At 70.2% G+C, this 229,404-nt stretch carries 205 protein-coding genes, 1 tRNA gene, 1 other RNA gene, 5 pseudogenes and 1 riboswitch (2 of these 213 only partly in view); of the genes and pseudogenes, 85 read left to right on the top strand and 127 right to left on the bottom strand.

The features are described 5' to 3' along the window. The 5 genes from OG883_RS23400 to OG883_RS23380 all read right to left on the bottom strand — a co-directional run. A protein-coding gene (locus OG883_RS23400; protein WP_266544146.1) for a hypothetical protein crosses the window boundary here: on the bottom strand, positions 1-89 show its 5' end (the start). Its footprint begins 616 nt before the window's first position; 89 of the gene's 705 nt are visible here — the first part of the coding sequence; it begins with the start codon at positions 87-89; its stop codon lies beyond the left edge, outside the window. A 13-nt stretch (positions 90-102) separates the two neighbouring features. After that, on the bottom strand, positions 103-396 hold the full coding sequence (locus OG883_RS23395; RefSeq protein WP_266544143.1) for a hypothetical protein: 294 nt from the start codon (positions 394-396) through the stop codon (positions 103-105). 62 nt (positions 397-458) lie between these two features. Beyond that, entirely contained in the window at positions 459-2,729 is a 2,271-nt protein-coding gene (locus OG883_RS23390; protein ID WP_266544140.1) for a glycoside hydrolase domain-containing protein, read from the bottom strand. 86 nt (positions 2,730-2,815) lie between these two features. Then, a complete protein-coding gene (locus OG883_RS23385) occupies positions 2,816-3,178 on the bottom strand; it encodes a hypothetical protein (RefSeq protein WP_266544138.1) in 363 nt (120 codons plus the stop codon). 46 nt (positions 3,179-3,224) lie between these two features. Next, the gene (locus OG883_RS23380) at positions 3,225-3,386 is read right to left on the bottom strand and encodes a hypothetical protein (protein WP_266544135.1); all 162 of its coding nucleotides are present in this window, start codon (positions 3,384-3,386) and stop codon (positions 3,225-3,227) included. A 472-nt stretch (positions 3,387-3,858) separates the two neighbouring features. Here OG883_RS23380 and OG883_RS23375 point away from each other — a divergent pair. After that, positions 3,859-4,281: pseudogene (locus OG883_RS23375) on the top strand (NAD-dependent epimerase/dehydratase family protein); the annotation flags it as partial. A gap of 49 nt (positions 4,282-4,330) precedes the next feature. Here OG883_RS23375 and OG883_RS23370 read toward each other — a convergent pair. From OG883_RS23370 to OG883_RS23360, 3 genes are all read right to left on the bottom strand, one after another. Next, positions 4,331-4,822, bottom strand: coding sequence for a GNAT family N-acetyltransferase (locus tag OG883_RS23370; protein ID WP_266544132.1), 492 nt, complete (start codon positions 4,820-4,822; stop codon positions 4,331-4,333). Positions 4,823-4,887: 65 nt separating this feature from the next. Then, a complete protein-coding gene (locus OG883_RS23365) occupies positions 4,888-5,229 on the bottom strand; it encodes an antibiotic biosynthesis monooxygenase (RefSeq protein ID WP_266544129.1) in 342 nt (113 codons plus the stop codon). A 275-nt stretch (positions 5,230-5,504) separates the two neighbouring features. Further along, positions 5,505-5,624, bottom strand: a tRNA-OTHER gene (locus OG883_RS23360). A 257-nt stretch (positions 5,625-5,881) separates the two neighbouring features. Here OG883_RS23360 and OG883_RS23355 point away from each other — a divergent pair. Beyond that, positions 5,882-6,364, top strand: coding sequence for a hypothetical protein (locus OG883_RS23355; RefSeq protein ID WP_266544126.1), 483 nt, complete (start codon positions 5,882-5,884; stop codon positions 6,362-6,364). Positions 6,365-6,633: 269 nt separating this feature from the next. Further along, positions 6,634-7,755, top strand: a complete 1,122-nt coding sequence (locus OG883_RS23350) for a serpin family protein (protein ID WP_266549371.1) — start codon at positions 6,634-6,636, stop codon at positions 7,753-7,755. A gap of 57 nt (positions 7,756-7,812) precedes the next feature. Here the strand turns inward: OG883_RS23350 and OG883_RS23345 are convergent, their stop codons facing one another. Continuing rightward, complete coding sequence (locus tag OG883_RS23345; RefSeq protein ID WP_266544123.1) at positions 7,813-8,484, bottom strand: O-methyltransferase; 672 nt, start codon at positions 8,482-8,484, stop codon at positions 7,813-7,815. A 31-nt stretch (positions 8,485-8,515) separates the two neighbouring features. Further along, positions 8,516-9,607 carry a DUF2330 domain-containing protein gene (locus tag OG883_RS23340; protein ID WP_266544120.1) on the bottom strand — a complete coding sequence of 364 codons (1,092 nt, stop codon included), beginning with the start codon at positions 9,605-9,607 and terminating at the stop codon, positions 8,516-8,518. 283 nt (positions 9,608-9,890) lie between these two features. Here OG883_RS23340 and OG883_RS23335 point away from each other — a divergent pair, with 283 nt between their 5' ends. The 3 genes from OG883_RS23335 to OG883_RS23325 all read left to right on the top strand — a co-directional run bounded on the left by OG883_RS23335 (position 9,891) and on the right by OG883_RS23325 (position 15,240). Beyond that, entirely contained in the window at positions 9,891-11,987 is a 2,097-nt protein-coding gene (locus OG883_RS23335) for a bifunctional glycosyltransferase 87/phosphatase PAP2 family protein (RefSeq protein ID WP_266544117.1), read from the top strand. A 228-nt stretch (positions 11,988-12,215) separates the two neighbouring features. After that, positions 12,216-13,316: a serpin family protein gene (locus OG883_RS23330; RefSeq protein WP_266544115.1), complete on the top strand. Its 1,101-nt coding sequence runs from the start codon at positions 12,216-12,218 to the stop codon at positions 13,314-13,316. A 241-nt stretch (positions 13,317-13,557) separates the two neighbouring features. Beyond that, on the top strand, positions 13,558-15,240 hold the full coding sequence (locus OG883_RS23325; RefSeq protein WP_266544112.1) for an IPT/TIG domain-containing protein: 1,683 nt from the start codon (positions 13,558-13,560) through the stop codon (positions 15,238-15,240). A gap of 168 nt (positions 15,241-15,408) precedes the next feature. On the opposite strand, the gene OG883_RS23320 is transcribed toward OG883_RS23325, so the two are convergent. After that, the gene (locus OG883_RS23320; protein WP_266544109.1) at positions 15,409-15,795 is read right to left on the bottom strand and encodes an ATP-binding protein; all 387 of its coding nucleotides are present in this window, start codon (positions 15,793-15,795) and stop codon (positions 15,409-15,411) included. A gap of 92 nt (positions 15,796-15,887) precedes the next feature. Between OG883_RS23320 and OG883_RS23315 the strand changes: the two genes are divergently transcribed. The 5 genes from OG883_RS23315 to OG883_RS23295 all read left to right on the top strand — a co-directional run bounded on the left by OG883_RS23315 (position 15,888) and on the right by OG883_RS23295 (position 19,949). Next, a complete protein-coding gene (locus OG883_RS23315) occupies positions 15,888-16,721 on the top strand; it encodes a helix-turn-helix transcriptional regulator (protein ID WP_266544106.1) in 834 nt (277 codons plus the stop codon). Then, positions 16,696-16,941, top strand: a complete 246-nt coding sequence (locus OG883_RS23310) for a DUF397 domain-containing protein (protein WP_266544103.1) — start codon at positions 16,696-16,698, stop codon at positions 16,939-16,941. The genes OG883_RS23315 and OG883_RS23310 overlap by 26 nt, the downstream gene beginning before the upstream one ends. Positions 16,942-17,062: 121 nt before the next feature. Further along, a complete protein-coding gene (locus tag OG883_RS23305; RefSeq protein WP_266544100.1) occupies positions 17,063-17,215 on the top strand; it encodes a hypothetical protein in 153 nt (50 codons plus the stop codon). 301 nt (positions 17,216-17,516) lie between these two features. Beyond that, positions 17,517-18,527 (top strand): quinone oxidoreductase, encoded by a 1,011-nt coding sequence (locus OG883_RS23300; RefSeq protein ID WP_266544097.1) that lies wholly within the window; start codon positions 17,517-17,519, stop codon positions 18,525-18,527. Between the two features lie 261 nt (positions 18,528-18,788). Then, positions 18,789-19,949 carry an IS701 family transposase gene (locus tag OG883_RS23295; protein WP_266533120.1) on the top strand — a complete coding sequence of 387 codons (1,161 nt, stop codon included), beginning with the start codon at positions 18,789-18,791 and terminating at the stop codon, positions 19,947-19,949. Positions 19,950-20,156: 207 nt separating this feature from the next. Here OG883_RS23295 and OG883_RS23290 read toward each other — a convergent pair. The 3 genes and pseudogenes from OG883_RS23290 to OG883_RS23280 all read right to left on the bottom strand — a co-directional run bounded on the left by OG883_RS23290 (position 20,157) and on the right by OG883_RS23280 (position 22,435). Next, positions 20,157-21,173, bottom strand: a pseudogene (locus OG883_RS23290) (IS5 family transposase). Between the two features lie 70 nt (positions 21,174-21,243). Further along, positions 21,244-21,669 (bottom strand): DUF4267 domain-containing protein, encoded by a 426-nt coding sequence (locus tag OG883_RS23285; RefSeq protein WP_266544094.1) that lies wholly within the window; start codon positions 21,667-21,669, stop codon positions 21,244-21,246. Positions 21,670-21,988: 319 nt separating this feature from the next. Beyond that, positions 21,989-22,435, bottom strand: coding sequence for a DUF1772 domain-containing protein (locus OG883_RS23280; protein WP_266544091.1), 447 nt, complete (start codon positions 22,433-22,435; stop codon positions 21,989-21,991). A 90-nt stretch (positions 22,436-22,525) separates the two neighbouring features. Between OG883_RS23280 and OG883_RS23275 the strand changes: the two genes are divergently transcribed. Then, on the top strand, positions 22,526-23,104 hold the full coding sequence (locus OG883_RS23275) for a TetR/AcrR family transcriptional regulator (protein ID WP_266544088.1): 579 nt from the start codon (positions 22,526-22,528) through the stop codon (positions 23,102-23,104). A 190-nt stretch (positions 23,105-23,294) separates the two neighbouring features. Here the strand turns inward: OG883_RS23275 and OG883_RS23270 are convergent, their stop codons facing one another. After that, entirely contained in the window at positions 23,295-23,891 is a 597-nt protein-coding gene (locus tag OG883_RS23270) for a TetR/AcrR family transcriptional regulator (protein ID WP_266544086.1), read from the bottom strand. 165 nt (positions 23,892-24,056) lie between these two features. Here OG883_RS23270 and OG883_RS23265 point away from each other — a divergent pair, with 165 nt between their 5' ends. Further along, positions 24,057-25,016: a chlorophyllase gene (locus tag OG883_RS23265; RefSeq protein WP_266544083.1), complete on the top strand. Its 960-nt coding sequence runs from the start codon at positions 24,057-24,059 to the stop codon at positions 25,014-25,016. Between the two features lie 140 nt (positions 25,017-25,156). Here OG883_RS23265 and OG883_RS23260 read toward each other — a convergent pair whose 3' ends face one another. Further along, complete coding sequence (locus tag OG883_RS23260; protein ID WP_266544080.1) at positions 25,157-25,519, bottom strand: hypothetical protein; 363 nt, start codon at positions 25,517-25,519, stop codon at positions 25,157-25,159. Positions 25,520-25,620: 101 nt separating this feature from the next. Between OG883_RS23260 and sigJ (OG883_RS23255) the strand changes: the two genes are divergently transcribed. After that, positions 25,621-26,520, top strand: a complete 900-nt coding sequence (sigJ, locus tag OG883_RS23255) for an RNA polymerase sigma factor SigJ (RefSeq protein WP_266544077.1) — start codon at positions 25,621-25,623, stop codon at positions 26,518-26,520. Positions 26,521-26,803: 283 nt separating this feature from the next. On the opposite strand, the gene OG883_RS23250 is transcribed toward sigJ (OG883_RS23255), so the two are convergent. After that, on the bottom strand, positions 26,804-28,081 hold the full coding sequence (locus OG883_RS23250) for a cytochrome P450 (RefSeq protein WP_323180954.1): 1,278 nt from the start codon (positions 28,079-28,081) through the stop codon (positions 26,804-26,806). A gap of 357 nt (positions 28,082-28,438) precedes the next feature. Here OG883_RS23250 and OG883_RS23245 point away from each other — a divergent pair, with 357 nt between their 5' ends. Both OG883_RS23245 and OG883_RS23240 read left to right on the top strand, forming a co-directional pair. Then, entirely contained in the window at positions 28,439-29,608 is a 1,170-nt protein-coding gene (locus OG883_RS23245; RefSeq protein ID WP_266544074.1) for a steroid 3-ketoacyl-CoA thiolase, read from the top strand. A gap of 122 nt (positions 29,609-29,730) precedes the next feature. Continuing rightward, positions 29,731-31,230 (top strand): alpha/beta hydrolase, encoded by a 1,500-nt coding sequence (locus tag OG883_RS23240; protein ID WP_266544070.1) that lies wholly within the window; start codon positions 29,731-29,733, stop codon positions 31,228-31,230. Between the two features lie 155 nt (positions 31,231-31,385). Here OG883_RS23240 and OG883_RS23235 read toward each other — a convergent pair whose 3' ends face one another. Together OG883_RS23235 and OG883_RS23230 are read right to left on the bottom strand one after the other, a co-directional pair. Continuing rightward, positions 31,386-31,814 (bottom strand): type II toxin-antitoxin system VapC family toxin, encoded by a 429-nt coding sequence (locus OG883_RS23235; protein WP_266544068.1) that lies wholly within the window; start codon positions 31,812-31,814, stop codon positions 31,386-31,388. Next, on the bottom strand, positions 31,811-32,086 hold the full coding sequence (locus OG883_RS23230; protein WP_266544066.1) for a hypothetical protein: 276 nt from the start codon (positions 32,084-32,086) through the stop codon (positions 31,811-31,813). The genes OG883_RS23235 and OG883_RS23230 overlap by 4 nt, the downstream gene beginning before the upstream one ends. Positions 32,087-32,443: 357 nt before the next feature. On the opposite strand from OG883_RS23230, the gene OG883_RS23225 reads away from it, so the two are divergent. The 3 genes from OG883_RS23225 to OG883_RS23215 all read left to right on the top strand — a co-directional run bounded on the left by OG883_RS23225 (position 32,444) and on the right by OG883_RS23215 (position 35,418). Further along, a complete protein-coding gene (locus OG883_RS23225; protein WP_266544064.1) occupies positions 32,444-33,367 on the top strand; it encodes a hypothetical protein in 924 nt (307 codons plus the stop codon). Positions 33,368-33,728: 361 nt separating this feature from the next. Then, entirely contained in the window at positions 33,729-34,640 is a 912-nt protein-coding gene (locus OG883_RS23220) for an alpha/beta fold hydrolase (protein WP_266544062.1), read from the top strand. Next, entirely contained in the window at positions 34,591-35,418 is an 828-nt protein-coding gene (locus OG883_RS23215; protein ID WP_266544061.1) for a MerR family transcriptional regulator, read from the top strand. Before OG883_RS23220 ends, OG883_RS23215 begins: the two co-directional genes overlap by 50 nt. 40 nt (positions 35,419-35,458) lie before the next feature. Here the strand turns inward: OG883_RS23215 and OG883_RS23210 are convergent, their stop codons facing one another. The 9 genes from OG883_RS23210 to OG883_RS23170 form a co-directional block, all read right to left on the bottom strand. Then, positions 35,459-35,671, bottom strand: a complete 213-nt coding sequence (locus OG883_RS23210; RefSeq protein WP_266544058.1) for a DUF4287 domain-containing protein — start codon at positions 35,669-35,671, stop codon at positions 35,459-35,461. Between the two features lie 289 nt (positions 35,672-35,960). Continuing rightward, a complete protein-coding gene (locus OG883_RS23205; RefSeq protein WP_266544056.1) occupies positions 35,961-37,007 on the bottom strand; it encodes a hypothetical protein in 1,047 nt (348 codons plus the stop codon). Between the two features lie 284 nt (positions 37,008-37,291). Then, a complete protein-coding gene (locus OG883_RS23200; RefSeq protein WP_266544053.1) occupies positions 37,292-37,711 on the bottom strand; it encodes a transglycosylase SLT domain-containing protein in 420 nt (139 codons plus the stop codon). Between the two features lie 286 nt (positions 37,712-37,997). Next, positions 37,998-38,867 carry an ECF transporter S component gene (locus OG883_RS23195; protein WP_266544050.1) on the bottom strand — a complete coding sequence of 290 codons (870 nt, stop codon included), beginning with the start codon at positions 38,865-38,867 and terminating at the stop codon, positions 37,998-38,000. Next, positions 38,864-40,579: an ABC transporter ATP-binding protein gene (locus OG883_RS23190; RefSeq protein ID WP_266544048.1), complete on the bottom strand. Its 1,716-nt coding sequence runs from the start codon at positions 40,577-40,579 to the stop codon at positions 38,864-38,866. The genes OG883_RS23195 and OG883_RS23190 overlap by 4 nt, the downstream gene beginning before the upstream one ends. Continuing rightward, the gene (locus OG883_RS23185) at positions 40,576-41,688 is read right to left on the bottom strand and encodes an energy-coupling factor transporter transmembrane component T (RefSeq protein ID WP_266549366.1); all 1,113 of its coding nucleotides are present in this window, start codon (positions 41,686-41,688) and stop codon (positions 40,576-40,578) included. The genes OG883_RS23190 and OG883_RS23185 overlap by 4 nt, the downstream gene beginning before the upstream one ends. Positions 41,689-41,879: 191 nt before the next feature. After that, positions 41,880-42,584: an SCO2322 family protein gene (locus OG883_RS23180; RefSeq protein WP_266544047.1), complete on the bottom strand. Its 705-nt coding sequence runs from the start codon at positions 42,582-42,584 to the stop codon at positions 41,880-41,882. Then, positions 42,584-43,813 carry a prenyltransferase/squalene oxidase repeat-containing protein gene (locus OG883_RS23175; protein ID WP_266544045.1) on the bottom strand — a complete coding sequence of 410 codons (1,230 nt, stop codon included), beginning with the start codon at positions 43,811-43,813 and terminating at the stop codon, positions 42,584-42,586. Before OG883_RS23175 ends, OG883_RS23180 begins: the two co-directional genes overlap by 1 nt. Before the next feature lie 126 nt (positions 43,814-43,939). Beyond that, positions 43,940-44,013: riboswitch (cobalamin riboswitch) on the bottom strand. A gap of 84 nt (positions 44,014-44,097) precedes the next feature. Beyond that, positions 44,098-45,135, bottom strand: coding sequence for an MBL fold metallo-hydrolase (locus OG883_RS23170; RefSeq protein ID WP_266544042.1), 1,038 nt, complete (start codon positions 45,133-45,135; stop codon positions 44,098-44,100). Positions 45,136-45,242: 107 nt separating this feature from the next. Here OG883_RS23170 and OG883_RS23165 point away from each other — a divergent pair, with 107 nt between their 5' ends. The 3 genes from OG883_RS23165 to OG883_RS23155 all read left to right on the top strand — a co-directional run bounded on the left by OG883_RS23165 (position 45,243) and on the right by OG883_RS23155 (position 47,567). Beyond that, positions 45,243-46,703 (top strand): aldehyde dehydrogenase, encoded by a 1,461-nt coding sequence (locus tag OG883_RS23165; RefSeq protein ID WP_266544040.1) that lies wholly within the window; start codon positions 45,243-45,245, stop codon positions 46,701-46,703. Further along, a complete protein-coding gene (locus OG883_RS23160; RefSeq protein WP_266544038.1) occupies positions 46,703-46,936 on the top strand; it encodes a ferredoxin in 234 nt (77 codons plus the stop codon). The genes OG883_RS23165 and OG883_RS23160 overlap by 1 nt, the downstream gene beginning before the upstream one ends. 91 nt (positions 46,937-47,027) lie before the next feature. Further along, the gene (locus tag OG883_RS23155) at positions 47,028-47,567 is read left to right on the top strand and encodes a hypothetical protein (RefSeq protein ID WP_266544035.1); all 540 of its coding nucleotides are present in this window, start codon (positions 47,028-47,030) and stop codon (positions 47,565-47,567) included. Between the two features lie 5 nt (positions 47,568-47,572). Here OG883_RS23155 and OG883_RS23150 read toward each other — a convergent pair whose 3' ends face one another. After that, positions 47,573-48,253: a TetR family transcriptional regulator gene (locus OG883_RS23150; RefSeq protein WP_266544033.1), complete on the bottom strand. Its 681-nt coding sequence runs from the start codon at positions 48,251-48,253 to the stop codon at positions 47,573-47,575. A gap of 198 nt (positions 48,254-48,451) precedes the next feature. Between OG883_RS23150 and OG883_RS23145 the strand changes: the two genes are divergently transcribed. The 4 genes from OG883_RS23145 to OG883_RS23130 all read left to right on the top strand — a co-directional run bounded on the left by OG883_RS23145 (position 48,452) and on the right by OG883_RS23130 (position 52,760). After that, complete coding sequence (locus OG883_RS23145) at positions 48,452-49,801, top strand: glycosyltransferase family 4 protein (RefSeq protein ID WP_266544030.1); 1,350 nt, start codon at positions 48,452-48,454, stop codon at positions 49,799-49,801. Between the two features lie 115 nt (positions 49,802-49,916). Continuing rightward, complete coding sequence (locus OG883_RS23140; protein WP_266544027.1) at positions 49,917-50,651, top strand: class I SAM-dependent methyltransferase; 735 nt, start codon at positions 49,917-49,919, stop codon at positions 50,649-50,651. After that, the gene (locus OG883_RS23135) at positions 50,648-51,718 is read left to right on the top strand and encodes a prenyltransferase (protein ID WP_266544024.1); all 1,071 of its coding nucleotides are present in this window, start codon (positions 50,648-50,650) and stop codon (positions 51,716-51,718) included. The genes OG883_RS23140 and OG883_RS23135 overlap by 4 nt, the downstream gene beginning before the upstream one ends. 190 nt (positions 51,719-51,908) lie before the next feature. After that, a complete protein-coding gene (locus OG883_RS23130) occupies positions 51,909-52,760 on the top strand; it encodes a phosphotransferase enzyme family protein (RefSeq protein ID WP_266544021.1) in 852 nt (283 codons plus the stop codon). A gap of 299 nt (positions 52,761-53,059) precedes the next feature. Here OG883_RS23130 and OG883_RS23125 read toward each other — a convergent pair whose 3' ends face one another. Next, the gene (locus OG883_RS23125; protein ID WP_266549363.1) at positions 53,060-53,353 is read right to left on the bottom strand and encodes a hypothetical protein; all 294 of its coding nucleotides are present in this window, start codon (positions 53,351-53,353) and stop codon (positions 53,060-53,062) included. Positions 53,354-53,462: 109 nt separating this feature from the next. Here OG883_RS23125 and OG883_RS23120 point away from each other — a divergent pair, with 109 nt between their 5' ends. After that, positions 53,463-54,005: a hypothetical protein gene (locus OG883_RS23120; protein ID WP_266544018.1), complete on the top strand. Its 543-nt coding sequence runs from the start codon at positions 53,463-53,465 to the stop codon at positions 54,003-54,005. Between the two features lie 66 nt (positions 54,006-54,071). Here the strand turns inward: OG883_RS23120 and OG883_RS23115 are convergent, their stop codons facing one another. The 4 genes from OG883_RS23115 to OG883_RS23100 all read right to left on the bottom strand — a co-directional run bounded on the left by OG883_RS23115 (position 54,072) and on the right by OG883_RS23100 (position 57,764). After that, complete coding sequence (locus OG883_RS23115; RefSeq protein ID WP_266544015.1) at positions 54,072-55,082, bottom strand: LLM class F420-dependent oxidoreductase; 1,011 nt, start codon at positions 55,080-55,082, stop codon at positions 54,072-54,074. 99 nt (positions 55,083-55,181) lie between these two features. Next, the gene (locus OG883_RS23110; RefSeq protein ID WP_266544012.1) at positions 55,182-56,003 is read right to left on the bottom strand and encodes a DUF5336 domain-containing protein; all 822 of its coding nucleotides are present in this window, start codon (positions 56,001-56,003) and stop codon (positions 55,182-55,184) included. A 145-nt stretch (positions 56,004-56,148) separates the two neighbouring features. After that, positions 56,149-57,096, bottom strand: coding sequence for an N-acetylmuramoyl-L-alanine amidase (locus OG883_RS23105; RefSeq protein ID WP_266544010.1), 948 nt, complete (start codon positions 57,094-57,096; stop codon positions 56,149-56,151). A 23-nt stretch (positions 57,097-57,119) separates the two neighbouring features. Next, positions 57,120-57,764 carry a class I SAM-dependent methyltransferase gene (locus OG883_RS23100; RefSeq protein ID WP_266544007.1) on the bottom strand — a complete coding sequence of 215 codons (645 nt, stop codon included), beginning with the start codon at positions 57,762-57,764 and terminating at the stop codon, positions 57,120-57,122. 135 nt (positions 57,765-57,899) lie between these two features. Here OG883_RS23100 and OG883_RS23095 point away from each other — a divergent pair, with 135 nt between their 5' ends. From OG883_RS23095 to OG883_RS23085, 3 genes are all read left to right on the top strand, one after another. Then, a complete protein-coding gene (locus OG883_RS23095; protein WP_266544005.1) occupies positions 57,900-60,065 on the top strand; it encodes an acyl-CoA dehydrogenase in 2,166 nt (721 codons plus the stop codon). Between the two features lie 10 nt (positions 60,066-60,075). Continuing rightward, positions 60,076-61,266 (top strand): lipid-transfer protein, encoded by a 1,191-nt coding sequence (locus OG883_RS23090; RefSeq protein ID WP_266544002.1) that lies wholly within the window; start codon positions 60,076-60,078, stop codon positions 61,264-61,266. Positions 61,267-61,359: 93 nt separating this feature from the next. Further along, positions 61,360-62,796 carry an MFS transporter gene (locus OG883_RS23085; RefSeq protein WP_266543999.1) on the top strand — a complete coding sequence of 479 codons (1,437 nt, stop codon included), beginning with the start codon at positions 61,360-61,362 and terminating at the stop codon, positions 62,794-62,796. Positions 62,797-62,977: 181 nt separating this feature from the next. Here OG883_RS23085 and murJ read toward each other — a convergent pair whose 3' ends face one another. The 7 genes from murJ to OG883_RS23050 all read right to left on the bottom strand — a co-directional run bounded on the left by murJ (position 62,978) and on the right by OG883_RS23050 (position 71,997). Further along, the gene (murJ, locus tag OG883_RS23080) at positions 62,978-64,669 is read right to left on the bottom strand and encodes a murein biosynthesis integral membrane protein MurJ (RefSeq protein WP_266543998.1); all 1,692 of its coding nucleotides are present in this window, start codon (positions 64,667-64,669) and stop codon (positions 62,978-62,980) included. A gap of 52 nt (positions 64,670-64,721) precedes the next feature. Beyond that, positions 64,722-65,354 carry a response regulator transcription factor gene (locus OG883_RS23075; protein WP_266549360.1) on the bottom strand — a complete coding sequence of 211 codons (633 nt, stop codon included), beginning with the start codon at positions 65,352-65,354 and terminating at the stop codon, positions 64,722-64,724. 233 nt (positions 65,355-65,587) lie between these two features. Then, the gene (locus OG883_RS23070; protein ID WP_266543996.1) at positions 65,588-68,248 is read right to left on the bottom strand and encodes a VWA domain-containing protein; all 2,661 of its coding nucleotides are present in this window, start codon (positions 68,246-68,248) and stop codon (positions 65,588-65,590) included. Further along, positions 68,245-69,012, bottom strand: coding sequence for a hypothetical protein (locus OG883_RS23065; protein ID WP_266543993.1), 768 nt, complete (start codon positions 69,010-69,012; stop codon positions 68,245-68,247). The genes OG883_RS23070 and OG883_RS23065 overlap by 4 nt, the downstream gene beginning before the upstream one ends. Positions 69,013-69,085: 73 nt before the next feature. Continuing rightward, a complete protein-coding gene (locus OG883_RS23060) occupies positions 69,086-70,174 on the bottom strand; it encodes a sensor histidine kinase (protein ID WP_266549357.1) in 1,089 nt (362 codons plus the stop codon). 150 nt (positions 70,175-70,324) lie between these two features. Then, entirely contained in the window at positions 70,325-71,056 is a 732-nt protein-coding gene (locus OG883_RS23055; RefSeq protein WP_266543990.1) for an ABC transporter permease, read from the bottom strand. After that, positions 71,053-71,997 (bottom strand): ABC transporter ATP-binding protein, encoded by a 945-nt coding sequence (locus OG883_RS23050; RefSeq protein ID WP_266543987.1) that lies wholly within the window; start codon positions 71,995-71,997, stop codon positions 71,053-71,055. Before OG883_RS23050 ends, OG883_RS23055 begins: the two co-directional genes overlap by 4 nt. 264 nt (positions 71,998-72,261) lie before the next feature. Here OG883_RS23050 and OG883_RS23045 point away from each other — a divergent pair, with 264 nt between their 5' ends. From OG883_RS23045 to OG883_RS23035, 3 genes are all read left to right on the top strand, one after another. Then, positions 72,262-73,134: a MaoC/PaaZ C-terminal domain-containing protein gene (locus OG883_RS23045; protein ID WP_266543985.1), complete on the top strand. Its 873-nt coding sequence runs from the start codon at positions 72,262-72,264 to the stop codon at positions 73,132-73,134. A 139-nt stretch (positions 73,135-73,273) separates the two neighbouring features. Beyond that, complete coding sequence (locus OG883_RS23040; RefSeq protein ID WP_266543982.1) at positions 73,274-74,359, top strand: Zn-dependent alcohol dehydrogenase; 1,086 nt, start codon at positions 73,274-73,276, stop codon at positions 74,357-74,359. 13 nt (positions 74,360-74,372) lie between these two features. Next, on the top strand, positions 74,373-75,317 hold the full coding sequence (locus OG883_RS23035) for a 3-oxoacyl-ACP reductase (RefSeq protein ID WP_266543979.1): 945 nt from the start codon (positions 74,373-74,375) through the stop codon (positions 75,315-75,317). Positions 75,318-75,693: 376 nt separating this feature from the next. Here the strand turns inward: OG883_RS23035 and OG883_RS23030 are convergent, their stop codons facing one another. Next, positions 75,694-76,938: a hypothetical protein gene (locus tag OG883_RS23030; RefSeq protein WP_266543977.1), complete on the bottom strand. Its 1,245-nt coding sequence runs from the start codon at positions 76,936-76,938 to the stop codon at positions 75,694-75,696. Between the two features lie 258 nt (positions 76,939-77,196). Between OG883_RS23030 and OG883_RS23025 the strand changes: the two genes are divergently transcribed. The 3 genes from OG883_RS23025 to OG883_RS23015 are packed head-to-tail and all read left to right on the top strand — an operon-like array spanning position 77,197 to position 79,993. Next, positions 77,197-78,033, top strand: a complete 837-nt coding sequence (locus OG883_RS23025; protein ID WP_266543974.1) for a Nif3-like dinuclear metal center hexameric protein — start codon at positions 77,197-77,199, stop codon at positions 78,031-78,033. Further along, positions 78,030-78,773, top strand: a complete 744-nt coding sequence (locus tag OG883_RS23020; protein WP_266549354.1) for a zinc ribbon domain-containing protein — start codon at positions 78,030-78,032, stop codon at positions 78,771-78,773. The genes OG883_RS23025 and OG883_RS23020 overlap by 4 nt, the downstream gene beginning before the upstream one ends. Then, the gene (locus OG883_RS23015; RefSeq protein ID WP_266543971.1) at positions 78,773-79,993 is read left to right on the top strand and encodes a bifunctional RNase H/acid phosphatase; all 1,221 of its coding nucleotides are present in this window, start codon (positions 78,773-78,775) and stop codon (positions 79,991-79,993) included. Before OG883_RS23020 ends, OG883_RS23015 begins: the two co-directional genes overlap by 1 nt. Before the next feature lie 19 nt (positions 79,994-80,012). Here the strand turns inward: OG883_RS23015 and eda are convergent, their stop codons facing one another. Then, entirely contained in the window at positions 80,013-80,630 is a 618-nt protein-coding gene (gene eda, locus OG883_RS23010; protein WP_266549351.1) for a bifunctional 4-hydroxy-2-oxoglutarate aldolase/2-dehydro-3-deoxy-phosphogluconate aldolase, read from the bottom strand. A 174-nt stretch (positions 80,631-80,804) separates the two neighbouring features. After that, positions 80,805-81,611, bottom strand: a complete 807-nt coding sequence (gene yaaA, locus OG883_RS23005) for a peroxide stress protein YaaA (RefSeq protein WP_266543969.1) — start codon at positions 81,609-81,611, stop codon at positions 80,805-80,807. Positions 81,612-81,712: 101 nt separating this feature from the next. Here yaaA and OG883_RS23000 point away from each other — a divergent pair, with 101 nt between their 5' ends. Further along, the gene (locus OG883_RS23000; RefSeq protein ID WP_266543967.1) at positions 81,713-83,155 is read left to right on the top strand and encodes an RNB domain-containing ribonuclease; all 1,443 of its coding nucleotides are present in this window, start codon (positions 81,713-81,715) and stop codon (positions 83,153-83,155) included. Here the strand turns inward: OG883_RS23000 and OG883_RS22995 are convergent. Then, entirely contained in the window at positions 83,106-83,975 is an 870-nt protein-coding gene (locus OG883_RS22995) for a hypothetical protein (protein WP_266543965.1), read from the bottom strand. The genes OG883_RS23000 and OG883_RS22995 overlap by 50 nt on opposite strands. Next, positions 83,972-84,745 carry a MerR family transcriptional regulator gene (locus OG883_RS22990; RefSeq protein ID WP_266543962.1) on the bottom strand — a complete coding sequence of 258 codons (774 nt, stop codon included), beginning with the start codon at positions 84,743-84,745 and terminating at the stop codon, positions 83,972-83,974. The genes OG883_RS22995 and OG883_RS22990 overlap by 4 nt, the downstream gene beginning before the upstream one ends. Positions 84,746-84,914: 169 nt before the next feature. On the opposite strand from OG883_RS22990, the gene OG883_RS22985 reads away from it, so the two are divergent. From OG883_RS22985 to OG883_RS22975, 3 genes are all read left to right on the top strand, one after another. Continuing rightward, positions 84,915-85,442 (top strand): TetR/AcrR family transcriptional regulator, encoded by a 528-nt coding sequence (locus tag OG883_RS22985; protein ID WP_266543959.1) that lies wholly within the window; start codon positions 84,915-84,917, stop codon positions 85,440-85,442. An 18-nt stretch (positions 85,443-85,460) separates the two neighbouring features. Then, positions 85,461-85,873: RNase P RNA component class A (gene rnpB, locus OG883_RS22980), an RNA gene on the top strand. 335 nt (positions 85,874-86,208) lie between these two features. Beyond that, a complete protein-coding gene (locus OG883_RS22975; RefSeq protein WP_266533284.1) occupies positions 86,209-87,453 on the top strand; it encodes an IS110 family transposase in 1,245 nt (414 codons plus the stop codon). Positions 87,454-87,760: 307 nt separating this feature from the next. Here OG883_RS22975 and OG883_RS22970 read toward each other — a convergent pair whose 3' ends face one another. The 6 genes from OG883_RS22970 to OG883_RS22945 all read right to left on the bottom strand — a co-directional run bounded on the left by OG883_RS22970 (position 87,761) and on the right by OG883_RS22945 (position 90,943). Beyond that, positions 87,761-88,057 (bottom strand): DUF6087 family protein, encoded by a 297-nt coding sequence (locus OG883_RS22970; protein ID WP_266543956.1) that lies wholly within the window; start codon positions 88,055-88,057, stop codon positions 87,761-87,763. Between the two features lie 46 nt (positions 88,058-88,103). Next, on the bottom strand, positions 88,104-89,267 hold the full coding sequence (tgmC, locus tag OG883_RS22965; RefSeq protein ID WP_266543953.1) for an ATP-grasp peptide maturase system methyltransferase: 1,164 nt from the start codon (positions 89,265-89,267) through the stop codon (positions 88,104-88,106). Beyond that, entirely contained in the window at positions 89,264-90,223 is a 960-nt protein-coding gene (tgmB, locus tag OG883_RS22960) for an ATP-grasp ribosomal peptide maturase (protein WP_266543952.1), read from the bottom strand. The genes tgmC and tgmB overlap by 4 nt, the downstream gene beginning before the upstream one ends. A 5-nt stretch (positions 90,224-90,228) precedes the next feature. Next, complete coding sequence (gene tgmA, locus OG883_RS22955) at positions 90,229-90,489, bottom strand: putative ATP-grasp-modified RiPP (RefSeq protein WP_266543949.1); 261 nt, start codon at positions 90,487-90,489, stop codon at positions 90,229-90,231. An 83-nt stretch (positions 90,490-90,572) separates the two neighbouring features. Further along, a complete protein-coding gene (locus tag OG883_RS22950; protein WP_266543947.1) occupies positions 90,573-90,779 on the bottom strand; it encodes a hypothetical protein in 207 nt (68 codons plus the stop codon). Continuing rightward, entirely contained in the window at positions 90,776-90,943 is a 168-nt protein-coding gene (locus OG883_RS22945) for a hypothetical protein (protein WP_266543944.1), read from the bottom strand. The genes OG883_RS22950 and OG883_RS22945 overlap by 4 nt, the downstream gene beginning before the upstream one ends. A 238-nt stretch (positions 90,944-91,181) precedes the next feature. On the opposite strand from OG883_RS22945, the gene OG883_RS22940 reads away from it, so the two are divergent. Together OG883_RS22940 and OG883_RS22935 are read left to right on the top strand one after the other, a co-directional pair. Then, positions 91,182-92,435 carry a helix-turn-helix transcriptional regulator gene (locus OG883_RS22940; protein ID WP_266543941.1) on the top strand — a complete coding sequence of 418 codons (1,254 nt, stop codon included), beginning with the start codon at positions 91,182-91,184 and terminating at the stop codon, positions 92,433-92,435. A gap of 16 nt (positions 92,436-92,451) precedes the next feature. Continuing rightward, entirely contained in the window at positions 92,452-92,805 is a 354-nt protein-coding gene (locus OG883_RS22935; RefSeq protein ID WP_266543938.1) for a hypothetical protein, read from the top strand. Between the two features lie 358 nt (positions 92,806-93,163). Here OG883_RS22935 and OG883_RS22930 read toward each other — a convergent pair whose 3' ends face one another. Together OG883_RS22930 and hemC are read right to left on the bottom strand one after the other, a co-directional pair. Next, a complete protein-coding gene (locus OG883_RS22930; RefSeq protein WP_266543935.1) occupies positions 93,164-93,706 on the bottom strand; it encodes a hypothetical protein in 543 nt (180 codons plus the stop codon). A 200-nt stretch (positions 93,707-93,906) separates the two neighbouring features. Beyond that, entirely contained in the window at positions 93,907-94,842 is a 936-nt protein-coding gene (gene hemC, locus OG883_RS22925) for a hydroxymethylbilane synthase (protein WP_266543932.1), read from the bottom strand. Between the two features lie 553 nt (positions 94,843-95,395). Here hemC and OG883_RS22920 point away from each other — a divergent pair. Then, positions 95,396-96,409 carry a hypothetical protein gene (locus OG883_RS22920; RefSeq protein WP_266543930.1) on the top strand — a complete coding sequence of 338 codons (1,014 nt, stop codon included), beginning with the start codon at positions 95,396-95,398 and terminating at the stop codon, positions 96,407-96,409. Between the two features lie 349 nt (positions 96,410-96,758). On the opposite strand, the gene OG883_RS22915 is transcribed toward OG883_RS22920, so the two are convergent. Together OG883_RS22915 and OG883_RS22910 are read right to left on the bottom strand one after the other, a co-directional pair. After that, entirely contained in the window at positions 96,759-97,643 is an 885-nt protein-coding gene (locus OG883_RS22915) for a PhzF family phenazine biosynthesis protein (protein WP_266543927.1), read from the bottom strand. A gap of 376 nt (positions 97,644-98,019) precedes the next feature. Next, entirely contained in the window at positions 98,020-98,772 is a 753-nt protein-coding gene (locus OG883_RS22910; protein WP_266543924.1) for an SDR family oxidoreductase, read from the bottom strand. A gap of 133 nt (positions 98,773-98,905) precedes the next feature. Here OG883_RS22910 and OG883_RS22905 point away from each other — a divergent pair, with 133 nt between their 5' ends. Continuing rightward, positions 98,906-100,546, top strand: coding sequence for an alkaline phosphatase (locus OG883_RS22905; protein WP_266543921.1), 1,641 nt, complete (start codon positions 98,906-98,908; stop codon positions 100,544-100,546). Here OG883_RS22905 and OG883_RS22900 read toward each other — a convergent pair. Further along, on the bottom strand, positions 100,533-101,558 hold the full coding sequence (locus OG883_RS22900) for a Gfo/Idh/MocA family protein (protein WP_266543918.1): 1,026 nt from the start codon (positions 101,556-101,558) through the stop codon (positions 100,533-100,535). The genes OG883_RS22905 and OG883_RS22900 overlap by 14 nt on opposite strands. Positions 101,559-101,643: 85 nt before the next feature. Here OG883_RS22900 and OG883_RS22895 point away from each other — a divergent pair, with 85 nt between their 5' ends. Beyond that, positions 101,644-103,038, top strand: coding sequence for a Bcr/CflA family multidrug efflux MFS transporter (locus OG883_RS22895; RefSeq protein ID WP_266543915.1), 1,395 nt, complete (start codon positions 101,644-101,646; stop codon positions 103,036-103,038). A 115-nt stretch (positions 103,039-103,153) separates the two neighbouring features. Here OG883_RS22895 and OG883_RS22890 read toward each other — a convergent pair whose 3' ends face one another. Then, on the bottom strand, positions 103,154-104,476 hold the full coding sequence (locus OG883_RS22890; RefSeq protein WP_266543913.1) for a hypothetical protein: 1,323 nt from the start codon (positions 104,474-104,476) through the stop codon (positions 103,154-103,156). Between the two features lie 164 nt (positions 104,477-104,640). On the opposite strand from OG883_RS22890, the gene OG883_RS22885 reads away from it, so the two are divergent. Continuing rightward, on the top strand, positions 104,641-105,660 hold the full coding sequence (locus OG883_RS22885; protein ID WP_266543911.1) for a small ribosomal subunit Rsm22 family protein: 1,020 nt from the start codon (positions 104,641-104,643) through the stop codon (positions 105,658-105,660). 183 nt (positions 105,661-105,843) lie between these two features. On the opposite strand, the gene ddaH is transcribed toward OG883_RS22885, so the two are convergent. Beyond that, a complete protein-coding gene (ddaH, locus tag OG883_RS22880; RefSeq protein ID WP_266543909.1) occupies positions 105,844-106,659 on the bottom strand; it encodes a dimethylargininase in 816 nt (271 codons plus the stop codon). Between the two features lie 151 nt (positions 106,660-106,810). Here ddaH and OG883_RS22875 point away from each other — a divergent pair, with 151 nt between their 5' ends. Both OG883_RS22875 and OG883_RS22870 read left to right on the top strand, forming a co-directional pair. Continuing rightward, entirely contained in the window at positions 106,811-107,416 is a 606-nt protein-coding gene (locus OG883_RS22875; RefSeq protein WP_266543906.1) for a TetR/AcrR family transcriptional regulator, read from the top strand. Positions 107,417-107,633: 217 nt separating this feature from the next. Continuing rightward, positions 107,634-108,380 (top strand): bifunctional DNA primase/polymerase, encoded by a 747-nt coding sequence (locus OG883_RS22870; RefSeq protein WP_266543904.1) that lies wholly within the window; start codon positions 107,634-107,636, stop codon positions 108,378-108,380. Positions 108,381-108,555: 175 nt separating this feature from the next. On the opposite strand, the gene OG883_RS22865 is transcribed toward OG883_RS22870, so the two are convergent. From OG883_RS22865 to OG883_RS22835, 7 genes are all read right to left on the bottom strand, one after another. Then, positions 108,556-109,515, bottom strand: a complete 960-nt coding sequence (locus tag OG883_RS22865; RefSeq protein ID WP_266549349.1) for a hypothetical protein — start codon at positions 109,513-109,515, stop codon at positions 108,556-108,558. After that, entirely contained in the window at positions 109,433-110,401 is a 969-nt protein-coding gene (efeU, locus tag OG883_RS22860) for an iron uptake transporter permease EfeU (RefSeq protein WP_266543901.1), read from the bottom strand. Before efeU ends, OG883_RS22865 begins: the two co-directional genes overlap by 83 nt. 17 nt (positions 110,402-110,418) lie before the next feature. Then, a complete protein-coding gene (efeB, locus tag OG883_RS22855; RefSeq protein ID WP_266543898.1) occupies positions 110,419-111,726 on the bottom strand; it encodes an iron uptake transporter deferrochelatase/peroxidase subunit in 1,308 nt (435 codons plus the stop codon). An 11-nt stretch (positions 111,727-111,737) separates the two neighbouring features. Further along, positions 111,738-112,880 (bottom strand): iron uptake system protein EfeO, encoded by a 1,143-nt coding sequence (gene efeO / locus OG883_RS22850; RefSeq protein ID WP_266543895.1) that lies wholly within the window; start codon positions 112,878-112,880, stop codon positions 111,738-111,740. Positions 112,881-113,011: 131 nt separating this feature from the next. Beyond that, complete coding sequence (locus OG883_RS22845) at positions 113,012-113,851, bottom strand: heme ABC transporter ATP-binding protein (RefSeq protein ID WP_266549346.1); 840 nt, start codon at positions 113,849-113,851, stop codon at positions 113,012-113,014. Positions 113,852-113,856: 5 nt separating this feature from the next. Further along, positions 113,857-115,104: an iron ABC transporter permease gene (locus OG883_RS22840; protein WP_266543893.1), complete on the bottom strand. Its 1,248-nt coding sequence runs from the start codon at positions 115,102-115,104 to the stop codon at positions 113,857-113,859. Beyond that, positions 115,104-116,114 carry a hemin ABC transporter substrate-binding protein gene (locus OG883_RS22835; RefSeq protein ID WP_266543891.1) on the bottom strand — a complete coding sequence of 337 codons (1,011 nt, stop codon included), beginning with the start codon at positions 116,112-116,114 and terminating at the stop codon, positions 115,104-115,106. Before OG883_RS22835 ends, OG883_RS22840 begins: the two co-directional genes overlap by 1 nt. A 170-nt stretch (positions 116,115-116,284) precedes the next feature. Here OG883_RS22835 and OG883_RS22830 point away from each other — a divergent pair, with 170 nt between their 5' ends. From OG883_RS22830 to OG883_RS22820, 3 genes are all read left to right on the top strand, one after another. Further along, a complete protein-coding gene (locus tag OG883_RS22830) occupies positions 116,285-117,706 on the top strand; it encodes an HtaA domain-containing protein (RefSeq protein ID WP_266543888.1) in 1,422 nt (473 codons plus the stop codon). Positions 117,707-117,720: 14 nt separating this feature from the next. Further along, entirely contained in the window at positions 117,721-119,283 is a 1,563-nt protein-coding gene (locus OG883_RS22825; RefSeq protein ID WP_266543885.1) for an HtaA domain-containing protein, read from the top strand. A 249-nt stretch (positions 119,284-119,532) separates the two neighbouring features. Continuing rightward, entirely contained in the window at positions 119,533-120,240 is a 708-nt protein-coding gene (locus OG883_RS22820) for a PhzF family phenazine biosynthesis protein (RefSeq protein ID WP_266543883.1), read from the top strand. Here OG883_RS22820 and OG883_RS22815 read toward each other — a convergent pair. Both OG883_RS22815 and map read right to left on the bottom strand, forming a co-directional pair. Beyond that, positions 120,230-120,892 (bottom strand): heme oxygenase (biliverdin-producing), encoded by a 663-nt coding sequence (locus OG883_RS22815; RefSeq protein WP_266543881.1) that lies wholly within the window; start codon positions 120,890-120,892, stop codon positions 120,230-120,232. The genes OG883_RS22820 and OG883_RS22815 overlap by 11 nt on opposite strands. A gap of 144 nt (positions 120,893-121,036) precedes the next feature. After that, a complete protein-coding gene (gene map, locus OG883_RS22810) occupies positions 121,037-121,894 on the bottom strand; it encodes a type I methionyl aminopeptidase (protein ID WP_266543878.1) in 858 nt (285 codons plus the stop codon). Between the two features lie 58 nt (positions 121,895-121,952). Here map and OG883_RS22805 point away from each other — a divergent pair, with 58 nt between their 5' ends. Beyond that, complete coding sequence (locus OG883_RS22805; RefSeq protein WP_266543875.1) at positions 121,953-122,186, top strand: hypothetical protein; 234 nt, start codon at positions 121,953-121,955, stop codon at positions 122,184-122,186. Between the two features lie 163 nt (positions 122,187-122,349). On the opposite strand, the gene OG883_RS22800 is transcribed toward OG883_RS22805, so the two are convergent. Together OG883_RS22800 and OG883_RS22795 are read right to left on the bottom strand one after the other, a co-directional pair. Continuing rightward, a complete protein-coding gene (locus tag OG883_RS22800) occupies positions 122,350-123,606 on the bottom strand; it encodes an MFS transporter (RefSeq protein WP_266549343.1) in 1,257 nt (418 codons plus the stop codon). 137 nt (positions 123,607-123,743) lie between these two features. After that, positions 123,744-124,346 carry a hypothetical protein gene (locus tag OG883_RS22795; protein WP_266543872.1) on the bottom strand — a complete coding sequence of 201 codons (603 nt, stop codon included), beginning with the start codon at positions 124,344-124,346 and terminating at the stop codon, positions 123,744-123,746. A gap of 94 nt (positions 124,347-124,440) precedes the next feature. Here OG883_RS22795 and npdG point away from each other — a divergent pair, with 94 nt between their 5' ends. Continuing rightward, positions 124,441-125,154 carry an NADPH-dependent F420 reductase gene (npdG, locus tag OG883_RS22790; RefSeq protein ID WP_266543869.1) on the top strand — a complete coding sequence of 238 codons (714 nt, stop codon included), beginning with the start codon at positions 124,441-124,443 and terminating at the stop codon, positions 125,152-125,154. 63 nt (positions 125,155-125,217) lie between these two features. Continuing rightward, positions 125,218-125,394 (top strand): hypothetical protein, encoded by a 177-nt coding sequence (locus OG883_RS22785; RefSeq protein ID WP_266543866.1) that lies wholly within the window; start codon positions 125,218-125,220, stop codon positions 125,392-125,394. Positions 125,395-125,456: 62 nt separating this feature from the next. Here the strand turns inward: OG883_RS22785 and OG883_RS22780 are convergent, their stop codons facing one another. Next, on the bottom strand, positions 125,457-126,263 hold the full coding sequence (locus OG883_RS22780) for a site-2 protease family protein (protein ID WP_266543864.1): 807 nt from the start codon (positions 126,261-126,263) through the stop codon (positions 125,457-125,459). A 252-nt stretch (positions 126,264-126,515) separates the two neighbouring features. On the opposite strand from OG883_RS22780, the gene OG883_RS22775 reads away from it, so the two are divergent. Next, entirely contained in the window at positions 126,516-129,998 is a 3,483-nt protein-coding gene (locus tag OG883_RS22775; protein WP_266543861.1) for a BTAD domain-containing putative transcriptional regulator, read from the top strand. Positions 129,999-130,011: 13 nt separating this feature from the next. On the opposite strand, the gene OG883_RS22770 is transcribed toward OG883_RS22775, so the two are convergent. The 4 genes from OG883_RS22770 to panB form a co-directional block, all read right to left on the bottom strand. Next, complete coding sequence (locus tag OG883_RS22770) at positions 130,012-130,842, bottom strand: ABC transporter permease (protein ID WP_266543859.1); 831 nt, start codon at positions 130,840-130,842, stop codon at positions 130,012-130,014. Beyond that, a complete protein-coding gene (locus OG883_RS22765; protein ID WP_266543856.1) occupies positions 130,839-131,843 on the bottom strand; it encodes an ATP-binding cassette domain-containing protein in 1,005 nt (334 codons plus the stop codon). Before OG883_RS22765 ends, OG883_RS22770 begins: the two co-directional genes overlap by 4 nt. A 197-nt stretch (positions 131,844-132,040) precedes the next feature. Beyond that, complete coding sequence (locus OG883_RS22760; RefSeq protein WP_266543853.1) at positions 132,041-132,412, bottom strand: cupin domain-containing protein; 372 nt, start codon at positions 132,410-132,412, stop codon at positions 132,041-132,043. 189 nt (positions 132,413-132,601) lie between these two features. After that, the gene (gene panB / locus OG883_RS22755; protein WP_266543851.1) at positions 132,602-133,465 is read right to left on the bottom strand and encodes a 3-methyl-2-oxobutanoate hydroxymethyltransferase; all 864 of its coding nucleotides are present in this window, start codon (positions 133,463-133,465) and stop codon (positions 132,602-132,604) included. A gap of 161 nt (positions 133,466-133,626) precedes the next feature. Here panB and OG883_RS22750 point away from each other — a divergent pair, with 161 nt between their 5' ends. The 4 genes from OG883_RS22750 to OG883_RS22735 all read left to right on the top strand — a co-directional run bounded on the left by OG883_RS22750 (position 133,627) and on the right by OG883_RS22735 (position 138,688). Beyond that, positions 133,627-135,225 carry an MFS transporter gene (locus OG883_RS22750; protein WP_266543848.1) on the top strand — a complete coding sequence of 533 codons (1,599 nt, stop codon included), beginning with the start codon at positions 133,627-133,629 and terminating at the stop codon, positions 135,223-135,225. Positions 135,226-135,278: 53 nt separating this feature from the next. Further along, on the top strand, positions 135,279-135,920 hold the full coding sequence (locus tag OG883_RS22745; RefSeq protein WP_266543845.1) for a TetR/AcrR family transcriptional regulator: 642 nt from the start codon (positions 135,279-135,281) through the stop codon (positions 135,918-135,920). Positions 135,921-136,150: 230 nt separating this feature from the next. Next, complete coding sequence (locus OG883_RS22740; RefSeq protein ID WP_266543843.1) at positions 136,151-137,176, top strand: endonuclease/exonuclease/phosphatase family protein; 1,026 nt, start codon at positions 136,151-136,153, stop codon at positions 137,174-137,176. A gap of 285 nt (positions 137,177-137,461) precedes the next feature. After that, positions 137,462-138,688, top strand: a complete 1,227-nt coding sequence (locus OG883_RS22735) for an MFS transporter (protein ID WP_266543841.1) — start codon at positions 137,462-137,464, stop codon at positions 138,686-138,688. Here the strand turns inward: OG883_RS22735 and OG883_RS22730 are convergent. The 3 genes and pseudogenes from OG883_RS22730 to OG883_RS22720 form a co-directional block, all read right to left on the bottom strand. Further along, complete coding sequence (locus OG883_RS22730; protein ID WP_266543838.1) at positions 138,657-140,414, bottom strand: NAD+ synthase; 1,758 nt, start codon at positions 140,412-140,414, stop codon at positions 138,657-138,659. The two genes, OG883_RS22735 and OG883_RS22730, sit on opposite strands and share 32 nt — an antisense overlap. Positions 140,415-140,507: 93 nt before the next feature. Then, positions 140,508-141,377, bottom strand: coding sequence for a DUF4190 domain-containing protein (locus tag OG883_RS22725; protein ID WP_266543835.1), 870 nt, complete (start codon positions 141,375-141,377; stop codon positions 140,508-140,510). Between the two features lie 153 nt (positions 141,378-141,530). Then, positions 141,531-141,715: pseudogene (locus OG883_RS22720) on the bottom strand (multicopper oxidase domain-containing protein); the annotation flags it as partial. A gap of 200 nt (positions 141,716-141,915) precedes the next feature. Here OG883_RS22720 and OG883_RS22715 point away from each other — a divergent pair. Then, complete coding sequence (locus OG883_RS22715; RefSeq protein WP_266543833.1) at positions 141,916-142,785, top strand: alpha/beta fold hydrolase; 870 nt, start codon at positions 141,916-141,918, stop codon at positions 142,783-142,785. A gap of 88 nt (positions 142,786-142,873) precedes the next feature. Then, positions 142,874-143,311, top strand: a complete 438-nt coding sequence (locus tag OG883_RS22710; RefSeq protein WP_266543830.1) for a DUF5990 family protein — start codon at positions 142,874-142,876, stop codon at positions 143,309-143,311. A gap of 34 nt (positions 143,312-143,345) precedes the next feature. Here the strand turns inward: OG883_RS22710 and OG883_RS22705 are convergent, their stop codons facing one another. The 6 genes from OG883_RS22705 to OG883_RS22680 all read right to left on the bottom strand — a co-directional run bounded on the left by OG883_RS22705 (position 143,346) and on the right by OG883_RS22680 (position 148,307). Then, positions 143,346-143,999, bottom strand: coding sequence for a DUF305 domain-containing protein (locus OG883_RS22705; RefSeq protein ID WP_266549341.1), 654 nt, complete (start codon positions 143,997-143,999; stop codon positions 143,346-143,348). 5 nt (positions 144,000-144,004) lie between these two features. Next, complete coding sequence (locus tag OG883_RS22700; protein WP_266543827.1) at positions 144,005-144,646, bottom strand: DUF3105 domain-containing protein; 642 nt, start codon at positions 144,644-144,646, stop codon at positions 144,005-144,007. A gap of 77 nt (positions 144,647-144,723) precedes the next feature. Beyond that, positions 144,724-145,092, bottom strand: a complete 369-nt coding sequence (locus tag OG883_RS22695; protein WP_266543824.1) for a hypothetical protein — start codon at positions 145,090-145,092, stop codon at positions 144,724-144,726. A gap of 115 nt (positions 145,093-145,207) precedes the next feature. Continuing rightward, a complete protein-coding gene (locus tag OG883_RS22690; RefSeq protein WP_266543821.1) occupies positions 145,208-147,457 on the bottom strand; it encodes an MMPL family transporter in 2,250 nt (749 codons plus the stop codon). 233 nt (positions 147,458-147,690) lie between these two features. Then, positions 147,691-147,945: a hypothetical protein gene (locus OG883_RS22685; protein ID WP_266543819.1), complete on the bottom strand. Its 255-nt coding sequence runs from the start codon at positions 147,943-147,945 to the stop codon at positions 147,691-147,693. Next, on the bottom strand, positions 147,942-148,307 hold the full coding sequence (locus OG883_RS22680; RefSeq protein WP_266543816.1) for a winged helix-turn-helix domain-containing protein: 366 nt from the start codon (positions 148,305-148,307) through the stop codon (positions 147,942-147,944). The genes OG883_RS22685 and OG883_RS22680 overlap by 4 nt, the downstream gene beginning before the upstream one ends. 223 nt (positions 148,308-148,530) lie before the next feature. Between OG883_RS22680 and glnA (OG883_RS22675) the strand changes: the two genes are divergently transcribed. Continuing rightward, a complete protein-coding gene (gene glnA, locus OG883_RS22675) occupies positions 148,531-149,892 on the top strand; it encodes a type I glutamate--ammonia ligase (RefSeq protein ID WP_266543814.1) in 1,362 nt (453 codons plus the stop codon). A 27-nt stretch (positions 149,893-149,919) separates the two neighbouring features. On the opposite strand, the gene OG883_RS22670 is transcribed toward glnA (OG883_RS22675), so the two are convergent. The 5 genes from OG883_RS22670 to sigJ (OG883_RS22650) form a co-directional block, all read right to left on the bottom strand. Continuing rightward, complete coding sequence (locus OG883_RS22670; RefSeq protein WP_266543811.1) at positions 149,920-150,093, bottom strand: hypothetical protein; 174 nt, start codon at positions 150,091-150,093, stop codon at positions 149,920-149,922. Continuing rightward, a complete protein-coding gene (locus tag OG883_RS22665) occupies positions 150,078-150,824 on the bottom strand; it encodes a hypothetical protein (RefSeq protein WP_266543808.1) in 747 nt (248 codons plus the stop codon). The genes OG883_RS22670 and OG883_RS22665 overlap by 16 nt, the downstream gene beginning before the upstream one ends. A 562-nt stretch (positions 150,825-151,386) precedes the next feature. After that, complete coding sequence (locus OG883_RS22660) at positions 151,387-152,853, bottom strand: MFS transporter (RefSeq protein WP_266543800.1); 1,467 nt, start codon at positions 152,851-152,853, stop codon at positions 151,387-151,389. A 429-nt stretch (positions 152,854-153,282) separates the two neighbouring features. Further along, a complete protein-coding gene (locus OG883_RS22655; protein WP_266543797.1) occupies positions 153,283-153,855 on the bottom strand; it encodes a hypothetical protein in 573 nt (190 codons plus the stop codon). 251 nt (positions 153,856-154,106) lie between these two features. After that, positions 154,107-154,991, bottom strand: a complete 885-nt coding sequence (gene sigJ / locus OG883_RS22650) for an RNA polymerase sigma factor SigJ (RefSeq protein WP_266543795.1) — start codon at positions 154,989-154,991, stop codon at positions 154,107-154,109. A gap of 104 nt (positions 154,992-155,095) precedes the next feature. On the opposite strand from sigJ (OG883_RS22650), the gene OG883_RS22645 reads away from it, so the two are divergent. Then, complete coding sequence (locus OG883_RS22645; protein WP_266543791.1) at positions 155,096-155,857, top strand: SDR family oxidoreductase; 762 nt, start codon at positions 155,096-155,098, stop codon at positions 155,855-155,857. Between the two features lie 15 nt (positions 155,858-155,872). Here the strand turns inward: OG883_RS22645 and OG883_RS22640 are convergent, their stop codons facing one another. The 5 genes from OG883_RS22640 to OG883_RS22620 all read right to left on the bottom strand — a co-directional run bounded on the left by OG883_RS22640 (position 155,873) and on the right by OG883_RS22620 (position 161,497). Next, on the bottom strand, positions 155,873-156,193 hold the full coding sequence (locus tag OG883_RS22640) for a hypothetical protein (RefSeq protein ID WP_266543780.1): 321 nt from the start codon (positions 156,191-156,193) through the stop codon (positions 155,873-155,875). Continuing rightward, positions 156,190-157,581 carry a hypothetical protein gene (locus OG883_RS22635; RefSeq protein ID WP_266543776.1) on the bottom strand — a complete coding sequence of 464 codons (1,392 nt, stop codon included), beginning with the start codon at positions 157,579-157,581 and terminating at the stop codon, positions 156,190-156,192. Before OG883_RS22635 ends, OG883_RS22640 begins: the two co-directional genes overlap by 4 nt. After that, the gene (locus OG883_RS22630) at positions 157,578-158,045 is read right to left on the bottom strand and encodes a hypothetical protein (protein WP_266543774.1); all 468 of its coding nucleotides are present in this window, start codon (positions 158,043-158,045) and stop codon (positions 157,578-157,580) included. The genes OG883_RS22635 and OG883_RS22630 overlap by 4 nt, the downstream gene beginning before the upstream one ends. Positions 158,046-158,149: 104 nt before the next feature. Next, entirely contained in the window at positions 158,150-159,295 is a 1,146-nt protein-coding gene (locus OG883_RS22625) for a radical SAM protein (RefSeq protein WP_266543772.1), read from the bottom strand. A 57-nt stretch (positions 159,296-159,352) separates the two neighbouring features. Continuing rightward, entirely contained in the window at positions 159,353-161,497 is a 2,145-nt protein-coding gene (locus OG883_RS22620) for a tetratricopeptide repeat protein (protein WP_266543770.1), read from the bottom strand. 212 nt (positions 161,498-161,709) lie between these two features. Here OG883_RS22620 and OG883_RS22615 point away from each other — a divergent pair, with 212 nt between their 5' ends. Beyond that, positions 161,710-162,105, top strand: coding sequence for a GNAT family N-acetyltransferase (locus OG883_RS22615; protein WP_266543768.1), 396 nt, complete (start codon positions 161,710-161,712; stop codon positions 162,103-162,105). Between the two features lie 25 nt (positions 162,106-162,130). Here the strand turns inward: OG883_RS22615 and OG883_RS22610 are convergent, their stop codons facing one another. The 3 genes from OG883_RS22610 to OG883_RS22600 all read right to left on the bottom strand — a co-directional run bounded on the left by OG883_RS22610 (position 162,131) and on the right by OG883_RS22600 (position 165,351). Next, positions 162,131-162,562 carry a VOC family protein gene (locus tag OG883_RS22610; RefSeq protein WP_266543766.1) on the bottom strand — a complete coding sequence of 144 codons (432 nt, stop codon included), beginning with the start codon at positions 162,560-162,562 and terminating at the stop codon, positions 162,131-162,133. A gap of 14 nt (positions 162,563-162,576) precedes the next feature. After that, positions 162,577-163,149: a pyridoxamine 5'-phosphate oxidase family protein gene (locus OG883_RS22605; RefSeq protein ID WP_266543763.1), complete on the bottom strand. Its 573-nt coding sequence runs from the start codon at positions 163,147-163,149 to the stop codon at positions 162,577-162,579. Positions 163,150-163,221: 72 nt separating this feature from the next. Continuing rightward, a complete protein-coding gene (locus OG883_RS22600; RefSeq protein WP_266543760.1) occupies positions 163,222-165,351 on the bottom strand; it encodes a PIG-L family deacetylase in 2,130 nt (709 codons plus the stop codon). Between the two features lie 320 nt (positions 165,352-165,671). Here OG883_RS22600 and OG883_RS22595 point away from each other — a divergent pair, with 320 nt between their 5' ends. Next, positions 165,672-168,707 carry a bifunctional [glutamine synthetase] adenylyltransferase/[glutamine synthetase]-adenylyl-L-tyrosine phosphorylase gene (locus OG883_RS22595; RefSeq protein WP_266543757.1) on the top strand — a complete coding sequence of 1,012 codons (3,036 nt, stop codon included), beginning with the start codon at positions 165,672-165,674 and terminating at the stop codon, positions 168,705-168,707. An 86-nt stretch (positions 168,708-168,793) separates the two neighbouring features. Next, a pseudogene (locus OG883_RS22590) lies at positions 168,794-169,269 on the top strand (hypothetical protein); the annotation flags it as partial. Here the strand turns inward: OG883_RS22590 and OG883_RS22585 are convergent. The 6 genes from OG883_RS22585 to OG883_RS22560 all read right to left on the bottom strand — a co-directional run bounded on the left by OG883_RS22585 (position 169,247) and on the right by OG883_RS22560 (position 176,241). Continuing rightward, a complete protein-coding gene (locus OG883_RS22585; RefSeq protein ID WP_266543754.1) occupies positions 169,247-170,134 on the bottom strand; it encodes a phosphatase PAP2 family protein in 888 nt (295 codons plus the stop codon). The pseudogene OG883_RS22590 and the gene OG883_RS22585 sit on opposite strands and share 23 nt — an antisense overlap. Positions 170,135-170,201: 67 nt before the next feature. Then, entirely contained in the window at positions 170,202-171,260 is a 1,059-nt protein-coding gene (locus OG883_RS22580; protein WP_266543752.1) for a LacI family DNA-binding transcriptional regulator, read from the bottom strand. 25 nt (positions 171,261-171,285) lie between these two features. Then, a complete protein-coding gene (locus OG883_RS22575; protein WP_266543749.1) occupies positions 171,286-172,887 on the bottom strand; it encodes a glycoside hydrolase family 13 protein in 1,602 nt (533 codons plus the stop codon). 83 nt (positions 172,888-172,970) lie between these two features. Then, positions 172,971-173,768, bottom strand: coding sequence for a sugar ABC transporter permease (locus tag OG883_RS22570; protein WP_266549339.1), 798 nt, complete (start codon positions 173,766-173,768; stop codon positions 172,971-172,973). 104 nt (positions 173,769-173,872) lie between these two features. Next, positions 173,873-174,814, bottom strand: a complete 942-nt coding sequence (locus OG883_RS22565; protein WP_266543746.1) for a carbohydrate ABC transporter permease — start codon at positions 174,812-174,814, stop codon at positions 173,873-173,875. A 128-nt stretch (positions 174,815-174,942) separates the two neighbouring features. After that, positions 174,943-176,241, bottom strand: coding sequence for an extracellular solute-binding protein (locus OG883_RS22560; RefSeq protein WP_266543744.1), 1,299 nt, complete (start codon positions 176,239-176,241; stop codon positions 174,943-174,945). Positions 176,242-176,564: 323 nt separating this feature from the next. On the opposite strand from OG883_RS22560, the pseudogene OG883_RS22555 reads away from it, so the two are divergent. Further along, a pseudogene (locus OG883_RS22555) lies at positions 176,565-177,956 on the top strand (alpha-amylase family protein); the annotation flags it as partial. A gap of 693 nt (positions 177,957-178,649) precedes the next feature. Then, positions 178,650-183,914 carry a pullulanase-type alpha-1,6-glucosidase gene (gene pulA / locus OG883_RS22550; RefSeq protein WP_266549336.1) on the top strand — a complete coding sequence of 1,755 codons (5,265 nt, stop codon included), beginning with the start codon at positions 178,650-178,652 and terminating at the stop codon, positions 183,912-183,914. Here the strand turns inward: pulA and OG883_RS22545 are convergent. Further along, positions 183,901-184,515: a GNAT family N-acetyltransferase gene (locus tag OG883_RS22545; protein WP_266543741.1), complete on the bottom strand. Its 615-nt coding sequence runs from the start codon at positions 184,513-184,515 to the stop codon at positions 183,901-183,903. The two genes, pulA and OG883_RS22545, sit on opposite strands and share 14 nt — an antisense overlap. A gap of 51 nt (positions 184,516-184,566) precedes the next feature. Here OG883_RS22545 and OG883_RS22540 point away from each other — a divergent pair, with 51 nt between their 5' ends. Further along, positions 184,567-184,917 (top strand): 5-carboxymethyl-2-hydroxymuconate Delta-isomerase, encoded by a 351-nt coding sequence (locus OG883_RS22540; protein ID WP_266543738.1) that lies wholly within the window; start codon positions 184,567-184,569, stop codon positions 184,915-184,917. Here the strand turns inward: OG883_RS22540 and OG883_RS22535 are convergent. From OG883_RS22535 to OG883_RS22520, 4 genes are all read right to left on the bottom strand, one after another. Beyond that, a complete protein-coding gene (locus OG883_RS22535; RefSeq protein WP_266543736.1) occupies positions 184,902-185,624 on the bottom strand; it encodes a TetR/AcrR family transcriptional regulator in 723 nt (240 codons plus the stop codon). The genes OG883_RS22540 and OG883_RS22535 overlap by 16 nt on opposite strands. Before the next feature lie 192 nt (positions 185,625-185,816). Continuing rightward, complete coding sequence (locus OG883_RS22530; RefSeq protein ID WP_266543733.1) at positions 185,817-187,766, bottom strand: hypothetical protein; 1,950 nt, start codon at positions 187,764-187,766, stop codon at positions 185,817-185,819. Positions 187,767-187,843: 77 nt separating this feature from the next. After that, entirely contained in the window at positions 187,844-188,644 is an 801-nt protein-coding gene (locus OG883_RS22525; protein ID WP_266543731.1) for a tyrosine-protein phosphatase, read from the bottom strand. 278 nt (positions 188,645-188,922) lie between these two features. Next, positions 188,923-192,045 carry an alpha-N-acetylglucosaminidase TIM-barrel domain-containing protein gene (locus OG883_RS22520; protein WP_266543729.1) on the bottom strand — a complete coding sequence of 1,041 codons (3,123 nt, stop codon included), beginning with the start codon at positions 192,043-192,045 and terminating at the stop codon, positions 188,923-188,925. Between the two features lie 120 nt (positions 192,046-192,165). Between OG883_RS22520 and OG883_RS22515 the strand changes: the two genes are divergently transcribed. Next, complete coding sequence (locus OG883_RS22515) at positions 192,166-192,633, top strand: hypothetical protein (protein WP_266543726.1); 468 nt, start codon at positions 192,166-192,168, stop codon at positions 192,631-192,633. An 82-nt stretch (positions 192,634-192,715) separates the two neighbouring features. Here the strand turns inward: OG883_RS22515 and OG883_RS22510 are convergent, their stop codons facing one another. Continuing rightward, positions 192,716-194,290, bottom strand: a complete 1,575-nt coding sequence (locus tag OG883_RS22510) for a DUF1996 domain-containing protein (protein WP_266543723.1) — start codon at positions 194,288-194,290, stop codon at positions 192,716-192,718. A gap of 185 nt (positions 194,291-194,475) precedes the next feature. Between OG883_RS22510 and OG883_RS22505 the strand changes: the two genes are divergently transcribed. Next, on the top strand, positions 194,476-195,009 hold the full coding sequence (locus tag OG883_RS22505; protein ID WP_266543720.1) for a GNAT family N-acetyltransferase: 534 nt from the start codon (positions 194,476-194,478) through the stop codon (positions 195,007-195,009). A 206-nt stretch (positions 195,010-195,215) separates the two neighbouring features. Here OG883_RS22505 and OG883_RS22500 read toward each other — a convergent pair whose 3' ends face one another. Together OG883_RS22500 and OG883_RS22495 are read right to left on the bottom strand one after the other, a co-directional pair. Then, entirely contained in the window at positions 195,216-195,863 is a 648-nt protein-coding gene (locus tag OG883_RS22500; RefSeq protein WP_266543718.1) for a response regulator transcription factor, read from the bottom strand. Next, positions 195,848-197,116, bottom strand: coding sequence for a sensor domain-containing protein (locus OG883_RS22495; protein ID WP_266543716.1), 1,269 nt, complete (start codon positions 197,114-197,116; stop codon positions 195,848-195,850). The genes OG883_RS22500 and OG883_RS22495 overlap by 16 nt, the downstream gene beginning before the upstream one ends. A 228-nt stretch (positions 197,117-197,344) precedes the next feature. Here OG883_RS22495 and OG883_RS22490 point away from each other — a divergent pair, with 228 nt between their 5' ends. Beyond that, entirely contained in the window at positions 197,345-199,507 is a 2,163-nt protein-coding gene (locus OG883_RS22490; RefSeq protein ID WP_266543713.1) for an MMPL family transporter, read from the top strand. Between the two features lie 149 nt (positions 199,508-199,656). On the opposite strand, the gene OG883_RS22485 is transcribed toward OG883_RS22490, so the two are convergent. Continuing rightward, a complete protein-coding gene (locus OG883_RS22485) occupies positions 199,657-200,652 on the bottom strand; it encodes an NAD-dependent epimerase/dehydratase family protein (protein WP_266543710.1) in 996 nt (331 codons plus the stop codon). A 208-nt stretch (positions 200,653-200,860) separates the two neighbouring features. Here OG883_RS22485 and OG883_RS22480 point away from each other — a divergent pair, with 208 nt between their 5' ends. Beyond that, positions 200,861-201,421, top strand: coding sequence for a hypothetical protein (locus OG883_RS22480; RefSeq protein WP_266543707.1), 561 nt, complete (start codon positions 200,861-200,863; stop codon positions 201,419-201,421). A 45-nt stretch (positions 201,422-201,466) separates the two neighbouring features. Further along, positions 201,467-202,915: a PepSY domain-containing protein gene (locus OG883_RS22475; RefSeq protein WP_266543705.1), complete on the top strand. Its 1,449-nt coding sequence runs from the start codon at positions 201,467-201,469 to the stop codon at positions 202,913-202,915. Positions 202,916-203,044: 129 nt separating this feature from the next. Here the strand turns inward: OG883_RS22475 and OG883_RS22470 are convergent, their stop codons facing one another. The 3 genes from OG883_RS22470 to glnII form a co-directional block, all read right to left on the bottom strand. Further along, positions 203,045-203,620 (bottom strand): winged helix-turn-helix domain-containing protein, encoded by a 576-nt coding sequence (locus tag OG883_RS22470; protein ID WP_266543703.1) that lies wholly within the window; start codon positions 203,618-203,620, stop codon positions 203,045-203,047. A 91-nt stretch (positions 203,621-203,711) separates the two neighbouring features. Next, positions 203,712-203,912, bottom strand: coding sequence for a hypothetical protein (locus OG883_RS22465; protein ID WP_266543701.1), 201 nt, complete (start codon positions 203,910-203,912; stop codon positions 203,712-203,714). Between the two features lie 65 nt (positions 203,913-203,977). After that, entirely contained in the window at positions 203,978-204,997 is a 1,020-nt protein-coding gene (glnII, locus tag OG883_RS22460) for a glutamine synthetase (RefSeq protein ID WP_266543699.1), read from the bottom strand. 273 nt (positions 204,998-205,270) lie between these two features. On the opposite strand from glnII, the gene OG883_RS22455 reads away from it, so the two are divergent. Further along, entirely contained in the window at positions 205,271-206,248 is a 978-nt protein-coding gene (locus tag OG883_RS22455; protein WP_266543696.1) for a Gfo/Idh/MocA family protein, read from the top strand. Between the two features lie 305 nt (positions 206,249-206,553). Here OG883_RS22455 and OG883_RS22450 read toward each other — a convergent pair whose 3' ends face one another. Continuing rightward, positions 206,554-207,270, bottom strand: coding sequence for a hypothetical protein (locus OG883_RS22450; protein ID WP_266543693.1), 717 nt, complete (start codon positions 207,268-207,270; stop codon positions 206,554-206,556). Between the two features lie 147 nt (positions 207,271-207,417). Further along, positions 207,418-208,827 (bottom strand): PLP-dependent aminotransferase family protein, encoded by a 1,410-nt coding sequence (locus tag OG883_RS22445; protein ID WP_266543690.1) that lies wholly within the window; start codon positions 208,825-208,827, stop codon positions 207,418-207,420. 47 nt (positions 208,828-208,874) lie between these two features. Here OG883_RS22445 and OG883_RS22440 point away from each other — a divergent pair, with 47 nt between their 5' ends. Next, entirely contained in the window at positions 208,875-209,408 is a 534-nt protein-coding gene (locus OG883_RS22440; protein WP_266543688.1) for a carboxymuconolactone decarboxylase family protein, read from the top strand. A gap of 127 nt (positions 209,409-209,535) precedes the next feature. Here OG883_RS22440 and OG883_RS22435 read toward each other — a convergent pair whose 3' ends face one another. Together OG883_RS22435 and OG883_RS22430 are read right to left on the bottom strand one after the other, a co-directional pair. After that, entirely contained in the window at positions 209,536-210,960 is a 1,425-nt protein-coding gene (locus tag OG883_RS22435; RefSeq protein ID WP_266543686.1) for a hypothetical protein, read from the bottom strand. A 175-nt stretch (positions 210,961-211,135) separates the two neighbouring features. Beyond that, positions 211,136-211,498, bottom strand: a complete 363-nt coding sequence (locus OG883_RS22430) for an arsenate reductase family protein (RefSeq protein ID WP_266543684.1) — start codon at positions 211,496-211,498, stop codon at positions 211,136-211,138. Between the two features lie 121 nt (positions 211,499-211,619). Between OG883_RS22430 and OG883_RS22425 the strand changes: the two genes are divergently transcribed. After that, positions 211,620-211,913, top strand: coding sequence for a hypothetical protein (locus OG883_RS22425; protein WP_266543681.1), 294 nt, complete (start codon positions 211,620-211,622; stop codon positions 211,911-211,913). Between the two features lie 257 nt (positions 211,914-212,170). Continuing rightward, positions 212,171-213,532 carry a glycoside hydrolase domain-containing protein gene (locus OG883_RS22420; RefSeq protein ID WP_266543678.1) on the top strand — a complete coding sequence of 454 codons (1,362 nt, stop codon included), beginning with the start codon at positions 212,171-212,173 and terminating at the stop codon, positions 213,530-213,532. Positions 213,533-213,554: 22 nt separating this feature from the next. Here the strand turns inward: OG883_RS22420 and OG883_RS22415 are convergent, their stop codons facing one another. Then, positions 213,555-214,469 (bottom strand): MOSC domain-containing protein, encoded by a 915-nt coding sequence (locus OG883_RS22415; protein ID WP_266543675.1) that lies wholly within the window; start codon positions 214,467-214,469, stop codon positions 213,555-213,557. A 96-nt stretch (positions 214,470-214,565) separates the two neighbouring features. Between OG883_RS22415 and OG883_RS22410 the strand changes: the two genes are divergently transcribed. Further along, positions 214,566-214,850, top strand: coding sequence for a putative quinol monooxygenase (locus OG883_RS22410; RefSeq protein ID WP_266543674.1), 285 nt, complete (start codon positions 214,566-214,568; stop codon positions 214,848-214,850). Positions 214,851-214,963: 113 nt separating this feature from the next. Here the strand turns inward: OG883_RS22410 and OG883_RS22405 are convergent, their stop codons facing one another. Then, positions 214,964-215,242: a DUF6355 family natural product biosynthesis protein gene (locus tag OG883_RS22405; RefSeq protein WP_266543671.1), complete on the bottom strand. Its 279-nt coding sequence runs from the start codon at positions 215,240-215,242 to the stop codon at positions 214,964-214,966. Positions 215,243-215,648: 406 nt separating this feature from the next. Between OG883_RS22405 and OG883_RS22400 the strand changes: the two genes are divergently transcribed. From OG883_RS22400 to OG883_RS22385, 4 genes are all read left to right on the top strand, one after another. After that, positions 215,649-216,518 (top strand): arpA protein, encoded by an 870-nt coding sequence (locus OG883_RS22400; RefSeq protein WP_266543670.1) that lies wholly within the window; start codon positions 215,649-215,651, stop codon positions 216,516-216,518. Positions 216,519-216,586: 68 nt separating this feature from the next. Continuing rightward, the gene (locus tag OG883_RS22395) at positions 216,587-217,450 is read left to right on the top strand and encodes a class I SAM-dependent methyltransferase (protein WP_266543667.1); all 864 of its coding nucleotides are present in this window, start codon (positions 216,587-216,589) and stop codon (positions 217,448-217,450) included. Between the two features lie 76 nt (positions 217,451-217,526). After that, positions 217,527-219,329 carry a choline/carnitine O-acyltransferase gene (locus OG883_RS22390; RefSeq protein ID WP_266543664.1) on the top strand — a complete coding sequence of 601 codons (1,803 nt, stop codon included), beginning with the start codon at positions 217,527-217,529 and terminating at the stop codon, positions 219,327-219,329. 289 nt (positions 219,330-219,618) lie between these two features. Further along, entirely contained in the window at positions 219,619-220,419 is an 801-nt protein-coding gene (locus OG883_RS22385; protein WP_266543638.1) for an HNH endonuclease, read from the top strand. A 367-nt stretch (positions 220,420-220,786) separates the two neighbouring features. Here the strand turns inward: OG883_RS22385 and glnA (OG883_RS22380) are convergent, their stop codons facing one another. Continuing rightward, a complete protein-coding gene (gene glnA / locus OG883_RS22380; protein WP_266543636.1) occupies positions 220,787-222,196 on the bottom strand; it encodes a type I glutamate--ammonia ligase in 1,410 nt (469 codons plus the stop codon). 208 nt (positions 222,197-222,404) lie between these two features. Between glnA (OG883_RS22380) and OG883_RS22375 the strand changes: the two genes are divergently transcribed. Further along, positions 222,405-222,872, top strand: a complete 468-nt coding sequence (locus tag OG883_RS22375) for an RDD family protein (RefSeq protein WP_266543633.1) — start codon at positions 222,405-222,407, stop codon at positions 222,870-222,872. A gap of 123 nt (positions 222,873-222,995) precedes the next feature. On the opposite strand, the gene OG883_RS22370 is transcribed toward OG883_RS22375, so the two are convergent. From OG883_RS22370 to lipB, 4 genes are all read right to left on the bottom strand, one after another. Continuing rightward, complete coding sequence (locus OG883_RS22370; protein ID WP_266543631.1) at positions 222,996-223,703, bottom strand: DUF4191 domain-containing protein; 708 nt, start codon at positions 223,701-223,703, stop codon at positions 222,996-222,998. A 19-nt stretch (positions 223,704-223,722) separates the two neighbouring features. Then, positions 223,723-223,932, bottom strand: coding sequence for a hypothetical protein (locus tag OG883_RS22365; RefSeq protein ID WP_266543628.1), 210 nt, complete (start codon positions 223,930-223,932; stop codon positions 223,723-223,725). A gap of 339 nt (positions 223,933-224,271) precedes the next feature. Further along, positions 224,272-225,240, bottom strand: coding sequence for a lipoyl synthase (gene lipA, locus OG883_RS22360; RefSeq protein WP_266543625.1), 969 nt, complete (start codon positions 225,238-225,240; stop codon positions 224,272-224,274). Positions 225,241-225,375: 135 nt separating this feature from the next. Next, positions 225,376-226,170 carry a lipoyl(octanoyl) transferase LipB gene (gene lipB / locus OG883_RS22355; RefSeq protein ID WP_266543622.1) on the bottom strand — a complete coding sequence of 265 codons (795 nt, stop codon included), beginning with the start codon at positions 226,168-226,170 and terminating at the stop codon, positions 225,376-225,378. A 258-nt stretch (positions 226,171-226,428) separates the two neighbouring features. On the opposite strand from lipB, the gene OG883_RS22350 reads away from it, so the two are divergent. Next, positions 226,429-227,880 (top strand): regulator, encoded by a 1,452-nt coding sequence (locus tag OG883_RS22350; RefSeq protein WP_266543619.1) that lies wholly within the window; start codon positions 226,429-226,431, stop codon positions 227,878-227,880. Positions 227,881-228,181: 301 nt separating this feature from the next. Here the strand turns inward: OG883_RS22350 and OG883_RS22345 are convergent, their stop codons facing one another. Continuing rightward, positions 228,182-229,404: the 3' portion of an NAD(P)/FAD-dependent oxidoreductase gene (locus OG883_RS22345; RefSeq protein WP_266543616.1), read on the bottom strand. The gene runs 88 nt beyond the window's last position; only the last 1,223 of its 1,311 coding nucleotides appear in the window; the start codon falls outside the window, past its right edge; the stop codon is at positions 228,182-228,184.

Genomic DNA, 229,404 nt, shown 5'->3' with positions numbered 1-229,404 from the left:
AGTGTGGTTGCGGTCGTCGCGAGTGTGGCGCCGGCGAGGAGCGCCGCACTGTGCTTGAGGATGGTGCGGCGCGATATATCAGAAGTCATGCCTGACTCCAATTCAGGTCAAGACCGCACGGGCGGCCTGGAGCAGGATGTACGGGACAGGAATGAGAGCCGTGGCCTTCAGCCATGGGGCGAGGGGCTTGTCGCGGTGCAGCGGGATCAGCACGTCGATGACGAGGATCATCAGCAGGACCAAGCTGCCGACTACGACCAAGACGAGCGTGGCCAGACCGGTTTGGTCGCAATCGGCTCCGCACACCTCGACGATGGTGGGGGGCTCCGTGTCGAAGGATGTGCCGGCGAGCCAGTGGTGGTGGGCGAGCCACCACGCGCTGTGCAGCGGAATCATGGCGGGGACGCCGACCAGCAGATTGACCCAGAATGCTACTCGCGTCCGCAGAGGTCCTCTCACTATCCGAGGTACTTCCGCATCGGCGCATAGTACTTGTCGTCAATCAACCGGTAGAGGCCCATGCGCTTCTTTCCTTCGCGCTGTGCGTCCGTATTGTCTAGCGACCCCTGGTAGCGAATCAGGATCTTCTCGGTATCCGCATATGACGTGTTGAGGCCTGGACGGGCAACGTCTATGAGAGAACCGTGGTACATGTGCACGTAGGGCACAGTGGCCATGGTGAACTGGTTATTTGTCCGCACCTTTGTCCATATCTCGAACAGTTCCTTGTCCTTGGCCGAGTCACGTCGTGATGCCGCAGACAGAAGTCCCAGATCGACCGCATGGTTCCGTGCGTTGATCGCAGTCGCGCCGAATATCTGTGCCAGGCCTGTGGACGAGTCACGCATCGAGTCTGTGACCCGGTCCGGCCACCAGTCGGGCAGCTGTCCGGTGTGGTACTGGTACACAGCAGCATCGGAGTACTGGTCGTCGACCGTGAGGACCTTGCTGACGTTGTAGTGCCGCATCTCCCAGAACACTGGCAGCTGGATCAGCGCCTTGCGCATCTTCAACCTCCGAGCCAGGTCGGTGAATACGGTGTCCCAGCTCATGATGAAGTCGATGCACTCGGTGGTGGTCCACTTCGTGTACCAGTTGGATTCGGGAACATCGACCGACTCCATGTAGGCGCGGATATCCTTTTGAAACTGATCCCACCAAATCTTGTCGAACTTTACATCCAGGTCCTTTTCAGGGGCAGTCGGCGGGTTGAAAGAGCTCTGGCCCTTGTCGCGGCCGGAAGCGATGTTGTTGTCGATCTCGATCACTCCGTCACCGGAACCGATGTTCTTCGTGACGATCTGGTCGTAGGCCCAGTTCGTTGGCATCGAGTAGCCAAGGTTTCCGGAGAACCCACTGGACATGTTTGAGACGAAACTAGCCTCCGCGAGCCCGCGTTCGGAGACTCTGGAGCAGATATTGCGCGGTCCGTAGATGCCGACCTTGTACTGGCCTCCCGCAGACTCGATGCCGTCGTTGATGCCTTGGAAGTGCGGGATGATGTGCGACGTGACTTCGTGATCGACGGCGTCGTAGTCGACGGCGAAAAAGATTCGAGTGCCCGGCTTGAAGCCGTGCCTCTCCGCAGCGATCACGGCGGCCAGTCCATCTGCCGTGCCCTGACCGATGCTGAAGGAATCGACACCGCGCCCGTACGTCTGCCAGATCGGGAAGCAGCTCAACCCGTACTGCTTGATCGTCGCCAGTTCGCCGGGCTGGATCTCCTTCTCATACGGCTTCTGATCCGGGAAGGGGTTGTAAAGGTAGCGGCCGATGTACTTGTAGTCGGCGTCCTTCAGGGCCTGTGCCCGAGCTGGGGTGATCTTTGTGACGCCGTCGCACGCCTCGCCCTTGCGGGACTGGTCGCCGTAGGAAACCAGCAGCGAGGACCAGGTCTGAAAGTCACCCTTGCCGGTCACGGGCAGCTTGAGGAATGTCTGGAATTCCCGGACGGCATCTTCCAACACGCCCTGGAAAGAATCCGACATGACGACCGGGCGCTTGTTGAGTTCCATGGCTGCGGAGAAGAGTCGCACCCACACGCCGGATGGGCTACTGATGGATACTGTGTGGTTCTTTAGTCCGGACTGCGTTCCGGGCCCGAAGACTCCGTTCGCGACACCATCGGCCATGCCCAGTTCATACTGGATCGCCAGGAGCAGCGACTTGGCTACGTCGCGCGAGTGGTGACCGTCGCAGGGGATGAGGTAGAAGTCCTTGCGGAGCAGGTACCGGCCGTTCAACCACTGCTGGATGACGTTGATGCCGCTCGAACCGTTGTTGATGGTGACGTAAGCATCCATGTTGAACAGGCCCTTGACCTCCTTCGGCCACAGGTTCTTGTCCGGGTACGGATGGTACGAGCCACTGTCGAGCTTCATCTTCCACACTGCGGCCTTGACGCGATCGTTGTACTTGCCGTCGATTTCACCGCCGTCGTAGCCCTTGCAGTACAGGGCGGACTGGATGATCCGGCAGAAGATCGCCGACGGGATGGTGGTCTCGTTCAGCTTGCCGTACTTCTCGCCGAGGGCCCCAAGGGTGGCAGGCCCGAAGCTGTCGGACAGCGAGGTGATGCGCATCTCGTACTGAAGCGCCCGGGTGAGGGCATACATGACGGTCCAGCTGGTCTGACCGTTCTCCTCCAGCTTCGGAATGCCAAGGGTGGCGCCGTTGCCGTACGTCTTGTTGATGAACTGCTGGGCGCGTTTGACCATCTCGTCCGCCATGCGTCCTCCTCAATCGTCGGTTGGTCAAAAGGGGGGTGCCGCAGCCCCGGACGGGGAGATGGGGCCGCAGCGGCTGGGAAAGAGGGTCAGTGGACGAGCGAAGAGCCAGTTAGCTGCCACGTGGTTGGGCCCTTGCTGTCGTCTTCGATGTCGTAGGTGACGGCGGTGTCAGATGACCACCAGGCGGCTGGATCGAAGCGAGTGGCTGGGGCCTGGCAGGTGAGGCCGGTGGCATTGGCCCAGTCCTTGTTGAACTGTTCGGTGAAGTCACACGTCTTCGACGCGACCACGGTGTCCGTACTCGTCGCGGTGGTGCGCTTCTCGGCGCGCGTGGTGACCTTGAAGCTGGCGAAACGCTCGGACTTGTCCACTACCTGGTCGACCAGGATCTGCCAGTGCACCGTGGCGCGGGCCTGGAACTCGATGCCGTTGACTACTCCGCCGCACACGTCGACGGCGACGAGGGTGTCCGGCCTCGCGCCGGGCAGATCCAGTTCACGAGAGTTTGATGTCGGTCGAGGCGTACAACTCGACGGCGGTGACGAGAGCTTGCGCCGGAACGGCGGTGGCTATGAGGCCGGCAGCCAGTGCGGCCGAGGTGGCGAGGGCAGCGAAGACGCTGCATGCAGGGGGCGTTGTGCGAGCAGACGTGCTCAAGTAGGGCATCCCCTTCTGGGTGTGAGTGAGCTGCGCCGTTGGTTCGAATTCGTTGCAGCAGCGGCGCCCTATGGGACTGCGCGCCAGGGCATGGCAAATGCGAAGGCCACGCACAGAGTTCGGCCAAGAAATGGCTCTCCACGTCGGGCTTCATGGGCGATACAGCGAGACGCGTGGCGGCGCGAACATGCATTCAGGCTGAGTGTGCTGCATCAGTAATCCCCCTGGCTGCCCCGTGAGTACGCATGACGCCGCATTTGGTCTGGACCGGCGAGCGCGATAGTCACCGTAGGCACACCAGGCACAGGCTGTACACCGTGGGGCAAACGCTTGGCTGAAAGCCCAGGCCGAGACGGAGGAACCGGACGGCGCCACAGATAGAGCGAGAGATCTGCAACTTTCCTGTGATCAAAGTGTGAAAGCGGACTCTGAGAAGTACCTCTTTCGAGGGGCGTAGGTCGACTCAATTCGTATGGCCCCGACTCATCGAAGGGCTGAAGTTCGCAGACGGCTCCGCGTGTACCTGCGAACCGCTGGCCGTGATCGACACCAACGTGACCGGCACCCAGAGCATCCTGGACGCGGTGGCCGCAACAGGACGCGTCCGGCGCATGGTCTTCGTCTCCCCCGCGAGCGTCGACGCGTCGGCAATCCAGAGTTCACCCGCACGTGGCCGGTCTCGGTCTACGGCAACACGAAGGCATGGGACGAGGAACAGACCGCGCTCATCCTCGGCCAGGTCGGCACGTCGTACGCGATCGTCCGGTACTTCTCCGTCTACGGCGAACCGCAGACCATCAAGCCCGACTCCCACTCCTGGGTCGTCGCCTGGTTCGCCGCGCGGGCTCACCTGGGCCTTCCGCTGCACCTGAACGGCGGCGGCCGGCAGGTGCGGGACATGGTGCACGTGGACGACATCGCGGAAGGCACCCTCCGGGCTCTGGTCAGCCCGAAGGCACGATGTCCTTGCCGTACCAGATATCCATGTACGGCCCCGAGCAGTACGCCGGGATCTCGTCGTAGCCGTGCCGTGCGTAGAGCGTGCGCGCCTCGATCAGATCGAGACGGGTGTTGAGGACCATCCGCCGCGCGCCGAGCCGGCGTGCCTCGGACTCCAGGATCTCCAGCAGCAGACCTGCGCCCTTCTTCCCGCGGAAGGCGGGGCGCAGGTACACGCGCGTGAGCTCGGCACGCTCGGCGTCCAGCATCAGCACCCCGCCGCAGGCCGCCGCGACGCCGCCGTACCGGCCGACGACGAACTGGCCGGTGGGCGGGGTGAGCCGCTCCACGCCGTCCCCGGCGAGCCCCTCGTCGATCTCTTCGACGGTCGCGGGTCGCTGCCAGTAGCGGCTCGCGACGTCGTCGTAGTACGCGCGGCGCAGGTCGCTCGCGTCGGGGGAGTCGAAGGCCTCGGGGGCCAGGGTCCAGACGGTCATGCCCCTCTCTGTACCGGAAGGGCGGACCCCATGGCCAACGAATTCCGTGCGGGGGAACCGTGAGGCTAGGGGGTCTTCGGGGCAGCCTGCTGGACCACCTCGAACGACCACAGCGTGGACCCGGACGCGGCGGGCTTGGGCCGCTCCCCGCCTTCGCCGCCACCCTGGCTCGCGCCGCCGTGGGAGGCCTGCATGGCGCCCTCCATCCATGCCTGGAAGGAGGCCTCGTCGCGCCAGCGGGTGTAGACGAGGTACTGGTCGGTGCCCTCGACGGGGCGCAGCAGCTCGAACCACTCGAAGCCGTCGGAGTTCTCCACGGCACCCGCGCGGGAGGCGAAGCGCTTCTCGAGAACCTCGCGCTGTTCGGCCGGGACGGTCAGGACGTTGATCTTTACCACGCTGGGCACGTGACACCTCTCAGGAAGAAGCAGGCCGGGTGTCTTGCACCGAGCCTTGACGACGTGCGTGCAGTCTCCTACATCCGGCAGTCGAAGCGCCGTCAAGACGATTCCCGGGGTGCCGCGCTTCAGTGGAGCGTGGCAGTTGGTGCCACTGCGTCACCCCGTGCCTGGTCACCCCGTGCCTGGTCACCCCGTACCTGCCACGGTGATCGCGGCGGTGGACAAAGCTGTTGGCCGTCGCTCGCCGAGGCGGGACAGTTCGGTGTGGTGTTGGTCGGCTGCGGTGCCGGCGGGATTCGAACCCGCGGACAGGAGGGGCAAGGCCCGCCAGACTCCCATCAGTCGACGTGAGAGGAGGCTTCCCTCACGCCGATCGCATTGGGCCGCTCTGCCACGGCTCCGCAACCTACGAGACTGCGCAATCCCGCTCCGGTGAGGGTAAGGACAGCGCTCTGTGGGGGGCAATCTCTTTATGGGAGAACGGGTGTCGAGACCACGTTCGGCATCGTGCCGGCACTGACCACAGAGGTTGAGCCAGAGCCCGAGAGCGGGCAGCACCGGGGGTGGCCGGGCGTTCTGCGTGAGCCGTGACGCCCCTGTTGCCGGAACTATGGGCTCCGTCACAGCCATCGAGATCGTGCCCTGGTGGACTCGGCGGATGGTGTTTCTGCTCCTGCTGTTCATTCCGGCCGGGCTGGTCACTGCCTTCGCCTTCGCCGGCTACGGCTTCGGCACACTCGGCCGAGTCGGCCTCCGGCGCGCCGGCCGCGAGGTGCGGCTCCGGAGCCTCGCCGCCATCCTGGGTGCCGTCGCGGTCGCCCTGTACACCTGGGGGCTGCTCCTTGTCAGCGGTGCGGTCATGGAGGCGGAGGACGGCGGAACCGACTCGGCACCGATTCGGTCCTGCCGTACACCGGGCTGGCAGGAGCGAACAATGGTCAACGGGATCACCGACTACACGGTGGACTACGTGCCGCTCCGGTTCGTCTGCGAGACGAATGACGGCGGAAGCTACGCCACCGACGCCGTTCCCGGCTACGTCAACCCGTCCGTGCTGGGCTTCGCGCTTGCCGCCGGCGTTTGCGTCGGCGCCGCGGCCCTCGAATCGGAGCGCCGTGCCGGGAAAGACCCGGCCGTGTGATGCGGAAAGGCGCCGCTCGACGCAAGGACCGGCCCCTGAACGCAAGCCCCGCCCGCACCCCCCAGCCCCGGTGACAGCCGAGCGCCCGAACGGCTGCCCTGTCCGGCGACGGCGAGCATGACAGCCGAGCGGGGCTCGTGAGCTGACAGCGGCGGACGGCGTACCGCAAGTGAGCGCCTGTGCGAGTCCGTTGACAGACTCTTAGGTCTTCACATGCTCATGCCGCCACCTTGCCCGCACCGCCTAGGCTCACCGTCATGACGCAGGGGATGCAAGGCACGCAAGGCACTCACGGCACGGCACTGAGGTCACAGGCGGGCGCGGTGCAGCGGCTCGGGGAGCGGTGGCTGCGGGAGTTGGGGACCACGGGTGGCGGGGACTTCGTGTGCTCACCCGCCGGGCTGTGGCTGGTGCTTGCCGCCGTGGCCGCCGGGGCGCGGGGCGAGACCGCCCGGGAGCTGGAGGCTCTGCTGGGGGTGGCCGAGAAGGACGCCGCCGAGGCCGTGACCGAGGCCGCGCGGGAACTCGCCGGGACCGATGCGCTGGGCGTGGCGACGCAGGTGTGGAGCCGGGTGCCGGTGTACCGGGAGTACCGCGAGGCGCTGCCCGGCATCGGGTTCACCTCCTCCATGGACCCGGACGAGATCGACGCGTGGGTCAATGAGGCAACCGGCGGCCTGATCGAGAAGCTGCCCGCGAAGATCGCCGACGACACCCTGCTCGCCCTGGTCAACGTCCTTGCCCTCAAGGCTCGTTGGGCCGCGCCGTTCAGCACCGGCCAGACCGCGGACCTGCCCTTCAGGGATGCGGGCGGGGCGGAGCACACCGTGCCGACCATGCGGCGGGTGCTGCGGCCGGGTGAGGCCTGGACGGTGGGCGGCACGCACGTCGTCGAACTGCGCTGCCGGGCGACGTCCGCCGGGGAGCCGGCCCGCGTGCGGTTCGTCCTTGGCGAGGAGGGAGCGGGGGCGGCGGACGTGCTGCCCGCCGCGTGGGCGTCCCCCGAGCTGCGCCGGTGGGTCGAGGCCGACTCGGTCAGGCTCGCGCTGCCGCGCTTCTCGCTCCGTACGTTCACCGAGATCACTCCGCAGCTGCCCGCGCTGGGAGTACGGACGGCGACGACCGAGGCCGCCGACTTCTCCGGGATGTCACCGGAGCCGCTCGCGGTCTCCCTGGTGGCCCAGGAGGCGGTGGTGACGGTCGCCGAACGGGGAGTGGAGGCGGCAGCCGTGTCGGTGGTGCTGATGAACCCGGGCAGCGGGCCGCCGCCCGAGCCGAAGACCATCGTGCACATCGCCTTCGACCGCCCCTTCGGTGTGGTCGTACTCGACGGCAGCGGCGAGGTCCCGCTGTTCGCGGGCTGGCAGTCGGGCGCACCGCAGGCGCCGTGATTCCTTGCCCCGGGTGGGCGCGGGCGCGGCTCCCTCGAGCGCCCGCGCCCCGCCACCTCAGGCGATCACACGCGCCAGCAGGAAACCGTCGTACCCCTTCGTGCCCACTGTCTGTACCGCCGTCGCGCTCAGCCTCGGCTCCCGCGCCACCAGTTCGTACATCTTCCGCGTGCCCGCAATCGCCGGATCGGTGTTCTCCGGGTCCGCCACCGCGCCGCCCCGCACCACGTTGTCGACGATGATCAAGCTGCCCGGGACGGTGAGCTTCAGCGCCCACTCCACGTAGTGCGGGTTGTTCTGCTTGTCGGCGTCGATGAAGACCAGGTCGAACGGGCCCGCGCCCGGCTCGGTCACCAGTTTCGGCAGGATCTCCAGCGCCGTGCCCGTCCGGACCTCGGCGATCTTGTCGAGGCCGGCGCGGGCGATATTGGCGCGGGCCACCTCCGCGTGGTCCGGGTTGTGTTCGAGGGTGATCAGCCTGCCGCCCTCGGGCAGCGCCCTGGCCAGCCAGATCGTGCTGTAGCCGCCGAGCGTTCCGATCTCCAGCACCGTGCGCGCGCCCTGGACCTGGGCCAACAGCTGCAGCAGCTTGCCCTGGTTCGGCGCGACGGCGATGCCGGGCAGGCCCGCCGCGTCGCTCGCGGCGAGGGCCGCTGTCAGGATCTCGTCGTCGGGGGCGAGGAGTTCGTTGACATAGCGGTCCACGGCTTCCCACTGCTCCTGGGTCATGGCACCAGCCTATTTGAGGACACTCGCCATTTCAGGCGATCGGCGGCGGCACCTGGACCGGTGGCGGCGGCAGGACCGGCCTGCGCCGAACCGTCCGTACGCGCAGCAGCAACGCCGCCGCCGACACGGCCAGACCGCCGCCGACCGTCAGCAGCCACGCCGGTACACCGGCCACCGTCAGCAGCTCGTTCTCGTACACCACCCGCCGGAAGGGGGTGTCCGCGTCCGCGGCCCTCAGCTCATGGTCGCCGTTGATCCGGTCCGGCTCCGGGAACTCCTGGTCCAGCGCTGTCAGGAACGTCGCGCCGCCGTCCGTGAGCGAGCCCAGCACACCGCCCGACCGGACCTTCCCCGCGTACGTCACGTCCGGCGTGTACCCGCCGATCGAACTGCGCGGCTCCATCCGGTGCGGCGCCAGCACGAACAGACCCAGTGACTGCGACGCCTTGGCCAGTCGCGACAGCCGCATCGGGTAGATCAGTCTGTCGCTCGCGAAGCTCAGCCGGAGGGGATCGAGCGTGCCGTGCAGCACCGCGCCCTTCTCCCGCGGAGCCAGGCGCACCGCCACGTACTCCCACTTCTGCTCGACATACGGCCGCAGCTCCCTCGCCAGCCCGTCCGGCAGCTCAAAGCCGTTCTCCTCCAGCCAGCCGCGCAGCGCGTCCGGGTCGGTTGCCGTCAACCGTGCGACGTCGAAGTCTCCGAGGCGCTCGCGGCCGACCACACCCACCCCCGCCGCCCCCGGGACCGGTGCGCCCGCCATGTCGCCGGAGGAGTCCGAGCTGAGCGGCCAGTCGCCGCTGCGAGGCCAGAAGTAGTGCCGCTTCCGGTGCTCCGGCGCAATGACCGTGAAGAGTTCGTCGAAAACCGCGCCGTCGCCCAGCTCGACCGTCGCCCGGCTCGGCACGGGCATGATCCAGGCGGCGTTGGGCGCGTTCCCGTCCACGGTGAAGCGCATCAGCATCTGTTCCGTACGGCCGTCCCAGGCGACCACGGACGTCTCGCGGTCGACCGTCATCCGGGACTGCCTGTCCACCACCATCGCCCCGCAACCACAGGCGTACGCCGGGCTGATCAGCGACCCCAGCTGCAGCGCGAGCAGCGCCAGTACCACCGCAAGCACTTGCTGCCTCCGTCGCAGGTGAGGAGTGGTGCGACGTGGCAGGTGTCCCGCTGCTTGATCTTGTATGTTCCCCCGCATGTCTCCTGTGACGGCACGACGGACCTCGCGGTTCCGGAAACGGCCGAGCGAGATATTCGGTCAAAACAGGGTGACAGTCAGGCAAAGAGGGGGTTGCCTGAGTCTTCCTCGTGGGGCAGTGCGAGGCTCTGTCAAACAGAAAACCGGAAAAACAGAAACACCGAACGTGGGGGGCGCGGCGCGAGTGGCGAACGCGGAGCACAGCGTGCGCGGGAGTGCGACGACGGATTCGAGAACAGGGGCGGCCCGGGTCGCCCTCTGGTTCGTCGCGGCCGTACTCGCGATACGGCAGACGGCGGCGGTGCTCCGGCAGCCGCCCGGTGAGCGGCTCACCGATCTGGAGACCTGGATCGGGCCGAACGGCGTGCTGCAGGTGAAGGGGTCGCTCTACGACGCCGACAAGTTCACCGGCACCCCGTTCGCGGGACTGGTGCTCAAACCACTGGCCCGCTCGGCCGAGCAGAGCCTGGGGGTCGCCTGGACCTTCGGCACACTGCTGCTCGTCGTCGTCCTCGGCCTGGTCGCCGCCCGCGCCCTGCCGGGGCCTGTGTCGCGCCGCAGCGGCCTGCTGGCCGCGCCCGTCGCCATCAGCCTGCTGATGCTCTCGCTGCCCGTACGCAACAGCTTCCACCTCGGCCAGACCAGCATCATCCCCGTCCTGCTCGTGCTGCTCGGCTGCTTCGCGGCGCGCGGGGAGAGATCCTCCGGCGTACTCATAGGCATCGGCGCGGCGCTCCAGCCGACCGTGCTCCTGTTCGCGCCGTTGCTGTGGATGACAGGCCGCAGGCGCGCCGCCGTGACCTCGGCGGGTACGTTCGCCGCCTGCTCGGCACTGGCCTGGGCGGCGCTGCCGAGCGACTCCTGGATGTACTGGGTGCACCAAGTGGCGGGCGCCGGGCTCGGCGCCCGCCCCGACAGCCTCGCCAACCAGTCCCTGCACGGCGCGTTGCTCCGCCTCGGTCTGGCGGGCCCCCTCGAGATCGCGCTGTTCGTGGTGCTCGCCGCCGCGGTCTGCTTCTTCGGCCTGCGCCGGGCCGTTCGCTACGCCCAGGACGGGCAGTTGCTGCTCGCCGTCGCGCTGACCGGCTGTGTGGCGGTCGCCATTTCGCCGACCGCCTGGCAGCACCAGCTGCTGTGGGTGCTCCTCGCGGTCGTCGGCCGGGTCGGCAAGCGGGCCTCGGACCGCATGCTCTGGCCGGTCCTGGTGATCCTGGCGATGACGCTGCCGGGCAAGATGCTGCTGCCCAACATGACCCTGCTGCACCCCGTACGCGAAAACGTGGTGCTGATCGCCGCGCTGGCCGCGGCCTGCGCGGTGCCGTTCCTGCCCCGTACCTCGCCGTACTTCCGCCGGCCGGTGCCGACGCAGTACGCCGAGCCGGCCGTCGCCCGCTGGGCCCGCGTACCGCTGCTGCCGTTCTGGCGACGCGTACTGAGCCGCCCGAACCTGCTGCTCGAACTGCTCGTGATACGGGTCGGCTACTCCGTCTACTCGCACATCCGCGCCGCCGCGACGGGTGGCGTGGCCGCGGCCGAGGAGCACGGACGGCAGATCCTCGCCGCCGAGCAGGCCCTCGGCATCGACATCGAGCACTGGGTCAACCATGCGGTGGTGAACGCGAAGTGGGCCGAGGCCTTCTTCGACTTCTACTACACGTCGTTCCACTTCGTGGTGCCGCTGACCATCCTGGGTGTGCTGTACGTCCGCCGCCCCGCCGACTACCGCTGGGCGCGTTCCTCGCTGGCCTTCGCCACGCTCCTCGCGCTCCTCGGCTTCTGGTTCTACCCGCTGGCACCCCCGCGCCTGATGCCCGGCATGGGCTTCATCGACACGGTGCACGGTCCGCAGGACCTCGCCAACCCGGACTACGGGGCGATGACGGCGGTGACCAACCAGTACGCGGCGATGCCGTCACTGCACTTCGGCTGGTCGCTCTGGTGCGGCCTGATCGTTGTCGTTCTCGCGCCGAAGCTGTGGATGAAGCTGCTGGGCCTGCTCCACCCGCTCTTCACGATCTGCGCGATCGTGGCCACCGCGAACCACTGGGTACTGGACGCGGCGGGCGGCGCGGCGGTGGTGGGCGCGGGCTTCGGCCTCACCTATCTGCTGGCGGGGCGGCGGGAGCTCCGGATTCCGGCGGGGGCGGTGCCTGCGGCGAGAGCGGGCAGGGCCGCGGATGCCGACACCGGTACGGCCGCGGATGCGGGTACCGGTACGGCCGTACCTGCGGGTTCCGGCACGAACGAGAACGCGGGTACCGGCACGAACGAGCACGCGCCGGTCCCGGCCACGCCGAAGTAGCCGAGGCAGCCGAGGCAGCCGAAGCAGCCGAAGCAGCCGCACGGGGGTCGGCCCGCACGGGGTCGGCCCACACGTGTGTCGGCCCACACGTGTGTCGGCCCACACGTGTGTCGGCCCCAGGGGCTGCGGCTTGTCCCCGCACCCCCTGGGGTGGATCGTCGCGTCCAGCCAGGATCCGCCCACGGAGCCGGTTCCGCCACTTGGGCGAGCCCCGCATACGCTCGGCGCATGATCCACCGCTTCGCCGAACGCCTCCTCCACACCGTTGCCCGCGACGACGAGAACCTGGTGTGCTCACCGGCCGGGCTGTGGCAGGCGCTGGCCGTCATGGCGGCCGGTGCGCGCGGTGAGACTGCCGATGAACTGCGCGAACTCCTCGGCGTCGCGGGCCCGGACGCGGCCGACGCGTCCGATCCGGCCGACGCGTCCCGTGCGACGCTCGCGACCGGTGTGTGGTGCCGGGTACCGCTGCGCGAGGACTTCCGGGCCCGGTTCCCGCACGTCGCTTTCGGTGGGCTCGGTGGGCTCGGTGGGTCTGGTGGGCTTGACGACGTGGCGGCCATCGACGCGTGGGTACGCGCGGCGACGGATGGCCTGGTCGACCGCCTGCCCTGCGCGCCGGACCCCGAGACCGTGCTCCTCCTCGTCAGCGCCTTCGGTGTACGGGAGGTGTGGCGGACGCCTTTCGACGACCAGGACACCGAGTACCGGCCGTTCACGGACGCGCGCGGCGGACGGGATTCGGTGCCCACCATGACGCGGCGGATCCCGGCCACCGACGCCTGGACCGTGGCCGGTACACAGGTCGTCGAACTGGCCTGTGTACGGGAGGAGTTGAGCGTTCGGCTCGTGCTCGGGCAGCCGGGAGCGCGGCCGGCCGAGGTGCTTGCGGCGGCCTGGGCGCCCGCGACGGCCCGGACACCGCTGGGCGCGGACATCGACGACGTACGCATCGATGTGCCCCGGGTCTGGCTGCGCGAAAGTCTCGACGTGACCCGGCATTTCCCCGGTCTGGGCCTGGAGTGGTCCCCGACGGAGCTCGCGGACTTCTCCGGGATGTCCGAGGCACCTCTGGCGCTGGGCGCGGTGCTCCAGGAGACCCTGATCGACGTTTCGGAGACCGGCTTCGAGGCGGCCTCGGTGACGCAGGTCATCGACTGGCTGGACGGGCCCGTCCAGGACGGCCCACGTGTCCGGCGCATCAGCTTCGACCGCCCCTTCGGCATCGTCCTGCTGGCGGCGGAGGATCTCCCCCTGGTGACCGCATGGCAGGCGGGCCTCCCGCACCGGCGGGCCGTCGTGCGGGCGTTGGGGAACAACTCGAAATAGCGGAAAACTACCTGGCAGCAGGGGCCAGTTACCTAAGTCGGTTCCCGAGTAAAGCGATTATCGGAGAATCGGAAATATGGCGCGAGAGTTAAAGTCCTTTTACGCAGGGGTATTTCGCACGTAGGAGTGTGTGTTTCGCCGGCCCGGTCCGGGTCCGGTGGCCTGCTCGCTGTCGGCCCATGCGGTGGTGCGGGCATTTCCATGTGCGGGAAAAGACTTCCCGCCTACCCCAGGGAGTGTCATGTTCACTTTGGCATCGCGTGCGCCGCGGCTGGTCCAGGCGCACGGTTTCGGGTTCAGCGCCACGTTCGTGGCAGGAGCCTCCATTCCCGTGGGCTCCACGCCTTTCGGCATCGCTCTCACGCCCGGCGGGGCCCGCGCATATGTGGCCAACCATGGCTCGAACACGGTGAGTGTGATCGATACCGTCACCGATACCGTGATCGCCACCATAGCCACGGGGGCCGGTCCGAACGCCGTGGCGATCAGTCCGGACGGCACCCGGGCGTATGTGACCGTCTTCGACGGCGGTCTCGTCAGCGTGATCGACACCGCCACGAACGCCATCGTCACCGACATCCCCGTAGGCGTGGGAGCGGCAGTGGTTGCGGTCACCCCGGACGGCACCCGCGCCTATGTGACGGGGCAGAACACGAACTCGGTGAGCGTGATCGACACCGCCACCGACACCGTCACCGACACCGTCCCCGTAGGAGGCGCGCCGATCGGCCTGGCCATCACCCCGGACGGAACACGCGCCTACGTCGCGTGTCTCGCCTCGAACCAGGTCGACGTGATCGACACCGCCACGAACACCGTCACCGACACGATCCCCGTCGGCGTCAGCCCCATCCTGGTGGCGGTCACGCCCGACGGGGCCCACGTCTACGTCACGAACGTCGGCAACTCCACGGTGAGTGTGATCGACACCACCGCCGGCGCCGTCACCGCCACCATCGGCGTCAGCGCCCAGCCGCGCTTCACGGCGTTCAGCCCGGACGGCTCCCACGCGTACGTGGCGAACTCCGGCCCGGACACGGTGAGCGTGGTCGACACCGCCACCAACACCGTCGTCGAGAACATCGGCTTCGGAGACGACCCCACCAGCATCGCGGTCTTCCCCGACGGGACACACGCGTATGTGACCAACGCGCTCGCCGACTCGGTCGGCGTCCTGGGGACGACCGTGATTCCCGGCCAGGGGTCCCTGGCCGGCGGCACCACCGTGACGATCACCGGCCACCACCTGGCCAACGCCACCGCCGTGCACTTCGGCGCCGCTCAAGCCGTCATCACCGCCAACACGGCGACATCGCTGACCGTCACCACCCCCGCCGGATCCGGCCCCGTTCCCGTGACGGTCACCACCGCGGGCGGCACGGGCACCGTCGGACAGTTCTACTACCGGCCGTTCCCCGCCCTCACCGGCATCAGCCCCGCCACAGGCCCCGTCGCGGGCAGCGACCAGGAAATCGTCATCACCGGCCGCAACCTCGCCGGAGCCATCGATGTGTACTTCGGGTCCACCCGAGCCGTCATCCAAACTCTCTCCGACCACCAGATCACCGTCAGGGCCGCCGCGGCCCCAGGGCCGGGGCCGGTCGCCGTCACCGTGACCACCTCCGGCGGGAGCGCCGACGGCCTCATCTACACCTACCTCAACTCACCCGTCGTCACCGGCGTCACCCCCGACACGGGACCGACCACCGGCGGCACCGAGGTGACGATCACCGGCACCGACCTGGCCGCCACCGAGCAGGTCACCTTCAACGGCACCCCGGCTCCCTTCGCCGTCATCTCCGACACCACCGTGACCGCCACGGCACCACCCAGCGGCACCGAAGGCCCCGTCGCCGTCACCCTCACCAGCCCCGTCGGCTTCTCCGTCGGCTCATTCACCTACGTCGCCGAACCCGACGTCTGACCCATCAACGGCAGCCGAGCCGGAGCGACCGCGCTGTGCACCGACTCCAGGCGCGGGGGAGCGGCCCGAACGCCCCTGTGTGCGCCACAGCTTTCCCCCGGTGACCCGGATGCCCAGCATCCGGGTCACTGCTCCTGTCGCTCCTGTCGCTCCTGGAGTTGCCGGTGGCTACCGGCTGACCTCGAACCACACCGTCTTACCCCGCCCGGGGTTCCCCTCCACGCCCCACTTGTCCACCACTGCTTCGAGCAGCGCGAGGCCCCTTCCGGACTCCTCGTCCCCGCCGGCGTCGCGTGGGAGGGGTGGCTCCGGCGAGCGGTCCGACACCTCGACCCGCACCCCGTCCGGGTGCCGCATGATGAGCAACCCGCAGGAGCGGTCGGGCACATGGCGTACGACATTGGCGAGCAGCTCGGTGACGGCCAGCTCCACGGCGTCGGTCAGCTCGGGCATGCCCCACAGCCCGAGGTAGCTGCGGACGATCCGGCGGATGGGCCGCGCGGAGTGGGCGCCGACGGTGAGCCGCATACCGTACTGGGGAATCTCTTCGTTCACGGTACGAGACTGAGCTGCGCTGACTACTCTCGGCTACGGAACGGATACAACGTGCTTTGCCGTTGGCGGAGTTGAACGAGGGGACCCCCGTCGTGACGCACATCAACGTCCTGGACCCGAGCGCCTCGCCGCTCGACTACTACGGCTACGAGCTGCGCCGCTACCGGGAGGCGGCCGACCTCACGCAGAAGCAGCTCGGCGCGATCGTCAACTACACGGGCTCGCTCATCGGCCAGGTCGAGACGGCGCGGAAGCTGCCGACGGCGGAGTTCAGCGAGCGGGTGGATGCGGCGCTGGGGACGGGTGGGCTGCTGTCCCGGTTACTGGGGCTGGTACTGCGCAGCCAACTCCCCGCGTGGTTCCAGCAGGTGGCGGAGCTCGAGGCGCGGGCCACCGAGATCAGTACGTTCCAGACGCACATGGTGCACGGCCTGCTCCAGACCGGGGGATACGCACGCGCGGTGCTCGGAACCATGGACCGGGCGGACCTCGACGACCGTACGGCGGTCCGGCTGGCGCGCCAGCGCATCCTGGAGAAGGAGGTGCCTCCGGTCCTCTGGGCCGTCCTCGGAGAGGGGGCGCTTTACCAGGAGATCGGGGGAGCGGAGGTCATGCGAGGCCAACTGGCGCATCTGTTGTCCTTCGAGGAGAACCCGCGGGTGAACGTCCAGGTGCTGCCGTACGGGGCGGGAGCCCACGCCGGACTTCAGGGGTCCTTCAACCTCTATCGCTTCGCGAGCGACCCCGGCATCCTCTACACGGAGGGCTACGGCATGGGCCATCCGACCGCCAACCCGGAAGACTTCAGGGACTGTTCGCTCCGTTACGATCACCTCCAGGCCGCAGCCCTGTCCATCAAGGACTCGGCTGAGCTGACCCGGCAAGTGATGGAGGAACGCTATGGGGAGCAGCACGCAGTGGCGTAAGTCGAGCTACAGCGGTGACCAGGGCGGAGACTGCGTCGAGTGCGCCCCCCTCAACGGCGCCGCCTGGCGTAAGTCCAGCTACAGCAGTGACCAGGGCGGCGACTGCGTCGAGATCGCCGAGGCCCCCCACACCGTCGCCGTACGCGACTCCAAGAACCCCGTCGGCCCCGCCCTCACCGTTTCCCGCCCCGCCTTCGCGGCATTCGTCGACGCGCTCTAGGTGTATTGCCTCGTTAGGTTGGGGACGCGGCTTGCGGGTGGTTTGCCTCGCGGCATGATCTCGGGCGGCACGATGCGGCGCGGGTGCCTGGAACGTCGTTGGCTGCCGGATCTTGCGGGGCGTGGGGATGACTTCGATCGAGCGGACTGCGTATCCGCGGTTCAAGCGGCTGGTCAGTGCGCATGAGCTGCATCTGTTCTTCGCGCCGACGCGGGAGGAGGCGGCGTGGGCGGCGGAGCGGATGGAGATCAGCTGGCCCTGCTGCTGGCGTTGAAGTCGTACCAGCGGATGGGCCGGTTCCCGAGGCCGGAGGAGTATCCGGAGGCGGTGGTCGATTTCGTGCGCCGCGCGGTGGAGCTGCCGGAGGCTACGCCGGTTATGGTGGGTGGCCGTACGGCGGTGCGGAAGCGGCGGGTGGTGCATTCGTCGACCCTTGACGGCCTCGGTCTCCTGTCCCAGACCCGGGTGCAAAGCAGGCGTCTCAGCTCTCGGCGGGGGCGGCGGGCTGGTCTGCTTGCCGGGAATCGGATCGCCATCAACGGGGTTGGTGGGGGATGAGCCGTTATTGGAGGGCCATGCGAGCGATTCAGGTGTACGAAGTGGGCGGTCCCGAGGTGCTGCAGGAGGCCAAGGTGGACCAGCCGCGGCCGGGTCCGGGCGAGGCGATCGTGGAGGTCGCCGCATCCGGGGTCAACTTCCTCGACGTCTACCACCGCGAAGGCCGGTACAGCCTCCCGCTGCCCTTCACCCCGGGCGCTGAGGGCGCCGGCACGGTCGTCGAAGTTGGACCCGGCGTCGCTGACGTCGCAGTCGGGGACCGGGTCGGTTGGGTGGAGATTCCCGGCACGTATGCCGAGCGGGCCGTCGTGGACTCCTCCCGGCTGGTGCCGCTGCCCGACGATATCGGCTTCGAGACAGCCGCCGCCGTGCTCCTCCAAGGCATGACCGCGCACTATCTCGTCAAGGACGCCTACCCGGTTCAGGGGGGCGACACGGTGCTCGTGCATGCGGCTGCTGGTGGCATGGGGCTGCTTTTGACCCAGCTCATCACCCATCTCGGCGGCAGGGTGATCGGCACGACGTCGACCACGGCGAAGGCCGAGCTGGCGAAGCGTGCCGGGGCCGCTGAGGTGATCCTTTCCTCCGCAGTCGACGATCTCGCAGCCGAGGTGAGGCGGCTCAACGGCGGTCAGGGACTGCCGGTTGTCTTCGACGGCGTCGGCGCGCACACCTTCGATGCGAGCCTCGCCAGCCTGCGAACCCGCGGCCATCTCGTGCTCTTCGGCGCGGCAAGTGGTGCCGTGCCGCCGTTTGATCCGATTCGGCTCGCCCACGGCGGTTCGCTGACCCTGATCCGGCCCAGCCTCGGGCACTTCATCGCCGATCGGTCCGAACTGCTCCGACGGGCCGCCGATGTGTTCGAGTGGGTGCGCTCCAAGGCGCTTGAGGTCACCGTAACGGGCCGCTACGCATTGTCCGAGGCCGCCCAGGCCCACAGCGATCTGGAGGCTCGGCGTACCACCGGCAAGCTGCTCGTCATACCCGATGCGGCCGCTATTGGACGCCGCGAGGAGACGCAGAGCTGATCGCGGGTGACGAGGTCGGGGATCTTGGAGACTGAGATGTCGAGGGCATGGCCGACCGTCATCGCCAAGATCCCCGACAGCGTCAGGCACTCAGCAGGCCAAGATCAAGTTCTGGCGGGTTTCTGGCGTATCTGGGTCACACCCCTTCAAGATCCCTCAGCCGAGACCTGGCTCACCCGTCCACAACCTCCCGGGACAGAACATCTAGTACTGCAACGGTGCTTGCCGTGACGGTTGGGCAGGTCGGTCGTTTATCAGGTCATGGGTGGGGAACTTGCTGATGCCCGGTCGTGGGCCGGTGAACTGAAGGCCTTGCACGAGCGGTTCGTGCACCGTTTCTCCAGGTCGGAGCCGCGGGAGTCGGCTCTCGCCTATATGCGGGGGCTGATAGCTCCGCTGGAGCGGAAGAACGGCTGGACGCTTGCCGAGGAGGCCGGGCATGGCGGCCCGGACCGGATCCACCGGCTGCTGAACCGGATCGACTGGAGCGCGGACGAAGTCCTGGACGACGTGCGGGACTACGTCGTCGAGCACCTCGGCGATCCGGATGCGGTGCTGATCGTGGACGACACCGGGTTCCTGAAGAAGGGCATCCGCTCGGCCGGGGTCCAGCGCCAATACTCCGGAACCGCCGGCCGGACGGAGAACTCCCAGATCGGGGTCTTCCTCGCCTATGCCGGCGGACGCGGCCGCACATTGATCGACCGCCGCCTCTATCTGCCCACCTCATGGACCGATGACCGCGACCGGTGCCGGGCCGCGGGCATCGACGACACGGTCGCCTTCGAGACGAAAGTGGTGATGGCCAAGGCCATGGTCCGCCGGGCGATCACGGACCGGATCCCGTTCCGGTGGGTGACCGCCGACGCCGCCTACGGCTTCTCCAAGGGCTGGCGTTCTGAGCTGGAGCGGGCGGATGTCTTCCACGTGATGGCCACCACCCGGCATGACACCGTCGTCACCCGCTGGGCCATGGACCACCCCGTTCACGATCTGTTTCCCGGGCTGTCCCGGCAGAAGTGGAAGCGCCGTTCCTGCGGCAACGGCGCCCACGGCCCGAGGGTCTACGACTGGGCGAGGGTCGAGGTCCGTCCCTGGCACCGCGAGGACCGTCGTCACTGGGTGATCGCCCGCCGAAGTGTCCGCCGGCCCGAGGAGATCTCCTACTACATCGCCTACTGCCCGGCCGACACCACACTCGACGAGCTGATCCGCATCGCGGGCAGCCGGTGGGCGGTCGAGGAGTGCTTCCAGACCGCGAAGCAGGAGTGCGGCCTGGACGACTACCAGGTCCGCCGCTACGACGGCTGGCACCGCCACATCACCCTGGCCATGGCCGCACACGCCTGCCTCACCGTCCTGCGGGCCCGTGAACTCGACACCGGGAAAGCAGAAACGGATCCTCCCAGCTCATACCCCTGACCCTCCCCGAACTCAGACGCCTGATCACCCGCCTCACTCGACCCCGCCCAAGCACCGACCACGTCCTGCACTGGTCACACTGGCGCCGCAGACGACAACACCAAGCCCGCATCAGCCACTACAAACGACGCGGCCACACACCACCAGAAGCCAACAAACCATCAGAGCAAAGACCGTTGCAGTACTAGGGCGCGTATCTGGTCGTGATCAATGAGTCGCTCTGGTGAGGTCTTTGATCCAGATCATCGAGGCGCGCAGGTAAAGGCCGACGAGGTAGCTGTCCGGGATCTTGTCGTATCGAGTGGCGGACGCCCCGCCATGCCTTGAGCTTGTTGATCAGCCGCTCGACGGTGTTCCTCTCCTTGTGGAGGCCGGCGTCGTGGCCGACGGGCCGGCCACCCCCGGAACCCTTCCTCTTCCGGTTGGCGGCCTGGTCGGCCTTCTCCGGGATGACCGCCTTGATGTGGCGTTTGCACAGGTGGGAGCGATTACCGCGGGAGGAGTAAGCCTTGTCCCCGGCGACGGCGACGGCGACGGCGTCCGGCCGGGTGCGGGTGCGGCCGACGGGCCCGCGGACCCGGATCTTCCGTAGGACGGGGATGAACTGCGGGCTGTCGGCCGCCTGTCCGGCGGTCAGCACGAACGCCAGCGGGCGGCACCTGCGGTCGGCGGCGAGGTGGACCTTGCTGGTCTGCCCGCCCCGCGAGCGTCCCAAGAGGGCGGTCTTCAGGCGGAGCTTCCGCCGGCGGCGGACCCGTCGTCGTTCCTCCCGCTCGGGGGCCGCTTCGGCCTCGTGTCCGCTTTGTTCTTCGCGGCTGCCCCCTTTGGCGGGGCCTTCTCCTCTTCGGCGGCGGTCTTCTCCAGGGCGGTGAGGACCTCCTGGCCCAGGTGCATCCCGGCGGCGTCGTGGTGGGCGCGTGTGGTGGTGGAGTCGATGCTGACCAGGGACAGGTCCACCTCGCCCCGCTTCGCCGCCTCCGCGATCAGGTCCTCCAGCAGGGCTTCGAACACTCCGGTGTCACGCCACTGGCGGAAGCGGTTGGAGACGGTTGACCAGGCACCGAACTCGCTCGGCATCTCCCGCCACTGCCCGCCGGTCCGGAACCGCCAGATCACGCCCTCGAACTGCTGCCGCAGGGTCTTGGGGTACGGGCCGTACTCGCCGATCGGCAGGTGCGGCTCGATGAACTCCCACTCTTCGTCCGTCAGTTGCGCGCGTGTCACGCACGACGGTCTACCGGGCCAGGGCATGGAACGGGGCGGAACCCACGGATTGATCACGGCCCGAATGGCGCTAGGCGGGCTGCGGGGCGGGCGTTTCCGGAGCGGCCGCGACGTTGCGGGTCTCGCGCATGATCAGCAGGCCGTTGACCACCATCAGTGTCGCGGTCAGGCCGTGGACGCCGAGCGCGGTGGCCACGGAGCCGTGGTGGGCCAGCACGTTGGTCATGTCGCCGTACGCGGCGAGTGCTTCCATCAGCAGCACCCAGCCCAGCGCCCGGCGGTGACCCGTCACCAGCAGGATGCCCAGAACCAGGGCCAAGACGACGTCGCGGATTCCCTTGATGATCAGGAAGCCGTCGCCGTCGCCGGACGGCCAGCTCGGCAGGCCGTAGCCCGGCGCCGTCGTCTCCGGGCTCAGGATGTACTCCGTCCCGAACCAGAGGATGAAGAGGATGAAGGCGGCGGCCAGGACGGTGTTGATCTTCTTCAGCGACATTGTTCTTCTCCATGCGAGTCTTCGTCAGCTTGGTGAGCTTCGTGGAGCTTGCCGAGTCGTGTGGGGCCTGATCAGGCAGCGTGGACGCGGCCGATCGAGGGCCGCAGCTTGCCGGGATCGCAGTTGTGGGATCTGAGCGGCAGCTGCATTCCCGAATGTCGGGATTTCGGTGGTCAGCCGCCCCCGAGGAGTGGGGATTGGCCACCGGCGCGGCCTCGGCCCGCGGGGTCAGAAATCCGATGCCCTCTCCGGCTCACCCCGACGGGGCAAAAGCCGTCGATACGGGGGCGAACCAGTGCATGTCGGGGCAGCGGTGGTATCAGGCGATGGCGGCAACCAGCAGGGTGAACGCGGCGACGATGACGGCGACGCGGATGTAGTGGTAGCGGTTCCAGCGGTGCAGCTGCTCCTTCCAGTCGGCGGGCCGGTTCTCGGGGGTCCAGGTCTTGTTCCGGTTGTTGATCGGGACGAGCAGCAGGATCGACATGACCACGCTGAGGATCAGCAGTCCGGCGGCGATGACCACGAGGCCGGCGCCGGGGCGGTGCCATCCGGCGACGGCCCAGATCGCGCTGAGGACGAGCGAGCCTATGTACCAGAACGGCATCAGGGCGCCGAGCATCCGGCCGCCGTGGGCGTGGCCGAGCTGGCCGCTGTCCTCGGGAAGCGCGTCCAGGATCCGGTTCATGATGAAGGCGACGGAGAACTCCACCCCCACCATCAGGCCGACGACGACGGTGGTGACGACCTCGAGTGTGCTGAGCATGACGATCCCTCCGTGAACTAGCGTTGCTAGATGATGGGGCAACGCTAGTACTACTAACGCTCGGTTGTCTAGCGATGCTAGGATCGATTCATGTCGGTAAAGGAACGCAAGGAGCGCGAACGGGCGGAGCGCGAGCGCCTCATCGTGGCGACAGCCCGCGAACTCGCCGAGCAGCAGGGCTGGGACGCAGTCACCACCCGCCGGCTCGCCGAGCGCATCGAGTACAGCCAGCCCGTCCTCTACAGCCACTTCCGCGGCAAGCGCGAGATCATCGGCGCCGTCGCCCTGGAGGGCGCCACCGAGATGGCCGCGGCGCTGCGGGCCGCGACCTCCGCCACGGACGGCCCGCGCGAGCGGGTCGCCGCCCTCGCCCGCGCCTACCTCGACTTCGCCGAGCACAACCCGGCGGTCTACGACGCCTTGTTCCAGCTCGACGGCGGCCTGGCGTACGCGCAGGAGGACACCCCCGAGCCGCTGAAGGACGCCTTCGCCGCCCTGCTCGAGTGCCTCGCCGAGGTCGCCGGCGACGGCGTCCACCCGGGGCTGTTCACCGAGGTGTTCTGGGCGGCTCTGCACGGCCTGGCGACCCTGACCCGAGCGGGCCGCCTGCTGCCCGAGGACGCTGAGCCGAGGGTGGAGCTGTTGGTGGACCGGCTCGCCATGGTCTGACACACCGTCCCGGCGGGCACGCAGCCGGGGCCCTCGGGTCCCGCCGCTGCCTGCCTGCGGCAACGCTTCCGGTCACTCGCACCCACACGGCGCAGCCGCAGATCGCCGGGCCCCGCACCCCAGACGGGGCACCCACCCCGGAGGCTGCGATGCTCATTGATCACGACCCGATACACGCCCTGGCACCGCATCAGGACGACTGCGGTCGCTGCAGTCCCTGAAGGAGCAGTTCGACCAATCGGCGGGGGTCATAGCGGGGGTCGCTGTCCCGTCCGATGCAGAGGTTGCCGATGCCGCGCATGAGTTCGTAGGCGTGCGTACCGGGCCTGATTTCGCCGGCGTTGACTGCAGCGTCGAGCAACTGCGCGCAGGCGGGCACCAGGCGGTCGAGGAAGTAGGCGTGTAGCGCGTCGAAGCCGCTGCTGTCCGATTGCAGCGCGTTGGCGAGTCCGTGCTTCGTGACCAGGAAATCAACGAAGAGATCGACCCACTGACGGAGTGCTGCGAGCGGAGAGTCGGCACTGGCCAGCAGGCTCGGGCCGGCCTCGGCGCAGGCCTCGACCTGGTGGCGGTAGACGGCGACGACGAGATCCGCCCGATTCGGGAAGTTGCGGTAGATCGTCCCCATCCCGACGCCCGCTCTGGCCGCGATCTCACGGATCGGCGCATCGACGCCGGAGGTGACGAACACCTCGGCGGCGGCGGCAAGCAACGTCTGCTGGTTGCGCAGTGCGTCGGCCCGCTTGCTTCGGGCCGGTACCTCCCCGGACTGGCTTGCAGTGGGCACCACGCTCTCCTTCCGACGGCCGTTGACAAAGCGGAACAGCGCTCCGTATATTAAACGGAACAACGCTCCGCTTTCAGTGTAGCCGAAGCGGGACGCTCCTCACCGCCTCACCTGCCGCCGGCCGAACGAGACCGGCAGCAGAGGCCATGGAAGGAAATACGCGTCATGAGTGAACCGACGTACCCAGCCGACACCGTCAGCTCGCCCACTCCCGTCCTCTCGGTCGGCCCGGTCGTGCTCTCCGTACCCGGCCGAGCCGTGGACCTGGAGGTGCGGGTCTCCGCCCCCGTGACCGGGAGCGAGTTGCCGGTCATTCTCCTCTCGCACGGTCAGGGCTACTCGAACCACCTCTCCTCGCTGAACGGCTACGCGCCGCTCGCCAACTTCTGGGCGGCGCACGGCTTCGTCGTGATCCAGCCCACCCATCTGAGCTCGAGGACGCTGAGCCTGGATCCCGATACCCCCGGGGCGCCTCTGTACTGGCGATCGCGGGCCGAGGACATGACGTGCATCCTCGACCGGCTCGACGTGATCGAGGCCGCCGTCCCGCAGCTCCTCGGGCGCCTGGACCGAAGCAAGGTCGCCGTAGCCGGGCACTCGATGGGCGGGCACACCGCGAGCCTGCTGCTGGGCGCCCGGCTCACCGATCCGCACGACGGAACGGAAGTGGACCTGGCCGAGCCCCGGATCAAGGCGGGTGTGCTGCTTGCCGCGCCCGGCAGAGGCGGCGACGCCCTCACCGCGTCCGTGGCCGAGAATCTTTCCTTCTTGTTGACCACGGACTTCTCCGAGATGACCACGCCCGCGCTCGTGGTCGCCGGCGAAAAGGACGCCTCTGCCCACCTGACGGTTCGGGGCCCGGACTGGCACACCGATCCGTACGTCCTCTCCCCGGGCCCCAAGTCCCTGCTCACCCTGTTCGACGCAGAGCACGGGCTCGGCGGGGTCTCTGGGTATGACGTCGCCGAGACCACGGACGAGAACCCCGAGCGAGTGTCTGCGGTCCAGCGGCTCACCTGGGCCTACCTCCGCACCGAGCTCTACGCCGGGGATCCCGCCTGGCAGGCAGCGCGTGACGCGCTGACGGCCGGCCCCAACCCGCTCGGACGGGTCGAATCCAAGTAAGCCGAAACCTCCGCCACCTGCGCAGGAACGCAATCCAACTCCGGCACCAGACCTGATCCGTTTCTCCACGCGTCATGGTGACGACGATGACCGGGCCGCAGGGCGCCATGCGGCCGGCCGGACAACGTCTCGGGCGGACTTCAGCGCCGCGCCAGCGCCAGCACGCTCAGTCCGAACATCAGGACTCCCAGGGGGAGATGGACCGACGGTACGTGCGCGATGCCGAGCACGACCTGGACCGAGGCGAGGACAAGGAAGCCGGACGCGTGCCAGACGGGCCGGGGCGAGCCGCCGCCCGGCTTCCACGCCAGCGCCGCCGCGAGTACGTACAGCATCGACGCCCCGTACATCACCCGGGCTCCGACACTGTGCAGCGTCTCTCCGTAGGACGAGGTCAGCAGCAGTCCGGCGGAGACCGCTTGAAGGAAGATGGTCAGGGTCTGCACGGTGATCGCGATCTGCAGAAACGAGAAGCGGCGCTGTGCCGTCGCCTGGGTTGCCATGCCACGGTCCCCTTTTCCGCCCGGGGGCAGTAGATCGATAAGGTCTCACCAGCCCGACGACGCGGGCCTGCGAAAGGTAAGGCGAGGGGGCGGTCGGGAGCATGGGGACGGCTGGGGCGAGCGCCGATGAGATAGCCGGCGAGCGGCGCCAACTGATCAATGTCGCCTACCGGTTGCTCGGTTCACTGGCCGAGTCCGAGGACGCCGTACAGGAGGCCTACGCGCGCTGGTACGCGCTGCCACGAAGTCGGCAGGTCGAGGTCGTATCCCCCGGCGCCTGGCTGACGACGGTGACCGGCCGCATCTGCCTGGACGTGCTCGGCTCGGCGCGGGCCCGGCGTGAACGCTATGTCGGCGCGTGGTTGCCCGATCCGCTGCCCGACCACACCGAGTGGGACCACGGCCATGGCACCGACCCCGCCGACCAGATGGTCCTGGACGAATCGGTGACCATGGCCTTCCTCGTCGTCCTGGAGTCGATGACACCCGCAGAGCGGGTGGCGTTCGTCCTGCACGACGTCTTCCGGTACCCCTTCGCCGAGATCGCCGACATCCTCGGCCGGACCCCTGCGGCCTGCAAGCAGCTCGCGGCCTCCGCCCGGCGGCGGGTGCGCGTCGCGCGGGCTCCGGTGACGGCGGCCGGGCAGGCCGACGCGGTGCGGCATGTCAAAGAGGCATGGGAGGCCAAGGACATCGTGGCCCTCGTCGACCTCCTCGACCCGGCCGCCGTGATGACCGCCGACGGCGGCGGCATGGTCGGTACCGTCCTGCGCCCGATCGAAGGCGGTGCGCGCATCGCCCAGTACATGGTCGCCATCGCCGACAAGGCTCCGGGGCTCGAACTCCTGGAGCGGTCGGTCAACGGTGTGCCGGGCCTGGTGGCCCAGCGTGCCGGCGTCGTCATGACCGTAGCCTCGTTCGATGTCGCCGACGGCCGCGTCACCCGGATCTGGGCGGTCCGCAATCCGGAGAAGCTGCGGCCGTGGGTGCGGGGCGGCTAGCCCGCGAAAAGCGCCGCCACCGAGGCCAGGATCGCCAGCGCGGGCTGAGCGATGTCCGCCCCGTTGGTCAGCATCTCCCGCAAGCGCTCCAGCCGCGTCCGCACGGCCGGGGCGTCCGGCTCGGGCTCTGCCGTGATGCGGGCCAGGTCGTGGACCAGCGATCACCTGTGCGGGCGCGGCGCCCCCGGCGCGTACCCGGGGCGGCCGTCGGCCGGGGCGTTCTGGCGGGAGGCAGGGGCAGGGCGTGGGGTGAGACAGCCCCTGCCTCCCACGGCTGGGCAGGTCATCCCTTGTCGACTCCCCTGCCGACGTGGCTGACCTGGAGTTCCTTGATGCCGTTGAGCCAGGCTGAGCGCAGCCGGCGCGGGTCGCCGACCAGGCGCAGATCCGGCAGGACGTCCGCTATCGCGTTGAAGATCAGGTTGATCTCCATCACCGCGAGGGACTTGCCGAGGCAGAAGTGCGGGCCTCCGCCGCCGAAGCCCAGATGCGGGTTCGGGTCGCGGGTGATGTTGAACTGCTCGGGCTCCTCGAAGACTTCGGGGTCGTTGTTGGCGGAGGAGTAGAAGAGTCCCACCCGGTCGCCCTTCCTGATCTGCTGACCGCCCAGTTCCAGGTCCTCGGTGGCGGTGCGCTGGAAGGAGACCACCGGCGTGGCCCAGCGCACGATCTCCTCGGCCGCCGTCTCGGGGCGTTGCCGCTTGTAGAGCTCCCACTGCTCGGGATGTGTGAGGAAGGCATGCATGCCGTGACTGATGGCGTTGCGTGTGGTCTCGTTGCCGGCCACTGCCAGCAGGATGACGAAGAAGCCGAACTCGTCGTTGGAGAGGTTGCCTTCGTTCTCGGCGGCGACCAGCTGGGACACGATGTCCTTGGCCGGACACTCCTTACGGGCCGCGGCGAGATTCATCGCGTACGAGACGATCTCCATCGCCGCCTCGGCGCCGATCTCCTCGGTGATCGCGTACTCGGGATCGTCGTACCCCGCCATCTTGTTGGACCAGTCGAAGATCTTGGTTCGGTCCTGCTGCGGTACGCCGATGAGCTCGGCGATCGCCTGCAGCGGGAGCTCGACCGCGATGTTGGTGACGAAGTCGAAGCTGCCGTCGTCCTTCGCGCCTGCCAGCGCGGTCTCGACGATGGTGCGGGCGCGGTTGCGCAGCGCCTGCTCCAGTGAGCGGACCGCCCGCGGCGTGAAGCCGCGCTGGACGATCTGACGGACCCGGGTGTGTTCCGGCGGGTCCATATTGAGCATGATCAGCTTCTGGACCTCGATCTGGTCGCGGCTGATCGTCTCGTTGAAACGGATGACGGCTGTGTTGGTGTGGGAGGAGAAGAGTTCGGGGTGCGTGGAGACGTGCTTGACGTCGGCGTGCCGGGTGACGACCCAGTAGCCCTCGTCCTGGAAGCCGGAGATGCCGGCCGGCTGGGCGCACCACCAGACCGGGGCGGTCTGCCGCATCTCGGCGAACTCCGGGTGCGGGACGCGGGCTTGGAGCAGATCGGGATCGGTGAAGTCGAACCCTTCGGGCAGATGGGGGCAGTCCTTCGGCAGCTTCAAGGTCAACTCCAGGTCTGGCGGGGGTGTCGGTGACGAGGTTCCGGTGACGTGGTTCCGGCGACAGGGTGGCTGTGACGCGGTGCCTGTGACGCGGTTCCTGTCTGACGACCCATCAGAAGTTGACCGAAAGGTAGTAACGAGTTCTACAAGTGGCAAGGGTCGCGGCGGGTTCTGTTGCGGGCAAGGGGTGCAGCGGGGGCGTGCAAGACCCTTGCGTACCGGGGGTAGCACTCATAAGACTGCAGTGAGAACTAGAACGCGTACTACTTCCGGGGTCCGGGGTCGCCCCCCGGAACGACACAGCCGGCCGTGAAGGCGCCGGGACGCCCAGCGGCTGTGCGAGGAGAGGACGAGCTCATGGCCGCGGAACCCGTCATCGTCGAAGCCGTACGCACCCCCATCGGCAAGCGCGCAGGCGCGCTCGCCAACCTGCATCCCGCCTATCTGCTGGGCGAGACCTACCGCGAACTCCTCGGCCGTACCGGCATCCACGCCGACTGTGTCGAGCAGGTGGTGGGCGGCACGGTCACCCACGCCGGTGAACAGTCCATGAACCCCACGCGCAACGCCTGGCTGGCGATGGGGCTTCCCTACGAGACCGCGGCCACCACCGTGGACTGTCAGTGCGGATCGTCGCAGCAGGCCGCCCACATGGTCGCGAACATGATCGCGGGCGGTGTCATCGACGTGGGAATCAGCTGCGGCGTCGAGGCGATGTCGCGCGTACCGCTGGGGAGCGGGTCCAAGCACGGTCCCGGCAAGCCGTTTCCGGACGAGTGGAACGTGGATCTGCCCAATCAGTTCGAGGCGGCCGAGCGCATTGCCCGGCATCGCGGGCTGACGCGCGAGAACGTCGACTCCTTCGGCCTCCGCTCGCAGGAGCGTGCGGCCACCGCGTGGGCGGAGGAGCGCTTCAAACGCGAGACGTTCGCCGTGCAGGTGCCGACGACGGAGGAGGAACAGGCCGCCGGGCAGGGCATGTGGCGGCTCGTCGACCGGGACGAGGGGCTGCGGGACACGAGCATGGAGGCGCTGGCCGGACTGAAGCCGGTCATGCCGACCGCGGTACACACGGCGGGCAACTCCTCGCAGATTTCGGACGGCGCGGCCGCCATCATGTGGGCGTCCAAGCGCATGGCGCGGGCGCTCAAGCTCAAGCCCCGTGCCCGGATCGTCGCGCAGGCGCTTGTCGGCGCGGACCCGCACTTCCATCTCGACGGGCCGATCGACGCGACGCGTGCCGTGCTCGGCAAGGCGGGGATGTCGCTCAAGGACATCGATCTGGTGGAGATCAACGAGGCGTTCGCCTCGGTGGTGCTCAGCTGGGCGCAGGTCTTCGAGCAGGACCTGGAGAAGGTCAATGTGAACGGGGGCGGTATCGCGCTGGGGCACCCGGTGGGCGCGACGGGCGCGCGGCTGATCACGACGGCCCTGCATGAACTGGAGCGCAGGGACAAGGAGTTCGCGCTGATCACGATGTGCGCGGGCGGGGCCCTGGCGACGGGGACCATCATCCAGCGGCTGTAGGGCGGTGGCATGGGGGCAGCGGCTTTAGGGGTACACCCCGGGGTGGGGGTGTCGGTGGGTGTACCCCCGTCCGGGTGCTGCTCGTATACCCATGTGAGCCGGTCGTTCCTACCGTCGTAGGTATGACCTCACAGACGAGCAACTCCCTCTCGGAAACCGGACTTCGGCGCATGACGCAGGAGAGGCGGTCGGGCCGGATGCGACGGATGCGGCAGGTGCGGCGGGGACTGGCGGGCGCGACGGCAGTGGTCCTGACGGTGCTCGCGGCGACGCCGGCGTGGGCGGCGGCGGAGCGGCCGGGTTCGGAGCCGCCCGGGATGCGGGGCGCGGCCGGGTCCGGTACGACTCCGGGCCAGGGCACGGCTCCTGGGCACGGCACGGAGGGGCACGGCACGGCTCCGGGGGAGGACGCGGAGGGGTGGGGCGCGGCCCCCGGGGAGGGCACGGCCGGCCGGGGTGCGGCCCCCGGGCATGGTGCAGCTCCCGGGTACGCGTACGGGCGTGGCGCCCTTCTCGGTATCACGCCCCTCGCCACCCTCGGCCGTGACGACGTCGTCCGCTTTCTCGCCGGGCCGGGGCTCGAGACCGGGACCGTTCGGTACGGAGTACGCGCCTACCGGCTCACGTACCGCACCATCACCCCGCAGGGGCGGCCCACCACCGCCACGGGGCTGTTCGTCCTGCCGCGCGGCGGCGAGCGGCGGCTCGCCGTCGTCTCCGACACGCACGGGACCATGGCCCACCGTGACAACGCCCCCTCCGTCACCACCGGCCTCGGCCGCCTCGCCCCCTATCTGCACGCCTCCGCCGGGCGCGCCGTCGCCGCCCCCGACTACCTCGGCCTCGGCAGGGGCCCTGGCCGGCACCCGTACATGGACACCGCCTCCGCCGTCACCGCCTCCGTCGACATGCTGCGTGCCGCGCGCACGGCAGGGAAGCTGATGGGGCGGCCGCTGACCGCTGATGTGTACGCCACCGGCTTCTCGCAGGGCGGCCAGGTCGCGATGGCTCTCGGGCGGGCACTCCGCAACGGCGCCGAGCCGCACTTCAGGCTGCGGGCTCTCGCGCCGGTCTCGGGGCCGTACGACCTTGAGGGCGCCGAGCTGCCCGGACTCTTCGACGGCAGTGTCAACGACGAGAGCGCCGTCTTCTACATGTCGTACTTCCTGACGGCGCAGAACCGGCTCCACCCGGTCTACCGGCACCCGTCCGAGGCCTTCCGCGCCCCGTACGCCTCCCGGATCGAACGGCTCTTCGACGGCCGGCATCAGGAGGACGACATCGTCAAGGCGCTGCCCCGGACGCTCGAGCAACTCCTCACGCCCGAGTTCTACGAGCGGGTGCGCCACCCCGGGGGCGGGCTGCTGGCAGCCTTACGTGCCCAGGACGGAAACTGTGCCTGGAAGCCCGCGGCGCCGGTGCGTCTCTACACCGCGTCAGGAGACACCGACGTACCCATCGCCAACGCGCGCAACTGCGCGCGCGACCTGGCGCGGAACGGCACGAGGGCCCCGGTGCTCGACCAGGGAAACGTCGACCACTTCGGGACCTTCAAGAGCGCGACGCCCAGGATTGCGCGCTGGTTCAACACGCTGGGCAAGAGTGTGGGGGGCAACCCCTGACGCGTTCGCATCTCGTCTCCTCCGCCAGTGCCTCACCGGGCACTTGAAGACCCCGACCGGGAAACCGGCCGGGGCCTTCTGCGTTACCGGATCTCAGTTCGAGTCTTATTTGTATGACACAACCGGATGTTTCGCCGCATTCTGGCTTCGATGGCCTACTCCTCGTACTCCCAGGGGTTCAGCAGGAGTGCGCCTGATCGCGCCAGATGCTTGATGTTCCGACTCACCAGCGTCCAGCCGTTCGCCAGGGCGGTGGCAGCGATCAGCGCATCGGGTGGATCGATGCTGGTCCCGGCACTCTTGAGCCTCCGGTGAAGAGCGAGGTAGGCGAGTGCCTCCCGCTCTCCAATGGCGGCGATCCGGTCGCGGTAATGATCACGGATGTCCGTAAGAGCCCGCTCGAAAGCGGTACGCCGCACCAAATCCAGTGCCCCCTCGATACCTGTCTCGATCTCCGCGATCGTGATGACGCTCAGGTAGAGGGCAGGAGCCGGAACCGACCGAGCCCAGGCGGCGACGGCCGGGGCAGGCTTCGGCCGGGTGGTGATCTCGGCAACCACGTTGGTGTCGAGCAGATAGATCACTCGCCGCCCGCCGCATCGTCGTAGGACCGCTGCCCGAACTCCAGTCCCTCGAACGGGGCCGTCGTAAGCCGCTCCAGAAACCCGTCGCTGCCCAGCGTCGCCCAGCGGTGAAGCATGTCGGGCAGGGCATCGATGTCGGTGTCGGCGAGCTCGGCGTCGAAGTGCCCGAGCTGATGCTCGGGCAGAGCCTCCCGGATCTCCCGAATCGTCCGTAGCGGATGAGTCTCCTCAGGTCTGCGCGGCGGGAGCGGCAGATTCGGGGCAGTGCTCATGATCGGCTCCTCCAGGCTGCGGTCCACGGGCTCATGCCTGAAGACCAGCCTAGGCCGGGTGGCCCTGGAGAAGGCCGAAAACGACCCGAATCCGAGCCTTGATGGAACCCATCCACCGAGTCGCCGCCGACTGTGTCCGGCAGCCGCCGTCTGTCGGCGACAGCGATGGCCCCTTTGGTTGGAACCAGCTGAACGAAGCTGTCGGGCTGGACACAATGGGGAGCGCCGCCCTGTAGCCGGTTTCGTGACACGTCGCGAGCACCGCGTCATCGGTACATGGCGAAGATCAGCTGTCATCCCCTCCACCGAAGGTAGCGAATGACGCAGAGCACAGCCGCCCGAGCCGGACGCTTCCACATGGGGCGTTTATCCGAGGGGCTGCCCCAGGCCCTGGATGCCTGGCGTGTCACCACCGACGATGCCGATGTGGCCGCCCGTGTCGCCGGCTTCCTGGGTGGCGAACCTCAACCGAACGAAGGGACAGGAGGAGCTGGCCTTGCCTACGAAGTGCTGACGAGCCGCGAGAGCGTACGCGTTCTCCTGGACGGACCCGACGCGGTGGCGGCTCATATGGTCCTCCGGGGCAGTAACGGCATCATCCACGAGTGCGACGGCGTGGAGTTCCTGTCACCGGAAGAGAAGAAGGACCAGCCCTGCGGCTGCCCTCCACTGCTTGAGGACAGGAAGCTGGCGGCCAGGGATGGCCGCGGCCCGACGCCTTCCGTCGACATCACCTTCCAGATCGCAGCGGCACCCAGGCTCGGCACGTTCCACCTCATGACGGGCTCGTGGCAGATGGCCGCGCAGCTCTCCGACCTGACGGACGCACTGGAACGTGTCGACGGCCCGGCCGTCTGCGACCTCACCATGGAGCTCGTCGCCTACACGACCAAGACAGGTAGAGGCGTCTGCTATCGAAAGCCGGTGGTCACGGTACTCGGCAGCCCCGACAGCGTTGCGCCCGAACCTCAGCCGACGGCCGAACCCACGCCTGCTCCGGCACCATCCGCACCCCGCCGCAAGGCCAGGCCGGCCCCTGAGCCCACCATCCCGTCCGCGCCGGAGTCGAGCCACTCAGTCAGCGTGGATGCCGTTCTGCTCCGCCGTGCCGCCCAGGTGCTGGGCACCGGCGACCACCAGGAAACCGTCATCGCCGCCCTGTCCGCGATCGTGGCAGGACGGCAGCAGGCCACGGAGCTTGCCCGACTGCGAGAGCAGGTCGGACGCATCGCCGCCATCACGGAGCAAGCGCTCCAAGGCCGGGATTCCTCACTCACCTGACCGGCTCCGACCGTCTCGCAGTGATCACCGGCAGCCGGGGCAGGCTGGTCTCAGTCCTGGTCTCGTTCACCTCCGTCCGAGACTGTTCGGACGGGCCTGAACCGAACGCTCCGCCGCAGGTCAGGACAGACACGGCCCTCACCGGACGGGCATACGAACATTTGGAAAGAGTGTGGGGGTCAACCCCTGACGCGTTCGCATCTCGTCTCCTCCGCCAGTGCCTCACCGGGCACTTGAAGACCCCGACCGGGAAACCGGCCGGGGTCTTCCGCGTTGCGTGGTTGCAGTTCTTGCGCATGTTTCGGGTGCGGCGGCGGAAGGGGTTGACCCTGCCCCTGCGTCAGGGTTGGAGCCTGGTCGCATGACGAACAACAGCACTTCCTCGGCTCGGCTCGCCCCGCCGATCGGAGGGTTCCAGGAGATCGAAGGCCGCCGCATTTTCGTGCATCCGTCGGGCAGCGGCGGACCGGCCGTCGTGTTCCTGCCGGGCGCCAGCGCGGTCGGGCTGGACTATTTCGGTGTCCAGCAAGAGGTTTCGCAGTTCACCACCGCTGTGCTGTACGACCGCGGCGGCACGGGCTACAGCGATCAACTCCCGCTGCCGCGCACCGCCGCCGCGGTCGCCACGGAACTGCGCGAGCTGCTGCGCGCCCAGAACATCGCCGCCCCATACGTTCTGGTACCGCACTCTCTCGGCGGCTTCTACGCCCACCGGTTCGCGCAGCTGTACCCACAGGACGTGGCCGGGCTGGTCTGGTTGGACGCCCTCCACCGCGACTGGGACGACTTCATGCCTCCCGCGGCGAGTCTGGCCGCGGTCGAGCAGATGGCACCTGACGGGGAGCAGCTGGAACGGATGCGCCCGGCCCGGCGCGAGATGCACGCCGAGTTGCTCGCGGACTACCCGGAGCACGTGCGGCAGGCGCTGGTCGATGCCAAGGTGAGTGACGAATGGACCCACGTCGGCATCGCCGAGCGCACCAAGTTGGCCGAACTCGCCACCGAACTGCGGGCCGGGCCGAACATTCCCGACGTCCCGGTGGTTGCTCTCACCGTGGTCGGCACCGACCCCGCCCAGCAGACGCTGACGTCGGAGCGGACATTGCAAGAGATGCATGACGGCCACACGAGAATGGACGCGGCCCTGGTGAGCGCGGTCTCGCACGGGGAACAACGCATCCTCTCCGACACTGTCCACCACCGACTCTGCTTCGACCGCCCCGATGCCGTGGTCCAGGCGATCCGCGACGTCGTCGACCGAGCTCGCCCCTAGACTCGGCACGACCACGTTGTACGAAGACCCGAGGCGGACGGTGCTCACGATCAGCCAGCTCGCGGCAACCGCCGGCGTGACCGTGCGCACCGTACGCCACTACCACCACGTCGGCCTGTTGCCCGAGCCCGCGCGCGATGCCTCCGGCTACCGCCGGTACAGCGCGCAAGCGGCGGTGGATCTCATCCGGATAAGGACCCTCGCCGATGCCGGGGTGCCACTGGCCCGTATCGACGCGCTGCTGCATGCGCAGCCGACCGAATTCGCCGCGGCCATCACCGACATCGACGCCGAATTGCAGCGCAAGATCGACCAGCTCGCCGAATACCGCCGCAGGATCGCCGAACTGGCCGGCGGCGAAAGGCTTGTCCTGCCCCCCGAGGTGGTCGCCATCCTGAACCGGATGCGCAGTCTCGGGGTCAGCGAACGGAGGGTACGACTCGAGCGCGACTCGTGGATCCTGATGCAGGCACTGGACCCGCACGTCATGCCGCAGCGGATACGGGACAAGAACGCCGGCTTCGACGACCCCGAGACGACGCGCCTGTATCTCGCCTGTGATCAATCAGTCGACTGGGATCCGCACGATCCACGCCTGGACCGGCTCATCGACGACCTGGACGCATGGGAGATCACGCACGAACGAGACAGCAACCGGGCGGGGTATCTGAAGCTGGTCTCTTCCCGGATCTCCGAGGCGTCACCGGCATGGCAACGCATCGTCGAGGCGCTCGCCCACCGCGCCAAGCAGCGCCGACCCGCCGGGCACGACAGCTGACAGGCGCAGCAGAGCCCGAGAACCGCCCCGGCTGACCGGTTCACCGGGCAGGGCCCTCGGCAAGGGTGTGCGCGACGAGGGCGTTGGCGTGGCCGTGCCCCAGGCCGTGTTCGGCCTTGAGCCAGGAGACGAGTTCCATGTGCTTGGTCAGGTGCGAGGAGCGGATGAGCTCCTTCCACTCAGGGATCGGGCGGCCGTACTTCTTCTCGATCGAAGGGAAGTAGCCGGCAGGGCCCTTCACGGTTTCCGTCATGTCGGCAGTGCTCCATCCATCTGTTCGGAACGATCTTGCGGTGGGTGGCGCGCAGGCAGGGGTGCGCGGGTCAACCACTTGTATGACCGGAGCGGAAGCGTGAAGTGATCGCTGAAGCAGGAGTGATCCGGGTCACATTCGATCGCCCGACGCCCAGGGCCGCAGTTGGCCGCGCACACGGCCTTCGGGGCATCGTCGCCGCCGGTGATCCCCAAGACGGCAGAGGTGCGGAACCTCAGGGAGCCGGTGGCTGAGGTCGACCCGCGCCGACCAGCCATGGGATGAGGGCCTACTGGATGCTCCAGCGGTGCGGGTGCAGGGGATCGGATGGGCAGGCGAAGATGTTGAGCTCGCCGCAGCGGCCCACGGTGACCTCGGTAGGCCTGGCGGCCCCCAGGCGTGCGGGTAGGTCCCGCTCCTCCAGAGGTATCCAGCTGCCGCTGCCGCCATCCCACTCCGAGCTGTCGAGGGTCAGCAGGAGTTCCATCGGTGTCATGCAGGCCGGGCAGTCCATGGGGGAGGGGTCGGTCGCATGCCACGATGCGAATCCGCCGGCGCGCCAGCCGGGCGGAATGGACAGGTCGTTCTGATAGTCGTACTGATGGGCGGGCGGCTCGGCCGCCGACTGCCCCCGGGCCTGTTCGGCTTCTTCCTCCAGGGCTTCCTCCCAGGCGTCGATCCGGGCGCACAGGTCTTCGGGCAGAAGCCCGGCGAACGGATACGTCACCACCTGCTCCGGGTGCAGTACACAGGGTTCCGCCACATACCTCGGGGAGCCGATGACCTGCGGCTTCGGCGGCGAAGCCAGCACCTCGGCGACCTCGCGCGACCGGCGCCAGCGCAGCTGCAGGCCCAGGCCGTACCGGCTGTCGCCGTGCGCGTTGAAGGGGCACCAGAAAACCTGGAGGAGGTCGCAGCCGTCCGGCCCCGCCGGCAGGTCGGGGATGTCCCTCCGGTACAACTGCGCAAGGCCGATCATCGGGAGCGGGTCGGTCTCACAGGCCCCTGGAATCCGATGCTCGCGACGCAGCTCGTCCACGAGCTCGCGCTCCTCGTCAGTGGGCCCGGAGGCGGGGTCACGGGCCCACGCGGCGGACAGGACCTGCCGTTCCCGGTGAATGTCGGCAAGGCGCCGACCACGCCCGCGCCCGTGAAGCTCGGTGCACACCGGCCATGGCTCGTCCGCCGGCCACAACAGAGGCCCGCCCACGGAACTGGCCGACACGTCCGGGCTGCCCGGCCGCGGGTGCAGCCGGGTCGTCGTGCCGCGGTACGCGGCCAGTTCGGGGAAGAGGCCCTCGGCATCAAGCGGGCGCGGCGGCGTGGTCCTCGTCATGGACGCGACCCTAAACGCCCGACTCGGCGACCGAGCACCGGGTACCGAGCACACCCTTGCCGGTTTCCCTTGAAGCCCGGGCCCTGACCGCGAAGGTGTCCTGGACGGAGTCGGGTGGCTCCGGCCCGTCCGCCGACGGTCTCGGTTCTGGTCTCACTCGGCCCCGTCCGGGGTCGTCCACATTGAGCGGCGTGGGGCCGAGTGGGCCGAGGCGGGTGGAGTGGGTGGAGCAGATGGAGCGGAGGGAGCCGGGTCGAGCAGTGTGACGGGGCCGGCCGGGCTGATCAGTACCAGCCCTTGTCCTGCCAGGAGGACCAGGCGCCGCAGGGGCTGCCGTAGCGGTCGTTCATGTAGTCCAGGCCCCACTTGATCTGGGTGGCCGGGTTGGTCTTCCAGTCCGCGCCCGCGGACGCCATCTTCTTGCCCGGCAGGGCCTGGACCAGGCCGTACGCACCGCTGGAGGTGTTGGCCGCGTTCACGTCCCAGCCGCTCTCGTGCGACACGATCTTGCTGAAGCACTGGAACTGTGCGTCGTCGGCGATCAGCTTCTGCGCCACAGCCTTGGCCGAACCGGCGGCCGGAGCGGCCGAGGCCGTGGCCGGGTTCATGCCGATCACCATGCCGGCGGTGCCCAGTACAAGGGCGGAGCCGACGAGAGCGGACTTCGGGCGGTTGGCGATGCGGCTGACGAGCGAGCGGGACAACGTGGCGACCTAACGTCGGGGGCGGGGGTGTCGCGCAGGCATGCCGGACTCACGGACGTACGAGAGTTGGGGGTCCGGCCGCCTGAGGGGGCGCTGCAGGTCGAGTGAAGAGAACCGGCGGCGCCTTGCGACTGGACCAGTTCTAGCGCTGCGCCCGGCCCACCGCAACGACCGCTGTTACTAGTGGAGGTCGCATCCGGCAGGAAGTGTCGCGGGGGGTTGACGCGGACCGTTCGTGCAGGTCGCAGCGCGGATCGGAGGGGCAGTTCACCCCTCTCAATTCGTACTATTTCGGCTCGTACCGTACTGAAGCCCTGTGGGGCGCCTCACTCCAGGAGGGCCTGTCGGGGGCCTCGAATGTGACCTGCACCTCGAAGCGGGCGCGGCGCGTGGCACGGCGCAGCGCCTTGAGGACGGTGGAGCCGATGGTGAGGGTCAGTACGACGGTGAGCACGGCACGCCCCAGATCCCAGCCGAGCGAGGTCGCCACGCAGTAGGCGACGAAACGGACCAGGTTCTCGTGGACCGGGTCGCCGGGGTGGAAGGAGACGCCCGAGGAGAGGCCGCCGATGTACGTCCAGCCCTGCAGGTTCATGACCGTGCCGTAGGCGAACGCGGCGACGGCACCGTACAGCCCGAGCATCAGCAGCTCGGCGCGGCCGCGCAGGCGGTCCGGGCCCGGCAGCAGTCCGGCGCCCATCGTGAACCACCCCATCGCCAGCATCTGGAACGGCATCCAGGGGCCGACCCCGCCGGTGAGCAGCGCGGACGCGAACATCGTGACCGAGCCGAGGACGAAGCCGAAGCCGGGACCGAGGACCCGGCCGCTCAGCACCATCAGGAAGAACATGGGCTCCAGGCCGGCGGTCCCCGCGCCGAGCGGGCGCAGCGCGGCGCCGACAGCCGCGAGTACCCCGAGCATGGCCACGGCTTTCGCGTCCATCCCGGTGTCGGCGATCGTCGCGACGACCACGGCGACGAGGAGCGGGAGCAGTGCGGCGAACAGCCACGGGGCGTCGGCGGAGTGGGCGAGCCCGGAATCGGAGTCGGCCAGCAGCGGCCAGCCGAAGGCGATGACGCCGATCGCGCTGATGAGGGCGAGTGCGGTGACGGAACGGGGGCCGAGGCGTACGGCGCGGGCCTGCGGGGTGGTCACAGTGCCTCCGCCTCCCGCACCTGCGCGACGGTCAGCCACTTCTGCGGGGCCAGGATCTTGGCGACCTGGGGCGCGAAGGCGGGGGAGGAGACGACGACCTCGGAGGTCGGGCCGTCCGCGACGATCTCGCCGTCGGCCAGGATCACGACGCGGTGCGCGAGGTCGGCGGCCAGCTCCACGTCGTGGGTGGCCAGGACGATGGCGTGCCCCTCGGCGGCCAGGTCCCTGAGGACGCCGACGAGCCGGGCCTTCGCCGCATAGTCCAGACCGCGGGTCGGCTCGTCGAGGAGGAGCAGCGGGGGCCGGCCGGTCAGCACGATGGCCAGGGCGAGGGCGAGTCGCTGCCCCTCGGAGAGATCGCGGGGGTGGGTCGCGTCCGGTACGTCGGGGAGCAGCTCGCTCACCAGGGCCCGGCAGGAGCCGGGGGTGGCGCCGGCGTCCGCGTCGGCGGCCGCGCACTCGGCGGCCACGGTGTCGGCGTACAGCAGATCGCGGGGCTCCTGCGGGACGAGGCCGACCTGGCGGATCAGCTCGCGGGGAGGGGTGCGGTGGGGGGTGAGACCGCCGACGAGGACGCTGCCGGAGGTGGGTTCGACCATGCCCACGAGGCTGGAGAGGAGGGTCGACTTTCCGGCGCCGTTGCGGCCCATGAGGGCGATGGTCTCGCCGGGGGCCACGGAGAGACCGACGCGGCGGAGGGCTTCGATGCGGTCGCGGCGGACGGTGAGCGCCTGGACCTCGGCGAGGGGGCCGTGCGAGGTGTCCTTCGCCGGACGGGCGGCGAAGATGCCCCGTCGGCGATTGAGGCGCGGGGTCGGGGGCGGAGTGCCGGTTGCGGCAAGGCGCGGGGTCGGGAGTGGAGTGCCGGTCGCGGGAAGGCGTGGGGTGGGGGAAAGGTCCGCCAGGCGCTCCCGCAGGGCACCGGCCCTGCGCCGCGCGTCCCGTACGGACAGCGGCAGCGGGTCCCAGCCCGCCAGCCGGCCCAGCGCCACCACCGGCGGGTATACGGGGGAGACCGCCATGATGCCGGCCGGGTCGCCGACGACCGGGGGCGCGCCGGGGGCGGGGAGCAGGATGACCTGGTCCGCGTACTGCACCACCCGCTCCAGGCGGTGCTCCGCCATCAGAATCGTCGTGCCGAGATCGTGGACCAGACGCTGGAGGACCGCCAGCACCTCCTCCGCCGCGGCCGGGTCCAGCGCGGACGTCGGCTCGTCGAGCACAAGGATCCTGGGGTGCGGGGTCAGTACGGAGCCGATCGCGACCCGCTGCTGCTGACCGCCCGACAGCGTTGCGATGGGGCGGTCCCGCAGCTCGGCCATGCCGAGCAGGTCCAGCGTCTCCTCGACGCGCCGGCGCATCACCTCGGGGGCGAGGCCCAGCGACTCCATGCCGTACGCCAGCTCGTCCTCGACCGTGTCGGTGACGAAGTGGGCGAGCGGGTCCTGGCCCACCGTGCCGACGAGATCGGCGAGTTCGCGCGGCTTGTGGGTGCGGGTGTCGCGGCCGTCGACGGTGACGCGGCCGCGCAGGGTGCCTCCGGTGAAGTGCGGGACCAGCCCGGAGACCGCACTCAGCAGTGTCGACTTGCCGACACCGGAGGGGCCGACGAGAAGCACCAGCTCGCCCTCGGGGACGGTCAGATCGACACCGCTGATCGCAGGCGCGCCGGCATCGCCGTACGTCACCGACACGTCTTCGAAGCGGATCACGGGGTCGACTCCTTGGGTCCCTGGGGCACGGGGGCGATGAAAGCGGGCAGCAGGCCGACGAGGATGCTCGCCGCGGGCCACAGCGGCAGCGTCGGCGCGATCAGCGGTACGACACCGGGGTGCAGGGCCTCCGGGGCGGATGTCCCCGCCCGGATCATCAGCGCCCCGACGGCCACGCCGGATCCGGCCACGAGCCAGGACCTGAGGTCCCAGCGGTCGGGGCGGTAGCGGGTCCGTACGGAGCGGCGGCCGCCGAGCCACAGGCCGCCCGCCGCCGCGAGGAGACCGGCGACCAGCAATGGCACCCCGTAGCCGAGGCCCGTCGCGTCGAGCAACCCGTACGAACCGGCGCAGACGCCGAGGAGACCGCCGAGGGTGAGGACGGTCGTGGTGCGGCGGACGGCGGGCGGGACATCGGCCATCCGCCCGTACCCGCGCGCGTCCATCGAGGCGGCGACCGCGACCGACCGCTCCAACGCGCCCTCCAGGACCGGCAGTCCGATCTGGACGATCGCCTTGATGCCGCCGGTGGGGCGGCCGCGCAGACGGCGGGCGGTACGGAGCCGGACCACGTCGGCGACCATGTTCGGCGCGAAGGTCATGGCGACGACGACGGCGACCCCTACCTCGTACAGGGCGCCCGGCAGGGACTTGAGCAGCCGGGCCGGGTTGGCGAGGGCGTTGGCCGCGCCCACGCAGATCAGGAGGGTGGCGAGCTTGGCACCGTCGTACAGCGCGAAGACCAGCTGCTCGGCGGAGACCCGGCCGCCGATCCGTACGCCGCGCGCCCAGTCGGGCAGCGGGACTTCGGGGAGGGCGAACAGGACGTGCGTACCGGGGATCGGCGAGCCGAGGACGACGGAGAAGAGGACGCGGATGGCGATGACGACGAGCCCGAGTTTGACGAACGCTCCGTACGAACGGGCCCAGGGCGCATCGGTACGGCGGGCGGCGACGACGTACCCCGCGACGCCGACGAGGAGCCCGAGGAGGAGCGGATTGGTGGTCCGCGACGCGGCGGTGGCCAGCCCGAGGGCCCACAGCCACCAGGCCCCGGCGTGCAGGGCGTTGCTTCTGCCGGCGACGGGCGCACGCAGCGCGGAGGGCACGCGGGGTGCGGACCGGACGTGCGGTGCGGACCGGACGCGCGGTGCGGAGGGCACGTTCGGTGCGGAGGGCACGTTCGGTGCGGAGGGCACGCCGGGTGTGCCAACGCCCTGGCGGCCGGCGGCCTTCGGGGGAGTTGTTCCGCCACCGCGGCGGTCGCTCGCGCGGGGCACGTCGCCTCCCTGGCGGCTGGTCATCCGCGGCGGCGGCGTGACTGCCATACCGCCGCGGCGCCGAGGCCCAGAACCGCCGCGATGCCGGCGATGATCCCGACCGCCGGGCCGCCCTTGTCCGAAGCCGACTCCGCAGCCGAACCCGAGCCCGAGGCCGAATCCGTGGCCGAGCCGGCGTCCGCGTTGGCGTCCGATGCCGAAGGCGTCCCCGTGGGCTTCCCGGCCGCGACCTGTTCGCCGCAGCCCGACTCCGGGTAGCCGGTGATGCCGCAGAGCAGCGCCCCGCTGTTGTAGCGCAGCGGCTTCGCCACCGCCGCCAGCGCCTCCGCGCTGGTCGCATCCTCGCCGACCTGCGCACACACCGTCCGTGACGCGGGCGGCTTCTCGCCCTCCGGTGCGTCGGCCGGAGTACCGGGGTCGATGACGAGCGCGATCCGCTTGGTGCTGTCCCTCGGGGGCGTCCGGCCGCAGATCGCCTCGAAGTCGGGGGCCGTACGCGGCTGCGCCGAGTCCCCGCTGTCCTCGCTCACCGAGAACCGGAAGCCGTGCACGGAGCCGTCGGACGGCTTCGCGGTGGCCGGGCCCTGAGTGGCGTACGTCCACTTCCCGCCGCTGCTCTCCCAGAACGACCAGTACCGGTAGCCGGCGGCCTGCGCCGGCCCCGCGCCCAGCACCGTGAGCGCGGCGCCGAGCGCGAGGACGAGGGAGAGGAGCCGGGTACGCATCACCGCTGCCGGTTCTTCCGGCGGCCGCTCAGGAGGAAACCGGCGCCGACGCTCGCGGCGAAGAACGCGCCCACGATCCACCACAGCCCCATGCCGGAGCCGTCGCTGTCCTTCTTGTCCTTGTCCTTCTTCTCGTCCGCGGCCGGCTTCTCCGGCGCGGGCCCGGTCGCGTTCAGCCCCGAGACCAGGTCCGCACCGCCGAAGCTCTTCGGGTCGGCGCCGGTGGCGTGCGCGGCCAGCACCAGCTGGGCGTACGCGGCCGGGCCGGTCTCCCTCGCCCAGGCCGGCGCGTTCTTCTGCAGCCACTCGAGCGGCTTCTTCGCCTCGTCGGTCAGCCCCTGCGCGGACAGCGCGACGACTGCGTCCGCCGTGTTCCCGAAGTCGGGCTTCTCGGCCGGGTCGGTGGCGCCGGGCATCGGCGGCGTGTTGAGGTGGCCGGTCTTGGCCAGCGCGGCCGCGAGGTACGCGGCGCCGTTGTGGCCCGCGCCCTCCACCGTTGTCGCCTTCTCGCAGACCGTCCCCTTGGCGTCCTTCGTCCCGGCGGTCACGACCAGGCCCTTGCCCTGCGCGGCGAGCACCGCCGCCGCCGTGGAGTCGGCGATCATGCCGGGCGACTTCTGCTGGTACACAAAGGCTCCGGCGTCCTTCCCGCCGCACGGCTTCGCGAACGTCAGCAGCGAGTCGTACGGCGTCTTGCCGCCCTTCGACTTCACCGCGTCCGGCTTCTCGCCGGCGGCGGCGAGCGCGCCGATCACTATGGAGGTGGAGTTGGCGTCGCTGGCGCCGCCCGGGTTGTAGCCCCAGCCGCCGTCCTCGTTCTGCACGGACTTCAGCCAGCCGACGGTCTTCTTCACGGTGGCGTCCTGGCCGCCCAGTGCGGCGAGAGCCTGCACGGCGGCCGCGGTGGCGTTGGAGTCCAGCGGCAGCTTGGCGTCGCAGGCCTTGGCCGCGTCGGCGCGGTACGAGGGGAAGCCGCCGCTGTCGCACTGCTGCCCGGTCAGCCAGTCCACGGCCTTCGCGGCGGGCTTGACGCCGACCGTGTCCTGCGCGAGCAGGGCCAGCGACTGCCGCCAGACCCCGTCGTACGTCGGGTCGCCCTTGCCGTACAGGCCGGCGGGCAGCGCGGGGGCGGAGGGAGTCGGGGTCGGTGCCGCGAAGGAGGCGGGGGCAGCGGCCACGCAGAGTACGGCGGATGCGGCGAGCAAGGCTGCGCTGCGGCGAACGGTCATGGCGGGCGGTGCCTCTCCATTGGGGAGCCGGACGCAGGCACGCTCAGGTACCAGGCTCGGGCTCCGTATACCTCGACGGTGCCGGCCACCGGAATTCCGGTGACGGGAGCCACGCACGTCCGTACAGGGCAGTCCGGCTCACCGCCTCCCGGGCGGATCACGGTTGCGGGTCAGCGCCGGAATTGCACCGGCTTCCCCCTGTACGGGCATGATGACGACTTGCCCACTCTACCGGCCGGTCACCGGCGCCCCGCGGGGGCCGCCCGGCTGTGACGCGGCGGCCGTCAGAGGGCCACGTACGCCGTCGGGACGCTGCCCGCCAGAGCCTCCGCCCGCCCCAGCTTCACCAGCCGCCGCAGATGCGCTTCGGCCTCCGAGACCGCGATGTTCCGGGACCCGTACGGGATCTGTCCCCAGGGCCGGTTCCACTCCATCCGCTCGGCGACCTGCCAGGGCGTGAGCGGCTCGGCCAGCAGCGCGAGCAGACCGGTCAGCCGGTCCTCGTGGTGGGCGAGCAGCTCCTGCACCCGGCCCGCCGCGTCCGGGAAGGCGTACTGGTGCGCCGGGAGCACCTCGGCGGGGGCGAGGCGGCCGATGCGCTCGAGCGAGTCGAGGTAGTCACCGAGGGGGTCGGTGACCGTGGCGTCGTCCGGGTCCTCGTAGAGCCCTATGTGCGGGGTGATCTCGGGGAGCAGGTGATCACCGGAGAAGAGGCGGCCGTTGCCGGGTCTGTTCGCCGGGTGAGCCTCTTCGAGGTGGAGGCAGACATGGCCGGGGGTGTGGCCAGGGGTCCAGACGGCGCGCAGCCGGCGGCCCGCCAGATCGAGCAGTTCGCCGGGAACGATCTCCCGGTCGGGCAGGGCCGCCCGCAGGCCGGGCAGCCTGCTCGTCCGGCCCGCTGCACGGGCGGTACGCAGCGGGGCGGTGTGCTCCTCGGGGGCACCGGCCCTGGCGAGTTTGTCCGCCAAGTAGTCCAGCCAGAGGCCCGGTTCGGCCTCCCGGGTACGGCGTACGACCGCGCTGTCGGCGGCGTGCATCGCGATCCAGGCGCCCGAGGCTTCGCGGACCTGCCCGGAGAGGCCGTGGTGGTCGGGATGGTGATGGGTGATGACCACCCCGTGGATGTCGGCGACGGAGACGTCGAGGGCGCCCAGCCCGGCGACGAGGGTGTCCCAGGAGGCCGGGTCGTCCCAGCCGGTGTCGATGAGCACGGGGCCGCGGCCGGTCTCGAGCAGGTGGACCAGGGTGTGACCGAGGGGGTTGTCCGGGATGGGCACCTCGATGGACCAGACGCCTGCGCCGTGATCGGTCACCTGAGTCATGGAGGTCTCATCTCTCGTCGGCGGCACGGCCATTGCTCACTATAACTAGAACTGGTATCAGTTCTGAAGCAGCGTCAGAAAAGTGCCGGGCCGCAGGAGGCAGCACCATGACCGAGCTTGTCGAACACGGAAAGCTGTTCATCGGCGGGGAGTTGACCGAACCCCTCGGCAGCGATGCCATCGAGGTCGTCTCACCCCACACCGAGCAGGTCATCGGGCGGGTCCCCCATGCCTCGCGGGCGGATGTCGACCGGGCGGTGGCCGTCGCCCGCAAGGCCTTCGACGAGGGGTCCTGGCCGCGGATGCCGCTCGAGGAGCGCATCGCGGTGGTGAGCCGGATCAAGGACGGGGTCGCCGTACGGCACGAGGAGATCGCCCGCTCCATCAGCTCGCAGAACGGTTCCCCCTATTCCTGGAGCGTGCTCGCCCAGGCGCTCGGCGCGATGATGGTGTGGGACGCGGCGATCACGGTCGCGCGGGACTTTCCGCACGAGGAGCAGCGGGCCGGGATCCTCGGGCCGATCCTCGTACGGCGTGAGCCGGTGGGTGTCGTCGCGGCCGTCGTGCCGTGGAACGTCCCGCAGTTCACAGCGGCGGCCAAGCTGGCGCCCGCGCTGCTGGCCGGCTGCACGGTGGTGCTCAAGCCGTCGCCGGAGTCGCCCCTGGACTCGTACATCCTCGGTGAGATCGCGCAGGAGGCCGGGCTGCCCGAAGGCGTCCTGTCGATCCTGCCCGCGGACCGTGAGGTGAGCGAGTATCTGGTGGGGCACCCGGGCGTCGACAAGGTGTCCTTCACCGGTTCCGTCGCCGCGGGCAGGCGGGTCATGGAGGTCGCCTCGCGCAATCTCACCCGCGTCACGCTGGAGCTGGGCGGCAAGTCGGCGGCCGTGATCCTGCCCGACGCGGATCTGGAGACGGCGGTCGCCGGGATCGTCCCGGCCGCCTGGATGAACAACGGGCAGGCCTGCGTGGCCCAGACCCGTATCCTCGCGCCGCACAGCCGCTACGACGAGATCGCGGAGGCGTTCGCGGCGGCGGCGAGCGCGCTCGTCGTCGGGGACCCGCTGGACCCGGCCACCCAGGTCGGCCCGCTGGTGGCCGCCCGTCAGCAGCAGCGCTCGCTGGACTGCATCCGGATCGGCCAGGAGGAGGGCGCCAAGATCCTCAGCGGTGGCGGGCGTCCGGCGGACCTGGAGCGCGGCTGGTACGTCGAACCGACCCTCTTCGGCGGTGTCGACAACTCCATGCGCGTCGCCCGCGAGGAGATTTTCGGGCCGGTGATCTGCCTGCTGCCGTACGAGGACGAGGGCGAGGCGGCCGCGATTGCGAACGACTCCGACTACGGGCTCAGCGGCAGCGTGTGGACCGCCGACGTCGAGCACGGCATCGACTTCGCCCGTCGGGTCAGGACGGGCACGTACAACGTCAACACCTTCAGTCTCGACATGCTTGGGCCGTTCGGGGGCTACAAGAACTCCGGTGTGGGTCGGGAGTTCGGGCCCGAGGGGTACGGCGCGTACCTTGAGCACAAGATGATCCATCTGCCGGCAGGGTACGGAGGACACTGATGGGAGACCGCTGGCACGTCGAGGTGGACCGGAGCGTCTGCATCGGATCGGGTATGTGCGTGGGTCACGCCCCGGACGGGTTCCGGCTGGACACCGCGCGGCAGTCGCACCCGCAGGCGGACGACGCCGACGCCAACGAGCAGATCCTCGCCGCGGCGGAGAACTGCCCGGTCGAGGCGATCACCGTCACCCTGCTGGACGGTGGGGAGCCGGTCTTCCCGCCCGAGGATTAGCCCTTGCGAATGCCCGCGCGAACGTCCGTGCGAGACTTCTCCCTCGATCGCGCGGGCAACGGGCCCGTGCACAGCCTGAATTGGGAGAATTGTGCGCAAGGCGAGGTGGGCGGCCGCGGCTGCCGGTGTGGTGCTGCTCGTGGCGGGATGCGGCAGCGAGGGCGGTTCGGACAAGGGCAAGGGCGGCGCCGGTTCGTCCGGTTCCTCGTCCTCGGCTCCGGCCGAAGCGGGCGGGGAAGCGGGCGGGAGCCTGGACGCGGCCACGGTAGCCAAGGAGGTCGGGGACGCGGCCACGGCGGCCGGGTTCACCGAGAAGCCGTCGGACGACGTTCCGGCCGCCCTCAAGGAATGCATGGTCTCGTGGCAGGCCGACGACAAGAAGGTCACCGACTCCAAGAAGTCCTACGACACGACGGTCGCCAGCCTCGCGAAGGGCGGCTGGAAGGAGTCGCAGAGCGTCGACCAGCAGGGCTCGACCATCAAGTCGCTGGACAAGAGCGGCTGGACCGTGAAGGCGAGCCACCAGGGCAAGGCGGGGACCTTCCTGATGATCACGTTCATGGCCGCGGACAACGGCCCCGAGTGCGAAAAGGTCTTCCGGGAGGACCTGGAGAAGAACAAGAAGCCGTAGCCCGGTCAGCCCCGCCCGCGCCCCTTTGCGGGCGCGGTCGGCGCCGGAGCGGGCGACGAGACCGGTGTCGTCGCAGTCGCCGGTGTCGTCAGGTCGATCAGCCTGCACACCATCTCGATGTCTATCTTCACCTGGGCGATCGAGGCGCGCCCCGACAGCCAGGTGATCAGCGCGGAGTGCCAGGTGTGCTCGATCACCCGCACCGCGGAGAGCTGCTCGGGCGTCGGGTTCTCCAGCCCCATGGCGTCGAGAATGATCGCCGTCGTCTGACGGGAGACGGTGTCCACCTCGGGGCTGACGCTGCGGTCCGCGAAAGTCAGCGCCCGCACCATCGCGTCCGCCAGCTGCGGCTCGCGCTGGAGCGCCCGGAAGGCCCGCATCAGCGTCTCGGCGACCCGCTCCGCCGCGCTGTCCCCGCCCGGGGGCCGCTTCCGCAGCGTCGTGTGCAGGTGCTGGAGCTGGTCCTGCATGGTGGCGACCAGCAGATGGATCTTGGAAGGGAAGTAGCGGTAGAGCGTGCCGAGCGCGACGCTCGACGACTCGGCGACCTCACGCATCTGCACGGCGTCGAAGCCGCCCCGGCTGGCCAGCTGGGCACTGGCGTGCAGGATGCGACGGCGGCGCGCCTCCTGGCGTTCCGTCAGGGGCGGCGACGCCGGCACCGGCGACTTGGCTTCCGCGGTCATATGTCCCGTTCCATGAGCGAGCCCGGATCGCACAGCATGTCAGGACGTCTGTCGTGGCGCGAATCACCTGATCCGGCCCTTACAGCGGCGCTACCTGCCGGTAGATTCGAAGCTCCTTGAACGATCAAGTCTGAAACTTGTTCTAGATTAGCGCGAGCGGCTACGCTCCGGCGAAACGCAGCGAGAAGGGGGCCGTGAGTGACCGCTGAGGCCATAGAGGCCGGGCCCCGCGCGGGCACGTCCGGCGGCGGTGACGCTCCGCTGCGCATCGCGCTCCTCACCTACAAGGGGAACCCGTTCTGCGGCGGCCAGGGCGTCTATGTACGGCACCTTTCGCGCGAGCTCGCCCGCCTCGGCCACAGCGTCGAGGTGATCGGCGCCCAGCCCTATCCCGTACTCGACGAAGGTGTGCCGCTCACCGAGCTCGGCAGCCTCGACCTGTACCGGAGCCCGGACCCCTTCCGTACGCCGAAACGCGGCGAGTACCGCGACTGGGTGGACGCGCTCGAGGTCGCCACCATGTGGACCGGCGGGTTTCCCGAACCGCTGACCTTCTCGCTGCGCGCCCGCCGTCATCTGGCCGCGCGCCGCGGCGAGTTCGACGTCATCCACGACAACCAGACGCTGGGCTACGGGCTCCTCGCCGACCTCGGCGCGCCGCTCGTCACCACCATCCACCACCCCATCACCGTCGACCGGCAGCTGGAGCTGGACGCCGCCGAGAACTGGAAGCGCCGCGCGTCCGTGCGCCGCTGGTACGGCTTCACCCGTATGCAGAAGCGCGTCGCGCGCCGGCTTCCGTCCGTGCTCACCGTCTCCGGCTCCTCGCAGCAGGAGATCGTCGACCACCTCGGCGTACGGCCCGACCGCGTCCATGTGGTGCACATCGGAGCCGACACCGACCTCTTCTCGCCCCATCCGGCGGTCGCCGAGGTCCCGGGCCGGATCGTCACCACCTCCAGCGCGGACGTCCCGCTCAAGGGCCTCGTCCATCTCGTCGAGGCGCTCGCGAAGCTCCGTACGGAGAACCCCGCCGCCCATCTCGTCGTCGTCGGCAGGCGCGCCGAGGACGGACCGGTCGCACAGCTCATCGAGCGCTACGGCCTCCAGGATGCCGTCGAGTTCGTCAAGGGCATCACCGACGCCGAACTGGTCGACCTGGTGCGCAGCGCGCAGATCGCCTGTGTGCCGTCCCTGTACGAGGGCTTCTCGCTGCCCGCCGCCGAGGCGATGGCCACCGGCACGCCGCTGGTCGCGACGACGGGCGGTGCGATCCCGGAGGTCGCGGGCCCGGACGGCGAGACCTGTCTGGCCGTGCCGCCGGGCGACGCGGGGGCGCTCGCCGCGGCGCTCGGGCGCCTGCTGGGTGACGAGGAGCTGCGCGTACGGCTCGGTGCGGCGGGCCGGGAGCGGGTGCTGGCGCGTTTCACCTGGGCCAGGGCCGCCCAGGGCACGGCCGAGTTGTATCGCGAGGCCATCGCCGCCCGGGCGGGTCGTTCCGTGGCCGGGCATCCGGGCCGCTCCGCGGCCCAAGGGGTTGCCCGATGAGGCAGAACCTCCAGGCCCCGGACCTTTCCGCGGCCTGGCATTCCGGCCGCTCCGCGGCCATAGAAAGGTGCGCTCGGCACAAGGGCGCCGCCACCCACCCGGAAGGGCAGACCCCGTGCTGACCGTCGACTTCTCCCGCTTCCCGCTCGCCCCGGGCGACCGCGTGCTCGACCTGGGCTGCGGCGCAGGCCGGCACGCGTTCGAGTGCTACCGGCGCGGCGCCCAGGTCGTGGCCCTCGACCAGAACGGCGAGGAGATCCGCGAGGTCGCCAAGTGGTTTGCCGCGATGAAGGAGGCAGGGGAGGCCCCGGAGGGTGCCACCGCCACCGCCATGGAGGGTGACGCGCTCAATCTGCCCTTCCCCGACGAGTCCTTCGACGTCGTGATCATCTCCGAGGTGATGGAGCACATCCCCGACGACAAGGGCGTGCTCGCCGAGATGGTGCGGGTGCTCAGGCCCGGCGGGCGGATCGCCGTCACCGTGCCGCGCTACGGCCCCGAGAAAGTCTGCTGGGCGCTGAGCGACGCGTACCACGAGGTCGAGGGCGGCCACATCCGTATCTACAAGGCCGACGAGCTGCTCGGCAGGATGAGGGAAGCCGGCCTCAAGCCGTACGGCACGCACCACGCGCATGCGCTGCACTCGCCGTACTGGTGGCTCAAGTGCGCCTTCGGCGTGGACAACGACAAGGCCCTGCCGGTGCGTGCCTACCACAAGCTGCTGGTCTGGGACATCATGAAGAAGCCCCTGGTCACGCGGCTCGCCGAGCAGGCGCTGAACCCGGTGGTCGGCAAGAGCTTCGTGGCGTACGCGACCAAGCCCCACCTGCCTGCGGTGGCCGCCAAGTGACAACTCCGGGACGTACGGAACATCTCGTCCTGCCCGGGGTCCTCACCGCGGAGGAGGCTGCCCGGACCGTCGCCGGGATACTCGCCGTGCAGCGTGAGGACGGCGCGATCCCCTGGTTCCGCGGCCATCACCTGGATCCGTGGGACCACACCGAGGCTGCCATGGCGCTGGACGCGGCGGGCGAGCACGAGGCCGCGGCCCGCGCGTACGAGTGGCTGATGCGGCATCAGAACGAGGACGGGTCCTGGTACGCCGCGTACCACGACGGCGAGGCGGACCGGCCCACCGACCTGGGCCGCGAGTCCAACTTCTGCGCGTACATCGCCGTCGGCGTCTGGCACCACTTCCTGGCCACCGGCGACGAGATGTTCCTCGAACGGATGTGGCCGGCGGTCTTCGCCGCGATCGAGTTCGTGCTGGGGCTTCAGCAGCCCGGGGGTCAGATCGGCTGGAAGCGCGAGGCGGACGGCACGCCGGTCAACGACGCGCTGCTGACCGGCAGTTCGTCGGTCCACCAGGCACTGCGCTGCGCGCTGGCGATCGCAGAGGAGCGCGAAGAGCCGCAGCCCGACTGGGAGCTGGCGGCGGGCGCACTCGCCCATGCGATCTGCCGGCACCCGGAGCGCTTCCTCGACAAGAACCGCTACTCCATGGACTGGTACTACCCGGTGCTCGGCGGCGCGCTGACGGGCGCGGAGGCCACCTCCCGTATCGAGGACGGCTGGGACCGCTTCGTGGTCCCCGGGCTCGGCGTACGGTGCGTGCTGCCCAACCCGTGGGTCACGGGCGGCGAGAGCTGCGAACTCGCCCTGGCCCTGTGGGTGATGGGCGAGTCCGACCGGGCGCTGGAGATCCTGCAGTCCATCCAGCATCTGCGCGCCGAGGACGGCATGTACTGGACGGGGTACGTCTTCGAGGGCGAACGGGCCGTGTGGCCGGAGGAGCTCACCACCTGGACGGCAGGCTCGCTGCTGCTGGCGGTGGCCGCGCTCGGGGGGGACGAGGCGACGACGGCGGTGTTCGGGGGCGAGCGGCTGCCGCGGGGCCTGGCGCCGGACTGCTGCTAGTGCCGCGGGACCGGAATCGTTTGCCGTTGTTTGACGGTTGACGGTTGTCGGCTGAGCAGCCGAAGGGGCAGAGCGCCGATTCGGCCGCGCCCTGCCCGTCGCGCCGCCGCGGCTCTCTATCGACAGCTTGGTATGGTGCGCACCGCTTGGAGAGTTGTGGCAGCGCTCGAGGGAGAGGGGCCAGGCGGCAATGCAGGCGTCAGAGGTCCCGCGTGCGGTGGCCGCGGCCATGTCGACCGCCTCATCACTTGACCTGACAGTCGACGACGCGATCGTTCTTCATGACTCGAACAAGCTCACTCTGCGACTGCTGCCTTGTGACGTCCTGGCCCGGGTGGCACCTGTAGCGCATCAGGTCGCACAGTTCGAAGTCGAGCTTGCTCAGCGGCTCGCCGAATCCGGGTGCCCCGTGGCTGCCCTCGAGCCTCGAGTGGAGCCACGCGTCCATGAGCGTGATGGCTTCGTGGTCACGCTGTGGACCTACTACGAACCCGTGACACCGCGAGAGGTCTCACCAGCCGAATACGCCCGTGCGCTCGAGCGGCTGCATGCCGGCATGCGCAAGCTCGATGTCCCGACGCCGCAATTCACGGATCGAGTCGAGCAGGCTCAACAACTCGTGGCGAACCGAGACCACACTCCGGCGCTCGCCGACGCGGACCGGGAGCTGCTCGGCGACACGTTACGAAGCCTGAGACGAGTGATCGGCGAGCGCGGCGGCGCCGAGCAGCTGCTGCACGGCGAGCCGCACCCGGGCAACGTGCTCACCACGAAGAACGGGCTGCTGTTCATAGACCTTGAGACGTGTTGCCGTGGGCCCGTCGAATTCGACCTCGCCCATGCGCCCGAAGAAGTCAGCGAGCACTATCCGGGTGTCGATCAAGACTTGCTGCGCGAGTGCCGGATCCTCGTGCTGGCGATGATCACAGCGTGGCGCTGGGATCGAGGCGACCAACTCCCCAACGGGCGCCGGCTGGGCACAGAGTGGCTCAGCCGGATCCGAGCAGCACTCGATCGCAACGGCCTGGATATCCATGGCTGATCGCGGACCTTCGAGGTCGTAGCCGGCCGGCTGTTGATGTCGGGATCCACCGTGATCCTGGCCTTGGCCGGTCGTGGGCGAGATCCAGTCGCACATGTCGACGGCTCGACTACCGATTCGGACTCCGTCGAGACAAGGCGAACGTTGCCGGTACCCGAACGACCAGTCCTCAGGACGCGGGTCGTGGTGTTGATGAGCGGCGCGTCCCGCGTGAGCTCCCGGACCCCGCGCCTCCGTCGCCGGCCGAGCAGAATTGCAGCTCTGCCGGCGATGGAGGACACGCTCGAAGGGCGTACGCCCTAGTGCCGGCGCAGGCGGCCCGCCACCGCGTGGCCCACGAAGAGGTAGACCACCGCGGCCAGCCCGTAGCCCGCAACCACGCGGGCCCAGGCCTCGTCGAAGGTGAAGAGGTCGTAGGACCAGCCGGCGAGCCAGCGGGCCGAGTCCTGGACGAAGCCGACCAGGTCGTTGGCCCGGTTGGCGTCCAGCAGATACATGAGGATCCAGAGGCCGAGGATGACGGCCATGACATCCGCGACGATCATGATGACCGTGGCGGCCTGATTCGTTCCGTTGCGATGACGAGTGGCCATAGCCATCGGATTGCCGATTGTGAGCGGGTGAAACCCGTTCGGGCTCGCCCAAGTGGCGGTACGGCGGGGTCGGGGCGAGGCTGACGCCAACCGATCAGGGAGGTCTGCCATGTCCACTGCCGGTCCGATTCGCCGCCCGGTCGTCGCGTTTCTGCTTGCCTGCACCCTGCTGGTCACCGCGACCGCGTGCGGCAGCGACGGCGAAGGCGGCGACACGGCGGCGACGCCGACCGGCTCGGCGGAGGCGCAGAAGTTCGCCAAGACGAGATTCGTCGCCAACGCGGGTCTCGCGGCCGGGGCGACGTACCAGTGGATCGTGAAGCCCTACCGGGCAGGCACGTTCAAGAAGGGCGCGGAGGGCCAGAAGTTCGCACTGGTCAAGGCGGGTCTGGCGGGTGCGTTCGCGTACAACAGGCTCAAAGCGGCGGTGAACAACGCCAAGGGCGACGAGCTGCTGTCGAAAGCGCTGGTACCGGTGATGGCGGGCATCGAATCGCTGAAGGGGCTGGGGACCAAACTGCGCAAGGGTGAGGTGGGGGCGGCGGATGTGGGCGCCTTCGAGTCCGTCATCACCGATGTCAAGGAGGCGGGCAGGAGCGCGGGCGCGGAGGTCACCGACAAGGTGCCGTCCGTCTCCCAGCTCGGCGGCTGAGCAGCTTCGTTCGGCCGGTCAGCCTCCCGAACAGTGGGCAGTGGGCGGTGGGCGGTGAGGCATCGCTCAGCTGTTGAGCTCGGCCAGGACCCGCAGCGTGTGCGGGTCCGGGGCGGTCACCAGCAGGTCGGTGACCGGGCCCTTGCGCCACAACTCCAGGCGCTCCGCGATGCGTTCACGCGGGCCGACCAGGGAGATCTCGTCCGCGAACGCGTCCGGGACCGCGAGCACGGCCTCCTCGCGGCGGCCCTCGGCGAACAGAGCCTGGATGCGCCGGGCCTCGTCCTCGAAGCCCATCCGCGCCATCAGGTCGGCGTGGAAGTTCCGGGCGGCGTGGCCCATACCCCCGATGTAGAAGCCGAGCATGGCCTTGACGGGCAGCAGCCCCTCCGCGACGTCGTCGCAGACCTTGGCGCGTGCCATCGGCGCGATCACGAAGCCCTCCGGGATGCCGGTGAGTGAGGCCTCGTAGACGTCCGCGCGCATCGGGGACCAGTACAGCGGCAGCCAGCCGTCGGCGATACGTGTCGTCTGGGCGATGTTCTTGGGGCCCTCGGCGCCCAGCAGGACGGGCAGTCCGGCCCGGAGAGGATGGGTGATGGGCTTGAGCGCCTTGCCGATGCCGGTGCCGTCCTCTCCCGCGTACGGATGGGAGTGGTAGCGGCCCGCCAGCTCAACGGGGGCCTCGCGGCGCAGGACTTGGCGGATCACCTCGACGTACTCGCGGGTCGCTGTCAGCGGGCTCTTCGGGAACGGGCGGCCGTACCAGCCCTCCACCACCTGCGGCCCCGAGAGACCGAGTCCCAGCATCGTCCGGCCGCCGGAGAGATGGTCCAGGGTGAGCGCGTGCATCGCGGTGGCGGTGGGGGTGCGGGCGGCCATCTGCGCCACCGCCGTGCCCAGACGGATCCGGGAGGTGTGCGCCGCGATCCAGGTGAGCGGGGTGAAGGCGTCGGAGCCCCAGGCCTCCGCCGTCCACACGGAGTCGTAGCCCAGTCGCTCGGCCTCGCGGGCGAGGTCGAGGTGGCCGGAGTCCGGGCCGCGGCCCCAGTAGCCGAGAGCGAGTCCGAGTCGCATACCAGGTCCCCTCCAGCGATACGTATCTGACGGGGCGTCAGGGTACGGCAACGGCCCCCCGCCCGGAAGGGCGAGGGGCCGCTGCGCGGACCGTGTGCGTCAGCCGCGCTGGATACCCGTGGTGTCCTGCAGTACGCCGCGACGGCCGTCCTGCGTCTGGGCCACCAGGCCGGGGCCGCGCTGCTCGACCGCGAGGTACCAGGTGCCGGGCGCGAGCTCGGCGATCGGGGTCGGCGAACCGTCCTCGCCGTACAGCGGACGGGCCACCGGTACCGCGAACCAGAACGGGGTGAAGTCGCCGGTCCCGCCGGTGGCCTGCGGCGCGGCCGGAGCCGACTGCTGCTGACCGGGGCCGGGCTGCGGCTGGCCGCCGTACGGCTGCGGCTGACCCGGCTGGGCGCCGTAGGGCTGCTGCTGCTGGGCACCCGGGTAGCCGTAGCCACCGGCCGGCGGCTGCGCGCCGTACGGCTGCGGGGCGGCCGGACTCGGGGCGCCGACGAGGGGCGCCTTGAGGGCCGATACCAGCGGCGAGGCGACCGCGCCGACGGCAAGCGCGATGGTGGCGAGCAGACCCAGGATCATGCCGGCGCCCGCGTCCCCCTCCATGTCGATGATCGTCCAGAACGCCGTCCACAGAGCGAAGACGGAGAAGGCGACCCCGAACTGTCCGAGGTCGAGCCCGGCGACCTTGCGTCCCGGCATGCTGCGGCCCACGACGATCAGCGCGGCGCCGATGACACCTGAGAGGAACATGCTCATCAGGAGACCCAGCATCTCCCACGCGTTCGGCAGGTCCGGGTTGCCGCAGTCTGTCCCGCTGGGGCAGTCGATGCTGTAGAGGTTGAGGAACGAGGCGATGAACAGCACCACCGCTGCTCCGATCACCACGCCATCGCCTCGAGTGAGGGAGCGGATGTTCACGTAAAAGTCCTTCGTCGGTCGTCTCATCGGGGCGGTCGTCGCTGCCGCCGGTACGGCGGTGTGCACGGCGCGGGAGTTCGGGGGTGCTCCCCATCGTAGAGGTGAATCTATCGCCTGCCGGAGCCGGGCGTCTGCCGGGTATCAGTTACCCGTTGAGGTAGCTGCCGATGCCGTCCGCCATTCCCTGCGCCGCCTTCTGCCGCCAGCTCGGGTCGGTCAGCAGAGCGGCGTCCTTCGGGTCACGCATATTGCCGCATTCGATGAACACCTTGGGCACGGTGGACAGATTGAGGCCGCCGAGATCCTTGCGTACGTCCAACCCCGTACCGCCGCCGACGTAGTTGGAGGGGGCGCTGCCGGTCGCGCGTACGAACTTCCCGGCGATCCGCTCGCCGAGCTCGCGCGACGGGCCGACGATGGGTGCGGTGTCCGCCGCACCAGCCTTGACCAGGGCGGGGAGGATCACATGGAACCCGCGGTTGCCGGTCGCCGAACCGTCGGCGTGGATGGAGACGACGGCATCGGCCTTGGTTTTGTTGCCGAATTGAGCCCGCTCGTCGACGCAGGGGCCGAACGGTCGGTCATTGCTGTGGGTGAATTTGACCGTTGCGCCCTGCTTCTCGAGCAGGGTGCGAAGACGTTGTGAAACATCGAAGGTGAATTCGGCTTCGGTGTATCCGGCGTTGGTGGCCGTGCCCGTCGTGTCGCATTCTTTGCGATTGGTGCCGATATCGACGAGTTGGTTGATTTCTCGTGAATGGCGGAAATTGCCGCGATTGTGCCCCGGGTCGACGACGACGACCTTGCCGGCGAGCGGCCCCGACCCGCTGCCCTTGCCGTTAGAGGGCGAGGGCGAGGGGGAGGCGGCCGGGGAGGAAGCCGACGGGGAGGGCGCCCGGTCGGGCTCGGTGGCGGTGGTCGCCCGGCTGGGCGGCGGGAGTACCTTCGGCGGCTTGTTGTCCGCGGGACCGCTCGCCGTCTGCCAGACGAGCCATCCGACCAGGGCGGTCGGCACCAGCGCGGCGACCGTGAGGAGGCCCCGCCGGGGTCGGCGCGGTCCGGTGGCAGGAGAGTGGTTCTCGTCGTACGGCACGGTCGCGATGCTAGCCCTCCGGCTCAGATGCCCGTTCCCGTACGGCGCAGGACGCGCAGTGAGTCGTGCGCCGAGACCTCGGTGAACGCACGGGACGCAAGCGCCCGGAGGTAGACGCGGTACGGGGCCTGGCCGCCGTCCGCAGGGTCGGGGAAGACGTCGTGGATGACGAGGAGGCCGCCCTCGGCGACATGCGGTGCCCAGCCCTCGTAATCGCCGCCCGCGTGCTCGTCCGTGTGGCCGCCGTCGATGAATACCAGGCCGAGCGGCGTACCCCAGACCGCGGCCACCTGTGGGGAGCGGCCGACGACGGCGATGACGTGCTCCTCCAGGCCCGCCCTGTGCAGAGTGCGGCGGAAGGTCGGGAGGGTGTCCATCTCGCCGACCTCCGGGTCGACCACGGTCGGGTCGTGGTACTCCCAGCCCGGCTGCTGCTCCTCACTGCCCCGGTGGTGGTCGACCGTGATCGCACTCGTCCCGGCCTCCCGGGCGGCGTCGGCGAGCAGGATCGTCGAGCGCCCGCAGTAGGTGCCCACCTCGAGCAGCGGCAGCCCGAGCGCGGCAGCCTCCGTGGCGGCCGCGTACAGGGCGAGGCCCTCGGCCACGGGCATGAAGCCCTTGGCGGCCTCGAAGGCGGCGAGGGTCTCCGGCTTGGGAGCGGCGGCCATGGGGGTTCCTCCTGGTCGTGCGCGTGGTCATGTACGGTCCGGGTCGCCCATGGTGCCGTACGGCCGGAGCGCCGGGGACGGGAACCCTGGCATCTGACCTTCCGTCAGATTGAAACGTGTTCTAGTCTGCCGCGCATGGGGATCGGAATCACGCAGGAGCAACGGGAGTTGGCGCAGTCGGTGCGCGGCTGGCTGGCGCGCGCGGTGCCCCCCGAGGAGGTGCGCAAGCTGCTCGACGCGCCCGCATGCGGAGTCGGGCGCCCCGCCTACTGGGACGGTGCCGCCGAGCAGGGACTCCTCGGCGTACATCTCGCCGAGGAGTACGGCGGCGGGGGCGGCACGCTCCTCGACCTGGCCGTCGTCCTGGAGGAGACCGGCCGGGGCGCGCTGCCGGGGCCGTATCTCGCCAGCCTCCTCGCCTCCGAGGTGCTGCGGCGTGCCGGCCGGGGCGAGCTCGTCGCCGCGCTGGCGGGCGGGGAGCGGATCGGAGCCGTCGCGCTCGGGACCGGCACGCTGGCGGCTGTCACTGTCGACGGGGGCTACCGGCTGGACGGGACCGCGCCGCCCGTACTGGCCGGGGCGCAGGCCGGTCTGCTGCTGCTCGCCGCGGAGGCGGCGCACGGCACGCTCTGGGCCGCGGTGGACGCCGAGACGCTCACCGTGCGCGCCCACGACAGTGCGGACCCGACCCGGCCGACCGCCGAGGTGACGGCGCACGGCCTGATCGTCCCGCAGGCGCGGGTGCTCACGGTCGATACCGCACTCGTACGGGATCTGGCTGCCGTGCTCCTCGCGGCGGAGGCATGCGGGGTGGCCGCACGGTGTCTGGAGACCGCCGTCGCGTACGCCAAGGTGCGCGAGCAGTTCGGCCGGCCCATCGGGCAGTTCCAGGGCGTCAAGCATCTCTGCGCCGACATGCTGGTGCGCCTCGAGCAGGCCCGCGCGCTGGCGTGGGACGCGGCACGCGCGGCGGACGACGTCCGCCAGGTGCGGGGGCTCGTCGCCTCGCTCGCCGCCGGGACCGCGCTGGACGCCGCGTACTCCTGCGCCAAGGACTGCATCCAGGTGCTCGGCGGCATCGGCTTCACCTGGGAGCACGACGCACACCTGTATCTGCGCCGGGCCCTCGTCGCACGCCAGCTGCTGGGAGCGGGTGACACCCACCGGCTACGGGCCGTCCGGCTCGCCGCCGCCGGGGCTCGGCGCGAGCTCAGGCTGGAGCTGCCCGCCGAGGCGCAGACACACCGGGAGCGTGCGCGCGAGGCCGTCGCGGCGGCACGCGGACTGGATCCGCCCGCCGCCCGCCGCGCCCTCGCCCCCACCGGATACGCGGCGCCGCACCTCCCGGCGCCGTACGGCCTGGGTGCAGGTCCCGTCCAGCAGCTCGTCGTACAGCAGGAGCTGACGCACGCCGGGGTCGAGCCGAGCGCTCTGGGCATCGCGACCTGGGTGGTGCCCTCGCTCCTCGCGTACGGCACGGAGGAACAGAGGGAACGCTTTCTGCTGCCGACCCTGCGCGGCGATCTGCTCTGGTGCCAGCTGTTCTCCGAACCCGGCGCGGGATCGGACCTGGCCTCCCTGCGAACCAGGGCGGAGAGAGCCGAGGACGGCGGCTGGCGCATCACCGGCCAGAAGGTGTGGACGAGCGCCGCGCAGGGGGCCGACTACGGCATCCTGCTCGCCCGCACCGACCCCGGCGCCCCCAAGCACAAGGGGCTCACCTACTTCCTCGTCGACATGAAGCAGACGGCCGGCATCGACATCCGCCCGCTGAAGGAGATCACCGGCGACTCCCTCTTCAACGAGGTGTACTTCGAAGGGGCGATGCTGCCCGAGGACGCCGTCGTCGGGCAGGTGAACGACGGCTGGAAGGTCGCCCGCAACACCCTCGGCAACGAACGCGTCCACATGGCCGACCAGATGGCCTTCGGCACCGGCCTCGAAGCGCTGCTCGCCCGGGCTCCCGGCCTCGACGGCGCGTACCGCGCGCGCATCGGGACACTGGCCGCCGAGGCGCACGCCCTCGGCTGCATCGGGCTGCGTACGACGATGCGGCAGGTGTCGGGTCTCGAACCCGGCGCGGGCGCATCCGTACGCAAACTCATCCAGACCGCGCACCAGCAGAAGACGGCCGAGCTCGCCCTCGAACTGCTCGGCCCCGAGGGCGCCCTGTGCGAAGGCGCCGGGGAGCGGGCCGTGCACAGCCTGCTGCTGTCGCGCTGCCTCACCATCGCCGGCGGCACCACCCAGGTCCAGCTCAACGTCGTCGCCGAGCGCATCCTCGGCCTCCCGCGAGACTGAAGGGGACAGCATGAAGGCGTACATCGTCGGCGTCGGGATGACGAAGTTCGAGAAGCCCGAGTCGAGGGACTGGCAGTACTGGGACATGGCCAAGGAGGCCGGGACCAAGGCCCTTGAGGATGCCGGGATTCCGTACGAGCAGGTGCAGCAGGTACCCGTCGGCTACTGCTTCCAGGCCTCCACGGCCGGCCAGCGGGCCGTCTACGAACTGGGCCTGACCGGCGTCCCCGTCTACAACGTCAACAACAACTGCGCGACCGCGTCCACGGCGCTGATGATGGCCCGGCAGTTCGTCGAGGGCGGCATCGGCGACTGCGTCCTCGCGCTCGGCTTCGAGAAGATGGCCCGTGGCGCGCTGGGGGCGGGCGCCGACGGAGGTGACTTCACGACGTCGCCCGTCGCCCGTCACTACGGCGTCATGGCGGCCGGGCACGGCTTCGGGATGTCACCGCCCACCGCACAGATCTTCGGCAACGCGGCACGCGAGCACATGGAGCGGTACGGCACGACCGAGGCGCAGCTCGCCGCCGTCGGCGCCAAGAACCACAAGCACTCGGCGAACAACCCCCACGCCCAGTTCCAAGACGTCTACTCGGTCGACGAGATCCTCGCCGCGAAGACGATCCACCATCCGCTGACCAGGCTCCAGTGCTCGCCGACCTCCGACGGTTCGGCCGCGGCGGTCGTCGTCTCCGAGCGGTTCGTCGTCCAGCACGGGCTGCACGACAAGGCCGTGGAGATCGCGGCCCAGTCGATGACCACGGACACCGAGGCCTCATTCGCCTCCGGCTCCTGCATCGACGTCGTCGGCAAGCCGATGTCGCGGGCGGCGGGACAGCAGGTGTTCGAGGCGTCCGGGCTCGGCATCGAGGACGTCGATGTCGTCGAGCTCCATGACTGCTTCTCCATCAACGAACTGCTCACCTACGAGGCGCTGGGCATGTGCGCGGACGGCGAGTCCGGGAAACTGGTGGAGAGCGGCGCGACGGCCTACGGCGGACGGTGGGTGGTCAACCCGTCCGGCGGCCTGATCTCCAAGGGGCACCCGCTGGGCGCGACCGGGCTGGCCCAGACGGCCGAGCTGGTCTGGCAGTTGAGGGGCGAGGCGGGCGCACGGCAGGTGGACGGCGCCCGGGTGGGGCTCGCGCACAACATCGGCCTCGGCGGGGCGGCGGTGGTCACGCTGCTGCGGAGGTCCTAGGTCCTAGGTCCATCGAGGTAGGTCCAGCGAGCCCCGGTCCGTACATCGATATCAGGATGTACGGACTGCTCGGTGGCTGAGACCATGACCGTCATGGTTCACGCCCCTGACGCCGAAGACACCGCCCGATCAGCGGTATCCGCCCCCGCTGCCCGCTCCGCGCGTACGTGGGCGGTGCTTCTCGCCGCGTGTGCCGGCCAGTTCCTCGTCGTACTCGACGTCTCCGTGGTCAATGTCGCGCTCCCCTCCATGCGCGCCGACCTCAGGCTCTCCACGACCGGCCTGCAGTGGGTTCTCAACGCCTACTCCATCGCCTTCGCCGGCTTCATGCTGCTCGGCGGGCGTGCCGCGGACATCTTCGGCCGCAAGCGGATGTTCCTCGTCGGGCTCGGGCTCTTCACCGCCGCCTCCGTCGCGGGCGGACTCGCCCAGGAGGGCTGGCAGTTGCTGGCCGCCCGCGGCGTACAGGGCCTCGGCGCGGCCGTACTCGCCCCCGCGACCCTCACCATCGTGACCGCGGCCGTGCCGCCGGGCCCCGCGCGGACCCGGGCGATCGGCACCTGGTCGGCGGTGGGCGCGGGTGGCGGCGCGGCCGGTGGACTCGTCGGCGGTGTCCTCACCGACCTGCTGTCCTGGCGCTGGGTGCTGCTGATCAACGTGCCGGTCGGCGCGCTGGTGCTGGTGGGCGCGGCGCTCTGGCTCACCGAGAGCCGGGCCGGCGACGGCCGCCGGCTCGACCTGCCCGGCGCTGTACTGGTCACGGGCGGCCTCGCGGCGGTCGCGTACGGCATTGTCCAGACCGAGGAGTCGGGCTGGACCGCGCCCGCCACCCTGCTGCCGCTGCTCGGCGGCCTTGCCCTGCTCGGCCTCTTCGTGGCGGTGGAGGCCAGGACCCGGGCGCCGCTGATGCCGCTGAAACTGTTCCGGTCACGGGCGGTGTCCGCCGCGAACGTGACGATGTTCGTCTGCGGCTCGGCCTCCTTCGCCATGTGGTTCTTCATGACGGTGTACGCCCAGAACGTGCTGGGCTACACGCCGTTGGAGGCGGGCCTGGCGCTCATCCCCAGCTCCCTGAGCGTGGTCATCGGCTCGAAGCTCGCACCCCGGTTCATGGTCCGGGCCGGGGCCAGAAACGTCGCCGTCCTCGGCGCGCTGGTCGCGGCCACCGGCTTCGGCTGGCAGTCCACGATGACCGCCGACGGCACGTACCTCGTCTCGATCCTCGGCCCCGGCATCCTGATGATGGCGGGCGTCGGCCTCGCCGCGACCCCGCTCGCCTCCCTCGCCACATCGGGCGCGGCACCGGGCGACGCCGGTCTTGTCTCGGGCCTGATCAACACCTCCCGCACGATGGGCGGCGCGCTCGGCCTGGCCTTCCTCTCGACGGTCGCGGCCGCGCGTACGGCGGGCGGCACGGACGCGGAGGCCCTGACGGCCGGGTATGCGCTGGCGTTCCGTACCGGGACGGGGGTGCTGCTCACCGGGGCGGTCCTGATGCTGTTCTGGCTGCCGCGCCGGACGGAGCCGTAACGGACGAGCGGCCCGCCGCGGTTCGGCACGAGCCGGTCACGAGGCTGGTCGGCACGAGCCGGTCAGGGGCCGTCGGGCTGGAGCCGTCACGGGGCCGTCCGGCAGGAGTCGGTCACGGGGCCGGCGCCGGCCGGTCACTCGCGGCAGCCGGTTACTTGCGCCGGCCCGTCGCGGCAGCCCGTCACCGCCGCAGGCCGGGCAGCCTCCGCAGCTCCTCGACCTTCAGCAGCCGCGCCAGCCCGAGATACCCCAGCGCCATGACCACACCCCCGGCGGCCAGCGTCAGGACGCCCGCCCCGATGCCGGTGCCCGCCACCGTGGCGCAGGCCCGGGAGACGCCCCAGCCCGCGCCCCCGGCCAGGGCCGCCGCGACGGCCAGCGCGGCGTAGGTGCGGCCCAGTGTCCGGCCTTCGTCGATACGACCGCCGAGCCGCCTGCGCAGCCGCCACACGGTGAGCGCGAGCCCGGCCACGTAGGAGAGCGTGTACGCGGCGGCCATGCCGGTGACCGCCCAGCGCGCGGGGAGCAGCACATGGCAGACCGTGGCCAGAGCGATGTTCACGGCGGCGATCCAGGCGGCCATCAGGAACGGTGTGCGGGTGTCCTCGAAGGCGTAGAAGCCGCGCAGCAGCAGATACTGCGCGGAGAACGGAATCAGCCCCAGCCCGAACGCCTGCAGCATGTACCCCGAAGGCTGCGCGGACGCGGCGTCGGCCGCGCCGTGCGCGAACAGCAGCGCCGAGATCTGGGGGCCGAAGGCGAGGAAGAAGAAGCCCGCGGGCACGATGGCGACACCGCTGACGCGCAGCGCCCGGGTCAGGTCGGCGCGCAGGTCGCCCGTGCGGCCCTCCGCGGCCGCCCGGCTCATGCGCGGCAGCAGCGCGGTGACCAGGGAGACGGTGATGATCGACTGCGGCAGCAGCCAGATGGTCTGCGCGTACGTGTAGGCCGTGTACCCCGCACCGGCCCGCGGCAGCGCCAGGTCGGCCGCGTTGGCGTAGTTGGTCACCACGGCCAGGGCGACCTGATTGGCCAGCACGAACAGCAGGGTCCACTTGGCGGCCTGGATACTCCTGCCGAGTCCCGTGCCCCGCCAGTCGAACCTGGGGCGGAACCGGAAGCCCGCGGCGCGGGCGAACGGGATCAGCGCCACGGCCTGCAGCGCGATCCCGCAGGTGGTGCCGATGCCCAGCAGCCGGACGTGGGCCGCGGTGATGTCCTCCACCCGACCGGGGACCGTCATCAGCCCCATGTACACCGCGAACATGCCGATCAGTACCGCGTTGTTCAGCACCGGTGTCCACATCATCGCCCCGAACTTCTCGCGGGCGTTGAGGACTTGGCCGAGGATGTTGAACATGCCGTAGAAGAAGATCTGCGGCAGCAGGAACCGTGCGAAGACCACCGTCAGTTCGAACGCCTCATGGCGCGCCGGGGTGTCGTCCATGTACACCCCCACGATCTGCGGGGCCGCCCACACCGCCAGCGCCGTACCGATGGCCAGTACGCACAGCACGAGCGTGACCAGACGCTGCTCGTACGCCTTTCCCCCGTCGGGCTCGGTCGACCTGGCACGCACCAGCTGCGGGACCAGCACCGCATTGAGCGCGCCGCCGATCAGCAAGGTGTACAGACTCGTCGGCACGGTGTTCGCGGTGTTGTACGTACTGGCCAGCAGCCCGGTGCCCAGCGCCGCGGCCTGCAGCACCTGCCGGATCAGGCCCGTGGCGCGGGACACCACGGTGCCCAGCGCCATCAGCATCGACGCGCGCGCCGACCCGCCGCTCCTGCCCGCCCTGGTCTTCCCGTTCGTCCGCCTGCCGACGGGCAGCCCCTCGGGGTGCCCGGCCGCGGTCTTCGTCCCCTCCACCATGCGACAAACCTATGTGATCAACAGGTGGGCGCCGACCGGCGATTGCGGCTGCTCACAGCCAGCCCTGCCGGCGGGCCGCCCGCACCGCCTCCATGCGATTGCGAGTGCCCGTCTTGCCGATCGCGGACGACAGATAGTTCCGTACGGTCGACTCCGACAGATGCAGTGTCGCCGCGATATCGGCGACCGTCGCACCGTCCACCGAGGCGTTCAGCACATCCCGCTCGCGCGCGGTGAGCGGGCTCGGCCCGGCGCTCAGCGCCACCGCGGCCAGCGCCGGGTCGATCACGGTCTCCCCGGTCAGCACCCGCCGGATCGCCTCGGCCAGCTCCTCGACGGGCCCGTCCTTGACCAGGAAACCCGCGGCCCCCGCCTCCATCGCCCGGCGCAGATAGCCGGGCCGGCCGAAGGTGGTGAGGATCAGCACCCGGCAGTCGGGGGCCTCGTCCCGCAGATCGGCGGCCGCGTCCAGCCCACTGCGGCCGGGCAGTTCGATGTCGAGCAGAGCCACATCGGGCCGCGAGGTGAGTACGGCATCCACGATCGCGTCGCCCCTGGCCACCTGAGCGACCACCTCGATGTCCGGCTCCAGATTGAGCAGCAGCGCGAGGGCGCCGCGCATCATGCCCTGGTCCTCGGCGAGCAGGACGCGTACGGACTTGGCGGGCCGGTGATCCCGGGGCATCTCTTCCACGGGCCAAGGGTATGACCGAACGGCCCACCGGGCGCGGGCACACGGCCCCGGCCGCCGGGGGACCACCGTGCCCCCGGCGGGTGGGACACACGACCCGGCCACCGGGACCACCACGCGCCCGGCCGGTCACCGGGACCACCGTGCCCCTGGCGGGTGGGGCACACAACCTGGCCACCGGGACCACCACGCGCCCAGCCGGTCACCGGGACCACCGCGCCCCGGCGTCAGAAGGCCGTGAACCCCGATCTCACCCGCGCGAAGTCGTTCATGACCTGCATCGTCGGCCCCGCGTGGCCGCCCTGGGTCGAGGAGTCGCTGTACGACATCACATGACCCAGCGAGCCGGTGAGGGTGATCAGCTTCTTCATCGTCACCTGATCGTCCACGAACTCGTCGACGGGAAAGGCCTGGTGAGCCTGCTGGAGGATCTGGATGTGGTTCGTCAGCCGCTTCTTGGCAGCATCCCGGTCGTTCTCGTGCAGGTCGTCGAGGGCGAAGAAGGTGATCTCGCTCGTCCACAGCCCCACCGCGTGAACGGTCACGGTTTCGGCGGCGAGCGTCAGCGCGTCCGACAACGAGATGTCGAGGCGGCGGCTCTCGCGCGCCACCGTGTCCACGTACTGAACCGTCGCCGTACCGAGGCCCGGCAGCCCCGCGTCCGTGGGCTCCCGGTCCTTGGGGACCTGGATCTCCAGCACCACCCAGTAGGTCTCGCCGAACGCCAGATCCGGGGCGAAGATCCTGATCCCCTTCTCCTCGGTGATCAGATCGGGCAGCGCCTCGGTGCCGTAGTCCTTGCGCGCGAGCTGCGCCGCCTTCGCCGCGTCCCGTACAACTCCCGCCCGTGCCTTCGGATCGGTGACGAGGTCGTGCCCGTAGAGGTGCCACACGGTGACGGCGGGATCGATGTCGATGCGCAGCTGGATGTCGATCGCGGCAAGGTGATCACGGCGGTTGAGATCCTCGAGAAGATTCGACCGGACCTGCTCGGGGCGTGTGACGAACGTCGAATGCCCGCCGGCGGTTCCCGCGAGCGCCGCGAGTTCGGGCATGCGGGCGTCCGAGCCGAAGCCGAAACACGAAAGTGTCAGGTCACCGCGCAGCTTCGCCGCGATATTCGTCCGGATCTTGATCCAGTCCCGCTCGCCGGATGTCGGGTCGCCGTCCGAGAAGAGATAGAGACGGTTCACGGTACGGCCGCTGCTCGCGCGGCGGCTGATCTCGTCGATTCCGTACAGCACGCCGAGATTGATGTCGGTTCCGCCGGTGGCGGTCATGCCCGCCACGATCGCCGAGAATTCCTCCTCCGGAAGATCCTTCTTCCGGGTCGCCCTCAGGAGCGTGTCCACGCGGCTTTGGAAGGTGACGATGCCGAGGGAGTCCGACGGGCGCAGCCGCTCGTAGATCTCCTGCAGCGCGGATTTGACGGTGTCGAGTTTCTGGCCCGCCATGGAGATGCTGGTGTCCACGACGAAGACGAAGTTCACCGGGAGCGGTTCCTTCGCGGGAACATCGTCCGCCGCGGCCGTGCCCGTCTTCAGTGCGATCTCGACGAAATGCGTCGTCGCCTCGTGCGCCTTGAACTCGCCCGGTACACCGGTGAGTCCATGGCTGACGGCGACCGCCTCTCCCGGCGGCGGTGCGGGCACCTGACCGGTGCGTGCGGCAACGAAGTCGTCGAAGCGGATGTGTTCCTGGTCGATCAGAATGCCGCTCTCGATCAGCTCGGTGACTCCGAGCACCGACCGGGTGCCGTAGGAGTTGTTCCGCCGGATGAAGAGGCCGTCGTGGGGGAGGGGGACGCGGGGATCCCGGGGTGCGCGGACGTCTGAGCCTGCCCTCGGGCCGGGGACGGGCGACCTGCCGCTTGACTGGTGCGCGTCTCCCGTGGGGGGTCCGTACAACCTGTCCACGTGCACGTCACCGCTTCTCGGCCTGCCGAGCCATTGCGATTGGCTACGGAAGACGAGCTCGTCTTCGTCGCCGCCCCTGGCTGCCTGGGGCGCAGGCGCAGGCGCAGGCGCAGGCGCAGGCGCCGGCACAGATGCAGACGCAGGCGCCGGCGCCTGCGGCCGCGGCTGCGTGCGGCTGCGCGCCCTCCTCGCCATGGGCATGGGAGCGTCCCGCGGCACCCTGAGCCCCGGGTACACGACGCGGCCCTGGCCGAGCCAGTGCCACAGAAGGCTGTCGGGAGTGTGCCGACCACCGGCGTAGGAGTCCGGCCCGAAACCGAGGGAGTCGGGGTGGACCACGACCGTCGGTACCTTCTCCGCCGCGATCGAACGGACACAGCGGCGTACGAAATCGGCGTACGCATCACTGCTGTCGATCACCCCGGCGGTGCGCAGACCGCATCGTGTCGCGTAGAGACCGCATTCATCCCGCCTCCGATGCGCCTCCACCGACGGCAACGGTGGGCCGTGGGGGTCGGCGGTCAGGAGGAAGGCTGTTCCGTTCGACAGCTCGTCGTGCTGGGCGGTCGGAGGCCTGGCAGGGTCGCAGGCGCGGAGCGTGGCACCCAGTGTGAGCAGGCTGTACAGGAATGTGGCCGGTGTCGGGGCCGGGCCCGTGTCCCACACCTCGTACGGGTTGCGGTCGGTCTGGACGACCACCGCGCCGCGAGACTCCGCGCGCAATAAGTCGTCCACCTGCGCCGGTTCATGGGCGGCCGTCGCTGCCAGTGCCAGCCCGTGTCGTCGGGCGCGCTCGCGGCAGGCCCGATCCAGGCGGGGGCGTGGCAGGCCGAACTCGGGCCCGGCATAGAGCACAGCGGGGATTGCGGATCCAGGTCCGCCGGGGTCGTTCGCCGTATGCACGTTCTCTGTATCCTTCTCCGTGTCGTTCACCAGGTCGTCCACCGGGTCGTCCACCGGGTCGGATGTCACGCCGCGGCCTGACCGTAGCGGGCGGGCAGCGGGCAACGGCCGTCCAGCTCGGTGCTGGTCCGCACCCGCTGGTCGAACATTCCTTCCGCTCTCATGCGCCGCAGCCAGATGTCCAGTTCGCTGCTGATTCCCTCGCTGTCGGCAGCCAGCCGCACCGCCTTTTCACGGTCCCCGGCGGAGTTGCCGAGCAGCAGGAGCTTGATCTTCAGTGCGATGCTGTGTTCGTTTCTCGATTCGATCTTCAGCGCCTCGTCGACATACCCGGCGGCCACCGCGATATTGGATCTGGCCAGCGCGATACGGGCCTTCCAGTACCAGAATTCCTCGGCCTCGCGGTCGACTTCTGCCGCTTCGAGGGCACGTTCCGCCTGGTCGGGTTCCTGGCCGGCGACGAGCCTGGCCACTTTCGACAGCGCTCGCTCCTCGGTCCTCCCGGAACCCTCCTGGCGGCGTCCGCCCGTGAAGAAGCGTCCGGTGAGGAGGAGGACGGCGAGGAGAAAGGCCAGCAGGATGCCGACCAGGATCATGAACTGCTGGGACCCTTTGCCTTCCGCGAGGGTGGCGAAGATCCCGAGGATCGCGATGGCGAAGGCGAATACGATCACGGCCCCGAAAAGAGCGGTGGCCTGTGCAGACGTCAAGGCCCGGAACATCTTGTGCTGAATGATGTTGCGGACGAGGTCCCGGTAGAGAAGAAAGAGGACCCCGAGTGCGACGCCGCCGAATCCGGCTATCCCACCGAGGACCTGGAACAGCTCCAACATGACACGGACTGTAGGCCCTTGGGCACGTTCGCGTACCGGATACGGGACATCCTCGGCCGGCCGGGACGAGGGGCTACGGCACCCTCTCGGGGGTTCCCGCCAACAGGTCCGCCGTCACCCGGAACCCTCCCTCCGGCACCGGGCCCGCGTCCAGGGATCCGCCGGCCGCGGTGACGCGTTCCGTCAGACCCTTCAGACCGCTGCCGGGTGGGGTCGTGCCCGTGCCGCGGCCGTTGTCCGTGATGACCAGGCGGATGCGTTCGGGAGTGCCGGTCAGATCGATCTCGCAGCGCGAGGCCCCGGAGTGGCGTACGGCGTTGGTGACGGATTCGCGTACGACCCAGCTCAGCAGCGCCTCGGTCTGCGGCTCCAGGGGCGGGCCCGACTGGCGGACGACCGGGGCTATGCCGGCGGCGGTCAGGGTGGAGCGGGCGCCGTCCAGTTCCGTGGAGAGGCGGCCCTGCCGGTAGCCGGTCACCGCTTCCCGTATCTCCGTCAGGGCCTGGCGGCCGACCGCTTCGATGTCGCAGACCTGGGCGAGGGCCGCGTCGATGTCGCGCGGGGCGAGGCGGCGGGCGGCCTCCGACTTCACCACGATCACCGAGAGGGTGTGGCCGAGCAGATCGTGCAGATCGCGGGAGAAGCGCAGCCGTTCCTTTTCGACGGCCGTACGGGCCAGCTCCTGCCGGGTGGAGCGCAGTTCCCGCACCGTCTCGGCCAGGGTGAGGATCGCGGCGGTCACCATGCAGGAGAGGAACGTGCCGTACGCGACGTTGATGGCGCCCCAGCCGTCCCGCAACCCGGCGATGAGGCCGGCCAGGGCGCTCAGGCCGAGTCCGGTCGGGCCGATCTGCCTTCCCCGTACGACCGATCCGGTGGCCAGGCCGAGCAGCGGGAAGTAGAGCAGCCAGTTGCCGCCGTAGCCGATCGCCAGAGCGCAGGTGATGACGGTCATCGCGATGAGCAGATGGACGGTTGTGCGCGCTTCCCGCCTCTCCTTGACGAAGGCGCGGAAGACGACCCAGATGTACAGGGAGTTGAAGGCCAGCAGGCCGGTACCGCCGATCCAGGGGTTAGGGGTCCTGCCCTGGAGGAGGTTGGAGAAGGCTCCCATGCCCATCAGCAGCCACGGCAGCATGGCGAAGCCGTTGGGCGGGCCCATTTCCTCCGCGAGCCGTGCGGGCTTCCTCAGTTTGGGCACCGTTCCCCCTCTTGCCGTCCGTCCCTCACACCGTCCGTCCCTCATGCCGTGCCCCTCATGCCGTGCCCCTCATGCCGTGCCCCTCACGCCGTCCCCTTCACGCTGTCCCCTTCACACCGTCCGCGCCGACCGACGGTAGGAGATCATCGCGTACGCACCGAACAGCGCGGCCCAGAAGGCCAGCACGGCCACCGTGGTGAGGCCGGGGGCGCCGCCGTGCGTCGTGGCCCGGCCCAGGTCGGCGAAGCGGTTGGCCGGGGTGTACGCGGACAGGGTCCGCAGCCAGCCGGGGAACAGGTCCACCGGGAACCAGAGTCCTCCGACGATCGCGAGCCCCAGGTTGCAGGCCACGTTCACCACGCCCGTCGTCTGGGCGGTGAGGCGGTAGCCGTTGCCGATGCCGAGCAGGGTGAAGGGGAGCGCGCCGAGCCAGAGCAGGACGGTCAGCACCGCCCACTGCCAGGCGTCCATACGGACGCCGTTGACGAGGCCGCCCGCCGCGAGCACGGCGGCGATGGCGGGCAGGACGACCACGGAGCCGGTGATCGCACGGCCGGTGACCACCTGGCGGGGGCTCATCGGCGTGATCCGCAGCTGCCGCAGCCAGCCGAGGGACTTGTCCTCGGCGACGCCGGTTCCGGTGGACAGGGCCGCACCGAGCGCGCCGTACGCGGCCATACCGACCATGGAGGCCGTCTTCCACTCGTCCTCATACTCCCTGCCGCTCACGCCGATATTGGTGAAGAGCAGGTACATCAGCACCGGCATTCCGATGCCGAAGATCACGAAGCCGGTGTCCCGCAGGGCGCGGCGTACTTCGAGCTTGACGTACTCGAGCGTCATCGGGCGGTCTCCAGTTCGGAGGAAGCTGAGGGGGCGGGGGAGGTGAGGGCGAGGAAGGCGTCGTCGAGCGAGACCGGGGCGACTTCCAGGCCCCGGATCGCGTCAAGGCCGGCGAGGGCCATGACCGTGGCGTCCGAGTCGTCCGTACGCAGCCGGGCGCGGTCCTCGCGAATCTCGACCGAGACGACTCCCGGCAGCAGGCCGAGCCCCTCGGTGCCGCGGCCCGCGAGGTCGAAGGAGACGAGATTGCCGCCGGCCGCGCGCTTGAGCTCGTCGCTGGTCCCGTCGGCCACGATCCGGCCGTGGTCCACGACGACGATCCGGTCGGCGTTGTCGTCGGCCTCCTCCAGATAGTGGGTGGAGAACAGGACGGTGTTGCCGTGCCGGGCGTAGCCGCGCATGGAGTGCCAGAAGGCGTGCCGGGCCTCGACGTCGAGCGCCGCGGTCGGCTCGTCGAGAACGATCAGCTCCGGGTTCCCGGCGAGCGCGACGGCGAAGCGGACGCGCTGGACCTGGCCGCCGGAGAGCTTGTCGGCGCGGCGGTCCGCGAGCTCGGTGAGCCCGGCCAGCTCCAGTGCCTCGGCGACGGGCAGCGGCCGCGGGTAGGTGTGCGCCACGAACGTGACCAGCTCCCGCACGGTCACCCGCGGGATTGGGCGGCCGTCCTGGAGCATCGCGCCGACCCGGCCGGCGGTGACCGCCTGCCCGGGGGCGTGGCCGAAGAGCCTGACCCGGCCGGAGTCGGGGTCGTTCAGGCCGAGCATCAGGCTGATGGCGGTGGACTTGCCCGCGCCGTTGCGGCCGAGGAGGGCGACGGTCTCGCCGCGTCGGATGTCGAGGTCGATGCCGTCGACCGCACGTACCGCGCCGAAGGCTTTCGCCGCCCCGGACAGGCTCACCGCCGGTCCGGTCTCTGGTGTCTGGCTGTGCGTCCGCGTCATGTGGATCACGCTACGGAGACGGCCCAGGGTCCCGGCAGATACGCATGTACGGACTCGGCAGTGACAAATGTCCCGGGTGCCGGGCCGCATCTGACATGGTGTCAGCAGGCTTCACAAGTTCCGGGGGCTGCGTTATACATAGGGGCCATCGGCCTAGAACGCGTTCTAGAACGGGTGCCGGGGCCGGTCCCGTACGACCTCGGTGCGGCCGACGGTGCGGACGGCCGCGCCGAGGTCTTCCACTTCCCAAGGAGCAGCATCCTCATGCCCATCGATGCCGCCAAGGCCGTTGCCGCCGAACCCCGCAGCACCGAGATCAGCTGGGACCACAAGGACATCCAGCTCTACCACCTCGGCATCGGCGCGGGTTCGTTCCAAGGCAAGCCCAGTCCGGCAACGGACCCCGACGAACTGCGCTACACCCTGGAATCAAAACTGCATGTGCTGCCGAGCTTCGCCACCGTCGCCGGCGCGGGCATGGGCGTGGTGGGCGGGATCTCGGCCCCCGGCCTCGACATCGATCTGGCCTCCGTGCTGCACGGCGGGCAGACCGTCGAGTTGCACCGGCCGATCCCGGTCAAGGGCAGGGCGGTGTCGACCTCCCGTGTCGCGGCCGTGTACGACAAGGGCAAGGCCGCGATCCTCGTTCTGCGCACCGAGGCGGCCGACGACGAGGGCCCGCTGTGGACGAGCGACGCCCAGATCTTCGTCCGCGGAGAAGGCGGCTTCGGCGGCGACCGCGGTCCCTCCCCGCGCATCGAACTGCCGTCGCGTGAGCCCGACAGGACCGTGGAGAGGTCCGTCCGCGAGGACCAGGCGCTGCTCTACCGGCTCTCCGGCGACTGGAACCCGCTGCATGCCGACCCCGAGTTCGCCAAGCTCGCCGGCTTCGACCGGCCGATCCTGCACGGGCTCTGCTCGTACGGCATGACACTCAAGGCGGTCGTGGACACGCTGCTCGACGGGGATGTCACCCGTGTGCGCTCGTACAGCACGCGCTTTGCCGGGGTGGTCTTCCCCGGCGAGACCCTGCGCATCCGGATGTGGCAGCAAGGCGGCAGGGTCCAGGTGGCGGTGACCGCGGTCGAGAGGGACGAGGCGCCGGTCCTCGCCGACACCATCGTCGAGCACTCCTGAGCCGGCTTCCCGAGTTGGCTTTCCCGGACCGGCATTTCCGAGCCGGCACTCGTGAGGCGCTTTGCCGGACCGGGCATCCCGAGCCGACATTTTCGCACCGAGATTTCCTGAGTCGAGTTTCCCCGAAGGGAGCCGCACCGTGCGCGCAGCCGTACTGCACGAGATAGGGCAGGACAAGCTCGAAGTCCTCGACGACGTCGAGGCGGTGGGCTTCGGCCCCGGCAAGGTCAAGATCCGGGTCCGGGCCACCGGACTGTGCCACTCCGACATCTCCGCGATGAACGGTGTGCTGCCGCAGCCCGCGCCCTTCATCCCCGGACACGAGGGCGCCGGCGAGATCGTCGATGTCGGCGACGGCGTGAGCGGCATGAAGCAGGGCGACCGGGTGCTGCTGTGCTGGCTGCCCGCGTGCCGCATCTGTCCGGCCTGCAAGCGCGGCCAGACCCAGCTCTGCCTCGCGGGCTTCATGAACGCAGGCACCCCCAACTTCAAGCGCCCCGGCGGCAGCCCCTCTGATGTATTCGGCTTCGCCGGCACCGGCACCTTCACCGAAGAGGTGGTCGTCGACGCCGGCTGCGCCGTGCCCATCCCCGACGACGTGCCGTTCGACATCGCCGCGCTCATCGGCTGCGGAGTGACGACGGGCCTCGGAGCGGCCATCAACACCGCCGAGGTGAGCACCGGTGCGTCGGTCGCCGTCATCGGCTGCGGCGGCGTCGGCATCTCCGCGATCCAGGGCGCGCGGCTCAGGGGTGCGGCCCAGATCATCGCCGTCGACCCGGTGGCGGCGCGGCGCGAGGCGGCCCTCACATTCGGTGCCACGGAGGCCGTCTCCCCCGAGGAGCTGGCCGACGCCAAACAGCGCGTCACCGCGGGCGAGGGCTTCGACTACGTCTTCGAGGTCGTCGGCAAGTCGGCGACAGCCCGTACGGCGTACGAGACGACCCGGCGGGGCGGCACCCTGTGCATCGTCGGCGCGGGCGCCATGGACGACTTCCTCCAGCTCAATATGTTCGAGCTGTTCTTCGACGAGAAGCGCATCCTGCCGTCGATGTACGGGGGTGGGGACGTCCTCACCTCGTACGAGCGGGCCATCGCCCTGTGGCGTGCAGGACGGATCGACCTCGAAGGGCTGATCACCCACCGGGTGCAGCTCGCGGAGATCAACGACGCCCTGGCCCAGATGCGTACGGGCGAGGCACTGCGCACCTGTATCGAGATCTGAAGGGGACCGAGTGATGTCACTGCCACTCGACGGCCTGTCCGCGATCGTCACGGGGGCGGGCCGCGGTCTCGGGCGCGCCGAAGCCCTCGAACTCGCCCGGCTCGGCGCGAGCGTCGTCGTCAACGACTACGGGCGGCCCGGCCGGGACGGTTCGGGCGATGCCTCGGCCACCCCGGCCGAGGAGGTCGCCGAGGAAATCCGCGCGGCGGGCGGCTCCGCCGTCGCCCACCAGGGCGACGTCGCCGACTTCGAGCAGGCCCGCGATCTCGTCGAACTGGCCGTCGCCGGCTACGGCAAGCTCGACATCCTGATCAACAACGCGGGCATCCTGCGCGACCGGATGGTCTTCTCGATGACCGAGAGCGAGTGGGACTCGGTGATCCGCGTCCACCTCAAGGGCCACTTCAACACCACCCACTTCGCCTCCGTCCACTGGCGCGAGCGCTCCAAGGCCTGTGGTGCGCCGGTCTACGGCCGGATCGTCAACACCTCGTCCGAGGCGTTCCTGGCAGGCTCGGCCGGCCAGCCGAACTACGCGGCTGCCAAGGGCGGCATCGTCGGCCTGACCACGTCCACTGCGCTGGCGCTGGCCAAGTACGGGGTGACGGCCAATGTGATCTGCCCGCGCGCCCGGACCCGGATGACCGAGGACGTGTTCGCGGGATTCCAGGAGCCGGAGTCCGGACGGCTCGACCCGCTGGCGCCGGAGCATGTCGCCCCGCTGGTGGGCTACCTGGCCTCGCCGGCGGCGGCCAGGGTCAACGGCCAGCTGCTCGTCGTGCACGGCGGCATGGTCGCGATCGTCGAACGGCCCAAGGTGGTGGCGCAGTTCGACACGGCGAAGGAGACGTTCACCTTCGACGAACTGGACGAGGCGATCACTCCGTACTACGCGGACCGGCCGCCGAACGAGACCTTCGCGGCGGCGGAAGTCCTGGGCCTCAAGCGCGGCCAGTGACACAGGGGCAGTACGCGAAGGGGCCGCCACAGCCTCGCCGTGGCGGCCCCTTCACCTCCTGCCCAGCCGCCCCCGTCAGGAGCCGCTGCCTACCTCTCCCGGACGCCGGTGCCTGCCGTGCGAGGGAGTCGTCGAGTCCTCCGTCGTGGCCGCACCGCCCCGGTGCTTTCCGGCGCCGCCGGCTTCGCCCCGGTCCGCGGCCGCAGGCTGCGGACGCGTCCGGGTCGTGTCGGTTCGGGCTTCAGACATGTGGGAAGTCACCCCGTCGTGATCGCTGATTACGTGTCACAGGGCCCGCAACACCCACGCACCGCATCACCCACGACACCGTCACCGGCCTCCGGCCGGTGCGGCTGCGCAGCCCCGGCCCGAGAGTTTAACCAGGGGCCGTGCGGCCGGTGAGAGGTGCCTGCTGCAAAGGAACGGGCCTGCACACAACAGGACTCCCGGTGTCGCCGGACGGTTCCCCACCAGCGCGTTCCACTTGTGCCGGTTCCGTGATCACCTGTGGTTCCGTGATCAACTGCGGCTCGGCGGTCATCTGCGGATCGGTGATCACATCCGATACGCATGCGTCCTCCGGTCCTTCGAGCAGCGCCACCCCGCACGGCACCGCGGCGGTCGCGTACGGCAGATGCAGGACGCCTTCCCGGCTCCACAGCCCGGCCCCCGCCAACCATCCTTCGGGTGCGACCAGTTGATGCAGGCGCCGCAGTGCGGGACGCCATACGCCCAGCCAGCTGCCCGCCGCCCCGTCGATCCGCAGCGCCACTGCACAGCTCTCCGGCATCAGCACCTGCCCGGGCTGCACGGCGAACGGCGTCACCGCGCAGTCCGCGAGCCGCAGGCAGTCGGGGAAGCGCACCGGCCGCAGGCTTCCCACGACCCCCCACCCCAGCCGGTCGTGACCGGGCGCGTTCGACCGTACGAGCAACAGGCCGCTGTCGGGGTCCGCCAGCAGCAGCCGGTCGTCGCTGTCCTCCGTGATCTGCAGCAGCGGCGTCACCTCACCGTCCCGCCCCAGATCCACCGCGACCGCCTTCACCGGCCCGCCGCCCGGCCCGGCGTCCAACTGCACGTCGAGGGCGAGTATCCGCCCCGTACGGTCCAGCCACACCCCGCCGGAGCAGCGCCCCGGCACCTCGGCGACATGCTCAGGGCCGAACGCCCCGCCCGCCACCAGCCAGATCGAGGTGGACTGCGCGCCCGGCGCCAGCGCGTAGGCGCTCAGGCCGTCCGGGGAGGGCGGAAGCAGGGTCACTTCCGCGGCCTCGATCCCGCCGAGCGGCAGTTCGCCCGTCCCCGGCCCCGTCGGGTACAGCAGGGAGAAGGTGTGCCGTCCCGCCACCCGCCGCCGGATCAGCACCCGCCCGTCGGTCAGCGGCAGCACCTGGGCCTCGCGCTCCTCCGGCTGGTCGAGCGGCAGCGGCACGGCATAGGGCTCGGGCCCGTCGAGGGTCCACCGTTCCGGGAACAGTGCCTCGCCCTCTCCGGCCAGCCGGGCCGCATAGGCGCCGCCCACAGTGATCGTGAACGTCGTGCTCCCCGTACTCCGCGCACTCCCCACGGCACCGTCCTCCGACCCGTCCTCTGCGGCGGTCTCGATGGCACAGGCTGTCATCGGCACGTCACCTCCGGCCATGAAGCATGGTTTCGCACTTCCTGCCGAACAACACGAGACACACCTCTTCACACATAAGGGTGGCCATGTCCGGGTTCGCCTGAGAGGAAAGCGGCAATTGTGCTCAGGGGGATGCCGGTGCCCGAAATCGGGCACCCCGAGCAACGGGGGCGGCACCGGGACGGGCAGCTGCCCGGTGAAGCAAGTCGGCAGGTGAGCGAGGGCCTGCGGGGCACGGACGGAAGGTAGCCTTTCCCCGTGCCCCGTCTGTCTGAAGTCCTCGCCGCGCTCGACGCCCTGTGGCCCCCCGAGCGGGCCGAGCAGTGGGACGCCGTCGGCACGGTCTGCGGTGAGCTCGACGCCGAGATCACCCGGGTCCTGTTCGCTGTGGACCCCGTCCAGGAGATCGCCGACGAGGCGATCTCGCTCGGTGCCCAGCTGATCGTCACCCACCACCCGCTCTATCTGCGCGGTACGACGACTGTCGCGGCCTCCCACTTCAAGGGCCGCGTCGTGCACACCCTGATCAAGCACGACATCGCCCTGCATGTCGCGCACACCAACGCCGACACCGCAGACCCCGGCGTCTCCGACGCCCTCGCGGGCGCCCTGGACATCCGGGTCGTACGCCCCCTCGTGCCGGACCCCGCCGATCCGAAGGGCCGCCTCGGCCTGGGCCGCATCTGCGAGCTCGACCACCCGCTCACGCTGCGGGAATTCGCGGCACGCGCCGCCGAGCGGCTGCCCGCCACCGCGCAGGGCATCCGCATCGCGGGCGACCCCGACGCCGTCGTCCGTACGGTCGCGGTCAGCGGCGGTTCCGGCGACAGCCTCTTCGACGCCGTACGCGCGTCCGGCGTGGACGCCTTCCTCACCGCCGACCTGCGCCACCACCCGGCGTCGGAGGCGGTACAGCAGTCACCGCTGGGGCTGATCGACGCCGCCCACTGGGCCACCGAATGGCCCTGGTGCGAGCAGGCCGCCGCCCAGCTCGACGAGATTTCCGACCGGCACGGCTGGGGCCTTCGGGTCCACGTCTCGCACACGGTCACCGACCCCTGGTCCTCCCACCACACTTCTGGAGCCCCCAACTGAACGCCGCGCCCGCCGACCAGATCCGACTCCTCGACGTCCAGGCCCTCGACGTACGTCTGTCGCAGCTCGCCCACAAGCGGAAGTCGCTGCCCGAGCACGCCGAGATCGAGTCGCTCACCAAGGACCTCACGCAGCTGCGCGACCTGCTGGTCGCCGCGCAGACCGAGGAGAGCGACACCGCCCGCGAGCAGACCAAGGCGGAGCAGGACGTCGACCAGGTGCGCCAGCGCGCCGTACGCGACCAGCAGCGCCTCGACTCCGGTGCCGTCTCCTCGCCCAAGGACCTGGAGAGCCTGCAGCGCGAGATCGTCTCGCTGGCCAAGCGCCAGGGTGACCTGGAGGACGTCGTCCTCGAGGTCATGGAGCGCCGTGAGTCCGCGCAGGAGCGGGTCGCCGAGCTGACCGGGCGGGTCTCCTCCGTCCAGGCCAAGGTCGACGACGCGACCGCGCGCCGGGACGCCGTGCAGGAGGAGATCGACGGCGAGTCCGCGTCGGTCACCAAGGAGCGCGAGGTCGTGGCGGGATCCGTACCGGCCGACCTGCTCAAGCTGTACGAGAAGCTGCGGGTGCAGCAGGGCGGGGTGGGCGCGGCCCGTCTCTTCCAGCGCCGCTGCGAGGGCTGCCGGCTGGAGCTCAACATCACCGAGGTGAACGACGTCAAGGCGGCGTCCCCGGACACGGTGCTGCGCTGCGAGAACTGCCGCCGCATCCTGATCCGTACCGCTGAGTCGGGGCTGTAATGCGGGAGTTCGTCGTCGAGGCCGACGGCGGCTCCCGGGGAAATCCCGGCCCCGCCGGTTACGGCGCGGTCGTTCTCGACCCCCGGACGGGGGAGACGCTCGCGGAGGCGGCCGAGTACATCGGCGTGGCGACGAACAATGTCGCCGAGTACAAGGGCCTGGTGGCGGGGCTGAAGGCGGCGAAGGCCCTCGACCCCGAGGCTTCCGTCCGGGTCCGGATGGACTCCAAGCTCGTCGTCGAGCAGATGTCGGGCCGCTGGAAGATCAAGCACCCGGACATGAAGCCGCTGGCGGCGGAGGCGGCGAGGGTCCTGCCCCCCTCCCAGGTGAGGTACGAGTGGATCCCGCGGGAGAAGAACAAGCACGCGGACCGGCTCGCCAACGAGGCGATGGACGCGGGCAGGAAGGGCAAGCAGTGGGAGCCCTCGCGCTCCACGGCGGAGCTTGCGGCCCTGGACGCGCGCGACGCGGAGGCGGCGCGGGTGGTGGGCGACGCGACGGCGGGCGCGGCGAAGGCACGCGCGGCGCTGGCGGGCCGTCCCGCGTCCGAGGAAGCGGTCACCCCGCCGGTCGGCTGGGCGGCCTCGGCGGACCTCGGTGCCCCGGCGACCTTTGTCCTCCTGCGTCACGGCGAGACGGCCCTCACCCCCGAGAAGCGTTTCTCGGGCAGCGGCGGCAGTGACCCCGAACTGTCGGGGACCGGCCGCCGCCAGGCCGAAGCGGTCGCCACGTCCCTGGCGGCGCGCGGCACGATCGAGGAGATCGTCAGCTCCCCGCTGAAGCGCTGCCGCGAGACCGCGGAGGCCGTCGCGGCCCGCCTGAACCTGGACGTCCGCATCGAGGACGGCCTGCGTGAGACGGACTTCGGTGCGTGGGAGGGCCTGACGTTCGCGGAAGTCCAGGAGCGGTACGGCGACGACCTGACGGCCTGGCTCGCCTCCGCGAAGGCGGCCCCGACGGGTGGCGGCGAGAGCTTCGCGACGGTGGCGCGCCGGGTCTCGGCGACCCGCGACAAACTGATCGCCCGCTATGCGGGCCGCACCGTTCTGCTGGTCACCCACGTCACCCCGGTCAAAACTCTGGTCCGCCTGGCGCTGGGTGCCCCGCCGGAGTCGCTGTTCCGCATGGAACTCTCGGCGGCCTCGCTCTCGGCGGTGGCGTACTACGCGGACGGCAACGCGTCGCTGCGCCTGTTGAACGACACGTCGCACCTGCGCTGACGGGGCTCCTGCCCCCCGTTCAGCCGCGCAGCGACGCCGCCTCGCGTGCCAGGGACTCGACCCGGTCCCAGTCCTTGGCCGCGAGCGCGTCCGCCGGGAGCATCCATGTGCCGCCCACGCAGCCCACGTTCTCGAGGGTCAGGTACGAGGGCGCCGAGGCGAGGGAGATCCCGCCCGTCGGGCAGAAGCGTGCCCCGGGGAGCGGGCCCGCCAGGGACCTGAGGTAGGGCGTGCCGCCCGCCGCCTCCGCCGGGAAGAACTTCATCTCGTTCACCCCGCGCTCCAGCAGCGCCACGACCTCCGACGTCGTCGAGACCCCGGGCAGGAAGGGCACGCCCGACGCCTTCATCGCGTTCAGCAGCCGGTCCGTCCATCCGGGGCTGACCAGGAACCGCGCCCCTGCCGCCACCGCCGCGTCCACCCCGTCCGACGAGATCACCGTGCCCGCGCCGATCACCGCGTCCGGCACCTCGTCCGCGATCGCACGGATCGCGTCCAGCGCGGCCGGAGTCCGCAGGGTCACCTCGATGGCCGGGAGCCCGCCCGCCACCAGTGCCCGTGCGAGCGGCACCGCATCGGTGGCGTCCTCGATGACGACGACGGGGACGACGGGCGCGAGGTCCAGCACGGAGGGCACGCGGTCCGATGACTGCGCACGGTCCAACGAGGGCACACGGTCCGATGAGGGCGCACGGTCCAACGAGAGCGCGGAGGTCGCAGAGGGCACGAAGGTCATGGCCTCCATCCTGCCCGCCACCCTGCACGTCACGCAATGAGCGTTGCGCAATGCGCAACGCCCCGAAGATGAACGTCAGTGAATCTGCGTGACCACCACATCCAGCGCCCACGCCTTCCCCGCCTTCGCGGGCGCCTGCGCCTCCACCACGTACCCCAGATCCCGCAGCGCCTCCACCAGCTCAGCAGGCCCCGCCGGCGCCGCACCCGCCATCAGCAGATCCCGCACCAGCCGCCCCTTCGTCGCCTTGTTGAAGTGGCTGACCGCCGACCGCTTCTCGACCCCGGTCGCCGGATCGGTCTGCGAGTGCAGCACCCGCACCGACGCCGTACGCCCCGCCACCTCGCCCTTCGGCCGCCACGCGCCGGTATACGCCGAGGACCGCAGGTCCAGCACCAGCCCGTCACCCGCCGCCTCGGGCAGCACGGAGGCCATCGGCCCGCGCCAGTACGCCCCCAGCGCGCCGAGCCCCGGCAACTTCACCCCCATCGAGCAGCGGTACGAAGGAATCCGGTCACCCACCCGCACCGCGCCCCACAGCCCCGAGAAGACCAGCAGCGACTGCCGCGCCCGGCGCCGCGCGTCGGGCTCCAGCGTCGCCAGATCCAGCGCGTCGTACAGCACTCCCGTGTAGATCTCCCCGGCCGGCCGGGTCCCCGCGGTCCGCAGCTCCACGTTCTTCGCGATCTCGCCGCGCAGACCCTCGCTCAGCCCGAGTACCTCCTGCGCCTTCGCCTCGTCGGCGGCGCACAGCTCGACCAGTTCGTCCAGCACCGCGGCGCGCGCCCCGGCCAGCCCCGGCAGCGACAGTGATTCCGGCTTCAGCGGAGCCCCGCGGCCGGAAGCGGCCTTGCCTTCCGACGGCGGCAACAGCACGAGCACGGCACATCTCCTTCGTACGTACGGGGCGGGGGGTGCGGCCCCCGCGCCAGCCTACGGTGATCCGGGGTGCCGACCGTCCCGGCCGGCCATACGCTCGGTCCATGCCCCGCCGCCATCTGCACATGACCGGCGCAGCCGAGGCTCCGCTGCGGGCCGCCCTGCGTGAGCTGCGTACGAAGCTCGACGTGCCCGAGGGCTTCCCGCCCGACGTCCTCGAGGAGGCTGAGTCGGCGGCCAGGGCCCCGCGTCTGCCCGACCGCGACGCCACGGACATCCCGTTCTTCACCATCGACCCGCCCGCCTCCGTCGACCTGGACCAGGCGATGCACCTCGCGCGCCGCCCGGGCGGGGGCTTCCGGGTGCAGTACGCCATCGCGGATGTCGCGGCCTTCGTCACCCCCGGCGGCGCCCTCGACGCGGAGGCCCACCGCCGGGTGCAGACGCTCTACTTCCCGGACGAGAAGGTCCCGCTCCACCCGCCCCTGCTCTCCGAAGGCGTGGCCAGCCTGCTGCCCGACCGGACCGTGCCCGCGCTGTTGTGGCAGATCGACCTCGACGCCGAGGGACGGACCGTCGCGACCGAGGTGCGCCGCGCGCTCGTACGCAGCCGGGCCAGGCTCGACTACGAGGGCGCCCAGCAACAGATCGACGACGGCACGGCCGAGGAGCCCCTGGCACTGCTCAAGGACATCGGACTCCTGCGCGAACAGCTGGAGACCGAGCGCGGCGGCATCTCCCTCAACGTCCCCGAGCAGGAGATCGTCGAGCGCGACGGCGCGTACGTCCTCGCATTCCGGGCCCCGCTCCCGGCCCACGGCTGGAACGCGCAGATCTCCCTGCTGACGGGGATGGCCGCTGCCGACCTCATGATGGCGGCGGGCACCGGCATTCTGCGGACGCTGCCCACCGCCCCGGACGGCGCGGTGGCGAGACTGCGACGCTCGGCCAAGGCCCTGCGGATCGACTGGCCGCACCACGTCTCGTACGCCGGGCTGGTCCGCTCCCTCGACCCCCGCAACGCCCGCCACGCCGCCTTCCTCCAGGAGTGCACAACCCTGCTGCGCGGCGCGGGTTACACCTCCTTCACGGGCGGCGAGCTGCCCTCTCCCGCGGTCCATGCGGCGGTGGCCGACGAGTACACCCACTGCACCGCCCCGCTGCGGCGGCTCGTCGACCGGTACGCGGGCGAGCTGTCCGTGGCGGCGGTGGCGGGGCAGGAGCCGCCGGACTGGGTGACCGCCGCGCTCGGGGAGCTGCCCAAGGCGATGGCGGAGGGCTCCAGACGCGCCAACACCGTCGAGCGGGAGTGCGTCGACATCGTCGAGGCCGCGCTGCTGAAGGGGCGGGTCGGCGAGACGTTCGAGGGGTTCGTGGTGGATGTGAAGGAGGGCGAGCCGACGGTCGGCGCGGTCCAGCTGGAGACCCCGGCGGTGATCGGCCGCATCGAGGGCGGCAGTACGGAGCTTCCGCTGGGGGAGCGGTTGCGGGTGCGGCTCACGCAGGCCGACCCGGGGGCGGCGAAGGTGCTGTTCGCGCCTGTGTGAGGGCGGCCGCCTGCGTGAGGGCGGCGACGAGTGCTTTCGGGTCGTCGGCGTGGAAGCGGACGGTGTGCGCGCTCCCGTGCCTGCCGAGCGGCCGTACGAAGCCGACGGGCGCCGTCAGCTCGACTGCCACGGTCGTCTGGCCCGCGACGACCAGATCCAGTGACCCGTCCTCGCGCAGCTGGATCAGCTTCCCGTCCGGGAAACGGCGGTCCACGCGCGCGTGGACGATGTCCTCGGGCCGTATCCGCAGATCGAAGAGCGCGCCGTAGCGAATCCGCAGCGAACCGTCGGCGCCCACCACATGGGGCCGCGTCACACAGGACGCCTGCATCGCGATCAGCAGCACCACGCCGTACACATCGATGATCAGCGTGATCGCGTGCACCAGCGGCCAGGGGATCACCACCGCCAGCGCCACGGTCTCGACCACCGAGACGAAGACGAACCCGTACATCATCGCGGTCTGCGGGCCGGTGTACGCCGCCGGGTGCGCGCCCGCCCCGACTCCGTGCCGCCGCCGGACGACCCAGAGCGCAAGACTGTGCAGCGCCCGCAGCTCATGCAGGAGGAGCCTGCGCAGGGTGGTCGGCACCAGGGAGCGTACGGCTGCGCGCAGGGCTTCGCGCCGCCCCCGGCCGGTGCGGCGGAAGGAGGCGTACAGCCGCAGCAGTACGACGGTTTCGAGTACGAGCACGCCGAGGACGAACGCTTCGGCGACGAGAAGGACGACGGGCGGCACCTCGGCTCCCGCGACCAGGAGGACGATCAGCGCGATTTCCGCCGGCAGCACCACCCAGGCGGCCAGTCGTGCGGCCTTCACCGGAGCCCCCGTACGCGTGCGGACAGCGCCGCCAGCATGCGTCGGACCACGGCCGACTGTGCGGGCGCGAAGTCGGCCAGGAACGCCTCGCCGAAGGAGCTCTCCGTCTGGTGCAGACCGTCGCCCATCAGCGCGAGCAGTTCGTCCGGCACGCTCGCGGCAAGCGAGTCGCCGAGCGGCCCGATCCTGGGGTCGTCGGCCTCCGCTTCGGCAAGGTCGTCGAGGCTTTCGTACAACTCGTGGACGCGACGGGCGAATTCGGGATCCTCGACGAGCGGACGCAGCGCCGCGTACAGCCGCTCCCGCTGCTCCTTCTCCACCATGGTGTCGAGCAGCGCCAGATGGGTCCGGTCCTTGGCGGCCATCGGGGAGCCGCTCGGGATGAGCGCCCCGAAGAGCCCGGTGAGTTCGGGCGACACGGGTCCCTCGGCCGGCAGCCGTCCCTCCCGTGCCTGTTCCATCAGATCGCCGAGCCGGGCGCGGCGCTCGGCGATGGCGGCCTCCTGCTGCGCCAGGTCGGCGTCGAGTTCCTCCAGCACCTCGGCCAGCTCGCGGCCGGCATCGTCGGCGAGCACGTCCCGTACCTCGGCGAGTCCGAGTCCGAGTTCGGTCAGCCGCCGGATGCGGGCGAGTACGACGGCGTGCTGCAGTCCGTAGTCCCGGTATCCGTTGGGCAGCCGCTCGGGCTCGTGGAAGAGACCGAGCTGGTGGTAGTGGCGGACGGTACGGGGGGTGACGCCGACGAGTGCGGCGATCTCTCCGATCCTCATGGGTTCAGTAGAAACCTTGACGTTGCGACAAGGTCAAGCAGAGCCCTGACGGCTAACGACGTTAGCTGGACGCTGGGCCCCGATCTCGCGGGCCTGCGCGGCCGGCCTGCTCACATCTCGTACGATCGCGCCTTCGGCTACGGACTCCGCTCCAAGGAAGGCTTCCAGCGTGCCTGACCCCACCCGTGCGCAGCAGATCATCGCCGCGGCCCGCGAACTGCTCGAACAGGAAGGCCCGGACGCGCTCACCATGCGCCGCCTCGCCGAGCGGGTCGGCATCAAGGCCCCGTCCCTGTACAAGCACTTCCCCGACAAGTCGTCGGTCGAGACCGCCCTGATGGCCGAGTCCCTGCATGAGACCGCCGAGGCGCTGAAGGCCGCGGAGGCGGCGGCTCCCGGCTCCTTCCAGGCGCTGGCCGCCGCCTATCGCACCTACGCTCTGGCCCACCCCCACCTCTACCGCCTCGCCACCGGCCGCCCGCTGGCCCGCGAGGCACTGCCGCCGGGCCTGGAGGACCGTGCCGCGGCCCCCCTCGTCCGCGCGGTCGGCGGCAACGTGGACACCGCACGGGCGGCCTGGGCCTTCGCCCACGGCATGACCATCCTCGAACTGAACGGCCGCTTCCCCCCGGGCACCGATCTCGAGGCAGCCTGGGCCACCGGCTCGGCGGGCTTCGTGCCCACGCATGCCAGGTAGCATGGTCGCCACGGCAGACGAGCCGGGCGGACGGCCGCGTGGAGATCTTCTGGATCTCCCCGAGGAACGTCCGGGCTCCACAGGGCAAGGTGGTGGGTAACGCCCACCCGGGGTGACCCGCGGGACAGTGCCACAGAAAACAGACCGCCGGGGACCGTATTCGTACGGGCCTCGGTAAGGGTGAAACGGTGGTGTAAGAGACCACCAGCGCCTGAGGTGACTCAGGCGGCTAGGTAAACCCCACTTGGAGCAAGGTCAAGAGGGGCCGCTGTAAAAGGTGGCCCTGCGCGGACGTCAGAGGGCTGCCCGCCCGAGTCCGCGGGTAGACCGCACGAGACCGGCGGCAACGCCGGTCCTAGATGGATGGCCGTCTCCCCGGCCGCCGCGAGGCGACCGGGCGACAGAACCCGGCGTACAGCCCGACTCGTCTGCCGCCTAGAGCTTCTGACCAGCGCAAATGCAGGTCAGCGATCCAGCGCACCTTCGGTGCGCGCCGGGGGCGTGGTAAATGCCGTGGCGTGCGCCGGAGGTGCTTCTGTCTGCCCTGACGTGGGCTGATGCCGGTCCGGGATGCTGGAGCGGTTCGTTCCGGCCGAAACCGATGCCTCTGTGATGCCGGTGAGCTCGCAGGTCAGCGTGGTGCTGGGGACCGTCCACGGGAACCGTGGAGTGTTGCTGCGAAGCACGTGCGTCAGAATTCCTGATCCACCCTGGTCCTCCCGGAACGGCGTACGACGGGTCCGTCCGCCAGGGAGGGAGCAAGGCCGTGGACGTACTGCACGAACGCTGCGCCGGCCTCGACATCAGCAAGAAGGACGCCAAGGTCTGCGTCCGCACCCCGAGTACGAAGCGGCGGGGGTCCTTCACGACCGAGACCACGACGTGGGGATCAACGACGAACGCGGTCCTGGATCTGCGGGACCATCTGCTCGCCGCACAGGTGACGCTGGTAGTGATCGAGGCGACCAGTGACTACTGGAAGCCCTTCTACTACGTGCTGACCGAGGGCCTGGACGTGGTCCTGGTCAACGCGCGGCAGGTCAAGAACCTACCCGGCCGCAAGACGGACGTCTCGGACGCGGCCTGGCTGGCCCAGCTCGGCGCCCACGGCCTGGTCAGGCCCTCCTTCGTGCCGCCCGAGCCGGTCCGCGAACTGCGCGACCTGACCCGGGCCCGGACCACCGCCACCCGTGAACGCGGCCGTGTGGTCCAGCGGCTGGAGAAACTCCTGGAGGACACCGGCATCAAACTCTCCGCGGTCGCCTCCGACATCATGGGCGTCTCCGGCCGGGCCATGCTCGAAGCCCTCATCCGCGGCGAAGCCGACCCGCGGGTCCTCGCGGACCTGGCCAAACGCAAGCTCCGCAACAAGATCCCCGAACTCACCGAGGCCCTGACCGGACGGTTCCGCGAGCACCACGCGTTCCTGGCCCGACTGTATCTGGATCAGTACGACCAGCTCACCACGATGATCGACCAGCTCACCGGACGCATCGAGGAGGCGATGGCCCCCTTTCGTGGCGCCCTCGACCTCCTCGACACCATCCCCGGCATCAACCAGGCCACCGCCGAAGTGATCATCGCGGAGACCGGCGGGGACATGACCCGGTTCGCCTCCGCCAAACACCTCGCGTCCTGGGCCGGGGTCTGCCCCGGCCACCACGAGTCCGCCGGCCGTACCAAGAACACGAAGGTCCGGCCCGGCAACCCCTATCTCAAAGGCGCCCTCGGCCTCGCGGCATTCGGCGCTGTGAGAACCAAGGACACCTACCTGCAGGCCCGTTACAAGCGGCTGACCGCCCGCCGCGGCCCGCTCCGGGCACTGGTCGCCGTCGAGCACTCGATCATCACCGCGATCTGGCACATGCTCACCGACAACGTCGCCTACCAGGAACTCGGCGGCACCTACTTCACCCAACGCGACCCCGAACGCGCCACCCGCCGAGCCATCACCCAGCTCAACCAGCTCGGCTACACCGTCACCCTCAACCCGAGGGAGAACGCAGCCTGACCGACAGCCCCGAACACCCGGCAGCCCTCCACGGCCACCGGGCACCCAGTCCTGCCCACACCCACCCTGACCTGCTGCTATTTACGCGTCAGAGGTCCTCTTTTCGCGTATGGGCGGGCCTCGCTGGCCCCGGTCCGCACCTGTTCAAACGGGACCGCGCACTACGCCGTAGCCACGAAAGCAGCCATGCCTCGCGGGGCCGGAGGTGGGCGTCGGCGGGGCCGGGGAGTAAGCCGGGGAAGGGTCCCTGGCCACGTGTCTGGCCAGTCAGGGGCCCTCTGAGTCGGGATTGAAGCCCTCGCCGGAGCTATTGCGGCGCCTGAGGCTTGCGGTGTCTGCCGGTCCCGGGGCCGAGCTTCGGTGCCGGCCCCGAGACCTGGGTGACCTCGGGGTTGGGGAACAAGATGCGTCTCGCCGCCGCGAGATTCACCGCGAAGCCGTAGGGCTCCCACATGTGTCCGTTCCACCGCTGGATCGCCCGTGGCGCGTCAGGGTTCAGATGGGATCCCTGCGGGCTGTCGCCGGTGACGAGAGGCACGGCACGGAACCGTCCGATCTTCGTGTCACGTCGATCGGCCCACTGCGACAGCGGTTCGTCGTCCATCGTGCTTCCTACGAGCTGGGAGGCGGCTTCGTCGGAGGGTAGCGGTTCAGGCGAGCCGATGCTCCCAGCGCAGTAACGGGCCGCTGTCGATCCAGTACAGGTGCGATCTGTCGGTGACGCGGAGCCGCACAGCCTCGATACCTGGACTGCCGTTGTCCTGCCAGGCGACGAGGGCGCGCTCGACATCGTCCCAGAGGGCCACGGGGCCGCCCTGGCGGACGGTCCAACTCTCGCCGTCGGCGAGGAACTCGGCGAACGACTCCCGCTCAGGATCGAACAGGTACCGCAAGGGTGAGCCGTCGCTGCGGGCGGCGCACACGAACTGCGCACCGGGTGCGGCGAGCTGTGCGAGGAAGGCAGGCATCCACTCGTCCAGGGCGAGAGGGGACACCAGCGCGGTCCGCTCGCTGTCCGCGTACGCGGTTCGGGCGGAGAGGTCGCCCGCCACGGGGGTCACCGCCTGGGCGCGCGCCTGCATGAAAGAGGAGCGTCCGATGATCGTGCCCTCGGCGGTGCCGTCTTCGCCGACGGTGAGCTTCGCGAGGCCGGTTCCCCACGGCCAGGAGCCGACCGTGGCGAGGACGAGGCCGCCGGGCTTCGTCTGCCTGATCCACGTGTACGGGATGCGACGCACCGCGCAGGTGGCGATGACCCGGTCGTACGGCGCCCGGTGAGGATGGCCCAGAAGCCCGTCGCCCGTCACCGTCCAAGTGGAGTGGCCGGCGGTCTCCAGGGCGGCATCGGCGCGTGCCGCCACCTGCGGGTCGACCTCGACCGTGGTGACGTTGTCCTCGCCGAGGTAGTGGCACATCAGGGCCGTGGAGTATCCGGTGCCCGTGCCGATCTCCAGGACGCGGTGGTCCGCCGTGAGGTCCAGGGCTTCGATCATGCCGACGACGGTGGTCGGGTCGGTGGAGGACGACGTGGGCACGCCCGCGACGGGTTCGCCGGTCTGGTCGGCGGTGAGGTGGCCGTCGAGCTGGGTGGTCAAGGTGTCGACGCTGTAGGCGATCTTGAGCCAATCGTCCGGGTCGGTGCCGAGCGCGGTGACGGGACGCCAGGTCCGCCCCTCGTCGAGGAAGACTCCGGGATGGAGGAACTGCTCGCGGGGGACGGCTTCGACGGCCCCGCGCAGCCAGGGGGACTTCAGGACGCCCTTGTTCGAAAGCACGGCCGCCATGCGGCGCCGCTCGGATGCCGGGTCGGTCATCGGCAGTCTTCTTGCACGAGTAGGTCGGCGAAGGCGGCGGACATCGGGAGGCCGGTCTCCGTCTCCAGCCATCCCCATTGCCCGTTGGGGTTCAGCTCCAGCCACCAGTAGTTTCCCGTCCGGTCCACCGCGAGGTCGAAGCTTCCTGATGCCAGCTCCAGTCGGTCCAGGTAGGAGTGCAGTGCCTTGTCCACCTGGTCGGGAAGGTACTCCACGGTGTATGTCAGGGCGCTGTAGTCCTTGCGCCAGTCCAGCAGTTCGGAGTCGATGCGCACGGCGAACGTGTGCCGCCCCACGATCAGGACGCGGAGGTCGGCGACCTTGTCCACGCGGGCCTGAAACAGGTGGGGAGTGATGCGAACGCTGTCGTCGATCTCGTCGGCCGTGACGGGATCGGCCCATCCGGTCACCGGCACGCCGTCACGCGTATAGGGGGTCCACCGTAGCGTCTTGAAGATCGCGTCTCCTTGGATGCGGATGAACTCGCGTGCCTCGGCCGGGTCGTTGGTGACGAGGGTGGGCGGGACGGTGAAGCCGAGCTGCTGGGCGAGGGCGAGCTGAACGGGTTTGAAGTCAGCCGCGGTGATGCGCAACGGGTGGTTGACCCAGAGCGGGCCGTCCAGGGCGTAGAGCGTGCCCCCAAGCCCGTAGCGGACCTGCGCCGCAGCGAAGCGGGAGTCGTCCGGGGACAGGTTGGGGAATGACGGCCACTCCGGGCGGCGCCAGTACACCGATCGGACGCGGGTCAGGCCTGCGGTTCTCGACGAGGTGCGCACCTGCCCGACCACAGGGGCCGGGCAGGTGCCGAACCGAGCCGAGACCGTGAGGTTCTCGCCGATGTCGGCGGGGTTGAACCGGACCACCGGCACATCGCGCCGGTTGAGTTCGGTGATCACCATGTCGGCGGTGATGTCGTCCGCCTCGGTGGCCACCAGAACCGGCCTCTTCTCGGGCATGGTCATCAGTCCTGGTTGCTGTCCTGGTCGTGGCCCTGGTCGTTTTTGGAGTCCGAGTTCGTCGTCGTGGAGGTCTCGGTGCCGGAGCTGGTGCCGTGCTTGCCCATCTCGACCACCTGCCCGTCGTGGTCGCGGAACACCCCGAGCTGCGTCGTGGGGTCGACGGCGACCGTGGCGTGGGGTCGGCGGATGGTGGTCGGGTAGGGCGTGAGTCGGCCCGCGCCCCACGGTCGCGTGGGGAAAGAGAGTGCGACGGAGGTGGTCATGGGACTCCTTGGGTTGAAGGGGGAGTGGTGCGGGAAACCGTTCGCGCCAGGCAGGGTGCCAACGGCGATCTGCGGGCACCGCCTCAAAGGAGAGCGGCCTGGATGTTGTCGGCTGAGGTCGTCCACTCGACGCCTCTCTCGGGCCGGATGTGCGCGACCCGGACCGTGCCGTGGCTGTGGAGCTCGTGCGTGACGGCGACGAGAACACCCTCCCCGCGCGAGGCGATGTCGCGGACGTTCGTGTTCAGGAGTGGGTGCTGCTCGCAGCCGTCGGGGCCGACCGGGTTCACGTCTTCGGCTCCTGCTGGGCCTCGACGCGCCGCATGAACCTCTCCCAGCCGTCGGCCGCCCGCACCCGCAGAGCCCGGCTCGGTGCACCCGGCTGGGGCTCCGGCGGCGTGTACGTACGGCCGCTGGTGCCAGGGTTTCTTCGGGGCAGTTCGGAGGTCGTCACGCGGTCGCTCCTCTCGGACGGGGCAGCAGCGGGCCGCAGTTTGGACGGGACACGGCGCGGCCCGCTGCCTCGGGGGAGCCGTCCGAGGGGTCCTTGGACCTCCGAGCGGCGTGTGACCAGTGAACGACTATCCGTTACCGTCTCCCAGAGCGGACCCCGCGCATGTCCCAGGCGTTTTCCGGGCAGCGGGTGTTGCGAGTGTGTGGATGAGGAGGGTGCTCTTCGTGAGGGGAGATCAATGGCGTTGAGGCGTGGGCGCCTTGCCGAGCGGCGGGTGGCACAGGGGTACTCTCAGGAGGAATTCGCCGAAGCCCTCGCGGTGGCCGCATCCACCGTGATCCGCTGGGAGGGTGGCCGTGCCACACCACAACCGCACCAACGGCCCAAGATCGCCAGCCTGTTAGGAGTCACCCTCTCCGAGCTGGAAGGGCTGCTCGTCGAAGAACCGCCGGTCGAAACGGCCGTGCTCCCTGACACCTCAACCCTCCTCCACGGTGAGGATGACGATATGAAGCGCCGCGATGTCCTGGGCCTGCTCGCCGTCACAGGCGCGCTCGTCACCCTGCCCGGTTCGGACGAGGCCCCCCGAGGACACACGGCGGCGGCGCTCCTGGTGACAGGGGAAGAGCTGCACCGCAGTCTGTGGCAGGTCTTCACCCTCTCTGACTCCAAACGGGCCGCCTTTCCGGCGGTCCGCAGGCAGCTCGACGCCCTGACGAAGGGCCTGGCCGAGGCACGCACCTCAGCGGACCGGGGCCGGCTGTGCACAATGACGGCCGACCTCTACCAGCTGGCCGGTGAGCTCTTCTTCGACGCCAACCGGTACACCGACGCCGCCCAGTGCTACACGTTGGCCGCCAACGCGGCTCATGCCGGTGGTGACCATGACCTCTGGGCTTGTGCCATGACTCGCCACGCCTACGTCGAGCTGTACGCACGGCGCGCGCCCGCTGCCCAGCCCCTGCTGGCGGTAGCCTCCCGGATCGCCCAACGGGGCGACAGCGCCCTGTCCACCCGCCACTGGGTCGCCGCCGTCCAGGCCCAGGCGTACGCGGCCATGGGCGACATCGACGCCTGCACCCGGGCCCTCGACGAAGCCGAGAAGGTGCACTCCCTCGACGGCAATTTCCACAACGGCGGCTGGCTCCGCTTCGACGGCGCCCGCCTCCCCGAGGAACGAGGAGCCTGCTACCTCCAGCTCGGCCGTCCCGATCTCGCGGAAGAGGGCCTCACCGCAGCCCTCGCCCAACCTCTGTCGCTGCGTCGCCGTGCCGCCGTCTTGAGCGACCTTGCCGTTCTTGGGGTCCACCGGGGCGACGTCGACCAGGTCGTGCACTACGCGGAGACAGTGCTCAGTTTGGCCGACCGGTCGAACTCGGGATTCATCGGCAAGAAGTTGGACGGACTTCGAGGGCGTCTTGCCCCGCTCATGTCCGATGGCCGAGTCTCGGATCTGGATCACCGAATCGCGGCGCTTTCGCGCAGCGTATGACGAGAGGGACACGTGCATGAGTGACGGTCGGATCTTCCGCGAGGCGTGGATCGCCGGTGTGACCAAGCACTACCCCGGTGAACCGAAGCCCGGCTACGTCACGCCGTGGGACGAGACTCCCGAGTGGGAGCGCGAGGCTGCCGCGGCCGTGTACGGCCAGGTTCGCGACTTCATCAAGGTCAGCGAAGGGCACGCCACACGGCTCACCCGCGAGCAGAAGGGCCGCTTCGTGGCGATCTGCTGGACCGTCCAGATGTTCAAGCACTTCGAGGACCCGAAGCCCGGATACGTCGCCGACTGGGCCGACCTTCCGGCCTGGCAGCAGGAGACGGACTCGGACATCTTCGAGCACATCGAGCAGACCGTCTGAACTCCGAGGATGATGAAGCCCCCGTCCGGAGCGCTCCCGGGCGGGGCGTCGGCCTACGTAGCCATCAAGGTAGCCACGCAAGCGTCCTCCATTTGCGTTTGCGCAGGTCATAGCGGTGTAGCGACTCTCCCCGGCGTACAGCCCGACTCGTCTGCCTGCTGGTCCTCTGACCTTGGTCCCGTCGCCGGATTCGGCGACGGTGAAGGACCGCCGGCAGGCGTTCGCTCGTCTGCGTGAAACGGAGGCGCCGTCGAAGGCGGACGGCAGGAACGATGGCCGGTACGGGGCCTGGTCACAGCCGCCCACCGTCCCACCGCGCCCGCCCGGCGAACCAGCGGCGGATCTCCGACTCGGGGCACTAGGGGATCCAGACATGCTCTTCGAGCAGGCCGAAGACGGCACGCGTATGCGTGTCCTCCCGCTCCCGGGCCAGCCAGCGCTCGTAGGCCCCTGCGCCCTGGAGCCGGATGCCCCAGTGGTACATGGGGTCGAGGAAGAGCACGCCGCCGTACTGGAACCGGATCTCGGCCGCCCGGACCGTGCCGGCCGCCCGGTCGGACTCGTTGTTGAGGGCGTACCGGACCTGGGTGACGGCGGCGAGTTGGCTGTCGTCGCCGAGGAAGTGTGATCCGTAGTCGCCGACAGCGAACTCGTCCTCGGTGAGATCCCAGTGGGAAGAAGGTGTCGGCTCGGACACCGGCCGGAAGGCGAGCTGTCCGTGGCCGCCGAGGCAGTCCACGCGGAGATACCCCTCGTCGAGGACGAGGTAGACGGTGCAGCCCATGGGGGTGAAGCGCGGCACCGGGTCGTCGCGGTCGATGAGGCCGGGGACGCGGACGTCCCGGGCCCGCGCGCCGCGCAGGGGTGCGAAGACATGCTCGTACTGCCCGTGCCCGGTCATGCTGAGGATCGTGCACGGCCCCGGCCCGCCGCTCCACCCGTTTTCCGGGGCGGGGCCGGTCTGGCGACCTGAGTTCAGAGGTTTCCTTCGCCAGAACAGGGCTCCGCGCACCACGCCATGATCACGCGTTGTCGGCTACCTGATTCTGTCGACGAACGCCGTCCGTGTCGTCGGCGCTGAAGAGCGGCCGAACCTGACGCTCAGTGCGCGATGCTGTCGATCAGTTCGCGGGCGCCCTGACGCAGCAGTGCGACGGCCACCGACGTGCCGAGAGTTGCCGGATCGAGCGGGCCCGCCCACTCGTGTGCGTTCAGCACCGTCTTGCCGTCGGGGGTGAAGACGCGGGCACGGAGCGAGAGATCACCACTGCGTTCGGCCACCGCGAACCCGGCGATGGGTGAGTTGCAGTGTCCTTGCAGTACGTGGAGGAACATCCGCTCGGCGGTGGCCTCCCGGAAGGCGGCGGGGTCGCCGAGGCCACTGACGACGTCGATGGTGGACGCGTCGGCCTCGCGGCACTGGAGGGCGAGGATCCCCGCGCCGATCGGCGGGCACATCGTCTCCACCGGGAGGATCTCGCTGATCACGTCGGCGCGGTCGATGCGCTCAAGACCGGACACCGCCAGAAGCAGCGCGTCCGCCTCGCCCGCCGCCAGCTTCTCCAGGCGCCGGTTCGCGTTCCCGCGCATCGGTACGCATTCCAGGTGCGGGTGCGACGCGGCGAGTTGCGCGATCCTGCGGACCGAGGACGTCCCGATGCGTGTACCGGCGGGCAGCCCGTCCAGCGTCAGTCCGCCGGGGTGCACCAGCGCGTCACGGATGTCGTCGCGCTTGAGGAAGGCGGCGAAGGTCGTGCCGGCCGGAAGCGGTCGGTCCGCGGGTACGTCCTTGACGCAGTGCACCGCCAGATCGGCCTCTCCGGCGATCAGGGCGGCGTCGACTTCCTTGGTGAACGCGCCCTTCCCGCCCAGCTTCGCGAGATCGCCCATCCACCGGTCCCCGGAGGTGGTGACGGGCACGACCTCCGTACGGATGCCGGGGTGGAGCGCGGTCAGCTCGGCGCGTACCCGCTCCACCTGGGCCAGGGCCATGGGGGAGGAGCGGGAGACGATGCGGATCAGCTCGGGGGCGGACATACCGTCCACCATAGAGCGTCCGATACCGCTCCCTGGGGTCTGAACTCCGCGGCGGTGGAACATCCCTGGTCGGCAGCTCGCGCACGCGAGTGAAAAGCGAGGGCTGCTGTAGGCGGCGCGAGGTCGTCGGCGAATCCCCGGCGGCGCCGACTTGACTGACGGGGGTTCACTGAGGCTCATGGGCGGGTGCGTTGGTCCCCGGCGCCCCTCAGCCGTGCAGCGGTACGGGGCCTTGGGCAGCCCTGCACTGCCTGCGCCGGCTCCCCGTCTCCTTCGTCCCCCCCTCGGCCTGCCCATTGCCGGTACTGCCGGTGGTGTCGCCCGTGTGCGGGACGCCGGACGAGTGAGGGGCCCGTCGTCGGTCGGCCCGGCAACCGGTCGTCCGGGCGACCTCGCCGCCCTCCTCCGAAAGCTTCAACATCCGCAACAACGTCTCCTGTTGGGGCGGCAGTCGCTCTCCGCGTCGAGCCGCGCGTGCAGTCGGCCGACCGTGTCCCGGGTGGGGTCCGGGGTGTGATCCATGGGGGCAGCGCGCCATGTGTAAGGTGCGCTGATGATATTCGGACAAGACACATTCGCCGGTGCCGCAGCGGAGTTCGTGGCCTCGGTCCACGACCGCGACGGTGAGCGCTCGGAGCGCGCGTTCGCGCAGATGCAGCGGACCTTCGGGCAGGCGGCGCCCGAGGAGTTCGGCGAGGCCGCGCCGAAGCTTGCTGCCGTGGTGGGCGACGTGCCGCCCGGTCCGAGGGCCGTCGCCGCCGTGATCGTCGGTGCCTGTGTCGAGCACGGCGCCGACCCGGTGCCCTGCGCGCCGGGCGTGTTCGCCGCAGTCCGCGACGCCTTCGAGTCCGCCGCGGTGTTCTGCGAGCGCTGGGCGCAGACCGGAGGCGGAGATCTTCCCGACCCCGAACAGGGCGAGCTCACCGACGAGGTCGTCGACCGGACCGGCTTCGAGGCCGCCATCGGCTGGTGGACCCTCCAGCAGTGGCAGATGGCCTCCCTCGCCCTGCTCAACAGCAAGGTGGTACGTCAACAGCTGGACGGAAAGCCCGAGTTGCTGACTCTGGTGAAGCGGTGTGACGAGGCCGCGGGGGGCGCCTTCAAGGGGCTCGCGTACGCGCTGCAGGTGCTGGACGACGAACCGCTCGTGGTCCTGCACCGGGAGAGCCGTACCGGCTATCTGCTGCGTATGACCGGCATCGGCGACAACTTCCAGCTGCACACGCTGCTCGCCGGCGCGCTCATCGGGGGACTGCACATACCCGGCGAGAGCCCGTCCGCGGAAGCCATCGCGGTCTGCCGGGACGCCGAGGGGCAGGTCACCACCACCGGGTCCTTCAACCTGGTCGCGCCGGACGGCAGCTGGATCTGGAACGAGGGCACCACCTCCGACATCCCTGTGGTCGGCGGCGCCCGGCTGCTGGTGCTCGACCCGCCGGCGTACCAACGCGGCTGGCCGGCCGGGCGGTACTTCCCCAACATGCCGGGCAACCTCGTCATGGAGCGCGTGCTCGGCGCGCAGGAGACCGCGGAGTGGTTCGCGCAGGTGGCGGAAGCCAAGGGGTGAGGCGGTGCGCGGGGCTGTCGGATGGATGTGAGGGGCGGGGGCGGGAAGACCGGTCGGTTCGAGAGCTGGCAGGCCTGACCACCGGCGAGGTCCTTGCCCCGGTGCCCGCGGACGCGACGAGGCGGTCATCGCCACCCCGTGGGGCGACGAGTGGGGCAACCGCTTCGACCGGGACACGCACACGGCGGGCGGGAGCGACGCCAGCGCCCGCGTAGGCGTGGCGCTGACCGCCTCGCTGGACCGCCTCGCTGGACCGGCTCGGCACCGACCGCACCGACCGCGCTGACCGCACCGATCGCGCCTGCCTGTACCGGCCTGTACCGGTCAGCGAGGTCGGCCTCGGCCGAGGTCAGCCGGCGTCGGGGATGCGGGCCCCGGTGCCACTCACCCGTACCCGAGGATCGCCCTCGCGCAGCGTCACCGTGAGTACTCCGGGACGGCCCATGTCCACACCCTGGTGCAGGGTGAGCTCCGTCTCCGCCGCCACGACGCCGAGTTCGCGCGCGTACGCGCCGAACGCTGCCGCCGCCGCGCCCGTCGCCGGGTCCTCGACCACGCCGCCCACCGGGAAGGGGGCCCGGACATGGAACACCGAGTCCGACTCCCGCCACGCCAGCTGGACCGTCGTCAGGTCGAGGCGGTGCATCAGGGCTTCGAGGCGCGCGAAGTCGTACTGGAGGTCCGCGAGGCGGGAGCGGGTCGCGGCCGCCAGGACCAGATGGCGGGCACCCGCGAAGGCGATGCGCGGCGGCAGCGCCGGATCGAGGTCCTCGGCGGGCCAGTCGAGGGCGGCGAGGGCCTCGCGCACATCGTCCGCGGACGCCTCCTCGATGCGCGGCTCGATGCTGGTGAGCGTCGCGCGCAGCACGCCGTCCACGGACGCGACCGTCACGGGCACCGTGCCCACGGAGGTGGCGAAGGCGAAGTCGCCCGGGCCGCCGAGCTCCGCCAGCGCGATGGCCGTCGCGACCGTGGCGTGACCGCAGAAGGGAACCTCCGCTTTGGGGCTGAAGTACCGGATGGTGAACGCCCGGCCGTGCCCGTCCGCGAGTTCCGCCGGCGGGTCGGAGAGGAACGCGGACTCGCTGTACCCGAGGTCGGCGGCGATGGCGAGCATGTTGGCGTCGTCCAGTCCGGAGGCGTCGAGGACGACGCCGGCGGGGTTTCCGCCTGCCGGGTCGGAGGAGAAGGCGGTGTATCGCAGCACTTCGGTGGACTGGGGCTTCGTTGTCATACCGGCGCTAACTCGTCGGGCCCCGTGATCATTCCCGGAGGCCCGGAGGCCCGGAGGCCCGGGTGTTGGGGATGCCGGGGTGCCCGGGTGCCGGGTGCCGGGCGCCGAGGCGGGCTCGTTCCCCCACCCCGCCCCTTCCCGTAACCGGGCTCCGCCCTGGACCCTGCGCCTCAATTGCCGGCGGGGCTTGTTCGGCCCTGGGCCCTGCGCCTCAATCGCCGGCGGGGCTTTTGGGGGTTCGGCCCCGGGCCGCGCGCCTCAATCGCCCTCGAGGGCTTGTTCGGGGCTCGGCCCCGGCCCCGGCGTGCCTCGAACGCCGACGTCGCCCTTTTGGGGGGGCTTTCCGGCAGTTCGGGCAGACGCCCCCTCAGTCCCCTCAGCCCCGCCCGATGTACGGCATCGCCGTCGCCATCACCGTCACGAACTGCACGTTCGCCTCCAGCGGCAGCTCCGCCATATGCAGCACTGTCCTCGCCACATCCCCCGCGTCCATCACCGGTTCCGCGGCCAGTTCACCGTTCGCCTGGAGGATTCCCGACTGCATCCGCTCGGTCATCTCCGTCGCCGCGTTGCCGATGTCGATCTGGCCGCACGCGATCCCGTACGCACGCCCGTCCAGCGACAGTGACTTCGTCAGGCCCGTCAGCGCGTGCTTCGTCGCGGTGTACGGCGCCGAATGCGGGCGCGGCACATGGGCCGAGACCGAGCCGTTGTTGATGATCCGGCCGCCCTGCGGGGACTGCTCCTTCATCGTCCGGAACGCCGCCTGTGCGCACAGGAACGCGCCCGTGAGGTTCACGTCCACCACCGAGCGCCACGACTCGTGGGTCAGGTCCTCGAAGCGGACGCCCCTGGGGCCGAACGTGCCCGCGTTGTTGAAGAGCAGGTCCACGCGGCCGTACCGCTCGCGCACCGCTTCGAAGAGCGCGGTGACTTCGCCCGGATCGGTCACATCCGTCCGTACGCGGAACGTGTCGCCGCCCGCCGAGGAAGCCGTCTCCTCCAGCGTCTCCGTGCGCCGCCCGGCCAGCGCCACCGACCAGCCCGCGCCGGCCAGCGTGAGCGCGACGCTCCGGCCGATGCCCGAGCCGGCGCCCGTCACCACAGCGATCTTCTGTGCAGCGTTCATGGACGCGCAGCGTACGCGGACGCCGCGCATCCGGAACTCATCCGACCGACATACGGACGTTGTGTACTCGACAACGCAGAGTCGTCGGCCCCCGCTCCAATGCGAGTGACAACACTCGCCAGGGGAGGGCCACATGACGCTCGTGCCGCACCACCGTGCCACCCACGCCACCGAGCTGCGAGCCGCCGCCCGTCACATCGGCCGACGCAGGTTCCTCACTGCCACCGGCGCCGCCGCCGCGCTCGCCTTCGCCGTCGACCTGTCCGGCTCCGCGCAGGCCGCCGAGCTGGACGTCATGAAGATCGCCGAGAACCCTTTCACCCTCGGTGTCGCCTCGGGCGACCCCCAGTCCGGGTCCGTCGTGCTCTGGACGCGCCTCGCCCCCCGCCCGTACGAGCCCGACAGCGGGCTGCCCCGCGCCAAGTTCTCCGTCCGGTGGGAGATCGCCCACGACGCGCGCTTCGCCCGCGTCGCGCGACGCGGAAACGTCATCGCCCACCCCGAGTTCGACCACAGCGTCCATGTCGAGGCGGACGGCCTCGACGCCGACCGCGTCTACTACTTCCGCTTCCGCGCCGGGAGATGGATCAGTCCGACAGGACGGACCCGCACCGCCCCCGCCCGCTCCGCCCGTATCCGCGAGCTCAAGCTCGCCGCCGTGTCCTGCCAGGCCTACCACGACGGCTACTTCACCGCGTACAAGCACCTCGCCGACGAGGACCTCGATGTCGTCTTCCACCTCGGCGACTATCTCTACGAGTACGCCGTGACCGCCGTCGGCGGCGCGCGCAACTACCCCGCCGACCGCCGCCTCCCCGCCCACTACAACCGCGAGACGCTCACCCTCGAGGACTACCGGCTCCGGTACGGGCTCTACAAGTCCGACCCCGACCTCAAGGCCGCACACGCGGCGCACCCCTTCGTTCTCACGTGGGACGACCACGAGACCGAGAACAACTACGCGGACGACATCCCCGAGAACGACGTCCCGCCGGAGGAGTTCCTGCTGCGCAGGGCAGCCGCCTACCGCGCGTACTGGGAGAACCAGCCGCTGCGCAGGCCCCAGCGGCCCAACGACGCAGATATGCAGCTCTACCGCCGCCTGCACTTCGGGCAGCTCGCGCAGTTCGACATCCTCGACACCCGCCAGTACCGCTCCGACCAGGCGTACGGCGACGGCCTGGACATCCCCGGGCCCGAGTCCGAGGACCCGTCACGCACCATGACCGGTGCCACGCAGGAGCGCTGGCTGCTCGACGGCTGGCGCAACTCGCAGGCGCTGTGGAACGTCGTGCCGCAGCAGGTCACCTTCGCCCAGCGGCTGCTGGACCTCAATCCGGTGGCCAAGGTGAGCATGGACTCCTGGGACGGCTACCCGGCCTCCCGGGAGCGCGTCCTCGCCGGGGCCGAGGCGGCCGGCGTGGCGAACCTGATGGTGCTGACCGGCGATGTCCACGTCGCGTACGCCTTCGACGTCAAGCGGGACTACAGGACGCCCGGCGCGAAGGTCGTCGGCACGGAGATCGTGGCAACCTCCATCTCCAGCGGCAAGGACGGCGCGGACAAGCCGTCCAGCTGGGAGACGTACACCAAGGCCAACCCGCATCTGAAGTTCTACAACGGCCGCCGCGGCTACGTGAACGTCACGCTCGGCGAGCAGCAGGCGCGCGCCGACTTCAGGACGGTCGATGCCGTCACCACACCGGGCGGCGCCGTCACCACCGCGGCGTCGTTCGTGACGGAGGTCGGCAACCAGGGACTCAAGCCGGCCTGAGGGGTGTCGTTCCCGCCCCGACGACGTCACCCGGGTAGCGGACGCCGATGCGGTCCCGTACCGCGTCGAGCGTCCGCATCACGGCGAGACTGCCGTCCAGCGGAACCAGCGGCGACTCCGTCTCGCCCGCCCGCAGACAGCGCATCACCTCGGCCGCCTCGTGCTGGAGGCTGTCCCGCGGGCCCTCGGCGGTGAACTCCTCCGGCTCCTGCCCGCCCTCGCGGTGCAGTACGAAACGGTCCGGGAAGAAGAAGCCGTGCGGAATCTCGATCCGCCCGGCCGTGCCCGTCACCGACGCCGTCACCGGGGTCCCGGCCGTCACCGAGCAGGAGAGCAGCGCCTGCGCCCCCGCGTCCGACCAGCCGAGCAGCATCCCGGTGTTCAGATCCACGCCTTCGGGGGAGAGCAGCGCGTCGGCCTGTACGCGGTCGGGCTCGCCCAGCAGCAGCTGTGCGAACGAGACCGGGTAGACACCGAGGTCCAGCAGCGCGCCGCCGCCCAGGGCCGGGTCGCGCAGCCGGTGGCCGGGCGCGAAGGGCCCGGCCAGACCGAAGTCGGCCTGGACGGTGCGTACCTCACCTATCGCCCCGTCCCGTACGAGTCCGGCGATGCGGCGGACGAGAGGGTGGCAGTACATCCACATGGCCTCCATCAGGAAGCGGCCGCGGTCCCGGGCGAGGGCGACGAGCTCCGCCGCCTCGGCGGCGTTCAGGGTGAACGCCTTCTCGCACAGCACTGCCTTTCCGGCCTCCAGACAGAGCCCGGCGGCGGCCCGGTGCGCTGAGTGCGGGGTGGCGACGTACACCACATCGACGTCCTCGTCGGCGGCGAGTGAGGCCCAGTCCCCGTACGCTCGAGGGATCGCGAACCGGTCCGCGAACGCCGTGGCGGACGCTTCGGTACGGGACGCCACGGCGACCACCTCGGCGTCCGGCATCCGCTGCAGATCCGCGGTGAACGCCGCAGCTATGCCACCGGTCGCGAGCACGCCCCACCGCACGGTCCTGTCCATTCCCGCCCCACCCCTCGCCACCAGGTCTCGACCACTCGGACGAGCTGAGAGCATAGACGCGGATACTGAGGAACAGGAGCTGTTGATGCCGGAGAGCGGCCAGAGCGCACCAGGACACATAACCCCCGCCGACCCGGCACCCACTCCCGTATCCGAACGGGCCACCGCCGGGTCCGGCCCGGCCGCTTGCGTACCCGGCCCGGCCACCCCCGTACCCGGCCCGGCCACCCCCGTACCCGGCCCGGCCACCCCCGCGCCCGTCGTGGTGGCCCGCCGCGTCGGCCTCCTGGTCACCCTTGTCCTCGGCGGGCTCACCGCGCTGCCGCCGCTCTCCATGGACATGTACCTTCCGGCCCTGCCCGCGGTCACCGAGTCGTTCGGCTCGCCCGCCGCGACCGTTCAGCTCACGCTCACCGCCTGCCTGTTCGGCATGGCGCTCGGCCAGTTGGTGGTCGGCCCGATGAGCGACAAGTGGGGGCGCCGCCGCCCGCTGCTCATCGGCATGAGCGTGTACATCGCCGCCACCGCGATCTGCGCCCTGGCGACCACCGTCGAGCTGCTGATCGGCTTCCGGCTGCTGCAGGGGCTGGCGGGCGCGGCCGGCATTGTCATCGCGCGCGCCGTGGTGCGCGACCTGTACGACGGCGTGGAGATGGCCCGCTTCTTCTCCACTCTGATGCTGATCTCCGGCGTAGCGCCGATCATCGCGCCGCTCATCGGCGGCCAGGTCCTCCGCATCACCGACTGGCGCGGCATCTTCCTCGTCCTCACCGCGGTCGGTATCGCGCTCACCCTCGTCGTGGCGAAGTGGCTGCACGAGACCCTACCGCGGGAGAAGCGGCACAGCGGCGGCGTCGGCGCGGCTCTGCGCACCATGCGCGGACTGCTCGCCGACCGGGTCTTCACCGGCTACATGCTCACCGGCGGCCTCGCCTTCGCCGCACTCTTCGCTTACATCTCCGCCTCCCCGTTCGTGGTGCAGGAGATCTACGGCGCGTCCCCGCAGACCTTCAGCCTCCTCTTCGGCGTCAACTCCATCGGCCTGATCACGGTGGGCCAGATCAACGGCAAGCTGCTGGTGGGCCGGGTCAGCCTGGACAAGACGCTCGGTTTCGGCCTGGCCGTCATCACGCTGGCCGCCACCGCGCTGCTCCTGATGACCTCGGGGGTCTTCGGGAAGGTGGGGCTCCTTCCCATCGCGGCCGGCCTGTTCGTGCTGATGTCGGCGATGGGCCTGGCGATGCCGAACACCAACGCCCTGGCCCTGACGCGCACCCCGCACGCCGCGGGCTCCGCGTCCGCGCTGATCGGTACGTCCTCGTTCCTGATCGGCGCCGTCGCCTCGCCGCTCGTCGGGATCGCGGGCGAGGCGACGGCGTTCCCGATGGCCGTGGTCCAACTGGTGTGCGCGCTGGCCTCGGTGGGCTGCTTCCTGGGCCTGTGCCGCCCGTGGCAGCGAGGTGAGCAGGCCGTCCTCTGATCAGCCCGGCCCACGCGGCCCGCCCGGCCCACCCCGATGCCGGATCCCCCGGCCGACGCCCCGATGCCGGAGCCCCCGGCCCGGCCGGACGCCGAGCCCGTCCGACCGAGCCCTTCTACGGTTCCCGGCGCGGGTACCCGATCAGATGCAGCCGGTCCTTGGGATCCGTCCAGCCGAAGACGCCCACGCCCACGGTCTCCGCCACAGGCAGGCGGACACTGGGGGAGAGAGCCTCGGGCACCGCGACGGTCAGGTCCATCTCGATCGGATCGCCCCCGCCGGCCAGGGCCTCCGCCGGGCTGCGCGCGCTCGTTGCGCCGTACGCCGTACCCGAGTCGGTCACCGTCGTCAGGGTCAGCGGCTTCGAGCCGTCCGACTGGTCGAAGCAGTACGCCTTGCGCTGCTCCAGGTCGAACGCCAGATTCCCGGCGACCAGATAGCCGCCCTCGGGCGAGAGCGCCGCCTGCGGATACTCGCCCGGCTCGATTGCCGGCTTGTGGCACTCCACCTGTGCCAGCGCCTTCCCTGACGCCATGTCGTGCACCGCCCACAGATCGTGCGTGCCGGCGTCCTTGCGGCCCTTCTTCATCCGCCACCTGGCCAGTACGTACCCGGGGGCCACCGACGTCGGCACCCCGGAGGCGGGATCGGTGCGGGCCGGAGCCACCTTGCTGCTGGACCAGCCGCCCTTGACCCAGAAGCCCGGGTCCCCGCTCACCAGCAGGCCCTTGGCCGTCATTCCGCGGACCTCGGTCAGCCGTCGGCAGCCCGTACAGCCCTTGGGGTGGCCGAGCGCGTTCTCCGGAATCTCGGACACCTCGCCGGTGGCCGGGTCGACGACCGCGCTCCTGGTGCGGCCGTCGCTGATGAGGATGCCGGGGCCGGTGCCGGAGACGGACGGCGGGGCGGGCCACGGGACCTCGACCCGCTGCCGGGCTCCGTCCGCCACGGCGTACACATCGAGGGCGACGAAGGAGTCGGCCGGCGTCAGCGCGTCCTCGCCCATGGTGCCGAACGACCAGGTCACGAAGTACTCGCGGCCGTCCTTGGTGACGGCGAGCAGCCGGGGGAAGGTCTCGGGGGAGGACGGCGGACGCCAGGGCAGTCCCGTCCAGCCGGGCTTGCCGGTCGCCGCGTCGAGGGTCCGCAGCCGGAAGCGGGAGTCGTCCACCCGCTGGAGGTAGGCGATACGGCCGCTGTCGTACGCGATGGCGTGCTCGGGGGAGACATCGGTGATCTCCCAGCCCTGCCGGGTGTCGTACGCCGCCGGGACGGTGAGCCGGGTCAGCGGTTCCGCGCTGTGCCGCACCGGCGTACGGGGCTTGTCGCCGGCTCCGCCGCCGCTGCCCTCGCCGCCTCCGCACATGGTCAGCAGGAGCAGCAGTGCCAGCACGATCACCCCGGCCGCCAGGGCCATGCGCACGACCCTCTGTCTCATGGTCCCCCCGTGAGCGATGCTGCACGCAGCGTGTCATGCAAGGTGTCACGCAGCGTGTGCGACGACGGGCGTCAGCGTAGCAACTGCCGCTCTGCCCCCAGCAGTTCGATTCCGTCGCCGGTCCGTACCGATTCCGTGCCGCCGGACATGCCTAGAATCTGTTGGTGAACGCCACCCTCCCCACCGCGGAAGCCCTGCGCGGCGCCCTTGCCGGGCTTCTCGACGGGCTGCCGCCCACGCAGGCGGCGCTGGCCGTCGAGCGGCTGATCGCCAACTACCGGGGGACCACCCCGACCGACGCCCCCGTGCTCCGCGACCGCTCCGACGTCGTCGCGTACGCCGCGTACCGGATGCCCGCGACCTTCGAGGCCGTACGGTCCGCGCTCGCCGCGCTGCGGGCGGCGGCTCCCGACTGGTCCCCGGCCACGCACACCGACATCGGCGGCGGGACCGGTGCGGCGAGCTGGGCGGTCGCCGAGGCGTGGGAGGAGGATGCTCCGCGCACCACCGTCCTGGACTGGGCCGAGCCCGCCCTCGCGCTGGGGCGTGAACTGGCCGTCGGATCCCAGGTGCCCGCGCTGGGCGCCGTCGAGTGGCAGCGCGCACGGATCAGCTCGGCGCTCCACCTCGAGAACACTGATCTCGTCACGGTCTCGTACGTCCTCAAGGAGCTCACGGCCAAGGACCGGACCGCCGTGGTCACCGAGGCCGCCCGCGCGGCCCGGGCCGTCGTGATCGTGGAGCCCGGCACCCCGGACGGCTACGAGCGGATCATCGAGGCCCGCGACCGGCTGATCGAGGCCGGTATGCGCATCGCCGCGCCCTGCCCGCACAGCGCCGCCTGCCCCATCGAGCCGGGTACCGACTGGTGCCACTTCGCCGCCCGGGTCTCCCGTTCCTCGCTGCACCGTCAGGTGAAGGGCGGCTCACTGCCGTACGAGGACGAGAAGTTCAGCTATGTCGCGGCGGTCCGCTTCCCGGCGGAGCCGGTGGGCGCCCGGGTCACCCGCAAGCCGCAGATCCGCAAGGGCCTGGTCCTGCTCGACCTGTGCACCGACGCCGAGGAGCTGCGCCGCGAGACGGTCGCCAAGCGCCATGGCGCGCTGTACCGGGCGGCGCGCGATGTGGCATGGGGCGACGAGTGGCCCCGGGACGAGCGGCCGCGGGGGGCCTCCGACGGTTGACCGGCCCGTTTTTCTCCGCCGCTCCGCCGCTCCGGGGCGGGGAAGGCGCCGTGCCCGCTCCGGGGCGGAGAAGGTGACGAGTGGCCGCGTGTTCCGGTACGCGGAGCGGCGCGCGCGGCCCAGGGGCGGGTATGGGGGTGACCCGTACCCCCACACCGCCGATCGTCGTGGAGCGGCGGAAAGTCAGGTCCGTAGCTCCTGAGTGCAGCACTTCACACTGCCGCCTCCCTTGAGCAGTTCGCCGAGGTCCATGCCGATCGGCTCGAACCCCCGCTCCCGCAGCGGCGCGAGGAGCCCCGCGGCGGACTGCGGCAGCAGCACGTGGCGGCCGTCGCTCACGGCGTTGAGGCCGAGCGCCGCCGCGTCCGGCTCCTCGGCGATCAGCGCGTCGGGGAAGAGCCGGGCCAGCACGGAGCGGCTGCCCGCGGAGAACGCGCCGGGGTAGTACATGATCTCGTCGGCCGCGCTGTCCAGGACGCTCAGCGCGGTGTCCAGGTGGTAGTAGCGGGGGTCCACCAGGTCGAGACCGATGACCGGCCGGCCGAAGAACTCCTGTGCCTCGGCGTGCGAGAGCGGACTGGAGCGGAAGCCCCGCCCGGCCAGGATGTACGAGGCGGTGACGGCGAGGTCTCCCTCGCCCTCGTTGATGTGCACGGGCTCGTGGATCTCGGTGGAGCCGCGGGCACGGAACCAGTCGAGATGGGCTTCGGCCTCGGCTGCCCGCTCCGGATGGGCGAACCGGGCGCCGAGCACCCGGCCGTCGATGACGGTGGCGCCGTTCGCCGCGAAGACCATGTCGGGCAGTCCTGGCCGCGGGTCGAGCAGATCGACGGTGTGGCCGAGCGAGCGGTAGCGGTCGCGCAGGTCTTCCCACTGGGCGAGCGCGAGCGGCAGATCCACCGGTTTCGAGGGGTCCATCCAGGGATTGATGGAGTACGTGACCTTGAAGTGTGCCGGTGGGCACATCAGATAGCGCCGGGGTGTGGCGTCTCGGGGCAATGAGGGCTCCTCACGGAAGGGTGGGGCAATTGCAGCCCATGGTCAGCCCATGGTCCGTCCTGCGGGGCGATCCCGCTGTGGACCGATCGGGTGGTTCATCACACTGTTACGAGACGATACGTCTCGGCTCTGTGGTTGGTAGATTGATGCCATGACCGAGTCCAAGGCGCCCGACTCCAGCCGCCGCAGCGAACGCTCCCGCCGCGCGATCTACGACGCCGCCCTCGCCCTCGTCGGCGAGGTCGGCTACTCCAGGACGACCATCGAGGGCATCGCCGCCCGCGCCGGCGTCGGCAAGCAGACGATCTACCGCTGGTGGCCCTCCAAGGCCGCCGTCCTGCTGGAGGCCTTCCTCGACCTCGCCGAGCAGGCCGCCGAAGGCGAGACGGAGATCCCCGACACCGGCGACCTCGAGGCCGACCTCAAGTTCGTGCTGCGCGCCACGGTCGACGAGATGAACAGCCCCGTCTACGACGGCCCGGCCCGCGCACTCACCGCCGAGGGCGTGGTCAACGCCGAGCTCGGCGCCCAGTTCGTGGAGAAGCTCCTCGAACCGCAGCTCCAGCTGTATGTGAAGCGGCTGCGCTCCGCCCAGGACACCGGGGACGTACGCAAGGACATCGACCTGCGCATCGCCCTGGAGCTGTTCACGGGACCGCTTGCGCACCGCTGGCTGCTGCGTACGCTCCCGCTCACCCATGACTACGCCGAGGCGATCGCCGACTACGCCCTGAACGGCCTCGCCCCGAGGCGCTGAGCGCTCCCCGCAGGCTCCCGGCCAGCTCCCGGACGCGGATCCAGACGGATCCCGGGAGGATCGGCGGAGGTTCCACGGAATGTCCTCGGGAGGTCCCCGGAACGTCTCGGGAAGGTACTGACCAGTACCCCGGTTGGGGACTGTGGCCACCCGAGGAGCAGGATGGTGGGACCATGGCAGAGTCCGCCAAGGGCAAGCGTGAGGTGTGAGGGGATAGATGGGCGACGGTATCGGCCGCTACCGCGGCACGGAGAGCAGGCAGTCCCGGGAGAGCAGGCTGCCCCAGTGGCTGCGCCGGCGCCCCAAGAACACCGACGCCGAGGACTCGCAGCGCGAGGCCCTGCTCCTGGCCGCCGCCGCCGCCGGACTGCCACTCGCGCCCGCCGCGTACCCCGTCGGCTACCGATGTTCCTGTGAGCGCGTCGGCTGTCCCACCCCTGCCAGGCACCCGGTCTCCTTCGCCTGGCAGACCCAGTCCACGACGGACCCCGCCCAGATCGAGCGCTGGGCCGCGGGCCGGCCGCAGGCCAACTTCATCACCGCGACCGGCATGGTCCACGACGTCCTCGACGTCCCCCTCGAAGCCGGGCGCAGCGCACTGGCACGGCTGCTGGAGCTGGGCATCGAGGTCGGCCCGGTGGCCGAGTCCGGCGAGGACCGGATGCTCTTCTTCACCGCCACCCGCGGCACCCCCGAGGATGAGGACGAGTGGTGGCCCTGTGAGCTGGACTGCCACCCCGAGACGATGGACGAGCACCCCGGTCTGCGCTGGCACTGCCGCGGCAGCTATGTGCTCGTACCGCCCGCCCGGCTCCCCGGTGAGCTGGACGTGAGCTGGGTACGCGGCCTCGAGTATCCACTGCCGGACCCGCTGACGCTGCTGGAGACCCTGACCGACGCGTGCGCGCGGTACGCGGGGGAGAACGGGGCGCTGGAGCAGTTCGCCTGGCCCCTGCGCGGCTGAGAATCAGCCCGTCCGGCTGCTGAGGACACGCCCGAAGGGCACACCGGGCCCGGACCCAGGTCGGGTCCGGAGCCCCGGTCAGGTCCGGAGCCTCGGTCAGGTCCGGAGCCTCGGTCGGCGTGCGGAGCCCTGTCGGCGCAGGAGCCCAGGCCGGGGTCCGGCGGCTCCGCCCCGGCTACGAACCTTCCGCCGCCGTCAGACCCGTCAGCCGGCCCAGCACATCGACCTGCCCGCTCCCCGACGCGGCACCCGCGGGCACCGGCACCGACACCGCCTGGCTGGAGACCCGCTCCTTGGTGATCGTGGACTTCACCTCACCCGTCAGCAGCGCCTTCACATCCGGGTGGACCTTCAGCCGCAGACCCTTCGCGGCCGTCTGCCGTTCGAAGTTGCGTACGGAGAAGAAGACCAGCGCCCCGCCGTCCTCGGTCGCCAGCCCGAGCGGCGCGAAGTCGTCGGTGTCCAGCGGCTGGTCGAGGTACTGGGTGGACATCCCCAGAAGACTCGCGCCCTTCTTGCGGTCCGCGCGCCAGCCCGAGGTGTGCGGACCGTCCTTGAAGTGCTCCGGCTTCCCGTTCTGCATGTACGAGGCGTACTCCTCGCTCAGATTGCGGGGAGCGACCGCCAGCGCGGCGCTGTCCGGGGCGACCGGTTCGGCCCAGCCGTCCTGGTCGGTCTTGAAGGCCGGGATCTTGTTCGGCGTCAGGATCGTCAGGTAGGCGGCCTTCCACCCCTCGTGGGCGCCGTTGCGTAGGAAGACCAGCACCCAGCGGTTGTCCAGACTGCCCTTGTCCTGGTCGCGGTTGGAGTCGGTGTCCGCGACGAACCAGCGCGGCCAGCCCGCCTTCTTGGGGATGGTGTACTTCGCGTCCGACAGCTCCAGCGGCACGTGCCCCGGGTTGCCGCCCGGGAAGTTGACCTGCCGCGCCTTGAGCCCGGCCTGGTTGATCGCGCCCAGCGCACCGGTGACATGATCCGCGTCCAGGGCCGGATCGTAGGCCTTGTCGGCCTTGTTGTACGCCTCGGTGAAGTCCTCGAGGGCCTGTGCGGCCTCAGACTTCGTCGCCGAGGGGACGACTTCCAGTTCCCCGTGCACCGTCACGCATGCGCTCGCCGTCAGCGACAGCACTGTCATCGCCGCGAGCCCCGCCGCCGCCCGACCCAGCCTTCTCATCGGTTGCCTTCTGCTCCTCGACCCCCACTGACCGTCCGAACCCTACCGGGGCAAGGAACAGGGCGAGCGTCGGGATCAGATACAGCGCCCACACCGTGACCTGGAGGACGGTCGGGTCGGGCTGGAAGTTGAACACGCCCTTCAGCAGCGTGCCGTACCAGCTGTCCGGCGGGATCGTCGCGCTGATGTCGAACGCCTTGTCCGCCAGACCGCCCAGGAACCGGGCCTCCTGCAGGTCGTGGACGCCGTACGCCAGCACACCGGCCGCCACGATCACCAGCATGCCGCCGGTCCAGGTGAAGAACTTGGCCAGGTTGATCTTCAGGGCACCCCGGTAGAACAGCCAACCCAGCACGATCGCGGTCGCGATACCCAGGAGCACACCGATCAGCGGGGTCTGGGTGCTGTTGCTCGCGTCGGTCGCGGCGCGGACCGAGGCCCAGACGAACAGCGCCGTCTCCAGGCCCTCGCGCCCCACCGCAAGGAAGGCGGTGGCGACCAGCGCGCCCGTGCCCATCTGCAGCGCGGCGTCCAGCTTGGAGCCCAGCTCGGCCTTCAGATGCCGCGCCGTGCGCCGCATCCAGAAGACCATCCAGGTCACCAGGCACACCGCGAGGATCGACAGCGAGCCGCCGAGCAGCTCCTGCGCCTCGAACGTCAGCTCCTGCGAGCCGTATTCGAGCGCGAAGCCGAAGCCGAACGAGAGGGCGACCGCGGCCCCGATGCCGATCCAGATGGGCCGCAGCGCATCGCGCCGCTCCGTCTTCACCAGATAGGCGACGAGGATGCAGACGACCAGACTGGCCTCGAGGCCCTCGCGCAGGCCTATCAGATAGTTGCCGAACAACGTCGGTTCCCTTCGGATCAGCTCAGCAGTGCCCGGCCCCACCAGTCGTCCTTGTCCCGGACGCCCGGCGGGACGGCGAACAGCGCCGAACCCACGTGCTGGATGTACTCGTTGAGGACGTCGCTCGCCGCGAGCGAACGCTGCACCGGGACGAACCCCTTGCCGATGTCGCGCTGGTACGCGAGGAAGAACAGCCCCGCGTCGAGACGGCCGAGGCCGTCCGTACCGTCGGTGAAGGAGTAGCCGCGGCGCAGCATCTTCGCGCCGCCGTTGGTGTCCGGGTGCGCGAGCCGCACATGCGCGGTCGGCAGCATCGCCGGCAGGAAAGGCTCGTCGCGCTCCTTGGCCTTGCCGACCGCGGCGCCCTCGCCCTTGTCCCGGCCGAAGATGTCCTCCTGCTCCTTGAGCGAGGTCCGGTCCCAGGTCTCGATGTTCATCCGGATACGGCGGGCGACGAGATACGAGCCGCCGGACAGCCACGCCGGGCCGTCCTTCCCGGCCACCCAGACATGCTTGTCGAGCGCTGCCGTGTCCGTCCCCGAGACGTTCCGGGTGCCGTCCTTGAAGCCCATCATGTTGCGCGGGGTCTGGGCGTCGGGCGTCGTCGACGACGTCTTGCCGAAGCCCAGCTGCGACCAGCGGACCGCGACCTTGCCGAAGCCGATACGGGCGAGATTGCGGATCGCGTGCACCGCGACCTGGGGGTCGTCCGCGCATGCCTGGACACACAGATCGCCACCGCTGCGTGCCGGATCGAGGTTGTCGCCGGGGAACTTCGGCAGGTCTACCAGAGCCGCCGGGCGCCTGCCCTCAAGGCCGAAACGGCCCTTGGCGAACAGGGAAGGGCCGAAGCCGATGGTGAGCGTGAGCCGGGACGGCTTGAGGCCGAGCGCCTCGCCCGTGTCGTCCGGCGGGGCCTCGGCGAGACCGCCGAAGGCACCCTCGCCGACCGCGTGGCCTGCCGTCATCCGCTCCGCCGCCCGGGTCCAGTCCTTGAGCAGCTGGACCAGTTCGGCGCGGTCCGTGGTCTTCACATCGAAGGACGCGAAGTGCAGCCGGTCCTGGACGGCGGTGGCGATACCTGCCTGGTGCGCACCGTGGAAGGGGACGGCCGCGCCGCTCGCGGCGGCGGGTACGGTCTCCTCCCCACGCGTCACGGCGACTGCCGCGCCGCCGGCCGCGGCGGCCCCGAGCGCGAGCCCGGCACCGCCCCAGCCGAGCAGTGAACGGCGGGACGGAGCGGTGCCGTTGTCGCTGCTACTGATACTGCTACTGCCGCCGTCGCTGCCGCTGTCGCTGCCGCTGTCGATGGTCTGCTCGGACATCTGACATCCCCCTACTTCACCACGGCGGCGGCGAGCTTGGAGAGCGGCTCGGCGAGCGCGTTGACCGCGTCCGACAGCTCCTTGCGCTCCGCCTTGCCGACCTTGTCGTACGACGTGAACTCGTACGAGCTGGTGTCCTTGCGGTACTTGTCGAGCAGTGTGTTCAGCGCCGCGAACTGCTTGTCCAGTTCGGCGACCAGCTTCGGGTCGTTCTTCGAAGCGACCGGCTTGAGCAGCTCGAACGACTTCTGCGCCCCTTCGACGTTCGCCTTGAAGTCGACCAGGTCGGTGTGGCTGTAGCGCTCTTCCTCACCCGTGACCTTGCCGGTGGCGACCTCGTCGAGCAGTTCCTTGGCGCCGTTGGCCATGGAGGTCGGGCTGATCTCGGCCGTACCGACCTTCTTCTGCCAGACGGTCAGGTCCTTGATCAGAATGTCGGCGAAGTGACCCTCTTCCTCACCGGCCTTCTTGTCCTGCCACAGCGCCTTCTCCAGGCGGTGCCAGCCGGTCCACTTCTGGCCCTTCTCCAGGCCGTCCTCGCGCAGGTCGACCTTCGGGTCGATGTCGCCGAAGGACTCGGCGACCGGCTCGGTACGCTCCCAGCCGATACGGGAGTCGGCATACGCCTCCTTGGCCGCCTCCAGGTGACCGTCCTTGACCGCGTCCGCGAAGACCTTGGCCTTCGGGAGCGTCTCGTCGGCCTGCTCCTGCACGTACTTGCGGTACGCGGCGACCGCGGCGTCCATTTCCGGGCTGCGCTTGGCGATCTTGCCGTCGCCGGTCGCGGTGACCTTCTGACGGATGCCGTCGCCCTTCATGCCGGGCTTGCAGGCGATCTCGTACGAACCGGCCTTCACCTCGGCCGTGAGCCGGCGCTTCATGCCCGGACCTATGTTCTCCAGCTCGGAGACGATGCGGTCGTCCGGGAACAGGATGTAGACCTCGGTGACCTTGGAGCCCTTGTTCTCGATGTCCAGCTGGATGTGCCCGGCCGGGAACTCCTTCTTCGAGACCTCGCAGGAGTCGTCCTTCGCGGTGACCTGGACGCCGGCGTCGTCGCCCTTGGCCTCGCTCTTCTCGGTGCATCCCGTGACGGCGGTCAGAGCCGCCACGGTTGCGGCGGCGGTGACGACGGAGAGACGTACGGGGCGCATGCGGGCTCCACGATCGATGGGGAGATGGGTGGTGAGGAAAGGGGTGGTGAGGGGACGAGCGCAGGAAGTGAGGCCGAGCTAACTTAACCGAGGCTTACCTTATGGATTCGCCGGTCGCCGTCAAGTGCGGGTCAATATGTCCGTTTCGGGATCACCAGGGGAGCGCCCGTCCGCGGGTGCGCAAGCACTTCCACCGGCTGCCGGTAGACCCGGCTCAGCAGCTCGTCGTCGAAGACCTCGGCGGGTGGGCCCTCGGCTGCGATCCGTCCGCCGTGCAGGACGGCCACCCGGTCCGCGTAGGCCGCGGCGAGGCCGAGGTCGTGCAGCACCACGACGACGGCGTCCCCGGCGGCAGCGCGCTGCCGGCAGATGCGGAGTACCAGTTCCTGGTGGCGCAGATCGAGCGCGGCGGTCGGCTCGTCGAGCAGGAGCAGCGGGGCGCGCTGGGCGAGTACGCGGGCGAGCGCGACGCGGGCCCGCTCGCCGCCGGAGAGTGCGGAGAAGGGGCGCGCGGCGAACTCGCCCACCTCGGTGGCGGCCATGGCCTCGGCGACGGCGGAGTCGTCCTCTTCCTCGAGGCCGGTCCCGGCCCAGGGGGCGCGTCCCATCCGGACGACCTCCCCGACCGGGAAGGGGAACGACAGGTCGGCGGACTGCGGCAACACGGCTCGGCGCAGGGCGAGTTCGGGCGCGGACCACTCGGTGACCGGGCGCCCGGCGATCCGTACGACTCCCTGCGCGGCCGGCACGTCGGCGGCGACAGCGGCGAGCAGGGTCGACTTCCCGGCGCCGTTGGGTCCGACGAGCGCGAGCACCTCACCGGCGCGGGCGGCCAGATCGATCCCGCCGAGCACCTCGCGCTGCCCGAGCCGCACATGCAGTCCGCGCACCTCGACGAGGTCGGTGCCGGGGGCGACGGGGGCGGGCAGTTCTCGTCCCCGTACGGAGAACAGATGCGTGAGCGACCTCATCGTCTTCATGCCCAGCCACCTTGCTTGCGACGGGTCCTGCGCAGCAGCCAGAAGAAGAACGGGCTGCCGAAGAGGGCGGTGAGTACGCCGAGGGGGAGCTCGGCGGGCTCGGCAACGGTCCGCGCGGCGAGGTCGCCGGCGATGAGGACGAGCGCGCCGCAGAGCGCGCTGCCCGGGACGAGGAAGCGGTGGCCGGGGCCGTTCGCCATCCGCAGCAGATGGGGGACGAGCAGGCCCACGAAGGCGATGATCCCGGCCACGGCGACCGCGGCGGCGGTGAGCAGGGCGACGACCAGGACGAGGACGATACGTAGCCGCTCGACGTCCACGCCGAGGTGCCGGGCGGGCCGTTCACCGAGGGCGAGGAGGTCCAGCTTCCGGGCGTAGAGGGGTGCGAGGCCCAGCCCCACGGCGGCGCACGGCAGTACGGCGAGGACCTTGGGCCAGGTGGCCTGGGACAGGGAACCCAGCTGCCAGAAGGTGATCTGGGTGACCTGCGCGTTGTCCGCGAAGAACAGGAAGAGCCCGATCAGGGCGCCGGCGAAGGCGTTGACCGCGATGCCGGTGAGGATGAGAGTGACGACCTCCGTCCGTCCGCCCGAGCGGGACATCGCGTACACGAGCAGGACGGTGGCGAGCCCGGCGACGAACGCGCAGACGGTGACGGTCCAGTTGCCGAAGAAGCTCCACCCGAGCGCGATCGCGCCGACGGCGCCGACGGCCGCGCCGGCCGAGATCCCGATGACGCCGGGCTCGGCGAGCGGATTCCCGAACACTCCCTGCATGAGCGCGCCCGCGCACCCGAGGGAGGCCCCGACGAGCAGCGCGAGCACGATGCGCGGCAGCCGCACGTTCCACAGCACGCTCTCCCCGACCCGGTCGAGGGCGGCCCCGCCGAGCCCGATGCGGTGCTGCACGGAGGAGATGACGTCACCGAGAGGGATGTCGTACGCCCCGAACCCGGCGGAGACGAGACAGAGCACCAGCAGGGCGCCGAGGAGGGAGACGGTGAGGACGTACGCAGCTCCGCGACGCGGCGGCGAAGCCGGACCGGGGGAAGGGGACTTGGCGCCCACGCCCGTCCCGGGGACACTCGCGTCCGTCCCGGGGACGCCCCCGCCCCCGCCCGGGACACTCGCGTCCGTCCCGCCCCCGCCCCCGCCCGGGCCCGGCACGGCGGGCCCGGCCCCCGGTACCGCGGGAGGCGGTGTCGTGCGTCCGGGCGGGTGGGTCTCCTCCATGGAGGTTGCCATCACTGCTTACCGTTCGCGTAGAGCTGGTCGACCAGTGACTTCAGCACCTGGTCGGTGCGTGGGCCGTAGTTCAGGAGCACCCCGTCGTCGACCGTGACGACCCTGCGGTCCATGCCCGCCGGGGTCTGGGCGACGCCCGGGATCTCCACCAGGCCGTCCATGCCGCCCACCGAATCGAGCCCTTTGCTCATCACCAGAATCGCGTCCGGTGCCGCCTTCGCCAGCGCCTCGCTCGTGATCGCTGTGAAGTCCTTCTTCAGGCCGGACTCCTTGCCTGCGTCGACCGCGCCCGCCGCCTCCAGCAGCGACGACGCCCCCGATTCGCTGCCGCCGATCAGATAGACCGATGCCGAGCCGCGCAGATACAGGAACGCGACCCGTGGCTTCTTTCCGTCCGCCGGCTCCGGAATGCTCTTCTGGACCGCGGCGATACGGGACTCGGTGCGCCTCTTCAGCTCGTCGCCTGCCGTCTTGACGCCCAGCGCCGCCGCGATCGTGTCGATCCGGGGCCCCACATCCGTCAGGCCCCTGGCCGTCTCGACCACCACGAGCGGGATGCCCGCGTCGCGTATCTGGTCGATGGCCTCCGCCGGGCCCGTCGAGGTGTCGGCGAGGACGAGCGTCGGCTTCAGCGACAGCACGCTCTCCGCCGAGACGTCGTGCGCGCGTGTCACCACCGGCAGATCCGCGGCCTGTTCGAAGGTCGCCGTGATGTCGCGGGCCACGACCCGCTTCCCCAGGCCGAGCGTGAACACGATCTCGTTCAGCGCCCCCGTCAGCGGCACGATCCGGTCGGCCGAGGTGACCGTGACCTTCGTCCCGTCGGCCGATGTCACGGTGACCGGCACCTGTGGCTCGGGTACGGCGCCCAGTGGCTCCACCCTGTCGGGGGCTGCGGCTGCGGCCGGCTTGCCCTTGCCGGCCGGGGTGTCCGCACCGCCGCAGCCCGTGGCTGTCAGGGCGAGGGCGAGTACGGATATGAGTGCACCCGCCAGGCGAGGTGTGCGCACCGAGGCACCGTCCTGTCGATCGTTGTCTTCCTCGTCCGGGTCCGCCGTCCTCTGCAAGGAGCAGGAGGCGGCGTGCAGTTGAGGTTCCCGGGACCGGAGGGCTTCCGGCCCGGAGTTGCTATAGCTTAGGTTAGCCTTACCTCGCTTGCCAGACCTCGGAGGGGGATTCCATGCTGCCGTCCCGGCCGGCGCGCTCCTGCGCCGTCGCGCTTCTCGTGGCACTGCTCGGAGCTCTGCTCCCGGCCGGCGCCGCCCAGGCGGCGAGTCGTACCGTGCAGGGCGGCAGGCTCGACTGGGGCATCAAGTCCTCCTTCCAGAGCTATGTCACCGGGCCCATCGCGAACGGCAGTTGGAGCCTGAACGGCGGCGCCGCCACTGTCGGCGGCAGTCAGTTCCGTTTCCACTCCGCCAAGGGCTCGTACGACCCGGACAGCGGAGCGTTCCAGTCCGGTTTCTCCGGTGGAGTCCGTTTCGTGGGCCACAGGAAGGCCGACGGCACGAACGAGCTGGACCTCACCATCAGCCGCCCCACCGTCAAGATCTCGGGCAGCAGCGGAACGCTCTACGCGGACGTGTCCAGCAAGGCGAAGGCGACCGGCAAGGTCACGTCGTCCTCGCAGGTCCCGCTCGCCGCGCTCCAGCTGTCCGGCATCAACATGAAGGGCGGGACGAGCCCCATCAGGCTCAGCACCGTCCCCGCGACGCTGACTTCGCAGGGCGCACAGGCCTTCGCCGGGTACTACGCGGCCGGTACGCCGCTCGACCCGGTCAGCCTCGGCGTCGATATCGCCGGCGGCGCGGACAAGGCGTCCACCGGGCCGTCCACCGAACCGTCCGAGGGCGGCAAGAAGGGCGGCAAGAAGGGCGACAAGAAGGACGAGAGGAAGCCGCAGACCGTCGGCGCGTTCCAGGACGCGGCTGTCGACTGGGGCGTACGCCGCACCTTCCGCGAGTACGTCACCGGCTCCATCTCCCAGGGCAAATGGACGCTGTCCGGCGGTGCCCAGGACGGCGGCGCGCTCTTCCGCTTCCCCCAGGGCACTGGCTCGTACGACGGGAAGAAGCAGACCCTGGACGCAGACTTCGCCGGTTCCGTCCGCTTCACCGGCGCGCATCTCGATCTGACCCTCACCAAGGTCGCCACCCGGGTGAAGGCAGGCAAGGGCGCATTGATCGCCGATGTCGTCAGTGACGGCAGGACGGTCGAAGCCGTCCCGCTGATCACCTTCGAGGCCAAGGACTTCGCGCCCAGGAACGGTCTCGCCGTGCTCACCGAGGCCCCGGCGACCCTCACCGAAGGCGGCGCCAAGGCCTTCGGCGGGATGTACAGGGCGGGCACGGCCATGGACCCGGTCTCGCTCGCCGTGGCCGTCGACAAGAAGGCGCAGCTCCCGGCCCTGCCGGACCTGGGCAGCGACGCCACACCCCCGGCGCAGCCGGAGCAGAAGGCCGGCACCACGTCCGCCCCCGCTCCCGGCGCCTCCAGCTCGTCCTCCCGTACGGGGACGTACATCTCCGCAGGCGCGGGTGTACTCGCCGCCGCGGCCATCGCCCTGTACGCCGTCCGTCGTCGTCGTACGACTCAGAACTGAGGAGAAAGCCGAACATGGCAGCCACCCGCCGCCCCATCACACTCGCCGCCGCTGTCGCCACGGCGGCAGCGCTCGGCGTCACCGCGTTCGCCCTTCCGGCGCTCGCGGACGGCAACACCCCCGCGGCGCCCAGCGCTCCGCAACTGGAGCTGAAGGACGGCACCCTGGACTGGGGCATCAAGGAGTCCTTCCGCAAGTACGTGACAGGGATGGCGCTCGGCACGATCGAGGTCGCCGACGGTGCGCGGCAGGCGGCGGGGAACGGACCGTTCACCTTCACGGACGGCAAGGGCACGTACGACACGGGTACGTCCGCCACCAACACGGCCTTCAAGGGCAGCGTCCTGTTCTCCTCCAAGGCCCACGGCTTCGACATCAAGGTCGCCGATGTGAAGGTGGTGACCGAGGGCAAGGGCGGCAGCATCCAGGCCGATGTCACGCTCAACGGCAAGACCCAGGAAGACATCGCGCTCGCCAGGCTCGACCTGACGAATGTGCGCCCGGGGCAGGGCGAGGGCGGCGCGATGGTCTTCAAGGACATCCCCTCGACGCTGACCGCGGACGGGGCGAAGGCCTTCAACGGCATGTATCAGGAGGGCGCCGCGCTCGACCCGGCGACGCTCTCGGTGAAGGCCGTGACCGGCGGCGAGCCGAGTCCCCAGCCGACTCCGACTGCGACGGCCACCCCGCCCGCGAGCCCCACCCCGCCCGCGAGTCCCACGCCGACCGCTCCCACCCACCAGCCCTCCCCGACGACGACGCCGACCGCGGCCCCGACCGCCACGGCCACCGACAGGCCGGGATCCGAGGAGGGCGCGATCGTCGACGGCAATCTCGACTGGGGTGTGCGGAAGGGCTTCCGCGAGTACGTCACCGGCCCGATAGCCAAAGGCAAGGTCGAACTGACCGGCAGCGCGGTGGACTCCGGCGACGGCTATCGCTTCACCGGGGCCACCGGCTCCTTCGACGCGGCCGCGAAGTCCCTGGTCGCCTCGTTCGAGGGCGGTGTCCGCTTCCTCGGCCACCAGGAGAAGGGCGAGTACGTCCTCGACCTCTCCCTGACCGGCCTCGAGATCGAGGTGAACGGCACCAAGGGCACGCTCGTCGCCGATGTCAGCACCAAGGACCGGAAGACCAAGAAGGTCTCCACGTACAAGAACCTGGGCATCGCCTCCCTGACGCCCCCGGCGGGCGGCCCCCGCGCCCAGGACGGGGTGGTCAAGCTGACCGGCGTCCCGGCGAAGCTCACCGCGGACGGTGTGAAGGCGTTCGGCGGCATGTACAAGAAGGGCGAGCAACTGGACGCGCTCACCGTCGCGGTCTCCTTCGACAAGGATGCCGAACTGCCGGGCGGCACGGGCGGTTCCACGGGCGGCAGCAACGGCGGCTCCGCGGACGGTGGCACCACGGGCGGCACGGCAGGCGGCACCGTCGGTGGCTCGGTCGGCGGCGGTTCGCTGGCCACCACCGGCTCCGAGGTCCCGACGGCCGGGCTCCTGGCCGCGTCGGCGGGCATCGCGGCGGCCGGTGCGGCCGTGGTCTTCGCGGTCCGCCGCCGCCAGGGCGCCGAGTCCTGACCGGTTTCCCCCATGCGGCAGGGGCCGCACCGCGACCTGAATCCGCGGTGCGGCCCTGTCGTTGTGCGCCGTAGCGTGACGCCTGATGCCTGATGCCTGATGCCTGACGCCTGACGCCTGAGGATCTGGACTTCCTGCGCATGCAGAGGGCCCACGGCGGCAGTCCGCACGGGGACGAGGCGGCGCGACGGGGCAGGCCGGCACCCGGGGGCGCCGCCGCCCGGGGCGCGCTGGTGCTTGAATGCCGGAGTGACTGAACAACTCGACGTGCGCGGCGTGCGCGATGTGCTTGACGTGCTGAGCGTCTTCTGCGGCGGCGACGGGCGCCACGGCAATGCCCTCGGTGTCGTACGCGACGCCCGCGCCTACCCCGACCAGGCGTCCCGGCAGGCCCTCGCGGCCGAGCTCGGCTTCAGCGAGACCGTGTTCGTCGACGACCCCGAGCGCGGCGTCGTCGACATCTACACGCCCGGTCTGCGCCTGCCCTTCGCCGGGCACCCGCTCGTCGGGGCCGCGTGGCTGCTCGATGTCGAGGCAGTGAACCCGCCCGCGGGCGAGGTGTGGGCCCGGCACGACGGGGAGTTCACCTGGATCACCGCGCGTGCCGAATGGGCGCCGCCGCGGCGGCTCGAGCAGTACGCCTCGGCGGCCGAGATCGACGCGCTGCCGGCCCCGCCGCCGGGCGAGGGCTGGCTCTACGCCTGGGCCTGGCAGGACGAGGCCGCGGGCCGCGTACGGGCCCGGGCCTTCCCGCGCCGCGACGACGGCATTGTCGAGGACGAGGCGACCGGCGCGGCGGCCCTGCTGCTGACCGACCGTCTCGGCAGGGCCCTGAACATCACTCAGGGCCGGGGATCGCAGATCCTGACGGCCCCCGGCCCCGACGGCACGATCGAGATCGGCGGCCGGGTGCGCTTCGCCGCTCCCGCCTTCGTATCCGCTGCGGCTATGCGCTGAGCGGGAACTCGGCCCCGAGCTCCCGGAACACCGCGCCGTTGAAGTCGAACGCGCGCTTGCACTCGTCGATGATCCGCTGCTTCTCCAGATCGTCCGCGTGCACCGCGTCCAGCAGCTCGCGGTATCCCCGCTTGAACGCCGCGGGGTTGGCGATCCGCTCGAAGACGTAGAACCGCACCCCGTCGCCCTTGCGCGTGAAGCCCCAGGTCTTCTCCGCCTTGTCGCGGATGATCTGGCCGCCGGAGAGGTCCCCGAGGTAGCGGGTGTAGTGGTGCGCGACATACCCCGCGGGCCAGCTGCGGGCGCACTCGGCGACCCGGGCGGCGTACGCGGCCGTGGCGGGCAGCGGCTCGAGCCCCTCGCGCCAGTCCGCGCCGCGCAGATGCGTGAGATCCCGCTCCAGCTCTGCCGTACGCATCAGCTCGGGCTGGATGAACGGCCCGGCGACCGGATCGTCCTTCAGGGCCTCGGCCGCCTCCTCCAGCGCGCGGTACACGAACCACAGCTGCTCGGTGTACCGCGCGTACGCGTCCACGCCCAGCCGGCCGCCGAGGAGGTCGCTCATGAAGGTCGAGGTCTCGGCCTCGGTGTGCTGCTCGTGCGAGGCGACACGGATGAGCGTGGAGAAGGGAGTGCCGGTGCTGGCATCCAAGGCGGGCCTCCAGGGACCGATGAGGGCGGGAAGGAAGCGGTGCGGGCGCAGTGGCTGTTGCCAGCACCGATCTTCCTGCTTAGGCTTACCTAAGTCAATGTGTTCCCGACGACCTGTCGGTAAAAACCCTACGCCTCGGAGCGGTCAGGGCAACGTGAGGATTTCGGCCCCGCTCTCCGTCACCACCAGCGTGTGCTCGAACTGCGCCGTCCGCTTGCGGTCCTTGGTCACCACGGTCCAGCCGTCGTCCCACATGTCGTACTCGTGCGTGCCGAGCGTGAGCATCGGCTCGATCGTGAACGTCATGCCCGGCTGGATCACGGTGGTCGCGTGCGCCGCGTCGTAGTGCGGAATGATCAGCCCGGAGTGGAAGGACGAGTTGATCCCGTGCCCGGTGAAGTCACGGACGACGCCGTAGCCGAAGCGCTTGGCGTACGACTCGATGACCCGGCCGATGACATTGACCTGGCGGCCCGGCTTGACCGCCTTGATGGCGCGGTTGAGGGACTCGCGGGTCCGCTCCACCAGCAGCCGTGACTCCTCGTCGACGTCGCCGCAGAGGTACGTGGCGTTGTTGTCCCCGTGCACACCGTTGATGTACGCGGTGACGTCCAGGTTCACGATGTCGCCGTCACGCAGGACGGTGGAGTCCGGGATGCCGTGACAGATGACTTCGTTGACGGAGGAGCACAGGGACTTGGGGAAGCCGCGGTAGCCGAGCGTGGAGGGATAGGCGCCGTGGTCGCACATGAACTCGTGCGCGACCCGGTCCAGTTCGTCCGTGGTCACGCCGGGCGAGATGTGCTTGGCGGCCTCCTCCATCGCCTGCGCGGCGATGCGCCCCGCGATGCGCATCCGCTCGACGGTGTCGGAGTCCTGGACTTCCGGCCCGGTGTACGGCGTGGGCGCGGGCTTCCCGACGTACTCGGGGCGCCGGATGTTTCCGGGGACGGAGCGGGTGGGAGAGAGCTCCCCTGGTACGAGCAGCGACTGGCCAGACATGCCAGCGAGTCTAACCAGCGGGCGTGGGGCAGCATGGCCCCAGAGGAAGGAGCCGACGATGGCCCTGTTCAAGAAGCGCACGGCCGGAAAACCGGGCGAGTGGTACTACTGCCTGAAGCACGGGAAGGTCGAGGAGGGCCCGGAGTGCCCGGCGAAGGACCGCTTCGGCCCGTACGCGTCCCGTGCGGAGGCGGAGCACGCGATGGAGACGGCGCGCGAGCGGAACGAGGAGTGGGAGACGGACCCGAAGTGGCACGACAAGTCGGCGTCCGGGGACGACGGCCCGGCGTAACGGCCCGAGGAGCCTGAGGAGCCTGCTGGGGCTCCGCCCCCGGACCCCGCACATGCAGCCCGTCCGGGGGTCGGGAGCTCGCCGCCGGGCACGGGAAGCCGGGCACGGGAAGGGGAGGGGTGGGGGAAAGAAGGGGCAGGGTGGGGAAAGAGGAAAGGCCCCCTCACGCCACCGCCCCCTCCTTCTGCGCTCGCCTCCGCGCCGCATCCTCGTCCGTTGCCGCGTCGTACGTCAGCAGCTTCGGGAGCACCGCCGCCAGCAGCCCCACCGACACCACGCACGCCACCCCGCCGCTCCAGATCGCCGGGCGAGTGCCCGTCCAGCCCGCCAGGGCGCCCGCGCGGACCTGGCCCAGCTGCGGGCCCACGCTGTACGAGAGCACCTCAATGCCCGCCAGCCGGCCGCGCAGCTCCTCCGGGATCGTCTGGTTCCAGATCGTCGAGCGGCCCAGGCCGCTGAGCATGTCGCCCGCGCCTGCGAACGCCAGGCACAGCAGCACCAGCCACACATTGCCGAACCACCCCGCCGCAGCGATCGCCGCGCCCCAGCCCGCAGCGCCGAAGACCACCAACAGTCCGTGCCGCCGCACCCGTGACGTCCAGCCGCTGGTCAGGGTCAGCACCACCGAGCCGACCGACCCCGCCGCGTACATCAGGCCCAGCGCCCACTCCGCGTCCAGATCGTCCGCGAGGAACGGGAAGATCGTGTTCGGGAACGCGAGGAACATCGCGGCCAGGTCGATCGCATACGTGCCGAGCAGCACCGGACGCGACCAGGCGTAGCGCGCCCCCTCCGCGATGCTCCGCAGCGACGGCTTCTCCGCGTCGTGCGCCGGCGGGGCCGCGGCCAGCCGCAGGCACAGCAGCACGGAGGCGACAAAGGTGATGATCGTGATCCCGTACGCCGTCGCATGGCCCGCGTACGCAACGACCAGACCGGCCAGCGCCGGGCCCGCGATCGCCCCCAGCTGCCAGCGCAGGGCGTTGAGCGCCGCGGCCGCGGTCAGCTGGTCGTGCGGCACGATGCGTGCCATCAGTGAGTCCAGCGCCGGGCGTTGCAGCCCGGCGAGCGCGGAGACACCGGCCGCGACCACATACAGCGGCCAGAGCATCGGCTCCGGAAGCAGCGCGTTCACCAGCAGGATCACGGCCAGCAGGCCCAGGCCCGCCTCCGTGCCGAGGATCAGCTTGCGGCGGTCGACGGCGTCGGCGAGCGCCCCGCCGTACAGCCCGAAGACGACCAGCGGGACCAGCTCCACCGCGCCCATCGCACCGACCGCGAGCGGGGAGCCGGTGAGGTCCTTGATCTGGAGCGGCAGCGCGATCATCGCCATGGCGCTGCCGAAGTAGGTGACCAGGCCCTGGATCCACAGAAGCCGGAAGTCGCGGGACGACCGCCACGGAGACAGGTCGGGCAGTATCGAGGAGAAAGCGGAGGGCCTGGACGGCGCGGACGGCGCCGAGGGCTCGGGCGCCGTGGACGGCTCGGAAGGCGTGGAGGTCACAAGCGGCCATGGTCCGTGGCCGCGGTGGGCCTGAGCAATCGGTTTTCCAGGTGCTACCAGCGGGGTGGCGGCGGCGACGTCAGCTGCTCGGCGAGGCGCGAGAGCCGGTCCCGTAAGCGGCGGCGGCCGCGCTGCGCGGGCAGGCTGTTCTCCCCGGCCGCCGCGCTGACCAGGTGCTGCACCGTATCGATGTCGACCTCCGCCGCACCGGCCACGGTCAGCGCCTCGTGCGCCAGGCCGTGCACCTCCGGGTCCCCGCCGTCCAGCGAGAGCACCGTCGCCCCGGCCCGCCGCGCGTCGTGCACCCGCTCCAGCAGCCCCGCGTCCGGCCGCTCCGGCGCGACCACCAGCAGCGTCTCGCCGCGCCGCGCCGCCGCGATCCTGCCCAGACCGACGGCCAGCTGCACCGGGTCCCCGGGCCGTACCCGGTGCCGTACGAGCGTCGGCGTCAGCTCCGGCTGACCGGACCAGGCGGCCTCGTCCACGAGATGCGCGGCCAGATGCCACGGCTCGTACTCCTCGGTCCCCACCAGCAGCAGCCCGCCGCCCTGCGGTAGGACGGAGGATCGCAGCACCCCCGCGAACCGCCGGGTCGACGTCGGCCACTGCGTACCGGCCAGGACTTCGCGCAGCAGCGCGACGCGTACGGCATCCATGGCCCCGCATCCTGCACCACGGCCGCGCCCGCCGCGTGCGGTTCCCGGCAGCTCACCCGATAGTGAGCTGATACCAGCACGTAAGGTCGGCTGCATGACTTCTACTGACAGTGCAGGCACCGCGCCGAAGGCCCCGGCCAAGGACCCCTGGGACCTCCCCGACGTCTCCGGCCTGGTCGTCGGCGTCCTGGGCGGGACCGGCCCGCAGGGCAAGGGGCTCGCCTACCGCCTGGCCAGGGCCGGACAGCAGGTGATCATCGGGTCCCGGTCCGCGGAGCGCGCGGAGACCGCGGCCGCGGAGCTGGGGTTCGGCGTCGAGGGCGCCGACAACGCCGACTGCGCGCGACGCAGCGACGTGGTGATCGTGGCGGTTCCGTGGGACGGGCACGCCAAGACCCTCGAGACGCTGCAGAAGGAGCTCGCGGGCAAGCTCGTCGTCGACTGCGTCAACCCGCTCGGCTTCGACAAGAAGGGCGCGTACGCGCTCAAGCCGGAGGAGGGCAGTGCCGCCGAGCAGGCCGCCGCCCTGCTGCCCGACTCGCGGGTGACCGCGGCCTTCCACCACCTGTCCGCCGTGCTGCTGGAGGACAGGTCGATCGAGGAGATCGACACCGATGTGATGGTGCTGGGTGAGGCGCGCGCGGACACCGACATCGTGCAGGCGCTGGCGGGCCGTATCCCGGGCATGCGCGGAGTGTTCGCGGGCCGGCTGCGCAACGCCCACCAGGTGGAGTCGCTGGTCGCCAATCTGATCTCGGTGAACCGTCGCCACAAGGCGCACGCGGGGCTGCGCGTCACCGACGTGTAGGTGACGCCGGGGCATGGGGGACACTGGACGGGACGTACAACACCCCGACAGGAGCCGTACCCCATGCCCCGCCTCGCTCTCTACTCCCTCGCCGTCTGCCTCCTCGCCGTGGCCGCGGTCGTGGTGTCCTTCGTGCAGGGCCACTGGTTCGGGATCGTCTGGGTGCTGCTCGCCGGGCTCTCCTCGAACATGGCGTGGTACTACCTGCGCAGGGCGAAGGCGGAGCGCCGGGCCGGCTGACGGCCGCCACGGACACCCGTACCGCTGGCCACGGACACCCGTACCGCTGTCGGTACCGAGGTCTACTGGTTCGCGATCGACTGGCAGACCGGGTGGGTGTCCTCCCAGAAGCGGTAGTAGTTCAGCCCGCACGGGACGTCGTTCCCCGTCACTCCGAGGCCGCTCAGGATCCCGTGGATCGCGTCGAAGAACGCGTCGTTGACCTCCGGGATGAACAGGATGCCGAAGACGGCGAGCATCCCGAAGGGCGCGATCGGCTCGACCTGGCGGCGGATCCTGTACGAGAGCCAGGGCTCGATCACGCCGTAGCCGTCCAGGCCCGGGACCGGCAGGAAGTTCAGGATCGCGGCCGTGACCTGGAGCAGCGCGAGGAACGCGAGCGCGAAGCGGAACACCGGCGGCACGCCGTCCAGCGCGTCCAGCCAGAACGGCGCGGTGCACACGGCGGCGAACAGCGCGTTCGTCAGGGGCCCGGCGGCCGAGATCAGGCTGTGCTTCCAGCGTCCGCGGATGCGACCCCGCTCGATGAAGACCGCGCCGCCCGGCAGACCGATGCCGCCCATGATCACGAACACGACGGGGAGCACGATGCTCAGCAGTGCGTGGGTGTACTTGAGCGGATTGAGGGTCAAGTAGCCCTTCGCGCCGATGGAGATGTCGCCGCCGTGGAGCGCGGTGCGGGCGTGCGCGTACTCGTGCAGACAGAGCGAGACGATCCACGCCGAGGTGACGAAGAGGAACACGGCGAGGCCGGCGCTGGCCGAGAAGTCCGTCCATACCGCCCAGCCGGTCACCGCCATCACGGCGACGATCCCGAGGAAGACCGGACTGATCCTCCGGTCGCTGTGGCGGGAGGTGGCGGTGGTCATGGGTGCGGCTCCTGAAGGTCCTGAAGGGTGGGGCGGGGCGGGGCGGGGCGGGGACGTGCGGATAGACCGTACCGGTGACGCCGGGAGAACGTCCCGGGGGTGCGACGGGGTTCCTGCAGTTCGGATTCCGCCGCACGATTGGTTCCGCACGATTGGTTCCGCCTGATGGGTTCCGGCCGATCCGTTCCGGCCACCTGGTTCCTGCTGCGTGGCCCGGGTCGGCCCCCAGCGGACACCGGAGACAATGGGCGGGTGCACTTTTCCGTTCTCGGCACCACCCAGGTACTCCACGACGACGGCACACCCGTCGCGCTCGGCGGAGCGCGGCTGCGCGCGCTGCTGACCGTGCTGGCGCTGCGGGCGGGGCGTACGGTCCCGGTCGGCGTCCTGGTCGACGAGGTGTGGGACGGCGACCCGCCGACGGATGCGGTGGGCGCGGTGCAGGCGCTGGTCGGGCGGCTGAGGCGGGCGCTGGGGCACGCGGCGGTGGCCTCGGCGGACGGCGGCTACCGGCTGTGCGCGGACGGCGAGGACGTGGACCTGCGCCGTTTCGACCGCCTGGCGGGGGAGGGGGCGCGGGCCCACGAGCAGGGCGACGCGGTCAAGGCCGTGGCGCTCCTCGACGACGCCCTCGCGCTGTGGCGGGGGCCGGCCCTGGCTGATCTGCCCGACCGTACGGCCGAGGCGGCGCGCTGGGAGGCACGCCGCCTGGACGCCCGCCGCGGGCGCTGTGCGGCGGCGCTCGCGCTGCGCCGGGCGGAGGAGATCCTGCCGGAGCTCGTCGCGCTCTGCGGGGAGCACCCGCTGGACGAGCCGCTTCAGGTGCTGCGGATCCGCGCGCTGCGGGACGCGGGGCGGGCGGCGCAGGCGCTGGCGGCGTACGAGGAGGTGCGCACGGATTTCGCCGACCGGCTGGGCGCGGACCCGGGCCATGAACTGCGGGCGCTGTACGGTGAGTTGCTTTCCCCGGCATCGGTTCCTGTCCCGGCGCCTGTTCCTGTCCCGGCACCGGTCGCTGTCCCGGCCCCTGCTCCTGCTCCTGGCTCGCTCTTTGCCGAAGCCGACCGGCTGCCCCGCACCCCGCCGCCCCGCCGGGCGGCAACCGCGGCCCCGCACGGAAATCTGCGGGCGCGGCTGACCTCCTTCGTCGGGCGCGAGGCCGACATCGACGCCATCCACGGCGATCTCTCCGGGGCTCGCCTCGTCACTCTGCTCGGGCCCGGCGGGGCCGGGAAGACCCGGCTGTCGCAGGAGGCCGCCGAGCGTGCCGTGAGCGGTCCGCAGAGCCCGTGGCCCGACGGGGTCTGGCTGGCCGAACTCGCGCCTGTGGACGACCCGGAGAATGTGCCCGAGGCCGTTCTCACTGCCCTCGGCGCGCGCGAGACTGTGCTGCGCGGGGTCGGTGCGGAGGAGCTGCGCGCCGCCGAGAGACACGGTGACGACGTCCTCATACGGCTGGCCGAGCACTGCTCCCGGCGGCGCATGCTGCTGCTCCTCGACAACTGCGAGCATGTCGTCGGGGCCGCCGCGGCGCTGGCCGAGCGGCTGCTGGAGAGCTGCCCGGGCCTGACGGTGCTGGCGACCAGCCGCGAACCGCTGGGCGTGCCGGGCGAGTTGGTGCGCCCGGTGGACCCGCTGCCCGACCCGATGGCGCTGCGCCTCCTCGCGGAGAGGGGCGCGTCGGCCAGGCCGGGCTTCCGGATCGACGCGGACGAGGCCACCGCCGCGGCGGCCGCCGAGATCTGCCGTCGCCTCGACGGACTCCCTCTCGCGATCGAACTCGCCGCGGCCCGCCTGCGGATGCTCACCCCGCGCCAGATCGCCGACCGTCTCGACGACCGCTTCCGCCTGCTGACCAACGGGAGCCGCACCGTACTGCCGCGCCAGCAGACACTGCGCGCCGTCGTCGACTGGTCCTGGGGACTCCTCGAGGAACCCGAACGCGCGGTCCTGCGAAGGCTGTCGGTGTTCGCGGGAGGCTGCGACCTCCCGGCGGCCGAAGAGGTCTGCGCAACCCCGCAGGGACCGGCCGAGCCCGCGAGTGGCGCCCACGAGACAGAGCCGCCCACTCCGGGCCCGCCCGCTCCGGCCCCGCCGGCCCCCGTGGCCGTCGCCGCTCCCGACGTCGCCGGCGTCCTCGGGTCACTCATCGACAAGTCCCTCGTCGTCGCCGTGCCCACCTCCGACGGCCAGATGCGCTACCGGCTTCTGGAGACCGTCGCCGAGTACGCCGCCGAGCGGCTCGACGAGGCCCGCGAGCGCGTCGCCGTCGAGCACCGGCACCTTCTGCACTACCGGGAGCTGGCCCGCACCACCGACCCACTCCTGCGCGGGCACGGGCAGCGTGCCGCCCTCGAGCGGCTGCAGCTGGAGTACGAGAATCTGCGCACCGCCCTCCGCCGCGCCGTCGCCGCCCGCGACGAGCAGGAGGCACTCCACCTCGTCCTCTCGCTGACCTGGTACTGGCAGATGAAGGATCTGCGCACCGAGGCCCGGCACTGGGCCACCGCGGCGGGCGATCTCGGCCCCGACCCGTTCGCGCCGCCCGCCGAGCCCGCGCCACCGGTCTTCGAGCGCTTCACGGACGCGCCGCCGCCCATGTCGCCCGAACTGCTGCAAGAGGCCAGGCGTGGTGCGGCGCTGGTCCGCATGGTCCTCATGGGCTACGACATCGACGAGTGGATCTCACCGGAGAGGATGGAGAAGCTCCGCAGGGTCACCCAGATCTACCGGCCCGGGCTGCCGCAGACCTGCCGGCCCCCGGGATCGCACTGGTTCATCGCCGTTGTGATCACCGGAGACACCGAGCAGCTCCAGGAAATGCTGAACGGAACCGTCGACGCCTGCCGCGCATACGGATACGAGTGGGAGCTCGCCGTATCGCTCCAGGCGCGGGCCAACGTCCTCGCCAATCGCAGTGCGTGGGCCGGGGACGCGGCCGGCGACGCCGACGAGGCACTGGAAATCTTCACCCGGCTCGGCGATGCCTGGGGCGCGGCCGAGGCCCTGTCGGCGCGCGGCGAGGCGCGCGAGCGGAGTGGCGAGTACGAGCTGGCCGCGGCGGACTTCACGGCCGCCATCGGGTACGCGGAACAGATCGGGGCCCAGGCCCAGACCGCCGTGCTGCGCTCCCGCCTCGGCGGGAATCTGATGGAGACCGGCGAGGCCGAGCGCGGCGAGGCGCTGCTCCGCGAGGTGCTGGCCACGGGCACGAGTGCGGGGCACGAGTCGACGGCCATCGCTCGGCTGCTGCTCGCCATGTGGCTGGGCCGCACCGGCCGCAGCCAGGAGGCGCGCGCCGAGGTCGAGCTGCTGCTCGAGCAGTTCCGGTCCAGCGCCTTTGCGATCTTCGAGGGCATGGTGATCGGCTTCCTCGCCTGGCTGGACCTCCGGGACGGCCAGTACGAACTGTCGCTGGACCGGGTCCGTACGGCACTGGCAAAGGCGCAGGATCCGCTGACCCGGATGGTCGCGCCGCAGATGCCGTCCGTGTACATGGTGACCGCCGCCCAGGCGCTGGCCCTGGGACGCCCGGAGCGTGCGCGGGACGCGGCCCGGTTGCTCGGCACGTCCGACGCCCTGCTGCCGCGCGGCCACTTCGCGCCCCAGTACGAGCGGGAGAACAGAGCCGATGCAGAGGCGGCAGTGCGCGTCGCGCTCGACGCCGCGGCCTATGAGGCCGCATACACCGAGGGCGGCGGCCTCACCCCCGAGGAGGCCGCCGCCCTGGTCTGATCCTCCGTCAGGTTCAGCTTTTCTTGCGGAACTTGGCGACCGCGAGCGGTGCCGTGACAAGGGTGATCAGCGCCGCCCAGCCGAGCGTCATCCACACGGAGTGGGCAACCGGACCGCCGTTGACCAGATTCCGCGCCGCGTCCGCCAGATTGGAGAGCGGGTTGAAGTCGGTGAAGGTCTTCAGCCAGTCCGGCATCGACGACGGCGGCGTGAAGATCGAGGATCCGAACTGCAGCGGCATCAGCATCAGCATCGCCGTCCCCTGAACGGCCTGCGCCGTCTTCATGGCGAGCCCGAGCAGGATGAAGATCCACATCAGCGATGCGCCGAACACCAGCGAGATCCCGGCCGCCGCGAAGAGATGGAGAACAGAGGTCTTGATCTCCAGCCCGAGCAGAAAGCCCACGGCGAGCAGGATCGTCATGGCGATCGCCATCCGGCCGATCTCGACGACGACCTTCGCGATGAGGACGGACGACCGGGCGATGGGCATCGTCCGGAACCGGTCCATCACGCCTTTCCTGAAGTCGTCGTTGACGCCCGTCCCGACGGCCATGGCGATGTTCATGCTCATCATCGCCATCAGGCCGGGGACCAGATAGCTCACATAGAGGTCCTGCTTGCCCTTGCCGGAGATCGCGCCGCCGAAGACGTACACGAACAGCAGAGTGAAGACGATCGGCATCAGCACGACGTCGAGCATCGACTCCGGGTCCTTCTTGATCTGCATTGTGTTGCGCCGCACCAGCGCGCCGATGTGCCGCAGATTGGCCCGCAGCCCGATCCGTCCCTCCCCGGCGGGAGTGGCGGCGGAAGCGGGAGCGGAGAGTGTTGCCGCGCTCATGCCGCGACCTCCTCGGGGATCGTGTCGGTCAATGCGTCGCCGGCGGACGACTTCTCGCCGGTGATGGCCAGGAACACCTCGTCCAGGCTGGGCAGATGGGTGCCGATGTGTGCGATGCCGAAGCCGCGTCCGCCCAACAGTGCGACCACGGCCGTCAGTTGCTCGTCGCTGAGAATCGGCACATAGAGCATTCCGTCGTCCGGTTCGGCCCGTGCGCCCGCGATGCCGTCGAGACCCGCCTCGGCGACCGCCGCCGCCATCGCGGGCAGCTGCGCCGGATCGCTCGGCCGAATCTGCAGGGTGCGGCCGCCGACCTTCGCCTTCAGTTCGTCCACCTTGCCGTTGGCGATGACGCGGCCCCGGTCGATGACCGTGAGCTCGCTCGCCAGCTGCTCGGCCTCCTCCATGTACTGCGTGGTGAGCAGTACGGTCGCGCCCTCCGCGACCATGCGCTTCACCTCGGCCCAGACCTCGTTACGGGTCCGGGGATCGAGGCCCGTCGTCGGCTCGTCCAGATAGAGCACGGCCGGCTGTCCGATCAACGAGGCGGCCAGGTCCAGCCGGCGCCGCATACCGCCGGAGTACTGCATCGCGGGCCTCTTCGCGGCCTCGGTGAGCGAGAATCGCTCCAGCATCGCGTCAGCACGGCGGCGGGCGTCCTTGCGGGACAGGTCGAGCAGCCGCCCGATCATGTAGAGGTTCTCCCAGCCGGAGAGCTTCTCGTCGACGGAGGCGTACTGGCCGGTGAGGCCGATGGTGCGGCGCAGCTGGCGGGGCTGCTTCACCACGTCGTAGCCGGCCACCGTGGCGCGGCCGGCGTCCGGGACGATCAGGGTGGACAGGCAGCGTACGAGAGTGGTCTTGCCGGCGCCGTTGGGTCCGAGCACACCCAGGACGGTGCCTTCGCGGACATCCACATCCACGCCGTCCAGCGCTTTGGTCTCGCCGTAGTGCTTGACGAGGCCTCGTACCTCGACGGCGTTCTTGTCGATTCGGGTCATGCCGTCTACGGTGCCGGGACTCACCGACAGGCCGCCGACAAGCCGCCGACAGGTCCGTCTACAAGCTGTCGACAGGTCCGTCGGCGCCGCGGAAACGGCAGGTCAGCGCGGCAGATCAGTGCCGGTCGCTGCCGGTCGGTGCCGGTCGGTGCCGCGGGTGGGTACAGCGGGCCGGTACCGGCCGTCGGTTCGGCGGATCAGGAGCTCGCGGGCGTCGCGTACTCCCCGAAGCCGACCCAGTCGAGCGTGACGCAGGGCTCGTCGCCCAGCACCCATGCGTCGTGGCCGGGAGCGACGGCGATGAAGTCGCCGGGCCCCGCCTCCCTGGCCTCGCCGTCGTCCATGACGATCTTTATCCGGCCGCTGACGACGTAGCCCACATGAGAGGCCTGGCAGCTGTCGGTGCCGGCGATGGGCTTGACGTGCTTGGACCACTGCCAGCCCGGCTCGAAGACGGCACGGCCTACCGGCCCGTGTTCCGTGGTGAGAAGGTCGAGCCGGCCTTTGCCGTCCTCGAAGGGGCGCGTTTCGTCAGCGGAGTCGAAGTTCCTGCACAGGATCCCGGCCATGATCATCCGCCTCCCGGCGGGGGAGCGAGGGGCCCCGAGTCCACGTTCCAGGTTACGCCGCGGACCTTCCCGGGGCCGGAGGGCCGGAGGGACGGGGAAAGGCCGACAGCCCGCCGATGGGGGATGTCGGCGGGCTGTCGTTGGTGCCGGAGATGGTCGGTGGGTGGTCGCCGAGGGACCGCTGGGCGGTCAGTGGAAGGTGTGCTCCTCCTGCGGGAACGCACCGCCCACGACATCCTCGGCGAACTCGCGGGCGGCGTCGCCGAGCGTCTGGCGGAGGTTGGCGTACTGCTTGGTGAAGCGCGGCACCTTCCCGCCCGTCAGCCCGGCCATGTCGGTCCAGACGAGGACCTGCGCGTCCGTGTCGGGGCCGGCGCCGATGCCGATGGTCGGGATGTGCAGGCTGCGGGTGACCTCGGCGGCGACCTCCGCCGGCACGAGTTCCAGGACGACGGCGAACGCGCCCGCGTCCTGCGCCGCCTTGGCGTCACGGATCAGCCGGTGGGCGGCCTCGTCGCCGCGGCCCTGCACCCGGTAGCCCATGGTGTTGACGGACTGGGGGGTCAGACCGAGGTGCGACATGACCGGGATACCGGCCTGGACCAGCATCTCGGTCTGGCCGAGCGAGCGCTCGCCGCCCTCCAGCTTGACCGCGCCGACGCCCGCGTCCTTGACCAGCCGGGTGGCGTTGCGCAGGGCCTGGACGGGGCCTTCCTGGTACGAACCGAAGGGGAGGTCACCGACGACGAGGGCGCGCTTGGTGCCCCGTACGACGGCGGCGGAGAGCAGCGTCATCTCGTCCATCGTGACGGGCACGGTGGTCTCGTAGCCGAGATGGCAGTTGCCCATGGAATCGCCGACGAGCACGACCGGGATGCCGGCCTCGTCGAAGACGGACGCGATCATCGCGTCGTAGGCGGTGAGCATGGGCCACTTCTCGCCGCGCTCCTTGGCGGCGGCGATGTCGTGGACGGTGACACGGCGGGTTCCGGCGCCACCGCCGTACAGCGCCTTGCTGCTGTCGGAGGGCTTCTGGGCAGCCTGAAGCGTCATGGCTGAACGGCTCCTTCGTCATCTCGAGGCGCCCTGACGGCGTCCCCGGATCCCCTCCATGGTGGCACCTCGTGCCGTCCGGGCGGAAGAGGACCGGACTGTTCGGTATAGTTTTCCTATACGAGACGGTCTCGTATCGAAATATGACCAGGCTGGGGATCATGTCGACTCCGTCCGGCGCAGCTGCCACACCCCGCCTTCCCGAAGCGGTTCACCGCCGCCGCTGGGCGATCCTCACCGTCCTGATGCTCAGCCTGCTCATGACCGTGCTGGACAACTCGATCCTGAGTGTGGCGGTCAAGACGATCGCCACCCCCGCGCCCCACGGCATCGGCGCCACCCAGAGCGAGCTGGAGTGGGCGATCAATGCCTACACGCTGATCTTCGCCGCGCTGCTCTTCACCGCGGGCCTGCTCGGCGACCGCATCGGCCGCAAGAAGGTGCTGCTCTTCGGCACCCTCGTCTTCGGCGTCGGCTCGGCACTGGCCGCGTTCTCGACCTCGCCCGGCGAGCTCATCGCGTACCGCACGCTGATGGGCTTCGGCTCGGCCTTCGTGATGCCCGCCACCCTCGCCGTACTGATGAACGTCTTCGAGCGCGAGGAGCAGCCCAAGGCCATCGGCATCTGGACGGGCGGTGTGGGTGTGGGCGTCGCCATCGGCCCGATCACCGGCGGACTGCTCCTCGAGCACTTCTGGTGGGGCTCGATCTTCCTGGTCAACGTCCCGGTGGTGATCGTCACGCTGATCGCGATGGTGATTCTGGTCCCCGACTCCAGGGACCCGAAGCCGGGCCGTCTCGACCCCGTCGGCGTACTTCTGTCCGTCGTCGGCCTGCTCCTGCTGGTGTACGGAATCATCCGCGGCGGCGAACTCGCCGACTTCACCGCGGCGTCCGTACTGCTCCCGATGGCGGGCGGCCTCGCCGTACTCGTCGGCTTCGTCCTGCACGAGAAGCGCAGCGACCATCCGGCCATCGACATCTCGTACTTCAAGGAGCCGGCCTTCTCCGCCGCCGTCGCCGCCATCGCGCTGGTCTTCTTCGCGGTGACGGGCGTGACCTTCTTCTCCGCTTTCTATCTGCAGAGTGCACGCGGCTACAGCCCGCTCGAGGCCGGACTGCTCATCATGCCGCTGGCCGTGGCCCAGATGGTCTTCGCGCCGCGCGCCCGCAACTTCGTCGACCGCTTCGGTGTACGCGCGGTCTGTACGGCCGGGATGCTCCTGACCACGGGCGGCCTCGCCGCTTTCGCGCTCTTCGACGCCTCCACCCCACTGTGGGTGATCGAGGTGGTCTTCTTCGTCCAGGCCGCCGGAATGGCGAACATCACGACGCCGGCGACGGTCGCCGTGATGCAGGCGCTGCCCCGCGAGAAGGCCGGTTCCGGCTCCGCGGTCAGCAACACCTTCCGCCAGGTCGGCGGGGCGCTGGGCGTCGCTGTCCTCGGTTCGCTGCTGTCCACGCGGTACCGCAGAGAGATCGAGGGGTATCTCGAGGGGCTCCCCGGGACCGCCCGGGAGACCGCGGGGGAGTCGATCGAGGCGACGCTGGCGGCCGCGGAGAGACTCGGCCCGGCGGGCAGGGCGCTCGTCGGCCCGGCGCGCGAGGCGTTCCTCGATGCGATGCAACTGACGGCGCTCGGCGCCGCGGCCGTCGCGCTGCTCGGCGCGGTGGTGGTCGCGCTGTTCCTGCCGGGGAGGCCCAAGCAGGACCGGAAGGTCGAGGACTCCGAACGGGTGCCGAGCAGCGCCGAACGCTGAGGGGAGAGAATCGAACAGCGATGGCGACGGCGACGGCGAGAGGCGGAGCGGACGTGCCCCCGAAAGAGCAGGGCAGGGACGAGGGCAGGGACCAGCAGAAGGCGCAGCGGCGCGGCAGGCCCCGCAGCGAGGCCGCCGAGCGGTCGATCGTCGCCGCGGTGGTGCAGCTGCTCGAGGAGGGGGTACCCATACCGGACCTCGCCATCGAACGCATCGCCCGCACCGCCGGCGTCGGCAAGGCCACCATCTACCGCCGCTGGGAAGGTAAGGAGGCGCTCCTCCTCGACGTGGTCCGGTCGATGGAACCGGTGGACCCGCCGCTCCCCGGCACCTCCGTCCGCGACGATCTGGTCGCGATCGTCGAGTCACTGCGGCAGCGCGGTCTCGCCAAGCGCTCCTCCGCCCTCCTGCACAACGTCTTCGCGCAGATGCAGAGCTATCCCAAGCTCTGGGACATGTACCACCGCACCGCGGTACTGCCGCGCCGGCAGCGGATGGACGCAGTGCTGCGGCGCGGCATAGACAGCGGCGAGATCCGTTCCGATGTCGACTTCGACCTGCTGCACGATCTTTTCGTCGGCCCGATGCTCGTACGGACGGTGCTGCGGCCGGAGGGCACGCCGGGGGAGGGCGCCGCCGAGCGGATCGTCGACGCCGTACTGGAGGGCGTGCGCGCCCCGCTGACCGTCCTCTGACCGCCTGCTGACCGTGCGTCGGCCGGCCACGCCCCGCCGCCCCGCCGAACCGCCCGAAGTGTGCGGGTTCTGTCACAGCGTCCCCACCTGGCCCGATACCAGGAACCCTGCATGGCGTCCCGTCGTCATCGAAGCAGAACGGCCGTCCCATGACGGCGGAGTAACCACCGGTCATCGCCTAGGGTCGACGGCGAGGGCAGCGTGACAGCAAGGGCAGTGAGGACAGTTCTATGGCGCAGGCGGAAATGACGGAGACCGGGAACGGCGGCCCGGAGAACCGGCGCACCGGATCCGGGGTCCGGGGCCTGCTCGACCGCTGGCGCGGCGACCCGGGCATCTGGCGGCGCGGCATCGCCCTCGCGCTCTTCGCCGTACTGGTCGCACTGCTGATGATCTTCCACGCCCAGATCCCCAACCGGATCGGCAACTTGGGCAGCCTCACCGAGACCTTCCTGCCCTGGCTGGGCGTCTTCGTCCCGGTGATCCTCGTCGCGGCGCTGCTGCGGCGCTCGGCCACCGCGCTGATCGCCGTGCTGCTGCCGCTCATCGTCTGGCTCAATCTCTTCGGCGGGCTGCTCACCGGCAAGTCGGACTCCTCCGGTGGCAATCTGACCGTCGCCACGCACAACGTCAACGCCGACAACCCGGACCCGGCGGGCACGGCCGAGCAGGTGGTCGCCTCGGGCGCGGACGTACTGGCGCTGCAGGAGCTGCCCGGCGGTCAGGTGTCGACGTACGAACAGGCGCTGGCCGGGACGTACAAGTACCACTCGGTGCAGGGCACGGTCGGGCTGTGGAGCAAGTACCCGATGACCGACATCGCGCCCGTCGACATCCGGATGGGCTGGACGCGCGCCATGCGCTCCACGGTGACCACGCCCGAGGGTGAAGTCGCCGTGTACGTCGCCCACATGCCGTCCGTACGCGTCAAGCTCAACGCCGGCTTCACCGCCAATCAGCGCGACAACAGCGCGGACGCACTGGGCGAGGCGATCGCCCGCGAGCCGGTTCGCAAGGTCGTCCTGCTCGGCGACCTCAACGGCACGATGAACGACCGCTCGCTGAACGCCGTCACCTCCCAGATGCGCTCCACCCAGGGTGCGGCGGGTGACGGCTTCGGCTTCAGCTGGCCCGCGGCGTTCCCGATGGCCCGTATCGACCAGATCATGGTCAGGGGCGTCGAGCCGGCCTCCTCCTGGACGCTGCCGCGGACGGACAGCGACCACCTCCCGATCGCGGCACGCATCAGGATGTGATCTTCCCCGGGCCGAGGTGACCTTCCCCGGGCCGAGGCGATCTTCCCCGGGCCGAGGTGATCTTCCCCGGAGACGCGACCTTGCCTCCGGACCGAGGGGCAGGCCCCCAGTCCCGGAGCACTCTGCGGGCGTTGTCCTCGATTGCCGGACGGGCGCGCCTCGGGCCGGCCCCGTGCGTCGGGGGTGGAGCCCCAGTGATGTGACGGCAACCACCCGTTCATCCGCGGGAACATTCGGCGTGCGAGCATTTGTTTCGAAGGAGAACTAACTTCGGAAAGGCACTCCATGCCCCTCGCGCTGCTCGCGCTCGCCGTGTCCGCCTTCGGCATCGGCACCACCGAGTTCGTGATGATGGGCCTGCTGCCCAACGTCGCCGACGACCTCGGCACCTCCGTCCCCACCGCCGGACATCTGGTCTCGGCCTATGCGATCGGCGTCGTCATCGGCGCCCCGCTGCTCACCGCCCTCGGCTCCCGTATCCCGCGCAAGCGGATGCTCCTGCTCCTGATGGCGCTCTTCGTCGTCGGCAACCTCGCCTCCGCGCTCGCCCCCGGCTTCGGCTGGCTGATCGCCGGCCGGGTGCTCGCCGGGCTGCCGCACGGTGCCTTCTTCGGCGTCGGCGCGGTCGTCGCGGCGCGGCTGGTCGCGGACGGGCGGCAGGCACGAGCCGTGGCGACGATGTTCCTCGGCCTCACGGTCGCCAACATCATCGGCGTACCGGCCGCGACCCTGCTCGGCCAGCACCTCGGCTGGCGGGCCACCTTCCTCGTCGTCACCGTCATCGGACTGGTCGCGATGGCCGCGCTCGCCCGGCTCATTCCGTACGTACCCGTCGACGCGCACCAGAGCGTGGGACGCGAGCTGCGCGCGCTGGCCGGCCGGCAGGTGCTGCTCGGACTGCTCACCGCGGTCTTCGGCTTCGCCGGAGTCTTTGCGGTGTACTCCTACCTCGCCTCCATGACGACCGAGGTCATGGGCTTCGGCGAGCCCTCGGTGACTCTGGTCCTCGCCCTCTTCGGCATCGGCATGACACTGGGCGCACTGGCGGCCGGACCCCTGACCGACCGGGCGCTGCGCCCCACGCTGTACGGCTCGCTCGCCGCCCTCGCGCTGGTGCTGGTCGCCTTCCGCTTCACCGTGCACATCCCGTGGCTGGCCCTCGTCACGGTCGTGGTCCTGGGCGCGGTCGGCTTCATGACCACCACACCGCTGCAGATGCTGGTCATGAACAAGGCGCAGGACGCCCCCACCCTCGCCTCCGCCTCCAACCACTCGGCCTTCAACCTCGCCAACGCGGGCGGCGCCTGGCTCGGCGGCGCGGCCATCGCGGCGGGCTGGGGCTGGACATCCCCGGCCCTGGTCGGTGCGGTCCTCGCGGCCGCCGGTCTGGCGATCGCGGTGACGGCGGGACTGCTCGACCGTACGCAAACGGGGGCCTCCCGCGTGATTGCCGCGGGAAGCCCCCGTACGGAGCGGAGGATCAGCTCGTCGTCTCCCGCCAGCGGTTCGTGATCGGCAGCCGCCGGTCCTTGCCGAAACCCTTGGCCGAGATCTTGGTGCCCGGCGGGTACTGGCGCCGCTTGTACTCCGCCGTGTCCACCATGCGCAGCGTCTTCGCCACCAGCTCCTCGCCGAAGCCGGCCGCGACGATCGCGTCCTTGCCCTGGTCCCGGTCGACGTACAGCTCCAGAATCCGGTCCAGTACGTCGTAGTCCGGCAGGGAGTCGGTGTCGACCTGGCCGGGGTGCAGTTCCGCGCTGGGCGGCTTGGTGATGGAGGCCTCGGGGATCGGCGGGGTCTGGCCGCGCTCCTCGGCGGCGCGGTTGCGCCACTTCGCGAGGCGGAAGACCGTCGTCTTGTAGACGTCCTTGATCGGCCCGTACGCGCCGACGGAGTCGCCGTACAGCGTCGAGTACCCCACCGCCAGCTCGGACTTGTTGCCCGGCGCGAGCACGATGTGGCCCTCCTGGTTGGAGACGGCCATCAGCGTGGTGCCGCGCAGCCGCGACTGCAGGTTCTCCTCGGCGAGACCGGTCAGACCCAGCGAGGCCATGTACGCGTCGAACATCGGCTCGATCGGCACGGTGCGGAAGTTGAGCCCGGTACGGTCGGCCAGCTCGGCCGCGTCGCTCTTGGAGTGGTCGGACGAGTACTTCGACGGCATGGAGATGCCGTACACGTTCTGCGCGCCGAGGGCGTCGCAGGCGATCGCCGCGACCAGGGCCGAGTCGATGCCGCCGGAGAGTCCGATCAGCACGGACCGGAAGCCGTTCTTCGCGGCGTACGCGCGCAGGCCCACGACCAGCGCCGAGTAGACCTCCTCGTCGTCGTCGAGCCGGTCGGCGTAGCCGCCGGACAGCTCGGCGTCGTACGCGGGCAGCGGCTCCTCGGAGAGGACGACGCGCTCGATCCGCAGCCCGTCGTCGACCAGGCCCGTCGGCGGCTCGGCGGAGGCCGCGGGAAGCTCCAGGTCTAGGACGACGCTGCCCTCCGCGAACTGCGGGGCACGCGCCACGACTTCACCGTCGGCGCCGACGACGATCGAGTCACCGTCGAAGACCAGCTCGTCCTGCCCGCCGATCATGGCCAGGTACGCGGTGGTGCACCCGGCCTCCTGGGCGCGCTTGCGCACCAGTTCCAGGCGGGTGTCGTCCTTGTCCTGCTCGTACGGCGAGGCGTTGATGGAGATCAGCAGCCCGGCCCCGGCGGACCGGGTGGCCGGGACGCGGCCGCCGTCCTGCCAGAGGTCCTCGCAGATCGCGAGCGCGACGTCGACGCCGCGCACACGGATCACGGGCATGGTGTCACCGGGCACGAAGTAGCGGAACTCGTCGAAGACGCCGTAGTTGGGCAGATGATGCTTGGCGAAGGTCAGCACCACCGCGCCGCGGTGCAGGACGGCGGCCGCGTTCTGCGGCGACCCGGCGGGCTGCCCGTAGCGGGGCTGGGCCCGCTCGGAACGGTCGAGATAGCCGACGACGACCGGCAGCTCCCCGAACCCTTCGTCGTCCAGGCGCGCGGCGAGCGCACGCAGGGCTGCGCGGGACGCTTCCACGAAGGACGACCGCAGGGCCAGGTCCTCGACGGGGTAGCCGGTCAGCACCATCTCGGGGAAGGCGACAAGATGCGCCCCCTGCTCCGCGGAGTGCCGGGTCCAGTGCACGATCGCCTCGGCATTGCCGGCGAGATCGCCGACGGTCGAGTCGATCTGATTCAGGGCGAGGCGTAGTTGAGGCACGCGGCCCAGTGTAATCGTCTTTCTGACGCGATGTCCTGGTGCAGGGGTGTGGGGCGCCCCACTCCGGGGGCGCCCCGTGTCCGTGCGGGCCGGTTACTTGGCCGGGCCGGTCCAGATGGCGTCCTCGTACTCGAGCACCTCGGGCCCGAACTCGACCTGGAGCTCCTTGGCCGCGTCGGCGGGGACGGAGAAGGCGAACTGGCTCACGGCCTGCTTGCCGGGGAGCAGCTTCCCGGAGAACGGCCTCGTGGCCTGCTTGCCGTCGAAGATGCCCTCGCTCTCGGCGCCGTTGGCGTCCTTGGCGGTCGGCAGGGCGGTGCCGATGTCGATCGTCCTGTCGCTGCCGTTGACGATCGTGATCTTCAGCTGGACGGCGACGTTGCCGTCCTTGTGGCCGATGGCGAATTCGTCCGGCTTGTACGACGCGGGCTTGGCGATGGTGACCTTCACCCCGTCCTCGTACGCGTGGGTCTCACCGAACTTCAGCGGCTCGACGCTGTCGGAGCCGGAGTCGCCGGAGTCGTCAAACGGGTTGGAGCCGTCGGAGGGGGCGGTCTCCTCGGCGGCGCTGGAGGTGACCTCCTGCTTGTCGACCTCCTTCTTGATGTCGTCCGCGACGTCCTTGACGGCCAGTACGACGACGACCAGCCAGACGATCGCGAGCACGATCGAGAGGCCACCGAGGATGATGCCGGTGAGGGCCATCCCCTTGTTCGTCGCCTCGCCCTTTCGGGCGCGACCGTGACCGATCAGGCCGAATATGAGAGCCAATATGCCGAGAATTCCGGCAAGCCAGAACAGAAACGGGATGATGCCGAAGACGGCGCCGACGATGCCGGTGACCATGGCTGCTATGCCCAGGCCGTTTCTGGCCTGCGGCACAGGAGAGTAGGGCGCCCCTGGGTAGCTGGGTGGCGGGCTCCACTGGGGCGGCTGGCCCGGAGCGTTCGGGGGCATGGTCATTCTCTGTGTCCTTCATGGAGAGCGGGAGAATCGATTTACATTAACAGTGGTTTTTATGTGCTCTTTACGTGTGGAAGCCGACTTCAAATGGCACGAAAAGGAAGCCCTGAGATGGAATGTCCCAGGGCTCGTACCCCTCTCGGGGGGTGATGGTCAGCGGCGGTAGCCGAGGACGGTCATCATGCCCGTCTCCGCGTGGTAGACGCTGTGGCAGTGCGTCATCCACAGGCCGGGTTGCCCGCGTCGAGATCCACCGTCAGCTTGCGGTTCGGCAGGAGGATCGCGGTGTCCTTGCGGGCACCGCGTGCCACCTTCGTCAGAGCGAAGGTGTGGCCGTGCCCCCAGGAGGTGTCTTGCGGATCTCGCCGGGCTCGAACCGGCCGCCACGCACGGCCCTGGCAGTCGCCGCCGCCGCGTTCAGGGCGGGCCGCGGCACGTGGTCCCTGGGGCCGGGCAGCGGCTCCAAGTGCTGTTCGTGGCAGGCTGGTCGGCGGTGCTCGCGCTGTCCCCGGTGCGAGAGGGAAGAGGCGGAAAGCACATGACCTTCGTACGGGTGGGAGGCGTACCGCACCATGTGGTCGTCGAGGGCAGCGGTCCGGTCTGCGTACTGAGCTCCGGGCTCGCGATGAGCTGGTTCGACTGGGACCCCGTCGTGCCGCTGCTCACCCCGCACCGTACCGTCGTCCGCTTCGACCGGCCGGGACACGGGCTCAGCGGCCCCGCCGCCGTACCCCCGTCGGCCGCCGGGGAGGCCCACCGGATCGCGGGCGTACTCGACACGCTCGGCCTGGACGGGCCCGCGTCCGTCGTCGGGCACTCGATCGCCGGGTTCCACGCCGAGGCGTTCGCCCGCCTCCACCCCTCCCGCAGCGCGGCCGTCGTTCTGGTCGACTCCAGCATCGAGGAGCACGCGCGCGTGCCCGCCGCGCCCGCGGTTCGTACCGCCGTGTCACGCGGCGTCGGCACTGTGCTCAGCGCCGCCGGGATGCCCGCCGCGCTCGGGCCGCTCACCCGTCGCGCCGTGGTCCGCCTCTCCCGCACCGGCGGCGGCGACCCGGCCCCGGCCGCTCTCGTACGCCGCTGCTACGCCACCTCCCGGGTGCTGCAGGGAGCGCTGCTGGAGAACACCCACTACCGCGCGGTCGCCGCCGAACTCCTCGCCCTGCGCGAGCGCCACGCCCTGCCGGACGGCGTGCCGTTCACCGTGCTCGCCGCGGCGGGCGGGGTGGGCGGCACGCGCTGGGTGGAGCGGCAGCGCGCACTGGCCCGGCGGCTCGCCGCCCGCTTCGAGGCGGTCGAACCGTCGGGCCATCTGATGATGCTGGACTGCCCCGAGGTGGTGGCCGGTGCCGTCCTGGCGCAGCCGCGTCAGCTGCTCGCGCAGACCCCTGAGCCGCGGGGTGCATGATGTCTTCGGCGGTGGTGCGACCGTTGCAGGTGGACTGGATGAACGGATGAGCGGTGAACGGGTGGCAAGGTAAGGGGAGTTCTGAGGCATGGCACGGCTGAACCTGCGCATCACCGGCCGCGAGCTGCCGGGCAGCGCCTGCGGCGAGTACAAGGACATCCACGTCGGCACGCAGCGCGGCAGGGAGCCCGACCAGCTGGTGCCCGCCGACGCGGCCGAGGCGGTCTTCGAGATCCCCGTCGAGACCGTCACCGCGCCCGACGGTACGGCCGACTTCCGCGGTCCGTACGTCCAGGGACGCCGTGGCGAGCGCTTCATCTACCTGACCTGGGGCGAAATGCCGCCGGGCGGTGAGTTCGCGATGTTCCGCCGGGCCAAGTTCTTCCTCGCGGACCTGCCGGAAGAGGCCCTCGCGGGCGGCTCGGCCGAGACCGGGCTCGGGCTGACCGACGGCCGGGGCATGCCGCTCTGCGCCGCCGTCCGTCCGCCCCGGATCACCTGGCGGTTCTCCGGGGCGGACGGCTGACAGGGCGTGGCGGGCCGGGCCACGGCCCGGCGGGTCAGGCGAGGGCTTCCGCGCCCCGCTTGTGCAGCAGATCGAGCATCAGCTCGACCTCCGAGCGCTGGGCGTCCACCATGCCCTGGGCCAGATCCCGCTCCGTACCGACGCCGCAGAGCTGCACACAGCCCTCGGCCATCGCGACGCCGCCGTTGTGGTGGGCGATCATCAGCTGGAGATAGAGGATCTCGGCCTGCTTGTCACTGGCCTTGCGCAGCCGCTCCAGGCTCGCCGTGGTCGCCATGCCCGGCATCAGCGAGCCGTCCTCGACCTGATGGCCGCCGCCGTGTCCGCCGTGCCCGCCGTCCCTGTTCATCCAGGCCATCGGCTCACTGCCGGCGGAGACCTTCGGCAGCCCCCACAGGTCCAGCCAGCCCAGCATCATCCCGCGCTGGTTGGCCTGCGTGTTGGCGATGTCGTACGCGAGGCGGCGCACCTCTTCGTCCTGCGTACGGTCCCGGACGGTGAAGGACATCTCCACCGCCTGCTGGTGATGGACCGACATGTCGCGCGCGAAGCCCGCATCCGCCGAATCGACCGACGGTGTACGGGACGTGGGGGCGTCGTTGCTCCCGGCGGAGGCCACCGTGGCCGCCCCCGCGAACAGCAGCGCGAGCACGACCGCGGTGATCGCCGCCCAGTGCGTACGGGTCATACCGGTCACTTGGCGCTCAGTCCGCCCGCACACGCCGCGCCCGGCTCGGGCGTCTGCGCGCCCTGCACGTACTTGGTGAAGAACTGCTTCACGCGCGGGTCGTCGGCGCCGTCGACGGTGACCTGCTTGCCCCAGGCGCTCAGCATGATCGCCCCCTTCTGGTCCTTGACCGGACTCATCAGGGAGTACGAGGTCTTCTTGACCAGTGCACCGAGCTTGGCCACATCGGCCGCCGGAGCCTTGTCGTTGTACGTCACCCAGACCGCGCCGTGCTCCAGCGAGTGGACGGCGTTCACCTCGGGGATCTCTTCCGTGTAGACGTCGCGGTCGCAGTTCATCCACGCCTGGTGGTGGTCACCGCCGACCGGCGGCTTCATCGGGTACTTGACCTGCTTGTCGACATGGTTGCGGCCCAGCTTCTTGGCGTCCCAGGACTTCTCGTCGGTGATGGGAGCCTTGGCCTCCTGGACCCGCTGCTCCTTCTTCTCCGACTCCTTGTTGAGGACGAAGACGCCGAAGCCGACGAGTCCGGCAACGACGACACCGCTGACGGTGATCGTGATGATGCGGTTGCGGCGCTCGCGGGCATGCTCGGCGCGGCGCAGCTGCTCTATTCGGGCCCGGCGGTCGTTGTTGTGGGAAGCCATGGTGGTTGTCGTCCTTCGTGAGTCTGCGAAAGTCTGCGGAAGTCTGCGGAAAGCGAATGAGGTGGGCGCGGGCCCTGTTACGTCCGCAGCACTTGAAGGACGTGAAGGTCCGGGGCGCGCGGGAGCGCTCCGGAGCGGTGCAGCCGGCCGGTGGCGGGCGGCGGGGCGAAATGCGGGGGCTGTACGCCGGCCAGGGGCGGGGCGTCCACCGGTGGCGCGGTGAGCACGGCCGGAGTCAGCGCAGGAAGGAGCCCGCAGTCTCCTCTGTCGTACGGACAGCTGTACGCGGTCGTGACGTCTGTGCCGGTGAGGTCGGTGTGGGGGGTGTGGTGGGGTCCCGTCGGACTCAGACAGAGGAAGAGCGCGCCGAGGAGCGTCGCCATGGCACTCACCAGTGCCATGGGACGCGCGGTGCGCGCGAGGCGGTTGAACCGTGAACCCCCCATGGCCGCAGATGGTAGTAGGCGCGGGGGCGGCATGCTTCATACGGGGCGATAATCCGGCCGCAGGGCCCCGCCGCGATGACGATGACGGCAGGGCCCTGCGGGACGGTCGTACGGATCAGACGCGCTCGGGCGCCGGTTCCTGCTCGGAGGGCGACGGAGCCGTGCCCCGCTGCGGCGCGCCTGCCGTGCCTGCGTCTTCCGTGCCCGCCGAGCCCGCCGAGCCCACCGAGCCCACCGAGCCCGCCGTGCCTGCCGTGCCTGCGTCTTCCGTGCCCGCCCGGAAGAGCCGTCCCGGCCACCAGAACCAGCGGCCCAGATCGAGGGCGAGGGCCGGCACCAGGACCGTACGCACCAGGAACGTGTCCAGCAGGACGCCGATGCCGACGAGCACCCCCATCTGCGCCATGGTCACCAGTGGCAGCCCGGCGAAGACCGCGAACGTCGCGGCGAGCACGATGCCCGCGCTGGTGATGACGCCGCCGGTGGTCGTCAGGCCCTCCAGCACACCGCGTGCGTGGCCCAGCCGGACGGCCTCCTCCCTGACCCGGTGCATCAGGAAGATGTTGTAGTCGATGCCGAGGGCGACCAGGAAGACGAAGCCCATCAGCGGGATCGACCAGTCGACTCCGGCATGGCCGAGGACGTGCTCGAACAGGAGGTTCGAGGCGCCGAGCGCAGCGAAGTACGAGAGCACGACCGTGGCCAGCAGCAGCACCGGGGCGACGATCGCCCGCAGCAGCCAGATCAGCACCAGCAGGACCACGAGCAGGACGACCGGGATGACGGTCCTCAGATCGCGGTCGGCGGCCCGCTGGGTGTCGAGAGTCTGTGCGGTGGTGCCGCCCACCAGGGCGTCCGCGCCCTCGACCGTACGGACCGCGTCGCGCAGCCGGTCGACGGTGTCCTTGGCGGCCCGGCTGTCCGGGGCGTCCTTCAGTACGACGGAGAGCGTGGCCAGCCGCCCGTCCCGGGTGCGTTCGCCGTCCTCGACCCGGGCGACACCGGGCACACCGGACACGGCGGCTTCGACCTCGGTGGTCCGGTCGGCACGGGTGACGATCTTCGCGGGGTCGGAGGCGCCCGACGGATAGTGCGCCGAGATCCGCTCCTGGGCGCGCACCGACTCGGGCTTGTCCTGGAACATCTCCGACTGCTGCAGGCCCATGTTGATGCCGATCGCGCTGAGCGCGAGTACGCCGGTGACGGCGACGGACATCATCCAGGACCAGCGCGGCCGCCGGGCGACGGCCGATCCGATCCGGGCCCACACAGTGGTGGTCCTGGGCAGCGGGCCCGTGGAGTCAGCCGCCGATGTCACCGTGAAACGCGGCACGAAGGGCCAGAAGACCCAGCGGCCCGCGATGACGAGCAGCGCCGGCAGGATCGTGATCATCGCGAGGAAACCGCAGATCACACCGACCGCGCCCACCAGGCCCATGGAGCGCGAGGAGTTGATGTCGGCGAGGGAGAGGCAGGCGAGGCCGACGGCGATGGTGCCGGCCGAGGCGAGGATCGCCGGTCCCGAGCGGCGCAGCGCGAGCTTCATCGCCGTGTGCCGGTCCTCGTGGCGGTGCAGCTCCTCGCGGTAGCGGGCGATGAGCAGCAGGGCGTAGTCCGTTCCGACACCGAAGACGAGCACCATCAGGATGCCCGCGCTCTGCGGGTCGACGGGCAGGCCGGCGTGCTTGGCCAGCAGATACGTGCCGACCTGGGTGAGGACCGCGGCGAAGCCGACGGACAGCAGCGGGAACAGCCACAGGATCGGGCTGCGGTAGGTGATCAGCAGCAGTACGGCCACCACCAGTCCGGTGGCGATCATGAGGGTGGAGTCGAGGGTGCTGAAGACGGCGATCTGGTCGACCAGCGACCCGGCGGGGCCGCCGACCTCGATGTCCAGTCCGGGCGGGGCGTGGGCGCCCGCGATGTCCCGGATCTCCCCGACTCTGTCGCTGATCCCCTCCTCGGAGGAGAGCGGGACGACGAGCATCAGGGCCTTGCCGTCCTCGGACGGGACGGCCGGCGCGATCCGCCGGCCCTCGGCGGCGTGCGGAGCAAAGGCCGTCCGGTCCGCCGCGGCCTTGGCCCGTGCGTCCTGGCCGACCGCACGGTCACTGCTGTAGACGATGACGACCGGCATCAGAGCGTCCGCGTCCGTGCCCGTACGGAACTTCTCCAGCTCCGTGTTGACCTGCGCGGATTCGGCGGCGCGCGGCAGAAAGGCGTTCGGTCCTGACTCCTCGACCTCGCCGAGCTTCCCGGCGAGCGGGCCGAGCGCGGCGGCGAGGATCAGCCAGCCGACGAGGACGAACCATTTGGTGCGACTGCCGCCGGGCGCACTGGCCAGGCGCTTGAGCAGCGCTTTCATGAGTAATCTCCTGTGTGTGGAGTTCGGGGCGCACGGGACCCGCACCACGGCGTGATGGTTTGCCGACCTGCCGTGGCGTACGGGTGGTGGTGCCTGGATGAGATCTCCATGCGTACGGTCGGGAGTTACCGCTCCCGGCCGTACCGCTTGTGCGTGCGGGCCGACCGCCTGTGCGTGCGGTGGCGCCGGTTGTGCGCGCGGGGGGTGCCGGCGGATGGGTGCCGGCGGTGGCGCTAGTCGATCTCGCGCATCATCTTCTCCATCGAGGTGAGGGAGGTGCGGGTCTGTGTCAGCTCCTCGAGGGTGCGCCGGTGCAGCTCGACGTTGTCCTCCAGCAACTGCGCGTACTTCGCGGAGAGTTGCCGGTACTGCTCCTCGCGGGCGGCGAGCATGCGGGCCCGCCAGGTCGCGGCGATCTGCCAGACGATCACGATGAGGAGGAGAAAGAACCCGCCGGCTCCGACCGCTCCCACCCATTCCGCGTTCATTGAGACGTCTCCTTCATCGTGTCTTTCTCTTTCTCTTTCGCGTCCCCGCTGAGCGTCCGAGCCGCTGCCGCGACGACCTCGGGAGTCAGCGCGAAGCAGAAGGGCGTGAGCTCGAAGTACTTCATCGCCTTGCCGCCCTGCGACAGCTCCAGCTTCCCGGCGACCAGCCCGGCCGCCTCCAGTCGCTGCAGATGCATATGCAGCAGCGGGCGGCCGATGCCGAGGTCGCGGGCGAGCTTGCTGACGTAGTTGCGGCCCTCGAGCAGTGCCTCGACGATCCGCATCCGGTGCGGATTGCCGAGGGCCGTGAGGACCTTCAGCAACTCGTCGCCCGTCGGCTCCGAGGCTGGGACCTCGCCCATCGCGGCCCCCTTCCGTCGTATCTGTCAGTTCAGGCTGACGCACCCCTCGATATGTGTCAAAGAATCCTGACACATGTCGGGGTGGATTGAGGGGGACTCAGGGTCGTCTCGGGGTAGCCCCTGACCCACAATGGGCTCAGCGGCGGTTTCGCAACGCGCCTGAAACTCTGTGGTGGGATGCTCGTGTGGAGCAGGCGGCTTGACCAGCAAGGATTGGGTGGAAATGGATAAGCAGCAGGAATTCGTGCTCCGCACGCTCGAGGAGCGCGACATCCGCTTCGTGCGCCTGTGGTTCACCGATGTGCTCGGCTTCCTGAAGTCGGTCGCGGTGGCTCCCGCCGAGCTCGAGCAGGCCTTCGACGAGGGCATCGGCTTCGACGGGTCCGCGATCGAGGGCTTCGCGCGGGTCTACGAGTCCGACATGATCGCCAAGCCGGACCCGAGTACCTTCCAGATCCTGCCCTGGCGTGCCGAGGCCCCCGGCACGGCGCGGATGTTCTGCGACATCCTGATGCCCGACGGCTCCCCGTCCTTCGCGGACCCGCGCTATGTGCTGAAGCGGATCCTCGCCAAGACCTCTGACCTGGGCTTCACCTTCTACACGCACCCGGAGATCGAGTTCTTCCTGCTGAAGAACAAGCCGCTCGACGGCACCCGGCCGACCCCGGCCGACAACTCCGGCTACTTCGACCACACCCCGCAGAACGTCGGCATGGACTTCCGCCGCCAGGCGATCACGATGCTCGAATCCATGGGCATCTCGGTGGAGTTCAGCCACCACGAGGGCGCGCCGGGCCAGCAGGAGATCGACCTGCGGTACGCGGACGCGCTCTCCACCGCCGACAACATCATGACCTTCCGCCTGGTCATGAAGCAGGTCGCGCTGGAACAGGGCGTCCAGGCCACGTTCATGCCGAAGCCGTTCAGCGAGTTCCCCGGCTCCGGTATGCACACCCACCTCTCGCTCTTCGAGGGCGACCGGAACGCCTTCTACGAGTCGGGCGCCGAGTACCAGCTCTCCAAGGTCGGCCGCTCCTTCATCGCGGGCCTGCTCACGCACGCGGCGGAGATCTCGGCCGTCACCAACCAGTGGGTCAACTCCTACAAGCGCATCTGGGGCGGCTCGGCCCGCAGCGCGGGCGCGGGCGGCGAAGCCCCTTCGTACATCTGCTGGGGCCACAACAACCGCTCCGCGCTCATCCGCGTCCCGATGTACAAGCCGGGCAAGACCGGCTCGGCCCGCGTCGAGGTCCGCTCCATCGACTCCGGCGCCAACCCCTACCTCACGTACGCCGTGCTGCTGGCGGCGGGCCTCAAGGGCATCGAGGAGGGCTACGAACTCCCGGCCGGCGCGGACGACGACGTGTGGGCACTCTCGGACGCCGAGCGCCGCGCGATGGGCATCGAGCCGCTGCCGCAGAACCTGGGCGAGGCGATCTCGCTGATGGAGCGCAGTGAGCTGGTGGCCGAGACGCTGGGCGAGCATGTCTTCGACTTCTTCCTGCGCAACAAGAAGCAGGAGTGGGAGGAGTACCGCAGCGAGGTCACGGCCTTCGAGCTGCGGAAGAACCTGCCGGTGCTGTAAGCACAGGTCAGAGCCCTACCGCGCGCTTCACCCTTCCGGGCCGAAGGGGTCACTGCCCGTCGGCCCGGAGTGCTGCGGGGTCGGCTCCCGCAGTGGGCCGCCCGGGGGGCGCGGCGCGGCGACGGCGCGTCGGGTGATGACCTCCCTCTTGTCCGCCGCAGCCTGACCGCGGTAGGCGGGCAGGTTCAAGGCTTCGCGCACGTGAGCTGCACCTGCTCGCTCCGGGCGCTCAGGTTCTGCGACGGGACGTGCAGGGTCGTGAACACGCTCAGTGAATTGGTTGGGTTCCCGGCCCGCGGCACCTCGACCACCCTGAGGATGGAGTGGCTCTGCGTGGTGCCGAGGGTGAACGTGACTTTGCCCGCGTCGACGGGGTCGGCGCTGGACGCGAACGTCCAGTGGTAGTCGACGTCTCCCTTCCCCACGCCGGTGATCTTGCCGTCGAATTCCACCTTGTTCGGCTTGGTGCAGTCGACCACGGTGCCCGGCTTGGTGAGGGTGATGACCTCGACCTTGGTGACCTTCACCTTCTGCTTGCCGCCGCCCGGCTTCTCCCGGGGCGGTGTGACGCACCCGATGCGCTTGCCCTGCTTCGCTCCGCTCTCCTTGTAGCTGACGCTGTACTTGCCGTAGCGGACGTCCTTCTCGTCGGACTTGCCCTGGTCGTCCACCCGGGCCTGGAAGTTCGTCCGCGGCCCTTCGATCTTGACCGACTGGCGCGGCGCGAACCCGCTCAGCAGGAGGTCGTACGTGGTGTCCCCGTCCGGCTCGCCGGACTCGCTCGGAACCAGCTCGCAGAAGAGGGCGGGGCGGGCCGCCGACGCAGCGCCCGCCCCCGCCGATGCGACCGGGGCCGCGAGGGCGGGGGTGAGGGCGACCGAGGAGGCGAAGAGCGGGGCGGCGAGGAGCATGAGACTGCGATGCCAGTTCATCGTGCTGCCCTCCATGAAAGGAAGCCCCCGATGTCGATTTCAGGATATCGGTGGGGCAGCGGCGGGGCAGGCCGAGCGGATCCGCCCCGACCGGTCGCCGGGCTTGGATCCTCTGGCTGGTGACGGCGGTGGGCTGGCAGCCGAGCTTGTCCTCCGGCGCCGTCGGATGAGGTTTTGAGCCGGGCCGTCGCTGGACCGTCGGAGGGTGGCCGGCGGTCACCGGCAACGGCCAATGACGGCCGTTTGGATGCCCGTTGGGGCGGGGTGGAGGGTGACCTGCCTGATGGGCCGAGGGGGGGCATGACTTCCTGCGCAACCAGCAGCGGGAGTGGGAGGAGTACCGCAACGAGGTCACGGCTTTCGAGCTGCGGAAGAACCTGCCGCTGCTGGAGGCGCCGGTGAATGGCGTCCGGGCCGGTGGCTGTCCGCCGCCGGCCCGGAGCCGTCTCATTCGCCCGGGCCGTCTGCGCGCCGTCCGGCGCACCGGGCCTGCGGCCTGCGGCCTGCGCGCGAGAGCCTCGCTGCGAGCCGCCTTTCTCGTCCAGGCAGGTTCTGGCTGCCGTCAGCAGCGACGGGTCTGGTACGGCACGGGGGCGGGTTGTTCCCCTTCGGGCGGTGTCGGGCACCGGTGCAGGGCGACGAGGAAGGTCAGCACGATTCCGCCCGCCACGACGAAGAGCGTGGTGCTGATCCCGTCGGCGGTGGCGACGCGAAGCTGTTCACCGGAGAGGCCGTCGAGGCCGGCAGTCGCTACGAGGACGAGGAGGGCGAGGCCGACAGCCGCGCCCGCGCCCGAGCCGGTGGAGGCAATGCCGGAGGCGGTGCCTTGTTGCCGGTCGGAGACTCCGGTGGCGGCGGCGATGAACATGGTGGTGAAGACCACCCCGTCGCCGATGCTGAGCGCCACGAGGCCGGGGACGAGCTCGATGTATGTGCCGTCCGGCGAGATCGTGAGGCCGAGTGCGACCGCACCGAGCGCACCGACGGCGAGGGCCGCTGCCAGCGTGCGCCTGAGACCGAACCGCGTCACGAGCTGACCCGCGGTCGTCGAACCGGCCACCACCACTGCCGTGGGGATGAGGAAGCCGACGCCGGTCTGCAAAGCGTCGTAGCCCAGAATTTCCTGGAAGTAGAGGGACAGGAAGTAGAGCACGGAGCCGAAGGTCGCCATGAACATGAACGCGATGACGACGCCCGTGATCAGGTTGGGGTTGGAGAGCAGCCCGGGTGGCATGAGTGGGTCGTCGCTGCGCCGCTCGATGATGACGAAAGCTCCGAGCAGCAGCAGGCCCGCCGCCGCGCTCACCAGGATGCCCGGCGAAAGCCAGCCCAGTCCGGGGCCTTGCACGAGGGCGAACACGATGAGCGTGACACCGAGAGTGACGCTGAGCGCACCGGGCAGGTCGAACGTGCGGCCTTTTTCGCGTTCACGGTCCCGGGGGATCAATACGAACGCGAGCAGCAGCGCAGGGCAGGCCAGGGCCACGTTGACGAGGAAGACCGCTTCCCAGCCGAACGCCTGCGTCAGAAGACCGCCGAGCAGCACACCGATGACGAGTCCCGCCGCGCCCGACCCTCCCCAGACTCCCAATGCGCGGTTGCGGGCGCGGCCTTCGGCGAAGGTGGTGTTGATGAGTGCCAGCGTGGTGGGGAAGACGAGGGCTCCGCCGAGACCTTGGAATGCGCGGGCGGCGAGGAGCGTTCCGGGGCCGGTCGCGAGTCCTCCCACGAGCGCTGCCCCGGCATAGAGCGCGAGGCCGGTGGCCAGGATGCGGCGTCGTCCGAGAAGGTCGGCGGCACGCCCGCCGAACAGCAGGAAGCCGGCCGAGACCACTGCATAGGCGCTGATGACCGACTGGAGCGTCTGCGCGGAATAGCCGAGGTCGCGTGCGATGTCGGGGAGTGCCACGACCACGATGTACTGGTCGAGCGAAACGATCAGCATGGCGAAGGACAGGAGCGCCAGCGTCGCCGTCTCACGGTTCCAGCCGAGGCTGCCGGGCGCAGATGATGTCTCTCTGGGGCGCACGGCAGCACTCCTGATGATCGGTCACGTCTGGACTTACGGCCTGCCGGGAAAGTCCGTCCGATGCGGGCGGGCGTGTGTGCCTCGCCGAGAAGGACGGTTGCCACGACCCTATACAGCTCGCCCTGACCCATGCCGTCAGCGACCCACGCTCGTCGGACGGCGCTCGCGCGCCCCGGTCTTCCAGGCCATCTCACTGGGCGAGTCCTCGGGTAGCGGGGGGCGGGAGGAGTACCGCGGCGAGGTCACGGCTTTCGAGCTGCGGAAGAACCTGCCGCTGCTGGAGGCGCCGGTGAATGGCGTCCGGGCCGGTGGCTGTCCGCCGCCGGCCCGGAGCCGTCTTACGGGAGTGCTGCCCCGGAGTGCCCCGGGACTGCTGCCCGGCAAGTGCTACGCGGGAAGTGCTACGCGGGAAGTGCTACGCGGGAAGTGCTAGCACGGGACGACGTACCAGACCGGGGCCCAGTTGTAGTTGCCGTTGTTGGCGTACGCGCCGGGCGTCGTGTAGATGGTGTTCCGGTAACGGTCCAGGAACCTGGCCCTGGTGCCCGGGGTCTGGTTGTTGCTCCAGGATCCGGGGCCGTTCCAGTTCGACAGGGCGTAGGTCTGGCACTGCCAGAGGTTGTACTGCGTACCGGTGAAGCCGGTGCCGGTCCACATACAGAAGTTCTCGTACGGACAGGCGGCCCTGGTGCCCGCCGCGCTGGTCAGGTCGCGGGCGTAGCGCTCTCCGGGCAGGGAGACGACGATCTCGCCCTTGCCCGCCAGTTCGATCTTGTTGGCGGCGACCTGCTTGCCGCCCTGGGTGGCGAGGTAGCCGTCGACCTTCGACTGCAGTTGCTTCGCCTCGGTGCTGGTCAGTCCCGCCTGCTTCGCCTGGGCGGCGAAGCTCTGGTGGCCGTTGTCGGCCGTCGCGGCGGAGGCCGTGCCGGTGAGTCCGATTACCGCTGCGGCGATGAGTGCCATGACCGCGAACAGGGACGCGGTCAGCTTGTGTAACGCCATGCGTGTCTCCCCCAACTGGTCGAGCTGATACCCGCGCTCTTGCGGCGGGCATGCCAACGAGTCTCTCGGGGGCCGTGAGCGCGGGGCAAGCGCTTCCTGTGGAGATGTCCATAAGACGCCACTGATCCCTGTTGATCACCCAACGGCCCGGTTTCGGACCCGAGAGCTGGTGCCGAGGTGGCCGCCGTCGGCGATGGTGGGGGCGCGGCCGACGGCGGCCTTCGTGCCGGATTCGGTCCAGGGGGCTGATGTCAGTGGTCGAGGACCGTGAGGTCGAGCTTGTGCAGCCGTTCGGGATCAGCCAGCACGTCGATGGCGAGGATCTTCCCGTCTGCGACGGTGAAGCCCATGACGGACAACGGTCGTCCGTCGGCGGCGACCACGACTCCGGCGGCTCCGTTGATCAGTGCCGGCCGTGCGAACGGGGAGAGCTGTCCGAAGGTGATCGCCTGCCCGGCCACGGTCCGTGCGCCGGAGATCACCACCGTCTGGCGCGGGCGCGCGAGCCCACCGTCGGACCGCAGCACGACGTCGGGGTCCAGCACAGCGACGAGCCCGTCGAAGTCGCCGTCGCGAGCGGCGGCGAAGAAGGCGTCGACGACCTCACGCTGGCGCGTGAGATCAGGTTCGGGAGCCGGAGCCTGTCCCTGCACGCGGCGGCGTGCGCGGCTCGCGAGTTGCCTCGTCGCAGCCGGGGACCGCTCGATCATCGGGGCGATCTCGTCGAAGGGCACGGCGAACATGTCGTGCAGCACGAAGGCAAGCCGCTCGGCCGGCGAAAGCGTCTCGAGCACCACCAGCAGCGCCAGCCCGACCGAGTCGGCCAGCAGCATTTCCTGCTCGGGGTCGGCCCCGGACTCGGGGCTGATGATCGGGTCGGGCACATACACCTCGAGAGGCTCCTCGCGCCGATGCTCGCGCGAGCGCAGCATGTTCAGGCACACGCGCGCCACCACTGTTGTCAGCCATCCACCGAGGTTCTCCACGCCGGCGGTGTCGGCGCGACTGAGTCGTATCCAGGCGTCCTGAACGGCGTCATCGGCCTCACTCACCGAGCCGAGCATCCGGTACGCCACCGCTCGCAGATGGGGTCGATGTTCCTCGAACCGCTCTGCCAGTCCTGCGCGTTCGTCCACCGTGTCACATTCCTTCGTCGCCGGGGGTCATAGCAGTAGATCCACAAACCCCGCTGAAGGTACCGGGAGGCCGACTCCCGGACCGTACGAGTTTCGGAGTAGCCATGACGTCTCCCATCCTGGTCACCGGCGGCACGGGCACGCTGGGGGGACACATCGTCCCCCTGCTGCGGGCGGCCGGCCGCGACGTGCGGGTCCTCAGCCGGCACAGCCGTGAGTCCGCGGACGGCATCGAGTACGTGGCCGGTGACTTGCTCAAGGGCGAGGGGATCGAGGCCGCGGTGGACGGGGTCGACATCGTCTTGCACCTCGCGGGTGGCCCCAAGGGCGATGACGAGGCGACCCGGAACCTGGTGCGGGCCGCGTCGCGAGCAGGGGTGCGGCACCTGGTGTACATCTCGGCCATCGGGGCGGACACCGTCCCCCTCGGCTGGTTCACGTCCAAGCTCGGCGCCGAGCGGGCCATCGCCGACTCCGGCCTGCCCTGGACCACACTGCGCGCCGCCCAGTTCCATGACCTGGCCCTGAACGTGGTGCAGACGATGGCGAAGCTGCCGGTGATACCGGTCCCCGGTGGACTCCGGTTCCAGCCCGTCGATGCGCGTGAGGTGGCGGCCCGGCTCGTGGAACTGACGCTCGGCGAGCCGGCCGGCCTGGTGCCCGACCTTGCCGGGCCGAAGGTGTACGGGATGGCCGATCTGAGCCGCGCATACCTGAAGGTGCGCGGCAAGCGCCGGCTGATGATGCCGGTCCGCATGCCCGGAAAGGCCGGCCGTGCGTACCGGGCAGGCGAGAACCTGTCCTTCGAGGGGACCGCTGTGGGCAAGCGGACCTGGGAGGACTTTCTGGCCGAGCGGGTGAGCTGAGCGCTCACGAGCTCGTCAGGGGACGAAGATCCAGCGGAGCGTGGCAACCGCAGCCAGGATCAGGGGCGGGGCGAGCCACCATCGGCCCATCGCGAGCCTCACGGACGACGGGACGACCGTGATGAGCAGCGCGACGGTGCTGACGGCGATGGCGAGGAGGCACGAGGAGATGATTCCGGCGTAGGCGCCATCGTCCCAGGGTCCCGTGGGGCGGATGGTCAGCGCGGTGTAGCAGAGGCCGGCCGCGAGCACGTAGAGGATCACGAGAGGGATGCCCACGACCCAGCGCAGGCAGCCACGGTCGTCGGTCTGCTCGGTTTCGGAGTGGTCGATCATCCCAGCGCATCCCTTGCGTGCGGGAGGTGACCGCCGAACCTCTCGCCGTATCGCTGGGCGTCCGGCCCTGCCCAGTACGGTCCACCGTTGTAACGGGCCGCCAGTTCCTTGTACTGATCGGGTGTCATCTGTTCCGCCGGAACCTTCGCGAACTCACTCTCGGCCTTCAGCTGCGCCAAGTACTCGGAGGCGATGAAGATGTTCTGCGCCGGGTCCTGAAGGGATTCCTCCACGACCGACCGTTGCGCCGTGGTGAGATTCTCCGGATCGTAGCCGAGAACTTCGGCACCGCGCCGTATCTGAATCGCGATCGGGCCGAAGGACGTTTCGTCGGGCTTTCCGCCGAGACGCGAGGGGAGGTTCTCCGGCGCGATGGGACTCAGCCCCCATGGGGCATCGGCCTGCTCGCGGATCGTGTCGACGATGTCGTCCGAGTATCCGGGCTGGCCGGCGATCTCCGACCAGGCTATCCCCGCGACCATGTCCGCGGGCAGGCCCGAGTTCTTCGCCGCGGCCTGGATGATCTCCTTGTTCGCCGCGATCCACTCCGCCCGCTCCTGGTCCGACGACGGCGGATCCCAGTAGTTGTCCTTCGCCGCCGGAAGGCCGGCCACCTGCATCCGGATGTTGCGGAGCGCAGGCGAAACGGCGGTGTCCCCGACGCGGGCGTCGAAGTCCTGCTTCGGGCCGCTGCCGGGCAGCCGAGTGAGCGGGTTGCCCCGAGCCTCTGTGGCCTCTCGCTGCATGGCGGCGATGGCCTCGTGGATGTCGACGCGCTCGATGAATCCCAGGCGGAACTCGGGCAGCAGGTCGTAGGCCTCCTTGAGGCCGCGGACGCAGGTGTCGCGCGCTTCCTTCTCCGTGGTTTTGGCCAGGTGGAAGTCGCTGCCGGCATCGTCGTGCAGCCGGTTCGCCTCCTCCTTGATGTCGTCGATGTCCATCGTGGATTCTGCGAGCCAGTCGAGGACTCCCGTGGTTCCTCTCATGTCCTCCCACTGACGCATGGGTTCCGCGTCCTGCGCCTCGCGGGTGATCGCGGTGCCCTTGGTGGCGATCAGGGTGGCCAGCGACCTCTCGGACGTCTTTCCGTCGGAGTAGTGACGTTTGGCGGTCACGAGTGCGTAGGAGTAACTGCGCAGTGCACTACTGGCCTTGTTGTAACCCTCGGCGAGATTCACCAGAAGATCGTGGGCCTCGCCGACTCGGGCTTCGTAGTGCTTACTTCCCTCGCTGTGCCATTCCGTACGCGTCTCCGCCCGTTTGGCGGGCTGCTCGACCTCCACCAGCATGTCGCGGATCCGCTTGAACTCATCCGCGTTCCGTTCGACGAGCGCAGGATTGCAGTCCTCGAGGAACTCGACGTCCTTCCGGTGGCTCAGCTCGCTCACTTCTTCGCCTCCGGAGCGACGTACTCGCCGTACTGAAGAACGCTTTCCAGGAACCTCCGTGCGTTGGCGTCATCGACCGTCACGACGTCGTTTCCCGCGGACTTGAGGTTCGTGGCAAGGGCCGCGAAGAAGGCAACCGTGTCGAGGAACTGGTCATCGGCGAAGCGAGCGAAACGATCGACCTGTGCGGCGACATCAGCGTGCGCTCTGGGTTTCCTGGCCATGGTGCACAAGTCGCCGTCCGGCCTGCCCTCGTGGAGAAATCCCGCGATCTCGATCAGCAGGTGCGAACTTCCGTTGATGGATGTGGCGTTGGCGTGAAGTGTCCCGTTCGCTCCCGGCGCGCCGCCTGCAGGGCCCGATCCGCCACCTGGGTCGGCCGGTACCTGATTGAGCTGCATGCTTGTGGACTGCTGAGCCTGGGCGTTGACCTTGAGCTGAGCCCACTCGGCCTCGAACGACACACTTCCCCCTTCGTGCGTGACCGGCCCCCTGCCACCTGGCCGCCAGGGAATGCCAACTCCTCGTCAGTGAGGTCATGTCGACGCACCGCAACCCGGTTCACGATTCAAACGGCCTTCGATACTACTGGAGCCGCGCGACAGGTGCAGTTGTCGATCGACGCGAGCGCCCTGTCGTACTGGCCCGCCGCCAGCTCATCGAGGAGGGCACGCAGCCTCGAGTCCCCGCATTCGAGCACGTTGAGCAGGCCGGTCTCCGACTGGTTGCAGAACTTGATCTCCCCCTGGGGCGACAGCACCAGACGGCTCACCCGGCTCACCCCGCCCTGAGCGGGAGCCATCGGCGCGTCGGAAGCGGCGTGTTCCTCCGGAGAGCCCACCGTGATCTCCAGCCGGTCGCCGAAGGTGTCCCTGATGTCTCGTACGATGTCGCCGAAGCGCCCTGCGGGCAGCGCCAACCTGCGATCGTGCGCAAGCCCCTGCCCGGTGCTGTGGAAGCAGTTGAGTACGAGCCGGGGGATGCCGAGCAGCAGCGCGATCTCCGCCACCCGGGGTACATGGGTCCCGTTGGTGCCGGTCACCACGGCACTCATGGTCGTCTGGTAGCCCGTCTCCTGAGCCAGCGCCAGACAGCGGACCGCCGCGTGCCAGGAGCGGCCGTTCGCCAGGTGGTCGTGCGTCAGCGGACTGTGGGAGTGCACGGGGACACTGAGCCGGCCCACTCCCGAGCTCTTGAGCGCCTCCAGCCTCGTGCGCGTGCCGCTGCGCCCGTTGGTCGTGATGCCGATGGAGGGGATGGCGGGGGAGATCCGCGACACCAGCGACGGCAGATCCGGATACATCAGCGGCTCGCCGCCGGAGACGGTGAGATGGCTGACGCTCACCGTGTCGCAGATGATGCCGAGCACCTCCACTGTGCGCTGCAGCGGGAGGGTGCGGGCCGCACCATCAGCGGGAGTGGACCTCCCGCGCCAGGGATTGTAGCAGAACAGGCAGTCGAGATTGCACTCTTCGACCAGCTCCAGCCAGATCTCGAAGCCGGTGTCCGCGGCTTCGGGCCGGCTGCAGGCTGCGGGGCAGTTGTCCATCCCGCCGCCGGGCAGTGACAAGGAGGCCGGGGGCAGTCGGCTCCGCCACCGGTCGAGCTGCCCGGCCGCCTCGTCGGCCGGCAGTCGAGCGCCCGTCACCTCCTCCGGCCTGAGAAGCGCCGCGACGGCGTGGCTTACCTGCTCGGCACGGAGTACAGGTTTCACTTCCTGCTCCTGTCTCACCCCCGCGAGGGAGGTGGCGGCGTGGCATCCGGAGAATGATCAGGCTGTGCCGTTGTCGAGCTTGTGCTGTACCTCCCGCGCCTCCGGAGCCTCCAGAGTGCTCAGGATCTCGAAGGCGCAGTGCCATTGCTCTCGTGCGCTCGGTTCGTCGCCCAGTTGCCGATGGACATCGCCGAGCGCGCTGCGGGTGAGCGCCTCGCCGTGGCGGTCCTTGGCCCTGGTGCGCAGGGCGAGGGCCTGCTCGTAGTACTCGATGGACTCCGGCAGCGCCCCGAGAGCGCACGTGGTCCGCCCCAGGCTGTGCAGCGAGAACGCCTCGCCCTGCAGGTCGCTGAGCCGGCGGCAGATCTCGAGCGCCTGCTGGGCGTGCTCGATCGCCGCGCCGAAGTCCTCCACGTCGTGCAGGGTGATGGCCATCGAGTTGAGGGCGACGGCCTGGCCCCGCAGTCCCTGTGCATCACGCCGGAAGGCGGACAGGGCCAGGGTGAACTGCTCGAGCGCGCTGGGGAAGTCACGCTCGTCGGTGGCGACGACCGCAAGGTTCTGGCGCGCGTACCCGGTGCCCACGGGGCTGTCCGCCTGATCGAACAACTCGACGGCGCGCAGGTGGCACGACTTCGCCTCCTCGAAACGGCGCAGATTACGCAGAGCGGTCCCGCGACTGGTCAGCAGCCATGCCTCGGCGTCGGCGTCCTGTCCGGCGTGGGCCGCCTCGGTGCCGATCTCCGTGCAGGCGATCCAGTCGGCCCAGTACTTGGAGGTGTTGAAGTACCCCCACATGAAGATCGCGATGTCGGCGGCCGCGGTGAACCGGCCGGCGTCCTTGGCCTTGCGGACCACTTCGAGGAGGTTCGCCCGCTCGGTCTCGAACCAGCCGAGGGCGTCGTCGAAGGACACGAACGAGCGCCGGGGCTGATCCGTGTCGTCCGTGGGCTGCCGTGCGGTGAAGCCGGGGGAGATGAACCGGTCCGCCGCCGCGGCCGAAGCGGTGTACCAGTTGATCATCTTGAACAGGGTCTGCTGCCGCATTTCCACAGGATCCTCGATCCCCGCCTGGTCGACGGCGTAGGCGCGCAAGAGGTCATGGAAGGAGTAGCGATGACGTCCAGCCTCTTCGATCATGTGCAGATTGGCGAGCGCGGTCAGTGCGAGCCGCGCCTCGCGCCGGCTGCTTCCGGTCACGGCTGCCACGCAGTCGAGATCCATGTCCCGGCCGGGCATCAGCCCGAGCGTGCGGAAGATCCGGGCTTCCGACTCCGCGAGGCGGAAGTAGGACCAGGAGAAGACGGCGCGTACGGCGGTCGACTCGTCGTCCTCGGTGGCCAGTGCGTCCAGCCGCTCCCCCTGTGCCGACAGCTCCTCCACGGCGTGGATCAGCAGCATGTGCCGATCCCGGGAGATCCGCTCGGCGCTGACACGCAGGGCGAGCGGGAGATACGCACACAGCCTCGCGATTTCCGCTGCCGCCTCGGGTTCGTGCTGGACCCGCTCGCCGCCGATGATTCTCGAGAGCAGGGCGAATGCCTCGCTCGGGCTCAGAGTGTCCAGAGTCATGCGCTGTGCTCCCTCGCGCACCACTAATCCCGACAGCCTGCTTCTGCTGGTGATCAGGGTGAGGTTCTCGGCCACTCCGAGCAGGGGGCGTACCGCTTCGGCCGAATCGGCATTGTCGATCAGTACCAGGCAGCGCCGATGTGCCATGAGCGTTCTGTAGAGGCCGATCTGATGGTCGAGAGTGGTGGGCAGTTCGTGTGCCGAGACGCCCAGGGCGCGGAGAAACGATTCGAGGACTTCACCGGCCCTCGCCGGGCTCACGGAGTCGTATCCGTGCATGTCGGCGTAGAGCACGCCGTCGGCAAATCCGCCCTTGTACGTGCACGCCCACCAGATGGCGAGGGCCGTCTTGCCGATTCCCGGTGATCCGCAGATGACGAGAATGCGGGAGGCGGCGGAGCCGGGAGCCGTATCCTTGGCGAACTCGTTCAACTCCCGTAATTCACTCGCTCTGTTGACGAAGCGGGATACGGTCATGGGGACCTGACGGGGGCGGGGCAGGGCGAAGCCGCCGGTCCCCTGCATATGGACACCGCCCATGACGGTGCCTGCCTGGATGACGGTCGACGCGTTGCCTGCGAGGGCGTTGGTGGCAGGCGATGGCGTACCGCCGGAGGCGCCCCCGGTCACTTCCCACCCTGGGCAGGCATCGGCACGTTGATGGCGTCCACGCCGCTGACAAGGGCGCTCAAGATCGAGGATATTGACAGCGGATCCATAGGCCCCCGCCCGTCCAGAACGTCTGCCATAGTTCATGCTAGGGCAGGCCGAGTCGGCGGCCAAGGCTTTCGACCGGCTGCCCCACCAGCAGGAAAAAGATCCCGGGGGACGAGGGGTACCGCGTGGACACGGTGACGTACGCGGAACGCACACCGACCGTTGAGGAATTCCGCGGAATCAGGGCAGCGGTCGGCTGGGACACCGCTGAAGAGCCATACGTTGCCGCGGCACTTGGTGCCACCCGCTATGCCGTCTGCGCCGATATCGGAATGCGAGCGGTGGGGATGGGGCGGATCATCGGTGACGGTCTCTATTTCTATGTTCAGGACGTCGTCGTACTGCCCGCGTACCAGTCCCGGGGTATCGGCACCGAAGTGGTCGACCGGCTCAGCCTGTGGCTGGAGCGGAATGCCTCGCCCGAGTGCTACGTCGCGCTCACCACCGAACCGGAGAACGCAGCGTTCTACCGGCGTTTCTCCTTCCGGCCGCAGACGTCCCTGGTGCTTCGGCGCACCTGAACTCCCGTGCGGGAGAACTCGGTGCTCAGCGTTGGGAGAGCGGTGCCGGTGCCTCCTGGACCACCCAGCCGTTGCCGTCGGGATCGTTGAAGTACATGAACGCGTTCCAGGTCTCCCCGCGCCCGTCCTCCCACCCTGTCGCGCCGAGATGCTGGACCTTGCTGATGTTCAGGCCGCGGGCGGTGAGGGCGGCGTGGGCCGCTTCGATGTCCGTCACGCACAGCTGGAGGCCCTGGGTCGAGCCGGGCTCCGGTTCCTTCTGGCCGGGCGCGGGAGGCAGACCGCTGCCGAAGGCGATCGAGCAGCGGGAGCCGGGCGGGGTCAGCTGGATGATGCGGGCCGTATCCGTGATCTGTGTGTCGGTGTCGACCTTGAAGCCGCACGTTTCCTCGTAGAACTTCTTTGCCCGGTCCAGGTCCGTGACCGGGAGGAAGACGACTTCGAGCGTCATTTCCATCGATGGTGTTCCCTTCACTGGGTGAACTGCCAGCGGGTCTGGCCGTACGGATCCTTGGCGAAGCCGAACGCCGTGCGCGGGGCCACCCGGAAAACCAGTGCCTCGCCGCCGTCGCCCACGAAGACCCCGTCGCGGACGTCGAAGGTCCACTCCGGACCGTACTTTTCGACGTACGCGCCGGCGAGGGCGCGCAGCCGCGTCCCGTCCGTCACTCGTACGGCCTCGCCCTCGAGCACCAGGTCGCAGCCTTCGGTCAGGCTGTCGGCGCCGGTGGTGAGGATCACCTCCTGATTGTCGCGGAGGTTCTTGGCCTTGCGCTCGTCGGCGCCGGTGCAGAAGTGCAGCCCGCCGTCCTGCCAGACGGCGATCAGCGGGGTGACGTGCGGACGCCCCTCGGGTCGTACGGTCGACAGCCAGAAGACCTTCGCGGCCTCCAGGCGGGTGACCGCCTCGGACCAGCCGACTGCTTCGGCCTTCGCATCGCTGTACCGGGCGTCGAGCTCGGCCGACGGTTTGAGCTGTGGTTTGTTCTGTGGGTTGTGCTGTGGTTTGTTCTGTGGGGTGTTCTGCGATGTGTTCTGCGGCATGGCGCGGTCCTCTCGCATTCGGGGCCACCGAATGTGTTGACCGCGCCGGGCGCCGGTACTCATCGGTCGGGATCAGCCCACCGGATGCCAGGCGGTGACGGAACCGCGGCCGTCCGGCTGCGCCCAGTACAGGCGGCCGTCCAGGCCCACGGCGGCCAGCCCGGTGCTCGACGCGGAGATCTGCCCGGCGCCCGCCCCGGTCCGTACGCCCGCGGGCGCACCGGCGAACAGCGAACCGCCCGCCCGCCAGGTGACCGGCCCGGGCGTCTGCGCCGACCTGCCCGCGCTTCCGGGCGCGCCCGGAGCGACCACCGCCGTGCCCGGCATGCCGGTACGGGAGCGGGCGGCGAGCAGCGAGTTGTCCGGGCCCGAGGCGCTGACCGGGCCGAAGCCGGCCGGGCCGCCCAGCTCCCGGAGGGGGGAGGCGTGCCCATCGGTGAACAGGACCGTGCGGACCGCGCCCGAGTCGGGCTTGCGGAACCAGAGCCGTATTCCGTCGCCGTCCGTGCCCGCGCTCAGGGCGAGCGTGGTCGGCGGCAGCCCCGTGTCGGCCGGGCCGCTCAGCGGCGCGCCCGGCGTCGGCTGGTGCCAGGTGAGCACCGATCGCGGCGTACCGGCGAACACCTGCCGGCGGCCCGTCGCGTCCGACGCGACGACCGGGTCGCCGTGCAGATCACGGCCGCCCAGCGCCCTCCACCGGCCCCAGGAGCCGTCCGACCGCTGGGCGATGGCGCTGAGCGAGTGGCGGCCGTTGCGCAGATAGACCGTCATCCGGCCGGCGCTGTCCGCGGCCACTGCCGGAGCGCTGATGTCGGAGGACGCGGAGGCGTCACCGCGCTCGGGGGTGCCCAGCGAGCGCCACGGCCCGAACAGGCCGTCGGGCGTGCGCTGCACCGCGGTGACGACGTCCCTGCGGTAGCCGTCGGGGCCGCGGCCGATGGTCGTACGGGTGGCGAACACGGCGATCCGCCCGTCGGGCAGCCTCACCGAGCTGACCCCGCTGTCGATCCCGGTGCCGGCCAGCAGTGTCGGACCGCTCCACTCGCCCTTCGCCCCGGCCTCCCGGTGCCAGACGGCGAGCCGGTTGTCGAGCACCGAGAACGCCCAGAGCCCGCCGTCCCTGTCCGGCTGGAGCCAGGACGTGGACTCGCCGCGGGTGTAGCGGATGGACTGTGCCCAGCCGTGCCCGGCGGGGCGGGCGGCCACCTTGCGGTCGCCGCAGCCGGCCTTGTCGCCGCAGTAGTTGTCGTTGTCCAGCCAGGCGTACGTCTTCAGGGTGCGCAGCTTGGCCTCGGCGCCGGCCGGGTCGAGGGTGTGCGGCAGTCCGCCGGTGACGTAGCCCATGTAGTTCTGGACGCTGAACCTCGGGCGGCCGGGCGACTGGGCGTACTGCGCGAGCGCGGCCTGTGCGAACCGGGCCCCGTACGTGTGGTCCTGGTGGTCCGAGGGCTTGCCCGTCCTGGCATTGCGGCCCGGCGTCGGGTCGAGCGTCCGGACGTGGGTGGGGCCGAACCGCTCCAGCAGCCCGGCGATCGTGTCGACGACCTGCCCCTTGGTGTACGTGAAGTCCTCTTCGACCGGCGTACTGGAGGCGAGCTGCGAGCCGAGGCGTTCCACCCGGCCGTCCCACAGGCCGTGCAGGCTGTCCGGCCGGTCGCCGACTATGGAGCCCGCCTCGTGCAGTTGCACCCACACCAGATTCACCTCGGGCCGGGCCCTGAGGGTGTCCAGCTCGGCGCTGCCGCCGCCGGCGGTGGGGATCGTGGTGCGCTGCCAGGGGCTGGTGCGGGAGCCGGTGGCCATCTCCGCGTAGGCGGCGCGGATGCCGTTCTGGCGGGCCTCCGCATAGCGGGCCCGGTTCGCGGCGGGCCGCTTCCGGGGAGCCAGCGGGCCCTTGCTCGCGGCGTTGACGCCGTCGGACTCGCCCGCCGTGAGGTACACCGAGGTGATGCTGCGACCGGAGCCGACCGAGTGGCTGGTGTCCGGGTTCATGAAGAAAAGGTCGTCGTCCGGGTGGGACAGGATCTGCATCACGGACGCGCCCGTGGGGCGGGCCGGCTGGATCGGCGCCTCCTGGGCGTCGGAGCTGGCCCTCTCGGTACCGGCCAGGTAGGCGAAGCCCACGAGCGGGGCCAGGATCAGGGTCGCCGTCAGGCCACGACGGGACAGCAGGGCAGGGCGGCGGGACCCGGACGACAGCATGCTGGAGTGCCTTCGGATATTCAGGGGTTAAAGGTTCTGACCAGCATTGATCGGTGTTGATCACTGCGATCGTCCGTGAAGACGGAAATATCGAGCATGCGGTTCATTGGCGCCAAAGGTCGAACAACATGGCGAATGTCACGTCATCCACGGCCCGTTCCGCGGCACCCTGCCGGAACAGAGCCGGAACAGAGCTGGAGGGGTGCCGGGAACCGCGGCGGATCACAGGGGTCTCGCACGGGCACCTGCGGCTAGGCTCGGGCACGGACCTTGATCAGAACCTTGCGCACACAGCACAGGGCACGGACGGGAGTCGACGGATGACGGCGGTGCCGGGGCGCAGGAGCAGTACCTTCACCCGTCTGCTGCGGCACGGCTTCACCGATCCTTCCGCCGCCGAACGGCTCCTCCACCTCCCCGACATGTCGCCCGCGCGCAGCGACCCCGTACTCCTCGACGCGCTCGGCGCCACCGCCGACCCCGACCTCGCGCTGCGCGGTCTCGTGCGACTGGTGGAGGCGCAGAACCCGGACGCGCGCCAGAGTCTCCTCGCCACCCTCATCAGCTCCAAGCCGCTGCGCGACCGGCTGCTCGGGGTGCTCGGCGCCTCCGAGGCGCTCGGTGACCATCTGGCCCGCCATCCGGACGACTGGCAGGAGCTCATCACCTACGAGGCGGTCGATCTGCACCCGGGCGTCGAGGAGTTCGAGCGCGGTCTCGCCGAGGCCACCGACCCCGTCTCGCTGCGGGTCGCCTACCGCCGCTGTCTGCTGTCCATTGCGGCCCGAGACGTGTGCGGCACCATCGATGTCGCCCAGACCGCCGCCGAACTCGCCGACCTGGCCACCGCGACCCTGCGCGCCGCGCTCGCCATCGCACGTGGCGCCGCGCCCGAGGACGCGGCGGCCTGCCGCCTCGCGGTCATCGCGATGGGCAAGTGCGGCGGTCATGAACTGAACTACGTCTCCGACGTGGACGTGATCTTCGTGGGTGAGGCGTCCGAGGGCGCCATCGGCGCCGCCGGTTCCGGTTCCGGTTCGGGCTCCGGCGGAGCCGACGAGGCCAAGGCCCTGCAGGCCGCGACCCGGCTGGCCTCCCATCTGATGCGGATCTGCTCCGATGCGACGGTCGAGGGCACCATCTGGCCGGTCGACGCCAATCTGCGTCCCGAGGGCAGAAACGGCCCGCTCGTGCGGACCCTGTCCAGCCATCTCGCCTACTACCAGCGCTGGGCCAAGACCTGGGAGTTCCAGGCCCTCCTCAAGGCCCGGCCGGTCGCCGGGGACCCCGCACTCGGCGAGGCGTACGTCGAGGCCGTCTCGCCCCTGGTGTGGCAGGCCGCCGAGCGGGAGAACTTCGTCCCGGACGTGCAGAAGATGCGTCGCCGTGTTGTCGACAACATCCCGGTCGCCGAGGTGGAGCGCGAGCTCAAACTCGGCCCCGGCGGGCTGCGGGACGTCGAGTTCGCCGTACAGCTGCTGCAGCTGGTGCACGGGCGCAGCGACGCGTCCCTGCACAGCGGCACCACCCTGGAGGCTCTCAAGGCGCTCGCGGCCGGCGGCTATGTGGGGCGGGCGGACGCGGCCCAGCTGGACGAGGCGTACCGCTTCCTGCGCGCCATGGAGCACCGCATCCAGCTGTACCGGCTGCGGCGTACGCATCTGGTGCCGGAGGAGGAGGCCGATCTGCGCCGCCTCGGCCGTTCGCTCGGACTGCGTACGGACCCGGTCGCCGAGCTCAACAAGGAGTGGAAGCGGCACGCATCGGTCGTACGCAGGCTGCACGAGAAGCTCTTCTACCGGCCGCTGCTCGACGCCGTTGCCCAGCTCACCCCCGGCGAGACCCGGCTCAGCCCCAAGGCGGCCGGCCAGCGGCTGGAGGCGCTGGGCTACGCGGACCCCACCGCCGCGCTCCGGCATCTGGAGGCGCTCGCCTCCGGGGTGTCCCGCAAGGCCGCGATCCAGCGCACCCTGCTGCCCGTACTGCTCGGCTGGTTCGCGGACTCCGCCGACCCGGACGCGGGCCTGCTCGGCTTCCGCAAGGTCTCCGACGCACTCGGCAAGACCCCCTGGTATCTGCGGCTGCTGCGGGACGAGGGCGCTGCCGCCGAGAATCTGGCCCGGGTGCTGTCGGCCGGCCGGCTCGCCCCCGACCTGCTGCTGCGTGCCCCCGAGGCGGTGGCCATCCTCGGCGACCCGGAGGGCCTGAAGCCGCGCGGCCGGGATCATCTGGAGCAGGAGGTGCTCGCCGCCGTGGGGCGCGCGGACACCGCCGAGGCCGCGGTCGCCGCGGCCCGTGGAGTACGCCGCCGGGAGCTGTTCCGTACCGCCGCCGCGGACCTCATCGGCTCGTACGGCACCGAGGACAGCCCGGCCGAGGCGGACCCCGGCGCGCTGGTGGACCGGGTCGGCAACGCGCTCACCGACCTCAACGCCGCCACGCTCACGGGCGCGCTCAGGGCGGCCGTGCGGGAGCAGTGGGGAGACACCCTGCCGACCCGGTTCGCGGTCATCGGTATGGGCCGCTTCGGCGGGCGCGAGCTCAGCTACGGCTCCGACGCGGATGTGCTCTTCGTCCATGAGCCGCGCGAGGGCGTGGACGACCAGGAGGCGGCGCGCGCGGCGAACACGGTCGTCACGGAGATGCGCAGGCTCCTCCAACTGCCCACCACGGACCCGCCATTGCTGATCGACGCGGATCTGCGCCCGGAAGGCAAGAGCGGACCCATGGTCCGCAGCCTCGCCTCCTACGAGGCGTACTACCGCCGCTGGTCACTGGTCTGGGAGAGCCAGGCGCTGCTGCGTGCGGAGCCGATGGCGGGCGACCCGCACCTGGCCGGCCGCTTCATCGATCTGGTCGACCCGCTGCGCTATCCGGCCGAGGGCCTGGGCGACGACGCCGTACGCGAGATCCGCCGGCTCAAGGCCCGGATGGAGACCGAGCGGCTGCCTCGGGGTGCGGACCCCACGCTCCACACCAAGCTGGGCCGCGGCGGACTCAGCGATGTCGAGTGGACGGTCCAGCTGTTCCAGATGCGGCACGGCTGGGCGGAACCCGGCCTGCGCACGACCCGTACGCGCGAGGCCCTGGCCGCCGCGCACGCGGCGCAGCTGATCACCACGGAGGACGCCCAGATCCTGGACGAGGCGTGGGTGCTGGCGACCCGGGTGCGCAACGGAGTGATGCTGGTGCGCGGCCGTCCGGGGGACACCTTCCCCTCGGACAGCCGCGAACTGGGGGCAGTGGGACGGTACTTGGGGTACGGCCCCGGACGCGTCGGTGACATGCTCGACGACTACCGGCGCATCACGCGCAGGGCGCGGGCGGTCGTGGAGGAGCTGTTCTACGGCGCGTAGGGACTGGACCGACCGGCGCGCGCCCATCTGAGGGACCTCGAAAGCGACGCGCCGGAGCTGCTCGCCTCCGGCGTGACCGTGCCGTGCTCGGCGGTGAACGGGCGGCGGTCCGCGCCTGGCGGTGCCGCGATCTGCGCGACGCGGGGGCGGTGCCGGCACTGGGCTCGGGCCGGCCGATCGCCCCTACGACGTACTCCAGGTCCCGGCCACGGCGCTGGTGCCCCGCGCCGCCGGGCCCGGGCAGGGACTGACCGGCGCGAGCGCTGGAGGGCCGCACCACGGACGCGGCACTCGCGGCGAGAGAGAAGGAACGGCGGGAGAGCAGGAACGGCGGGAGAGCAGGAACGGGCGGAGAGCAGGAACATCGCGGACCCCGTCGCGCCCGGCCACCGGGCCGATCCGATCCGACGGCGCTGGGCCTGGATCCGGTACGGGGGCCCCGAACGGACGGGCGGTACGGGCCCCGGCCAACGAGTCGGCACAGGCGCCGGTGCGGCCGGCCACGACCGGCGGCCGCCTCACCTACCGGGGCCGAGGAGTCAGGAGAGGGACCGGGTGCTGAACCGGGCGAGCGTGCCGCGGCGGGGCTCGGCCGGCTCCGCCACCAGCTTCGGCAGGGTGTGCGGCAGGGCCCCGTACCAGGCGTACGAGAGCGCGAAGCCGAACGCCAGGCAGATCATGCCGCCCACCGCGTCCAGCCAGAAGTGGTTCGCCGTGGCCACGATGACGACCAGCGTCACCGTCGGGTAGAGGATGCCGAGGATCTTCGCCCAGGGCGCGGCGGCGACCGCGCAGATGACAAGTCCGCACCAGAGCGACCAGCCGATGTGCATCGACGGCATCGCGGCGTACTGGTTCGACATGTTCTTGAAGTTGCCCGAGGCCATCGACCCCCAGGTCTTGTGGACCAGGACCGTGTCGATGAAGGCCTGCCCGTTCATCAGCCGGGGCGGCGCGAGCGGATACAGGTAGTAACCGACCAGAGCCACGCCGGTCGTGGCGAACAGGACAAGACGGGCAGCCGCATAGCGGCCCGGGTGCCAGCGGTAGAGCCACACCAGCACGCCGATCGTCACAATGAAGTGCAGGGTGGCGTAGTAGTAGTTCATCGACACTATCAGCCATGTGACGGAGTTCACGGCATGGTTGACCGACTGCTCCACCGCCAGGCCCATCGACTTCTCGGCGTCCCAGATCCAGTCCGCATTGCGCAGTGCCTGCGCCTTCTGCTCCGGTACGGCATTGCGGATCAGGGAATATGTCCAGTAACTGACCGCAATGAGCAGTATTTCGAACCAGATCCGCGGGTGGCGGGGCGACCGTAGTTTCTGCAGCCGGGTACGCGAAGGTGCGTCGGCGGCCTCGTCCGGCATGGGTGACGGAGTGGCCGTCCGGCCTTCCACAGTCTTCACGGTCGTTTCACCCATGGGACGAGAGTCTGCCAGATGCCGTCTCCCAACTGATCATCCCCCGGTCGGGTTCGGGGCACCCCTGCTAGTCCTTGGGGACGACCCCGGCCCCTGGCCCGTATCCGGGTCCCGAAGCCGTTGAACCGCGAACCACCAGTTCCGGCATGAAGACGAATTCGCTGTGCGGGGCGGGAGTGCCGCCGATCTCCTCGAGGAGCGTACGGACCGCCGCCTGGCCCATCGCGGGCACCGGCTTGCGGACCGTGGTCAGCGGAGGATCGGTGAAGGCGATCAGCGGGGAGTCGTCGAAGCCCACGACCGAGATGTCGTCGGGCACCTCCAGGCCGCGCTGCCGCGCCGCCCGTATCGCCCCCAGAGCCATCATGTCGCTCGCGCACACCACTGCCGTACAGCCGCCGTTCATCAGCGCGGTGGCGGCCGCCTGGCCGCCCTCCAGGCTGAAGAGCGAGTGCTGGATCAGCTCCGACGCGATCTCCTCGGGGTCCGTACCGAACTCGTCCTGGATCGCCTGGACGAAGCCCTCGATCTTGCGCAGCACCGGCACGAACCGCTTGGGGCCGAGCGCCAGACCGATCCGTGTGTGACCGAGCGACGCCAGATGCGTCACCGCCAGCCGCATCGCCGCCCGGTCGTCGGGCGAGATGAAGGGCGCCTGCACCTTCGGGGAGAATCCGTCCACCAGGACGAAAGGGACTCCCTGGGCGCGCAGCTGCTCGTAACGCTCCATATCGGCGGAGGTGTCCGCGTGCAGCCCGGAGACGTAGATGATGCCGGCCACGCCCCGGTCCACCAGCATTTCGGTGAGTTCGTCCTCCGTGGACCCGCCGGGGGTCTGGGTGGCGAGCACGGGGGTGTAGCCCTGACGGGTCAGCGCCTGCCCGATGACCTGGGCGAGCGCCGGGAATATCGGGTTCTCCAGCTCCGGCGTGATCAGTCCGACCAGACCCGCGCTGCGCTGGCGCAGCCGTACCGGACGCTCGTATCCAAGGACGTCGAGCGCGGCGAGTACGGACTGGCGGGTGGTCGCGGCGACGCCGGGCTTTCCGTTGAGAACCCGGCTCACCGTCGCTTCGCTGACCCCCGCCTGGGCTGCGATGTCTGCCAGTCGTGCGGGTGCGGTCACAGGATTGGACTGTACCGGGCGCATCTCAGACTGCCCACCAGACGCAGGTCTCGCCGGGAATGCGGACCGTACCGCCGGTGAACTCCAGCGCGGCGGTGGCGAGCACCGGTCGCCCGGGGACGGGCAGTTCGGCCTCGACGGCCAGCGTGTTGAGCGTGCAGAGCAGACCGGGGCGGCGGAAGACCAGCACGCCCGCGGGGCCGTCCAGCCACTCCATCTCCCCGTCACCGAGGCCCGGCAGGTCCTGGCGCAGTGCGAGCGCCGAGCGGTACAGCTCCAGCGTGGAGCGCGGATCGCCGGTCTGGGCCTCGACCGAAAGATCCTTCCAGGAGGCGGGCTGCGGCAGCCAGCTGGAGCCCGGGCCGAAGCCGTACGGAGCCGCCTCGCCGGACCACGGCAGCGGCACGCGGCAGCCGTCCCGCATACCGTCCTGGCCGTCCCCGCGGAAGAAGGCCGGGTCCTGGCGCACCGCGTCCGGCAGGTTTTCGACCTCCGGCAGGCCGAGCTCCTCGCCCTGGTAGATGTACGTGGACCCGGGCAGCGCCAGTGTCAGCAGCGCGGCGGCACGGGCCCGGCGCAGACCGCGCTCGCCGCCGCCGTAGCGGGTGGTGTGGCGTACGACGTCGTGGTTGGAGAGCACCCAGGTGGTGGGGGCGCCCACCGAGGTCGTCGCGGCCAGCGAATCGTCGATGACCGCGCGCATCGCCTCCGCCTCCCAGTCGCACGTCAGGAACTGGAAGTTGAAGGCCTGGTGCAGCTCGTCGGGGCGCACGTACATGGCCAGCCGCTCGGAGGAGGGTGCCCAGGCCTCGGCGACGCCGATGCGCTCGCCGTCGTAACTGTCCAGCAGCCGGCGCCAGGAGCGGTGGATCTCGTGGACGCCGTCCTGGTCGAAGAAGGGCAGCACCTGCGCGCCGATCAGCTTCGCCTGCTCGCTCAGCCCGATGTCCGGCAGCCCCTCGGCCTTGACCATGCCGTGCGCGACATCGATACGGAAGCCGTCGACGCCCAGGTCCAGCCAGAAGCGCAGGATCGACTCGAACTCCTCGCGCACCGCGGGGTGGTCCCAGTTGAGGTCCGGCTGCTCGGGCGCGAACAGGTGCAGATACCAGTCGCCGGCCGCGGTGCGCGTCCAGGCCGGGCCGCCGAAGACGGACTCCCAGTCGTTGGGCGGCAGTTCGCCGTCCACGCCCTTGCCGGGACGGAAGTGGTAGAGCTCCCGTTCCTTGCCGCCGGCCAGCGCCGCCTGGAACCACACATGCCGGTCGGAGGTGTGGTTGGGCACGATGTCCACGATGACCCGCAGACCGAGCCGGTGTGCCTCGCGCACCAGGTCGTCGGCGTCCGACAGATCGCCGAACAGCGGGTCCACGGCACGGTAGTCGGCGACGTCGTAGCCGCCGTCGGCCTGCGGAGACGCATAGAAGGGGGTGAGCCAGACCGCGTCCACGCCAAGGCCCGCAAGGTAGGGCAGCCGCTCTCTGATACCCCGCAGATCGCCGATGCCGTCCCCGTCGCTGTCGGCGAAGGAGCGGACGTACACCTGGTAGATGACGGCGTCCCGCCACCAGCCCGCGGAGTGTGCGGCAGGCTGGTTGCGGAGGGTGGGAGCGAGCTCCTGGGTCATGTACGTTCCCTTTTTGGTCGTCAGACGTCGTTACTGCTGGGTCAACGCGCCGTGCGTGGACCGGATACGAGGATCGGCGTCAGTCAGCCCTTCGTGCCGCCGGCGGTCAGACCGGCCACCAGGTGCCGCTGCGCGAAGAAGAAGAGCAGGCCGGCCGGAATCATGATCAGTACGGACGAAGCCGTCATCAGGCCCCACTCGGCACGGTGCGGACCCACGAACGTCTGCAGGCCGACCGCGAGCGTGTACTTCCCCTCGCTGCTCATGAAGGAGGACGCGAAGGCGACTTCGCCCCAGGCGGTGAGGAAGGTGTAGAAGGCGGTGACGGCCAGACCGGGCCGGGCGAGCGGGATGATCAGCCGCCAGAAGGTGCCGAACGGGGTGAGTCCGTCGACCCGCCCGGACTCGTCGATCTCGGTCGGGATGGTGTCGAAGTACCCCTTCAGCATCCACGCGCAGAACGGCACGGACACCGAGCAGTAGGTGATGATCAGGCCGCCGTAGCTGTCAAGGAGACCCAGCCTGCCGAGGATGTTGTAGAGCGGCACGATCAGCACCGCGACCGGGAACATCTGGCAGAGCAGGAACGACCACATCAGCGACTTGTGTCCCGGGAAGCGCATCCGCGAGACCGCGTAGCCGGCGCTCGCCGAGATGAACACACCCACCAGCATGGTGCCGCCGGCGACGACCGCGGAGTTGATGAACCAGGTCACGAACTCGGTGTCGCCCAGCACATGGCTGTAGTTGGCGAAGGTGAAGCCGGTCATCTCCAGCGGGTGCGTCCAGCCGTTCTCACCGCGGACGGAGACCAGCACGATGAAGACAATCGGGAACAGCGCGATGAGGGAGGCGAGGACCAGGGCGGCGTGCAGGGCGATCGACGCGCCCCTGGAGCGCTCCTCCCGGGCCCGTACCGATGCGCGGACCGGTGCGGTGGGTGCCGACGTGCGGACCGGAGTGCGTACCGTCTTGCTTACGGTGCTCACTTGGCGACCTCCTGGCGGCCGAGCATCTTGCGGTAGACGATGGAGAAGACCAGGAGCAGGGAGAGGATCACGATGCCGTACGAGGCGGAGCCCGCGTAGTCCCGTACGCCCTGGAAGGCGAGGCGGTAGGCGTACGTCACCAGGATCTCGCTCTCGGTGCCGCCGGCCTGCCCGATCACGAGGTAGATGATCGGGAACATGTTGAAGGTCCAGATGGTGCCCAGCAGGATGACGGTGGAGCTGACGGGCTTGAGGCCCGGCATCGTCACGTTCCAGAACCGCTGCCAGGGGGAGGCGCCGTCCATCTCGGCCGCCTCGTGCAGCTCCCGGGGGATGGACTGCAGTCCGCCGAGGATCGCCACCATCATGAACGGCACACCGAGCCAGGTGTTGACCGCGATGACCGAGAGCTTCTGGATGGTCGGGTCGCCCAGCCAGTCGACCGCGCCGATGCCGACCTTGGCCAGCAGCCCGTTCAGCACACCGTTGTCGGTGTTGTACATCAGCTTCCAGGCGAAGGCGGCGACGAAGGCCGGAACCGCCCAGGGCAGGATCAGCAGCACGCGGTAGAGGGAGCGGCCGCGCATCTTCCGGTTGAGCAGCATCGCGAGCGCGAGACCGACCGTGTAGTGCAGGAAGACGCAGCTCGCGGTCCAGATGACCGTCCAGGTGAGCCGCGGATAGAACGACCCCTCCTTGCCGGAGAGGATGTTCCAGTAGTTCTCGAGGCCGATGAACTGGTACGTCGCCGGGACCTCGAAGTCACCGATGGTGCGGCCGATGTTGGCCTCGTTGGCGTCGGTGAAGGAGAGGTAGATGCCGCGGCCGAGCGGATAGCCGACGAGCACGGCCAGTACCACGACCACGGGCAGGACCATGGCCCAGGCGTACCAGTGGGTGGTGAAGGACCTTCTGGTCCTGACTACGAGGGTGCTCATCTCTCTCCGTACGGCGGCGTGAACGTGAAGGTGAAGGAGACCGGCTCGGCCGGCCGGGCGCGTGGGGTCTGCCCCACGCGAAGCGGGGACAGATCCCCCGGCCGGCCGAGCCGGAGACTGGGCCGGCGTCAGCCGATCTTGTAGTCCTTCAGGAGCTTGGTGTTCCACTCCTCGGCCAGCGCGTCCAGGCCCTCCTTGGCCGAGACGTCACCGCGCAGGATCTTCACGTAGTGCTGGTCGTAGGCGACGAAGAGGTCACCGACGCCGGGGATCATCGGACGGGACCTGGACACGGACAGCGCGTCCTGGAAGGCCTTCTTCGCCGGGTCCGCGGTGACCGCGGAGGTGTAGGCGGACTTCCGGGTCGGCAGGGTGTTGATCTCCTTGGCCGTGAACTCCTGGCTCTTGGCGGAAGACATGAACTTCACGAAGAGGTACGAGGCGTCCTTGTTCTTGGAGCCGCGGTAGACCGAGTAGTTGTGACCGCCGATGGGGGCCCCCGCCTTGCCGGAGGAGCCGGTCGGGATGTTGGCGATGCCCAGGTTGTTCTTGTCCTTGAAGGCCTTGCCGCTGTAGTCGTCGGAGACCGACCAGGGGCCGTTGACGACCATGGCGATCTTGCCGTCCTTGAAGGACGTCTGGGCCGCGACGTATCCGTCGGTGGTGGCGGGCTTGAGGGCGACGTCGGACTTGGACAGCTTCAGCGCCGTCTCCATGGCCTTGACGGCCTCGGGGGAGTTGACGGTGATCTTCTTGCCCTCGACGTCGAGCATGTCGCCGCCCTCGCCGTACAGGAACGGCAGGGAGAAGTAGCCCTCGGGGTTGAGCTGAGTGCCCGTGATCCCCGTCTTCTCCTTGATCGTCTTGGCGGTGGCGATGAACTCGTCCCACGTGGCCGGCGGCTTGGCGATGCCGGCCTTCTTGAAGATCTCCTTGTTGTAGAGGAGACCCAGGGTGTCGGTGACCTGGGGGACGCCGACCGTCTCGTTCTTCCACTTGGCGGTGGAGAGCGGACCGGGGAGGAAGTCCTCGACATTGTCGAGCGCAGGGGTGTTGTCCAGCGGCTGGAGGTAGCCGAGGTTGGCGAACCCGGCCGACCAGCCGACATCGGTACGGATGACATCCGGCGCGCCCTTGCCGTTCTGGGCCGCCGTCTTGAACTTCTGCTCCGCCTGGTCGAAGGAGACCGACGTACGCGTCACCTTGATCTTCGGGTACTCCGCCTGGAAGTCCTTGACCAGCTTGTCGTACGTCGGGCCCTCGGCCTCGTTGGAGGTGTCCCACCACGTGATGGACCCGGTCACACTCTTCGGGTCCTCCGCGGCCTTCTTGCCGCTGCTGTCGGTGGCGCCGTCGCTGCCCCCGCACGCGCTGGCGGTAAGAGCCAGTACGCCGACGACCGCGGCGACCGATATGCCCTTGCGCATCTTGATCTCCTCGTTGAGGTCAGGCCCTGACCTGTCCTCGGGCCGGGCTGCTGCGGCGTGAAGCTAACAGTCCTGCAAGACCTTGCGAAAGACCTTGCAGAAAGAAAACGGCAAGATTTCCAGGTTGTGACCTCCTCGTGTCCTGGGGCTTGACCGCGGAGGGCAGGGCTCCTACGGTCTGCTGCGCAGTATGCGTCAATCGCTTGCTGCAAGAGCCGCAAGAACTTTTCAGGACACTTCAAGAGCCTTTCGGGCAAGGCGCGTTGTCTTACGAGGCTGCTCTGTCACCCGCCCCCGCACCTTCCCCACGTGCAGGAGAAAACATGGCCAGCAGACCTCTGGCTGCCGCGCTCGCCCTCGTGGCGGGCGCGGCGGTCGCAGTGATCGCCCCACCCGGCGCCGCTCGGGCGGCGCCGCCCGGAGGCAAGGACGTCACCGCCGTTCTCTTCGAGTGGCGCTTCGACTCGGTGGCCAAGGCGTGCACCGACCAGCTCGGACCGGCGGGCTATGGATATGTCCAGGTTTCGCCGCCGCAGGAGCATGTCCGGGGCGACCAGTGGTGGACCTCGTACCAGCCCGTCAGCTACAAGATCGCCGGCCGTCTCGGCGACCGTGCCGCGTTCGCCGGCATGGTGAGCACCTGCCACGCCGCGGGCGTCAAGGTCGTCGCCGACAGTGTCATAAATCACATGGCATCCGCGTCCGGCACCGGCACGGGCGGCTCGTCGTACGAGAAGTACACCTACCCCGGCACCTACTCCGGCGCCGACATGGACGACTGCCGCTCGCAGATCGGCAACAACTACGGCGACCGGGCCAACGTCCAGAACTGCGAGCTGGTCGGGCTCGCCGATCTCGACACCGGCGAGGAGTACGTACGCGGTCGCATAGCCGCATACCTCAACGATCTTCTCTCGCTCGGTGTCGACGGCTTCCGCATCGACGCCGCCAAGCACATGCCCGCCGGCGACCTCGCCAGCATCAAGAGCCGGCTGAGCAACCCGAACGTCTACTGGAAGCAGGAGGCGATCCACGGCGCGGGCGAGGCGGTCTCACCGAGCGAGTACCTGGGCACCGGCGACGTACAGGAATTCCGGTACGCCCGCGATCTCAAGCGCGTCTTCCACAACGAGAACCTCGCTTACCTGAAGAACTACGGCGAGGGGTGGGGATACATGGAGTCCGGCAAGTCGGCCGTCTTCGTGGACAACCACGACACCGAGCGCGGCGGCGACACCCTCAGCTACAAGGACGGGGCGAACTACACGCTCGCCAACGTCTTCATGCTGGCCTGGCCGTACGGCTCCCCGGATGTCCACTCCGGCTACGAGTGGTCCGACAAGGACGCGGGGCCGCCGGGCGGCGGGACGGTGAACGCGTGCTACAGCGACGGGTGGAAGTGCCAGCACGCCTGGCGCGAGATCTCCTCGATGGTGGCCTTCCGGAACACGGCGCGCGGTCAGGGCGTCGTGAACTGGTGGGACAACGGGGGCGACCAGATCGCCTTCGGGCGCGGTACCAAGGCGTACGTGGCCATCAACCATGAGGGGTCCTCGCTGAGCAGGACGTTCCAGACGTCGCTGCCCGCGGGAGAGTACTGCGACGTACAGAGCGGCAACGGCGTCACGGTGGACGGCTCGGGCCGGTTCACGGCGACGCTGGGATCCAACACGGCCGTGGCGCTGCATGCGAACGCCCGCACCTGCGGCGGGGGCCCGGTCGCGGCGGGCGCGTTCCGCCCCTGACCCGGGGGCTGCCGGGTCCGGCTCGGCCAGGACGGGACGGGGCGGGGCCACGCCCGCCCCGTCCCGCTGGGGAGGAGCCGTGCAGGGTCGTCCCCGCAGGGGATTGGCGGCAGGACCTGGCCCACCTCAACAAGACCCTGTATGCCGCCGACCCCGAGGAGTCGAGCCCGGAGGGGCCCCGGAACCCGCACCAAAGCAGGACCCCGCACCACAGGCCCGAGTCACCCGCACCCGCACTCAGGCAGGGCCCGCCCCTGTGTGGCGTTGCGCTGGGGAGGGGCCGTGCAGGGTCGTCCCCGCAGGGGATTGGCGGCAAGGCCCGGCCCACGAAAACGGGACCCTGTATGCCGCCGACCCCGAGGAGTCGAGCCCGGAGGGGCCCCGGAACCCGCACTAAAGCAGGACCCCGCACCACAGGCCCGAGCCACACGGACCCGCACCAAACAGGACCCCGCACCACGGGCCACGTGCCCGCAGGCGACCCGCACCAGACAAGAACCCGCGCCGCAGGCGACCCGCACCAGCACAAGAACCCGCGCCGCAGGCGACCCGTACCGAAACCGGGACCGCGCCGCAGGCGCCCCGCACTCAATGAAGGAGTTACCACTGGTGACCAGTACCTCCCCGCCCCGCAGACGCGTCGCCGCCGCCGCCGCCGTCGTCGTGGGCGCCCTCTGCGCGGCGCTCATACCCGGCGTGCCCGCCGGGGCGACGTCGCCCCCGCCGCCCCCGTCCGACAGCGCGCTCGCGCGCCAGCCCGCGCGGCACGATCTGACCCGGGAGCAGTTCTACTTCGTTCTGCCCGACCGGTTCGCCAACGGCGACCGCGCCAACGACCGCGGCGGCCTTGCCGGTTCACGCCTCGAGACCGGCTACGACCCCACCGACAAGGGCTTCTACCAGGGCGGGGACCTCAAGGGGCTCACCCAGAAGCTCGACTACATCAAGGGCCTCGGCACCACCGCCATCTGGCTCGCCCCGATCTTCAAGAACCGGCCCGTCCAGGGCACCGGCAAGGACGCCTCGGCCGCCTACCACGGCTACTGGATCACCGACTTCACCCAGGTCGACCCCCACTTCGGGACCAATGCCGACCTCGAGAAGCTGATCGACAAGGCCCATGGCAAGGGCATGAAGGTCTTCTTCGACGTCATCACCAACCACACCGCCGACACCGTCGACTACGCGGAGAAGAAGTACGGCTACCGCCCCAAGGGCGCCTACCCCTTCCTCGACAGCAGCGGCCGCCCCTTTGACGACCGGGCGGGGGCCGGCAAGGTCGACGCCGACTCCTTCCCGTACACCCCCGAGGCCACCGGCCGGAAGGTTCCCGCCTGGCTCAACGACCCGACCATGTACCACAACCGCGGTGACTCGACCTTCGCGGGCGAGAGCTCGGAGTACGGGGACTTCTCCGGCCTCGACGACCTGTGGACCGAGCGCCCCGAGGTCGTCACGGGCATGGAGAAGATCTACGAGAAGTGGGTCCGCGACTTCGACATCGACGGCTTCCGCATCGACACCGTCAAGCACGTCGACATGGACTTCTGGACCCAGTGGGCGACCGCCCTGGACGCCTACGCGGCCGAGCGCGGCCGCGACGACTTCTTCATGTTCGGCGAGGTCTTCTCGGCGGACACGGCGATCACCTCGCCGTATGTCACGCGCGGCCGGCTGGACTCCACGCTCGACTTCCCCCTCCAGGACGCGGCCCGCGCCTACGCCTCCCAGGGCGCCCCGGCCGACAGGCTCGCCAAGGTGTTCGCCGACGACTACCGCTACACCACCGACAAGGCCAACGCCTATGAGCAGGTGAGCTTCCTCGGCAACCACGACATGGGCCGCATCGGCACCTTCCTCAAGCAGGACAACCCGAAGGCCGACGACGCCGAGCTGCTGAAGCGCGCACGACTTGCCAACGAGCTGATGTTCCTGTCCCGCGGCAACCCGGTGATCTACTACGGCGACGAGCAGGGCTTCACCGGCGCGGGCGGCGACAAGGACGCCCGCCAGAGCCTCTTCGCCTCCAGGACCGCCGACTATCTGGACGACGACCAGCTGGGCACGGACCGTACGCACGCCTCCGACGCGTACGACACCGGGCACCCTGTCTACCGTTCGATCGCCGCGCTGTCGAAGCTCACCAAGGACCACCCGGCGCTGCGCGACGGCGTGCAGCGGCAGCGGTACGCGGCGGACTCCGTGTACGCCTTCTCCCGCACGGACACCAGGACGCGTACCGAGTACGTCGTCGCCGCCAACAACGGCACCGCGCCCAGGACCGTGACCCTCCCGGCGGATGCCACCGACTTCCGTACGCTCTACGGCGGTTCGGGCGCGGTGCACGCCACCGACGGCAGGATCGAGGTCACCGTGCCCGCGCTCTCCTCGGTGGTCCTCCAGGCCGCGAAGCCCCTGGCCAAGCCCGCCGCGAAGCCGTCGATCACCCTCAAGGCCCCGGCCGCGGGTGCCACCGGCACCGTCGAGATCACGGCGGACACCGACGGAGGACAGCTCAACCGCGTGGTCTTCGCCGCCCAGACGGGCAACGGCAAGTGGCGCACTCTCGGCTCTGCCGACCACGCCCCGTACAAGGTCACCCAGTATCTCGATGCGAAGGTGGCGGCGGGAACGCCCTTGCGTTACAAGGCAGTTGTGGTGGACAGCGCGGGACGGACCGCCAGTGACCGGGCGGCGACGACCGCCGGGCAGGCTCCGCCGCCCGAGAAGCCGGTGGCGGTCGAGCGCGACTACGCGGTCGTCCACTACCAGCGTCCCGACGGCGACTACGACGGCGTGGAACTGAAGACCGGGGACGGCACCGCGGCCTTCACCGGCCGTGACGCGTACGGCGCCTTCGCCTGGGTCAAGCTCGCCGAGGACGCCGCGACCCTCCCGTACACGGTGGAGAAGAACGGCACGGCGGACGGCCCGCAGCGCACCGTCGATCTGGGCCGCACCGGCGAGGTCTGGATCGCGCAGGGCAAGGACGGCCAGTCGGACACCGCGCCCGACGGCGCCTACCCGCCGCAGGACAAGACCAAGGCCGTGCTCCACTACCACCGGCCCGACGGCAACTACGACGGCTGGGGTCTGCACACCTGGACCGGGGCCAAGGACCCGACCGACTGGTCCAAGCCGCTGATGCCGGTGAAGAAGGACGCGTACGGAGCGACCTTCGAGGTGCCGCTCGCCGCGGGTGCCACCTCGCTCAGTTACATCCTCCACAAGGGCGACGAGAAGGACCTGCCCAACGACCGGTCCCTGGACCTCGCGACGTATACGAACGAGGTCTGGCTGCTGGCCGGGCAGCCTGAGTATCTGCTGCCCCAGACCGGCGGCGCGCCCTCGCTCGACCTGGCCAAGGCCGAGGCCCAGTGGATCGACCGGGACACCGTCGTCTGGAAGGTGAAGGCGACCGACGCGACCAGCCAGCAGCTGGTGTACGCGCCGGACGGCGGCATCTCCGTCGTCGGCGGAGCCCTGAGCGACGAGGGGCGCTGGCTGCGCCTCACGCCCTCAGCCCTGACCGACGCCCAGAAGGCCACGCACCCGCACCTCAAGGACTATCCGGCCTTCACCGTCGACGCACGCGACCGCGACCGGGTGCGCCAGTCCCTGCGTGGCCAGCTGATCGCCACCCAGCGCGCCGCCAACGGCGCGCTGCTCGCCGCCACCGGCGTGCAGATCCCGGGTGTCCTCGACGACCTGTACGACGCGACCGGGGCGAAGCTGGGGCCGGTCTTCCCGGTCTTCTCCCGGGGCGGCCCCACCCTCTCCCTCTGGGCCCCCACCGCACAGCACGTGGCCCTCGAACTCGACGGGAAGACCGTCCCGATGAAGCGGGACGGCAGGAGCGGCGTCTGGTCGGTCACCGGCAAGCAGTCCTGGGCCGGAAAGCAGTACCGGTACGCGGTGAAGGTCTGGGCGCCCAGCGTCCAGCGACTCGTCACCAACAAGGTCACCGACCCCTACTCCACCGCCCTGACCACCGACTCGGCCCGCAGCCTCGTCGTCGACCTCGCCGACCCGAAGCTCGCCCCGGCGGGCTGGGCGGGGCTGAAGAAGCCGGCCGCGACGCCGCTGCGGAACGCGCAGATCCAGGAGCTGCACATCCGTGACTTCTCGGTCGCGGACCGCACGGCGAAACACCCGGGCCAGTACCTGGCGTTCACCGACCGCGACTCGCAGGGCATGAAGCACCTGCGCGCGCTGTCCGCCTCCGGCACCTCCTACGTCCATCTCCTGCCCGCCTTCGACATCGGCACCATCCCGGAGAAGAAGTCCGGCCAGGCCACACCTGCCTGCGACCTGAAGGTGTACGCCCCCGACTCTGACGAGCAGCAGGCGTGCATCGCCAAGGCCGCCGCGAAGGACGCGTACAACTGGGGCTACGACCCGCTGCACTACACCGTCCCCGAGGGCTCGTACGCGAGCGACCCCGAGGGCACCAGGCGCACGGTCGAGTTCCGTCGCATGGTCCAGGGCCTGAACGCCGCCGGCCTGCGCACCGTCATGGACGTCGTCTACAACCACACCGTGGCGAGCGGACAGGCGGACAAGTCCGTCCTGGACAAGATCGTCCCCGGCTACTACCAGCGGCTGCTCGCCGACGGAACCGTCGCCACCTCCACCTGCTGCGCGAACACCGCGCCCGAGAACGCCATGATGGGCAAGCTCGTCGTCGACTCGGTCGTCACCTGGGCAAAGGAGTACAAGGTCGACGGCTTCCGCTTCGACCTGATGGGTCACCATCCGAAGGCCAACATCCTGGCCGTCCGCAAGGCGCTCGACGCGCTGACCGTCGCGAAGGACGGCGTGGACGGGAAGAAGATCATCCTCTACGGGGAGGGCTGGAACTTCGGAGAGATCGCCGACGACGCCCGCTTCGTCCAGGCCACCCAGAAGAACATGGCAGGTACGGGGATCCCGACCTTCTCCGACCGGGCCCGGGACGCGGTGCGCGGCGGCGGCCCCTTCGACGAGGACCCGGGCGTGCAGGGCTTCGCCTCCGGCCTGTTCACCGACCCCAACTCCTCCGCGGCGAACGGCACCGAGGCCCAGCAGAGGGCCCGGCTGCTGCACTACCAGGACCTGATCAAGGTGGGTCTGTCGGGCAATCTCGCCGGCTACTCCTTCACCGACAGCTCCGGCCGCAGCGTCAAGGGCTCCGAGGTCGACTACAACGGTGCTCCCGCCGGTTACGCGGCCGCCCCCGGCGACGCCCTCGCCTACGCGGACGCCCACGACAACGAGTCCTTGTACGACGCCCTCGCCTTCAAGCTCCCGCAGGCCACCTCACCGGCCGACCGGGCGCGGATGCAGGTGCTGGCGATGGCGACCGCGGCGCTCTCGCAGGGGCCCGCGCTCTCCCAGGCGGGGACGGACCTGCTGCGCTCCAAGTCGCTGGACCGCAATTCGTACGACAGCGGCGACTGGTTCAACGCGATCCACTGGGACTGCCGGGACGGCAACGGCTTCGGCCGCGGACTCCCGCCGGCGGCCGACAACAAGCCCAAGTGGCCCTTCGGCAAGCCGCTGCTGACGGCACCGGCGCTCACGGTCGGCTGCCCGCAGATCAATGGTGCCTCGGCCGCCTACCGGGATCTGCTGACGATCCGTACCACCGAGAAGGCCTTTGGTCTGGCGTCCGCGGACCAGGTCCAGGACCGGCTCTCCTTCCCGCTCTCCGGAAAGGACGAGACGCCGGGCGTGATCACCATGGCCCTCGGTGATCTGGTGGTGGTCTTCAACGCGACACCCAAGACGCAGACCCAGCGCGCCGAACCGCTGGCGGGGCGGTCGTACGCCCTGCACCCCGTCCAGGCCGCGGGCGCGGACTCCACTGCCAAGAAGTCCTCCTACGAAGGGAGTTCGGGCAGCTTCACCGTCCCGGGGCGTACCGTCGCCGTCTTCAAGCGGGGGTGATCCCCGCCGCGCGCGCCGGCGGCGCACCGGCCGAGCTCGATACGGGGCTCACGGCCGGTGCGCCGCCGGCCGCCGCGGCGGCAGGCTTCTCCAGCAAGGTCACTGCGTAAAGGCTCCCGTCCTTGGCCACCTTGCCCGGCTCCTCACCGACGACGCGGTAGCCGACGGCCTCGTAGTACGCCCGGAGCCGGGAATTGCCCGACAGACAGTCGAGCCGCACGAACTCCCGCCCGGCGTCGGCGATCCGCTGCTCGGCATGCGCAAGCAGGACGCGGCCGAGGCCACAGGGCGCGGTGGCCCGGTCGGTCATGAGCCGGTGCACATACCCGGCGACGGGAGCCTGAATTCCCCACGCCGGCAGGTCCTCCCACCACAGCTCGTACGCCCCGACGGGGCGGCCGCCGGTCTCCGCGATCCAGACCTCGCCCTCCTTGATCCGGAGCCGGAAGTGAGCGGTGTCCTTGTCGCCGGGCTTCCACTGGTCGATGCCGTTGCGCCGCATCCAGCGGGCTGCCCCGTCGTACAGGGCGACAAGGCTCTCCACATCATCGTCGGCAGCGGGCCGAACGGCAGGGGCCGGGATCGTGGAATCAGGGATCATGGAGGCGATTATGGCCGTCCGCCCGACCGACCACCTCAACGGAGCCCTCCGATGCCCCAGATCACCGTCGACTACTCCGAGAGCCTGGAGTCCTCCTTCGACCGCCAGGGCTTCGCGCTCGCCCTGCACCCGTTGATCGTCGAGACGATCGACACCCAGCTCGCCGCCTGCAAGTCCCGTTTCCGCCGTGTCGTCGAGACGCTCGTCGCCGGGGGCACGCCCTCCGACGCGGTCGTCCACATCGGCATCGCCCTGCTGCCCGGTCGCGCCCCCGAGCTCAAGGCGCAGCTCTCGGAGACCGTTCTCGATCTCCTGGCCGAGTACCTCAAGCCGGCCGACGGTGTCACTCCCGTCGTCTCCGCCGAGGTGCGGGACCTGGAGCCCTCCTACCGCAAGCGCTGAGCGGGCACCTTGGCCAGCGTGGGCGCCAGCGACATGAGCCGGCCGACCAGATCGCCGAACGGGCCGTCGGCCGGCTCGTCCACGAGAATGCGGAGCAGGATGCCCGCCATCTCCTCGTCGTACGCCGCGCTCACCGCCGACAGCGCCGCGAAGTCGTGCACCAGCTGCAACTCCAGCTCGGCGCGCGGTATACGGCGCCCGTCCAGCCAGAGCAGCGCCGTGGACTCCGCGAGCGACACCCACGACCGTACGATCAGCCCCAGCCGCGCCGAGGGCTTGTCGATCCCCAGATGGGCCAGGATCTGCTCGTACGCCGCCTGCCGGACGTCGTCGATCATCCCGTTGGTCGTGGAGGAGCCGACGGCGGGGCCGCCCCGCATCAGCGCGGAGAACCCGGGCCCATGGTCGTCCACGAAGTCGAAGTACCGCCCCATCACCCGCAGCAGGCGCGCCCCGAGCGGCCCTTCGTGCGGCTCCTGGAAGCGACCGGCCAGCTCGTCGGCGGCCCGCCGCAGCGCCGCCTCGTACAGGCTCTGTTTGCCGGGGAAGTAGTGGTAGACCAGCGGCCGTGAAATACCGGCTGCCGCGGCGATCTCATCGATCGACACGTCGTCGGGGGAGCGGTGGCTGAACAGCTCCAGCGCCACACCGATCAGCTGCTGCCTGCGCTCCTCGACGCCCATCCTTCGTCGTACCCCGGTCGTCATACGAACACCCTAACGGCCGTGCGATGCACACGGCACACGGCGTGGTGGTCCGGCACCAGCCGACGGAATGCGCTCCTCCGCCATGGGCGCCGGATGCGCAGGAGACGTTGCGTCAATGTACTGACGGGTAGCAGCCACCACAGGGGTGCGCGGCCGGATTCTCCGGCTGCCCGGTCAGCAGGGGGCGGGCACTCAGCGCAGGGCGCCCACGCGACTGCCGTCCGTCAGTCGGCCGTTCAGCTCCGCCCGCGCACCCGCCTTCGCCGGGACCGCCAGCAGACTGCCCTGCGCGCTGCCCTTCACCCCGCCCGACGTGGTCAGGGAAACGAACTGCTCACTGCCCGCCGCGAGCACGTACCACCGGCCCGCCCGCGACTTCCACAGCACGCCCGCGAGCACTCGCGGATCCCGCACCCCGCACGACGCCGTGTCCTGCGACCGGGCCACGACCGCGCCGGGGGCGTTGTCCTGCGGGCCGGGGGCCTGGAACTGGGCCATGACCCGGCTCCCTCTGCCCCGCCAGGTCTCCGCCCGGGTGCACAGCCAGGCCGCCGTGCCGTTCGCCTCGGGCAGCGGCTGCGCGGCGTACTGCCACGAGTTGACGCTGCGCACACCGCTCGCGCGCACCCCGGGCAGCAGACAGGCCGTACGCGCCCACGAGGCGCGGGCCGCACGCGCGGTGACGTCCTTCGGTGCGGACGGCGGGCCGGAGGTGAGCCGGGCCGGGGTCAGTTCGCCGAGGTCGGTCAGCAGCCGGGCGGACGTGCCGTCGCGCAGCTCGAGAACCTCCCAGGTGCGGCAGTCCCGCGCCTGCGCCGGGCTGGGCAGCGGAGCCGTGACCCCGTCCGCGCCGCGCGAGAGGGCGCGTGGGCCGCCGTGCGGGGCGAGCAGGTCGCGCACGGAGACGGCCCGCACCCAGGGTGCCGTCAGATAGCGGACGTTGCCGTCCGTGCGGCCGGCCACGAGCGCACCCGACGAGGCCGCGTCGGCCGCGTCCGTACGCGCGAAGTCGAGCGCCACCCCGCCGGTGCCCTCCTTTGGTTCGGCGTACCGGACCACACGCAGCCCGTCGTGCAGGAGCACCACGCGCGCCTGGTCGACCTCGCCCGCGTACAGCAGTTGCGGTGAGCCCATCGGCGGGCCCGGCGGCGTGCCGGGGGTCGCGGAGACCTGGACCGCGCTGCCGGGCCTGGCCCAGACGGCGAGCGCGCGACGCAGCAGGGCATGGTCTCCGGTGAGAGCGCCGCGGGCGGGCCAGACGGAGAAGTCCGTACGGGTCGAGTGCTGCCAGACCGTGGGGGAGACCCGCGTCAACTTGGCCGGATCCAGGGCGGCCTCGGCGGCGGGGTTGCGCGCGTACACCGGCGCGGCCGCACCGTCGGGACCCCAGCCGTCGCCCGGCAGTCCGAGCAGCGCCCCGCACACGGCGAGCGCGGCGGCAGCCACCAGACCGGCCTTGACATGCTGACGGCGGCGTATCAGATCGGTGGGACGCGCCTGCAGCGAGCACGGGTCGAATTCGGCGGAGTCCAGCAGCCCGTACTGCGGCAGCACCCCGTCCGCCTCCGCCAGCGCCGCGTGCGCGTCCTCGACCCCGGCGGCGGTCAGCACGTGGCGCACCTCGGAGTCGGCCAGCCGCTCCAGTCCGCGCAGCACAAACGCTGCCCTGCCCGGACCGGAGAGCGCGGAAAGACGCTGGTCCAGGGCGAGTTCATCGGCGCCGCCGGAGCGCGGGAAGACCCGCAGCCCCCACACATGGGGCAGCAGCGGCGGCAGCTGGGAGCGCTTGGGCCAGGCGGCGCGCCTGAGTGGAAGACCGGCGTCCAGGGCCTGGCGCAGCACCCGTCCCCGTACATACGCATACCCGGGGCCGGGTGCGCCCGCCGCGCGGCGGGCGGCCGGGACCGCGGTGTCCTCGGCGCCGGCGGGGGTGGTGCGGCCGCGCGGCAGCGAGCGCTGTGCGAGGGCGTGCGCGGTCAGCACCCGGCGGTTGCGGCCGAGGGACGGGGGCAGCACGAGATACGCGATCCGGACAAGCCGCGGGTAGTGCTCGACAAGGGCCGCCTCGGCCTGTTCGACCTCGACACGGCCGGGGGAGGGGGCGGGCGGGGCGGCGGTGGTGACGACATCCTGTGGGCGCACGTTCAGCAGAACGAGCGAATCGTCTTATGGTCACCAACTGGTGCCGCCGTGATGGGCGTCCACCGACCACCGGAGCTTCACCCCTTCACGGTCAGCCGCTCGCGGTTCCGCGCGATCGCCGCTGCCGGGACGCCGAGGCCATCGCGTACGTACTTCTCCATCGAGCCGTAGCGGGCGTCGACCTCGTCCAGGGCCGCGGCGAGGTACTCGGGCACGACACCGATGATCGCGAGGGCGATCTCGGGGTCGCCGCCCTGCGCGGTGAAGCCCTCGATCAGCGGCGCGAAGGCCTGCCGTACGGCCGGGTTGACGGCGAGGTACTCGGCCTCGACCGTCTCGGGGGCCGCGCCGAGGAGGGTGAGAACGATCGCCGCGGCCCAGCCGGTGCGGTCCTTGCCCGCCGTGCAGTGGAAGAGCAGCGGGCCCACGTCGGGTTCGGCGAGCTCGTTGAGAAAGGCCCGGTAGGCGGCGCGCGCGGAGTCGGTGGTGACGAACGAGCGGTAGGTGTCGGTGAAGAGGGTCTGTGCCTTTCCGCCGCCCAACTCCTGTTCGGCGACGGCAGGATCGGCCAGTACCTGGCTCAGCCGGGCGGCGGCCGGCAGCCGCCCGGAGGCGACCTGGTCGGCGAGTACATCGGCGAGCAGGAGCCGGCCGCCCTCGGGGATGCGGTCGGGGCGGGTGCGGCGCTCGCCCTCGGTGCGGAAGTCGACGATCGTGGTGATCCCGAGCGCGGCGACGGCCGGATCGACGGCGGGGTCCAGCTGGTCGAGCCGGCCGGACCGGAAGAGGAGGCCGGGGCGTACGGATCTGCCGTCCGTCAGGGGCGTGGAGCCGAGGTCGCGGAGGTTGGCGACGGTGATGGCGGGGATCGCGTTCATGGCGGGGGCGGCTCCCTGACGGATCGGACGGTCGAAATCTCTCGGATGCACCTGTTTGACATGGAACGGTAGTCGACCACCACCACACCCGTCGTGACCCCGGGCAGCACCCCGGACGGGCTGCACGATGCAGCCCGTCCGGGGTGCCCGGGCCCGGGGTCACGCCCGGTGTTCGCGGCCGGGGTGCCCGGCCCCGGGTTTCCGTCCGGTGTTCCTGTCCCGGGTCGAGGACACGCGCGGCCGGCGGGCGTGCTGCGCCGGTGCGACGACCGGGACGGTCATCCCGTCGTGATCGACCACCCGCTGAAGTGCACCGTGCCCCGGGTTCCGCTGCCGCCGTTGGTGGCGCTCATGAAGAACCCCACGTCCTGGGCGGCGGCGGCCCCCGGCACGGACACGGTGGCGACCGTGCGCCAGGTGGTGCCGCCGTCCGTCGAGCACGCACCGGTGAACGAGGTCCCGGCGTTCCTGGTGAGCCGCAGCAGCACTGGGGCCCTGATGCCGGTGACGCGCCGGTAGGTGTCCAGAGTGCCGTCGGTGTTCGTGTCGTACGACAGCACGATGCCCTGGCCGGGCGTGGTCGCCAGGTTGAGGAACCCGGCGTCACCGGGCGTGGCGAGGCTGTTGCGTACGACGATGCCCGACCGTGCCCAACTGCTGGTGTTCTCCTGGGAGTCCACGCGCACCACCACGCTCGCGCCCTGCGTCAGCGCGCGTTCCCGGTAGGCAGTGCCGAAGTGCGTGGTGCCGCGCCACAGGTCACTGCCCGCGCCGTTGATCGCGAAGCGGTCGCCGGCCTGTCCGAAGACGGCCGCGTTGCTGGTGAAGGTGCGCCACTGCGGGTTCAGCGGCGAGGCGAGATAGAACGAGCTCTTCTGGGTGACGGCCACCCGCTCCTCGCCCCGTGGGCCGTACTGCGTCCGCAGCGTGTACGGCATGGCGCGCAGCGGCTCGGCGAGCGAAGCGAGAGGGGGGTCACCCCGGCCGTCGGTCGGGGGAGGGCCGGAAGGAGCCGTCACCCGCCAGGAGACCGTGCCGGTGCCTCCGGCCGCCACGCTCTCGAGGAACGTCGGGCCCTGCGCCTCGGCGTCCAGGCCGGTCAGCTCGAAGTCGACACGGCCGGTGGAGCGCAGCCCGTTGACGTTGCGGAAGGCGGCGGTGACGGTCCCGGTGCTGCCGGGGGTGAAGGCCGGCGGGTCCACGGTGGCTGTCGCCGAGCCCTGGTAGGGCGCGCGTGCCAGGGTGTCGTACACACGCCGGGCCGTGCGGTAGGCGTCCCCCGTCGGCCGGACCGGATAGGCGCTCCGGTCCTTGGTCCACGCCTCCTCTGCCGGATACCAGTCGAAGGACCTGGGAGCGCGGCCCTCCGCCAGGGCGGCGGCCTGCTCGTCCAGATACGCCTCCCACTGCGGCACATGGACGTCGTTCATCAGCCCCTGCCAGTCGCGGTTGGCGTAGTTGCTGAGCTGGCCCGCCGCGGCCCGGTCCGCCCATGTGGTGACGAGCGCCCGGGCGGTGCGCTCCAGCTCCACCGCCTCCGGAGGGCTGGTGGCCAGCCGTTTGGCGTCCTCCAGCCACGGGCCGAGCAGGAACAGCCGGTGGCAGCCGGCCATCGTGTCGCTCAGCCGCATCAGCTTCAGCCAGAGCGCGGACACGGCGCGGTAGGTCTCCACGTCCTTGTTCTCATGGGCGGCGCGCAGGGGGAGCTGGAGGGTGCGTGAGCGGTTGGCGAGGGCCTGGCGGGCCAGGTCGGTCAGATCGTGGCGGTAGGCGTCGCTGTCGCGCAGCGACGGGCGTACGTCCAGCAGTGCGGCAAAGGCCCGGTCGAAGCCCGCCGGGTCGAAGGCGGTGCCGATGGAGGACGTCATGCCCGGGCGGCGGGAGAAGAGGGAGTCGTACGGGCGGCCGTCGGTGCTGGTGAGCTTGTACGCGGTCGCGGCCAGCGCGGCGAAGGCGGTGCGCGCCGAGCCGTCCTCGCCGCCGTAGCGGACCCCGGCGTACTCACGGAACCACGCGTCCCGGTCGATCTTCTCCTCGCGCCAGGCGAGCTCGCTGAACAGCTCGAGCGCGGCGGGGTCGCGCTCGGCGGCCTCCGGCATGTACGCGGTGCCGGCCAGCGTGCTGCCCGGCCTGTCGCGCCAGGCCGTGAACTTCTCGGTCCACCGGTCGGTGTTGGCGCCGATCGTCGTCCGTCCGCCGAAGTTGGGGATGGTGCCGAAGGCGTACGGAGTCCCGCCCCACTCCTTCTCCCGGTCGGTGACCGTGTCCAGGTCGGACAGTCCGTCGACGATCAGCACCTTGTCGGTGTCGATGGCGTCCAGGAGCGCGGGGCGCGGGTTGGACTGCCAGCCGAGGATCACCCAGGTCGCGCCGGGGCGGGCGGTCTGCAGGGACGTTTCTACGGCGCGGGCGGCATCCGGCACCGGGACGTCCCCGGCGGTGCCGCCCTCGTGCAGGAGATCCATCTTGAAGTGGCCGACCTCACCGAACAGTTCTCCCTGGTGCCGGTAGAAGGCCGCTGCGACGTCGGCGAAGGCCCGGGTGCGCGGGTCCAGCCAGTCGGGGCGGCGCAGGCCGTTCCAGCTGCCCTGCGGGACGACCCGGGCGTCGCCCGGGTTGCGGGTGGCAAAGCCGTCCGGAACCGTCCCGAAGTAGCCGGGCAGGACCGGGTGCATACCGAGCTCGCGCATCCGGTCGGCGATCCGTCTGCCGAGGTCCGCACGCCGTTCGATGAGTTCCGGGGAGAGCGGGCCGCCGTACTCGCTCATGTTCTGCAGCAGCCACCACGGCTGGTGGGAGGGGGCGGGCAGCCAGGTACGGGCTTCCGTGTCGGAGTAGCCGAAGTCCGTGAGGAGCCGGTGGTAGACGGCTTCCTGGCCGGGGGTGACCAGCACCTCGTTGCAGCCGTGCAGGGCGAGGACGTCCAGGAGGTGCTCCCAGCGGGGCCAGTCCGCGTAGGGGGCGGTATAGCCGTCGTGTGTGTCGTTGTACGCGAACCGGTGCGGGACGGTCGCCGACCGCTCGAGCTCGCGGCGGGGGGCGGGCAGCCGGTGGGGCAGGTCGAGCTGGGTGCCCGACCAGGAGATGTGCGCCCGGCAGACGTACTTGAGGTACCAGTGCACTCCGGTCAGGAGTACGGCGGGGCTGGTGCCGGCCACCTCGATACGGCCGGTGGAGCCGGTGACACGGAAGCGCTCGGGGCCGGTCAGCACCCGCAAGCGGAACTGATCCGCGTGGCGGGGCAGCAGCCGCCGGAGCGCCGCGTGGGCGGGTGTCGCGGCGGATTCCGGCTGGGCCGCGAGAGGTGCGGCGGCGGCTGCGGGAGTGTGCGCGGCGAGAGCCGCTCCGGCCCCGATCACGCCCGCGGTGCCCAGTAATGTGCGTCTCGACAGGTCTTTCATCAGCGCTCCTCCATGTTGCTCACGTGACAACAGGTGCGTGCGGAGCGCAGGTTACCCCCCGTTCGCCCGCGCGAAAGGGGGCGGAGAGGGCACGATGGCCGAATGCGTACAAGGACGAGCATGAGTGTGAAGCGGAACGCCCGGGCAGGACTGGCGGTGCTGGCGCTGGCCCTTGTGGCGGCGTGCGGGTCCGGCGATGACGGCGACGGGCGTGGCGACGACGCCAAGGTGCCCGCGACGGCGACGGGCAGCCTGGAACAGCTGGCCAAGAAGGTCGAGTGCAAACCGAACATCCAGACGGATGCGGATGAGCTGCGGCAGGCCAACTGCACGACGGACGACGGCAAGTATGTGCTGGCCACGTTCGCCACCGACCGCGGCCAGCGCGAGTGGATAAACGAGGCCAATGACTATGGCGGCTCGTATCTCGTCGGCAGGAAGTGGGTCGCGGTGGGCGAGGCGAAGGTGGTCACAGCGCTGCGCGGCCGGCTCGGTGGCGAGGTGGAGACCGGCTCGCAGCACCACTCGGGGAACAGTGGCAGCAGTGGGGGGAGCGAGGAGGGCCACTCGGGGCACCACGGGAGCTGACCGCGCAGGTCTGGGGTGGGGGGCCGTCCCGCATCGGAACGGCCCCCCACGCATGGGGGGCCGTCCCGATCGGATCAGTGGATCACGTGCACTTCTGTCCTGTGTTGATGCAGTTCACCACCTGGTTCATCAGGTTCTCGTCGAAGACGTTGATGAAGTCGCCATGGTCGGTGATCGGCTTGTGCAGCTGCTCGGGGAAGGAGTCCACTGCGAAGCCGGGCCCCGGCGGAACGTCATAGACGATGCGCTGGACGAGCTGCGGGATCGCCTGGAAACCGTTCTGGCAGTTGCCGTTGTTGTCGGCAAAGGCCACATGGGTGCGGTGATTCGCACTGTCGGTGTTCTGGCCGTCCCAGCAGCTCTGGAACTTGAACGAGCGCACCACCTGGCTGCCCTCGGGGCAGATCGGGTACTTGTCCTTCAGCTGGCGGTCCTCGAAACCGGTGCAGCTCCAGGAGGCGTTGGCATTCGCGTCACCGTTGGTGAATGCCTTGGCGTCACCGGTGATGATCCGCAGGAAACGGGGCATCGCGGTGACCTTGCTCGTCGGATTGCCGACGAAGTTCAGCGTGACCTGGGACGGAGTCTGGATCTCTCCGACGTTCTGGTCGTTGCCGCCGCCGTCGGCGTTCGCGTCGTTCTCGGCCTGACCGTTCTGCAGGCGCAGGACGGGCCAGTAGTACGTGGACTTGTCGCCCTGGTTCTGGCAGCTGGTGTCACCGTTTGCGAGATCGTCGTCACTGGCGAATGCGTCATTGGCCTGGTTACCGACGTAATCGTGCATATGGTGCGCGCCGTTGCTCACACCGGGGGCGACGATGACATTGTCCGGGTTGAACAGCCCGTTCTCGTTCTGCCCGCACTCGGTGGTGAAGGTGCCCTGGGAGCCGCCGTTTTGCTGCTGGGGCTGCTGGACATTCGGCTGGATGGACTGAATGTCGACAAAGTCGCCGGCTTCGGGGCCGTTTCCGGCCTGGCCCTGACCGTTGCCCTGGTCACCGCCCTGACCGTCGCCCTGACCGCCATCCTGGCCTTCGTTCTGGCCATCGTTCTGACCGTCACCCTGGCCGTCACCTTGACCGTCACCCTGCTCGTTGCCGTCCTGTCCGTCTCCCTGTCCGTCGCCCTGCTGATTGTCGCCGTTGTCATTGCCACCGTCGTCGGCGTTGACGTTGTCGTCGGCGCGCATGGTGCAGGTCGCGAGGGAATCGAGCCCCTGCGGCTGCTGACCGGACCGGCCGATGGCCACGGAAATGCGATCGATGCTCGCCGTCCGCTTGTCCTTCAGCGGATTGAGAATCGCATTCCGGGCCAGTTGGGGATCTTGTTCGATCTGCTCCCTCTGGTCTGCGAACTTCTGATACGCATCGGTGATCTGGCTGTCCATCGTTGCCAGTTCCCGGTCGACTTCCGGACGTGCCTGCTCGGGCACGTCCGGAAGGCCGTTCGCGGCCTCGGGGCAGTCGATGGTGGACATTACCTGTCCAGCACTCTGTGTCTGGTTCTGCTGCTCGTTCTGCTGACCGGGCCAGGACCAGCCTTCGCCTGCGGATGCATACGAATTGACTGCGACCAGCCCACCCCCGCCCAGGATCAATGCGGCCGAGGCAACTATCGCCCGGTTCGCCAGCGTCGAGCGTTTTCTTGTGCGTCCCATGGAACTCCTCTGCTTCGTTGCCGGGGTGGGTTAGGTGGGTCCCGGCAGAGGGAGAAGCGCGTCGTTCCATACGGGTGTGGCTCATGGGGTGTTCAGCCCGTATGGGAATTCGTAGAAAACTCCATGAGCAAATCCGGCGCAGTGCGCCGAAGTCGGGCGGCGGCCGGGGTGGCAGGATGGGCGCCATGACCGAGATCCAGACTCCCCGACTCCTCCTCCGCCGCTGGCACGACGACGACCTCGTCCCGATGGCCGAGATCAACGCGGACCGGGAGGTCATGCAGATGATCGGGGACGGCTCGGTCCGTGACCTCGAGCAGACGGCCGAGGCCATCGAGCAGTGGGAGGAGGAGTGGGACGAGGAGGGCTTCGGCCTCTTCGCCGTCGAACTGCTCGCCTCGGGCGAACTGATCGGCTTCGTGGGCCTGTCCGTGCCCGCCTTCCTGCCGGAGGTGCTGCCGGCCGTGGAGATCAGCTGGCGGCTGGGCCGGCAGTTCTGGGGCCAGGGCTATGCCTCCGAGGCTGCCCATGCCGCACTGGAGTTCGCACTCGAGGACCGCGGCCTCGACCGGGTGATCAGCATCTGCCGGGTGGGCCACGAGGCTTCCGAGAACGTGATGCGCAAGCTCGGCATGGAGCTGGAACGCGAGACGACGCACCCGGTGTACGGCTTCGCGCTGGGCGTGTACGCGATCGACCTCACGGAGTTCCAGGCCTGACGGGACCGCTGTCCGGGCCCGAGGCCGCCTGTCCGACCCGAGGCCGCCTGCCCAGGCCCAAGGCTGCCGGACCGACCCGAGGCCGGCCTGTCCGGGCCCGAGGCCGCCCCCGCCGGGACCGCCTGTCGGGGCCGGACAGGCCGCCCGTGGCGCGGCGGACGGCCCCGGTTTCCCACGTCGCCCGACTCCTCGCATCCCCGTCTCGGCTAGCCGCGGTCGAGGTACGCCAGCACCGCCAGCACCCGGCGGTTGTCGTCGTCCGACACCGGCAGGCCCAGCTTCCCGAAGATGTTCGACGTGTGCTTGGCCACCGCCCGCTCAGTGACCACGAGCTGCGCGGCGATCGCCGCATTGGAACGGCCCTCCGCCATCAGCTCCATGACCTCCAGCTCGCGCGGGGTCAGACCGCCCATCGGCTTGTCCTGGGCCCGCCGCGACAGCAGCTGGGAGATCACCTGCGGATCCATCGCCGTACCGCCGCCCGCCACCCGCCGTACCGCGTCCACGAACTGCTCGGCGTCGAAGACCCGGTCCTTGAGCAGATACCCCACCCCGCCGTTCCCGTCGGCCAGCAGCTCGCGCGCGTACAACTGCTCCACGTGCTGCGAGAGTACGAGCACCGGCAGCCCCGGTCTGGCCCGCCGGGCCGCCAGGGCGCACTGCAGACCCTCGTCGGTGTGCGACGGCGGAAGCCGGACGTCGACGACGGCGACGTCCGGCTCCAGCTCCGCGAGCGCTTTGGTGAGTTCGGGCCCGCTCTCGACGGCCGCCAGGATCTCGAAGTCGTATGCCTCGAGCATGCGGACCAGGCCGTCGCGCAGCAGGAACAGGTCTTCGGCTAGGACAACTCGCAAGGGATCTCCATGGTGACCATGGTGGGACCGCCCGCGGGACTGCTGACGGCCAGGACGCCGTCGAATGTACCGAGTCGGCGTTCGATGCCGCTCAGGCCGGAGCCGCTTCCGGTCGTCGCCCCGCCCTTCCCGTTGTCCGTGACCGCGACGCGCAGCGACCCGTCCGAGTACGTCACATCGACCCAGATCCGGTCCGCACCCGAGTGCTTGACCGCGTTGGTGAGGGACTCGCTGACCGCGAAGTACGCCGCCGACTCGACGGGGGCGTCCGGGCGGCCGGACAGTTCCACGGCGACCTCGGTCTTCAACGGCAGGCGCAGCGCCAGAGCCTTGACCGCATCCCCCAGGCCGCGCTCCGCCAGAACCGGCGGATGGATGCCGCGGACCAGGTCGCGCAGCTCGGTCAGCGCCTCGGCGGAGGACTCGCGGGCCTTGGAGATGAGCGCCTTGGCCTGCGCCGGGTCCTTCTCGATGAGCGCCTCGATGGTGCCCAGGTTCATACCCATGGCGACCAGCCGGGCCTGTGCGCCGTCGTGCAGGTCGCGCTCGATACGGCGCAGTTCGGCGGCGGAGGTGTCCAGGGCGTCGTGGCGGGTCTCGGTGAGCCGGTCGATGCGCTGCTCCAGCTCGACCTCGCGGTCCGGGGCGAGCACGGCGCGGGCGAGCCTGAAGTGGGTGCGCACCAGAAGGGGGTTGACCTTGGGGGCGATGGCGAGCCAGACGAGGCCGAGCAGCGCGGCGAGCCCCGCCGTCCCCCAGCTGGTCACCGGGACGAACGCGTACCAGTACGTGCCCCCGGCGTCGACGATCGGCTTCCACAGTCCCGTGACGAGCAGCAGACCGAAGATGCCGTCCAGGACCAGGGCCGGCGCGATGATGGCGCTGACCGCTCCCGCCGTCATGTCCACCAGCAGCCACTGCAGATCACGCCAGGTCGCCGGGTCCTTCAGCATCAGTGTGCAGCGCTCCACCTGGCCGGTGAAGCCGGTGCGCATGTCGCGGGGGAAGGGGCGGTACGGGACGGGAATCCGCACCGCCGACCAGGTGCCCGCCAGCAGCCGCCGCTGATTCACATGGGCCCGCACCAGGGTCAGTACCGCCGGAGTGGTGAACACCCCCACACCGATGGTGATGAGCGCGATGGAGACCACCGCCAGGACGAAGAGCGTGATCGAGCCGATCAGCGCCATCAGCGCCAGCGCAAGTCCCTGTGCGCCGGCCGTCACCGCGTCACGTGCCTTCGTCGCCATCATGGGGTCCCCCTCGTTGTCCGGTGTCTGGCACAAGTGTGGCGGGAGTGCATGGGCGACGGCACTGGGCCCCGACACCGAGTGGGGGTGTACCTGGCAACACCCCTATGAACTCGCCTTATGGCTCCACGGGTGGGGGCTTTGACGGCTGGGGCGCGGGGCCGCGGATTCCTAGCGTCGTACTCGACACATTCGGCGCTTGACTCGATGGACTCTGGGGGCGAACACGCCATGAGGCGTAACCTCGCGGCACGTATCGGTGTGTGGAGCGCACACCACCGTAAAACGGCGATCATCGGCTGGCTGCTCTTCGTCGTCCTGGCCACGGCCGTCGGCGGGGCATCGGGGATGGTCGAGATGTCCGCGTCCGAGCAGGGCACGGGCGACTCCGCGCGGGCCGAGAAGATTCTCGACGATGCGGGCCTGGACCAGCCTGCCGGCGAACTCGTCATGGTCAGCAGCAGGACGGCGGGTGGCTGGAAGGACGCGGCGCGCGAGCTGGCCGTGGCGATCGAGAAGACGGGCGAGACCCACAAGGTCGAGCCGCCGCTCGCCTCCAAGAGCGGCAAGGAAGCCCTGATCCGCTTCCAGATCAAGGGCGATTCGAAGACCGCCGCCGACCGGGTGCAGCCCGTGCTGGACGTGGTCAAGGACACGGGCAGGACCCGACCGGGCGTCGAGGTGCACCAGTTCGGGCAGGCCAGCTCGGAGAAGTGGCTCGGGGATCTGCTCTCCGAGGACTTCAAGAAGGCCGAGTTCACCGCCGTACCGCTGGCGCTGGGCATTCTGCTGGTCGCCTTCGGGGCCGTGGTCGCGGCGCTGCTGCCGGTCGGTCTCGCGCTGACCGCGTGCCTGGCGGCCTTCGGTCTGCTGTCGCTCGCCAGCCACCAGCTGCATCTGTTCCAGACGACGTACTCCGTGATGTTCCTGATGGGGCTCGCTGTCGGTGTCGACTACTGCCTGTTCTATCTGCGGCGCGAGCGTGACGAGCGGGCCGCGGGGCACGACGCCGAGACAGCCCTGCGGATCGCGGCCGCGACGAGCGGACGGGCCGTCCTGGTCTCCGGCGTGACGGTGATGCTCGCGATGGCCGGGATGTTCCTGTCCGGGCTGATGCTCTTCAAGGGCTTCGCGCTCGCCACGATCATCGTGGTCTTCATCGCGATGCTCGGCTCGGTGACGGTGCTGCCGGCGCTGCTGGCGTGGCTGGGGGACCGGATCGACGCGGGGCGGATCCCGTTCCTGAACCGGCGCGGCAAGAAGGGCGCGCACGAGAGCGGTGCGGTGGCGGGGGCGGTGCTGCGGCCCGTACTGGCGATGCCGAAACTGTTCGCGTTCGGGGCGGTCGCGGTGCTGCTGGCGCTGGCGGCGCCCGCGCTGGGCATGAAGACCGAACAGCTGGGGATGGAGAAGCAGTTCGGCTCCGATGCGTCGCTCTCGGTGGCGTACAAGCGGATCACCGAAGCCTTCCCCGGTGGTCCCGAGCCGGCGCCGGTGGTGGTCAAGGCGGACGACATCGACGCGAAGCCGATGCGGGACGCGCTCGCGAAGTTCGACAAGGTGACGGTTCACAAGGCGCAGAACGTCGCGCAGATCGAGGTGCCGCTGGCGGGCAACGGCAGCGACGACCGCTCCAAGGACGCGCTGGCGGACCTGCGCGAGAAGCGGCTGCCGGCGGCGTTCGACGGCACGGGGGCGCAGGTCTATGTGGGCGGTGAGCTGGCGGGATCGGTCGACTTCAACGACCAGCTGAAGCGCGGCATCGTGCCGGTGTTCGTGTTCATCACGGCGGTGACGTTCCTGCTGATGCTGTTCTGCTTCCGGTCGTACGTCATCGCGGTGACGTCGATCCTGCTCAACCTGCTCTCGGTGGCCGCCGCCTACGGGGTGATGGTCGCGGTCTTCCAGCACGGCTGGGGTGCCTCGCTGCTGGGCACGGAGGCGGTGGGCGCGATCGAGGGCTGGATGCCGCTGTTCGTGCTGGTGGTGCTGTTCGGCCTGTCGATGGACTACCACGTCTTCGTGGTGTCGCGGATCCGCGAGGCGCGTGACCGGGGGGCGGACACGCGCGCGGCGATCCGCGAGGGCATCCGCCGTACGGCGGGCGCGGTGACGGGCGCGGCCGCGATCATGGTCGCGGTGTTCGCGGTCTTCGGGACGCTGTCGATGCAGGACATGCAGCAGATGGGTGTGGGCCTCGCGGTGGCGGTGCTGCTGGACGCGACGATCGTACGGATGGTGCTGCTGCCGTCGGTGATGGCGCTGCTCGGCGAGCGGAACTGGCGTACGCCGAGGGGCCTGCGGTGGCTGCCGCAACTGGAGCACGGCGACGCGGACGTCCCGGCGCCGACGACTGCGGGCCGCCACGCGTCCCCGGTGGGCGCGGGCCGGTAACGCCGACGGGCCGCACAGCAGCCCGTCCGGCGCCCGAGGGTCTGGGGGGCGTGCCCCCGTCAGGGGACGGGAAGGGGCGGGGCCGAGGCAAGCAACAAGCCTCGCCCCGCCCCTTCCCCGCCCCTTCCCCGCCCGTTCCCGTCCCTCCCCTACCCTTCCAGGAGCTTCGCCTCCCTCTCCGGGGCCAGGCCCACCGTCGGGCGGTCCGGGCGTTGGGGCGGGGTGCCGCCGATGGACTGGAGCCAGGTCCAGGTGTCCGTCACCGTCTCCTCGACCGGGCGGCAACGCAGGCCCGCCGCCAGGGCCTTGGTGACACAGCTGCCGTGGATCGCGTTGTGGAGATCGCGCTGTTCCGCCCGGGGGATCCAGATCGGCAGGTCCGACCAGGGCTCGATGCCCGCCGCCAGGATCGCCTCCGCCGGCGTCCAGCGCAGCTCCGCGTCCGAGCCGGTGACACGTACGCAGGACTCCAGCAGCTCGCCGATCGTCGCGTGGCCAGGCTCGCTCACGAGGTTGTACGGGCCGTTCAGCCCGGTCTGCGCCGAGTGCAGGATCCAGTCGGCCAGGTCGCGAACGTCGATGTACTGCAGCGGGGTGTCCCGCGGCCCCGGCGCCAGGACGGGGCCGCCGCGCGCCGCACGGCCCAGCCACCACGGCAGCCGGCCGATGTTCTCCCAGGGGCCGATGATCAGCCCCGCGCGCACCAGCAGCGAGCGGTCCTCGCCGAAGGCGTCGAGGACGGCCAGCTCCCCGCCCCGCTTGGCCTGCGGATAGGGGACCTCGCCCGCGTCCGCCGAACCCTCCACCACCGGGGCTGTTTCGTCGTAGCCGTAGCCCGGGGGCCAGGCGTAGACCGAACAGCTCGACACATAGACATAGCGACCGGCCCGTCCCGCCAGCAGCCTGGCCGCATCCCGTACCACCGACGGCGCGGCCGACCAGGTGTCGACGACCACGTCCCACTCTCCCTCGGCGAGTGCCGCCAGGCCGTCCGGAGCGGTGCGGTCGCCAAGGAGCGTGGTGGCGCCGGCCGGGGCTTCGTGCCGTCCCCGGTGGAAGACCGTGACCTGCCATCCCCGCGCGAGGGCCGACTCGGCAACTGCACGGCCTGCGAACTCGGTTCCCCCGAGAATCAGAAGTCTCATGACGGCGATCCTGCCTGGTGGGACGGCCGCCGGGGCAGGGATTCTGCTGCCAGGAGAAACAGCGGCGGAGGCACCCCTCTCCCGCTCCCGGGGTGCGGGATGGCAGCATGTGCGGACCATGACAGATGCCCGGTCGCCGATACGTGCCCTTCGGGCCGCACTCTTTGCGGCGGTATGTGTCACTTTGGCAGCTGTGGGGCATTCCTCCATGTCTGCGCGCGACATCCCGCTCCCGGCACTGTTCGCGGCCTTCGGTGTGACCACGGCCGCCGGCTGGTTCGCGGGCGGCAGACGGCGCGGTGCACCCGCCATCGGCGCCGGGCTGCTCGCCGTCCAGGGCGCACTGCATCTGATCTTCTCCGGCGGGCAGCCGGACCGGCACCACCCCTACCAGCAGCCGCACCAGCACCAGCCGTACGAATTCGCCACCACGGCACTGGAGACGGACGCCGGCATGCTCGCCGCCCACCTCCTCGCCGCCGCAGTCTGCGCGCTCTGGCTGGCCCGCGGCGAGGCCGCGTTCTTCCGTCTCGCGCGCACCGCCGGCATCGTCGCCCTCACCTCCCTGCGGCTCCCACTGCGGCAGCTGCGCCTGCTGCTCCTGCTGCTCACGCCGGGCCGGCTGCCCGACGCCCCGCCGCTTCCCGCGGTACGCCACCGTTCTCCCGCCGCCCGTTTCCACGGCGTCGTCCTCGCGCACTCCCTCGTCCGTCGCGGCCCGCCCGCGCTGCCCGTCCCCCACGCCACGGCCCCCGGAGCAGCCGTCTGACCTGGGGCCGAATCCCCATGTCGAGGCAAACTCCCTAGGATCACCATGGCCATTGACGTCCCCACCACTGCCACCGAGACAGAGGAAGAGCTGCGCGCCGAATCCGGCACCGGCAGCGACAACACCGGCAGAACCTCCAGATCCACCTGGAGCGCACTGCGGCCCCTCGCCCTCCGTATGCACTTCTACGCGGGCCTGCTGATCGCCCCGCTGCTGCTCGTCGCCGCCACCAGCGGTCTGCTCTACGCCCTCTCCTTCCAGGCCGAGAAGGTCCTCTACAGCCATGAGCTCGAGGTCCCGGTCGGCGACCGCACCGTCCCCCTGAATGCTCAGGTCGAGGCCGCCCGCAAGGCCCACCCCGACGGCACCGTGACCGCCGTGTGGCCGTCGCACGAGGACGGCGCCACCACCCGCGTCCTGATGACCTCCCCCGAGGTCGAAGAGGGCAAGTCCCTCGCCGTCTTCGTCAATCCGTACACCGCCGAGGTACGCGGCGAGCTGGCCTCCTACGGCGGCTCCGGCGCCCTCCCGCTGCGCACCTGGCTGGACGAGCTCCACCGCGATCTGCACCTGGGCGACCTCGGCCGCAACTACAGCGAGCTGGCCGCCAGCTGGCTCTGGGTCATCGCGCTGGGCGGCCTGCTGCTCTGGCTCGGCCGCAGGCGCACCGCCAAGCGCGCCCTGCTCCTCCCCGAGCGCGGTGCGAAGGGCCGCCGCAGGACGCTCACCTGGCACGGCTCCATCGGGCTGTGGGCCGTGACCGGACTCGTCCTGCTCTCCGCCACCGGTCTGACCTGGTCGCGGTACGCCGGTGAGAACATCGGCGCGGTCCAGGACCAGCTCGGCGGGGCGACCCCCACCGTCTCCGCGACCCTCGACGGTGGTGCCGGCAGCGGTGAGCACGAAGGTCACGGCGGTTCGGGCAGCGGCACCCACCAGGGCGCGGACGTCGGCGTCGACAAGGCGGTAGAGGCGGCTCGCGCCGCCGGAGTCGACGCGAAGATCGCGGTGACCCTGCCGGCCGAGGGCAGCGGCTATGTGATCAAGGAGAGGGACACCCAGTTCCCCGTCCATCTCGACTCGGTCGCCGTCGACCCGTCCAACGGCAAGGTCATCGACGAACTGCGCTTCGCCGACTACCCGTTGCTCGCCAAGCTGACCCGCTTCGGCATCGACGCCCACACCGGCGTCTTCCTCGGCCTCGCCAACCAGCTGGCGCTGGCCGCCCTCGCCCTCTCCCTCATCCTGCTGACCCTGTGGGGCTACCGGATGTGGTGGCTGCGCAGGCCCACGAAGGACCGGAAGCTGAGCGCGGGCCGTCCCATTCCGCGCGGCACATGGCGCAAGGTGCCGATCACCGCCCTGCTGCCGCTCGCCGCGGTCACGGCGCTGGTCGGCTGGTTCGTCCCGATGCTGGGCATCAGCCTGCTGGTGTTCCTGGTGATCGACGCGGCGTTGGGCGCCGTGGCCCGGGCCCGCGCCTCGCGGGCCTAGACGCGACGGCGCTCCGCGGGCCATCGGCCGGCGGAGCGCCGTACGTGCTGAACCAGCGCCGCTGAGCACTGCGCAGCCCTGAGCTCTGCCCAGCAGTGGTCACGGCTGCTCAGGGCTGCTCGGGGGCGCTCAGGGCGCGTACTTGTAGCCGACCCGCCGTACGGTCTGGATCGTACGGCGGTGCTCGGCGCCCAGCTTGCGGCGCAGCCGGGCCACATGGACATCGACGGTCCGGCCGTCGCCCACATGTCCGTAGCCCCACACGGTGGTCACCAACTGGTCGCGGGTGTGCACCCGGTGAGGATGCGCCACCAGATGCGCGAGCAGCTCGAACTCGAGGTACGTCAGATCCAGCGTCTGACCGCCCACCAGGGCGGTGCGCTGCACCGGGTCGATCCGCACCGGACCTGCCACCTGCTCCGGCTCCTCCTGCAGAGCGGGAGTGGGAGCGGGAGCGGGGACGAGCGGCGGCTGCTGATCGGCCGGTACGAGGACGAGGTAGCCGATCATCGGCGGCTGCCCCGGCAGGGTGGGCAGAGTGTGCGGGGGCGCGGGCAGCCAAGTGGCCCCCGGCGGAAGGAAGTCCGCGACATCGACCACCTCGTCGCGGTCGACGGCCCGGAGTCGGTGACGGCCCGCGGTGGGCAGGGTGGCGGTCGCAGCGGAGACGGCAGGTACGGCGGAGAAGGAACGGGAATTCGCCATGAGAGGTCAGCTCTTTCGCGCGGAGGATGTCGTCGAGTCGGTAGGACGGACGTACGTCGTGCGCGCTGGCCGAAGACCGGGGTGAGCGGCTTTAGAGGGCCTGCGCGTTCACCGCGCGGCAACACACCCGGTCGAAGTCATGGTGCTGCCGGGACGGCCAGAACGGCTCAAGGTCGCTGCGACCTGTCGCGATGTGCTGGTAGCTGGCCATGTCTCCATTGAAGCAGATGCCCTCGTGCGTCAGCAGGGGGCTTCCGCACCTTGATACGGACGATACGGGTGGGACGGTCATTTCACACCGAAAGGCGCCTACCGGTCGGACCGGCGGGCGCCCTTCTCGTGTTCACGGCGGCGGGATCAGACCTGGCCGGCCTTCTCCAGCGCGGCGCAGCAGGTGTCGACGATCAGCCGCGTCACCACGTACGGGTCGACGTTGGCGTTCGGACGGCGGTCCTCGATGTAGCCCTTGCCGTCCTGCTCGACCTGCCACGGGATACGCACCGAGGCGCCACGGTCCGATACGCCGTAGCTGTACTCGTTCCACGGGGCGGTCTCGTGCAGGCCGGTCAGCCGGTCGTCGATGCCCGCGCCGTAGTTCTTGACGTGGTCGAGCGGCTTGGAGCCCTCGCCCAGCGACTCGCAGGCGGTGATGATCGCGTCGTAGCCCTCGCGCATCGCCTTCGTCGAGAAGTTCGTGTGCGCGCCCGCGCCGTTCCAGTCGCCCTTCACCGGCTTCGGGTCGAGCGTCGCGGAGACGTCGAAGTCCTCGGCGGTGCGGTACAGCAGCCAGCGGGCGATCCACAGCTGGTCCGCCACTTCGAGCGGCGCCAGCGGGCCGACCTGGAACTCCCACTGGCCCGGCATGACCTCGGCGTTGATGCCGGAGATGCCCAGACCCGCCTTGAGGCAGTTCTCCAGGTGTTCCTCGACGACGTCACGGCCGAAGATCTCGTCCGAGCCGACGCCGCAGTAGTAGCCGCCCTGGGCGGCCGGGAAGCCGCCCTCGGGGAAGCCGAGCGGGCGCGAGCCCTTGAAGAAGGTGTACTCCTGCTCGATGCCGAAGATCGGCTCCTGCGCGCCGAACTTCTCGGAGACCTCGGCGAGCGCGGCACGCGTGTTGGACTCGTGCGGCGTCATGTCCGTGTTGAGGACCTCGCACATCACCAGGACGTTGTCGCCGCCGCGGATCGGGTCCGGACAGGTGAAGACCGGCTTGAGCACACGGTCGGACGCGTGGCCCTTGGCCTGGTTGGTGCTGGACCCGTCGAAGCCCCAGATGGGCAGCTCGGCGCCATCCGTCAGGATCTTCGTCTTCGAGCGAAGCTTGGCGGTCGGCTCTGTGCCGTCGATCCAGATGTACTCAGCCTTGAAGGTCACGGGGCCTCATCCTTTGCGGGTGCAGCGGTATGGAGCGAAGCTTCGCAATGCGCGATTTCCCGGCCGTTGCCCGACTGTGAACGCGGTGTTACCTAAGTTTCCTGCGTTTCACGCGCCCCCGGTGCGGCCCGGTCTCCGCTGAGCGACGCGATCCGCGCGTCACGGGTCCGGCGGGGGTCACGCACGTCGAAACCGTCCGCGTCGTATACAGAATTCAGCGATGGCCACCCGGGGGAACCCTGGCGTTCCTCTCCGCGGGGCAGACTGGGCCGCATGACGAAGCCCGCGATGACGACGCCCGCGAAGCAGTTGCGGATCGGACTCCTCGGCGCCGGGCCCTGGGCGGAGCGCACCCAGGCCCCCGCGCTCGCCGCCCACCCGGGCGTTGCGTTCCACGGGGTGTGGGCCCGGCGGCCCGAGGCGGCCACCGCGCTCGCCGCCGCCCACGGCGCGACGGCGTACTCAGGCTACGGCGACGACGGCATCGACGCCCTTCTCTCGGCCTGTGACGCGGTCGCCTTCGCTCTGCCGCCGGACGTGCAGGCGCCCCTCGCGGCCCGGGCTGCCGCGGCCGGATGCCATCTGCTGCTGGACAAGCCGGTGGCGACGACCGTGGCCGGGGCGCTGGAGGCGGCCCGGGCGGCGGAGCGCGCCCAGGTCGCGTCGGTGGTCTTCTGCACGCTGCGTTTCGCCGCGGACACCGCGCCCTGGATCGCCCGGCAGGCGGCGGCGGACGGCTGGTTCACGGCCCGCGCGCAGTGGCTCGGCTCGCTCTACGCGCCCGGTGGGGACAGCCTGTACGCGGCGTCGCCGTGGCGGCGCGAGAAGGGCGGGCTGTGGGACGTCGGGCCGCATGTGCTGTCCGTGCTGCTCCCGGTGCTCGGCGACGTGACGGCCGTGACCGCGGCGCGCGGCCCGGCGGACACCGTGCACCTGGTGCTGAGGCACGCGTCCGAGGCATCGAGTACGGCGACACTCGGCCTCACCGCGCCGCCCAAGGCGGCGGGCGCGAGCATCGAGTTCGTGGGCGAGCAGGGGACGGTGGCACTGCCGTCGTGGGGCGATGCGATCGGCTCGTTCGGGGCGGCGCTCGACGCGCTGCTGGAGGCGGTGCGTACGGGGCGGGCGCACGACTGCGACATCCGGTTCGGGCTGCGGCTCACCGAGATCCTGGCCGAGGCGGAGGCAGCGCTGGAGGCGGAGAAGGCTGTGGAGGGGAAGGCTGTGGAGGGGAAGCCGCTCATGTGGTGAACGCGGCCACTGCGGTGCCGCAGTGCCGCGGTGCTCGACGCCACCAGAGTCCAGGCGGCGTCGTCGTAAGGGTGTAACGGTCGCCTTCACTCTGCGGGGCGGCCGGCAGGGCGTCGGCCAGGACGGTGCCGTACACACCGCCGGACATCCGGTTTCGCAACGGGCGCTCCTCCCAGGGACGGTGGAAGGGGGAGGTTTTCCACCGTGTAGGTGCGAAACGGGGATGTCGGTCAGCGCTGGGGACCATTTCCGCTGACCGACATGTCCGGAGGGTGAGAACGGCACCGTCCAGATCCCCTCAGGGGTCAGCCGACGCGCTCGATCCGGGCGTTGCGGATGAGGAACTTACCGGCCTCACGGACCTCCTCGAAGGCCGCGTTGTTCAGCAGGGCGCAGCTTCCGGAGACGGAGGTGACCTCGACGGTCGTGGACTTGTTGTTGTCGAGGTTGGTCACCTTGAGAGAGGTGCCGACCGGGAACTGGTTGCTGGAGGCGGCCGGAGCGCCGCCCTCGCCGGAGAGGGTCACGGTCGAGCCGGCGCAGACGACCTCTCCGCCCGCCTGACCGCCGCCCTGGTTGCCGCCTTCCTCGTTGCCGCCCTGTTCGTTGCCGCCCTGGTTGTCGGCGGGGGGCTGCTCCGCGGCGGGGGGCTGCTCGGCGGGGGGCTGCTCCGCGGCCGGGGGCTGCTCTTCGGCAGGAGGCTCGGCGGGCGCCTGTTCGGCGGGCGGAGCCGCCTCGGCTCCGCCCCCGCCGACCTCGCACCCGGAGGCGGCCTGTTTCCGCTTGATCTCCTCGATGACGGCCTGCCGGTTGGCGATCCGTGCCTCGGACTGGGCATCCGGGTTGGCGCGCTGCCCGGCGATGAACTTCTCGTTGTTCTGCAGCGCCGTGACCAGTCCGTCGCAGGCCACCGACGCCTGACTGGTACCGGTCATCACCACTGCCGTACCACCGACGAGCGCGGCGGCGCCGACGAGCAGAGCGATCTTCTTCTTCCCGCTGAGGGTCTTCTTGCGCGACACGTGGGACTCCTGTTGGGTCGGTTCCGTGTGCCGTTACGTACGAGTAGCCATTCCGTTCTACTCACCCCTCTCACCCGTAACTTCCTTAACTTTCCTTAAGGTTGAGAGCGCTTGCCCGGGTTCCCGCCCGGGTGCTCCCCCGAGTCCTCACCCGGGCGGCAGGGCCCGGCACAGGGCGTCCAGCGCCCCGGCGTAACTGCGCTCGGGCGGCGTCGCGTAGCCGACGACCAGCCCGTCCCGCCCCTCCGCCGGGAATTCCGGATGGCGGTAGTCGTCGAGCCCTTCGACGGCAAGACCCTGCCAGGCCGCCGCCTTCACCACGGCCCGCTCGGTCCCCGGCGGGAGTTCGAGCACGGCGTGCAGTCCCGCCGCGATCCCGGTCACCCGCACCTGCGGCGCCCGCTCCGCCAGGGCCGACACCAGCTGGTCCCGACGGCGCCGGTGGCGCTGGCGCATCTTGCGCACATGGCGGTCGTACGCCCCCGAGGTGATGAAGTCCGCGAGCGTGAGCTGCTCCGTGGCACTCGACCACTGCTCGCGCTCGCCCTTCGCGGCCACCACGTCGTCCACCAGCTGCTCGGGCAGCACCATCCAGCCGATCCGCAGGGTGGGGGAGAGGCTCTTGCTCACCGACCCCATCAGCACCACTCGGTCGGGGTCCAGACTCTGCACCGCACCCACCGGCTGGCGGTCGTAGCGGAACTCGCCGTCGTAGTCGTCCTCCAGGACCAGCCCGCCCGTCGACCGCGCCCAGTCCACGACCGCCGTACGCCGTTCCGGATGCAGCGGTCCGCCGGTCGGGAACTGGTGCGCCGGAGTCAGCAGCACCGCGCCCACCGCCCCCAACCCGTCGACGCGAGCGCCGTGTTCGTCGACCGGCAGCGGAACGGTGCGTACGCCCCCCTCGGCCAGCAGCCCGCGGTGGAACGGCAGCCCGTGCGACTCCACCGCCCACCGGCCGGACCGCCCGCTCGCGACTGCCGACATCAGCCGCAGCGCGTGCGCGGCCCCCGAGCAGAGCACGATCCGCCCGGGGACCGTCCGCACCCCGCGCACCCGCGCCAGATACCCGGCCAGCGCCTCCCGCAGCTCAGCGCGCCCTCGCGGATCGCCGGGCCCGAAGGCATCGTGCGGCGCGGCGGTCAGCGCCCGCCGCGCCGAAGCCAGCCAGGCGCCGCGCGGAAAGGCGGAGGGGTCCGGCTGCCCCTGCACCAGGTCGTACGTCGGCCGGGAGGCGCGGGGTTGGGTGCGCTGTCTGCGTACGGGCGCGACCGGCGCGACCTGCTGGGCAACCCGGGTCCCGGACCCCTGGCGCGCGGTGAGCCACCCCTCCGCGACCAGCTCGGCGTACGCGTCGGCGACGGTGTTGCGGGCGATCCCCAGGTCGGCGGCGAGGGAGCGGTAGGGCGGCAGCCTCGTGCCCGGGGCCAGCTGCCCGCTCCGTACGGCGCCACGCAACGCCCGCATCAGAACGGCGCGCCGGCTGCCCGGACCCGTCAGCTCCAGATGCAGATCGGCCCCCAGGCTCTCCGCAGAATTGACCCAGGAATCTGCCACTCAAATGCACCTCATCACCGGTCGCTTGTACCTCTAGATTCGTACACATGACGACGACAGAGATCAAGACGACAGAGATCAAGACGGCGGCGGTCAAGGCGGCAGCGGTCGGGACGACAGGGACCGACCAGGCTCCCGCCCGCATCAACTTCGCCAAGCTGGCCCCGAAGGCCTTCCGCGCCGTGATCGGCCTGGACGCCGCGGCCCGCGAGGGCCTGGACCCGACGCTCGTGGAGCTGGTGCAGATCCGCTCCTCGCAGCTCAACCACTGCGCCTACTGCCTGCATATGCACACCGGCGACGCACGCAAGGCGGGCGAGAGCGAGGAGCGCCTGCACATGACGGGCGTCTGGCGGGAGGCAAAGCACTTCTTCACCGAGAAGGAGCAGGCTGCCCTCGCCCTCACCGAGGCGGTCACACTGGTGGCGGACGGGGGAGTGCCGGACGCTGTGTACGCGCAGGCGGCGGCCCACTTCGAGGAGCGGGAGCTGGCGCAGCTGCTCGCCCTTATCTTCACCATCAACACGTGGAACCGGATCGCGCTCGCGACGGGGAAGGTGGCCGGCACGGACGAGCGGTGAGTTCGGAAGGGCCGGTCCCGTAGCCCTGTTCCGTAGTCCTGTTCCCCCTGGTCCTGCGCAGGCCGGCGCGTCGGCGCGTCGGCGCGGAGTTCCGGGGCCCGCAGCCGGCCGGGGCCGGGGCGGCCGGTTACCGCGCCTGCGCAGGGCCGGCCGGGTACGCGACCGACGCCGGGACCCCCGCCTCGTCGAGCAGCCGGAGCATGTCCTCGACCGGCAGGGACGGATTGCCTCCCGCTCCCGCCGCGGCCTCGGGATCGGACAGCAACTCCCGTATCCGCTCGACGGAAAGCCGCGGATCGCGGGCGGCGGAGCGGCGCACCGAAGCCACCTCCTCGCGGCTCAGACGGTCCACCAGCTCGGCACTGGCCCCCGGGTCGTACAGGGCGCGCGAGCGGCGCCAGGGCTCGGGGTGGTCCGCGAAGATCGCGGCGAGTCCGGCCTTGGGGAAACCGGGGCGGACGATCAGCATTTCCCGGGCCCGGTGCTCTCCGTGGACGTACACATCGAGGAGCAGCTCGGGAGGCGGCTCCGGATGGTATTCGCACAGCAGCAGCCGTACGGCGAAGTCCTCGTCCGACGCGAGGAGTTGGACCAGATCCGGAGGCACATGCGGACTGACGGCGGCGCTGCGGCGGAGCCAGGGGTGCGCGGAGGTGACACACCTGCGCAGCACGTCCAGGTCCTCGCGGGCCCGCCACACCCAGTCCAGCGTGCCCAGCCGGTCCTCGGGACCGACCTCGTAGTCGATCGCCGCCCGTTCCTCCTCGGTCAGCTCGGGGCGGGCCGAGACGGCGAGGCGTACGCGCGGGTTTTCGTCGGTGGCGAGGAGCGCCACGAGGTCGGCCGGGAGCGAGGGGTTCGCGGCGAGGTCGGGCAGCCGGGTCCGCTTCCGCAGTGCCTGCTCGGCCACGTCGCGGCTGAGCCGCCCGCGCCGCAGTACGTCGCCGAGCTCCCCTTCGCCGTCGAGTGCCTCGACGAGCTCGCCGGTGAGCTGTTCGTCCTCCTCGTACACATGCAGCGAGGCTGCCCTGCGTACGTCCGGATCCTCGTCGCGGAGCAGCGCACGGCGCGTCTCCTCCGGGAGGAGGTGCCATGTTCGGCGGCAGGCCCAGTACCGGAAGCCGGGGGAGGTGTGGTCCGCCAGGCCTGCCAGGAAGCGGGGCGAGATCGTCGCGGATCCCAGCGCCTCGTACACGACCTGCGGCCGCTCGTCGGCGAGCAGCCGCTCGTACGCCCAGTCCGGCAGCGGCTTCGGTTTCCCGTAGGGCATCGGGCCGGCCGCCAGCGCGAACCTGACCGACCCGGTCGGGTCGTGGGCGAGCCTGGCGCGCTGGACCGGGTCGCCGAGCACGCTCTGAGCGAAGGTCCCGCGCACATGGGCCGTGGGGTGCGCGACGATTGCGTCCACGACCTCATCCGGCAGGTCCGCGCGCCGTGCGACCGCGTGCAGGATGTCGCGGTCCTCGAAGGCGAGCAGCCGCAGCAGCAGCGGAGCCGGCGTCGACGGGTTGCTCGCGATACCGCTCAGTGCCTGCCATTGGTGCTGGTCCATCCCGCCCCCACGATCGTCCGGTGCAGCAGCGTCATCGGGACGTACACCGGGACGTACCCATCGAGGAGCGGCTCGGGCGGCGGCCAGGTCCATCGACGAGCCGTAGCTGTTGCGCGCCGACCGGGCCTGCCGCACCGCTGTGACCCGGTATCGCCACGTGGGCCGTTCCCGAGTTTCAGGTGCGGCCGATGGCGTCCCGTACGGCCTCGTCCGTACGCCCCACCACGGCCGTCCCGTCGTCCGCGGTGATGATCGGCCGCTGGATCAGCTTGGGGTGCTGCGCGAGCGCCGCGATCCACCGGCCCCGCGAATCCTCGTCCCGCGCCCACTCCTTGAGCCCCAGCTCCTTGGCCGTGGCCTCCCCGGTCCGTGTGATGTCCCACGGCTCCAGCCCGAGCCGCGCGAGCACGGCCCGGATCTCCTCCTCGGTCGGTACGTCCTCCAGGTAGCGCCGGACGGTGTACGCGGCGCCCTCCGCATCGAGCAGGTCGATGGCGCTGCGGCACTTGGAACATGCGGGATTGATCCAGATCTCCATGTCCTGACCGTATCGCGCGATCCGCCCTCAAACGCCGCCTGGCCAGCGGCGATTGTCAGTGCCCCTCAGTAGAATGGACAGTAGTTCGGGATGGTCCCGCCACCGCGCCAGGAGGTTGCCGATGGCCGTTGCCACACTCACGACGAAGCCCCAGCACAAGTCCCAGCAGAAGCCCCAGTACAAGCCGCTGACGAAGAAGCCGCTCCCGGCCGGACAGCCACGCGAGTGGTATGTCTCGCACAACCGCCGGCTGAAGGCCATGCGCCTCGCCATCGCCCTGCTCGACTCGGGGATCTACCACCCGGCGACCGCCGACAACCGCAGGATAAGCGCGACCGCCGAGCGCATCGGGGTCCACCCGCCGTCCGACACGACCTGCCGGATGGTGCGGGCACTGATCCGCTACGGCCGCTGAACAGAGGCGTCCCGCCGCTGCCGCCCCGGGTGGCAGCGGCGGGACGCGCACGTCTTCAACGGCTCTGAACCGCCTGCCGTGAAGGGCTTGCAGGGCCCTGCGCTGCCCTGTCACTGCCCGGCACCGCCCTGAACGCCTGCATACGGCCTGAACGGCCTGCACGGTTTCCGGCAACAAACCCGAGCGGCAGAGGGTGCAGTTGGCGCAGAGCGGGGCATTCTGGTCTCACTCGGTTCAAGCCGCCCCGGGGAGCAGTCATGTCACACCCGCACCGCGCCGTTCGTCCTCGTCGTCCTCTTCCTCCCCTCCGCAGATTCCTCGTCTTCTCGGCCGCCGGCGTACTGGGCGCAGGCACCGCGCTCACCTTCGCCCCGCCCGCCGCCGCCGAACCGGCCACGGCGGTCGCCTATCCGGCCGGAGCGAGCGCCACCCGCTACTCCGGACTCGCCTTCGACACCTGTACGGCACCGCCGCTGACCGCGATCAAGGCATGGAGCGCGTCCCCGTACCGCGCCGTCGGTGTGTACATCGGCGGCGTCAACCGCACCTGTGCCCAGCCACAACTGACCGCGTCCTGGGTCGCCTCCGTGTCTGCGCTGAAGTGGCGTCTGCTGCCCGTGTACAAGGGCCTGCAACCGCCGTGCGGCGGCAAGCCCACCGACGCCAAGATCAGCTCCGTCCCGGCGACCGCCAGGTCCCAGGGCACCACGGCGGCCACCGACGCCATCGACAAGGCGAAGGCCCTCGGCATGCAGCCCGGCAGCGCCTTCTACAACGACATCGAGCACTACTCCCAGACCGACAGCACCTGCCGGACCGCTGTGCTCTCGTACGTCTCCGCCTGGACGAAGGAGCTGCACCGGCGCGGCTATGTCTCCGGCGTCTACATGAACCTCAATCTCGGCGCCAAACAGCTCTCCGACGTGTACACCTCCACGGCGTACGCCCGCCCCGACGCGCTGTGGATCGCCCGCTACGACGGAGTCGACTCGCTGAAGGGATGGACCGGTATCGCCGACTCCAAGTGGGCCGTCCACCAGCGGGCCAAGCAGTTCAAGGGCAGCCACGACGAGACCTACGGCGGGGTCACCCTCAACATCGACACCAACCGGCTCGACACCCCGGTCGCCACCGTGGCGTACACCTACACGGCGACGAGCTCGACCCCGCTCAACGCCCGCACGGGACCCTCGACCAGCTACCCCGTCGTCAAGAGCTGGGCCCCCCGGTCCTCCCTCAAGGTGGTGTGCCAGGCGCCCGGTTCCACCGTCGGCAGCACCCCCGTCTGGAACAAGCTCACCGACGGAAGCTACGTCACCGACCACTACGTCAGTACCCCGTCCGCCACGGGCTACAGTGCCCCGCTGCCGCGCTGCACGTACCCCTACCAGACCACCGCGAGCGGCGGCCTCACCCAGCGCAGCGGGCCCGGCACCTCGTACGCCGCCGTGGGGACCTCCCCCAACGGATCGCTGGCCTGGGTGGTCTGCCAGCGGAGCGGTTCCACGACCGGCACCACCAAGATCTGGGACAGGCTCGACAACGGCCGCTATGTCTCGGACTACTACGTGGCCACAGCCAGCAACACCACCTACAGCAAGCCGGCACCACGCTGCTGACGGGTGCGCCCGGGGCGACCGCTCAGGCGGCCGCCCCGCCCGCCGCACCTGCCCCGGCCACCTCGCCCGCCGCACCTGCCCCGTTTGACCCTTCCGCCCCAGCAGTGCCGTCCGCCCATGTCGGCAGTGCCGTATCGCCGACGCTCAGCGCCCCGGGCCGCAGGACCGCCGCCTTCATACCGAAGCTGACCTTGTTCTCGTACGCCGGCTCCCGCCGGTAGGCGGCCAGCGTGCGGATCGGCTCGGGACCGGCACGGCGACCGGTGAGCTGGTCGACCATCGGGACGCCGCACCGCATGGCCCTTACGGCATAGGCGAGTTGGACAGTACCGATCTCCAGCCGGCGCATCTCGTCCTCGGCGTGCGGCTCCGTGCAGCCGTCGAGCACGATGTTGGCCCGGAAGCGGTCCATCGGCACAGGAGCCCCGCCCGCCGCCTCGATCCGCGCGTTCAGCCCGTCCAGCGACGCCTGCGACACCACCAGCACGGCGTGCGCGTCCGCGAACCCGACCTTGCCCGGCGTCTCGCCCCACCCGTCCCGGTCGAAGCCCCGCGGCACCCGCACCAGCCGGGACGTGGTGCCCATCACCTGGGAGAACCACTCGGCGGCCAGGTCCCCCTGGTCCGCGCCGTTCCCGATGTCCCGGCCGAACATGCTCACCGGCCGCAGCTCGCCGTCCGGATCGACATCCAGCCGTACGCTCTCGATCCCGGGCGCCGACAGCCGCAGCGCCGTACCCCCGTCGGCCATCTCCGGCCGGATCGCGGCCATGGCGGGCAGCTTCCGCTGACTGCGGAAGCTGCCGTCCGCGGCGTCGACGACCATGAAGGTGCGGTCGTGTTCGAGCCCCGTCCCACCGACCCGCGCGGACTGAACTGCCGTACCGGCACAGCCCTTCACCGGGTAGTACGTCAACGTCCGCACAGTGATCCCCATGCCGACCGATCGTAGTGGCCGTCGGTGAGAGGATCGCGCCGGCAATCACCGCGCAGCGGCCGACGCAGCGGCCACCACTCGCCAGGGGAGACGTACATGCTCATCGTGTCCGGAAGGCTCCACGTCGCCGCGGAAGCCCGCGACGCCTACCTCGCCGACTGCCACGAGGTCGTGACCCAGGCCCGCTCGGCCCCCGGCTGCCTGGACTTCGCGCTCTCGCCCGACCTGCTCGACCCGACCCGTATCAACGTCTACGAACGCTGGGAGTCGGACGCCGACCTCACCGCCTTCCGCGGTGCGGGCCCGGATGCGGGTCAGCAGGCGGCGATCCTGGACGCGGAGGTCATGAGGTACCGCATCTCCGCCACCGAGCCCGCGTGATCTCCGCCACCGAGCCCGCGTGAGGCCCTGATGCGCGCGGACCCGGACCAAGGGCTCTTGCCTCACGACGCGGGCCCGGGGCGCGGCGGCCCGGGCCCGCGGTCATACGGAGGTCAGCAGGTGCGCCCGACGTACCACGCGCCGTCGATGTCGTCGGCCGATCCCAGCCAGGTGATGCCGGGAGCCACACAGCGCTCGTAGTTGGGCCCCCATACCTCCACTTCGATGACGACGCGCGAGCCGTCCCCCGTGCAGTGGTTGTAGTACGCGTCGCTGGAGGTCGCGTAGAACCCGCAGGGGTCGGCCGCCGCCGACGGGGCGGCGGCGGTGGACAGCCCGAGGACGAGTGCTACGGCGCCGAGGACGGCCGGAAGTGAACGGCGAATGCTCATGGGACTCCTTCGTGAGAACGCTGTACTCGAGAACTGACGTCTCGTGCACACGGAAAGCATCACCGAACTCACGCTGTGTAGTCACCCGATCTCGCTCTTACGGGTGATGGAGTCCACCAGATCGAGTGCAGACGCGTTTGAGGTGCGACAACGCGGTATGTGGGAGTGCCGTCCGAGGGTGACGCCTCGACCTCGCGCACGGGCCGAGCGGTCACGGACCGTTGCCGGGATCGTGTCCAGGTCGTACGGCCCGAGTGCGCGGCGCCGCCGCAGTGTGGCGTGTCACAGACAACTTGGCGGCCGCTATGGGAGCTTCAACTCTGTTACTCCTCAGTCGAGTTACCGAAGAGCCGAGATGAGCACCGGACGGCTCCGGGACGATCTGCCCGTACGTGGAGAGGATCGAATGAGCACTTTGGAAGCCGTAACGCTCGACCAGGTGGTCGACACGGCTCGGTATCCCCTGTCGGAACTCGAAAGCGCCGAGGGACAGGCCGTGGTGTCCCGTGCCCGGCGCGAACTGTCCGCTCTCGGCTGCACCGTGCTGCCGGACTTCATCCGTCCCTCGCTCCGCGACGTTCTGAGTCAGGAGTGCTCGGGCATCGCCCCCCGGGCGCACTTCGACACCGAAACGGTCAACGTCTACAACCTTGCGGTGGACTCCGCTCTGCCGCAGGACCACCCCGGCTGGAAGACCTTCCAGCGGGGCAACGCGTTCGTCGCGCGTGACCGCATCCCCGCGGACGCTCTCATCAGCAGGCTCTACTCCCATGAGGTGTTCCATCGCTTCATCGCCCGCTGCTTCGGACTGCCGAAGCTGTACGAACTGGCGGACCCGCTCTCCGGGCTGGTGCTCAACGTCGTTGAGCCGGGCATGGAGCACCCCTGGCACTTCGACACCAACGAGTTCACGGTGAGCATGCTCACCCGGCAGGCGCAGGCCGGCGGCGTCTTCGAGTACTGCCCGAACATCCGGTCCGCGCAGGACGAGAAATTCGACGACGTCCGGGACGTACTGGAAGGCCGGGGCGAACGGTTGATCCGGAGCCTGCCTCTGCAACCCGGTGATCTGCAACTGTTCAAGGGCCGCTACTCGCTGCACCGGGTGAGTTCCGTGCGGGGCGACGTGGCGCGCCACTCCGCGATATTCGCCTACAGCGAGCGCCCCGGCGTCGTCGGGAGCGTGGCACGGACCCGGCAGCTCTTCGGCCGGGTACTGCCCGAACATCTGGCGGCCGAGGGCCGGGCCGTCCGCGGCGACCGGCTGCTGGACTAGCGGGCGGCGAGGGCGAGCAGTCGTCGTAGGCCGTTTCCCACTCTGCGAACCACGGAGGAGTAAGCCCTGTGCGTTTCGACGCGACCGGGAAAGTCACGCTCGACCACATCTATACGCAGCCCGATCCGCGCGCCTATTTCAGCGTGCTGCGCCCGCTCGGCTACTGCGTTCCGCAACAGGCCAAGCCCTACTTCGCGAAGCTCATCAAGGAGTACCGGGAGTCCCAGCAGGTCGCGGTGCCGAAAGTGCTGGACATCGGCTGCTCGTACGGGATCAACGCCGCCCTGCTGAAGTACGACGCGACCATGGACGAGCTGTACGCGCGCTACTGCGGCGTGGAAGACGGCGCTGAAGCAGAAGATCCCGGCCGCCCGGACCAGGAAGTTCGCACGGCGCTGCTGGCCCGCGACCGGGACCTGTCCCGGTCCCGCCGACCCGCGCACGGCATCCGCTTCACCGGCCTGGACACCTCCGGCAGCGCGCTGTCCTACGCCCTCGAGGCCGGTTTCCTCGACGACGCGGTGCACGCCGACCTGGAGGACAACGAGCCCACACCGCGGCAGCGCACCCAGCTCGCCGGGGTGGACCTGGTGATTTCGACTGGCTGCCTCGGCTATGTCACCGAGCGGACGCTCACACGCGTCGTCCGGGCGCAGGGCGACCGCCGGCCCTGGATGGCGCACTTCGTGCTGCGGATGTTTCCCTTCGACCCCGTCGAGCACGCGCTGGCGGGACTCGGCTACCGGACCGTCCGCGTCGAAGAGGTCTTCAGACAACGGCGGTTCGCCTCCCCACAGGAGCAGACGATCGTCCTGGACAGGATGTCGGCCGCCGGGGTGGATGCGCGGGGCCTGGAGGCGGAAGGCTGGCTCTACGCACAGCTCTATCTCTCCCGGCCGCAGGACGCACCACTCATCTGCACAACAATCTGAATCGAGAGCAGAATTGAAGAGCAGTCAGGAAGTAGCAGGCAACGCCAGTTTTGCTCAGGAGGCCGGCCTGCCGCGTGTGCCGCTGCCCAGCCTCGAGGCGAGCTGCGAGAGGTTCCTCGCCTGGTGCGCGCCGCTGCTGACCGCTGACGAGCGGGCGGCGACCGAGGCGGAGGTGGCCGCCTTCCTGCGGCCCGACGGCCCCGGCCGGGTGCTGCACGCGGCGCTGGAGGAGTACGACGCCACGGAGGGTGTCCACAGCTGGCTCGACACCTTCTGGCCGTACCGGTACCTGGGCCGCCGGGACCGCATCGCGCTCAACGCCAACTTCTTCTTCCTGTTCAAGGACTCGGGCCAGGAGTCGGGCCCGGCCCCGGGCAAGGAATCCGGCCGGGCGCAGACGGAGCGGGCGGCCGGGCTCATCGCCGGCGCCCTCCACTACAAGCGGCAGCTCGACCAGGGGCTCATTCCTCCGGTGGTGCAGCGCGGGGCGCCCCAGTCGATGGTGCAGAACAAGTTCCTGTTCTCCGCGACCCGGATCCCCGGCGCGCAGCAGGACACCGTCCGCGCCCCCTACACCGAGCAGTGGCCGGGCCCGTCCGAGGCCCGGCACATCGTGGTGTTCTTCCGGGGCGGCATGTTCCGGCTGGACGTGCTCGGCGAGGACGGCGTCCCGCACAGCCTGGACGACCTCGAGGCGGGGCTGCACGCCGTGATGAAGGCCGGTGCCGAGCCGGCCCGCCCGGACACCTCGGTGGGACACCTCACCACCATGGCGCGCGCGGAGTGGGCGGCCGCCCGGGAGTCCCTCCTCGCCTGCCACCCCCGCAACGCCGACGCGCTGGACGACATCGAGACCGCACTGTTCTGCGTCGCTCTGGAGGACTTCGCACCCACGGGCACCCAGGACGCCTGCGACCAGCTGCTGTACGGCGACCGCGGCAACCGCTGGTTCGACAAGGCCGTCTCCTTCATCGTCTTCGCCGACGGCCGGGCGGGCATCAACGTCGAGCACTGCGAGCTGGACGGGACGACCATCCTCAGCTTCACCGACGCCCTGCTCAGCACCCCGGCCGAGGAGCAGTCCCGGCAGTCCGGGGCCCGCTCCCAGGGCCCGCCGGCGCTGGAGCCGATCGTGTTCGAACTGGACGACGCCCTGCGGGCCCAGGTGCGCTCCGCCGCCGACGCGTTCGCCGCGTACGGCGAGAACACCGCGACCAGCACCGTGTCGTTCGAGGACTTCGGCAGCAGCGCGGCCAAGGCCCTGGGGGTGTCGCCGGACGCGTTCGTCCAGGTTGCCTACCAGCTTGCCCACCAGCGGGCGAAGGGGCATCTCGGTGCTACGTACGAGTCGATCGCGACCCGGCAGTACCGGCACGGGCGGACCGAGGCGATGCGCGTGGTCACCCCCGAGATGCAGGAGTTCGTGGCGGCGATGGACGACCCGGCGACGGACACGGACGCCCGGCGGGCCGCGTTCCGGGCCGCCGCCGAGGCCCATGTGACGCGCGCGAAGGAGTGCCAGGCCGGGCAGGTGCCCGAGCAGCACCTGTGGGAGCTGGAGCTGATCCAGCGGCGGCGCGGCGCGGAACTGGGGGTGACCGAACAGCCCGCGCTGTACCGGACGCCGGGCTGGCTGACGATGCGGGACGACTACCTGAGCACCAGCTCCGCGCCGTCCGCCAACATCCAGTACTTCGGCTTCGGCTCGACCAGCAGCAGGTGCATCGGCGTCGCCTATGTGCTGCTGCCCGAGCGGTTCAACATCTATCTGAGCACGCCGCTGCCGGTGGCCGACCAGATGCGTACGTTCGCCGCCCGGCTCCGGGAGGCGGTGGGGGAACTGCGGGAGCTGCTGGCGCCCGGGCGGTCCGAGGCCTGATCCTCCCTCGACGTGGCTCACAGAAAGGGCCGTCGGCCGCACCCCTCCAGGGGTACGGCCGACGGCCCGACAGACGGCCCAGGGGAGGGGAAGGCCGCTCTCACCTGAGGCCTTCCGAGATGTCGAAGTACAGCTACAGGAACGCTCTGACCTGCGTAGTCCAACCCTTAATGGGACATGGGTGCACATCGGGTGCACACCATGCTGATGGGCTGCCTGGTCTTCTGCCGCCCGTTGGAGGGACGGCAGCATCTGCCCGGGTGTCAGTGCCCCGTGCGACAGTCACCTCATGGATGAGGAACGGTCTGCCGGCGAAGCCGGTTTGGAGAAGACCTTTCAGCAGATGAAGCGCTTCGCGCCCGACGGTGACTACTACGCGCTTACGCTCGGGGCTAACCGCCGAGGACGACCTTTCTGGGGCGCGCAGACGCACTGGGTGGGGCAGTCGGAACGACATCCTGGCTGGGAGATACGTGCCGCTAGCTTGATGGATCCGACAGGTATGACACGTGCATGGACCGAGCTGGGGCAGGGCTGGGTAGCGGTGCATGACGACACCAGCTTGGCCATGTACCTAAGGATCGGCGGAAATGCACTCGTCGAGAAGGGGCTGGCTGACGCACGCCTGCCCGAAGTTGTGGGGCCCAGCGAGTGCATGCACGACGGCGCGATAGAGGTTGGCGGGTTCGGCTTCTTCGGGACGGGGCATCTGCCCGACGAATCTGTGACTCGTCGTGCGCCTACTCGAAAGCTCCGGATGCAGGTGCTCAAGCGGGACAGCTACCGCTGTGTTGTGTGTGGCCGCAAGGCAACTGACCACACCGATCTAGAGATCCACGTGCACCATCTCGTCCCGTGGCGTATGCATGGCCCCACGGCAGAGGAAAACTTGGTCACGCTCTGCGGCACGTGCCACAAGGGCCTGGATCCCGATTTCGAGCCGTCTCTGCGTGAGCTCGCGGGGCTACCTGGCAAGTCAGAGCCCCTGGACATGGACAACTCTGAGTTCAATGCAGAGGTGGACCGCTACCGCGAGTTCGTAGCGCGCGCTATTTCGGAAGCGCCAACGCCCACAACCGACAGCCCGTAGGCGGTTCGCACTAGAGCAGCCTGACCAGCACACCAACGGTGTCCGTCAAAGCGGAACAAGCTCAAAGGTGCAGACGACCGGAATTGCGTGCACGATGCGTGAGCGGACAACAGAGCACCAGCCGTCACGTGCAGGATCAAGCCTTCTGCTGGATGGTGGCCATGCCACGGAACGAATGAGGCCGCCACCCCAACGGGGAGCGGCGGCCTCACTGTTACTGACACTGCGTCAGAGGGCCGGCCGGCCGGTGCACACGCGGTGCACAAGGGGGCGGAAAACAAGCGGGAACAGCGAGCACTGCTGAGCAGTGATTTCGCAGGTCAACGCATGTTTCAGGATTTCCGCCCAGGTCGCCCGGACCTGATCTTTAGATGTCGAAGTACAGCTCGAACTCGTGCGGGTGCGGACGCAGCTGGATCGGCGCGATCTCGTTCGTCCGCTTGTAGTCGACCCACGTCTCGATCAGGTCGGAGGTGAAGACACCGCCGGCCTGCAGGTACTCGTTGTCCGCCTCAAGCGCATCGAGGACCGCCGGGAGCGAGGTCGGGACCTGGGGGACGCCCGCGTGCTCGTCGGGGGCCAGCTCGTAGAGGTCCTTGTCGATCGGCTCGGCCGGCTCGATCTTGTTCTTGACGCCGTCCAGGCCCGCCAGCAGCAGGGCCGAGAACGCCAGGTACGGGTTCGAGGACGGGTCCGGGGCGCGGAACTCGACGCGCTTCGCCTTCGGGTTCGAGCCCGTGATCGGGATACGCATCGCAGCCGAGCGGTTGCGCTGCGAGTAGACCAGGTTGACCGGGGCCTCGAAGCCGGGGACCAGGCGGTGGTACGAGTTCACCGTCGGGTTCGTGAACGCCAGCAGCGACGGGGCGTGCTTCAGGATGCCGCCGATGTAGTAGCGGGCGGTGTCCGACAGGCCCGCGTAGCCCTGCTCGTCGTAGAACAGCGGCACGCCGCCCTGCCACAGGGACTGGTGGACGTGCATGCCCGAGCCGTTGTCGCCGAAGATCGGCTTCGGCATGAAGGTCGCGGTCTTGCCGTTGCGCCAGGCGACGTTCTTCACGATGTACTTGAAGAGCATCAGGTCGTCGGCCGCGGCGAGCAGCGTGTTGAACTTGTAGTTGATCTCGGCCTGGCCGGCGGTGCCGACCTCGTGGTGCTGGCGCTCGACCTGCAGGCCGTTCTTGTCCAGCTCCAGGGAGATCTCGGCGCGCAGGTCGGCGAAGTGGTCCACCGGCGGGGCCGGGAAGTAGCCGCCCTTGTAGCGGACCTTGTAGCCGCGGTTGTTCTCGACGGCGCCGGTGTTCCAGGCGCCCGCCTCGGAGTCGATGTGGTAGAAGGACTCGTTCGCGGAGGTCTGGAAGCGGACGTTGTCGAACACGTAGAACTCGGCCTCGGGGCCGAAGTACGCCGTGTCGGCGATGCCGGTGGAGGCGAGGTACGCCTCGGCCTTCTTCGCGATGTTGCGCGGGTCGCGGCTGTACGCCTCACCCGTGATCGGGTCGTGGATGAAGAAGTTGATGTTGATCGTCTTGTCGCGGCGGAAGGGGTCGACACGGGCGGTCGACAGGTCCGCGCGGAGCGCCATGTCGGACTCGTGGATGGCCTGGAAACCGCGGATCGACGAGCCGTCGAAGGCGAGCTCCTCGGTCGGGTCGAACGCCGCTGCCGGGATGGTGAAGTGCTGCATCACACCAGGCAGGTCGCAGAACCGGACGTCGACGAACTTCACATCCTCGTCGGCGATGAACTTCTTCGCGTCGTCGGCGTTCTGGAACATCCAACTCCTCCTACTCCCGACCCGGGAGGGGCGGGGTTGCAGCTCGGTTGTGTGGCCAGTTCGGTGGCACACGCTCGTCCCGACCATAGGCAGACGGGATTTCTCCAGCATGACCCATTTGTTTCGCCGAAGTTAATCGGGCAGGGAGTCGGGGGGCGTCAGGGCCCCGCCCGCAGGGGGGTGAAACCGGGCGCAGTACCGTGTACGGGTGGACAACAGGCAAGCAATCGGATCGTGGCTCTCCGGCCCCCGCGCGGCGGCCGAGGACATGGGCGCCGACTTCGGCTACCGGGGCGAGCGGCTCGGCCTGCCGGAGGCGGGTCCGGGCTCCATCGCCCCGCTCGGACGGCGCTTCGGCGCCCTCTTCGTCGACTGGGGGCTGTGCCTCCTGATCGCATACGGACTGCTCGCCAACGGTGACCGGCAGGCATCCGGGAACTGGGCGCTCGTCATTTTCCTCGCCGTGAGCGTGCTGACCGTGGGCACTGTCGGGTTCACCCCCGGTAAGCGGCTCCTCGGGCTGCGCGTCATCTCCGAGGACGGCCGGCGGCTCGGCATCTTCCGGGTCGTCGTACGCAGCCTCCTGCTCACTGTCGCCGTCCCGGCGCTCATCTGGGACCGCGACGGGCGCGGGCTGCACGACCGCCTCGCCCGGGCCGTACAGGTCCGGATCTGACGAGCGGCGCAGAACGGCGCCACGAGAGCGGAACAGCGCAAAGAAGCAAAGAAGAGGGGCGGCCGGGACCATCGGGTCCCGGCCGCCCCTCTCGTACAGACTCGTACGGACCTCTCGTAGCGGTCAGCGCATCTTTCCGCCGCGCGGCATCCTCATGCCCTTCGGCATCGGCCCCTTCGGCAGCGGCATATTGCTCATCAGGTCACCCATCGCCCGCAGCCGGTCGTTGGCCGCCGTGACCTGCGGGCCGGTGAGCACACGCGGCAGCTTCAGCATCGTGGTGCGCACCTTCTTCAGCGGCACCTGACCCTCGCCGGTGCCCACGATGATGTCGTGCACCGGCACGTCCACCACGATGCGCGCCATCTTCTTCTTCTCGGCCGCAAGGAGCGTCTTCAGCCGGTTCGGGTTGCCCTCGGCCACCAGCACGATGCCGGCCCTGCCGACCGCCCGGTGCACCACGTCCTGGCTGCGGTTCATCGCCACTGCCGGGGTCGTGCTCCAGCCGCGCCCCACGTTCTGCAGCACGGCGGCCGCTGCGCCCGGCTGCCCCTCCATCTGCCCGAAGGCCGCCCGCTCGGCGCGGCGTCCGAAGACGATCGCCATCGCGAGGAAGGCCAGCAGGAAGCCAAGGATGCCCAGATAAATGGGGTGGCCGATCAAGAAGCCGATCGCGAGGAGGACACCGAAGGTGACGATTCCCACAGCCGCGAGGACAAGACCGATCTTGGAATCGGCCTTTCGGGTCATCTTGTACGTCAGGGCGATCTGCTTCAGTCGCCCGGGGTTCGCACCAGCGTCAGTGCTGTCTGAGTTTGACTTCCTCGCCATAACTGGAAGTTTACGTGGCCTAGGAGGTGCGGCCCGCCACGGCCTCCAGTACATGCTGCGCCTCGACCCGGTCCTTGGCCCGGCGCCGGTCTTCGAGGACCGCCGTCCACGCGTTCCGGCGGGCGGTGCGCTGTCCGCCGCCCAGGAGCAGCGCCTCCATGGCGCGCAGCGCGTCGGTGACGGACGGGATGGCGGTGGCGCTAACGGGACGAACCGGCGCGGCCTGCATGGTGGAGGTCCCCCTCGGGGTCGGGGTGAGCTACGGCGATGAGCGGACGCGGTGCGGGGCGGTGCGTGGATTCTGCGGGGCGTGCGGGGCGTGCGGGGTGGTACGCGGTGGTGCGGACAGCGGTACGCGGAGCGAGCGCGGGAGTGCGGATGTGTGCTGTGCGTAAAGCTAGCGTCACTGATTGGTGTTACCAGGGCATGACCGAGCGGTCAAACGCTGATGAAACCTTTCTGCCCTGCGCCAAAACGTTGACGCGGCCCGTACGCCGCCCCGACCTGCGGGGAGGGCACGGACCGCGTCAATGCGCCGTTACTCGGCGGTAGTTGCTTGTGCGTGAATTCACACAGTCTGCGAGGTGGCCACGGAGATGCCCCGTCGCTCCATCGCCTGCTGGAAGAGCCGGCCCGCGCGGTACGAGGAACGGACCAGGGGACCCGACATCACACCGGAGAAGCCGATCTCCTCGGCCTCGTCCTTCAGCTCCACGAACTCGTGCGGCTTCACCCAGCGCTCGACCGGGTGGTGGCGTACGGAAGGGCGCAGATACTGCGTGATCGTGATGAGCTCGCAACCTGCGTCGTACAGATGCTGCAGCGCCTCGCTGACCTCTTCCCGCTCCTCGCCCATGCCCAGGATGAGGTTCGACTTGGTGACCAGGCCTGCCTCGCGGGCGCGCGTGATGACCTCGAGCGAGCGCTCGTACCGGAAGCCGGGGCGGATCCGCTTGAAGATCCGCGGCACCGTCTCGACGTTGTGCGCAAGCACCTCGGGGCGCGAGGAGAAGACCTCGGCCAGCTGCTCGGGCACCGCGTTGAAGTCGGGGATCAGGAGCTCGACCTTGGTGCGGCCGGCCTCGCGCTCCGCCGTCATCGTGTGGATCTGGCGCACGGTCTCCGCGTACAGCCAGGCGCCGCCGTCCTCCAGGTCGTCGCGCGCGACGCCGGTGATGGTGGCGTAGTTCAGGTCCATCGTGACGACGGACTCGCCCACGCGGCGCGGCTCGTCACGGTCCAGGGCCTGCGGCTTGCCCGTGTCGATCTGGCAGAAGTCGCAGCGCCGGGTGCACTGGTCACCGCCGATGAGGAAGGTCGCCTCGCGGTCCTCCCAGCATTCGTAGATGTTCGGACAGCCGGCCTCCTGGCACACGGTGTGCAGACCCTCGCTCTTCACGAGTTTCTGCATCTGGGTGTACTCGGGACCCATCTTCGCCCGGGTCTTGATCCACTCGGGCTTGCGCTCGATGGGGGTCTGGCTGTTCCGGACCTCCAGGCGCAGCATCTTGCGTCCGTCGGGTGCGACAGCGGACACGTCGGCGCCCCTTTCTGCTATCGCGGCATTCGATTCTGCGGCGCCCACCAGGGTACGCCCGCTATTTCCGTGGCCTTACGTCTGGCCAACCCATGGCCAGAGGGGCGCATTCCCCCCAGGGCCGTCCGGCAGCCGTCAGACGGCTGCCTCGACGACGCGTGGCCGCAGGTCGGCGTTGTCCAGGATCTCCCGCAGATGCTTCTCGATGACGGGGAGCACCTCGGCGATGGTGATCTCGCGGCCCAGTTCGTACGAGAGCGAGGTCACGCCCGCGTCCCGGATCCCGCACGGCACGATCCGGTCGAACCAGGTGTTGTCCGGGTTCACATTGAGAGCGAAGCCGTGCATCGAGACACCCTTGGCGATACGGATGCCGATGGCGGCGAGCTTGCGGTCCTCGCGGCGCTGGCCCGCGTTGGACGGGGCGTACTCCGGGCCGTTGAGCCGCGGGTCGAACTCCTCGTCGTCCAGTCGCGGGTCGAAGTCGAGCGCGAGCCCGCCGATCGCCGGACGCTCCTCGACCGGGTCGCCCAGCACCCACACACCGCTGCGTCCCTCGACCCGGGTGGTCCGAAGGCCGAACTCCGCGGCCGTGAGGATCAGTGCGTCCTCGAGACGGCGCACATGCGCGACGACGTCCACCGGGCGCGGCAGCTTCACGATCGGGTAGCCCACCAGCTGGCCGGGGCCGTGCCAGGTGATCTTGCCGCCGCGGTCCACATCGACGACAGGCGTGCCGTCGAGGGGGCGTTCGCTGTCCTGCGTACGCCGTCCTGCCGTATAGACGGGCGGATGCTCCAGCAGCAGGCAGGTGTCCGGAATCTCGTCCGCGAACCGGGCCGCGTGGACCTCGCGCTGCTTCTGCCACGCCTCCTGGTACTCGACGGCTTCCTCGCCGAAGCCCAGTTGGACGAACCGCAGCTCACTCACGGTCTGTGCCTCCCTAGAACTTTCATCCTGCACTTGACGCACCCACGCCACTGTACGGCCGTACGGCCGTACGCGAATCGGCGGCCGAGAGGGTACTGGGCAGTACCCGGCGGATGGTGCCCGTCAGCGGCGACCCAATCCTCACACGATCGGATGAATGTGGGGCGAAGGCCGCGGTCCGCGCAGGCGGGGCCGCTAAATTCGCGCCGTTCCATGAAGGGCTGCTCCCGGCCCGGAAGGCAGGAGACCGCACAGCTGATGACGGAACGACCCCCACAGCGCATTCCCAACCGACAGCTCGCCGCGCTCATCGCAGAAGCCGGATTCTCCAACGCAGGCCTGGCCCGCCGAGTCGACCAGCTCGGCCTCGAGCACGGGCTCGACCTGCGGTACGACAAGACCTCGGTGACCCGCTGGCTGCGGGGTCAGCAGCCACGCGGCACGACCCCGGCGCTGATCGCCGAGGTCTTCACCCGGCGGCTGGGGCGCCGGCTCTCCGCGCAGGATCTGGGGCTCGACGCCTGTGCACCCGTCTACGCCGGTCTGGAATTCGCGGCCACGCCCGAGGAGGCCGTGGACATCGTCGGCGGGCTGTGGCGCAAGGACTCCGGCAGCCATGCGGAGCTGCGCAAGATCGCGTTCACCCCGGCCGGACTGGTGGTGCCCAGCCGGGACTGGCTGATCGGACGGGCCGACGAGCGGGTGAGCCGGGGTGAGCCGGCGCAGAACGGGGCCGCCGTCGCCCGCATCCCCGTCCGGGGCAGAATTTCCGTCCCCCGGCAGCGGGGGACCGACCGAGGGCCCGGTCAGAGGGTCTCCAGCGGCGACATCGCGGCGCTGCGCTCCGTCGGCGAACTGTTCCGCACCATCGACCATGCGTACGGCGGCGGGCACGCCAGGCAGGCCCTGGTGCGCTATCTCGAGCACGAGGCCGAGCCCATGCTCCGCGGCACCTACGGGGAGGTGACCGGACGGCGGCTCTTCGCGGCGGCCGCGGACCTGACCCGGCTGGCCGGCTGGACGTCGTACGACATCGCGGCGCACGGGCTCGCCCAGCGGTACTTCGTGCAGGCGCTGAGGCTCGCCCAGGCGGCCGGGGACCGGGCGTACGGCTCCTATGTGCTGGTGACCATGAGCCGGCAGGCCGTCTATCTGGGGCACGGCCGGGAGGCGGTGCAGCTGACGCGGGTGGCCCAGCAGGGGGTGGGTTCCTCGGCCCCGCCCGTGGTGCAGGCGCTGCTGCACTCCGTCGAGGCGCGCGGGCACGGAGTGCTGGGCGAGGTGCGGGCGTGCACCGCCTCGCTCGTACGGGCCGAGCGGGCGCTGGAGACGGCGCGGCCGGGGGACGACGTGCCGCACTGGGCGCGCTTCTTCGACGAGGCGCAGCTCGCGGACGAGTTCGGGCACTGCCACCGGGATCTGCAGCAGTACCGGTCCGCGGTGCAGCATGCGGAGCGCTCGCTCCAGCTGCGCTCCCCGGCGTTCGCCCGCAGCCGGCTCTTCTGCCGGGTGGTGCTGGCCACCGCCCGGCTGGGTCTGGGGGAGCTGGACCAGGCGTGCGCGCTGGGGGCGGAGGCGGCGCTGCAGGCGTCGGAGATGCGGTCGGCGCGTGCGGTGGAGTACGTACGCGAATTCGAACGAAGGCTTGAGCCGTACCGGGATGCGGTGGCCGTACGGAACTATCGCGACCGGGTCGCCGCGCTGGGCTGAACGTGGGGCCTCACCCCAGGACCCCGGGGCTCTGCCAGGACCTCCGCCGCGTCCCGACCTCGGGGCTCTGTCAGGACCTCCGTCCCGCCCGGACCCGGGCCTGCCAGGACCCCCGTCCCCCTACGCCCTGGCGGGCGTGGGGGGACCCCCGGTCCTCAATCGCCGGACGGGCTGATGCGTACCGCCCGGGCGTAGAAGGGACCCCCGGGTCCTCAGTCGCCCGGACGGGCTGATGCGTACCGCCCGGGCGGATGGGGGCCCTGGCCTTCAATCGCCGGAACGGGCTGATGCGTACCGGTTGTCAGGCCACCGCCGAGAGCGAAGGTGTCTCGTACCCCGTCTGGAGGCCGAAGTCGCGCAGGATCGCGTCCGCCGCCCTGCGGCCCGAGAACAGCGCGCCCTGGACCGTACTGGTGTCGCGGTGGTCACCGCACACGTAGAGGCCGGCCAGCAGGCGCACCGGGCGGCGCAGGTCGTGCGGTGGCGGCATCGCGGGAACCGCCTCCGGGGCGTGGTGGACGGCGAGCAGTTCCCACTCCTCGGTGGCGGTGCCGTACAGCGTGGCCAGGTGCTTGCGGACACGGCGGTCCAGATCGTCCGGCGGGACGCCCAGCACGGTCGAGGAGATCAGTACGCGGCCGCCGGGGGCGCGCGAGGGGTCGACCTTGCTCATCACCGCGCTGTGCGCGACCGGGCCGCCGCGGTCCGCGTCCAGCACGAGCGCCGGGTCGGCCAGCGGGGGCTCGGGCGCCGTGTGGTGAAGGACCGTCACCGGGTGGAACGGCGGCACCCGCAGGCCCGGCAGCAGTTCGGCGGCCGCGCGGGCGCCGGTTGCCACCACCACGGAGCGGCAGCCGAGCTCGCCGTGCTCCTCGGTGGTGACACGGTTGATGGACGCGTCCGTGACGTGTACGCCCGTGCGTACGGTGCCCGGCGGCAGCGCGGCCGCCAGTCGCTCCGGCAACGCCGCCGCGCCGCCCGCCGGTACGCACAGCCGGCCGCGCGCGAAGCCGCGCAGCGCGAGATCGGCGCACCGGCTGGACGTGGTGAGCGCCGGGTCGCAGAGCAGCGAGGACAGCAGCGGACGCAGGAAGCCGTGGACCGTACGGGCCGGGAGGCCGCGCCCGCAGAGGGAGCCCGCCAAGGGCCGCTCCGGGCGGGCCAGCAGTCGCTCCACCGGCGTGGCCGCGAGGCGCGCGAGCGTGGCCCCGAGGCGTGCCTGGTCGAGTGGACGGGGGGCGCTCGCCAGGGCGCGCGCAACGGTGAATGCGCCCCGTGCGCTCCCCGTCTCGCCCGTCCGCCGGACCACTTCGCCGGTCCGCTGGAGCCGCCCGCCGCTGTGCACGAGCACGCCGGGCGAGAAGGACCGCAGGTCGATGTCCTCGAGCCCGGCCGTACGGTGCAGCTCGGGATACGAGGTATTGAGCAACTGGCCGATCCGGTCGAGCCGGAAACCGTCGATCTGCTCGGTGGCCATTCGGCCGCCCACCTCGGGGGCGGCCTCCAGAACGCTGACCGACAGGC

The sequence above is a fragment of the Streptomyces sp. NBC_01142 genome, from assembly GCF_026341125.1.
Classification (GTDB): domain Bacteria; phylum Actinomycetota; class Actinomycetes; order Streptomycetales; family Streptomycetaceae; genus Streptomyces.
The sequence above is the reverse complement of the archived record's forward strand: the minus strand, read 5'-3'. Positions and strand labels throughout refer to the sequence as shown.

Coding starts and splice junctions, on each gene's coding strand:
- OG883_RS22825 (WP_266543885.1), top strand. CDS start 117,721: ATGGCAGCCACCCGCCGCCCCATCACACTCGCCGCCGCTGTCGCCACG.
- OG883_RS23090 (WP_266544002.1), top strand. CDS start 60,076: ATGAAGGCGTACATCGTCGGCGTCGGGATGACGAAGTTCGAGAAGCCC.
- OG883_RS22695 (WP_266543824.1), bottom strand. CDS start 145,092: ATGGGGGGTTCACGGTTCAACCGCCTCGCGCGCACCGCGCGTCCCATG.
- OG883_RS22645 (WP_266543791.1), top strand. CDS start 155,096: ATGACGTCTCCCATCCTGGTCACCGGCGGCACGGGCACGCTGGGGGGA.
- OG883_RS23085 (WP_266543999.1), top strand. CDS start 61,360: ATGGTTCACGCCCCTGACGCCGAAGACACCGCCCGATCAGCGGTATCC.
- OG883_RS22740 (WP_266543843.1), top strand. CDS start 136,151: ATGGCGCAGGCGGAAATGACGGAGACCGGGAACGGCGGCCCGGAGAAC.
- OG883_RS22575 (WP_266543749.1), bottom strand. CDS start 172,887: ATGACCCAGGAGCTCGCTCCCACCCTCCGCAACCAGCCTGCCGCACAC.
- OG883_RS22685 (WP_266543819.1), bottom strand. CDS start 147,945: ATGAACGCGGAATGGGTGGGAGCGGTCGGAGCCGGCGGGTTCTTTCTC.
- OG883_RS22600 (WP_266543760.1), bottom strand. CDS start 165,351: ATGCTGTCGTCCGGGTCCCGCCGCCCTGCCCTGCTGTCCCGTCGTGGC.
- OG883_RS23275 (WP_266544088.1), top strand. CDS start 22,526: ATGTCGGTAAAGGAACGCAAGGAGCGCGAACGGGCGGAGCGCGAGCGC.
- OG883_RS22895 (WP_266543915.1), top strand. CDS start 101,644: ATGCCGGAGAGCGGCCAGAGCGCACCAGGACACATAACCCCCGCCGAC.
- OG883_RS22750 (WP_266543848.1), top strand. CDS start 133,627: ATGTCGACTCCGTCCGGCGCAGCTGCCACACCCCGCCTTCCCGAAGCG.
- OG883_RS23115 (WP_266544015.1), bottom strand. CDS start 55,082: ATGCGACTCGGACTCGCTCTCGGCTACTGGGGCCGCGGCCCGGACTCC.
- OG883_RS22400 (WP_266543670.1), top strand. CDS start 215,649: ATGAGCACTTTGGAAGCCGTAACGCTCGACCAGGTGGTCGACACGGCT.
- OG883_RS22770 (WP_266543859.1), bottom strand. CDS start 130,842: ATGAGCGCGGCAACACTCTCCGCTCCCGCTTCCGCCGCCACTCCCGCC.
- OG883_RS23395 (WP_266544143.1), bottom strand. CDS start 396: ATGATTCCGCTGCACAGCGCGTGGTGGCTCGCCCACCACCACTGGCTC.
- OG883_RS22535 (WP_266543736.1), bottom strand. CDS start 185,624: ATGACGACCGGGGTACGACGAAGGATGGGCGTCGAGGAGCGCAGGCAG.
- OG883_RS23095 (WP_266544005.1), top strand. CDS start 57,900: ATGGGGATCGGAATCACGCAGGAGCAACGGGAGTTGGCGCAGTCGGTG.
- OG883_RS23045 (WP_266543985.1), top strand. CDS start 72,262: ATGCCCATCGATGCCGCCAAGGCCGTTGCCGCCGAACCCCGCAGCACC.
- glnA (WP_266543814.1), top strand. CDS start 148,531: ATGGATAAGCAGCAGGAATTCGTGCTCCGCACGCTCGAGGAGCGCGAC.
- OG883_RS22725 (WP_266543835.1), bottom strand. CDS start 141,377: ATGACCATGCCCCCGAACGCTCCGGGCCAGCCGCCCCAGTGGAGCCCG.
- OG883_RS22565 (WP_266543746.1), bottom strand. CDS start 174,814: ATGAGCACCCTCGTAGTCAGGACCAGAAGGTCCTTCACCACCCACTGG.
- OG883_RS22525 (WP_266543731.1), bottom strand. CDS start 188,644: ATGAACGCGATCCCCGCCATCACCGTCGCCAACCTCCGCGACCTCGGC.
- OG883_RS23000 (WP_266543967.1), top strand. CDS start 81,713: ATGCCCCGCCGCCATCTGCACATGACCGGCGCAGCCGAGGCTCCGCTG.
- OG883_RS23370 (WP_266544132.1), bottom strand. CDS start 4,822: ATGACCGTCTGGACCCTGGCCCCCGAGGCCTTCGACTCCCCCGACGCG.
- OG883_RS22680 (WP_266543816.1), bottom strand. CDS start 148,307: ATGGGCGAGGTCCCAGCCTCGGAGCCGACGGGCGACGAGTTGCTGAAG.
- OG883_RS22405 (WP_266543671.1), bottom strand. CDS start 215,242: ATGAGCATTCGCCGTTCACTTCCGGCCGTCCTCGGCGCCGTAGCACTC.
- OG883_RS22425 (WP_266543681.1), top strand. CDS start 211,620: ATGGCCGTTGCCACACTCACGACGAAGCCCCAGCACAAGTCCCAGCAG.
- OG883_RS22545 (WP_266543741.1), bottom strand. CDS start 184,515: ATGATCCCTGATTCCACGATCCCGGCCCCTGCCGTTCGGCCCGCTGCC.
- OG883_RS22640 (WP_266543780.1), bottom strand. CDS start 156,193: ATGATCGACCACTCCGAAACCGAGCAGACCGACGACCGTGGCTGCCTG.
- OG883_RS22905 (WP_266543921.1), top strand. CDS start 98,906: ATGACGCTCGTGCCGCACCACCGTGCCACCCACGCCACCGAGCTGCGA.
- OG883_RS23180 (WP_266544047.1), bottom strand. CDS start 42,584: ATGCGTACCCGGCTCCTCTCCCTCGTCCTCGCGCTCGGCGCCGCGCTC.
- OG883_RS23225 (WP_266544064.1), top strand. CDS start 32,444: ATGGGGCGTTTATCCGAGGGGCTGCCCCAGGCCCTGGATGCCTGGCGT.
- OG883_RS23165 (WP_266544040.1), top strand. CDS start 45,243: ATGACCGAGCTTGTCGAACACGGAAAGCTGTTCATCGGCGGGGAGTTG.
- OG883_RS23285 (WP_266544094.1), bottom strand. CDS start 21,669: ATGTCGCTGAAGAAGATCAACACCGTCCTGGCCGCCGCCTTCATCCTC.
- OG883_RS22505 (WP_266543720.1), top strand. CDS start 194,476: ATGACCGAGATCCAGACTCCCCGACTCCTCCTCCGCCGCTGGCACGAC.
- OG883_RS23260 (WP_266544080.1), bottom strand. CDS start 25,519: ATGGCAACCCAGGCGACGGCACAGCGCCGCTTCTCGTTTCTGCAGATC.
- OG883_RS23350 (WP_266549371.1), top strand. CDS start 6,634: ATGCAAGGCACGCAAGGCACTCACGGCACGGCACTGAGGTCACAGGCG.
- OG883_RS22930 (WP_266543935.1), bottom strand. CDS start 93,706: ATGACCGGGCACGGGCAGTACGAGCATGTCTTCGCACCCCTGCGCGGC.
- OG883_RS22515 (WP_266543726.1), top strand. CDS start 192,166: ATGAGTGTGAAGCGGAACGCCCGGGCAGGACTGGCGGTGCTGGCGCTG.
- OG883_RS22890 (WP_266543913.1), bottom strand. CDS start 104,476: ATGAGACAGAGGGTCGTGCGCATGGCCCTGGCGGCCGGGGTGATCGTG.
- OG883_RS22970 (WP_266543956.1), bottom strand. CDS start 88,057: ATGGACGACGAACCGCTGTCGCAGTGGGCCGATCGACGTGACACGAAG.
- OG883_RS22510 (WP_266543723.1), bottom strand. CDS start 194,290: ATGGGACGCACAAGAAAACGCTCGACGCTGGCGAACCGGGCGATAGTT.
- OG883_RS22760 (WP_266543853.1), bottom strand. CDS start 132,412: ATGGCCGGGATCCTGTGCAGGAACTTCGACTCCGCTGACGAAACGCGC.
- efeO (WP_266543895.1), bottom strand. CDS start 112,880: ATGCGCCCCGTACGTCTCTCCGTCGTCACCGCCGCCGCAACCGTGGCG.
- OG883_RS23220 (WP_266544062.1), top strand. CDS start 33,729: ATGACGAACAACAGCACTTCCTCGGCTCGGCTCGCCCCGCCGATCGGA.
- OG883_RS22470 (WP_266543703.1), bottom strand. CDS start 203,620: ATGGCGAATTCCCGTTCCTTCTCCGCCGTACCTGCCGTCTCCGCTGCG.
- OG883_RS22910 (WP_266543924.1), bottom strand. CDS start 98,772: ATGAACGCTGCACAGAAGATCGCTGTGGTGACGGGCGCCGGCTCGGGC.
- OG883_RS23055 (WP_266543990.1), bottom strand. CDS start 71,056: ATGACGCTCGAGTACGTCAAGCTCGAAGTACGCCGCGCCCTGCGGGAC.
- OG883_RS22840 (WP_266543893.1), bottom strand. CDS start 115,104: ATGGCAACCTCCATGGAGGAGACCCACCCGCCCGGACGCACGACACCG.
- OG883_RS22805 (WP_266543875.1), top strand. CDS start 121,953: ATGGCCCTGTTCAAGAAGCGCACGGCCGGAAAACCGGGCGAGTGGTAC.
- OG883_RS22765 (WP_266543856.1), bottom strand. CDS start 131,843: ATGACCCGAATCGACAAGAACGCCGTCGAGGTACGAGGCCTCGTCAAG.
- sigJ (WP_266544077.1), top strand. CDS start 25,621: ATGGGGACGGCTGGGGCGAGCGCCGATGAGATAGCCGGCGAGCGGCGC.
- OG883_RS23100 (WP_266544007.1), bottom strand. CDS start 57,764: ATGGCCGCCGCTCCCAAGCCGGAGACCCTCGCCGCCTTCGAGGCCGCC.
- OG883_RS23390 (WP_266544140.1), bottom strand. CDS start 2,729: ATGGCGGACGAGATGGTCAAACGCGCCCAGCAGTTCATCAACAAGACG.
- OG883_RS22595 (WP_266543757.1), top strand. CDS start 165,672: ATGACGGCGGTGCCGGGGCGCAGGAGCAGTACCTTCACCCGTCTGCTG.
- OG883_RS22440 (WP_266543688.1), top strand. CDS start 208,875: ATGACGACGACAGAGATCAAGACGACAGAGATCAAGACGGCGGCGGTC.
- OG883_RS23205 (WP_266544056.1), bottom strand. CDS start 37,007: ATGACGAGGACCACGCCGCCGCGCCCGCTTGATGCCGAGGGCCTCTTC.
- OG883_RS23355 (WP_266544126.1), top strand. CDS start 5,882: ATGGTGTTTCTGCTCCTGCTGTTCATTCCGGCCGGGCTGGTCACTGCC.
- OG883_RS22920 (WP_266543930.1), top strand. CDS start 95,396: ATGATATTCGGACAAGACACATTCGCCGGTGCCGCAGCGGAGTTCGTG.
- OG883_RS23215 (WP_266544061.1), top strand. CDS start 34,591: ATGCCGTGGTCCAGGCGATCCGCGACGTCGTCGACCGAGCTCGCCCCT.
- hemC (WP_266543932.1), bottom strand. CDS start 94,842: ATGTCCGCCCCCGAGCTGATCCGCATCGTCTCCCGCTCCTCCCCCATG.
- OG883_RS22560 (WP_266543744.1), bottom strand. CDS start 176,241: ATGCGCAAGGGCATATCGGTCGCCGCGGTCGTCGGCGTACTGGCTCTT.
- OG883_RS23330 (WP_266544115.1), top strand. CDS start 12,216: ATGATCCACCGCTTCGCCGAACGCCTCCTCCACACCGTTGCCCGCGAC.
- OG883_RS23295 (WP_266533120.1), top strand. CDS start 18,789: ATGGGTGGGGAACTTGCTGATGCCCGGTCGTGGGCCGGTGAACTGAAG.
- OG883_RS22665 (WP_266543808.1), bottom strand. CDS start 150,824: ATGAACTGGCATCGCAGTCTCATGCTCCTCGCCGCCCCGCTCTTCGCC.
- OG883_RS22370 (WP_266543631.1), bottom strand. CDS start 223,703: ATGGCGAGGAAGTCAAACTCAGACAGCACTGACGCTGGTGCGAACCCC.
- OG883_RS22705 (WP_266549341.1), bottom strand. CDS start 143,999: ATGACCCGTACGCACTGGGCGGCGATCACCGCGGTCGTGCTCGCGCTG.
- OG883_RS22385 (WP_266543638.1), top strand. CDS start 219,619: ATGGATGAGGAACGGTCTGCCGGCGAAGCCGGTTTGGAGAAGACCTTT.
- OG883_RS22710 (WP_266543830.1), top strand. CDS start 142,874: ATGGCACGGCTGAACCTGCGCATCACCGGCCGCGAGCTGCCGGGCAGC.
- OG883_RS23300 (WP_266544097.1), top strand. CDS start 17,517: ATGCGAGCGATTCAGGTGTACGAAGTGGGCGGTCCCGAGGTGCTGCAG.
- efeB (WP_266543898.1), bottom strand. CDS start 111,726: ATGTCCGAGCAGACCATCGACAGCGGCAGCGACAGCGGCAGCGACGGC.
- OG883_RS22415 (WP_266543675.1), bottom strand. CDS start 214,469: ATGGGGATCACTGTGCGGACGTTGACGTACTACCCGGTGAAGGGCTGT.
- OG883_RS22430 (WP_266543684.1), bottom strand. CDS start 211,498: ATGGAGATCTGGATCAATCCCGCATGTTCCAAGTGCCGCAGCGCCATC.
- OG883_RS22900 (WP_266543918.1), bottom strand. CDS start 101,558: ATGGACAGGACCGTGCGGTGGGGCGTGCTCGCGACCGGTGGCATAGCT.
- OG883_RS23160 (WP_266544038.1), top strand. CDS start 46,703: ATGGGAGACCGCTGGCACGTCGAGGTGGACCGGAGCGTCTGCATCGGA.
- OG883_RS23245 (WP_266544074.1), top strand. CDS start 28,439: ATGGCCGCGGAACCCGTCATCGTCGAAGCCGTACGCACCCCCATCGGC.
- OG883_RS22870 (WP_266543904.1), top strand. CDS start 107,634: ATGGGCGACGGTATCGGCCGCTACCGCGGCACGGAGAGCAGGCAGTCC.
- OG883_RS23130 (WP_266544021.1), top strand. CDS start 51,909: ATGCAGGCGTCAGAGGTCCCGCGTGCGGTGGCCGCGGCCATGTCGACC.
- OG883_RS23125 (WP_266549363.1), bottom strand. CDS start 53,353: ATGGCCACTCGTCATCGCAACGGAACGAATCAGGCCGCCACGGTCATC.
- OG883_RS23075 (WP_266549360.1), bottom strand. CDS start 65,354: ATGCCCCGGGATCACCGGCCCGCCAAGTCCGTACGCGTCCTGCTCGCC.
- OG883_RS22605 (WP_266543763.1), bottom strand. CDS start 163,149: ATGCCGCAGAACACATCGCAGAACACCCCACAGAACAAACCACAGCAC.
- OG883_RS22495 (WP_266543716.1), bottom strand. CDS start 197,116: ATGATGGCGACGAAGGCACGTGACGCGGTGACGGCCGGCGCACAGGGA.
- OG883_RS22475 (WP_266543705.1), top strand. CDS start 201,467: ATGGCCATTGACGTCCCCACCACTGCCACCGAGACAGAGGAAGAGCTG.
- OG883_RS23310 (WP_266544103.1), top strand. CDS start 16,696: ATGGGGAGCAGCACGCAGTGGCGTAAGTCGAGCTACAGCGGTGACCAG.
- OG883_RS22865 (WP_266549349.1), bottom strand. CDS start 109,515: ATGACAGTGCTGTCGCTGACGGCGAGCGCATGCGTGACGGTGCACGGG.
- OG883_RS22785 (WP_266543866.1), top strand. CDS start 125,218: ATGCCCCGCCTCGCTCTCTACTCCCTCGCCGTCTGCCTCCTCGCCGTG.
- OG883_RS22915 (WP_266543927.1), bottom strand. CDS start 97,643: ATGACAACGAAGCCCCAGTCCACCGAAGTGCTGCGATACACCGCCTTC.
- OG883_RS23230 (WP_266544066.1), bottom strand. CDS start 32,086: ATGAGCACTGCCCCGAATCTGCCGCTCCCGCCGCGCAGACCTGAGGAG.
- OG883_RS22610 (WP_266543766.1), bottom strand. CDS start 162,562: ATGGAAATGACGCTCGAAGTCGTCTTCCTCCCGGTCACGGACCTGGAC.
- OG883_RS22690 (WP_266543821.1), bottom strand. CDS start 147,457: ATGAAAGCGCTGCTCAAGCGCCTGGCCAGTGCGCCCGGCGGCAGTCGC.
- OG883_RS23065 (WP_266543993.1), bottom strand. CDS start 69,012: ATGTTGGAGCTGTTCCAGGTCCTCGGTGGGATAGCCGGATTCGGCGGC.
- OG883_RS22540 (WP_266543738.1), top strand. CDS start 184,567: ATGCCCCAGATCACCGTCGACTACTCCGAGAGCCTGGAGTCCTCCTTC.
- OG883_RS23050 (WP_266543987.1), bottom strand. CDS start 71,997: ATGACGCGGACGCACAGCCAGACACCAGAGACCGGACCGGCGGTGAGC.
- glnA (WP_266543636.1), bottom strand. CDS start 222,196: ATGTTCCAGAACGCCGACGACGCGAAGAAGTTCATCGCCGACGAGGAT.
- OG883_RS22485 (WP_266543710.1), bottom strand. CDS start 200,652: ATGAGACTTCTGATTCTCGGGGGAACCGAGTTCGCAGGCCGTGCAGTT.
- OG883_RS23060 (WP_266549357.1), bottom strand. CDS start 70,174: ATGGGCCCGCCCAACGGCTTCGCCATGCTGCCGTGGCTGCTGATGGGC.
- tgmC (WP_266543953.1), bottom strand. CDS start 89,267: ATGACCGACCCGGCATCCGAGCGGCGCCGCATGGCGGCCGTGCTTTCG.
- OG883_RS23035 (WP_266543979.1), top strand. CDS start 74,373: ATGTCACTGCCACTCGACGGCCTGTCCGCGATCGTCACGGGGGCGGGC.
- OG883_RS23030 (WP_266543977.1), bottom strand. CDS start 76,938: ATGACAGCCTGTGCCATCGAGACCGCCGCAGAGGACGGGTCGGAGGAC.
- OG883_RS23210 (WP_266544058.1), bottom strand. CDS start 35,671: ATGACGGAAACCGTGAAGGGCCCTGCCGGCTACTTCCCTTCGATCGAG.
- OG883_RS22420 (WP_266543678.1), top strand. CDS start 212,171: ATGTCACACCCGCACCGCGCCGTTCGTCCTCGTCGTCCTCTTCCTCCC.
- OG883_RS22875 (WP_266543906.1), top strand. CDS start 106,811: ATGACCGAGTCCAAGGCGCCCGACTCCAGCCGCCGCAGCGAACGCTCC.
- OG883_RS23120 (WP_266544018.1), top strand. CDS start 53,463: ATGTCCACTGCCGGTCCGATTCGCCGCCCGGTCGTCGCGTTTCTGCTT.
- OG883_RS22585 (WP_266543754.1), bottom strand. CDS start 170,134: ATGGGTGAAACGACCGTGAAGACTGTGGAAGGCCGGACGGCCACTCCG.
- OG883_RS22435 (WP_266543686.1), bottom strand. CDS start 210,960: ATGGACCAGCACCAATGGCAGGCACTGAGCGGTATCGCGAGCAACCCG.
- OG883_RS22520 (WP_266543729.1), bottom strand. CDS start 192,045: ATGAAAGACCTGTCGAGACGCACATTACTGGGCACCGCGGGCGTGATC.
- OG883_RS23240 (WP_266544070.1), top strand. CDS start 29,731: ATGACCTCACAGACGAGCAACTCCCTCTCGGAAACCGGACTTCGGCGC.
- OG883_RS22700 (WP_266543827.1), bottom strand. CDS start 144,646: ATGGCTTCCCACAACAACGACCGCCGGGCCCGAATAGAGCAGCTGCGC.
- OG883_RS22365 (WP_266543628.1), bottom strand. CDS start 223,932: ATGCAGGCCGCGCCGGTTCGTCCCGTTAGCGCCACCGCCATCCCGTCC.
- OG883_RS22780 (WP_266543864.1), bottom strand. CDS start 126,263: ATGACCACCGCCACCTCCCGCCACAGCGACCGGAGGATCAGTCCGGTC.
- OG883_RS22935 (WP_266543938.1), top strand. CDS start 92,452: ATGAGTGACGGTCGGATCTTCCGCGAGGCGTGGATCGCCGGTGTGACC.
- OG883_RS22830 (WP_266543888.1), top strand. CDS start 116,285: ATGCTGCCGTCCCGGCCGGCGCGCTCCTGCGCCGTCGCGCTTCTCGTG.
- OG883_RS22845 (WP_266549346.1), bottom strand. CDS start 113,851: ATGAGGTCGCTCACGCATCTGTTCTCCGTACGGGGACGAGAACTGCCC.
- OG883_RS22715 (WP_266543833.1), top strand. CDS start 141,916: ATGACCTTCGTACGGGTGGGAGGCGTACCGCACCATGTGGTCGTCGAG.
- tgmA (WP_266543949.1), bottom strand. CDS start 90,489: ATGACCACCTCCGTCGCACTCTCTTTCCCCACGCGACCGTGGGGCGCG.
- OG883_RS22465 (WP_266543701.1), bottom strand. CDS start 203,912: ATGACCGTCCCACCCGTATCGTCCGTATCAAGGTGCGGAAGCCCCCTG.
- OG883_RS23345 (WP_266544123.1), bottom strand. CDS start 8,484: ATGACCCAGGAGCAGTGGGAAGCCGTGGACCGCTATGTCAACGAACTC.
- OG883_RS23170 (WP_266544042.1), bottom strand. CDS start 45,135: ATGACTCAGGTGACCGATCACGGCGCAGGCGTCTGGTCCATCGAGGTG.
- panB (WP_266543851.1), bottom strand. CDS start 133,465: ATGACGCTTCAGGCTGCCCAGAAGCCCTCCGACAGCAGCAAGGCGCTG.
- OG883_RS22350 (WP_266543619.1), top strand. CDS start 226,429: ATGACGGAACGACCCCCACAGCGCATTCCCAACCGACAGCTCGCCGCG.
- OG883_RS22940 (WP_266543941.1), top strand. CDS start 91,182: ATGGCGTTGAGGCGTGGGCGCCTTGCCGAGCGGCGGGTGGCACAGGGG.
- murJ (WP_266543998.1), bottom strand. CDS start 64,669: ATGGTGGAGGGGACGAAGACCGCGGCCGGGCACCCCGAGGGGCTGCCC.
- OG883_RS23150 (WP_266544033.1), bottom strand. CDS start 48,253: ATGACCGCGGAAGCCAAGTCGCCGGTGCCGGCGTCGCCGCCCCTGACG.
- OG883_RS23325 (WP_266544112.1), top strand. CDS start 13,558: ATGTTCACTTTGGCATCGCGTGCGCCGCGGCTGGTCCAGGCGCACGGT.
- npdG (WP_266543869.1), top strand. CDS start 124,441: ATGACTTCTACTGACAGTGCAGGCACCGCGCCGAAGGCCCCGGCCAAG.
- OG883_RS22455 (WP_266543696.1), top strand. CDS start 205,271: ATGACGAAGCCCGCGATGACGACGCCCGCGAAGCAGTTGCGGATCGGA.
- OG883_RS23265 (WP_266544083.1), top strand. CDS start 24,057: ATGAGTGAACCGACGTACCCAGCCGACACCGTCAGCTCGCCCACTCCC.
- OG883_RS23175 (WP_266544045.1), bottom strand. CDS start 43,813: ATGACCGTTCGCCGCAGCGCAGCCTTGCTCGCCGCATCCGCCGTACTC.
- OG883_RS22990 (WP_266543962.1), bottom strand. CDS start 84,745: ATGAGGATCGGAGAGATCGCCGCACTCGTCGGCGTCACCCCCCGTACC.
- OG883_RS22490 (WP_266543713.1), top strand. CDS start 197,345: ATGAGGCGTAACCTCGCGGCACGTATCGGTGTGTGGAGCGCACACCAC.
- OG883_RS22795 (WP_266543872.1), bottom strand. CDS start 124,346: ATGGATGCCGTACGCGTCGCGCTGCTGCGCGAAGTCCTGGCCGGTACG.
- map (WP_266543878.1), bottom strand. CDS start 121,894: ATGTCTGGCCAGTCGCTGCTCGTACCAGGGGAGCTCTCTCCCACCCGC.
- OG883_RS22410 (WP_266543674.1), top strand. CDS start 214,566: ATGCTCATCGTGTCCGGAAGGCTCCACGTCGCCGCGGAAGCCCGCGAC.
- OG883_RS23015 (WP_266543971.1), top strand. CDS start 78,773: ATGCGGGAGTTCGTCGTCGAGGCCGACGGCGGCTCCCGGGGAAATCCC.
- OG883_RS23280 (WP_266544091.1), bottom strand. CDS start 22,435: ATGCTCAGCACACTCGAGGTCGTCACCACCGTCGTCGTCGGCCTGATG.
- OG883_RS22655 (WP_266543797.1), bottom strand. CDS start 153,855: ATGGCGTTACACAAGCTGACCGCGTCCCTGTTCGCGGTCATGGCACTC.
- OG883_RS22480 (WP_266543707.1), top strand. CDS start 200,861: ATGTCTGCGCGCGACATCCCGCTCCCGGCACTGTTCGCGGCCTTCGGT.
- tgmB (WP_266543952.1), bottom strand. CDS start 90,223: ATGCCCGAGAAGAGGCCGGTTCTGGTGGCCACCGAGGCGGACGACATC.
- OG883_RS22735 (WP_266543841.1), top strand. CDS start 137,462: ATGCCCCTCGCGCTGCTCGCGCTCGCCGTGTCCGCCTTCGGCATCGGC.